153 protein-coding genes, 4 tRNA genes and 4 pseudogenes are annotated in these 184785 nt (G+C 71.3%); 86 read left to right on the forward strand and 75 right to left on the reverse strand.

Annotation, left to right across the window (positions count from 1 at the left end; genetic code table 11):
* Window positions 1–129: 129 nt before the first annotated feature.
* Entirely contained in the window at window positions 130–360 is a 231-nt protein-coding gene (locus tag ACHBTE_RS17040) for a DUF2277 domain-containing protein (protein ID WP_394724732.1), read from the reverse strand.
* Window positions 361–452: 92 nt separating this feature from the next.
* Between ACHBTE_RS17040 and ACHBTE_RS17045 the strand changes: the two genes are divergently transcribed.
* The 3 genes from ACHBTE_RS17045 (at window position 453) to ACHBTE_RS17055 (ending at window position 2746) form a co-directional block, all read left to right on the forward strand.
* Entirely contained in the window at window positions 453–1358 is a 906-nt protein-coding gene (locus tag ACHBTE_RS17045; protein WP_394724733.1) for a ketopantoate reductase family protein, read from the forward strand.
* Between the two features lie 289 nt (window positions 1359–1647).
* A complete protein-coding gene (locus ACHBTE_RS17050; protein ID WP_394724734.1) occupies window positions 1648–1989 on the forward strand; it encodes a hypothetical protein in 342 nt (113 codons plus the stop codon).
* Window positions 1990–2224: 235 nt separating this feature from the next.
* Window positions 2225–2746, forward strand: a complete 522-nt coding sequence (locus ACHBTE_RS17055) for a hypothetical protein (protein ID WP_394724735.1) — start codon at window positions 2225–2227, stop codon at window positions 2744–2746.
* A gap of 123 nt (window positions 2747–2869) precedes the next feature.
* Here ACHBTE_RS17055 and ACHBTE_RS17060 read toward each other — a convergent pair.
* A tRNA-Val gene (locus ACHBTE_RS17060) sits at window positions 2870–2941 on the reverse strand.
* Window positions 2942–3141: 200 nt separating this feature from the next.
* Here ACHBTE_RS17060 and ACHBTE_RS17065 point away from each other — a divergent pair.
* Window positions 3142–3969, forward strand: a complete 828-nt coding sequence (locus ACHBTE_RS17065; protein ID WP_394724736.1) for a DUF4097 family beta strand repeat-containing protein — start codon at window positions 3142–3144, stop codon at window positions 3967–3969.
* 73 nt (window positions 3970–4042) lie between these two features.
* The gene (locus ACHBTE_RS17070; protein WP_394724737.1) at window positions 4043–5500 is read left to right on the forward strand and encodes a hypothetical protein; all 1458 of its coding nucleotides are present in this window, start codon (window positions 4043–4045) and stop codon (window positions 5498–5500) included.
* A gap of 48 nt (window positions 5501–5548) precedes the next feature.
* Here ACHBTE_RS17070 and ACHBTE_RS17075 read toward each other — a convergent pair whose 3' ends face one another.
* The 3 genes from ACHBTE_RS17075 to ACHBTE_RS17085 form a co-directional block, all read right to left on the reverse strand.
* The gene (locus ACHBTE_RS17075; RefSeq protein ID WP_394724738.1) at window positions 5549–6727 is read right to left on the reverse strand and encodes an amidase domain-containing protein; all 1179 of its coding nucleotides are present in this window, start codon (window positions 6725–6727) and stop codon (window positions 5549–5551) included.
* A gap of 83 nt (window positions 6728–6810) precedes the next feature.
* Entirely contained in the window at window positions 6811–8094 is a 1284-nt protein-coding gene (locus ACHBTE_RS17080; RefSeq protein ID WP_394724739.1) for a hypothetical protein, read from the reverse strand.
* Between the two features lie 64 nt (window positions 8095–8158).
* A complete protein-coding gene (locus ACHBTE_RS17085; protein ID WP_394724740.1) occupies window positions 8159–10468 on the reverse strand; it encodes a transglycosylase domain-containing protein in 2310 nt (769 codons plus the stop codon).
* Window positions 10469–10685: 217 nt separating this feature from the next.
* On the opposite strand from ACHBTE_RS17085, the gene ACHBTE_RS17090 reads away from it, so the two are divergent.
* Complete coding sequence (locus ACHBTE_RS17090; RefSeq protein WP_394724741.1) at window positions 10686–10904, forward strand: zinc ribbon domain-containing protein; 219 nt, start codon at window positions 10686–10688, stop codon at window positions 10902–10904.
* Here the strand turns inward: ACHBTE_RS17090 and ACHBTE_RS17095 are convergent.
* Genes ACHBTE_RS17095 through ACHBTE_RS17105 form a run of 3 tightly spaced genes read right to left on the reverse strand, consistent with a single transcriptional unit; the run spans window position 10901 to window position 15446 of the window.
* Complete coding sequence (locus ACHBTE_RS17095) at window positions 10901–11713, reverse strand: HAD family hydrolase (RefSeq protein ID WP_394724742.1); 813 nt, start codon at window positions 11711–11713, stop codon at window positions 10901–10903. The genes ACHBTE_RS17090 and ACHBTE_RS17095 overlap by 4 nt on opposite strands.
* Entirely contained in the window at window positions 11713–14241 is a 2529-nt protein-coding gene (locus ACHBTE_RS17100) for a phosphoribosyltransferase (RefSeq protein ID WP_394724743.1), read from the reverse strand. Before ACHBTE_RS17100 ends, ACHBTE_RS17095 begins: the two co-directional genes overlap by 1 nt.
* A gap of 35 nt (window positions 14242–14276) precedes the next feature.
* Window positions 14277–15446 carry an HpcH/HpaI aldolase/citrate lyase family protein gene (locus tag ACHBTE_RS17105; RefSeq protein ID WP_394724744.1) on the reverse strand — a complete coding sequence of 390 codons (1170 nt, stop codon included), beginning with the start codon at window positions 15444–15446 and terminating at the stop codon, window positions 14277–14279.
* 188 nt (window positions 15447–15634) lie between these two features.
* Between ACHBTE_RS17105 and ACHBTE_RS17110 the strand changes: the two genes are divergently transcribed.
* Window positions 15635–16441: a TerD family protein gene (locus ACHBTE_RS17110; RefSeq protein WP_394724745.1), complete on the forward strand. Its 807-nt coding sequence runs from the start codon at window positions 15635–15637 to the stop codon at window positions 16439–16441.
* Window positions 16442–16502: 61 nt separating this feature from the next.
* Here the strand turns inward: ACHBTE_RS17110 and ACHBTE_RS17115 are convergent, their stop codons facing one another.
* The 6 genes from ACHBTE_RS17115 to ACHBTE_RS17140 all read right to left on the reverse strand — a co-directional run bounded on the left by ACHBTE_RS17115 (window position 16503) and on the right by ACHBTE_RS17140 (window position 21062).
* Window positions 16503–17240, reverse strand: a complete 738-nt coding sequence (locus ACHBTE_RS17115; protein ID WP_394724746.1) for a Tellurium resistance — start codon at window positions 17238–17240, stop codon at window positions 16503–16505.
* A gap of 101 nt (window positions 17241–17341) precedes the next feature.
* Window positions 17342–18490 (reverse strand): DUF475 domain-containing protein, encoded by a 1149-nt coding sequence (locus ACHBTE_RS17120; protein ID WP_394724747.1) that lies wholly within the window; start codon window positions 18488–18490, stop codon window positions 17342–17344.
* A 125-nt stretch (window positions 18491–18615) separates the two neighbouring features.
* Window positions 18616–19191, reverse strand: a complete 576-nt coding sequence (locus ACHBTE_RS17125; RefSeq protein WP_394724748.1) for a TerD family protein — start codon at window positions 19189–19191, stop codon at window positions 18616–18618.
* Window positions 19192–19312: 121 nt separating this feature from the next.
* Window positions 19313–19888, reverse strand: a complete 576-nt coding sequence (locus ACHBTE_RS17130) for a TerD family protein (protein WP_394724749.1) — start codon at window positions 19886–19888, stop codon at window positions 19313–19315.
* 149 nt (window positions 19889–20037) lie between these two features.
* Window positions 20038–20496, reverse strand: a complete 459-nt coding sequence (locus ACHBTE_RS17135; protein WP_048582333.1) for a peroxiredoxin — start codon at window positions 20494–20496, stop codon at window positions 20038–20040.
* 128 nt (window positions 20497–20624) lie between these two features.
* Window positions 20625–21062: a DUF3052 family protein gene (locus tag ACHBTE_RS17140; RefSeq protein ID WP_019757723.1), complete on the reverse strand. Its 438-nt coding sequence runs from the start codon at window positions 21060–21062 to the stop codon at window positions 20625–20627.
* A 362-nt stretch (window positions 21063–21424) separates the two neighbouring features.
* On the opposite strand from ACHBTE_RS17140, the gene aceE reads away from it, so the two are divergent.
* Together aceE and ACHBTE_RS17150 are read left to right on the forward strand one after the other, a co-directional pair.
* Complete coding sequence (gene aceE / locus ACHBTE_RS17145; RefSeq protein ID WP_394724750.1) at window positions 21425–24172, forward strand: pyruvate dehydrogenase (acetyl-transferring), homodimeric type; 2748 nt, start codon at window positions 21425–21427, stop codon at window positions 24170–24172.
* Window positions 24173–24260: 88 nt separating this feature from the next.
* Window positions 24261–25097, forward strand: a complete 837-nt coding sequence (locus tag ACHBTE_RS17150) for a potassium channel family protein (protein WP_394724751.1) — start codon at window positions 24261–24263, stop codon at window positions 25095–25097.
* A 1212-nt stretch (window positions 25098–26309) separates the two neighbouring features.
* Here ACHBTE_RS17150 and ACHBTE_RS17155 read toward each other — a convergent pair.
* Entirely contained in the window at window positions 26310–26615 is a 306-nt protein-coding gene (locus tag ACHBTE_RS17155; RefSeq protein ID WP_394724752.1) for a small hydrophobic protein, read from the reverse strand.
* Window positions 26616–26862: 247 nt separating this feature from the next.
* Complete coding sequence (locus tag ACHBTE_RS17160) at window positions 26863–28488, reverse strand: MFS transporter (protein WP_394724753.1); 1626 nt, start codon at window positions 28486–28488, stop codon at window positions 26863–26865.
* Between the two features lie 66 nt (window positions 28489–28554).
* Here ACHBTE_RS17160 and ACHBTE_RS17165 point away from each other — a divergent pair, with 66 nt between their 5' ends.
* The 3 genes from ACHBTE_RS17165 (at window position 28555) to ACHBTE_RS17175 (ending at window position 31410) form a co-directional block, all read left to right on the forward strand.
* Window positions 28555–29181 carry a TetR family transcriptional regulator gene (locus tag ACHBTE_RS17165; protein ID WP_394724754.1) on the forward strand — a complete coding sequence of 209 codons (627 nt, stop codon included), beginning with the start codon at window positions 28555–28557 and terminating at the stop codon, window positions 29179–29181.
* A gap of 93 nt (window positions 29182–29274) precedes the next feature.
* Window positions 29275–30492 carry an alpha/beta hydrolase gene (locus ACHBTE_RS17170; protein ID WP_394724755.1) on the forward strand — a complete coding sequence of 406 codons (1218 nt, stop codon included), beginning with the start codon at window positions 29275–29277 and terminating at the stop codon, window positions 30490–30492.
* Between the two features lie 57 nt (window positions 30493–30549).
* Window positions 30550–31410: a DUF4429 domain-containing protein gene (locus ACHBTE_RS17175; RefSeq protein ID WP_394724879.1), complete on the forward strand. Its 861-nt coding sequence runs from the start codon at window positions 30550–30552 to the stop codon at window positions 31408–31410.
* A gap of 36 nt (window positions 31411–31446) precedes the next feature.
* Here the strand turns inward: ACHBTE_RS17175 and ACHBTE_RS17180 are convergent, their stop codons facing one another.
* Both ACHBTE_RS17180 and ACHBTE_RS17185 read right to left on the reverse strand, forming a co-directional pair.
* Window positions 31447–32460, reverse strand: a complete 1014-nt coding sequence (locus ACHBTE_RS17180) for an aldo/keto reductase (protein ID WP_394724756.1) — start codon at window positions 32458–32460, stop codon at window positions 31447–31449.
* Between the two features lie 104 nt (window positions 32461–32564).
* Window positions 32565–33026 (reverse strand): annotated as a pseudogene (locus tag ACHBTE_RS17185) (MerR family transcriptional regulator); the annotation flags it as partial.
* Window positions 33027–33123: 97 nt separating this feature from the next.
* Between ACHBTE_RS17185 and ACHBTE_RS17190 the strand changes: the two are divergent.
* Window positions 33124–33594 carry a GNAT family N-acetyltransferase gene (locus ACHBTE_RS17190; RefSeq protein WP_394724757.1) on the forward strand — a complete coding sequence of 157 codons (471 nt, stop codon included), beginning with the start codon at window positions 33124–33126 and terminating at the stop codon, window positions 33592–33594.
* A gap of 19 nt (window positions 33595–33613) precedes the next feature.
* Window positions 33614–34435 (forward strand): serine hydrolase domain-containing protein, encoded by an 822-nt coding sequence (locus tag ACHBTE_RS17195; protein WP_394724758.1) that lies wholly within the window; start codon window positions 33614–33616, stop codon window positions 34433–34435.
* On the opposite strand, the gene ACHBTE_RS17200 is transcribed toward ACHBTE_RS17195, so the two are convergent.
* Window positions 34432–36657 carry an MMPL family transporter gene (locus tag ACHBTE_RS17200; protein ID WP_394724759.1) on the reverse strand — a complete coding sequence of 742 codons (2226 nt, stop codon included), beginning with the start codon at window positions 36655–36657 and terminating at the stop codon, window positions 34432–34434. The genes ACHBTE_RS17195 and ACHBTE_RS17200 overlap by 4 nt on opposite strands.
* Window positions 36658–36741: 84 nt before the next feature.
* Window positions 36742–37395: a pirin family protein gene (locus ACHBTE_RS17205; RefSeq protein ID WP_394724880.1), complete on the reverse strand. Its 654-nt coding sequence runs from the start codon at window positions 37393–37395 to the stop codon at window positions 36742–36744.
* Between the two features lie 85 nt (window positions 37396–37480).
* Between ACHBTE_RS17205 and fasR the strand changes: the two genes are divergently transcribed.
* The 5 genes from fasR (at window position 37481) to fabF (ending at window position 42436) form a co-directional block, all read left to right on the forward strand.
* Entirely contained in the window at window positions 37481–38686 is a 1206-nt protein-coding gene (gene fasR / locus ACHBTE_RS17210) for a fatty acid biosynthesis transcriptional regulator FasR (RefSeq protein WP_394724760.1), read from the forward strand.
* Window positions 38687–38775: 89 nt separating this feature from the next.
* A complete protein-coding gene (locus ACHBTE_RS17215) occupies window positions 38776–39705 on the forward strand; it encodes an ACP S-malonyltransferase (protein ID WP_394724761.1) in 930 nt (309 codons plus the stop codon).
* A 14-nt stretch (window positions 39706–39719) separates the two neighbouring features.
* The gene (locus ACHBTE_RS17220; RefSeq protein WP_394724762.1) at window positions 39720–40721 is read left to right on the forward strand and encodes a ketoacyl-ACP synthase III; all 1002 of its coding nucleotides are present in this window, start codon (window positions 39720–39722) and stop codon (window positions 40719–40721) included.
* A gap of 109 nt (window positions 40722–40830) precedes the next feature.
* Window positions 40831–41079 carry an acyl carrier protein gene (locus ACHBTE_RS17225; RefSeq protein WP_019067091.1) on the forward strand — a complete coding sequence of 83 codons (249 nt, stop codon included), beginning with the start codon at window positions 40831–40833 and terminating at the stop codon, window positions 41077–41079.
* Between the two features lie 85 nt (window positions 41080–41164).
* Entirely contained in the window at window positions 41165–42436 is a 1272-nt protein-coding gene (gene fabF / locus ACHBTE_RS17230) for a beta-ketoacyl-ACP synthase II (RefSeq protein WP_394724763.1), read from the forward strand.
* A gap of 155 nt (window positions 42437–42591) precedes the next feature.
* Here the strand turns inward: fabF and ACHBTE_RS17235 are convergent, their stop codons facing one another.
* Window positions 42592–43086: a DUF3145 domain-containing protein gene (locus tag ACHBTE_RS17235; protein ID WP_394724764.1), complete on the reverse strand. Its 495-nt coding sequence runs from the start codon at window positions 43084–43086 to the stop codon at window positions 42592–42594.
* Between the two features lie 255 nt (window positions 43087–43341).
* Between ACHBTE_RS17235 and ACHBTE_RS17240 the strand changes: the two genes are divergently transcribed.
* Window positions 43342–44229, forward strand: coding sequence for an SGNH/GDSL hydrolase family protein (locus tag ACHBTE_RS17240; RefSeq protein WP_394724765.1), 888 nt, complete (start codon window positions 43342–43344; stop codon window positions 44227–44229).
* A gap of 105 nt (window positions 44230–44334) precedes the next feature.
* On the opposite strand, the gene ACHBTE_RS17245 is transcribed toward ACHBTE_RS17240, so the two are convergent.
* Window positions 44335–46773, reverse strand: a complete 2439-nt coding sequence (locus tag ACHBTE_RS17245) for a beta-glucosidase H (RefSeq protein ID WP_394724766.1) — start codon at window positions 46771–46773, stop codon at window positions 44335–44337.
* Window positions 46774–46875: 102 nt separating this feature from the next.
* Between ACHBTE_RS17245 and ACHBTE_RS17250 the strand changes: the two genes are divergently transcribed.
* Both ACHBTE_RS17250 and ACHBTE_RS17255 read left to right on the forward strand, forming a co-directional pair.
* Window positions 46876–47457 carry a TetR/AcrR family transcriptional regulator gene (locus ACHBTE_RS17250; protein WP_394724767.1) on the forward strand — a complete coding sequence of 194 codons (582 nt, stop codon included), beginning with the start codon at window positions 46876–46878 and terminating at the stop codon, window positions 47455–47457.
* A 118-nt stretch (window positions 47458–47575) separates the two neighbouring features.
* Window positions 47576–48844, forward strand: coding sequence for a pyroglutamyl peptidase (locus tag ACHBTE_RS17255; protein WP_394724769.1), 1269 nt, complete (start codon window positions 47576–47578; stop codon window positions 48842–48844).
* Between the two features lie 114 nt (window positions 48845–48958).
* Here the strand turns inward: ACHBTE_RS17255 and ACHBTE_RS17260 are convergent, their stop codons facing one another.
* Complete coding sequence (locus ACHBTE_RS17260; protein ID WP_394724770.1) at window positions 48959–49792, reverse strand: EI24 domain-containing protein; 834 nt, start codon at window positions 49790–49792, stop codon at window positions 48959–48961.
* Between the two features lie 194 nt (window positions 49793–49986).
* On the opposite strand from ACHBTE_RS17260, the gene ACHBTE_RS17265 reads away from it, so the two are divergent.
* Both ACHBTE_RS17265 and ACHBTE_RS17270 read left to right on the forward strand, forming a co-directional pair.
* Complete coding sequence (locus ACHBTE_RS17265; protein WP_394724771.1) at window positions 49987–52530, forward strand: M14 family zinc carboxypeptidase; 2544 nt, start codon at window positions 49987–49989, stop codon at window positions 52528–52530.
* 9 nt (window positions 52531–52539) lie between these two features.
* On the forward strand, window positions 52540–53691 hold the full coding sequence (locus ACHBTE_RS17270; protein WP_394724772.1) for a serine hydrolase domain-containing protein: 1152 nt from the start codon (window positions 52540–52542) through the stop codon (window positions 53689–53691).
* Between the two features lie 97 nt (window positions 53692–53788).
* Here the strand turns inward: ACHBTE_RS17270 and ACHBTE_RS17275 are convergent, their stop codons facing one another.
* Together ACHBTE_RS17275 and ACHBTE_RS17280 are read right to left on the reverse strand one after the other, a co-directional pair.
* Window positions 53789–54208, reverse strand: a complete 420-nt coding sequence (locus tag ACHBTE_RS17275; RefSeq protein WP_394724773.1) for an organic hydroperoxide resistance protein — start codon at window positions 54206–54208, stop codon at window positions 53789–53791.
* Between the two features lie 168 nt (window positions 54209–54376).
* Window positions 54377–55375, reverse strand: a complete 999-nt coding sequence (locus tag ACHBTE_RS17280; protein ID WP_394724774.1) for an NADP-dependent oxidoreductase — start codon at window positions 55373–55375, stop codon at window positions 54377–54379.
* A 93-nt stretch (window positions 55376–55468) separates the two neighbouring features.
* On the opposite strand from ACHBTE_RS17280, the gene ACHBTE_RS17285 reads away from it, so the two are divergent.
* The 3 genes from ACHBTE_RS17285 to ACHBTE_RS17295 all read left to right on the forward strand — a co-directional run bounded on the left by ACHBTE_RS17285 (window position 55469) and on the right by ACHBTE_RS17295 (window position 59775).
* Complete coding sequence (locus ACHBTE_RS17285) at window positions 55469–55912, forward strand: MarR family winged helix-turn-helix transcriptional regulator (protein ID WP_394724775.1); 444 nt, start codon at window positions 55469–55471, stop codon at window positions 55910–55912.
* Between the two features lie 909 nt (window positions 55913–56821).
* The gene (locus ACHBTE_RS17290) at window positions 56822–59521 is read left to right on the forward strand and encodes a LuxR C-terminal-related transcriptional regulator (protein ID WP_394724776.1); all 2700 of its coding nucleotides are present in this window, start codon (window positions 56822–56824) and stop codon (window positions 59519–59521) included.
* 56 nt (window positions 59522–59577) lie between these two features.
* A complete protein-coding gene (locus tag ACHBTE_RS17295) occupies window positions 59578–59775 on the forward strand; it encodes a hypothetical protein (RefSeq protein WP_394724777.1) in 198 nt (65 codons plus the stop codon).
* A gap of 132 nt (window positions 59776–59907) precedes the next feature.
* Here ACHBTE_RS17295 and ACHBTE_RS17300 read toward each other — a convergent pair whose 3' ends face one another.
* From ACHBTE_RS17300 to ACHBTE_RS17325, 6 genes are all read right to left on the reverse strand, one after another.
* On the reverse strand, window positions 59908–60309 hold the full coding sequence (locus tag ACHBTE_RS17300) for an SHOCT domain-containing protein (protein ID WP_394724778.1): 402 nt from the start codon (window positions 60307–60309) through the stop codon (window positions 59908–59910).
* 147 nt (window positions 60310–60456) lie between these two features.
* Window positions 60457–60864 carry an SHOCT domain-containing protein gene (locus ACHBTE_RS17305; protein WP_394724779.1) on the reverse strand — a complete coding sequence of 136 codons (408 nt, stop codon included), beginning with the start codon at window positions 60862–60864 and terminating at the stop codon, window positions 60457–60459.
* 88 nt (window positions 60865–60952) lie between these two features.
* Window positions 60953–62191: a hypothetical protein gene (locus ACHBTE_RS17310; RefSeq protein ID WP_394724780.1), complete on the reverse strand. Its 1239-nt coding sequence runs from the start codon at window positions 62189–62191 to the stop codon at window positions 60953–60955.
* A gap of 15 nt (window positions 62192–62206) precedes the next feature.
* The gene (locus ACHBTE_RS17315; RefSeq protein ID WP_394724781.1) at window positions 62207–62626 is read right to left on the reverse strand and encodes a hypothetical protein; all 420 of its coding nucleotides are present in this window, start codon (window positions 62624–62626) and stop codon (window positions 62207–62209) included.
* 115 nt (window positions 62627–62741) lie between these two features.
* On the reverse strand, window positions 62742–64154 hold the full coding sequence (locus ACHBTE_RS17320) for a DUF2252 domain-containing protein (RefSeq protein WP_394724782.1): 1413 nt from the start codon (window positions 64152–64154) through the stop codon (window positions 62742–62744).
* 186 nt (window positions 64155–64340) lie between these two features.
* Window positions 64341–65279 (reverse strand): hypothetical protein, encoded by a 939-nt coding sequence (locus ACHBTE_RS17325; protein WP_394724783.1) that lies wholly within the window; start codon window positions 65277–65279, stop codon window positions 64341–64343.
* 312 nt (window positions 65280–65591) lie between these two features.
* Here ACHBTE_RS17325 and ACHBTE_RS17330 point away from each other — a divergent pair, with 312 nt between their 5' ends.
* The 10 genes from ACHBTE_RS17330 (at window position 65592) to ACHBTE_RS17375 (ending at window position 79232) form a co-directional block, all read left to right on the forward strand.
* Complete coding sequence (locus ACHBTE_RS17330) at window positions 65592–66755, forward strand: mandelate racemase/muconate lactonizing enzyme family protein (protein ID WP_394724784.1); 1164 nt, start codon at window positions 65592–65594, stop codon at window positions 66753–66755.
* Window positions 66752–67765, forward strand: a complete 1014-nt coding sequence (locus ACHBTE_RS17335; RefSeq protein WP_394724785.1) for a zinc-binding dehydrogenase — start codon at window positions 66752–66754, stop codon at window positions 67763–67765. The genes ACHBTE_RS17330 and ACHBTE_RS17335 overlap by 4 nt, the downstream gene beginning before the upstream one ends.
* Window positions 67766–67903: 138 nt before the next feature.
* Window positions 67904–68872 (forward strand): hypothetical protein, encoded by a 969-nt coding sequence (locus ACHBTE_RS17340; RefSeq protein ID WP_394724786.1) that lies wholly within the window; start codon window positions 67904–67906, stop codon window positions 68870–68872.
* A 139-nt stretch (window positions 68873–69011) separates the two neighbouring features.
* A complete protein-coding gene (gene chvE, locus ACHBTE_RS17345) occupies window positions 69012–70133 on the forward strand; it encodes a multiple monosaccharide ABC transporter substrate-binding protein (protein WP_394724787.1) in 1122 nt (373 codons plus the stop codon).
* Between the two features lie 32 nt (window positions 70134–70165).
* The gene (gene mmsA, locus ACHBTE_RS17350; protein WP_394724788.1) at window positions 70166–71716 is read left to right on the forward strand and encodes a multiple monosaccharide ABC transporter ATP-binding protein; all 1551 of its coding nucleotides are present in this window, start codon (window positions 70166–70168) and stop codon (window positions 71714–71716) included.
* On the forward strand, window positions 71713–72957 hold the full coding sequence (gene mmsB, locus ACHBTE_RS17355; protein WP_394724789.1) for a multiple monosaccharide ABC transporter permease: 1245 nt from the start codon (window positions 71713–71715) through the stop codon (window positions 72955–72957). The genes mmsA and mmsB overlap by 4 nt, the downstream gene beginning before the upstream one ends.
* Window positions 72958–73031: 74 nt before the next feature.
* Window positions 73032–74180: an aldose epimerase family protein gene (locus ACHBTE_RS17360; protein ID WP_394724790.1), complete on the forward strand. Its 1149-nt coding sequence runs from the start codon at window positions 73032–73034 to the stop codon at window positions 74178–74180.
* A gap of 125 nt (window positions 74181–74305) precedes the next feature.
* The gene (locus ACHBTE_RS17365) at window positions 74306–76039 is read left to right on the forward strand and encodes a pyridoxal phosphate-dependent aminotransferase (RefSeq protein WP_394724791.1); all 1734 of its coding nucleotides are present in this window, start codon (window positions 74306–74308) and stop codon (window positions 76037–76039) included.
* Between the two features lie 86 nt (window positions 76040–76125).
* On the forward strand, window positions 76126–77421 hold the full coding sequence (locus ACHBTE_RS17370) for a P-loop NTPase fold protein (protein WP_394724792.1): 1296 nt from the start codon (window positions 76126–76128) through the stop codon (window positions 77419–77421).
* Window positions 77415–79232 carry an Hsp70 family protein gene (locus ACHBTE_RS17375; RefSeq protein ID WP_394724793.1) on the forward strand — a complete coding sequence of 606 codons (1818 nt, stop codon included), beginning with the start codon at window positions 77415–77417 and terminating at the stop codon, window positions 79230–79232. Before ACHBTE_RS17370 ends, ACHBTE_RS17375 begins: the two co-directional genes overlap by 7 nt.
* Window positions 79233–79253: 21 nt before the next feature.
* Here ACHBTE_RS17375 and ACHBTE_RS17380 read toward each other — a convergent pair.
* A pseudogene (locus tag ACHBTE_RS17380) lies at window positions 79254–79741 on the reverse strand (ATP-binding protein).
* A gap of 131 nt (window positions 79742–79872) precedes the next feature.
* Here ACHBTE_RS17380 and ACHBTE_RS17385 point away from each other — a divergent pair.
* From ACHBTE_RS17385 to ACHBTE_RS17395, 3 genes and pseudogenes are all read left to right on the forward strand, one after another.
* Window positions 79873–80019 (forward strand): annotated as a pseudogene (locus tag ACHBTE_RS17385) (transcriptional regulator); the annotation flags it as partial.
* Window positions 80020–80026: 7 nt separating this feature from the next.
* On the forward strand, window positions 80027–80227 hold the full coding sequence (locus tag ACHBTE_RS17390; RefSeq protein WP_394724794.1) for a DUF397 domain-containing protein: 201 nt from the start codon (window positions 80027–80029) through the stop codon (window positions 80225–80227).
* 36 nt (window positions 80228–80263) lie between these two features.
* Window positions 80264–80464: a DUF397 domain-containing protein gene (locus tag ACHBTE_RS17395; RefSeq protein WP_394724795.1), complete on the forward strand. Its 201-nt coding sequence runs from the start codon at window positions 80264–80266 to the stop codon at window positions 80462–80464.
* Window positions 80465–80526: 62 nt separating this feature from the next.
* On the opposite strand, the gene ACHBTE_RS17400 is transcribed toward ACHBTE_RS17395, so the two are convergent.
* Together ACHBTE_RS17400 and ACHBTE_RS17405 are read right to left on the reverse strand one after the other, a co-directional pair.
* Window positions 80527–80769 (reverse strand): hypothetical protein, encoded by a 243-nt coding sequence (locus ACHBTE_RS17400; protein ID WP_394724796.1) that lies wholly within the window; start codon window positions 80767–80769, stop codon window positions 80527–80529.
* Between the two features lie 339 nt (window positions 80770–81108).
* Window positions 81109–81768: a DUF4360 domain-containing protein gene (locus tag ACHBTE_RS17405; RefSeq protein ID WP_394724797.1), complete on the reverse strand. Its 660-nt coding sequence runs from the start codon at window positions 81766–81768 to the stop codon at window positions 81109–81111.
* A gap of 306 nt (window positions 81769–82074) precedes the next feature.
* On the opposite strand from ACHBTE_RS17405, the gene ACHBTE_RS17410 reads away from it, so the two are divergent.
* The 6 genes from ACHBTE_RS17410 to ACHBTE_RS17435 all read left to right on the forward strand — a co-directional run bounded on the left by ACHBTE_RS17410 (window position 82075) and on the right by ACHBTE_RS17435 (window position 88585).
* Window positions 82075–82695 carry a toxin-antitoxin system, toxin component family protein gene (locus tag ACHBTE_RS17410; RefSeq protein ID WP_394724798.1) on the forward strand — a complete coding sequence of 207 codons (621 nt, stop codon included), beginning with the start codon at window positions 82075–82077 and terminating at the stop codon, window positions 82693–82695.
* Window positions 82692–83918: an MAB_1171c family putative transporter gene (locus ACHBTE_RS17415; protein ID WP_394724799.1), complete on the forward strand. Its 1227-nt coding sequence runs from the start codon at window positions 82692–82694 to the stop codon at window positions 83916–83918. Before ACHBTE_RS17410 ends, ACHBTE_RS17415 begins: the two co-directional genes overlap by 4 nt.
* A 151-nt stretch (window positions 83919–84069) precedes the next feature.
* Complete coding sequence (locus ACHBTE_RS17420) at window positions 84070–84570, forward strand: toxin (protein WP_394724800.1); 501 nt, start codon at window positions 84070–84072, stop codon at window positions 84568–84570.
* Complete coding sequence (locus tag ACHBTE_RS17425; protein WP_394724801.1) at window positions 84567–85796, forward strand: MAB_1171c family putative transporter; 1230 nt, start codon at window positions 84567–84569, stop codon at window positions 85794–85796. Before ACHBTE_RS17420 ends, ACHBTE_RS17425 begins: the two co-directional genes overlap by 4 nt.
* Window positions 85793–86950 (forward strand): MAB_1171c family putative transporter, encoded by a 1158-nt coding sequence (locus tag ACHBTE_RS17430; protein ID WP_394724802.1) that lies wholly within the window; start codon window positions 85793–85795, stop codon window positions 86948–86950. The genes ACHBTE_RS17425 and ACHBTE_RS17430 overlap by 4 nt, the downstream gene beginning before the upstream one ends.
* A gap of 234 nt (window positions 86951–87184) precedes the next feature.
* Window positions 87185–88585, forward strand: coding sequence for an FAD-dependent oxidoreductase (locus tag ACHBTE_RS17435; protein WP_394724803.1), 1401 nt, complete (start codon window positions 87185–87187; stop codon window positions 88583–88585).
* Window positions 88586–89073: 488 nt separating this feature from the next.
* Here ACHBTE_RS17435 and ACHBTE_RS17440 read toward each other — a convergent pair whose 3' ends face one another.
* The 5 genes from ACHBTE_RS17440 to ACHBTE_RS17460 form a co-directional block, all read right to left on the reverse strand.
* Entirely contained in the window at window positions 89074–89925 is an 852-nt protein-coding gene (locus tag ACHBTE_RS17440) for an SMP-30/gluconolactonase/LRE family protein (RefSeq protein WP_394724804.1), read from the reverse strand.
* Window positions 89922–90695 (reverse strand): IclR family transcriptional regulator, encoded by a 774-nt coding sequence (locus ACHBTE_RS17445; RefSeq protein ID WP_394724805.1) that lies wholly within the window; start codon window positions 90693–90695, stop codon window positions 89922–89924. Before ACHBTE_RS17445 ends, ACHBTE_RS17440 begins: the two co-directional genes overlap by 4 nt.
* A 264-nt stretch (window positions 90696–90959) precedes the next feature.
* On the reverse strand, window positions 90960–91298 hold the full coding sequence (locus ACHBTE_RS17450; protein ID WP_394724806.1) for a CU044_2847 family protein: 339 nt from the start codon (window positions 91296–91298) through the stop codon (window positions 90960–90962).
* A 33-nt stretch (window positions 91299–91331) separates the two neighbouring features.
* Complete coding sequence (locus ACHBTE_RS17455; RefSeq protein WP_394724808.1) at window positions 91332–94967, reverse strand: CHAT domain-containing protein; 3636 nt, start codon at window positions 94965–94967, stop codon at window positions 91332–91334.
* A 193-nt stretch (window positions 94968–95160) separates the two neighbouring features.
* Entirely contained in the window at window positions 95161–95631 is a 471-nt protein-coding gene (locus ACHBTE_RS17460; RefSeq protein ID WP_394724809.1) for a hypothetical protein, read from the reverse strand.
* A 114-nt stretch (window positions 95632–95745) separates the two neighbouring features.
* On the opposite strand from ACHBTE_RS17460, the gene ACHBTE_RS17465 reads away from it, so the two are divergent.
* Window positions 95746–96345: a DUF2269 domain-containing protein gene (locus ACHBTE_RS17465; RefSeq protein WP_394724810.1), complete on the forward strand. Its 600-nt coding sequence runs from the start codon at window positions 95746–95748 to the stop codon at window positions 96343–96345.
* A gap of 590 nt (window positions 96346–96935) precedes the next feature.
* Here the strand turns inward: ACHBTE_RS17465 and ACHBTE_RS17470 are convergent.
* Both ACHBTE_RS17470 and ACHBTE_RS17475 read right to left on the reverse strand, forming a co-directional pair.
* Window positions 96936–98183, reverse strand: a complete 1248-nt coding sequence (locus tag ACHBTE_RS17470; protein ID WP_394724811.1) for a helix-turn-helix domain-containing protein — start codon at window positions 98181–98183, stop codon at window positions 96936–96938.
* A 2-nt stretch (window positions 98184–98185) separates the two neighbouring features.
* The gene (locus ACHBTE_RS17475) at window positions 98186–98338 is read right to left on the reverse strand and encodes a hypothetical protein (RefSeq protein WP_167364376.1); all 153 of its coding nucleotides are present in this window, start codon (window positions 98336–98338) and stop codon (window positions 98186–98188) included.
* 224 nt (window positions 98339–98562) lie between these two features.
* Here ACHBTE_RS17475 and ACHBTE_RS17480 point away from each other — a divergent pair, with 224 nt between their 5' ends.
* From ACHBTE_RS17480 to ACHBTE_RS17525, 10 genes are all read left to right on the forward strand, one after another.
* Window positions 98563–99549, forward strand: coding sequence for a DUF3068 domain-containing protein (locus ACHBTE_RS17480; protein ID WP_394724812.1), 987 nt, complete (start codon window positions 98563–98565; stop codon window positions 99547–99549).
* A gap of 217 nt (window positions 99550–99766) precedes the next feature.
* A complete protein-coding gene (locus ACHBTE_RS17485) occupies window positions 99767–100918 on the forward strand; it encodes a glycosyltransferase family 4 protein (RefSeq protein WP_394724813.1) in 1152 nt (383 codons plus the stop codon).
* 124 nt (window positions 100919–101042) lie between these two features.
* Entirely contained in the window at window positions 101043–101768 is a 726-nt protein-coding gene (locus ACHBTE_RS17490) for a class I SAM-dependent methyltransferase (protein WP_394724814.1), read from the forward strand.
* Window positions 101765–106228, forward strand: coding sequence for an alpha-(1->3)-arabinofuranosyltransferase family protein (locus ACHBTE_RS17495; protein WP_394724815.1), 4464 nt, complete (start codon window positions 101765–101767; stop codon window positions 106226–106228). Before ACHBTE_RS17490 ends, ACHBTE_RS17495 begins: the two co-directional genes overlap by 4 nt.
* 112 nt (window positions 106229–106340) lie before the next feature.
* Window positions 106341–107729 carry a condensation protein gene (locus ACHBTE_RS17500; RefSeq protein ID WP_394724816.1) on the forward strand — a complete coding sequence of 463 codons (1389 nt, stop codon included), beginning with the start codon at window positions 106341–106343 and terminating at the stop codon, window positions 107727–107729.
* The gene (locus tag ACHBTE_RS17505; RefSeq protein ID WP_394724817.1) at window positions 107726–108463 is read left to right on the forward strand and encodes a methyltransferase domain-containing protein; all 738 of its coding nucleotides are present in this window, start codon (window positions 107726–107728) and stop codon (window positions 108461–108463) included. Before ACHBTE_RS17500 ends, ACHBTE_RS17505 begins: the two co-directional genes overlap by 4 nt.
* 23 nt (window positions 108464–108486) lie before the next feature.
* Window positions 108487–109413 (forward strand): hypothetical protein, encoded by a 927-nt coding sequence (locus ACHBTE_RS17510; protein WP_394724881.1) that lies wholly within the window; start codon window positions 108487–108489, stop codon window positions 109411–109413.
* Window positions 109410–109664, forward strand: coding sequence for a Trm112 family protein (locus ACHBTE_RS17515; protein WP_394724818.1), 255 nt, complete (start codon window positions 109410–109412; stop codon window positions 109662–109664). The genes ACHBTE_RS17510 and ACHBTE_RS17515 overlap by 4 nt, the downstream gene beginning before the upstream one ends.
* Window positions 109661–110464, forward strand: a complete 804-nt coding sequence (locus ACHBTE_RS17520) for an FkbM family methyltransferase (protein WP_394724819.1) — start codon at window positions 109661–109663, stop codon at window positions 110462–110464. The genes ACHBTE_RS17515 and ACHBTE_RS17520 overlap by 4 nt, the downstream gene beginning before the upstream one ends.
* Window positions 110430–111029 (forward strand): hypothetical protein, encoded by a 600-nt coding sequence (locus tag ACHBTE_RS17525; protein ID WP_394724820.1) that lies wholly within the window; start codon window positions 110430–110432, stop codon window positions 111027–111029. The genes ACHBTE_RS17520 and ACHBTE_RS17525 overlap by 35 nt, the downstream gene beginning before the upstream one ends.
* Before the next feature lie 64 nt (window positions 111030–111093).
* Here ACHBTE_RS17525 and ACHBTE_RS17530 read toward each other — a convergent pair whose 3' ends face one another.
* Genes ACHBTE_RS17530 through ACHBTE_RS17545 form a run of 4 tightly spaced genes read right to left on the reverse strand, consistent with a single transcriptional unit; the run spans window position 111094 to window position 117309 of the window.
* Complete coding sequence (locus tag ACHBTE_RS17530) at window positions 111094–114081, reverse strand: hypothetical protein (protein ID WP_394724821.1); 2988 nt, start codon at window positions 114079–114081, stop codon at window positions 111094–111096.
* Window positions 114078–115148 (reverse strand): hypothetical protein, encoded by a 1071-nt coding sequence (locus ACHBTE_RS17535; protein WP_394724822.1) that lies wholly within the window; start codon window positions 115146–115148, stop codon window positions 114078–114080. Before ACHBTE_RS17535 ends, ACHBTE_RS17530 begins: the two co-directional genes overlap by 4 nt.
* Window positions 115145–116083: an AAA family ATPase gene (locus tag ACHBTE_RS17540; protein WP_394724823.1), complete on the reverse strand. Its 939-nt coding sequence runs from the start codon at window positions 116081–116083 to the stop codon at window positions 115145–115147. Before ACHBTE_RS17540 ends, ACHBTE_RS17535 begins: the two co-directional genes overlap by 4 nt.
* Complete coding sequence (locus ACHBTE_RS17545) at window positions 116080–117309, reverse strand: hypothetical protein (RefSeq protein WP_394724824.1); 1230 nt, start codon at window positions 117307–117309, stop codon at window positions 116080–116082. Before ACHBTE_RS17545 ends, ACHBTE_RS17540 begins: the two co-directional genes overlap by 4 nt.
* 239 nt (window positions 117310–117548) lie before the next feature.
* Between ACHBTE_RS17545 and ACHBTE_RS17550 the strand changes: the two genes are divergently transcribed.
* Window positions 117549–118646, forward strand: a complete 1098-nt coding sequence (locus ACHBTE_RS17550; protein WP_394724825.1) for a hypothetical protein — start codon at window positions 117549–117551, stop codon at window positions 118644–118646.
* Between the two features lie 63 nt (window positions 118647–118709).
* Here the strand turns inward: ACHBTE_RS17550 and ACHBTE_RS17555 are convergent, their stop codons facing one another.
* Window positions 118710–119582, reverse strand: a complete 873-nt coding sequence (locus ACHBTE_RS17555) for a RimK family alpha-L-glutamate ligase (RefSeq protein ID WP_394724826.1) — start codon at window positions 119580–119582, stop codon at window positions 118710–118712.
* 248 nt (window positions 119583–119830) lie between these two features.
* On the opposite strand from ACHBTE_RS17555, the gene ACHBTE_RS17560 reads away from it, so the two are divergent.
* The 7 genes from ACHBTE_RS17560 (at window position 119831) to ACHBTE_RS17590 (ending at window position 131573) form a co-directional block, all read left to right on the forward strand.
* On the forward strand, window positions 119831–121276 hold the full coding sequence (locus tag ACHBTE_RS17560) for an acyl-CoA synthetase (RefSeq protein ID WP_394724827.1): 1446 nt from the start codon (window positions 119831–119833) through the stop codon (window positions 121274–121276).
* Window positions 121269–122651 carry a carboxyl transferase domain-containing protein gene (locus tag ACHBTE_RS17565; RefSeq protein WP_394724828.1) on the forward strand — a complete coding sequence of 461 codons (1383 nt, stop codon included), beginning with the start codon at window positions 121269–121271 and terminating at the stop codon, window positions 122649–122651. Before ACHBTE_RS17560 ends, ACHBTE_RS17565 begins: the two co-directional genes overlap by 8 nt.
* Window positions 122652–122834: 183 nt before the next feature.
* Complete coding sequence (locus ACHBTE_RS17570) at window positions 122835–123185, forward strand: CU044_2847 family protein (protein WP_394724882.1); 351 nt, start codon at window positions 122835–122837, stop codon at window positions 123183–123185.
* On the forward strand, window positions 123182–124843 hold the full coding sequence (locus ACHBTE_RS17575; RefSeq protein ID WP_394724829.1) for a trypsin-like peptidase domain-containing protein: 1662 nt from the start codon (window positions 123182–123184) through the stop codon (window positions 124841–124843). The genes ACHBTE_RS17570 and ACHBTE_RS17575 overlap by 4 nt, the downstream gene beginning before the upstream one ends.
* Window positions 124844–124884: 41 nt before the next feature.
* The gene (locus ACHBTE_RS17580; RefSeq protein ID WP_394724830.1) at window positions 124885–125889 is read left to right on the forward strand and encodes an AAA family ATPase; all 1005 of its coding nucleotides are present in this window, start codon (window positions 124885–124887) and stop codon (window positions 125887–125889) included.
* The gene (locus ACHBTE_RS17585) at window positions 125879–130324 is read left to right on the forward strand and encodes an SAV_2336 N-terminal domain-related protein (protein WP_394724831.1); all 4446 of its coding nucleotides are present in this window, start codon (window positions 125879–125881) and stop codon (window positions 130322–130324) included. The genes ACHBTE_RS17580 and ACHBTE_RS17585 overlap by 11 nt, the downstream gene beginning before the upstream one ends.
* A gap of 214 nt (window positions 130325–130538) precedes the next feature.
* Window positions 130539–131573: a rod shape-determining protein gene (locus ACHBTE_RS17590; protein ID WP_394724832.1), complete on the forward strand. Its 1035-nt coding sequence runs from the start codon at window positions 130539–130541 to the stop codon at window positions 131571–131573.
* A gap of 321 nt (window positions 131574–131894) precedes the next feature.
* Here ACHBTE_RS17590 and ACHBTE_RS17595 read toward each other — a convergent pair whose 3' ends face one another.
* Window positions 131895–132785, reverse strand: coding sequence for a DUF6424 family protein (locus ACHBTE_RS17595; RefSeq protein WP_394724833.1), 891 nt, complete (start codon window positions 132783–132785; stop codon window positions 131895–131897).
* A 169-nt stretch (window positions 132786–132954) separates the two neighbouring features.
* Here ACHBTE_RS17595 and ACHBTE_RS17600 point away from each other — a divergent pair, with 169 nt between their 5' ends.
* On the forward strand, window positions 132955–133239 hold the full coding sequence (locus ACHBTE_RS17600) for a DUF1876 domain-containing protein (RefSeq protein ID WP_394724834.1): 285 nt from the start codon (window positions 132955–132957) through the stop codon (window positions 133237–133239).
* A gap of 86 nt (window positions 133240–133325) precedes the next feature.
* Here ACHBTE_RS17600 and ACHBTE_RS17605 read toward each other — a convergent pair whose 3' ends face one another.
* A complete protein-coding gene (locus ACHBTE_RS17605; protein WP_394724835.1) occupies window positions 133326–134006 on the reverse strand; it encodes a response regulator in 681 nt (226 codons plus the stop codon).
* The gene (locus tag ACHBTE_RS17610; protein WP_394724836.1) at window positions 134003–135673 is read right to left on the reverse strand and encodes an ATP-binding protein; all 1671 of its coding nucleotides are present in this window, start codon (window positions 135671–135673) and stop codon (window positions 134003–134005) included. The genes ACHBTE_RS17605 and ACHBTE_RS17610 overlap by 4 nt, the downstream gene beginning before the upstream one ends.
* A gap of 97 nt (window positions 135674–135770) precedes the next feature.
* On the opposite strand from ACHBTE_RS17610, the gene ACHBTE_RS17615 reads away from it, so the two are divergent.
* From ACHBTE_RS17615 to ACHBTE_RS17640, 6 genes are all read left to right on the forward strand, one after another.
* A complete protein-coding gene (locus tag ACHBTE_RS17615) occupies window positions 135771–136775 on the forward strand; it encodes a Bug family tripartite tricarboxylate transporter substrate binding protein (RefSeq protein ID WP_394724837.1) in 1005 nt (334 codons plus the stop codon).
* A gap of 8 nt (window positions 136776–136783) precedes the next feature.
* Window positions 136784–137308: a tripartite tricarboxylate transporter TctB family protein gene (locus ACHBTE_RS17620; protein ID WP_394724838.1), complete on the forward strand. Its 525-nt coding sequence runs from the start codon at window positions 136784–136786 to the stop codon at window positions 137306–137308.
* Between the two features lie 7 nt (window positions 137309–137315).
* Window positions 137316–138818 (forward strand): tripartite tricarboxylate transporter permease, encoded by a 1503-nt coding sequence (locus ACHBTE_RS17625; protein ID WP_394724839.1) that lies wholly within the window; start codon window positions 137316–137318, stop codon window positions 138816–138818.
* Window positions 138819–138835: 17 nt separating this feature from the next.
* Window positions 138836–139231 (forward strand): universal stress protein, encoded by a 396-nt coding sequence (locus ACHBTE_RS17630; RefSeq protein WP_394724840.1) that lies wholly within the window; start codon window positions 138836–138838, stop codon window positions 139229–139231.
* Between the two features lie 206 nt (window positions 139232–139437).
* Entirely contained in the window at window positions 139438–141192 is a 1755-nt protein-coding gene (locus ACHBTE_RS17635) for a VanW family protein (protein ID WP_394724841.1), read from the forward strand.
* Window positions 141193–141339: 147 nt separating this feature from the next.
* Window positions 141340–142434 carry a helix-turn-helix transcriptional regulator gene (locus tag ACHBTE_RS17640; RefSeq protein WP_394724842.1) on the forward strand — a complete coding sequence of 365 codons (1095 nt, stop codon included), beginning with the start codon at window positions 141340–141342 and terminating at the stop codon, window positions 142432–142434.
* Here ACHBTE_RS17640 and ACHBTE_RS17645 read toward each other — a convergent pair.
* The 15 genes from ACHBTE_RS17645 to ACHBTE_RS17715 form a co-directional block, all read right to left on the reverse strand.
* Window positions 142368–142640, reverse strand: a complete 273-nt coding sequence (locus ACHBTE_RS17645) for a YbaK/EbsC family protein (RefSeq protein ID WP_394724843.1) — start codon at window positions 142638–142640, stop codon at window positions 142368–142370. The two genes, ACHBTE_RS17640 and ACHBTE_RS17645, sit on opposite strands and share 67 nt — an antisense overlap.
* A gap of 11 nt (window positions 142641–142651) precedes the next feature.
* Window positions 142652–143995 (reverse strand): hypothetical protein, encoded by a 1344-nt coding sequence (locus ACHBTE_RS17650; protein WP_394724844.1) that lies wholly within the window; start codon window positions 143993–143995, stop codon window positions 142652–142654.
* 49 nt (window positions 143996–144044) lie between these two features.
* The gene (locus ACHBTE_RS17655) at window positions 144045–144767 is read right to left on the reverse strand and encodes a hypothetical protein (protein ID WP_394724845.1); all 723 of its coding nucleotides are present in this window, start codon (window positions 144765–144767) and stop codon (window positions 144045–144047) included.
* Window positions 144768–144799: 32 nt separating this feature from the next.
* The gene (locus ACHBTE_RS17660; protein WP_394724846.1) at window positions 144800–145789 is read right to left on the reverse strand and encodes a TauD/TfdA family dioxygenase; all 990 of its coding nucleotides are present in this window, start codon (window positions 145787–145789) and stop codon (window positions 144800–144802) included.
* Entirely contained in the window at window positions 145786–147072 is a 1287-nt protein-coding gene (locus tag ACHBTE_RS17665) for a cation:proton antiporter (RefSeq protein ID WP_394724847.1), read from the reverse strand. The genes ACHBTE_RS17660 and ACHBTE_RS17665 overlap by 4 nt, the downstream gene beginning before the upstream one ends.
* Window positions 147062–148846, reverse strand: coding sequence for an ABC transporter substrate-binding protein (locus tag ACHBTE_RS17670; protein WP_394724848.1), 1785 nt, complete (start codon window positions 148844–148846; stop codon window positions 147062–147064). Before ACHBTE_RS17670 ends, ACHBTE_RS17665 begins: the two co-directional genes overlap by 11 nt.
* Window positions 148843–149202 (reverse strand): hypothetical protein, encoded by a 360-nt coding sequence (locus ACHBTE_RS17675; protein ID WP_394724850.1) that lies wholly within the window; start codon window positions 149200–149202, stop codon window positions 148843–148845. The genes ACHBTE_RS17670 and ACHBTE_RS17675 overlap by 4 nt, the downstream gene beginning before the upstream one ends.
* A 28-nt stretch (window positions 149203–149230) precedes the next feature.
* The gene (gene ddaH / locus ACHBTE_RS17680; RefSeq protein WP_394724851.1) at window positions 149231–150100 is read right to left on the reverse strand and encodes a dimethylargininase; all 870 of its coding nucleotides are present in this window, start codon (window positions 150098–150100) and stop codon (window positions 149231–149233) included.
* A gap of 50 nt (window positions 150101–150150) precedes the next feature.
* Complete coding sequence (locus ACHBTE_RS17685) at window positions 150151–151395, reverse strand: ATP-grasp domain-containing protein (RefSeq protein ID WP_394724852.1); 1245 nt, start codon at window positions 151393–151395, stop codon at window positions 150151–150153.
* A 21-nt stretch (window positions 151396–151416) separates the two neighbouring features.
* Entirely contained in the window at window positions 151417–152763 is a 1347-nt protein-coding gene (locus tag ACHBTE_RS17690) for an MFS transporter (protein WP_394724853.1), read from the reverse strand.
* Complete coding sequence (locus ACHBTE_RS17695; protein WP_394724854.1) at window positions 152760–153923, reverse strand: FAD-dependent oxidoreductase; 1164 nt, start codon at window positions 153921–153923, stop codon at window positions 152760–152762. Before ACHBTE_RS17695 ends, ACHBTE_RS17690 begins: the two co-directional genes overlap by 4 nt.
* A 4-nt stretch (window positions 153924–153927) precedes the next feature.
* Window positions 153928–155556: a class I tRNA ligase family protein gene (locus tag ACHBTE_RS17700; RefSeq protein ID WP_394724855.1), complete on the reverse strand. Its 1629-nt coding sequence runs from the start codon at window positions 155554–155556 to the stop codon at window positions 153928–153930.
* On the reverse strand, window positions 155553–155915 hold the full coding sequence (locus ACHBTE_RS17705; protein ID WP_394724856.1) for a cupin domain-containing protein: 363 nt from the start codon (window positions 155913–155915) through the stop codon (window positions 155553–155555). The genes ACHBTE_RS17700 and ACHBTE_RS17705 overlap by 4 nt, the downstream gene beginning before the upstream one ends.
* A gap of 119 nt (window positions 155916–156034) precedes the next feature.
* A complete protein-coding gene (locus ACHBTE_RS17710; protein ID WP_394724857.1) occupies window positions 156035–157363 on the reverse strand; it encodes a lysine N(6)-hydroxylase/L-ornithine N(5)-oxygenase family protein in 1329 nt (442 codons plus the stop codon).
* Window positions 157364–157424: 61 nt separating this feature from the next.
* Window positions 157425–157610: a hypothetical protein gene (locus ACHBTE_RS17715; protein ID WP_394724858.1), complete on the reverse strand. Its 186-nt coding sequence runs from the start codon at window positions 157608–157610 to the stop codon at window positions 157425–157427.
* Window positions 157611–158060: 450 nt separating this feature from the next.
* Here ACHBTE_RS17715 and ACHBTE_RS17720 point away from each other — a divergent pair, with 450 nt between their 5' ends.
* The 5 genes from ACHBTE_RS17720 (at window position 158061) to ACHBTE_RS17740 (ending at window position 162638) form a co-directional block, all read left to right on the forward strand.
* Window positions 158061–159314: an acetyl-CoA carboxylase biotin carboxylase subunit family protein gene (locus ACHBTE_RS17720; RefSeq protein WP_394724859.1), complete on the forward strand. Its 1254-nt coding sequence runs from the start codon at window positions 158061–158063 to the stop codon at window positions 159312–159314.
* 61 nt (window positions 159315–159375) lie between these two features.
* Window positions 159376–159948, forward strand: coding sequence for a DUF6328 family protein (locus ACHBTE_RS17725; RefSeq protein WP_394724860.1), 573 nt, complete (start codon window positions 159376–159378; stop codon window positions 159946–159948).
* Window positions 159949–160090: 142 nt separating this feature from the next.
* The gene (locus tag ACHBTE_RS17730) at window positions 160091–160333 is read left to right on the forward strand and encodes a DUF6411 family protein (RefSeq protein ID WP_394724861.1); all 243 of its coding nucleotides are present in this window, start codon (window positions 160091–160093) and stop codon (window positions 160331–160333) included.
* Window positions 160334–160430: 97 nt separating this feature from the next.
* On the forward strand, window positions 160431–161273 hold the full coding sequence (locus ACHBTE_RS17735) for an RNA polymerase sigma factor SigF (RefSeq protein ID WP_394724862.1): 843 nt from the start codon (window positions 160431–160433) through the stop codon (window positions 161271–161273).
* Between the two features lie 189 nt (window positions 161274–161462).
* Window positions 161463–162638: a phosphatidylserine/phosphatidylglycerophosphate/cardiolipin synthase family protein gene (locus ACHBTE_RS17740; RefSeq protein ID WP_394724863.1), complete on the forward strand. Its 1176-nt coding sequence runs from the start codon at window positions 161463–161465 to the stop codon at window positions 162636–162638.
* Between the two features lie 91 nt (window positions 162639–162729).
* Here ACHBTE_RS17740 and ACHBTE_RS17745 read toward each other — a convergent pair whose 3' ends face one another.
* Window positions 162730–163176, reverse strand: a complete 447-nt coding sequence (locus tag ACHBTE_RS17745; protein WP_394724864.1) for an ATP-binding protein — start codon at window positions 163174–163176, stop codon at window positions 162730–162732.
* Between the two features lie 253 nt (window positions 163177–163429).
* Here ACHBTE_RS17745 and ACHBTE_RS17750 point away from each other — a divergent pair, with 253 nt between their 5' ends.
* On the forward strand, window positions 163430–163600 hold the full coding sequence (locus ACHBTE_RS17750; protein ID WP_345046227.1) for a hydrophobic protein: 171 nt from the start codon (window positions 163430–163432) through the stop codon (window positions 163598–163600).
* Between the two features lie 264 nt (window positions 163601–163864).
* Here ACHBTE_RS17750 and ACHBTE_RS17755 read toward each other — a convergent pair.
* Window positions 163865–164441 (reverse strand): annotated as a pseudogene (locus ACHBTE_RS17755) (HD domain-containing protein); the annotation flags it as partial.
* Between ACHBTE_RS17755 and ACHBTE_RS17760 the strand changes: the two are divergent.
* Window positions 164440–165099: a DUF6415 family natural product biosynthesis protein gene (locus ACHBTE_RS17760; RefSeq protein ID WP_394724865.1), complete on the forward strand. Its 660-nt coding sequence runs from the start codon at window positions 164440–164442 to the stop codon at window positions 165097–165099. The pseudogene ACHBTE_RS17755 and the gene ACHBTE_RS17760 overlap by 2 nt on opposite strands.
* Window positions 165100–165508: 409 nt before the next feature.
* On the opposite strand, the gene ACHBTE_RS17765 is transcribed toward ACHBTE_RS17760, so the two are convergent.
* The 3 genes from ACHBTE_RS17765 to ACHBTE_RS17775 all read right to left on the reverse strand — a co-directional run bounded on the left by ACHBTE_RS17765 (window position 165509) and on the right by ACHBTE_RS17775 (window position 165914).
* Window positions 165509–165585 (reverse strand) — tRNA-Ile (locus ACHBTE_RS17765).
* Between the two features lie 178 nt (window positions 165586–165763).
* Window positions 165764–165836 (reverse strand) — tRNA-Asn (locus ACHBTE_RS17770).
* Window positions 165837–165841: 5 nt separating this feature from the next.
* A tRNA-Asn gene (locus ACHBTE_RS17775) sits at window positions 165842–165914 on the reverse strand.
* A 161-nt stretch (window positions 165915–166075) separates the two neighbouring features.
* On the opposite strand from ACHBTE_RS17775, the gene ACHBTE_RS17780 reads away from it, so the two are divergent.
* From ACHBTE_RS17780 to ACHBTE_RS17795, 4 genes are all read left to right on the forward strand, one after another.
* Entirely contained in the window at window positions 166076–166384 is a 309-nt protein-coding gene (locus ACHBTE_RS17780; protein WP_394724866.1) for a YtxH domain-containing protein, read from the forward strand.
* A gap of 149 nt (window positions 166385–166533) precedes the next feature.
* A complete protein-coding gene (locus ACHBTE_RS17785) occupies window positions 166534–167991 on the forward strand; it encodes an FGGY-family carbohydrate kinase (protein WP_394724867.1) in 1458 nt (485 codons plus the stop codon).
* Between the two features lie 182 nt (window positions 167992–168173).
* Window positions 168174–169907 carry an ABC transporter ATP-binding protein gene (locus ACHBTE_RS17790; protein ID WP_394724868.1) on the forward strand — a complete coding sequence of 578 codons (1734 nt, stop codon included), beginning with the start codon at window positions 168174–168176 and terminating at the stop codon, window positions 169905–169907.
* Window positions 169907–171835 (forward strand): ABC transporter ATP-binding protein, encoded by a 1929-nt coding sequence (locus ACHBTE_RS17795; RefSeq protein WP_394724869.1) that lies wholly within the window; start codon window positions 169907–169909, stop codon window positions 171833–171835. Before ACHBTE_RS17790 ends, ACHBTE_RS17795 begins: the two co-directional genes overlap by 1 nt.
* Before the next feature lie 133 nt (window positions 171836–171968).
* Here ACHBTE_RS17795 and ACHBTE_RS17800 read toward each other — a convergent pair whose 3' ends face one another.
* The 5 genes from ACHBTE_RS17800 to ACHBTE_RS17820 all read right to left on the reverse strand — a co-directional run bounded on the left by ACHBTE_RS17800 (window position 171969) and on the right by ACHBTE_RS17820 (window position 178965).
* On the reverse strand, window positions 171969–173276 hold the full coding sequence (locus ACHBTE_RS17800; protein WP_394724870.1) for an RNA polymerase sigma factor: 1308 nt from the start codon (window positions 173274–173276) through the stop codon (window positions 171969–171971).
* Between the two features lie 102 nt (window positions 173277–173378).
* The gene (gene dnaG, locus ACHBTE_RS17805; protein ID WP_394724871.1) at window positions 173379–175283 is read right to left on the reverse strand and encodes a DNA primase; all 1905 of its coding nucleotides are present in this window, start codon (window positions 175281–175283) and stop codon (window positions 173379–173381) included.
* A 29-nt stretch (window positions 175284–175312) separates the two neighbouring features.
* The gene (locus ACHBTE_RS17810; RefSeq protein WP_394724872.1) at window positions 175313–176578 is read right to left on the reverse strand and encodes an NAD(P)/FAD-dependent oxidoreductase; all 1266 of its coding nucleotides are present in this window, start codon (window positions 176576–176578) and stop codon (window positions 175313–175315) included.
* A 179-nt stretch (window positions 176579–176757) separates the two neighbouring features.
* Complete coding sequence (locus tag ACHBTE_RS17815) at window positions 176758–178011, reverse strand: deoxyguanosinetriphosphate triphosphohydrolase (protein WP_394724873.1); 1254 nt, start codon at window positions 178009–178011, stop codon at window positions 176758–176760.
* Between the two features lie 81 nt (window positions 178012–178092).
* Window positions 178093–178965, reverse strand: coding sequence for a sirohydrochlorin chelatase (locus tag ACHBTE_RS17820; RefSeq protein ID WP_394724874.1), 873 nt, complete (start codon window positions 178963–178965; stop codon window positions 178093–178095).
* 223 nt (window positions 178966–179188) lie between these two features.
* Here ACHBTE_RS17820 and ACHBTE_RS17825 point away from each other — a divergent pair, with 223 nt between their 5' ends.
* Together ACHBTE_RS17825 and ACHBTE_RS17830 are read left to right on the forward strand one after the other, a co-directional pair.
* Window positions 179189–179875 carry a vancomycin high temperature exclusion protein gene (locus tag ACHBTE_RS17825; protein ID WP_394724875.1) on the forward strand — a complete coding sequence of 229 codons (687 nt, stop codon included), beginning with the start codon at window positions 179189–179191 and terminating at the stop codon, window positions 179873–179875.
* 237 nt (window positions 179876–180112) lie between these two features.
* The gene (locus ACHBTE_RS17830; RefSeq protein WP_394724876.1) at window positions 180113–182302 is read left to right on the forward strand and encodes a molybdopterin oxidoreductase family protein; all 2190 of its coding nucleotides are present in this window, start codon (window positions 180113–180115) and stop codon (window positions 182300–182302) included.
* 48 nt (window positions 182303–182350) lie between these two features.
* Here ACHBTE_RS17830 and ACHBTE_RS17835 read toward each other — a convergent pair whose 3' ends face one another.
* Window positions 182351–182785 carry a gamma-glutamylcyclotransferase family protein gene (locus ACHBTE_RS17835; RefSeq protein WP_394724877.1) on the reverse strand — a complete coding sequence of 145 codons (435 nt, stop codon included), beginning with the start codon at window positions 182783–182785 and terminating at the stop codon, window positions 182351–182353.
* A 109-nt stretch (window positions 182786–182894) separates the two neighbouring features.
* Here ACHBTE_RS17835 and ACHBTE_RS17840 point away from each other — a divergent pair, with 109 nt between their 5' ends.
* Window positions 182895–184547 (forward strand): M4 family metallopeptidase, encoded by a 1653-nt coding sequence (locus tag ACHBTE_RS17840; protein ID WP_394724878.1) that lies wholly within the window; start codon window positions 182895–182897, stop codon window positions 184545–184547.
* Window positions 184548–184785 lie beyond the last annotated feature (238 nt).

A 184785-nucleotide genomic window follows, 5' to 3' on the forward strand; every position in this document is an offset into this window, starting at 1 on the left:
GCGGCGTCAGGTGCGTGCTCTCGGCGTGCCGGGCGCGGACCCTCGTACTGGTTGTACGTGGGTCTGCGCCCGGTGCGCCGAGAGTGCGTGCATGGCGTCGCACGGCAGGCGGGAATTTGACGACAGGGCCTAGCCCGCCTGCCGGACGGCCTGCCCCCGGATCTCCAGACCGGCCAGCAGGTCGGCCGTGGCCTCGGCGATCACATCGACGGCGCGGTCGAAGACCTCGCGGTTGTGCGCGGCGGGGGCCCGGAAGCCGGAGACCTTGCGCACGTACTGGAGAGCGGCGGCCCGGATCTCGTCGTCCGTCGCCTCTTCGGGCAACGCGGGCGGGCGAAGGGTCTTGATACTGCGGCACATGTCCAACAGTCTCCCTCGAACAGACGCATCTCTGCCATGATCGCCTCCGAGGCGGCCACCTGCAGAAGGGGCCGACCGACGAGAGGACTCGCATGACGACGAAGAGCGAACTCCGCGTGGCGGTACTGGGCCCGGGCGGCATAGGCGGCCTGCTCGCCGCGCTCCTGTCCAGGTCCGGCCACCGGGTCGTCTGCCTGGCCGGCGACGAGACGGCCAAGACGCTGCGGACGGCCAAAATCCAGGTCCGCAGCGGCCTGTTCGGCGACTTCACGGCCGAGGTCGACGCGGACACCGAACTCCGCGAACCGATCGACGCCTGCCTGATCGCGGTCAAGGCGACCGCCCTGGACGAGGCCCTGACGCGCGTCTCGCCCGCCGTGCTCGGCGACGCCCTGGTCGTCCCGTTCCTGAACGGCGTCGAACACCCGCGGACGCTGCGCACCCGGTACCGGCCCGACCGGGTCGCCCCCGCCGTCATCCGGGCGGAGTCCACGCGGGTCGCGCCCGGAGTGATCGAACACGGCACCCCCTTCGCCGAGATCGACCTCGCCGGCGACGAGGTCCCCCAGGACCTCCTCGACGCCCTCGCGCGGGCGTTCAGCGACGCCGGCCTCACCACTCGCGTCCTGACCGACGAGACGTCGGCCCTGTGGGCGAAGATGGCCTTGCTGGCCCCCTTCGCCCTGCTGACCACCCGCCGCGCCCTGCCCATCGGCGACGTCCGCACGCGTCACCGGGAGGAGTTGACGGCCCTGCTCGAGGAGACGTCGGCGGTCAGCCTCGCCTGTGGCGGTCCTGTCGACCCGGCCCAGGTGCTGGCCCGCCTCGACGCCTTCCCGCCCACCACCAAGTCGTCGATGCAGCGCGACGCCGAGGCGGGCCGCCCGCTCGAACTGGACGCCATCGGCGGCGCGTTGCTGCGTGCGGCGGACCGGCACGGCGTACCGGCGCCGGTGGCGACGCGCGTGGTGGGCGAGTTGAGGGCGGCAGGCCACTAGGGCCTGTCGTCAAATTCCCGTCGTCCGCCCGCAGGGCGGGCCGCGCGGCGTCAGGTGCGTGCTCTCGGCGTGCCGGGCGCGGACCCTCGTACTGGTTGTACGTGGGTCTGCGCCCGGTGCGGCGAGAGTGCGTGCATGGCGTCGCACGGCAGGCGGGAATTTGACGACAGGGCCTAGGACCTGCCGTCCGGACATGCCGGCGCCCGGCCACCCGGCGCCCACACACTCGTTCGTATGAAGCCCCGGAAGAAACTCGCCCCTCAAAATCGAACAGGCGTAGCATTGGGCCGTGGCTACGCCCTATGACTTTCCGAGTGACCTCCTCGCCGGCCAGGAGGAGCTGCATCAGGTCCGGGCCGAGCTGTCGGCCCTGCTGAGGCGGCTCCCCTGGTCGGTCGCACCCCTGGAGGGCTTCAGCGACGACAACGGCTGGCGCAAGGTCGAACGCCCCGCCTCCCCCGGCTGGACGGAGGACGAGCAGGCCGAGGTCGAGAAACTGCGCCGCCGCGAACACGAACTCGCGGTCTTCGTCAGCGGCCACCGCTTCTGGTCGGAGTTCACGGGGACGGAACGGGTCGACGCCCGCATGAGGCTGAAACACGCCCACGAGACGCCGGAAGAGCAGCCGTAAAGGCGGCTACAGGACAGCCGTGAGGACGACGGGCCCCACCGCTACGGCCGGGGCCCTTTGCCGACGCCGCGTATCGCCGGGCCTACTTCGGCACCTCAGACGCAGATCTGTTGCGTCTACGCATGACTACGGGCCGTAGATCACCCGATCGTGTGAGTTATTCCAATCTTCTACAACCACGCGAGTCCTTCACAAGTCGTACACGTGTAAGTCAAGAGCGATCCCTGGGGGACACGTGAACCAGCAGTACTCCAACCAGCCGCCCAAGAAGCGCAGCGTCGGCAAGATCGCCGGACTCGGCTGCGCGGGCGTCGTAGCCCTCCTGGTCATCGCCGGAGTGGCAGGCGGCGGCGGGAGCGACGACTCCACCGACACGTCCAAGAAGGACAAGGCCATCAGCGCCGCCGACGGACAGAACGCCGACAACACGAAGAAGGAGCCCGCCGAGCCCGCCAAGGAGGAGGCCCCGGCGCAGAAGACTCAGGCCGAGGAGTTCCAGGCCTGCGTCGCCAAGTCCGGCACCCCGACGGAGAAGGCCGCGGTCAAGCACGTCACCAAGGTCACCGGCGCCGACAAGCGCAACGACATCCTGGACGCCCCCGAGGTCTTCACCGACTTCAGCGGCGGGATGATGGGCCCGCACCAGGGCGAAGGAAAGCTGATCGCGTCCGCGTTCACGTCGTGCTACGAGTCCGACAACGGACTGGTGACCGTGTACGACAAGGACGGCGAGATCCTCGCCAACGCCAACTACTGATCCCCGCCCCCGTGGCCCTGCCCACCCGTGCGGGCAGGGCCACGACCACCCGGACGAGCCGCGAGCACAGGAAAGGCCCCCCAGGACAACCCTGGAAGGCCTTTGACCCGCTACCGAAGTCGGTGGGCGCGGACGGTTTCGAACCGCCGACATCCTGCTTGTAAGGCAGGCGCTCTACCCCTGAGCTACGCACCCCAGAACGAGTCGACAGCCTACCTTGCCCAGGGCCATGTCCCGCAAACCCGTATCGGGGGCCGTCCGGGATGTCCTGGGGTTATCCCCCGCAAGGATCCGGGAGTGGCCCGGATCCCGTGACGGGGGCCGGGTCCCTACGGTCGAAGGAGCGTCGTAGGACGGGCCGTGGGGCCGGTCCCGAAGTTCAGGGGGAGATCGTCATGGGCCGTACCCGTTCCGCTCGTGTACTCGCCGTCGCCGGAGCCGTCGTTCTGCTCGTGGTCGGTGTGGCCGGGTGCGGGGCCTCCGCCGGGGACGACAAGGAGCCCGAGCACCGGTCCTTCGCGCTGGAGGGGCGGACGCTGACCGTGGACTCCGACGACTCGTCGCTGGAGATCGTCGCCGCCGAGGGGCACAAGGCCGGCGCGGTCGAGGTGACCCGGTGGTTCCAGGGGTCGGTCGCGGTCGGGGCGGATCCCGAGGTGACCTGGGAGATGAAGGACGACCGGCTGGTGCTGCGCGAGAAGTGCTCCGGCATGATCGCCAACTGTTCGACCAAGCACCGTATCGAGGTGCCGCGCGGCGTCGCCGTGAAGGTCGAGGACGGGGACGGCGAGGTGCGGGCGCGCGGATTCCGGGACGCGTTGAGCGTGCGGACGGGGGACGGGTCGGTGCATGTCACCGACGCCACCGGCCCGCTGGACCTGCGGACGGGGGACGGTTCGGTGCGGGTCTCCGACGCCGGCGGCCCGCTGAAGCTGGAGTCCGGGGACGGCTCGCTGAGCGTCCATGACGTCACCTCGCGGCAGGTGCGGGCGAGGACCCGCGACGGTTCGGTGCAGCTTCAACTCGGCGCCGTGCCGGACCTGGTGGAGACTCGCAGCGGCGACGGCTCCGTGTCGATCGAGCTGCCGCGGGCCAGGTACCACGTGACGACCGAGGCCGGTGACGGCTCGGTGGACGTGTCCGTGCCGCGGGACGAGAGCAGCGCCCATGTCGTCTCGGCCCGCACCGGCGACGGACAGATTTCGGTGCACATGGCGAACTGATCGGCCCGTGTGTTCGTCCTGTACGGGTGGGAGAATGACACCGGCAGGGTGAATCACAGCACGGGAGAGGGATGTGACGGCGACACCTGAGCAGCCGAACTCGCCGTCAGTGCCGCGCGCACAGCGCGGCCCCGTGCGTGGGGGGCACGTCCCGGCCCGCGACGCCTCGCGGGCCGCAGACCGGGTCCGGCGCGACGCGCGTCACGCGCGGTCCGCGCTGTGTGACGCCCTCACCCTGGTCGCGCTGCCCCTGGTGGCCGCCCTCGCGCTGCCCGCCGCGTTCGCCGGCGGCGGCACCCGGCGCTGGTTCGGCGGGCGGGCCGAGAACCAGCGGGCCGAGGCGCAGGCGGCGAAGGACGCGGCGGCGGCCGCGTTCTACGAGCTGGACACCGCCCAGCGGGATCTGCGGATCTCGATCGAGACGATCACCGCCGTCGACGACTCCCCGGCCGCCCGCCGGGCGATCACGGACTTCGACGCGCTGGGACGGCGGATCGACGAGGTCTCCCGCCAGTACATCCAGGCCGTCGACGCGCACGACCTCGACCGCGACGACCTGGAGGCGTCGACGGCCACCCGGGCCCGTGCCGAGCTGACCAAGGCCAAGGACGACCTCGACAACGTCAGGCGGGAGCTGGACCGGTTCACGGACGGGCTCGGGCCGCTGCTCGGGAAGGCCGAGACTCAGCTGGCCCGGCTCGCCCCGGCCGTCGAGCGCGCCCGGCAGGGGCTGCTCGCCGCGTCGAACGCGCTGGACACCGTACGGGCCTCGGGGCTGACGGCGGACGACCTCGCCGCCCGGCTCGCGGCGCTGGCACCGGAGCTGACCAAGCTGAACCAGGGCGCCGGGCAGCATGGCGTCCCGCAGACGCTGGAGCGCGCCGAGCGGGTCGCCCGGGAGGCCGGGGCGGTGCGGGCGGAGGCCGAGCGGCTGCCGGAGCGGGCCGCCGAGATCGATCACCGGCTGGTTTCGCTGCGGACGCGCGCGCAGGCGCTGACCACGCGTGCCGAGCAGGTCGAGCCGGTGCTGAGCGAGCTGCGGCGCAGGTTCACCGTGGCCTGCTGGCAGGACCTCCAGGGCGTCCCGGAGCGGGCCGCGGAGAACGTACGGCAGGCGGAGCTGAAGCTGGCCGAGGCCCGGGCCGCGCGCGACGAACAGCGCTGGCCGGACGCGACCGCGCTGCTGTCGACGGTGCGGGCGCTGCTGAACGGCACGGACGAGTCGGTGTCGGCGGCCGGTGACCGGCTGCGCAGTCTGAACGCCGTGCAGAAGGATCCGCAGCGGGAGATCGAGCGGACCCGGTTCGCGATCCGGGACGCGCAGCGGCTGGCCATGGCGGGCCGGAACACCCCGGATCCGCGGCACGCGCGTCCACTGGACGATTCCGTAGCGCGGCTGGAGCGGGCGATCGGCACGCTGGAGGGCCGGCACCCGGACTACTGGCACTTCCTGACCGAGACGGAAGCGGTGCGGCAGTCCGTGGCCGGGGTGGTCGCCCTGATCCGCGAGGAGCGCGGCGCCGGACACTGAGCCCGCCCCTCCCCGGACGGCCGGTGGAGGAGCGGGCCCGCCGGGCGGTCAGGTGCGGTAGGCGTAGTACGCGGCGGTCGGGTACGACGCGATGAGGCTCGCCAGCGAACGCCGGTAGGTGTTGTTGGAGTGGTACGTCAGATACGGCACGCCCTGCGGGCTGCGGTAGGTGACGATCATGGTGTGGTCCTTGGACCCGTCCTTGTCGAAGTCCACCTGGAGCACGTCACCGACGTCCATCTGGTAGACGTTGGCGAGGCTGGTGGTCCGCTTGGAGTTCTGCGCGAACCAGGACCACTCGTTGACGCCGATGAACGAGTGCGACTGGATGTCGGCGTTGCCGAACCACCGGGTGTAGTCGTAGACATAGCCGGGGACGTGCTTCCAGCCGCCGGCCTTCAGGGCCTGGCTGACGAAGTTGGTGCAGTCACCGCCCGCGCCCTGCCCGTTGAAGTTCGGGTAGTCCTTGTTGTAGTTGCTCCAGTGCTTCTCCGCATAGGCGGCCATGGCCCTGTAGTCGAGCGCGGCGCCCGTGAGGGTCTTGCGCTTGGGCGGCGCGGGGTAGCTGGTCGCGGCGCGCGGAGCCGACGGCATGGTGGTGTTGGCGGGGGCCTTGGGAGCCTTCACCGACGGCTTCGCGAGGGTGTTGACCGCGATGCCCTGGTCGGTGTCGCGGATGCCGGTGAGCTGCCAGTTGCCGTGCCGGTCGGCGGTGAAGGTGAGTTCGTGGTGGGCCTGGAACCGGGTCGTCGCGGGCTCGTTGCCGCGGGCCTCGGCGTAGGTCAGGGTGGTGGTCTCGGTGACCGCGGCCTTGGCCTTGCGGCCCTTCACGCGCGTGGCGTTCAGGGTGACGTCGGTGGTGGCCTTGCGGTACGTCTCGCCGAGCCGCTCCAGACGGTCCTTGCGGCCCTCCAGCGCGGACAGGGCGCTGTCTTCGCCGCGGGCCGCCTTGGTGGACAGCCGGACGTCGTCGGTGAAGCCGTCGGTGAGCGGCTTGTCGCTTCGGCTCTGTCCGCCGTCGACGAGGGCGTTGGTGCGGTCGGTGAAGACCGCGTCGGCCAGCCGCTGGAAGGTGGCCTTGGTGCGGGCGTCGACCGTCGGGTCGTCGGTGACCGTCGCGCCGGCGCTCCAGTTGGGCAGCAGCGCAACTCCGGCGACGACGGAGACGGCAGCCGCCCCGACTATGGTGGCCCGGCGGCGTGCATGGGTCAGTTTTCTCGATCTCACGGAATCCTCCTCGCCGGGTTGGTCGAACCCGGGCAAGGAATCTTTACACCATCTCCGCAAGCCAGATGAAGGCAGGGCGACGATTACTTCACCACTGTGTCCCAATCGGGAGATTGGGCGGGGTCGAGGGTGCGCAGCCGCTGCAGGGTCTCGGGCTTCTGTACGTCCATCCAGTCGGCGAGCTCCCGGAAGGACACGCATTTGACGTCCTTTTTGGTGCAGACGTTCTCGATGACCTGGTCGACGGCTTTCATGTAGATGCCGCCGTTCCATTCCTCGAAGTGGTTGCCGATGAAGAGCGGGGCCCGGCTGCCGTAGTAGACCCGGTTGAAGCCCGCCATGTAGGTGTCGAGGGTCTCCTGCTGCCACTTGGCGTACTGGGCCGGGTCGCCGTCGGTCTCGCCGTCGGACTGGTTGTAGAGGAAGTTGAAGTCCATGGACAGGCCCTGGAAGTCACCGCCCTCGTACGGGAGCATCTGGAGCGGGAAGTCCCATATGGCGTTCTTCTTGGTGGGCCATATCTGGAAGTCGCCCGTGGAGCTGGCGTCGTAGCGCCAGCCGTAGCTCTTGCCGGCCTTCAGCAGGTTCTCCTGGCCCTCCAGGCAGGGCGCGCGGCCTCCGGTGACCTCTTTCCTGAAGTCGAACGGCAGCGGGTCCATGTCGGTGTAGCCGGTGTTGGACTTCCATTTCTCCGCGAAGTCGAAGAACTGGTCTATCTCGCTCTTCCACTCCTCGACGCTCCAGTCGCCGCCGCCCTTGGGTCCGCAGAAGTGGCCGTTGAAGTGGGTGCCTATCTCGTTGCCGTCCTTCCACGCCTTGCCGAGCTGCTCCACGGTGGTGCGTATGTGCTCGTCGGTGGGGAAGCTGATGGCCGCCGAGCCCTTCGGGTGCTGGGGCGGGGTGTAGAGGTCCTTCTTGTCCTTGGGCAGGAGATAGATGCCGGTGAGGAAGAAGGTCATGTGGGCGTTGTACCGCTTCGCCATCTCCCGGTAGTGGGAGAAGAGCTCGTCGTCGCCCTGGAGCGCGCCGTCCCAGGAGAAGACCACGAACTGCGGCGGCTTCTGCCCCGGCTTGAGCGGCACGGGCTTCAGCTGGCCCTTCTGCGGGCCGGTGTAGGAGGTCGAGCCGTCGCCGAGGACCTTGGTCTTTCCGTCCCACTGCGGTGCGTGGCTCGACCCGGCGGCGGGCCGGCGGTCGCTGTTCCGGTCGGCTGAGGACGCGGTGGGGGCGCTGTTGGTGCGGGTCAGCAGCAGATAGCCGCCGACGAGGGAGGCGACGACGAGGAGGGCGGCCAGGGTCAGCTTGCCCGGGGGCGGATTGCGGCGGGCTGCTCGGGGTCGGCGGCGGCGGCCGGACGGTGATTTCATGCGCGGCTCATTCTGCGAGGGGCTGGGGAGGCTGGGCGGGGCTGAGGAGGTCCGGTTCGCCGGGTCAGCCGAGACCGAGGGCACCGGACCAGATGGCGTAGGGGACGCTTTCGGCGGGAGTGCCGGCGACGCCCTTCAGCGGCAGTGGTTCGAGGCTCTTGGCGAGGTCGATGCGGTAGGTCACGACGGCCGTCGAGACGGACTCGGCGGTGCCGACGTACCAGGCCGCCGTGTCGCCCTGGGTGGTGCCGACCTTGCCCGCCGTGCCCGGGGCGAAGGCCGCGGTCTCGGGGTGGGCCAGAGCGTAGGCGTCCCGGAGGGCGGACCGGACCTGCTCGGCCACCTTCGCCGGGACCGCCCGCCGTTGGGCCGGCTTGTCCATTTTCATGCGGGAGCCGTTGTGGGTGATCCGCGCCACCGAGTACGGCTCGACATGCTTGCCCGCGGCTTCGAAGGTGGCGTATCCGCTGGCCATGCGGATCGCGCTGGGGGTGGCGCTGCCCAGGGACAGGGCCGGCACCTGGGCGCCGAAGCTGGAGGAGAGCAGGCCGGCCGCCTCCGCGGTCTTGCGCACCTTGTCCAGACCGGTGTCCATGCCGAGTTGCATGAACGGGGTGTTCGCGGACTGGGCGAGGGCCTGGTGCAGGCTGATCTGCCCGTAGTTCTTGCGGCCGTCGTTGCGGGCGGCGACCTTCTTGCCGGCGCGGTCCCAGTAGGGCCCTTCCGGCGTCGTGACGGGCACGCCGTCGTCGCCGTCGTACAGGGTCTCGGGCGTGACCTGGGTCGCGGCCCCGTCGCGGGTCTTGTGGACGCCGTGGTGCAGCGCGGCGGCGTAGACGAAGGGCGTGAAGGCCGAACCGGCGGGGACGGTGGTCGCGTTGGACTCGTTGTACCCCTGCTTGCGGTGGTCGGGGCCGCCGTAGACGGCGAGGATACGGCCGTCGGCGGCCACCGAGGCGGCGCCGTAGTGCGCGGTCTTCGCCGCCGCCGGATGGTCCTTCGCCGCCTTCTTGCGGGCCTTGGTCACGGCTTCGGTGAGCGCGTTCTCCCGTTTGCGGTCGAAGGTCGTATATATCTGGAAGCCACCGAGGTCGAACTCCTTGTCCGAAAGGTGTCCGACCTTCTTGGCGTACTGCGCGGCCAGCTCGACGAGGTAGTCGCTCTGCTTTCCGGTGTCGAAGACCCGGCCCGGCGGCAGCGGCTCGGGGAACTTGCGGTACTCGGCCCGCTCGGACGCCGAGAGCTTGCCGATGTCGACCATCCGGTCCAGGATCCAGGTCCAGCGCTCCACCGCCCGGTCATGGTTGGCCTTGCTCAGCGCCGGGTCGTACAGGCCGGCGCCCTTGAGGAGGGAGGCGAGGAAGGCGGCCTCGCTGACGTTCAGCTCCCCCACGTCCTTGCCGTAGTACGCCTGCGCGGCCCGCTGCATGCCGTAGGTGCCGCGGCCGAACCAGCTGGTGTTGAGGTAGCCCTCCAGGATCTCGTCCTTGCTCATCCGGTTGTCGAGCTTGAGGGCGAGCAGGGCCTCGGTGAACTTGCGGCCGATCGAGCGGTCCTGGTTGAGGTAGACGTTCTTGACGTATTGCTGGGTGATCGTGGAGCCGCCCTGGGTGTCGCCCTCGCCGACGGTGCGCCACAGGGCGCGGCCGACGCCGCTGACCGAGATGCCGGGGTCGCTGTAGAAACCGGCGTTCTCCGCGGCGAGGACCGCCCAGCGGACGTCCTCGGGTATGTCCTTCAGCGGCATGTTCTGCCGGCGCACCCAGCCGGTGCGGGCCATGGGCGTGCCGTCGGACCAGAAGTAGACGTTGTCCTGCTGGGTGGCGTACGTGTTGAGGTTCTCCGGGATGTCGGTGGCGGCGTAGGCCAGGCCGAAGGCCACGGTGCTCAGGCCGAGCAGCGTCAGCACGCCGCCGAGCCACTGCCGCCAGGAGGGCGCCCAGCGGCGCCAGCCGGTGCGGCCGGGGCGCGGGTAGTGCGGGCGCAGCCGTCGCAGGTACGGCGCGAGACGGGCCGCCCAGGGAGCGAGGCGGGCCACCAGGGGAGCGGCGGCGGCTCTGACGCGGGCAGGGCCGGAGGGGCGCGCGGCCCTGCGGCGACGGCCCTGCGCGCGGGATCCGCCTGCCTCGGAGGAGTCTCCCGCGTCTGAGGAGTCCGTACCGGAGGAGTCCGCGCCGGAGGAGTCGTCCTTGCCGGAGGATTTGTCCTTGCCGGAGGAGTCGCCCGGATTTTGGCTTGAAGGCGTCTCGACCGTCCGCAGCTGCACGGTCTCGTCCGGCGGCGCGGCGGCCTTCAACTGCATGGTCTCGTCCGGCGCGAGCGCGGGGACCTTCAAGTGCATGGTCTCGTCCGGCTCTCGCCCAGCCCTGGTCACGGCTGCGCCCCTCCCCGCTTTCGGTGGTGCCCGCGTGGAAGAACACGGCTGCCGCGTTCTACGGCAGCGAGCCCTGTCCTCCCCGGCCTTGCGGCTCCTCGCGGCAATCGAAAAATATCAGTGCTCTTTTCAATTCCTCCACACCGGTATCGGACGAGATCGATCACAAAGGGCCACAGACAGGTGCGTATCCGGTCAGGCCGTTTAGTCTGTGCCCATGCCTCGCTACGAGTACCGATGCCGCAGCTGCGGCGACACGTTCGAACTCAGCCGTCCCATGGCCGAGTCCTCCGCCCCCGCCAGCTGCCCGGCCGGGCACGACGACACGGTGAAGCTGCTGTCGACGGTGGCCGTGGGCGGCACGGCGGGCGCCCCCGCGCCGAAGCCTACCGGCGGCGGGGGCGGTGGGTGCTGCGGTGGAGGTTGTTGCGGTTAGGCAGCCCCTCGGGCGGCCTTCAAGAACTCCCTGAGGATCCGCTCCCCCGCCAGGACCCCGCGCTCCGGCAGGGCCCTGACCGCCGGGGCGCTCCAGTCGCTGTCGGCCAGTTCGCCGTGGCCGGGGCGCCAGCCGCGGTCGGCGGCCAGGAGCAGGTCGGCGTCGAGGAGGGAGTCGCCGGCCGCCAGGGTCAGCTCCGCTCCGGTGCGCCGGGCGACCTCGTGCAGGGCGGCGCTCTTGGTCAGCGGCTTCGGGACGGCGTAGATCTTGCGGCCCTGCAAGGAGACCGTCCAGCCCCGGTTCTCCGCCCACACCGCGAGCTCCTTCACCCACTCCTCGGGCAGCAGCTCGCGCTCCACGACCAGATAGGCGAAGAGGTCCTCGGCGATCCGGTGCTTGCGCACCCACGCCGGGGACGCCGTCGCCATCAGATGGTCCTGCACCTCGGCGAGCGGCGCGCACCGCTCGGCGAGCCGGGCGGCGACCCGCGCGTTCCAGTCCGGGTCACAGACGCCGTCGACCAGCAGATGGCCGCCGTTGGCGCAGATCGCGTACTTGGGTGTGGGGCCCGGCAGGTTGATGCGCTCGTACTGCTTACGGGTCCGGGTCGTCGTCGGCACGAAGACGGCCGCGTCGCCGAGGTCGGTCAGCAGCTGCGCCGCCGTCTCGGTCATGTACGACAGCGGCCTGCTCTCGTGCACCTCCACGCACAGCAGCCTCGGTGCCCGCGCGTCCGGCATGGTCAGCGCCAGCGCCGCCGACGAATAGATGAGCGTACGGTCGAGGTCGCTCGCCACCAGCACCGGCATCAGACGTTCACCGCCCTGCCGTCGGCGCCCGTCGCGCCCCGCGTGTACTTGGGGTGGATCAACCCCACGCAGGTGTACGGCAGTTCGGTGACCTCTTCCACCGGAACCCCTCTCTGTTCGGCCAGCAGTCGTACATGGTCCAGGTCGGCGCCGGCACCGGCCCGCGCCAGGATCTTCCAGGGCACTCGGCGCAGCAGCACACGCGTGGTCTCGCCGACGCCGGGCTTGACGAGGTTCACGTCGTGGATGCCGTACTCCTCGCTGATGCGCTCGACGGCCGCCCAGCCCTCCCAGGTCGGCTCGCGGTCGGCGGCCAGCAGCTCCTTGGCGGTGGCGTCGACCGCGTCCGCGACCTCGGGGAAGCGTGCGGAGACGGCGTCCAGGAAGGCCACGGAGACGTCGGCGTCGGCGAGTTCGCGGTAGAACTTCGCGCCGTGGTAGTCGTGCGGCCCGACCAGGTCGGCGCGCAGGACGGTGCGGGAGATCAGCCCCGAGACGGTGGAGTTCAGGCACGCGGACGGGATCAGATAGTCCTCGCGGGTGCCGTACGTCCGCACGCACGAGCCAGGGTCGGCGAGTACGGCGATCTCCGGGTCGAAGCCGGTGATGCCGTCGGACGCCGCGAACTCCTCGATCGCCGCGGTCAGTTCACGGGTGATGGCACCCTTTCCGGTCCAGCCGTCGACGAAGACGACGTCGCGGGGGTCGTGGTGTGCGGCCAGGAAGCGCAGGGCGTTGGCGTCGATGCCCCGTCCGCGCACGATCGACACGGCGTAGTGCGGCAGTTCGAGGCCGTGCCGGAACTGAGCCCAGCGGCGCATGAGGATGCCGACGGGCGTGCCGGCGCGGGCGAGCGAGACGAGCACCGGGCGCGGCGAACGCTCGGCGAGGACGAGTTCGGTGACGGCGCCGGCCGCCTGCGCCAGCCGTGCCGCCGACTCCTCCAGCGCGGAGTGGAACAGCGCCTGGTACTGCTCGCTGGGCTGGTACTCCACCGGCAGCGACTCGGCGTAGTGGGCGCCCCCGCTCTGGATCGCCTCCTCGCGCTCCTCGGTCGGCGCCTCCAGCGTCACCGCCGAGAGGTCCTGGAGCAGCCAGCCGACCTCGTCCGGGGCGTACGAGGAGAAGTCGGGGCCACGCAGGGGCTCGGGCAGCATCGGGGGCCTTTCGGGGACGGACCGGGATCCGGGGACGTACGAGGGCACGACCGCGAGCAGCACGCGGGGGGTGTGCGCGGCGAGCCGGGCCAGCAGCCCGCCGGGGGCGTGCAGTTCCGGGGTGTCGGCCGTCGAGTCGACGACGGCCACGACCGCGTCGAAGCCGGCGCCGGCGACGTTGTAGGCGTAGCGCTCGCCGGGGCCGTCGGCCGGGTCGTCGTGGGCCGGGAAGACGAGACGAGTGCGTATCGCGTAGCCGGGGTCGTCGACGGCGAGGACGGGTGAGCGGGTGGTGGTGGAGTAACGGACCTCGGCGTCGGTGGTCCGCTCCAGCTCGCGGGCGAGCCTGAGGGGGGCGTACATCAGCTCCTCGAAGCCCAGGACCAGCACGCGGCGCGCCTGGGCGGGCAGTGCCTCCGCCAGGCCGGCGGCCATGGCGGGGAGGGCGCCTTCGAGGCGGGTGCGGTGCTCGGGGGTGAAGCCGTGGCGGCCACCGTCGGGGAGACCGTGGGGCCAGCGCAGGTCGACGCGGGTGACGTGGGGGGCGGTGCGGCTGTCGTCCGGGAGCGGGCCACCGGGGGCCGGTGCGGGGGACTGCGCGACCGGCCCCGACGGCGATACGGCGGACGGACCACCCACCGCGGCGCTCTCCGCCTCGAACCGCGCGACCAGCTCCTGCCCCTTCTCCAGCACGCCCTCCGGCAGCCGTACGGTCCCCGAGGCGGACGCCACCAGGTCGACGCGGGCACCGATCTCCGCGGCGAAGTCCGCGAGGCGCCCCGCGTCGGCCGCCGAGCGCATGTCGACCAGGGCGACGACCACGTACCTGCGCCGGGGATGGCGCGCATGAAGATCCCGCACGGTGTTCAGCACCGTGTTCCCCGTGGAGAACTCGTCGTCGACCAGCACCAGCGGGCCGTCGCCGGCCAGCAGCGCCGGGTCCTCCGGCAGCAGCAGATGGGACGTGGCGTGCGAGTGGGACTCCTCGAAGCCGCCCGCACGAGCGACCCCGGCGACCGGGCGGCGCGTGGAGTGGAGGTACGGCGCGAGCCCGATGCCGTCGGCGACGGAGTGGCCCAGCCCGGTCGCCGTCTCCGCGTAGCCGAGGACGACCGCGCGCGCGGCCTCGTCGGCGCCCAGCAGCTCCCGCACCCGGCGGCCGAGGGTGAACCCGGCGTCGTACACCACGGACGGTGACTGCGGTACGTGCTTGCCGAGCACGTTGGAGACCAGCAGATGGGCCCGTTTGGGGTTGCGGCGCAGGGCGAGCCCCAGGACGTCCCTGAGCTCGTCATCGCCCTCCAGCTGGACTCCGAGCCGCTCGGCGACCCAGCTGCCGGACCAGTCCCCGTCGTTCACTGCGTTGTTCATGCGTCCCTTGGTCGATTGCGGCCGGTAGGCCGGGTTCAGGCCGGAATCCCGGCGGCGAGCAGCTCCACGAAGCCGATGTCCTCATTGGCCACGCCGAACACCTCGGCGCGCAGCAGGGTGCGCTCGGCCCAGGCTCGGTGCGGCTTCACCTCGTTCATCTTGTTCGTGTACTGCGAGCGCAGTACACCCCCGCCGCAGCGATCGGGTCGCAGGATGTCCTTGGCGTCGCTGTACTCCTCGTGACTGACCACGGACAGGGCATGCACGGGCAGCACATGGGAGGGGTGGATGCAGGTCTTGCCCAGCAGGCCGTTGGCGTGGTCCATCGTGATCTCCCGGAGCAGGCCGTCCATGGAGTGCTCGATGAGGGCCTCGCGCAGCTGCTCGGCCTGGCCCTCCAGGAAGGGGCTCCGGCGCAGCTGGGGCTTGAACATACGTTCCTGCACCCGGAAGTACTCCCACACCGGCCCGGTCACCGTGAACCCGGTGCCGTCGGCTCTGCCCAGCATGTTCACCACGTCGGCGATCACGGAGGCGACGATCTGGACGTCGTACGCGGTCATGTCGGGCGCCCGGCGCAGGCCGTACGACGAGCAGAAGTCGGTCACCCCCAGCCGCAGCGCGAGCACGCGGTCGCGGTACTTGTCGACGACCCGGAAGATGCCCTCCAGGGTCTCCACCCGCGACTCGCGGTAGAGCAGCTGGGGCGACTCCAGGACGGGCATGGCGAACAGCCGGCGTCCGCTGTCCGCCTCGGCCGTCGCGAGGGCCTCCAGGAAGGGCATGCCGCGCTCTTCGGTGAACTTCGGCAGTACGAATCCGGACAGCAGCCGGACGGCGGCACCGAGCCGCCGCACGAGGTCGGGGATCTGCTCGGGCGTACGGACCCGGATGAAGAGCAGCGGCAGATCCACGGCGCCCTCGCGTTCCGCGAGGTCGGTGAACTGCCGGACGAGGTTCTCCTCGCCCTGGGCGACGTCCTCGTCGCCGATCGAGTCCTCCAGGCACAGCACCATCGAGACCACGCCACGTCCGGTCTGCTTGACGATGTCGTCGGCGAGCCGCGGCCGGGTGGCCGGGCTGTAGAGAGTGGCGCCCAGGGCCGCGGAGAGCAGCCGAGCCGGGGAGTCGGCGGAGAACTCGCACGGCTCCTGATGGAAGAGACGCTGCCGCACCTCCGGGGCGATGTGCCCGAAATGACGCATAGAGCTCCCCCGTGGTGGCTCAGTGGCCCCTGTGACCGGTTCACAGGTGGCCGGTAATAGTACGTAGATACCCACGTCTGGGGTTCCCGACGGGCATGAATTTCTGGTAACGCGGACAAACACGACCGTGTACGGCGGGTCGCACCCCCGCGTTGTCGTGACCAGGACGGAGAAGGCAGGATGACGGCATGACGCACGCGATGCTGAAGGGGTCGAACGTCCCGCTCGAGGTCACGACGGTGCGCGCCGTGCTGCGCTGGACGCCCGGGCAGGGGGTTCCGGATGTCGATGCCTCGGCGCTGCTCCTCGGCCTCGACGGTCGTGTGCGTTCCGACGAGGATTTCGTCTTCTACAACCAGCCCCGGCACCCCTCGAACAAGGTCTGGCGGCTCGGCAAGAAGCGGCTCGCCGACGGCCTCACCGACACGATCCAGACGGATCTGGCCGGTGTCGAGCCCGGCGTCGGCCAGATCCTGCTGGTCGCCTCGGCGGACGGCGTCACCTTCGACCGCGTACGGGACCTGCGCATCCTGCTGTACGACGCGTCGGCCGCCGACGGTGATCCGCTGGCGTACTTCGACATCAAGCCGGAGACGGGCCAGGAGACGGCCCTGATCTGCGGCGAGCTGTACCGCCGCGGAGAGGGCTGGAAGTTCCGCGCGCTGGGCGAGGGCTACTCGGACGGCCTCAGGGGCCTGGCCACGGACTTCGGCATCTCGGTGGACGAGTCGGAGGCGGCTGCGGAACCCCCGCCGACGCCCGAGGTCTCCCAGCCCCTGCCCCCCGAGCAGCCGACGACCACGCTCCCGCCCCAGCCGGCGTACGGCTACCCTCAGCAGCCCCCCGCGACCCAGCCGGCCTACGGCTACCCCCAGCCGGCCGGCCGGCCGGCGGTGGCCCCGTCGGGTTACGGCTACCCGCCGCCGGTGACGGCGGCGGCACCGGCCGCGGATTTCCGCCTGCCGCCGCAGGGCCCGCAGTTCATCGGACGGTAGCCGCGGCGCCGCAAGGGGCGCGGGGCCGCGTCGACGCGTGCGCACCCGCCCGGACCCGGCGTCAGCGCTCCGCCTTGGTCTTGTACCCGCGGCCCCATTGCAGTCCCCACCCGAACAACCGGTCGAGCTCGGCCTGGAACCCGTAGACGAACTTCACCTCACGCCGGACCCAGATCTCGTCCTTCACGTTCTCGATCATCACCACGGCACAGGACCGGGCCTGCGGGTGACGTTCGTCGAGGCCGATCTCGATCCGCGGCCCGTTGCTCGGGTACAGCGTGACGATCGCATGTGTACGGTCGAACGCCGGCGTCTGGTCGTAGATGTACACGAAGACCAGCAGCCGCTTGATGTTCTCCCTATGGTCGAGGTTGACGTAGATCGTCTCCCCCGACGCCGACCCGAACCGGTCGTCCCCGCTGAGCTTCACATACGGCGGCGAGTTCACGTCCCCGAGGAACCCGCCCAGCGGCTGGACGACCCCCTTCGTCCCGTCGGCCAGCTCGTACAGACACCCGAGGTCGAGGTCGACATTGACCATGCTCTGGCTGTGCCCGAGCACCTCCGGCGGCTTGAGCGCCTTGAACGGATGGCGCAGCAGGCTCTCCCGCTGCGATCCCCCGATGTCCGACGTCCGCATCCGCCAGGTCAGATTGATCCGCAGATGCCCGGTCGCGGCGCCCTGCTTGGTCAGCGACACCCGGTCGTGCCGCTTCGTCAGCTCGATCGAGTTCGACGACGCGCTGCCCGAGTCGAACTCGGCCGCCCGGCCACGCCAGAGTCCGTCCAAGAACCCCATTCCGCCCCCCACGTCCCCAAGTCCAGCGTTCGCCGGAAAGACCGGCGGGGCGGCCGGAGGCCCGGCCGCCCCGCACAGAGCGTTCCTCACCCGCAGGGTTGTCACACCCCGGACGACACCTCAGTCTTCTCGTCCGAGGCCGCCGCTTTTCCCTCCGCTGCCGCCAGTGCGCGGTTGCGGCGGACGGAGGACCAGAAGGAGGCGCCGATCAGGACCACACCGATCATGCCGGTGATGATCTCGTTGATCTCGTACTGGATGGTGACCAGCAGGATCATGGCGAGCGCGCCGATCGCGTAGTGGGCGCCGTGCTCCAGGTAGACGTACTCGTCGAGAGTGCCCTGGCGGACCAGGTAGACGGTCAGCGACCGGACGTACATCGCGCCGATACCCAGACCCAGTGCCATCAGGACGATGTCGTTGGTGATGGCGAAGGCGCCGATCACGCCGTCGAAGGAGAAGGACGCGTCCAGGACCTCGAGGTAGAGGAACATGAAGAACGCGGCCTTGCCGGCCATGGCCACCGCCGAGCGGGGCTTTCCTGTTCGTGCGGCCTCTTCCTCGGCCTCGTGCTCGCGCTCCTCCTCTTCTTCGAGCTTGTCCTCGAAGAAGCCGGACAGACCGCCCACGATCATGTACGTGATCAGACCGGCGATACCGGAGAGCAGGACCGTCTCTGCCTTGTCGACATGGGCGCCGCCGTGCTGGTGGGCGTGGGTCGCGAAGGTCATCGCCGAGATCAGCAGGATGATCAGCGCGATGCAGACCGAGAGCATGTCGATCTTGCCGAGCTTCGCCAGCGGGCGCTCCAGCCAGCCGAGCCACTTGATGTCCCGGTCCTCGAAGATGAAGTCCAGGAAGATCATCAGCAGGAACATGCCACCGAACGCGGCGATCGCCGGGTGCGCGTCGGTGACGAGCTCCTGGTAGCGGTCCTTGTCGCTGAGCGCGAGGTCCACCGCCTCGATCGGTCCCAGCTGGGCGCTGATGGCCACGATCACGACGGGGAAGACCAGTCGCATACCGAAGACGGCGATCAGGATGCCGATGGTGAGGAAGATCTTCTGCCAGAAGGCATTCATCTTCTTCAGGATTCCGGCGTTGACCACCGCGTTGTCGAAGGACAGCGAGATCTCGAGGACGGAGAGGATCGCCACGATGCCGAAGGCGGTCCACCCCCCGAAGAGGACCGCTGCGACGAGGCCGAGCGCGGTGACCGCGAACGACCAGCCGAAGGTTTTCAGAACCACTGGCTACCCAATCCTGTGTGTACGGGGCTCCCCCGCGCCGCACTCGGCTTTACGAACTTTTGAAGCCGAAGTCTAGTCGGCTCCCCCTTGCCCCCCACTGGGCCCCGGCTTTTGCTCATATCGCGTTATGAGACGTTGACCCCGAAGTCCAGCGCGATGCCGCGCAGACCCGACGCGTACCCCTGCCCCACCGCCCGGAACTTCCATTCGCCTTGGTAGCGATAGACCTCGCCGAAGATCATGGCGGTCTCGGAGGAGGCGTCCTCGCTCAGGTCGTAGCGGGCGAGTTCCTGGCCGTCGGCCTGGTTGACCACGCGGATGAACGCGTTGCTGACCTGGCCGAAGGTCTGGCCGCGCTCGTCGGCCATGTGGATGGAGACCGGGAAGACGATCTTGTCGCAGTGGGCCGGCACCTTCGAGAGGTCGATCACCAGCGACTCGTCGTCGCCGTCGCCCTCGCCGGTGAGGTTGTCCCCGGTGTGCTCCACCGAGCCGTCCGGGCTCTTGAGCTGGTTGTAGAAGACGAACCACTCGTCGCCCAGGACCCGTCCGCCGTTGCACATCAGGGCGCTGGCGTCGAGGTCGAACGGGGCTCCGGTGGTGGAGCGTGCGTCCCAGCCGAGCCCGATCATCACCTGGGTGAGGTTCGGTGCGGCCTTGGACAGGGAGACATTTCCTCCCTTGGCGAGCGTGACGCCCATGATGCTGGTCCCTCCCCGGGGTGATGCTTCTTTGGTTGTCCTGCCCTCCCCCAAGCGGGGGCACCCCCAGGCGCCGCACCCGAACGGTACGGCGCCTGGCTCATCCGGAGGTGTGCTCGGCTCAGACGTTCACGCCGAAGTCCTGCGCGATGCCGCGCAGGCCCGAGGCGTAGCCCTGGCCGATGGCGCGGAACTTCCACTCCGCGCCGTGCCGGTACAGCTCGCCGAAGACCATCGCGGTCTCGGTGGACGCGTCCTCCGAGAGGTCGTAGCGCGCGATCTCGGCGCCGCCGGCCTGGTTCACGACGCGGATGAACGCGTTGCGCACCTGGCCGAAGGACTGCTGGCGGTTCTCGGCGTCGTAGATCGACACCGGGAAGACGATCTTCTCGACGTCGGCCGGGACGCCCGCGAGGTTGACCTTGATCTGCTCGTCGTCGCCCTCGCCCTCACCGGTGAGGTTGTCACCGGTGTGCTCGACGGAGCCGTCGGAGCTCTTGAGGTTGTTGAAGAAGACGAAGTTGGCATCGCTGCCGACCTTGCCCGCGTTGTTCAGCAGCAGCGCGCTGGCGTCCAGGTCGAAGTCGGTGCCGGTCGTGGTGCGGACGTCCCACCCCAGACCGACGATGACCGCGGTCAGACCGGGCGCCTCCTTGCTCAGTGATACGTTGCCGCCCTTGCTGAGGCTGACTCCCACGAGTCCTCCATTGGTGTCCAGGGGCGGGGAGCCCCGCCGTGCGTTTGATATCGGATCAACGTCTCGATCCTAGTGACGGGTTCCCGAACCCCGCAGGGCTTGATGCCCAAGAATCACAGGTGTCGGCCACTGCGGGGCGGGTGGGCGCGTCAGAGGGTGTCGAGCGCCTTGACGTACTCGTTCAGGTCACGGGCGTCGGGCAGGGCGTTGACGACGGTCCAGCGCACGACGCCCTCCTTGTCGATGACGAAGGTGCCGCGCACCGCGCAGCCCTTGTCCTCGGCGAAGACGCCGTAGGCACGGCTGACCTCGCCGTGCGGCCAGAAGTCGCTGAGCAGCGGGTACTCCAGGCCCTCCTGCTCGGCGAAGACGCGCAGGGTGTGGATGGAGTCGTTGGAGACGGCGAGCACCTGGGTGTCGCGGTCGGAGAACTGCGGCAGGTTGTCGCGCACCTCGCACAGCTCGCCGGTGCACACGCCGGTGAAGGCGAAGGGGTAGAAGAGCAGGACGACGTTCTTGGAACCACGGAAGTCGGAGAGCTTCACGGTGGCGCCGTGGTTGTCCTTGAGCTCGAAGTCGGGGGCCTTGTCGCCGACCTGGATCGCCATCGTCGTGGATGTCCCTTCGGTGGGGCTGTTCGGGTGGTGTGTCCACCTTATGCAGCGGCCACCGGGGCCCGTGCAGGAGGCCGGGCCGGGCGTCAGCCCGGCCCGGCACCGGCCACCGGTTACTTCGGTTACTTCTTGGCCTTGGCGGCCTTGGGCGTCACCAGACGGCTGCCGCTCCAGTCCTTGCCGACACTGACGCTCTTGGACGCCGACAGCCCCGCCGTGGTCGCGGCTTCAGAGATGTCGCTCGGCTCCACGTAGCCGTCACGGCCCGTCTTCGGCGTCAGCAGCAGGATCGAGCCGCCCTCTTCGATGTACGTGGTGGCGTCCACCAGCGCATCCGTCAGGTCGCCGTCCTCGTCGCGGAACCAGAGCACCACGGCATCGGCGACGTCGTCGTAGTCCTCGTCCACGAGTTCACTGCCGACGACTTCCTCAATGGCCTCGCGGAGTTCCTGGTCTACGTCGTCGTCGTAGCCGATCTCCTGGACCACCTGCTCGGGCTGGAACCCCAGCCTTGCGGCAGGGTTCGTCCGCTCCTCCGCGTGGTCCGCGGTCGCGCTCACGGGTTGCCTCCTGATCATGTCTTGGGAATAACTCAGCCACGCGCGTGCGCGAAGCATTGGCCGTAGTCCACACGGGCGGGGCGGATCGCGCAAGTACCCGGCCGTTCAGACCGCCGAAACGGTGACGTTCCTGAACGTGTCACCGCAACTCCGCGCACACCATCATCGTCTCAGGGTGACGCGCACCACACCAATCTGCCCCCTTTGTGCGTTTGGGAACCATCCATAGGTACTCCACCGTTGACCAGGGGCCGGTTACCTCACAGTAGAGATGACGTATGGCGCCCCTAGGTACACGATGGTGAGCGGTGCAGACACCCAGAAACCCCTGAAACACGGCCCTCTGACAGGTAAGGAACAGCGTGGCTTCCGGATCAGATCGCAACCCGATCATCATTGGCGGCCTTCCGAGTCAGGTTCCTGACTTCGATCCCGAGGAAACCCAGGAGTGGCTCGACTCCCTCGACGCCGCCGTGGACGAGCGCGGGCGGGAGCGGGCCCGCTATCTGATGCTGCGACTGATCGAACGCGCCCGCGAGAAGCGCGTGGCCGTGCCCGAGATGCGCAGCACGGACTACGTCAACACGATCGCCACCAGGGACGAGCCGTTCTTCCCCGGCAACGAGGAGATCGAGCGCAAGATCCTCAACGCGACGCGGTGGAACGCGGCGGTGATGGTCTCCCGGGCCCAGCGCCCCGGCATCGGCGTCGGCGGTCACATCGCCACGTTCGCCTCCTCCGCCTCCCTCTACGACGTGGGCTTCAACCACTTCTTCCGCGGCAAGGACGAGGGCGACGGCGGCGACCAGGTCTTCTTCCAGGGCCACGCCTCCCCGGGCATCTACGCGCGCGCGTTCCTGCTGGACCGGCTCGACGAGCAGAACCTGGACGCGTTCCGCCAGGAGAGGTCGAAGGCGCCGTACGGACTGTCCTCCTATCCGCACCCGCGGCTGATGCCGGACTTCTGGGAGTTCCCGACCGTGTCGATGGGCCTCGGCCCGATCGGCGCGATCTTCCAGGCGCGGATGAACCGCTACATGGAGGCGCGCGGCATCGCGGACACCTCCAAGTCGCACGTGTGGGCGTTCCTGGGCGACGGCGAGATGGACGAGCCGGAGTCGCTCGGCCAGCTGTCCATCGCCGCCCGCGAGGGCCTGGACAACCTGACCTTCGTGGTGAACTGCAACCTCCAGCGCCTCGACGGCCCGGTACGTGGCAACGGCAAGGTCATCCAGGAGCTGGAGTCGATCTTCCGCGGCGCCGGCTGGAACGTGATCAAGCTGATCTGGGACCGCACCTGGGACCCGCTGCTCGCCCGGGACCGCGACGGCATCCTGGTCAACCGGATGAACACCACGCCGGACGGCCAGTTCCAGACGTACGCCACCGAGACCGGCGCCTACATCCGCGACCACTTCTTCGGTGACGACCAGCGGCTGCGCGCCATGGTCGAGGGCATGACCGACGACCAGATCCTGCACCTGGGCCGCGGCGGCCACGACCACAAGAAGATCTTCGCGGCGTTCTCGGCGGCCAAGGCGCACAAGGGCCAGCCGACGGTGATCCTGGCCAAGACGATCAAGGGCTGGACGCTCGGTCCCAACTTCGAGGGCCGCAACGCCACGCACCAGATGAAGAAGCTGACGGTCGACGACCTCAAGCGCTTCCGTGACCGGCTGCATCTGCCGATCGCCGACAAGGACCTGGAGAGCGGGGTGCCGCCGTACTACCACCCCGGGCGGGACTCCGAGGAGATCCAGTACATGCACGACCGCCGCAAGGGCCTCGGCGGCTACGTCCCGACGCGTGTCGTGCGCTCCAAGCCGCTGGCGCTGCCGGACGACAAGACGTACGCGACCGTGAAGAAGGGTTCCGGGCAGCAGTCGATCGCGACCACGATGGCGTTCGTACGGCTGCTGAAGGACCTCATGCGGGACAAGGAGCTCGGCAGGCGGTTCGTGCTGATCGCGCCGGACGAGTACCGCACGTTCGGCATGGACTCCTTCTTCCCGAGTGCGAAGATCTACAACCCGCTGGGGCAGCAGTACGAGGCGGTGGACCGCGATCTGCTGCTCGCCTACAAGGAGTCGCCGCAGGGCCAGATGCTGCACGACGGCATCTCGGAGGCGGGCTGCACGGCGTCCCTCATCGCGGCGGGCTCGGCGTACGCGACGCATGGCGAGCCGCTGATCCCGGTCTACGTCTTCTACTCGATGTTCGGTTTCCAGCGCACCGGTGATCAGTTCTGGCAGATGTCGGACCAGCTGGCGCGCGGTTTCGTCCTGGGCGCGACCGCCGGCCGTACGACGCTGACCGGCGAGGGCCTCCAGCACGCCGACGGCCACTCCCAGCTGCTCGCCTCGACCAACCCGGGCTGTGTGGCGTACGACCCGGCGTTCGGCTTCGAGATCGCGCACATCGTCAAGGACGGTCTGCGCCGGATGTACGGCGGCGACGCGGAGCATCCGCACGGCGAGGACGTCTTCTACTACCTCACCGTCTACAACGAGCCCATCCAGCACCCCGCCGAGCCCGAGAACGTCGACGTCGAGGGCATCCTCAAGGGCATCCACCGCTTCAGCGAGGGCACCTCGGGGTCGATCCCCGCGCAGATCATGGCCGCCGGTGTCGCCGTCCCGTGGGCGGTCGAGGCGCAGAGGATCCTCGCCGAGGAGTGGAACGTCAAGGCCGACGTCTGGTCGGCGACCTCCTTCAACGAGCTGCGGCGCGAGGCCGTGGAGTGCGAGGAGCACAACCTGCTGCATCCGGAGGAGGAGCAGCGGGTGCCGTATGTGACGCGCAAGCTGAGCGGGGCCGAGGGGCCGTTCGTGGCGGTGTCCGACTGGATGCGGTCGGTGCCGGACCAGATCTCCCGGTGGGTGCCGGGGACGTACCAGTCGCTGGGCGCGGACGGATTCGGGTTCGCGGACACGCGTGGGGCGGCGCGGCGGTACTTCCACATCGACGCGCAGTCGGTGGTCGTCGCGGTGCTGACCGAGCTGGCCAAGGAGGGCAAGGTGGACCGCTCGGCGCTGAAGCAGGCCATCGACCGGTATCAGCTGCTGGATGTGTCGGCGGCGGATCCGGGGGCGGCGGGAGGCGACGCGTAGCGCCGGAGCGTCAACCGCTCGATGGGGTGGTGTGCCCGTGGGTGACCCGCGGGCACACCACCCCTTCACATTTCCTACGATGCGGCCCATGAAGCGAGCGTCCGCACAACTCCGCTGGGAACGCCTCACCCAGCGCCCCCTGTTCGGTCTGGCCCTGGCGTTCGCCGTGGCCTACGCCGTGCCGATCGTCCGCCCCGACGCGAGCAAGGACGTGGTCGCGGCGTGTCTCGCGGTGGAGTGGGTGGTGTGGGGCGTGTTCGCGCTCGACTACGCCGTGCGGCTGCTGCTCGCCGAGCGCCGGCTGGAGTTCGTGCGGACGCACTGGCTGGACCTGTGCGCGGTGCTGCTGCCGCTGATACAGCCGCTGCGGCTGCTGCGGCTGGTGTCGACGCTGCTGCTGGTGGGGCAGCGGGCGCGGCTGGCCTCGCAGATACGGCTCACCACCTATGTGGGCGGGGCCGTGATCGGGCTGATGATGTTCGGGTCGCTGGCCGTGCTGTCGGTGGAGCGGGACTCTCCGGACGGGAACATCAGGACGCTGGGTGACGCGGTGTGGTGGTCGTTCACCACGATGACGACCGTGGGCTACGGGGATCACGCGCCGACCACCGGCCTGGGGCGGATGCTGGCGGTGGGGCTGATGCTGTCGGGAATCGCCCTGCTGGGTGTGGTGACCGCGAACATCGCCGCGTGGTTCATAGCCCGCTTCGAGATGGACGACGTGGAGGAACGGCGCCAGACGGAAGCGATAAAGCTCCTCACGGAGGAGGTCCGAGCCCTCCGAGCCGAGGTCGCCGCACTCTCGGGCGGCGGCGCGGGGACAACGGCCACTGCGGGGGCGGGGCGTGCGGGGGTGCCTGGGACTGGAGCTGGTGTGCCCGGGGCTGGTGTGCCGGGGCAGGTCGGCGGGGAGCAGGCGAGGTAGGGCGGGGCCTGTTGTGGGCCGGGTGCCCGGGTGCCGGGGCTGACGCCAAAGTGCCCGGTGCGGGGCTGGGACGCCGCGGACAGGTCGGTGCGGAGCATGCGCAAGCGGTTGGCCCGGCAAGGCTCCCGTGCCCGGGGAGGGGCTTGTCCGGGGCTGGGGTGCCAGGTCGATGTGGAGCAGTCGCGTTGGAGCGGTGGCCCGGCGAGGGTGTCCGGGAGATGTCCCCGCCTCGGCGGGGCCTCCGGCCGGAGCGGCGGGGTGCCGGGGCTGCGGCTGGGTGTCCAAGTCCGGGCCGGGGTGCCGCGGCAGGTCGGCGCGGAGCGGGCGCCCTTGGAGCGGCCCGGCGAGGGCCAGGTACCCGAAGCCGGGGCACGGGTACCGGGGCCGGATGCGGGACAGCGCCAGGTGCCCGGGCCGGTGTCGGGGCCGGGAGGGCCGGGGGAAGTCCGCGCGGGACAGGCGCGTTACGCGGGTCCCGGCGAAAGGCCGGGCGGGGGGCGTCCGGCCGAAGCGGCGGGGTGCCGGGACCGAGGCCGGGTGCCCAAGTCCGGGCCGGGGGGGCCGGGGCAGGCCGGCGCAGAGCAGGCGCCCCAGGAGCGGCGCCCGGCCAGGGCCAGGTACCCGAGGCCGGGGCACGCCTACCGGGACCGGATGCGGGACAGCGCCAGGTGCCCGGGCCGGGGCCGGGAGGGCCGGGGGAAGTCCGCGCGGGACAGGCGCGTTACGCGGGTCCCGGCGAAAGGCCGGGCGGGGGGCGTCCGGCCGAAGCGGCGGGTGGCGGGAGTGAGGCTGGGTGCCCAAGTCCGGGCTGGGGGGCCGGGGCAGGCCGGCGCAGAGCAGGCGCCCCGGGAGCGGCGCCCGGCCAGGGCCAGGTACCCGAAGCCGGGGCACGGGTACCGGGGCCGGGATGCAGGGGCCGGTGTCAGGGCCGGGAATGCCGGGCAAGTCCGCGCGGCTCAGGCGCGTTACAGCGGGTCCCGGCGAGAGGCCGGGGGGCGTCGGACCGGAGCGGCGGGGTGCCGGGGCAGGTCGGCGCAGAGCAGACGTCCTCGGTGCCCGGCGAGGGCCAGGTAGCCGGGGCCAGGCATGCGTACCGGGGCCGGGATGCGGGACAGGGCCAGGTGCCCGGTGCCGGTGCCGGGGCAAGTCCGCGCGGGATGGGCGCGTTACGCGGGTCCCGGCGAGCGGCCGGGGGGGTGGGCGGCAGTGCGGTCAGAGCAGGCCGTTGCCCAGGCCGGCGGTTCCTGACAGCCACAGCAGGGCCAGCAGGGTGTCTATCGCGCCGAGTACCACGGCGATCAGGGCGGGGACGTGGCGGGTTCCTGACCATGTGCGGCCCATGGCCAGCCAGCCGCAGACGATCGCCACCGGGCCGAGAACGATGCCCAGGACGAAGAAGCCGGCGACCGCACAGATGGCCCCGATGATGCCCAGGGTCGCGCGATCCGGCCCGGTCCGTGACCACGTCCGGCCACGTGAGCGGGGGTGCCTGCGCGTACCGTGCGAGAAGCCCGCCATCGTCAACTCCCTGAGTCGGTGTTCGACTTGGCGAGTACCCACGGGGCGCGGTTCATGCCGGGGATGCGGACCCCGGCGCGCTGACCCCCTCCGGCAGCGCGCCGCTGGCCCTGGCATGACCCACTGTGACCTGCGGCGCGTGCCGGTGGGAGGGATCTTGAGCGTTGTCACCCTGATAGGGGAACTCCGGCCCGGGACCCCTCCCTTGGGCGCGTGAGCGCGTGCGGCTCGCGCGCGTCGGCGGACGTCAGATGTGCGCCGCGCCCGCGCCCGCCTCCGCGTTCGCGCCGCGCTTGGTGAGGAAGGCGACGAAGACGGCGACCACGGCCACACCGGCGGCGACCAGGGACGCGGCGCTCATGCCGGAGATGAACGTGTCGTGCGCCACGTCCGTGATCTTCGCGGCGATGGGGTTCGGGGTGCCCGGGGCCAGCGGTGCCACACCGACCTGGACCGCCTCGGAGGCCTGGGCCCGCTGTGCCTCGGTGAGCGGCGGAAGCCCCGCGGACGTCCAGTTGCCGGCCAGGTCGCTGTCGACCTTGGAGGCCATGACGGCGCCCAGCACGGCCGTACCGAGGCTGCCGCCGATCTGCATCGCGGCCTGCTGAAGACCGCCGGCCACGCCGGACAGCTCCATCGGCGCGTTGCCGACGATGACCTCCGTGGCGCCGACCATGACCGGCGCGAGGCCGAGGCCGAGCAGGGCGAACCACAGCGACATGACGCCGCTGCCGGTGTCCGTCTCCAGGGTGGACATGCCGTACATGGCGATCGCGGTGAGCGCCATACCGCCCGCGAGCGGAACCCGCGGGCCGAGCTTGGTGATCATGGCGCCCGCGAGCGGCGAGCCGACGATCATCATGCCGGTCAGCGGCAGGAGGTGCAGGCCCGCGTCGATCGGGCTCATGCCGTGCACGTTCTGGAGGTAGAACGTCACGAAGAACAGGCCGCCCATGAACGCGATGGCCATCAGGACCATCAGCACCACACCCGCGGACAGCGCCACCGAACGGAACAGCCCGAGCGGGATCAGGGGCTCCTTGACCTTGGACTCCCAGAAGGCGAACAGTACGAAGCCCAGGACCGAGGCGCCGAGGAAGCCCAGCGTCTTCGGGTCGCCCCAGCCCCACTCGGACGGCGGCGCCTTGATCAGCGCCCAGACCAGGCAGAACACGGCGGTCGACAGCAGGGCGATGCCCGGGATGTCGAAGGAGCGCGGGGCGTTCTCGGCGCGGTGGTCGAGCAGGATCAGGACACCGAGGACGACGGCGAGGATGCCGACCGGCACGTTGATGAAGAACACCGACTGCCAGTTGACGCGCTCGACGAGGACACCGCCGAGGATCGGGCCGCCGGCGGTCGAGGCGCCGATGACCATGCCCCAGATGCCGATCGCCATGTTCAGCTTCTCGGCCGGGAAGGTGGCCCGCAGCAGGCCGAGCGCGGCCGGCATCAGCAGCGCGCCGAAGAGGCCCTGGAGGACACGGAAGACGACGACCAGCGCGATGCTGTCGGACAGGCCGATGGCTCCGGAGGCGGCGGCGAAGCCGACCACGCCTATGAGGAAGGTCTGGCGGTGCCCGAAGCGGTCGCCGAGCTTGCCGGCGGTGATCAGGGAGACGGCGAGGGCCAGGAAGTAGCCGTTGGTGATCCACTGGACCTCGGCGAAGCTGGCGCTCAGGTCCTTCTGGATGGCCGGGTTGGCGATGGCCACGATGGTGCCGTCGAGGGCCACCATCATGACCCCCACTGCGACGGTGATCAGAGTGAACCAAGGGTGCCCGCGCAGCCCCTCGGTCGGCGTCGCGTCCGACGGAGCTGCCGGTGCCTCGCCCCCCGGCCCCGTCGTTTTGATGGTGGTCTGACTAGTCATGTGTTCGAGGCTAGTGACAGCCGCTGACAATTGACAAACCAATTCACAAGTCGGTAACTGACAGACATGGAAACACTGCGCGAACGCAAGAAGCAGCGCACCCGGGACGCGCTGCTGCGGACCGCGCTGGAGCTCTTCACCACCCAGGGGTACGAGCACACGACCGTCGACGAGATCACCGAGGCCGTCGACGTCTCGCAGCGCACCTTCTTCCGTTACTTCGCCGGCAAGGAGGACGCGGCGCTCGCGGTCGGCGACATGGCGGTCGCACACTTCGTCGGCGCGCTGCGCGAGCGGCCCGCGCACGAGGCGCCGATGGAGGCGCTGCGGCAGTCCGTGCTGGAGAGCTGGGACACCCTCAACGAGGTGATCGAGGCCGTCGTACCGGTCGAGTTGTATCTGCGCATGTACCGGGTGATCGAGTCCACACCCGTCCTGCTCGCCGCCCATCTGCGCAGGTCGGTGGAGATCGAGGAGACCATCGCGCACATCCTCGCCGAGCGCGAGGGCGTGGACGTGGACGCCGATCCGCGGCCCCGGCTGACGGTGGCCGTCTTCGGCGGTGTGATGCGGCTGACGGAGCGCCGGTGGAGCACCGGCGAGGACTTCGGGCTGGACGCCATGCGGACGTTGACCGTCTCATATCTCGAACAGATCGGACCGGCACTCAGCGAGAGCTGGCGAACACGCTGAGGTCATCGGCGTGTTCAAGGCCACGTCAGCGAAACGTGATACCCGTCACTCGATTAACGCGAGACCCTCTCGTTCTCCTAGTGTGTCCTCCCAGTGACTTCCTTCGACACGTCCCCGCAACTGAACGTCTGGCGCGCTCTGCTCGCGCTGGCCGTCGTGTTCGTGATGCTGGCGACCACCGGTTGGACGGCCTTGCGCCACCAGCGGACCCCGGCCCCGCTCCAGGCCTCGATCAGCGCCTGGGAGCAGGGCAGCATCGCCGGGCACCGACTGCCGGCCGCGGACGCCTCCCCCGCCCGGCTCGCCCGGTTCTTCGCCTCGCTGACCGAGCGGCAGCGCAGCACCCTCGCGCACCGCTATCCGCTCGCTGTCGGCAATATGAACGGCGCCCCGGCCCAGCTGCGCTACCGCGCCAACCGCATCGCGCTGCACAAGGCCCGCGCCGTCGAGCACAAGCGCATGCACGACGACAGACTCTCGCCGGACGGGCAGCGTGCGGCGGCCCGCCGTATGGATCGCTTCGAGGCGATGATGCAGCCGGACCGGCACATCCTCGCGTTCGATCCGGAGGGTGCGGGACGGGTCGCGGAGGTCTTCGGCGACCTGGACGAGGCCGAGCGGATCTCGGTCGTCATCCCCGGCGTGGACACCGATCTGCTGACCTTCCAGCGCACCAGCCGCAAGTACTCCGCGCCGGTCGGAATGGCTCAGTCCCTGTACGCCGCCGAGCGCGCGGCCGGGCCCTCGACGCGTACGGCCGTGATCGCCTGGGCCGACTACACCGCGCCCAGCGGCCTCGGCATCGACTCGGCGACCGCGATGCGCGCGCAGTCCGGTGCCGTACGGCTGAACGCGCTGGTGCGGGGGCTGCCCGGCGGCTCGCCCGTCTCCCTGTTCTGCCACAGCTACGGCTCGGTGCTGTGCGGGCTGGCGGCGCCCACCCTGCCGGGCCGGGTGGCCGACATAGCGGTGGCCGGCAGCCCCGGTATGCGGGTCTCCAGCGCCTCCCAGCTGCGCACCTCCGCCCATGTGTGGGCGATGCGGGACGCAGACGACTGGGTCGAGGACGTGCCGTACATGGAGGTCGGCGGGCTGGGGCACGGCGAGGACCCGGTGTCGTCGGTGTTCGGGGCGCGGGTGCTGTCGGCGCGGGACGCGAAGGGACACGGCGGCTATTTCGAGCCGGGCACGGACAGCGTGCTGAACTTCGCCGAGATCGGGGTTGGCGCATACGAGTCGGTGCGGTGCGCCGACGATGCCGGTGCCTGCCGGACGGGTTTGTCCGACACGGCTTCGGCCGGACGCGCGTAGAAGCGCAGGAACTGCGGTCTGCGCGGGGTGGCGACGGAGGAGCACGTGCCGCATACGATGAGCCGCATGGGTGACGTACTGGCCGGATTTCATGCCGCCTGGGAGTTCGAGTCCGACTCCGTGCTCATCCGTTACGAACGGGGGATTCGAACACCTAAGCTCTTTCAGGCACTTACGGAACGACGCGTTCCGCTCGAGGCGATCGCCGGTGTGACGCTGACGACGGGCAAGCGCGGGTCCGCGGTGCTGCGCATCGAGCCCCGGCCCGGTGCCGATCCTCTGATGGAGGCGGCGGCCGGGCAGTTGAAGGACGGGTGCGATCCGTATCGGCTGGTGCTGCCGGCCGACAAGGAGACGCTGGCCGAGTACTACGCCGACGAGTTGCGGGCGCAGTTGACGAAGTCCGGGCCCGCGGAGCGGTTTCTCGTGGCCGCGCCCAAGGTGCCGCTGGCGTTCAAGGCGTACGACGGGAAGGCGTCCTTCGACGGCGAGACGGTGCGCTTCAGGTGGTTCTGGACGGGGGCGTCGTCGGCCAAGTGGAAGGCCGGGGACCAGCGTTTCTCCGTAGGCGACTTGAGCGGCGTGGAGTGGCGCTCGCCCGAAGTCTTCGAGGGGCACCTGCGGTTGCTGCCGCGCGAGGGTGCCGACGACCGGCCCGCGCAGGCCGATCAGGATCCGGCGGCGGTGGTGTTCGGGCTGGGATACGGGCCCGTGCACGAGTCGTTGCCGTTCGCCGCCGCCGTACTGGCGGCCGTGCGCAAGAGCGGGCCGGTCGCCGCGGTGCCGGCCGCGGCACCGCGGCGCGACCCGGCCGACATCGCCGAGCGCATCCGCCACCTGGGAGAACTGCATGAGGCAGGGCTGGTGACGGATGAGGAGTTCTCGGTGAAGAAGGCCGAGTTGCTGGCGGAGCTCTAGAGCTCCCAAGCGCTAGGAGCTCCAGGACTCAAGGGGCTACTCCCGGCCCGCGGAGGCGAAGCGCATGTCCGCGTACCTGGTGCCCGCCACCCGCGAGGCGAGCGGCTCCAGGGCGGCCAGGTCCCGCTCCGTCAGAACGATCCGTGTCGCTCCTACGTTCTCCTCCACCCGGGTCGGCTTGCGGGTGCCCGGGATCGGGATCACCGGGAGGCCGTGGACGGCCGCCTGTTGCTGGACCCACGCCAGGGCGGTCTGGCCCGGGGTGGCGCCGTGTTCGTCGGCCACCTTGCGGATGGCGTCCACGAGCGCGGCGTTCGTCGCGGCGTTCTCGCCCGTGAAGCGGGGCTGTTGGCGGCGGAAGTCGTCCGTCGTCAGGTCCTCGGCGTTGGTGAAGGAACCTGTCAGGAAGCCCCGGCCCAGCGGGGAGTACGGCACCAGGGTGACGCCCAGGTCGCGGGCGGCCGGGACCACCCTCGCCTCGATGTCCCGGCTGAACAGGGACCACTCGGACTGGACCGCCGCGATGGGATGGACGGCGAGCGCGGCGCGCAGTTCGTCCGCGGTCACCTCGCTCAGGCCCAGCTGCTTGACCTTGCCCTCGCGGACCAGGTCGGCCATCGTGCCGACGGTCTCCTCGATGGGGACGTCCACGTCCCGGCGGTGCATGTAGTAGAGGTCGATCACGTCGACGTCCAGGCGGCGCAGGCTCGCCTCGACGGCCTGGCGTATGTACGGGGCGTCGTTGCGGATGATCCGGCGCGTCGGGTCGTCCGGCGGGATCGACAGGGCGAACTTGGTGGCGATGACTACCTCGTCGCGGTGGGCTTTGAAGAACGGGGCGAGGAACTTCTCGTTCTCACCCGCGCCGTAGGCGTCCGCCGTGTCGTACAACGTCACGCCCAGCTCCAGCGCCCGCTCCAGGGTCGCCCTGGACTCGTCCGCGTCCGAGGGGCCGTAGCCGAAGCTCATGCCCATGCAACCGAGGCCCTGGACACCCACCTCGGGGCCGTCCGCGCCGAGTCGTGCCGTTGCGATCGTGCTGTCGGTCATCCAGCCTGCTCCGTCTTCTCTCGCGCGTGCTTTTGGTGCGCGTACTTCTCGTGCGCTTGTTTCTCGTGCGCTTGCTTCTCGTGCGCGTGCTTCGCGGGCCCGTGCCTGTCCTGCTCGTACAGGCGCCCCGCGTCCGCGTAGTAGCTGATCTTCCGGTCGAGCACGGCGAGCGTGTCCTGGAGCTCGGTGATCCGCGCGAGTACGTCGCGGCGGGTCGACTCCAGCAGCTCGAAGCGCTCACCGAAGGTGTGGTCGCCCTCGCGTACCAGCTCCGCGTACCGCACCATGTCGGCGACGGGCATGCCGGTCAGCCGCAGCTTGCCGACGAGGTCGAGCCAGTCCAGGTCGCGGTTGCTGTAGCGGCGCTGGCCGGTGTGCGAGCGGCCGATGTGCGGCATCAGGCCGATCCGCTCGTACCAGCGCAGGGTGTGGGCCGTCAGACCGGTGAAGGCGACGACCTCGCTGATCGTGTAGCTGTCCTGGCCTTCCGGCCGTCGGTGCGGGTGCGGCGGCGGGGCGACGCAGCTGTCGGCCCTGGTGGTACTCGTGGTCTCCATCACCGTCATGCGCTCAACGCTATGACCTTGGAGTGCGCTCCAAGCAAGCCGAAACGGTAAGAAAACCACGGGACATGGCGTGATCACCGTGGCTAGCGTGCCAGGCATGAACCTCGTACGCCGTGCCACGACCGAGGACGCGGAGGAAGTGCTGCGTCTGCGTCAGGTGATGATCGACGCGCTGCCGGGAGGGGACGGTTCCACGGCGTGGCACACCGAGTCCCTGCCGGCGTTGCGCCAGAAGCTGGGCGACGGGGACGGGGACTTCGCCGCGTTCGTCGTGGACCATCCGCTGCGGCCGGGGGCGCTGGGCGCCCTGGTGGTCGGGACGGTCGACTACCGGATCGGGAAGGCGAGCAATCCGCACGGCCTCGCCGGGTACGTCTTCAGTGTCGCCACCGATCCGCAGGCGCGGCGCCGGGGATACGCGCGCGCGTGCATGGACGAGCTGCTGGCCTGGTTCCGCGAGCGGGGCGCCGGGCAGGTCATGCTCACCGCGTCCCCGGAGGCCGAGCCCCTCTATGTGTCCCTCGGCTTCGTCCACAAGCCGGACCCCACGATGATTCTCACGCTCTGAGCGGCTTAGGCTCACAGGCATGTCGCTGAGCAGCCTCGCACTGATCGAGAACTGGCCCGTTCCCACCGCCGCCGCGGGAGTCGTACGGGCGGACGGCACCGTCCTCGGTACGCACGGTCCGGTCGGGCACCGCTTCCCCCTCGCGTCGGTGACCAAGCCGCTGGCCGCGTATGCGGCACTGGTGGCCTACGAGGAGGGCGCCGTAGAGCTCGACGAACCGGCCGGGCCGCAGGGCTCGACGGTCCGGCATCTGCTCGCGCACACCTCGGGGCTGGCCTTCGACGAGCACCGTGTGACGGCGCCGCCCGGGGAGCGGCGGCTGTACTCCAACGCCGGGTTCGAGCAGCTCGGGGACCACATCGCCAAGGCGACGGACATCGCGTTCGGCGAGTATCTGCGGCAGGCGGTGCTGGAGCCGCTGGGCATGACGTCGACCTCGTTGGAGGGCTCCCCGGCGAAGGACGGGGTGTCGACGGTCGAGGATCTGCTGCGGTTCGCGGCGGAGGTGCAGGCGCCGCGCCTGCTGGACCCGCGGACGGTCGCCGAGGCGATGAGCGTGCAGTACGCGGGGACGAAGGGCGTGCTGCCGGGGTACGGGCACCAGAACCCGAACGACTGGGGGCTCGGCTTCGAGATCCGCGACGGCAAGTCCCCGCACTGGACGGGCTCCGCGTCCTCGCCGCGCGCCTTCGGGCACTTCGGGCAGTCGGGGACGTTCCTGTGGGTCGACCCGGACGCGGGCCTGGCCTGCGTCGCGCTGACGGACCGGGCGTTCGGGCCGTGGGCGGTCGAGGCGTGGCCGCCGTTCACGGACGCTGTTCTCGCGGAGGCGAAGCCTTAAGTCTTCAGGGCCTCGCCCTCCCCCTCGGTGTCGATGTGCGGCAGGATCTTGTCCAGCCAGCGCGGCGTCCACCAGGCGTGCGGGCCCAGCAGGGTCATCACGGCGGGCACCATCAGCAGGCGCACCACGGTGGCGTCGATGAGCACGCTGACGGCGAGGCCCAGGCCCAGCATCTTGACCACGATGTTGTCGCTGATGATGAAGGCCGCGAAGACGCTCACCATGATCAGGGCGGCACAGGTGATCACCCGTGCGGTGATCTCCAGGGCATGGGCGACGGCGGCCTTGGCGTCCCCGGTGCGCAGCCATGCCTCGTGCACCCGGGACAGCAGGAAGATCTCGTAGTCCATGCTCAGCCCGAAGATGATGGCGAACATCATCATCGGCACATAGCTCTCGATGGGCACCTTGCCGTGGACGCCCAGCGCGGGCCCGCCCCAGCCCCATTGGAAGACGGCGACGACGACGCCGTACGAGGCCGCGATCGACAGGACGTTGAGGACGGCCGCCTTGACGGCGACGAGCACGCCGCGGAAGACCGCGAGGACGATCAGGAAGGCCAGGGCGACGACCACGCCGATGATCAGCGGCAATCGGCTCGCGACGATGTCGCGGAAGTCGACCTGGGCGGCCGTCGTGCCGGTGACGTATCCCTTGGCGTCGGCGCCGGACAGCGCGTCGGGCAGGGTGTGGTCGACGAGCCGGTTGGTGAGGTCGGTGGTGTTCGCGTTCTGCGGGGACGTCGACGAGTAGACGGTGCCGAGCAGCACGTCTCCGTCCTGCGTCGGCGCCAGGGGCGTGACGAAGGAGGTCCCGGACTCGTCGTCGAGGGCCTGCTGGGCTTTGGAGGCGAGGTCGGAGCGCTGGGAGTCCGGTACGGAGCTCTGGTCGATGACGATCGTGAGCGGGCCGTTGGAGCCGGCACCGAAGGCGTCGGTCATCAGGTCGTAGGCGCGCCGGTCGGTGAAGGAGGTGGGATCGGCGCCGTCGTCGATGTGGCCGAGCTGGATCGAGAAGAGCGGGATGGCCAGCACCGCGACCGTGACGACGCCCGCCGTCAGATACCGCAGCGGATGGTGCTCGACGCGCTGGGCGTAGCGGTGCCAGGTGCCCTGGGGCTCGGCGCCCGGTTCGGCGTCGGTCTCGGCGATCGGGTGGCGGACATGCCAGCGGTCGAGGTTGCGGCCGATCAGCCCGAGTAGGGCGGGGACCAGGGTCAGGGCGCCCAGGACGGCCGAGACCACCGTGACGGCGGCGGCGAGGCCGAGTTTGCCGATGAAGGTCACCCCGGAGGTGTACAGGCCCATCAGGGCGACGATCACGGTGGTGCCGGAGACCAGCACCGCCCGCCCGCTGGTGGCGGCGGCGTGGCCGGCGGCGCGCACCGGATCGGCGCCGTCCATGAGGTTCTGCCGGTGCCGGGTGATCAGGAAGAGGGCGTAGTCGATGCCCACGCCGATGCCGATCATCGTGGCGAGGGTGGGCGAGACCGTCGCGAAGACGAACGCGGAGGCCAGCAGCCCCAGCAGGGCGAGCCCGCCGACCACGCTGATCAGCGCGGTGACCAGGGGCAGACCGGCGGCGATGACACTGCCGAAGCCGACCAGCAGGACCACGATGGCCACCGCGAAGCCGATCGCCTCGCTCACCCGGTCGTCGGCCTCGGGGCGGGCCAGTTCGCCCAGCGAGCCGCCGTACTCGACGTCGGCGCCGGCGGACCGCAGCGGCTGCACGGCGTCGTCGACGCCGTTCAGGTAACCGTCCTCGAGGAGGGAGGGCTGTTTGTCGAAGCGGATGGTGATGTACGCGGTCTTCCCGTCGGAGGAGACCGGCCCGACCTTGGACGACTGGGCGTCCAGCGGGTTCTGCACGGAGAGGACGTCCGGCAGCTTCTGCAGGTCCGAGACCGTCGTCGAGATCTGCGAGCTGAGCGAGGTCAGCGGCTTGTCGGCGTCGTGGACGACGATCGGGCTGCTGTAGCCCCAGGCCTGCGGATCGTGTTCCTGGAGGACGTCCAGCCCCTCCTGGGACTGGGTGTCCGACAGGGCGAAGTCGTCCGAGTACTCCCCGCCGTAGAGATGGTTCAGGGCCTGTAGCCCACCCAGGGCGACCACCCAGGCGACGATCACGATCACACAGTGGTGCGCACACCACTCACCGAGCCGTCGCAGTCCCCCCTTCGAGGCGTCCCCCCGTCCCGCTGTGGCTTTGCGTCTGGCCATGGGCTCGGCTCTTCTCTGCCGGGCGGTATTCGATCACCTCCATTTGACGCTGCCCTGACCACTTGAGCATCTCGGGCCACAGCTTCAACCGGCCATTTCCCACAGCAGCAGCTCCGCCGGGCTCACCCCGACGGCCGCCAGGCCCTTGGCGGCGGTGATGCGTGCCGCGTCCCCGGCGCCCAGTTCCACCTCGTCCACACGCACCGCACCGCGCACGACGTGCAGGTACAGAAACGCCCCGTCCGGCACCGCCGTCCGCTCCCCCGCCCCCAGCCGCCGCACATGCAGCATCGCGCCCGCCTCCGGGACGGCGTACGGCGTGGAGTCCGCGATGCCACGGACGATCTCGTACGCCGGGTCGCCGCCGGGCGAGAGCGGGGCCAGCCAGGTCTGGACGAAGGTCAGGGGCGCGTCGGAGTCGTTGCGCTCGACGTGCCGTACGCCGCCCGCCGAGCTGAGCCGCTGCACGTCTCCGGGGCCGACCCGGGTCTCGTGGCCGGTGGAGTCGCGGTGGGTCAGCTCGCCCTCGATCACCCAGGTCACGATCTCGGTGTGGCTGTGCGGGTGCTCGTCGAAGCCGGCGCCGGGGGCGAGCCGCTCCTCGTTGCAGGCGATCATCGCGCCGAAGCGGAGGTTGTCGGGGTCGTAGTGCGGTCCGAAGGAGAAGGCGTGGCGGGACTCGATGCCCGCTGCCGGATCCCCTCCCGGATAGCGCTCCGCGGCGCGCCGTACGTCCATCACGGACACCACCGTAGCTCCACGGGGTGTCTCACCTGTGACCCTCTTTCACGCGCTCCCGTCCGGATAAGGCAGTCTTGTCCCCGTGCCCGAACCCGAAGCCCGTAAATCCGAAGCCGCCGCGCACGCCGTCCATGCCCACGCCGCGACCCTGAAGCGGCTCGAGAAGTCCTCCGGTTCCCTCGCCGCGCATGCCATCGCGCGGATGGACGAGACGCTGCCGTGGTACCGGGCCATGCCACCGGAGAACCGTTCCTGGATCGGTCTGGTCGCCCAGGCCGGCATCGCCGCGTTCACCGAGTGGTTCCGGCACCCCGACGCGCCGCAGGCCATCTCCACCGATGTCTTCGGGACCGCGCCGCGCGAGTTGACCCGTGCCATCACGCTGCGCCAGACCGTGGAGATGGTGCGCACCACCATCGAGGTCATGGAGTCGGCGATCGACGAGGTCGCCGCCCCCGGCGACGAGAGCGTGCTGCGCGAGGCGCTGCTCGTCTACGCCCGGGAGATCGCCTTCGCCACCGCCCAGGTCTACGCCCAGGCCGCCGAGGCGCGCGGCGCCTGGGACGCCCGGCTGGAGTCGCTGGTGGTCAACGCCGTGCTCAGCGGCGAGGCCGACGAGGGTGCCGTGTCACGGGCCGCGGCGCTCGGCTGGAACTCGCCCGAACACGTCTGTGTCGTGCTCGGGACCGCGCCGGACGGGGACAGCGAGCTGACCGTCGAGGCGATCCGCAGGGCCGCCCGGCACGCCAAGCTCCAGGTGCTCACCGGGGTGCTCGGAGACCGGCTGGTGGTGATCGCGGGCGGCAGCGACAACCCGCTCGCGGTCGCCAAGTCGCTGATCGGGCCGTATGCCGCGGGTCCTGTCGTGGCGGGGCCCGTCGTACCGGATCTGCTGGCCGCCACCCGGTCCGCGCAGGCCGCGGCGGCCGGGCTGAAGGCGTGTTCCGCCTGGCAGGACGCCCCGCGGCCGGTGCTGGCGGACGACCTGCTCCCGGAACGCGCCATCGCCGGAGATCCCAGCGCGCGCGAGCAGTTGGTGGAGGAGATCTACAGACCGCTGGAGGAAGCCGGGTCGGCGCTCCTGGAGACACTGTCCGTCTATCTCGAACAGGCGAGCAGTCTGGAGGGCGCCGCCCGGATGCTGTTCGTTCACCCCAACACCGTGCGCTACCGGCTTCGACGTGTGACTGACGTCACCGGCTGGTCGCCATCCGATGTACGCTCCGCGTTCACCCTGCGAATCGCGCTGATCCTGGGGCGTCTCGTCGACGGCGATCTTCAGCTCTAGGCTTTTGTCGAGGGCCCACAAAACCCCTTCGTGTTCTTCGTCCTTGTCCTCACGGGCGGCGTCGGCCGTCCCCAAGAGAGAGTGTGAGAGTGCTCGTACTCGTCGCTCCCGGCCAGGGCGCCCAGACGCCCGGCTTCCTGACCCCCTGGCTCGAACTTCCCGGTGTCCGCGGTGCCCTCGAGGCATGGTCCGACGCCGTGCAGCTCGACCTCGTCCGCTACGGCACCGAGGGTGACGCGGAGGAGATCCGCGACACCGCGGTGGCCCAGCCGCTGCTGGTGGCGGCCGGTCTGGCCTCCGCGTACATGCTCTTCGACGACCCGGCCGAGCTGCCCCGCAAGGTCGGCGCCATCGCCGGTCACAGCGTCGGCGAGCTCACCGCCGCCGCGCTCGCCGGGGTGCTCCCCGACGAGGAGACCGTGCGGCTGGTGCGCGCCCGGGGTCTCGCGATGGCCGAGGCCGCCGCGATCACCGAGACCGGCATGTCGGCGCTGCTCGGCGGCGACCCGGAGGTCTCCGTCGCGCACCTGGAGAAGCTCGGCCTGACCCCGGCGAACATCAACGGCGCCGGTCAGATCGTCGCCGCCGGCACCATGGAGCAGCTCGCCGCGCTGAACGAGGACAAGCCCGAGGGGGTGCGCAAGGTCGTCCCGCTGAAGGTCGCGGGCGCGTTCCACACGCACCACATGGGCCCCGCGGTGGAGAAGCTGGCCGAGGCCGCCAAGGCGCTCGTGCCCGCCGACCCGAGGCTCGCCTACGTCTCCAACAAGGACGGCCGGACGGTCACCACCGGCGCCGAGGTGCTGGAGCGCCTCGTCGGGCAGGTCGCCAACCCGGTCCGCTGGGACCTGTGCATGGAGACCTTCAAGGAGCTCGGCGTGACGGCCCTGATCGAGGTGTGCCCGGGCGGCACCCTGACCGGTCTGGCCAAGCGTGCGCTGCCGGGTGTGCGGACCCTGGCGCTGAAGACCCCCGACGACCTGGACGCTGCTCGCGAGCTCATCGCCGAGCACGCCTGACAAGGAGCCCGAGCATGGCGAAGCTGAAGCCCAGCAAGGGCGCCCCGTATGCGCGCATCCTCGGTGTCGGCGGCTACCGCCCGACCCGGGTGGTGCCGAACGAGGTGATCCTGGAGAAGATCGACTCCTCCGACGAGTGGATCCGTTCGCGCTCCGGCATCGAGACGCGGCACTGGGCGAACGACGAGGAGACCGTCGCCGCCATGTCGGTCGAGGCGTCCGGGAAGGCGATCGCCGACGCCGGGATCACCGCCGAGCAGATCGGCGGCGTGATCGTCTCGACGGTCTCGCACTTCAAGCAGACCCCGGCCGTCGCCACCGAGATCGCCGACAAGCTGGGCACCCGCAAGGCCGCGGCCTTCGACATCTCGGCCGGCTGCGCGGGCTTCGGCTACGGCCTGACCCTCGCCAAGGGCATGATCGTCGAGGGCTCGGCGGAGTACGTCCTCGTCATCGGCGTCGAGCGGCTGAGCGACCTCACCGACCTGGAGGACCGGGCGACGGCCTTCCTGTTCGGTGACGGCGCCGGCGCGGTCGTCGTGGGCCCGGCCAAGGAGCCGGCGATCGGCCCCACCGTCTGGGGCTCCGAGGGCGACAAGTCCGAGACGATCAAGCAGACCGTGCCGTGGACGGACTACCGGGCCGGCGAGGTCGACAAGTTCCCTGCGATCACGCAGGAGGGCCAGGCGGTGTTCCGCTGGGCCGTGTTCGAGATGGCGAAGGTCGCCCAGCAGGCGCTGGACGCGGCCGGGATCACCTCGGACGAACTGGACGTCTTCATCCCGCACCAGGCCAACGAGCGGATCATCGACTCGATGGTGAAGACACTCAAGCTGCCGGAGCACGTCACGGTCGCCCGCGACGTGCGCACCACCGGCAACACCTCGGCCGCCTCGATCCCGCTCGCGATGGAGCGGCTCCTGGCGACCGGTGAGGCGAAGAGCGGCGACACCGCACTGGTCATCGGATTCGGGGCGGGTCTCGTATACGCCGCCACGGTCGTTACTCTCCCCTAGGCACTCCGTGCCGGATCTTGTGAGCCGGCACGGGAACGCACCACCTGCCGCTGCGGCGGCGGGCGCAAAACTCTCTGTACAACCTGAACAACTACGAAGGAGCGCCAAGATGGCCGCCACTCAGGAAGAGATCGTCGCCGGTCTCGCCGACATCGTGAACGAGATCGCCGGCATCCCGGTTGAGGACGTCCAGCTGGACAAGTCCTTCACCGACGACCTGGACGTCGACTCGCTGTCCATGGTCGAGGTCGTCGTCGCCGCCGAGGAGCGCTTCGACGTCAAGATCCCCGACGAGGACGTCAAGAACCTCAAGACCGTCGGCGATGCGACCGACTACATCCTCAAGAACCAGGGCTGATCCACCGATCAGGTCCCAGGGCTGAACTGCCCCGCCACCCGGCGGTGGCGCCGCTGAATCCCCATTCCTTGGAGAAAGAATTCCCGTGAGCCCGACCAATCGCACCGTGGTCGTCACCGGTATCGGCGCAACCACACCGCTGGGTGGCGACGCAGCCTCTACCTGGGAGGGCCTGATCGCCGGCAAGTCCGGCGTCAAGCCCCTGGAGCAGGAGTGGGCCGCCGAGCAGGCGGTCCGTATCGCCGCACCGGTGGCCGTGGAGCCGACCGAGGTCATTCCCCGGCCGCAGGCCCGCCGCCTGGACCGTTCGGCGCAGTTCGCGCTGATCGCCGCGCAGGAGGCCTGGAAGGACGCCGGTTTCGAGGCGAGGGCCGGTGAGGACACCTCCGTCGACCCCGACCGCCTCGGCGCGGTCATCGCCTCCGGCATCGGTGGTGTGACGACGCTGCTCGACCAGTACGACGTGCTGAAGGAGAAGGGCGTTCGCCGCGTCTCCCCGCACACCGTCCCCATGCTGATGCCGAACAGCCCGTCGGCGAACGTGGGTCTGGCCGTGGGCGCCCGTGCGGGCGTGCACACGCCGGTCTCCGCGTGCGCCTCGGGCGCCGAGGCCATCGGCTACGCCATCGAGATGATCCGTACCGGCCGCGCCGACATCGTGGTCGCGGGCGGCACGGAGGCGGCGATCCACCCGCTGCCGATCGCCGCGTTCGGCAACATGATGGCGATGTCCAAGAACAACGACGACCCGCAGGGCGCGTCGCGTCCCTACGACGTCGCCCGCGACGGCTTCGTCCTCGGTGAGGGCGCCGGCGTGATCGTCCTGGAGTCCGCCGAGCACGCCGCCAAGCGCGGGGCCCGGGTGTACGCGGAGGCGGTCGGGCAGGGCATCTCCGCCGACGCGCACGACATCGTGCAGCCGGAGCCCGAGGGCCGCGGCATCTCGCACGCCTTGCAGAACCTGCTGGACCGCACCGACCTGGACCCGGCGGAGATCGTGCACGTCAACGCGCACGCGACGTCGACGCCGGCCGGTGACATCGCCGAGCTCAAGGCGCTGCGCAAGGTGTTCGGGGACGACGCCGACCACATGGCCGTGTCGGCCACCAAGTCGATGACGGGGCATCTGCTGGGCGGTGCCGGTGGTGTCGAGACCGTCGCGACCGTTCTCGCGCTGTACCACCGGGTGGCTCCGCCGACCATCAACGTGGAGAACCTGGACCCGGAGGCCGAGGCGAACGCCGACGTCGTCCGCGGTGAGGCGCGCAAGCTGCCGGTCGACGGCCGGATCGCCGCGCTGAACGACTCGTTCGGCTTCGGTGGACACAACGTGGTGCTGGCGTTCAGGACGATCTGAGTTCTTTGCTGTGAACGGCGAGTGGCCCGTACCCCTGGTCGGGGGCGGGCCACTCGCCGTTTCGCGTCTGTTGTCGGCCGGCTGCAAGCCGGTGGGGGCTGGTCGCGCAGTTCCCCGCGCCCCTGAAGACAGGGCACTGCCCCTCGGGGCGCCTTTCAGACCACTTGGTGCAGCCAGCGCACGGGGGCGCCCTCGCCCGCGTATCTGAACGGCTCCAGCTCGTCGTCCCACGGCTTGCCCAGGAGCTTGGCGATCTCCGCTTCCAGGTCCGTCTCGTCGCGCTGGGCGCGGGCCAGGGCGGCGCGCAGGCGGTCCTCCGGGATGAGGATGTCGCCGTGGATGCCGGTGACGGCGTGGAAGATGCCCAGGTCGGGGGTGCAGCTGTAGCGCTCGCCCTCGGCGCTCGCGCAGGGCTCGGCCGTCACTTCGAAGCGGAGCAGCTGCCAGCCACGCAGGGCCGACGCCAGCTTGGACGCGGTGCCCGCCTGGCCCTGCCAGGAGAACTCCGAGCGCCAGGTGCCGGGCGCGGCCGGCTGCCGGATCCAGTCGAGGTTGACGCGCGTGCCGAGCACCCCGGCGACGGCCCACTCGACGTGCGGGCACAGCGCGCGCGGCGCGGAGTGCACGTACAGAACTCCACGTGTCGTCACCTGGACCTCCGGGCTGAGCGGACATCTTGCGAACTGGCGGACGATGGTGGCCGGGCAGCCACGCTGATGGCGAGGCTACCGTGCGGCGGCGCAAGGAGTGTGACGTACCGTCGGTCCGGACGCCGCCAAACGTTCGGGTTTCACCCGGCAGGACGCTTGTACGGGTGTGAGCCGTTGCATGAGCCGGGCGGGAACCCTGGTGCGTTGTCATGGGTTGAAGACCATGACGGGGCCGAACGAGGGGATGGACCGGGCATGCGCAAGCGACGGCACGTTTCACACGCTGTCTTCGCCGCTGTGACCGCGGCCGTCGTCGGCGTCGCCGGCTGTGACGCGGTCGGGGGCGACGAGCCGGCACCGTCGGACACCCGTGCGCAGAGCGGGCGTTCGAAGCCGACGCCGGTCTGGGATCGCAGCCCTGACTCGATCGCGGCCGTGGGCGACTCCATCACGACCGGCTTCGACGCCTGTGCGGTCCTGTCGGACTGCCCCGAGGCGTCCTGGGCGACCGGCACCAGTCCCCGGGTCGGCAGTCTCGCCGTTCGGCTGCTGGGGAAGGCGAAGGCGGCCGAGCAGAGCTGGAACTACGCCGTGACCGGAGCCCGGATGGCCGACGTGGCCGGACAGCTGGACCGGGCGGTGGCACGCAAGCCGCAGCTGGTGACGGTGATGGCGGGGGCGAACGACGCCTGCCGCGCGACGACCGACGCGATGACCCCGGTGGCGGACTTCCGCACCCAGTTCGAGGACGCCATGGGCACGCTGCGGGATGCCCTGCCCAAGGCCCAGGTGTTCGTCGCGAGCGTGCCGAACCTGATGCGGCTGTGGGAGCAGGGCCGGACGAACCCGCTGAGCAAGCAGGTGTGGGGGTTCGGTATCTGCCCGTCGATGCTGAGCGACCCGGACTCCGTCACCACCGCGGCCGAACAGCGGCGCGAGACGGTGCAGGGGCGGGTCGAGGCGTACAACAAGGTGCTGAAGGAGGTCTGTGCGAAGGACCGGCGGTGCCGCTTCGACGACGGCGCGGTGCACGACTTCCGGTTCGGCGCCGAGCAGCTGAGCCAGTGGGACTGGTTCCACCCGAGTGTGAACGGCCAGGCGAGGCTGGCGGAGATCGCCTACCGGACGGTCACGCACCAGTAGGCCGACGGGACCGCGCGGGGCCGGCGCGCACCGAGGAGCGGAGCGGGAGCCCCGGTCCAGGTGTCAGGTCCTGGACCGGGGCTGTTCCTGGGTGCTTCTCCCGGATCAGACGTTAATGGCCACGGTCACTCGGCGGTCGGCGATCGAGCGCCCGGCCTGGATCTCGTACGAACCCTTCACAAAGGTCCACGCACCCGTCTGCTCGTCCCACATCTCGAAGGCCCGGCGCGGCAGCTCGACCACCGCCTCGACCGTCTCCCCCGGCCCTGCCGTCACGGCCGTGTACCCGGCCAGCCAGCGCGCGGGGCGGTCGGCGTCCGGTTCGCCCGGCGCCAGGTAGACCTGGACGACTTCGCGGCCCGCGCGCTCCCCGCGGTTGCGCAGGCGCACGGTGACCGTGGTGCCCTCGGCCTCGGCCGACTCATAGGCCCAGTCGGTGTAGCCGAGGCCGTGCCCGAAGGGGTACGCGGGGAAGCGGCCCTCCTTCTCCCAGGCGCGGTAGCCGATGAAGACGCCCTCGGTGTAGGGGAGTTCACCGGCCGAGGGGTGTACCTCGGTGACGGGGGCGTCGGCCAGGGAGCCCCAGGTGGTGGGCAGGCGTCCGCCGGGCTCATGGGTGCCGGTGAGGACGTCCGCGAGGGCCAAGCCGCCCTCCTGGCCGGGGAACCAGCTCAGCAGGACGGCGGCGACGTCCTCGCGCCAGGGCAGTTCCACCGGGGAGCCGGAGTTGACGACCACGACGGTGTTCGGGTTGGCGGCGGCGACCGCGCGGACCAGGTCGTCCTGGCGGCCGGGCAGGGCCAGGTCGGTGCGGTCGAAGCCTTCGGACTCGACGCGGTCGGTGGTGGCGACCACGACGACGGCGGTGTCGGCGTTCCGGGCCGCCTCGACGGCCTCGGCGATCAGCTCGTCCGCGTCGCGCTGCGGCTCCTGGTGGGCGAGCGAGAATGCGACGACCTTCATCGGGATGCCCTCGGGGAACTCGACGACATGGGTCAGGCAGACCTCGACGGGTTGGCCGGCGGTGAGTTCGGGCTGCGCGCACGGCACCGGGGCGCCGAAGAGGGTGATGAAGGGGTCGGCCTTTGCGGGGCGCTGGACGTCGTCGTAGCAGGTGGTGCCGTCGACGGTGAGCGTGAAGGCGCCGGTGCCCCGGATGCCGAAGGTGTGCGCGCCGGTGTCGCGAGGGGTGAAGGTGCCGGTCAGCTCGACGCTGTGCAGCAGGTCGTGGGTGACGCCGTCGGGCAGGTCGGTACCCATCCACTGGATCTGGCCGTTCGGCGCCGGGACGGTGCCGATGACGTTGCCGTCGGCGTCCCGGCACACGGCACGCAGCGCGAATCCCTTGTCGGCGACGGCGAGTTCGGTGTTCGGGTCGGCGCCCACGGCGTAGGTGAGGGCGTTCTCGGGGAGGGCGGCGGTCAGGCCGTCGAGCGGGGAGACGATCCGGTCGGGGAAGACCGTGGCGGAGCCGCCGCCGAGGATGCGGGCGTCCCGGGCGGCGGCGCCGATCAGCGCGACCGTGCCGTTCGGGCGCAGCGGGAGGACACCGTCCTCGTTGCGGAGCAGGACGAAGGAGCGGCGGGCGATCTCGCGGGCCAGCGCGTTGCCGTCGACGGTCGCGGGCGGCTCGGTGACGACCGGTTCGGCGCCGTCGAGGATGCCGACGCGGGCGGCGAGCCTGAGGACGTTGCGGACGGCGTCGTCGACCTTGGCCTCGGTGAGCCTTCCGTCCCGGACGGCCTGGGCGAGGGGTTCGCCGTAGACCGTCTGCGGGCCGGGCATGGCGACATCCAGGCCGCCCTCGATCGCGCCGGTGGTGGACCGGGCGGCCATCCAGTCGGAGACGTTGAAGCCGTCGAAGCCCCACTCGTCGCGCAGCACCTCGTTCACCAGGTGGTGGTGCTCGGTCATCGTCGTGCCGTTGACCCCGTTGTAGGCGGTCATGATGCCCCAGGGGTGGGCGTTTTCGACGATGTGCTCGAAGGGGGCGAGGTACAGCTCGCGCAGGGCGCGTTCGCCGATGGTGTTGTTCACCGTGAAGCGCTCGGTCTCGGCGTCGTTGGCGACGAAATGCTTGACCGTGGTGCCTACGCCGCCGGACTGGACGCCGTTCACATAGCCCGCGCCGATGGTCCCCGTCAGATACGGGTCCTCGCTGTACGCCTCGAAGTGCCGGCCGCCGAGCGGGGAGCGGTGCAGATTGACCGTGGGGGCGAGCAGCACGTGGACGCCCTTGCGGCGGGCCTCCTGGGCGAGCAACACCCCGGCGGCGTGAACGAGTTCGGGGTCCCAGGAGGCGGCGAGCGCGGTCGGCGAGGGCAGGGCGACGGACGGGTCGTCGGCGGTCCAGCGAACCCCCCGGACGCCGATCGGGCCGTCGGACATGACGAGGGACTTCAGGCCGATCCCCGGGAGCGCGGGCAGCGTCCACATGTCCTGACCACCGAGCAGCCGTGCCTTCGCGGCCAGGTCGAGCCGGGCGAGTGCCGCCTCGACGGCCGCCTCGCGTGCCTCGTCGGCCTGGGTAGGGGTTTTCGCCATGGCGGTGCCTCCTCGTTGGGTCCGGGGTGTGGCGCCATCCTGGCATCGCTACCTGTAGTCCGGTAGGTTTCGTAACCCTGCTGTTATATTCTCTTCGGAGGCATGCCGTACGGTGACGCCATGAACGCGAGGGTCAGGAGTGAGGAGCGCCGCGCCGAGATCGTCCGGGCGGCTCTGGAGGTGATCGCCGAGCGCGGTTACCGGGGGGCGAGCCTGGCGGCGGTCGCCGAGCGGGTCGGGCTCACCCAGCAGGGGCTGCTGCACTACTTCCCGACCAAGGACGCGCTGCTCGTCGCCGTGCTACAGGAGCGGGACCAATGGGACGCGGTGCCGAACACCCGGTGGCGGGTCGATCTGCTCGTCTCGCTCGTCGAGTACAACGCGATGCGGCCCGGCATCATCCAGACCTTCTCGGCCCTGCTCGGCGAGAGCGTGACGGAGGGGCATCCGGCGCGCGGCTACTTCGCCGAGCGGTACACACGCGTGCGCGCGAGCATGGCGGAGGTGCTGCGCGCCGAGTACGGCGACCGGCTGCCGAACGGCCTGACGCCGGAGCGTACGGCCCCGCTGCTGGTCGCGGTCATGGACGGCCTTCAGTACCAGTGGCTCCTGGACCCCGAGTCGGTGGACATGCCGGGCGCGTTCCGGGACTTCCTCGGGCTGCTGGGCGAGGACGTGAACTGACCGCTCCGCCCCTCAGCACCCTCGGCACCATGGCGTAGACCTCTTCCGTCACGCGATACTTCCGGCGTCCCACCCGACCCGGCTTCACCCCCCACGTGACGGAAGGACCGGAACGCCTTTGAATTCCCTACGCGTTCGCACAGGCATCCTCGGCCTGGCCCTGCTCACCGGGCTCTCGGTGCCCACGACAACGGCGGGGGCGGCAACCGCCGGCACGGCAGGCTCACCGACCGTCGAGGAGCGGCGCCTCGACAGGACGGTCCCTCAGGAGATCCTGCGCCGCTCCGGGTTCGACGCGGCGACGCGGGAGTTCACCCGGGACCTCGCCGCCGCGGGCTCCTACGCCCGGGCCCGCCATGTCGTCGAGCGCGAAGGGTCGGCGCTGTGGCGACGGGCCGTCGACCGGGCGCAGGGGCGGGGGCCGGACGGCGGTGATCTGAGCCGGGACGACGACCGGCCGCTGTACTGGGCGCGGCTCGCGATGACGCGTCAGGTGCGTACCTGGGAGCCGGGGTTCGAGCTGAGCGCGATACAACGGGCCGCGCTGACCGACGCGTTGGAGCGGGCGTCGCGCGGCCAGTCCGACATCAGGCATCGCCGGGGCGGTGACCCTGTCGTCCGGCGGGTGCTGCTCACCGGGTTCGACCCGTTCACCCTGGACCGTGACATCCGTATCTCCAACCCGTCCGGGGCCACGGCGCTCGCCCTCGACGGCACGGTCATCGAGACGGCCGAGGGGCCCGCACGGGTGGAGACCGCCGTGTTCCCGGTGCGCTGGCAGGATTTCGCGGACGGCACGGTGGAACGGACGCTGCGGCCTCACCTGGCGAAGGCCGATCTGTTCACGACCGTCAGCCAGGGGCGCGTCGGGCGGTTCGACATCGAGCGGACCAACGGGGCGTGGCGGGGTGGCTTCCCCGACAACGACAACGTCTCACGCACCGAGACGGTCCCGGTCGCCGACCCGGCCTCGCAGCCGCAGTGGACGACGACGACCCTGCCGTACGAGGCGATGGTGGCCGCCGGCACGGGGCGTTTCCCCGTGTACGACAACACGAGCGTGACCGAGATCCCGGCGGGCGGCACGCAGGCCGTGGTACGGCCGGACGGTCCGACGCCCGGTTCGACGGCGCGGGCCGGGGGCGGCGGGGACTATCTGTCCAACGAGATCGCCTACCGGGCGACGCTGCTGCGGGACCGGCTCGGGCTGCACGACACGCTGCCGGGCGGGCATGTGCACACGCCGGTGCTCCAGTTCGGGGCGGGGAACACCGATCCGGGGACGGGTGCGGTGACGGACCCCGAGTTCGTGCGGAACCGGCTGGACATCATCGCCCAGGTGCGGGCCCTCGTGCGGGCCGCACTCGACGGGACGCCGGTGTCCTAGGCACCGCACCCGGCTCGCGGTCGCCGTCGTCGGGTCCGGGGGCCGCCGCCCCCAGGCCCCCGCCTTCGGACTTCCGCTCCGGACTCCCGCTTCGGCCTTGAAAGGGCCTCGTCCTCAGACGCCGGACGGGCTGAAGGTGCTCGGCCCGGCGTCAAAAGGGGCGGCGGTGTCCTCCCCGCCCGTCCCCTCCCCGGTCTCCACGGTCTCCTCGCCCATCAGCTCCCGTGCCATCAGCGTCGCCCCCGCCACCGCGCCCGGCATCAGGAACACCGCCACGAACGGCACCAGGAAGGCCAGGGCGAGCGGTGTGCCGAAGCCCCACACCAGGGTCTTGCGGGAGCGGAGCGCGGCGAGGCGGTCGCGCAGTTCCACCCGGCGGCGCTGGAGGGCGACGGCCGTGAGCTCCTCGGTGAGGAAGAAGCCGGTGACGACAACGCCGACCACCGGGACGACCGTCTGGCCGACGAACGGGATGAAGCCGAGGGCGAAGAGCAGCACACCCCAGACGGCGGCGCGCAGCACGATCCGCAGGCTGTCGCGGGCCGAGATCCACAGCTCGCGCCAGAGCGGCAGGCCGGACTCGGGGGCGAAGCCGTCCGGGGAGACGTCCCGGTCGACCTTCTCGGAGAGGTTCTCGTAGAAGGGCTGGCCGATCAGCAGCGTGACGGCGGTGAAGGTGACGACGGACAGGAGCAGGCCCAGGGCGAACAGCACGGCGGTGAGGAAGCCGCGGAACAGGCCCTGCCAGGGGCTCGCCCAGTCGTCGGCGAACGGCGTCGACCAGGACACCAGGTCCTCGCCCCACAGCGCGAGCGCGACGAGCGCCGCCCCGTACAGGACGAGGGTGATGAGCCCCGGGATCAAACCGAACCCGTACTGCTTGCCGTGCCGGGCCACCCATCGCTGGCCCTTGAGCAGATACCTGAAACCGACCCCGAGATCACGCATGAGGGGCACTTTAGCCGGGCCGTGTCACACACCCGTCACAGCCGCTTCGGGAGCCGGTCACCGACCGCCCGGGGCACCGGCAGCGGGGACTCCTCGTCGGGAGCCTCCGTGACACCAAGTCCCTCTTGTTGCCGGTGAGTCGAACAGGTAGACCTCGCCGTACCGATCCATGGTCGTTCCCGGAGGAGGTACGCGTGCGCACCAAGAGAAGCGTTTCTGCGAGACCGTTACTGTTCACCGCCCTCGCCCTCACCACGGCGGGGTCCCTGCTCACCCCGTACAGCGCGGCGGCGGAGCCCCGGCCCCCGGTCCATCGCGAGGCCGCGCTCGACGAGCAGCCGGCGCGGACGCCGGAGAGCGCCGCCCGACGGGCTCTCGGCACCGCCGAGTCGGCCTCCGGCGCGATCACCGACGACAGCCGTGGTTACCCCCGGCGGCAGGTCCTCACCCCGGACCCGGAGAACCCGGCCGACAAGTCCATCAAGCTCGGCCTCACCCCGTACCACGCGATCGCGCCGAAGCTGAACGCCCTTCAGAAGCTCGGTGACCGGGTGAGCGTCGAGGTCGCGGGGCGCTCGGCGGGCGGGCACCGGCTCTATCTCGTCACCGTCACCGCCCCGGAGAGCGCCCGTGAGTCCCGGGCGCAGGCCCGGATGCGGGAGCTGATCGAGCGGGCGCCCGCCCTCGCCGCCAAGTCCCGCGAGATCAGGAAGACGTACAAGACCCCCGTCTTCTTCAACAACAACATCCACGGCAACGAATGGGAGGGTACGGACGCCTCCCTGAAGCTCATCGAGAAGCTCGCCCGGGCGGAGGACGGCCGCACCCGCGACCTCCTCGCGCACAGCCGTCTCTACTTCAACGTCACCGCCAACCCGGACGGCCGTATCGCCGGAACCCGCGCGAACGCGAACGGCTTCGACATGAACCGGGACTTCGTCACCGCCTCGCAGCCCGAGGTGCGGGCGATGCGGCAGATCATGGTCACCAAGCAGCCGGCCGTCATGCTGGACCTGCACGGCTATGTCAACGGCACCCTGATCGAGCCGACCACTCCCCCGCACGGCGAGAACTACGAGTACGACCTGTTCCTGAAGAACACCTACGCCAACGCCCTCGGCATGGAGGCCGCCGTCAACGGCCTCGGCCACACGCCCGAGAAGGACGGCGTGCAGCCCGCGCAGATCCCGTTCCGGGACCAGGAGGAGGGCTGGGACGACTGGCCGCCGATCTTCACCCCGCAGTACGCGGTCTACCACGGCACGGTCGCCGCGCACACGGTGGAGATCCCGCTGACGGTGAACAACAGCGCCTACACCTCGCTGCCGGTCCCCGAGCTGCGCCGGCGCGCGGCGGTCAACGTCGATGTCGCCGGGGCCGCGCTGCGCGCCACCCTCGACTTCGTGCGGTCCGAGCGCACCTCGCTGCTCGCCGACCAGATCGAGGTGTTCCGCCGCGGCGCCGCGGGCGCCGCCCAGGTGCCGGTGTCCGAGAAGACGGTTCCGGGCGTCCCCGGCATCGGCCCCGAGGACGTCTACACCACGACGTTCCCCCGCGCCTACGTCATCCCGCCCTCGGGCACCGCGGGCGCCCGGCTCGTCGGCCACCTCCTGGCCAACGACATACGGGTCACCCGGGCGTCCCACCCCTTCCGGATCGGCGGCAGGACGTACGCCAAGGGTTCCTACGTCATCGACATGCGCCAGCCCAAACGCGGCCTGGCGAACGCGCTTCTCGCGGACGGGCGGGACATCAGCGACCGGGTCTCGGCGATGTACGACATCTCGGGCTGGAGCCTGGGCCGGCTGTGGGGCGCGACCGTCGCCACCCTGCCCGGGATGCCGTACGGCGTCCTGCGTCCGGTCCGTGCGGCGGCCTCCGTCGCGTACACCGCCCCGCACGGCGACCTGCGGCTGCGGCTCGACGACCCGAACGAGGTCGCCGCGCTCAACTCCCTGCTGCGCGAGGGTGTCCAGGCACGCCGGGCCGCCGACGGCAGCGCGATCGTGCCGGGTTCCGCGCGTCGGCAGGCGGCGCGGGCGGCCCGGACGTACGACGTCGCCTTCCACGCGACGCGGCGCACCGGCGGCACGCCCCTGCACCGCACCCGCGTCGCCGCGGCCGTCACCCCGGGTGAGCTGTTCGCGCTGCGGGAGATGAACTTCGACGTCACGCCGGTCTCGACGGGCGTTCTGAACGCCGGTTTCGACTGGTCGTCGGTGGATGTGCTGTTCGTGTCGACCGGGCTCGACCGCGACGGCCTCGACGGTGACGCCCGTAGCGCCCTCGACGCCTTCCTCGGCGGGCACGGCCTGGTCGGCCGCGGTGCCCAGGGTGCCGCGCTCGGCTCGGCGACCGGGCTGCTGGCCGCGAAGCCCGTCGAGGGCAACGGCGACGCCAACGGCGTGGTGCGGGTGCGCAACTCCACCGGCCCCCTGATGAGCGGTGCTCCGGACCACGGCTTCGTGTACGCGCCGATGTGGTTCACCGACCTGGGGCCGGGGGTGCGGGTGGAGCAGTCGTACGCGCCCGGGAACCCGCTGGTCTCCGGACACTGGCGGCCCTCGCAGGACGGCTCCGGCGGACCGTCGGACGCGGCCGGCCAGGCGTCGGTGGTAAGCGGACCCCGGGCTGTGCTGTTCGGCACGCAGCCGCTCTTCCGGGACCACCCGAAGGGGGAATTCGCGCAGGTGGGAAGGGCGTTGTTCGCCATGGCACACACCATGGGCACCGGGTGAGGAGAGCGGATGGCACTGGAGATACACGGCACGGTCGCGGAGGGTTTCGAGGCGGTACGAGCGGAGTTCGCCGCGTTCGTGGCGCAGGAACGTCCCGACTACGAGGGCCAGTTGTGCGCCCATGTGCACGGCCGGCGGGTCGTCGACCTGTGGACCGGGCCCGGCGCCGAGGCCGACTCCCTCTACGGGGTCTTCTCGTCCACGAAGGGCGCGGCTCATCTGGTGGTGGCGCTTCTGGTCCAGGACGGCGTACTGGAACTGGACCGTGAAGTCGCTTACTACTGGCCGGAGTTCGCGGCCGAGGGCAAGGGTGCCGTCACGCTGCGCGAGCTGCTCGCGCACCGGGCGGGGGTGGTCGGGCTCGACGCCGGGTTCACCGAGGAGGAGCTGGCCGACGACCGGGTGATCGCCGAACGCCTCGCCGGGCAGCGCCCGTTCTGGCGCCCGGGCACCGCCTTCGGCTATCACGGGTTCGTCATCGGCGCGCTGACGGGCGAGGTCGTACGGCGGGCGACGGGCCGTACGCTCCAGCAGGTGTACGAGGACCGGATCCGCGCCCCGTACGGCCTGGACTTCCACCTCGGCCTCCCCCAGGCGCTGGAGCCGCGGTTCCGGTCGGTCCAGCCGATGCTGCCCACACCCGAGCAGCAGGCCGAACTGGACGCGATGCCGCGGGGTCCGCACACGCTGGCGTCGATCGCGTTCAACACGCATGTGCCGGAGCCGATGGATCTGGTGGGCCACGCCAACTCCCGTACCGTGCGCGCCAAGGGGCCGGCCTCGGCCGGCGGGGTCGCCGCCGCGCGCGGGCTGGCCGGGATGTACGCGGCGGCGATCAGCGAGGTCGACGGGCGCCCGCCGCTGCTGAAGCCGGACACGGTCGCCGAGGTGGGCCAGATCCATTCCACGGGGTACGACCTGGTGTCCCGGACCCATAAGTCCTTCGGGCTCGGCTTCGCGGCGGTCTCCGACCCCTGGTACCCGTTCCTGGGCGCCGGGGCGTTCGGACACGCCGGCGCGGGCGGCTCCCAGGCCTTCGCGGACCCCCGCAGCGGCCTGGCCTACGGCTACACCCGCCGCCGGTACGCCTTCCCGGGCGGGGCGGCTCCGGAGAACGACCGGCTGGTGAAGGTGGTGCACGAGGCGGCGCTCGCGAGCTAGGTGTATTGATCACGAGCGTTGTTGACGCCGGCCCGGGACGAGGCGAGGGCGGCCCCTGCGCGCAGGGGCCGCCCTCAGCCGTGGAGCACCGAGGCCGTCACACCAGCGTCACGCTGATGTTCCCCCGCGTCGCCTTCGAGTACGGGCACACCTGGTGCGCCTTCTCCACCAGGCCCTTGGCCGTCTCCACATCGACGCCCGGGATCTCGGCGGAGATCTCCACGATGATCCCGAAGCCGTCGTCGTTCTTGCCGACGCCGACCTTCGCGGTGACGGTGGAGCCGGAGATGTCGGCGTTCTCCTGACGGGCGACGACGCCGAGCGCGCCCTGGAAGCAGGCGCTGTAGCCGGCCGCGAACAGCTGCTCCGGGTTGGTGCCGGCGCCGCTGCCGCCCATCTCCTTGGGCGGGTTCACGACGACGTCGAGCTTGCCGTCGTCGGTGGCGACCCGGCCGTCACGGCCGTTCTCGGCGGTGGCGACGGCGGTGTACAGGACGTCGGACTGCTGGATGGACATGCGGTTGTCTTCCTCCTCGGTCCGCCGCGACTCGCGCCCACGATCGCGACAGCATTCGGAAAGAAGTTACCGCATGCCGGAAATCCAGGAAACCGCCCTCCCGGCCGCCTGTGCCGGCCGTGCCGTGCCGTGCCGTGCCGGGTCGTGCCGTGCCGTGCCGTGCCGGGCTCAGAGCTTGACGATCATCTTCCCGGTGTTGTCACCGCGCAGGACCCCGAGGAACGCCTCCAGGTTGTTCTCGATGCCCTCGACGACCGTCTCGCGGTACTTCAGCTGCCCCGAGGCGACCCAGGGGCCGACCTCCTGGACGAACTGCGGCTGGAGGTCGTAGTGGTCGCCGACCAGGAAGCCCTCGATGCGGCCACGGGTCTGGATCAGCCGGGCGAGGTTCTTCGGGCCGGGGGCGGGCTCGGTGTTGTTGTAGACCGAGATCATGCCGCAGACGGCGATCCGGCCGTCCCGGTTGAGCCGGCCGATGGCCGCCTCCAGGTGATCGCCGCCGACGTTGTCGAAGTAGACGTCGATGCCGTCGGGCGCGGCTTCGCGCAGCTGCTCGGCGACGGGGCCGTTCTTGTAGTTGAAGGCGGCGTCGAAGCCGTACTCCTCGACGAGGAGCTTGACCTTGTCGTCGGAGCCGGCCGACCCGATGACCCGCGAGGCGCCCTTCAGCTTGGCGATCTGCCCGACCTGGCTGCCCACGGCACCGGCCGCGCCGGAGACGAAGACGGCGTCGCCCTCCTTGAAGGCGGCGGTGCGCAGCAGGCCCGCGTAGGCGGTGAGGCCGGTCATGCCGAGGACGCCGAGGTACGCGGACAGGGGCGCCGCCTGCGGGTCCACCTTGACGGCGTTCTTCGCGTCCACGGCGGCGTACTCGCGCCAGCCGAAGAAGTGCAGGACGTGGTCGCCGACCGCGATGCCCTCGGCGTTGGACTCGACGACCTCGCCCACGGCCCCGCCCTGCATGACCTTGCCCAGCTCGAAGGGGGCCACGTAGGACTTGGCGGCGGACATGCGTCCGCGCATGTAGGGGTCGACGGAGACGTACTTGTTCCGGACGAGGACCTGGCCCTCGGCGGGTGCCGGAACCTCGGCCTCGACCAGGGCGAAGTCCTTGGCCTCGGGCCAGCCGACGGGGCGGGACAGCAGGTGCCATTCGCGGTTGATCATGGGAGGCGGGCCTTTCGTCTTTTACTTCAGTACCTGAAACAACGATGCTCCTGAATATTTCAGGATGTCAAGTAACAGGGGTACCCTGAGAGCATGGCCACCCCACCCAGTACCCATCGCCCCGATGAGCTGACCCTCGAGGTCGTCGACCTCATCGGCGCGGTCGTGGGCCGCTATCACGAGGAGTACGAGGAGGCCGCGGCCGAGCACGCGCTGACCGGCGCCCAGGCGAAGCTGCTGAGCCTGCTCTGTCTGGAGCCGCTGCCGATGCGCAAGCTCGCCCAGAAGCTGCGCTGCGAACCGTCGAACGTGACCGGCATCGTGGACCGCCTGGAGTCCCGCGGCCTGGTCGAGCGCCGCCCGGACCCGGCGGACCGGCGGGTGAAGCTGGCGGTGGCCACGCGGGAAGGACGACAGGTCGCCCGCGATCTGCGCGAATCACTCCGATTCGCCCGAGAACCCCTCGCCGGCCTCACCGACGACGAACGACTGGCCCTGCGGGACCTGCTGCGACGGATGCTGGGCGACGGCGCCTGAACGGGCCGACAGGCCCGACCGACAGGCCCGACCGACAGGCCGAAAACTCACTCGCCGGCCGCCGAGCGCGCCGACCGGACCCCGCGGACCGGACCCCGCGGACGGCGAGTGAAACCGGCGGGCCGTCACACGGGGAGGGCGGGACGCGGCAGGCGATCTCGGCCGGTCACCGCGTCGCCCGCGAACCCTCGCCCCAACTCTCCGACGACGAACGACCCGCCCTGCGGGACCGGCTGCGGCGAATGCCGGGCGTTGCGCCCACCGTCACAGGGGGCGGCCCCGGCGGGGCCCTGGGCCGGGCCTGGGCGGGCCGACAAGCCCGGCCGAAGGCCCAGGCACTCACTTGCCGGCCGTCGAGCACCGACCGGACTCGCGGGCCGGCGAGCACCGACCGGACTCGCGGACCGCCCAGTGAAACCAGCGACAGCCACCCCCGGCGGACGCGCACGGCCGCCCGGGAGGGGCGTTACGTCGCCCCCGATCTGCGCCAGTCACCGCGAAGCGCCCGGCAACCCCTCGCCCAACGCACCGCTGGACGAACGACCCGCCCAGCGGGAACCAGCCGCGGCGGATACCGGGGGACGGCGCCTGAACGGACCGACAGGCCCCGCCGACGGTCCGCAAGCCACCCGCCTGCCACCGAGCACCCCGACCGGACCCAGTGGACCGGCGAGAGGAACCCGCGGCGGTCATCCCGAGAGGGCGACTCGCGGCGTGTGATCCGCGGCCTCGTCCAATGCGGCGACCGACGGACGATCTGCCCTGGAGGGTCGGCTGCGGCGGATGCCGGGGGAGGTGTTCGGGTGGTCTTCGGCTGGGGGCTTCACTTGCGGGGGGTCTGGTCCGGGGCGAGGATCGGAGCGTGGGTGATGTACCGCTCGGGCATGCATGAGGTCTGGGATGGGCGTGATGTCACACTCCGTCGGACAGGACCGCGGCGATCGCAGCATGGCGGTGGTGACTCCCGGCGGTGACCCGGTGCTCGCCGCACGGCTCACCGTGCCGACGGTCCCGGGTACGTTCGTGCGCAGGGAGCGGCTGGTCGAGCAGCTGGCCGAGGGCGCGCACAGTCCGCTGACGCTGGTCGGCGGCCCCGCGGGGGCGGGCAAGACACTGCTGGTCGCCGACTGGGTCCAGGTGCACGGACCGGGCGCCTTCGCCTGGCTGACGGTGGAGCCGGAGGACAGCGCCCCCGGCGTCTTCTGGTCCTATGTGCTGCACGCCTTCCGGCACCACGGCGTCGACTTGCCCGACAGCATCGGCAGCCCGGCCCGCCCGGGCGAGGTCGACCACTCGCTGCTGGCCCGGCTCGCGGCCTGGCTGAACGGACGTGACAGCCAGGTGGTCCTCGTCCTGGACGACTTCGACCGGGTGGCGGGCTGCGCCGAGGTGGCCGACGGGCTCCAGTTCGTCCTCCGGCATGCCGGCGACGGACTGCGCCTGGTCATCATCAGCCGCACCGAGCCGCTGCTGCCGCTGCACCGCTACCGCGCCGCCGGTGAGCTCGTCGACATCCGCGCCGGCGACCTGGCCTTCCGCGCCGAGGAGACCGCGGCCCTGGTCGACCGGCACGGGCTGCCGCTGTCGGACGACGCCGCGCGCGTGCTCACCGAACGCACCGAGGGCTGGGCGGCCGGCCTGCGGCTGTGCACGCTGGCCGCACAGCGGGCCGCTGACCCGGAGAGCTTCCTGAGGGACTTCGAGCCCGGACACAGCACGGTGGCCGACTTCCTGCTGGGCGAGGTGCTGCGCGTCCACCCCGCGGAGACCCAGGACCTGCTGCTGCGCACCAGCATCCTGGAGGAGACCCACCCCGAGCTGGCCAACGCCCTCACGGGACGGGACGACGCGGAGCCCATCCTGGAGGGACTGCAACGGGCGAACGCCTTCGTCGAGCCCATCGGCCACTCCTGGTACCGGCTGCACCCGCTGTTCGCCGAGATCCTGCGAGTGCATCTGGGGGTGCGCCACCCCGGCCTGGAGCCCGAGCTGCACCGTACGGCCGCCAAGTGGCTCAGCCGCGCGGGCCTGCTCGACGAGGCCCTGCCGCACGCGGCGGACGCCGGCGACTGGGAGCTGGCCGCCACCGAGTTCATCGGCCATCTGGCGATCGGGCGGCTGCGCACGGGGCTGTCCGCCGAGCGGCTGGACGGCCTCTTCGCCCGGATGACGCCGGAGACCTCCGGGCCGGCGTCCGACCTGGTGCGCGCGGCACGCGAGCTGACGCGGCACGACGTCGAACGGGGCGCCGCCCATCTGCGTCGCGCTGAGGACAACCTGCCCGTGGACGACGGCCGCGACGCCGCGGCGATGCGGTTCAGCTGTGCGCTGCTACGGGTGCTGGCCGCCCGGGTGGCGGGCTCGGCGGAACTGGCCGAGACGGCCGCGGGCGAGGTCGCCGAGGCGGAACATGCCCTGCCCGCCGACCAGTTGGAGCAGCGCCCGGAGCTCACCGCCCTCATGCTCACCGACCTCGGATCCGCCCAGCTGTGGGCGGGCCGCTTCGCTGCCGCGCGCTCGACGCTGTCGGTCGCCGTCCAGTCCGCCGAGGGGCCCTCGACGGCGCTCGTCCGGCACGAGGCACTGGGCCGGCTGGCGCTGATCGAGCTCCTGCACGGCCGGCCCGGCCAGGCCGAGGCGCATGCCCGCAGGGCGACGGCCGAGGCCGAGCACTCCGGGCTGCCGGTGCCGGACCGCACCGGGATGGCCCAGCTCGTGCTGGCCGCCGTGGCCATCGACCGGGACGAGCTGACGGCCGCGCAGAACCATCTCGAGCTGGCGGCCGTGACGTCCGCCGCCGCCCGCGATCCGATCGTGGGCGTGGAGCTGGCGATCCTGCGCTCGCGGCTGTTGTGCGCGAAGGGCGACTCCAGGGCCGCGCTGTCGGCCCTCGACGACCTGGCGGGAGGCCCCGCGGTCCTCGCCGAGCCGTCCCCGTGGGTGAGCGACCGTATCGCGATGGCCACGGCCGCGGCGTATCTGGCCGACGGCGATCCGAAGGCCGCGGTGAAGGTGTTCGAGGACCACGGCCCGCCCGGCCCGCACGGCACGGAGAGCCTGGTGGCCGAGGCCCGGGCGCGGGTGGCCGCGGGCGAGAGCGAGCGGGCGCTGCACATCCTGGACAGCCTGCCCGACCTGAGCGACCCGGGGCCGGCCATCGACGTCCGGGTCGTGCTGACCCGGGCGCAGGCCGTGGACGCCCTCGGCGAGTCCGGTGCCGCGGAGCGCCTGGTCCTGCGGGCCCTGTCGGCCGCCCGTCCGCATCAGCTGCGGCGGCCGTTCCTGGAGGGCGGGCCGTGGCTGCGGCGGCTGCTGCGCCGGCCCGCGCTCGGGCAGGGGCAGACCTGGCTGACCGACACGCTCGCCGGGCGGCCGGCCGTCGCCCGGTCACGGCAAGAGCCCGCGGGTCTTCGCCCGGAGCCGCTCAGCGCACGGGAACACGATGTCCTGGAGCGGCTCGCCGAGCTCATGTCGACGGAGGAGGTCGCCGCCGATCTGCATCTGTCCGTCAACACGGTGAAGACGCATCTGAAGAGCATCTACCGCAAGTTGGACGCCACCCGGCGCGGCGAGGCGGTCCGCCGGGCCCGTGAACTCGGGATGCTCTGACACGTCACCTCGCCAGGGTGATGCCCTGGGCCGCCCCGGCCCCGCAGCATGGGGACATGCGGTGCGAGATCCGGGTCGACGGGCACATGTCGGACGAGCTGACCACGGCGTTCCCCGAGTTGGACTCGTTCGTCGTGCTGAAGCAGACCTTGCTCTACGGCGAGGTCAGCGACGAGGCTCATCTGTACGGCCTGCTGATCCGGTTCCAGTCGCTGGGGCTGCACGTGATGGAGTTCCGCCGGCTTCCGGAGTGAGCGCGCTTACGGATGTGAGGCGCACATCCGGAGTGAGGCGCACTTCCGGAGTGCAGCGCGGTTTTGGAGTGAGGCGCGTTCTGGAGTGGGGCGCCCCTCCGGAGGTGAGGCGCCCCACTCCGGTCGGTGTGTTCAGCCCGCGAGCACCTTCGCCTTGGCCTGCTCGTACTCGGCGTCGGTGATGTCGCCGTGGTCGTGCAGCCCGGCGAGCTTGGTCAGTTCGTCGGCACGGGTCACCGGGCCGGCCGGGGTCTCGGCGGCGGCCTGCTGGACGTAGGAGCGGAACTCCTCCTCCCGCCGCTGCATCTCGCGCACCTCGCGATGGCCCATGGAGCGCCCCCGGGCGATCAGATAGACGAAGATGCCGAGGAACGGCAGCACGCACACGAAGACGCACCAGCCCGCCTTGGACCAGCCGCCCATGGTGTCGTCGCGGAAGATGTCCCCGATGACCCGGAAGAGCAGCACGAACCACATGACCCACAGGAAGAACCAGAGCATGGTCAGGAACGCGTTGAGCAGCGGGTAGTCCACGGTTGCCTCCACATGCCGGCCGCCGTGATGCCGCGGCGGTCCCGAAGCCTGATGGCTCCACAGTGCGCCCGCCGGCGCGGGACGGCATCACCCGGAGCGGGTGGGCGCCCGCCCCGGCGAACCGTGCGCGCCGGCACCGTCGGCCGGTCAGCCCGTCAGCACCTTGGACTTGGCGGCCTCGTACTCGGCGTCGGAGATGGCGCCCTGGTCGTGCAGCACCGCCAGCTTGCCGAGTTCGTCCGCCTTGGCGCCGCCGCCCTTGCTCCCGGGCTTCTCGGCGGCCACCTGCTGGACATAGGTGCGGAACGCCCGCTCACGGTCATGGGCCATCCGCATCTCGCGCTCCCCCATCCCGCGCCCACGGGCGATCAGGTAGACGAAGACACCGAGGAACGGCAGCACACACACCGTCAGCGTCCAGCCGGCCTTCGCCCAGCCGCTGAGCGTGTCGTCACGGAAGACGTCCATGACCACGCGGACCAGCAGCATGATCCACATGATCCACAGGAAGAACCAGAGCATGGTCAGGAAGACGTCGAGCAGCGGATAGTCCATGATCGCCTCCGGTCAGCGGGTGACGCGACGCCCGCGCGGCCGTGCGGTGTCGACGTCTTCACGATGCGCCGGACCGGGCCGCGCGGCATCACCCCTCATGGGTGGCCTGCGCGCGTTCGGCGCGACCGCCGGCCGCGAGGAGCGCCAGGACCGCGAGCACGGCGAGCAGGACGATCGCGAACACCACGAGCGTGAGCGCGGTGGGGGTGTTCCACACCGCGAAGACGAAGGCCAGGACCGCCAGGACGGACAGGGCGATCGACCGGCGGTGGGTCTGCGCCCACACTCCGACGCGGCCCGCCCGGATCTCGTGCCGCCAGGCCCAGCCGGCCACCGTGTCCGCGGTGCGGTCGCAGCCCCGGCGCAGCGCCACGGGGAGGCGGCCGGGGCCGATCAGATACGCGCCGAGCGCGACCACGACGCCCAGCACGATCGCCGTGCGCAGGGCGTCCCGCAGGAAGCGCAGCAGCGTGTCGAAGACGGCCGCCGCGGCGGCGTCGGACTGCACGGCCGCCGGGAGGTGGTCCAGGTAGTAGCGGCGGGCGACGACCAGCCCGATGGCCACCACCGCACAGCCGAAGGCGGCGCCGAGGGCGGTCCGGGCGAGCGCGCGCCGACGCCGGCGGGCCAGCAGCACACCGGCCGCGCCGACGACGACGGTGAGGACGGGCAGCCAGTGGCCGACGACGTCCAGCAGGCGGGCGCCGTCCCGGACCTGCTCCAGCTCCTCGGACTGGAACAGCACCAGCTGCTTGTCCACCGAGGGGATCTTCGCCGCCGGTGCCAGCCCCGCATCGACGAGGTCCTGTTTCACCTGCTCGACGAGCGTGCCGACGTCGAGGGTGACGGTGCCGCCGGAGACCCCGACGGCACCCCGGCCCTCGCCGGTGAGGGCGTGCACGACGGCGCTGTGGGCCCGTTCGTTGGCGTCCTTCCACACGGTGGCGAAGGCGTCGCTGTGTACGACCCGGGTGGCGATGTTCTTCACCACGCCGTCCACGGCCGCGTTGATCTGCGGCCCGAGCCCCCGTATCGCCGTGGCCGCCGCGGGTGGCAGGCCCTGGGACTGGAGCCAGTCACCGAGCTGGTCGGCGGCCCGCCGGCCGTCGACGCGCACATCCACGGCCTCGGCCATCCGGTCGACGGCGGCGTCCTGGACGGCCGGCTCGGTGGCCAGTGGGGCGACCGTGGTCACATACCGGTCGGTGTCGAGCGCGATGTCATGGACCCACACCGTGAGCAGCGCGACCGGCGTGAGGACGCAGGCGACCACGATCAGCACCGCGGAGACGGTGGCTCGTGCGATCCGCCCGGGCGCGGCGCTCATGGGTCCGCCCCTCGGCTAGTCGCCCATGGGATCCCTCTTCACCACGCACAGGGCCCAGATGATGAACGCGTACAGCGCGATCAGCGTCAGCGACCAGACCGGGTAGTACGGGATGGACAGGAAGTTGGCGATGATCAGCAGTGCCGCGATGCCGACGCCGACCACCCGGGCCCAGGTCTTCGCCGTGAACAGGCCGAAGCTCACGACCACGGCGATCGCCCCGAACAGCAGGTGGATCCAGCCCCAGCTGGTCAGGTCGAACTTGAAGACGTAGTTGGGGGTGGAGACGTAGACGTCGTCCTCGGCGATCGCCATGATCCCCCGGAAGACGTCGAGGATGCCGGAGATGAACAGCATCACTCCGGCGAACAACGTCAGACCGCCGGCGGCGGTCTGCGTCCCCTCTCGGTGCTGGGGACGAGCGCTGGTGGCCATGTCCGGCCCCTTTCCTCACCGGGCTGCAAGGCGCAGCCGTACACCATCGAGCCTGATCCACGAGGGCGGGCCCGTCGTCACCCCCGAAGGGTGAGGAGGCGCGGCGGGCGTACGGTCACGCCGCCAGGTCGGTCCGGGCGCTGACGCGTCCCGCGGCCACGGCGTCGGCCAGTGCGCGATGGTCGTGTTCGTTGCGGTCGGCGTAGGCACCTGCGAACTCCACGAGGGCCCGGTCGAAGGAGTCGCCGCGGCCGAGGTAGGCGCCGATGGCGACCGGGTCGCCCGAGCGGGCGTGGGCCCGGGCCAGCGACGCGCCGCACAGCCGGGCGAACAGCGCCAGGGTCGCGGCGTCCATGGTCTCGGGTCGGGCGATGCCCTTCCAGTCCCGCAACTGCCGTACGTAGAAGTCGCGTTCGCGGCCGTCGATGCCCAGGACGCGCTGCCAGCCGAGGAAGATGTCGGTGGCGGCCTGCATCAGCCGCTGCCCGGCCACCACCCGCTCGCCCTGGTTCTCGTACCGGCTCGCCCCGCAGTAGGGGGCGAGGACCGACTCGCCGGCCTCCTTGGCCTGCAACAGCAGCGGGTCCTCGTCGTCCCGGCCGAGCAGCAGGATGATCCAGCAGCGGGTGCCGACGCTGCCCACCCCGACGACCTTGCGGGCCATGTCGGCCACCCGGAACCGGCTCAACAGGTGCCGTCGCTCCGACGACAGGCTGTGCCGGTACTCGGCGACCAGTTCCCGCAGGGTGCGGGCCAGGTCGTCGCCCTGGGTGCCGGGCAGCAGCTGGGCGAGCGGGGTGATCAACGGGGGATCCGGGACGATGCGGTGGACGCCGTCCACGACATGGGTCAGCTTCTCGGCGGCCTGGAGACTGGTACGGCCGCGTGCCTTCGCCGCCGCCCGGGAGGCCCGTCGCTCGTCCTGCTTGCCGGGCCGCTCGGGCAGCAGCTCCGCGATCCGGTCGAAGTCGTCCCGGGCGTACCAGACGTCGAGGGTGCGCATCCCGGCGAACGCCCGCATGCGCTCGCGGTATGCCTCCACCCCGGCGAGGACGAGGTTCTCGCAGCGCCGCACCGGGAATCCGTTGGCCCGGCCGGCGATCACCAGGCTCGCGGCGAGCCGCTTGACGTCCCACTCGAACGGGCCCGGCAGGGTCTCGTCGAAGTCGTTGATGTCGAAGACGAGATGACGTTCCGGGGAGGCGAGGAGCCGGAAGTTCAGCAGATGCGCGTCACCGCACAGCTGGGCGTACAGCCCTGTGTGCTCGCCCGCGCCGAGGTCGGACGCCATGATCGCCGCGGCTCCGCGGTAGAAGCGGAACGGCGATTCGAGCATCCGGCCGTAGCGGACGGGGACCAGTTCGGGCACCCGGGTCGCGGACTGCCGCTCGATGATGTCGACGGGGTCCGGCCGTTTCTCGCCGGGATCGAACACGGCGTGGGCGGAACGGGGCACTCGTGCGCGTGCCGCCTTCCCGCGCGCCGCGCGCTCGGCCGGGGAGAGCGGACCCTCGTGCGTCGTGACCATCGCCGGACCTCCTTGCCCGCAGGGTCACAGCCCGGCGTCCCGCGCGGGATCACCCGCAGCAGGTGATGTGGGGGGGCGTGCGCGTTGCGGTGGGGGCGCTCAGCCGTTGGGGGCGCGGTCGATGAGGGCGTGGCTGGTGGGGCGCGGTCGGTGTGCGCGGGGAAGCGCTTCGCGTGCGCGAACGGCTCAGGTGCACCACCACAGGAACCGGTCGCATGTCTTCGTCGGCGACGGCTGCGGAGTCGGATCCGCTGTGGTCGGGTCGGCCGTGGGAGGCGGCGGGGACTCCGGCTGGGTCGTCGGCGCGGGAGCCTCGGTGGAGGTGCCGGAGCCGGTGCCGGTGCCGGTGCCGGTGCCCGCCGAGGAGCGGTCGTCCTTGTCGGGTTCCTTGTCCTGGTCCTTCTTCTTGCCCTCGCCCTTGGGCGACTTCGAGGCCGACGGGGACGCCGACGGGTCGGGCGAGGGTCCGCCTCCGTCCGTGCGGGTCGCCCCGTCCGTCGCCTCCGGGGACGCGGTCACCTCTTCCGAGGCCGCGCCCTCCGCCGACGCGTCCCCGGCGGCGGCCGGCTTCGGGTCCGAGCCGGGGGCGTCCATGCCGAGTTCCGCGAGGCTCAGGCCCCCCGCCGCCAGGACGAAACCCGCGGCGACCAGCAAGGTCCGGCGACGGCGGCGCCGGTGCGCGGCGGCCTTGCGGTCGCGACGGCTCAGCCCGCCCGCGTGCTCCTCGTCGTCCAGATCGTCCGGATCGTCCAGGTCATCACGGTCGTCGTCGCCCTCGGCGTGCGCGTCTCCGCGGTCGCGATCGCGGTGGGCATCATCCCGGTGGGCGTTCTCCGGGTGGGCGTCGTCCGCGTCGTTCCGGTGCGCGCGGTCCTGACCACTGTCGTAGTGCGCGCCTTCGTATGGAGCACCGCCGTACTGAGCGCTGCCGTACTGAGCACCGCCGTGCTGAGGAGCGCCGTACTGAACCCCGCCGTACTGAGCACCGTCGTAGGCCATGGGCGGCATCTGCGGATACGCGTCACCCGCGCTCGCGTACACACGCAGCTCTTCGATCGCGGCGCCGCACCCCGGGCAGGCGAGGGCGCCATTCAGGTGCCGTCGGCACGGGTGGCAGTAGTCCATGACGCGGGAAGAGTAGGTTCCGCACCTGCACGGTTCATAGTCACAGCTGTGAAAGTTGTGTATGGAACTACCGGCTCCGGTCCAGCGAGTTGACGGGTATGCCGGGACACGCCGGACACGCCCCCTCGGTTCGCGCGGGGTTGCCCCGAAATCCGTATCGAAAGCGGTGTCGAAACCGTTATGCGCGCGGCCCATTGACACCCCTGCCACCGTCTCCCTACTGTCACGTCAGCATTTCGAACGTATGACGAAATATCGAACAAGATCGACGACAACGTCACCGAAGCGACGACGCATCAAGGGGCAACTGCCGTGCGCATCACCGGAATCAGCACACATGTGGTCGGGACGCCGTGGCGCAATCTGACCTACGTCCAGGTGCACACCGACGAGGGCATCACCGGCGTCGGCGAGACCCGGATGCTCGGCCACACCGACGCGCTGATCGGGTATCTGCGGGAGGCCGAGAACAACCACATCCTGGGCTCCGACCCGTTCGCCGTGGAAGATCTCGTCCGCCGCATGAAGTACGGCGACTACGGGCGCGCCGGCGAGATCGTCATGTCCGGTGTCGCCGTGATCGAGATGGCCTGCTGGGACATCAAGGGCAAGGCCCTCGGGGTGCCGGTCTGGCAGCTGCTGGGCGGCAAGGTCACCGACAAGGTCAAGGCGTACGCCAACGGCTGGTACACCACCGAGCGAACCCCGGAGGCGTACCACAAGGCCGCGCAGGGCGTGATGGAGCGCGGGTACAAGGCTCTCAAGATCGACCCCTTCGGCACCGGGCACTTCGAGCTCGACCACGAGCAGACCCTGTACGCCGTCTCCCTGATCGAGGCCGTACGGGACGCCATCGGCCCGGACGCCGAGCTGATGCTGGAGATGCACGGCCGCTTCTCCCCCGCCACCGCCGTACGGCTCGCGCGCGAGCTCGCGCCCTTCAGGCCGGCCTGGCTGGAGGAGCCGTGTCCGCCGGAGAACCTGAAGGCGCTGGAGAAGGTAGCCGCCAAGGTCGACATCCCGGTCGCGACGGGCGAGCGGATTCACGATCGCATCGAGTTCCGTGAGCTCTTCGAGAGCCAGGCCGTCGACATCGTCCAGCCCGATGTCGGCCACATCGGGGGCATCTGGGAGACGCGGAAGCTGGCCGCGACCGCCGAGACGCACTACATGCTGGTGGCCCCGCACAACGTGGGTGGCTCGGTCCTGACCGCCGCCTCCCTCCAGGTCGGCTTCACCTCCCCGAACTTCAAGGTCCTGGAGCACTTCAACGATTTCGCCGACGCGGAGATCAAGAAGGTCGTCAAGGGCGCCCCGCAGGTGGACCCGGAGGACGGCTGCTTCCACCTCTCCGACGCCCCGGGCCTCGGGGTCGAGTTCGACGCCGACGCCGCCGCCGAGTTCCCGCAGCAGCAGGCCCGTTTCGACCTGTGGGCCGAGGGCTGGGAGCAGCGCAAGCCCAAGGGCACCCGGTGAGCACGGCCGTCGTCGTCGAGGCACCCGGCGAGCACCGCCTCATCGCGCACACCCCCCGTGAGCCCGGTCCCGGCGAGGCCCTCGTCCGCGTCCACGCGGTCGGCATCTGCGGCAGTGACCGCGAGGTGTACCAGGGCAACCGGCCCGAGGGTTACGTCCGTTACCCGCTCACGCCGGGCCACGAGTGGTCCGGGACCGTCGAGGCGGTCGGCGCCGGGGTGCCGGACTCGCTGGCCGGCCGCAAGGTCGTCGGCGAGGGCTTCCGCAACTGCCAGGTCTGCGACCGCTGCCACGCCGGTGAGACCACGCTGTGCACCGCGGGGTACGAGGAGACCGGCTTCACCCGGCCCGGCGCCATGGCCGCCACGCTGACGCTCCCGGCCCGGCTGCTGCACGTCCTGCCGGACGACTGCGACCTCACCGCCGCCGCCCTGCTGGAGCCGGCCGCCTGTGTCGCCGCCGCCGCGATCAAGGCGAACGCGCTGCCCGGCGAGCGGGTGGCGGTGGTCGGCACCGGGACGCTCGGGATGTTCGCCGTGCAGTTCCTGAAGGCGGGCTCGCCGGGCGAGCTGCTGGTGGTGGGGACGCGGGGCGAACGCGAGGCGCTGTCACGGCGGTACGGCGCCACGGACTTCCGTACGAGGAGCGCCGAGGGCCCTCCACTGCCCGGCGACTTCGACGTCGTCATCGAGACCGCCGGGTCCGCGGACGCCGCGCGCACCTCCGCCGCGCTGCTCAGGCGGGGCGGGCGGCTGGTGCTGACCGGGATCCCGGCGCCGGGCGCGCAGGGGCTGGACCCCACCGATCTCGTCGTACGGCAGCTGGAGGTGCACACCGTCTTCGGGGCGCCGCCGGACGCCTGGGCGCACACGGTGCGGGTGTTCGCGGCCGGGCTGCTCGACCCGCTGCCGCTGGTCACGCACGAGTTGCCGCTGCGGGAGTTCCCGCGGGCGATCGAGCTCGTGGGGTCCGGCGATCCCGGGGTGGGCAAGGTCCTCCTCCGCCCCTAGGCCGGGTCCGGTTCGGGGGACGTACGCCGGTAGGGGCGGCCCGAGGGTCCGCGTACCGGCGTACCGGCGCACCTCCGAGAGCTTCGCGTACCACGAGTCCCGAACCTCGTCCGAAATATCGAACATGAAGGACACCTTGTGACCGACCCTTCCGTCCCCGCGGCCCGTCGACCCGGCGAGCAGGTACTCGCCGCGCTCGACATCGGCGCGCCCAACCTCTCCCCCGCCGACGCCTCGCCCCACACCTTCCCGGGCGGCGGCCGATGGCGCACCGAGATCCCCTCGTGCGAGGGCCCCGAGGCGCTGGCCGTCGTCCTGAAGGAAGCCTCGCGGCTGGACGTACCGATCCACCGGATCAGCCAGGGCAGCGGTGTGTGGATGCTGACCGACACCGAGATCACCGAGATGGTGGAGGCCGCCGCCGAGCGCGACATCGAGCTGTGCCTGTTCACCGGCCCGCGCGGCACCTGGGACATCGGCGGCTCCACACGCACCGACTCGCGGGGGGCCGGGCTGCGCGCCCGCGGCCACGACGCCCTCGCCGGGTGCGTCGAAGACGCCGTACGGGCCACGGAGTTGGGCGTGCGGTGCCTGCTCGTCGCCGACGAGGGCGTGCTGTGGACGCTGCACCGGGCACGGGCCGCCGGGATCCTGCCCGCCGGCACGACGCTCAAGGTGAGCGCGCTGATAGGCCCGGTCAACCCGGCGGCCTACGCGGTGTACGAGCACCTGGGCGCCGACTCCGTCAATGTGCCCAGCGATCTGACGCCGGCCCATCTCACCGAGATACGCCGGGTCTCCGCCGCCCCCATGGACATGTACATCGAGGCCCCCGACGACCTCGGCGGCTATGTGCGGATGTACGAGATCGCCGAGCTGATCCGGCGTGGCGCCCCGCTCTATCTGAAGTTCGGGCTCTCCAAGGCCCCCGGGATCTACCCCTACGGCCACCACATGAGGGAGCTGACGCTGGCCACCGCCCGGGAACGCGTCCGGCGCGGCCGGCTCGCACTGGACCTGCTCGCACGGCACGGAGCCGACACCGACATGGCTCCACTCGGCTCACGACTGCCCGGAACGCTGAGGCGGTTCGAATTGCCCGCATAACGTTCCGGACAAGCCTCTTCACAGAAGGCGACGCAGTCGAACACAATCCCACACACCCACGGTTTCACTCGCACAGCCCCGGACACGTCCTCGCACCACGGGACCGAGCCCTGCCCCACCCACATCAAGGATGATGACCATGCGTAATCGCAGAGCCGCACTCGCCGCCATGGCCTCCGCCGCCTCCCTCGCCCTGACCCTGTCCGCCTGCGGTCAGAGCGGCGAGGGCGGGAGCAAGGAGAAGGGCGGTGACTCCAAGGGCGCGACCATCGGCATCGCGATGCCGACCAAGTCCTCCGAGCGCTGGATCGCCGACGGCAACAACGTCAAGAAGGACCTGGAGTCCAAGGGCTACAAGACCCGGCTGGTCTACGGCGAGGACGACCCCGACCAGCAGGTCTCCCAGATCGAGAACCTGATCACGCAGGGCGTCGAGGCGCTGATCGTCGCGGCCATCGACAACAAGTCGATGAACAACGTCCTCCAGCAGGCCAAGGACGCGGACATCCCCGTCATCTCCTACGACCGCCTGATCCTCGGCACCGAGAACGTCGACTACTACGCCTCGTTCGACAACGAGAAGGTCGGCGAGCTCCAGGGCACGTACATCCTGGAGAAGCTCGGCCTGAAGGACGGCGCCGGCAATTCGTCGAAGGGCCCCTTCAACATCGAGCTGTTCGCCGGTTCCAACGACGACAACAACACCCGCTACTTCTTCCAGGGCGCGATGAACGTCCTGCAGCCCTACATCGACAAGAAGCAGCTCGTCGTCCGGTCCAAGCAGACCGCGCTGAACCAGGTCACCACCCTGCGCTGGGACGGCGGCACCGCCCAGAGGCGCATGGACGACATCCTGACCTCGGCGTACAAGAGCGAGCGCGTCGACGCGGTCCTCTCGCCCTACGACGGCATCTCCATCGGCATCCTGTCCGCGCTGAAGTCGGACGACTACGGCTCCAAGAACAAGCCGCTGCCGATCGTCACCGGCCAGGACGCCGAGGTCGCCTCGGTGAAGTCGATCATCGCCGCCGAGCAGTCGATGACCGTCTACAAGGACACCCGCGAACTCGCCAAGGTGGCCTCGAACATGGTCGACGCGGTGCTCAACGGCAAGAAGCCCGAGGTCAACGACACCAAGACGTACGACAACGGCGCCAAGGTCGTCCCGGCCTACCTGCTCACACCGGTCAGCGTCGACAAGAACAACTACCAGGAGACGGTCGTCGACTCCGGCTACATCAAGGCGAGCGACCTCAAGTAACCGCCGGCTCCTACTGATTGGAAGGCACGACCATGGCGGGACCCGTCCTGGAAATGCGCTCGATCGTCAAGACCTTTCCCGGCGTCAAGGCGCTGTCGGACGTCACGCTGACCGTCCGGCAGGGCGAGGTCCACGCCATCTGCGGGGAGAACGGCGCCGGCAAGTCGACCCTGATGAAGGTCCTCTCCGGCGTCCACCCGCACGGCACCTATGAGGGGGACATCCTCTTCGAGGGCCAGGTCTGCGAGTTCAAGGACATCCGGGCCAGTGAACAGCGCGGCATCGTCATCATCCACCAGGAGCTGGCGCTGTCGCCGTTCCTCTCCCTCGCGGAGAACATCTTCCTCGGCAACGAGCACGCCAAAGGCGGGTTCATCGACTGGCGGGAGACCCTGCGGCACGCCACCGAGCTGCTGCGCAGGGTGGGGCTCGGCGACCACCCCGACACCCGTGTCGCCGACATCGGCGTGGGCAAGCAGCAGCTCGTGGAGATCGCCAAGGCGCTGTCGAAGCGGGTGAAGCTGCTCATCCTCGACGAGCCGACGGCGGCCCTGAACGACGAGGACAGCGGCAAACTCCTGGATCTGATCCTGGAGTTGAAGAACCAGGGCATCACCTCGATCATCATCTCCCACAAGCTCAACGAGATCCGCAAGGTCGCCGACTCGGTGACGATCCTGCGGGACGGCAGGACCATCGAGACCCTCGATGTGAAGGCGCCCGCCACCACCGAGGACCGGATCATCAGCGGCATGGTCGGCCGGGACCTGGAGCACCGGTTCCCCGAGCGCACCCCGCACCAGCCTCAGGAGGGCGCCGCCCCGGCGCTGGAGATCCGCAACTGGACCGTGCACCACCCGATCGACCAGCAGCGCAAGGTCGTCGACGATGTGTCGATCGAGGTGCGGCGCGGCGAGATCGTCGGTATCGCCGGCCTGATGGGCGCCGGCCGTACCGAGCTGGCGATGAGCGTGTTCGGGCGGACCTACGGCCGGCACGCCGACGGCACGATCCTCAAGGACGGCCGGGAGATCCGTACGAAGACCGTCCCCGAGGCGGTCCGGCACGGCATCGCGTATGTCACCGAGGACCGCAAGCACTACGGGCTGAACCTCATCGACACCATCAACCGCAACATCTCGCTCAGCGCGCTGGGCAAGGTCGCCAAGCGGGGGGTGGTGGACGAGCACGAGGAGCGGCAGGTCGCCGAGCGCTTCCGCAAGTCCATGAACATCAAGGCGCCGACCGTCTTCGAGCCGGTCGGCAAGCTGTCCGGCGGCAACCAGCAGAAGGTCGTCCTCAGCAAGTGGATCTTCGCGGGTCCGGACGTGCTGATCCTCGACGAGCCGACGCGTGGCATCGATGTCGGCGCCAAGTACGAGATCTACACGGTCATCGACCAGCTGGCCGCCCAGGGCAAGGCGGTCGTCTTCATCTCCTCCGAGCTGCCCGAGCTGCTCGGCATGTGTGACCGCATTTACACGATGGCCGCGGGGCGGCTGACCGGTGAGTTCTCGCGGGCCGAGGCATCGCAGGAAGCACTGATGCGTCAGATGACCAAGGACAAAGAGGTAACCCGATGAGCACGGATGTGACCGCCAAGACCCCGGCCCCCGCGCCGCCGGGCAAGAGTTCCGGGGCGGCGGGCGGCGGCCTGCTGCAGCTGGTGCTGGACGGCATGCGCCGCAACATGCGCCAGTACGGCATGCTGATCGCCCTCGGCCTGATCGTGGTGTTGTTCGCCGTCTGGACCGAGGGCGACCTGCTGCTGCCGCGCAATGTCTCCAACCTGGTGCTCCAGAACAGCTACATCCTGATCCTCGCGATCGGCATGATGCTGGTCATCATCGCGGGCCACATCGATCTGTCGGTGGGATCGCTGACGGCGTTCGTCGGTGCGATGGCCGCCGTCTTCATGGTCAGGAACGACATGCCATGGCCGCTCGCCGTGCTCCTGTGCCTGGCCGTCGGCGCCCTCGCGGGAGCCGTCCAGGGGTTCTTCATCGCGTACGGCGGCATACCGTCGTTCATCGTGACCCTGGCGGGCATGCTGATCTTCCGCGGTCTGACGGAGATCTTCCTGGAGGGCCAGACCCTCGGCCCGTTCCCCGAGGGCCTTCAGAAGGTCGCCAACGGCTTCCTGCCCGAGGTCGGCCCGAACACGAACTACCACAACCTGACACTGCTGCTGGGCTTCGCGATGATCGCGTTCGTGGTCTTCCAGGAGTTCCGCGACCGGCGCCGGCAGCAGGAGTTCTCGCTCGACGTCCCGCCGTTCAACCTGTTCCTGCTGAAGCTGGTCGCGCTCGGCGCCGCCATCCTCACGCTGACGCTGCTGCTGGCCAGCTACAAGGGCGCCCCGATCGTGCTGCTCGTCCTGGGCGTGCTGCTCGTCGGCTTCGGCTACGTCATGCGCAACGCGATCGTCGGCCGCCACATCTACGCGATCGGCGGCAACCTCCCGGCGGCCAAGCTGTCGGGTGTGAAGGACAAGAAGGTCACCTTCCTGGTCTTCCTGAACATGGGCATGCTCGCGGCCCTGGCGGGTCTGGTCTTCGCCGCCCGCTTCAACGCGGCCTCACCCAAGGCCGGCCTCAACTTCGAACTGGAGGCGATCGCGGCCTCGTTCATCGGCGGCGCGTCGATGAGCGGCGGCGTGGGCACCGTGCTCGGCGCGATCATCGGTGGCCTGGTCCTGGGTGTGCTGAACAACGGCATGAACCTCGTCGGCATCGGCACCGACTGGCAGCAGGTCATCAAGGGCCTGGTGCTGCTGGCGGCGGTCGGCTTCGACGTGTGGAACAAGCGCAAGGTCGGTTCGTAGGTCCGAGCACGGGGTGCCCCGCCGGACGGCGGGGCCCTTCACTTCCGGTTCAACTCATCGAACAGGAGCCGCACATGGACATGAGCAGACGTACGGTCATGGCCGGGGCCGCGGCGGCGGGGATCACCGCCGCGACCATCGGCACCGCGCACGCCGGCACGGGAGGCGACAAACCGGTGAAGTCCCTCTTCGGCGAGCTCGCCGACGGTACGAAGATCTACCGCTGGTCGCTGGCCAACGGCGGCACCCGCATGAAGGTCCTCTCCTACGGCGGTGTCGTGCAGTCCCTGGAGCTCCCGGACCGCCGCGGCCGGTACGCCAACGTCTCGCTGGGCTTCGACACCATCGAGGACTACGTCGCGAAAAGCCCCTACTTCGGCGCGCTGATCGGCCGCTACGGCAACCGCATCGGCAAGGGCAGGTTCACCCTGAACGGCAAGAGCCACCAGCTCTCCGTCAACGACGGCGAGAACAGCCTGCACGGCGGCGCCCAGGGCTTCGACAAGCGGGTGTGGGGCATCGAGCCGTTCACCAAGGGCAACGATGTCGGCCTGCACCTGTACCACACGTCCGTCGACGGCGAGATGGGCTACCCGGGCACGCTCAAGGTGAAGGTGACGTACACCCTCACCGAGCACGGCGACTGGCGCATCGACTACGAGGCCACCACCGACAAGGCCACCGTCGTCAACCTCACCAGCCATGTCTACTGGAACCTCGCCGGCGAGGGCAGCGGCACGATCGAGAACCACGAGCTGAAGATCGACGCCTCCCGCTACACCCCCGTCGACCCGGGCCTCATACCCACTGGCGAGCCGGCCCCCGTCGCGGGCACCCCCTTCGACTTCCGCCGCGCCAAGCGCATCGGCGAGGATCTGCGCGAGCCCCACCGGCAACTGCTGTACGGCAAGGGCATCGACCACAACTGGGTGCTGGACAAGGGCATCTCACCGCGCCCCGAGTGGATCGCCACCCTGAAGGACCCCTCCTCCGGCCGCACCCTGCGGATCGCGACCACCGAGCCGGGCCTTCAGTTCTACTCCGGCAACTTCCTGGACGGCACCCTGGTCGGCCCGAGCGGTCGCACCTACCGGCAGGGCGACGCGCTGTGCCTGGAGACACAGCACTTCCCGGACTCGCCGAACCAGCCGCGGTTCCCCTCGACCGTGCTGCGGCCCGGACGGACGTACCGTTCGACGACGGTCCACTCCTTCACCCGCTGACACTCCTTCACGGGAGGCACACAACTTGTGACCGATCTCCCGATGGTTGAACGGCGTCACCGCGGCCTCCGTATGTAGGGGCGGCCCGCGCTCCCCCGCGCGGGCCACCCAGACACGGAGGTTCCATGCCCGACAACGTCACCTCGCTGTTCCGCAGCACCGCGGCACACAGCCCGTCGATGGCGGCGCTGACGCGGGAGGGCGGCGACGGGGCCGGGCCGTTGGACTTCTGCATCCCCTGCAATCCGTACTTCCCGACCCCCGCCATGTTCGACGACATGGCGAGCAGGCTGCGGGACATCATCACGTACTACCCGAGCAGCGCCGACACGATCACGGCCGAGCTGTGCAGCCTGCTCCAGCTCCCGCCGCAGTGCGTGGCCATGGGCAACGGCTCCACGGAACTGATCACCTGGATCGACCACCTGATGGTCCGCGAGTCCCTCGCCGTCCCCGTCCCCACGTTCGGCCGCTGGACCGACCAGCCGATGGAGACCGGCAAGCGGGTCGACATGTTCCCGCTCCAGGAGTCCAGCGGATTCGCCCTGGACCTCGCGCAGTACGCCGAGTTCATCCGGGCCCGCGGGACCCGGGTCGCGGTCATCTGCAACCCCAACAACCCCGACGGCGGCTACCTCCACAAGCACGCTCTCGTGCAGTTCATGGACGCGATGGCCGACCTGGACCTGGTCGTCGTCGACGAGTCCTTCCTGGAGTTCGCCGACGCCGAGCAGGAGCCGTCGGTCGTCCAGGAGGCGATGCTCCGCCCGAACGTCATCGTGCTGCGCTCCCTCGGCAAGAACTTCGGCCTGCACGGCATCCGCTTCGGCTACCTGGTCGCCAACCCGGCGCTCGCCAGGATGGTCCGCTCGATGCTGCCCAAGTGGAATCTCAACTCCTTCGCGGAGCACGTGGTGTTCATGCTCAAGGAGCACGGCGCGGAGTACGCGCAGAGCCTCCAGCAGGTGCGCCGAGACCGCCTGGACATGGCGAGCCAGCTCTCCGCGCTGCCCGGTCTGACGGTCTACCCGTCCCAGGGCAACTTCCTCTTCGTGCGCCTCCCCCTGGGCGCGGAAGGCACCGTGGTCCGGGATCGGCTGCTCACCGAGCACCGGATCCTGGTCCGCGAGTGCGGCAACAAGATCGGTTCGTCCAGCCGCTTCCTGCGACTCGTGGTGCGCCCCCAGGTGGACGTGCGTCGCCTGGTGTCCGGCCTGGAGCAGGTGCTCTACGGGTCCAGGAGGGGAGCCGCCGTACCCGAGCTGGGTACAGGGACCAACTACAGCTCGGGTACGGCGGCCGTGGACCGGTTGGTCAGCTCCACCAACGGCGCCGGCATGCAGGGCCTCGCCGCTCAGGCCATGACCGCCGGGATGCCCTCGGTGCCTCAGCCGCAGGCGGTGCCGCAGGGTGCGGGGGGTACGGGAGGGCAGGGCGGCCCGGGGGGTCCGGGTATGCCCATGCCGGCACCGGTCGCGGTGGCCCCGACGCCCGCTCCGATGCCCCCGGCGCCCGCTCCGGTGGCCCCGGCACCGGCCCCCGCACCGGTCCCGGCACCCGTCCCCGCCGCCGCGTCCGCCCCCGCCCCCGCCCCCGCTCCGGCCCCCGTCCCCACCCCAGTCCCCCCACCGGCCCCGGTTCCGGCCGCTCCCGCTCCCGCTCCCGCCCCGATGCAGTTCCCCTCGCCCGTGGCGCCCGCCGCGGCGGTGGTGCCGCCCGGGCCGACCCCGCCGGGGGTGCCCGCACGCGGTGGGCTCACGGCGGCACAGGTGCGGGGGACGACGGGGCCGGGGCTGACGCCGGCACCGGCCACCGGCTGGCCGAACAGCCAGAGTTGGCCCAGTGCGGCGGGGGCCTGAACCGGACCGTCCACCACCGGAACCGGACAAGTCCGATTTCCCGACGATCTCCTGACACAGGGGAAGTGTGCTGTCACCATGTGTGAATGCTGCTGACCGACAACCCCGTGCTCGGCTCCGAGGGCGACCGTTTCGGTTTCCTCCCCCATGCCCGGGTCCTGTGCGACGCGATCAACGCGACTCGTGACCTCCCTCTCAGCGTGGCCCTGTACGGCGCCTGGGGTACCGGCAAGTCCAGTTTCATGAACATCTGCCGCTCGCTCTTCGAGGAGCAGGGCATACCGGTGGTGTCGTTCAACCCCTGGAAGTACGACCAGCGGGAGGAGATCTGGCACGCGCTGATCCAGACCATCCTGGACGAGATCGCGTCCAAGATCACCGAAGGCCCCGAGGCCGGACGCAGTGCCCAGCTCCAGCACGCGCTCAAGAAGGCCGCCGTCCTGAGCCGTACGGCCGCCTGGCTGATGACCCGCAAGGCGGTCGTACCGCTCAGCGGCGGTCTCGTCTCGACCAGCGACGCCGACGCGCTCAAGGAAGCCTGGGACGAGGGGAATCCCCTGGAGTACCGGCACGTCAACCAGTTCGAGCACGACTTCGCGGAGGTCGTCGAAGAGTTCACCGGCGGCGGGCGCCTGGTGATCCTCATCGACGACCTGGACCGCTGCACTCCGGAGGCCGCGACCACCGTCCTGGACTCGCTCAAGCTCTTCCTGGGTGAGGCGTCCTGTGTCTTCGTCCTGGCCATGGACCAGCAGGTGATCGCCAGAGCCATGGCCCAGCGGTTCGACGGCGACGAGGAGATGGGCCGGCGGTACCTCGAAAAGCTGATCCAGTTCCCGTTCCACCTGCCCCATGTCACCTTCGAGTCCATGTTCAGCCACCTCCGCGAGGAGGTCGTCGGACTCCGTGACGACCCGGCGCTGTGGCATCTGATCCGCGTCGCCTACGGCCAGAACCCCCGGCGCGTACGCCGCTTCATCAACGCGCTGAACCTCACCGTCATCTCGCTGCGGCTGCACTCCACGCCCAGCCGTGCCCGCATGCTGCACGCGGCGACCCTGCTGACCATCCGACTCCAGCATCCGGGGTTCTACGCCATGGTGAGCCGCACCCCCGAGTCCTGGCAGCGCATGGACGAGGCCGCCGACGGCAACACCGGCGCACTGCGCCAGGACGAACTGTTCCTCTTCCAGCGGGAACAGGGCCTCGCGGACCTTCTGCACGCCACGTCCAGCAGACGGGTGGAGCTGGACTTCCCACCGCCGCCTGGCAAGACCGAGATCGACACCCTGACCGAGGTGCTGAGCGTGACCAGCGGCGGGACGACGGACCCCGGTCCCGACCCGGCATCCTCGTCGTCGCCGGAGGAGCGGACATGGTGAACAGCGGTCGTGACGGCCTGGTCATCGGTCTCGACCTCGGCGACGGCGAGACCACGCTCGCCTGGACCACACGCGACGGCGACGGCGCCATCCACGTCTTCCAGCGCCGGATCACCGGCGAACGAAGCGTGCTGACTGCCATGGCCCGCGCCGCCACCGACCGACGCCGGCTCCTCGGTGAGGAGGCCGTGTACGCGGCGGGAGCAGCCGAGTTCAGCCTGAACTTCAAGCAGGGACCGGACCCCGCGAGCTTCGAGACACCGGAGGCGGTGCTGTTCGTCCAGGCGCTGCTCGCGGAGTTCCTCTCGGAGCACAAGACGCGGACAGGCGGGACCGATCAGGGCGACGACCAGGCAGGCACGGCCGCCGAGCCCATGATGGTCGTAGGCCATCCGGCCGGCTGGGACCCCGAGGTGGTCGACGCCTACGCGCGGCATCTGCGACTGCGGGGCGTCAGCACCCGGTTGCTACCGGAGTCGCAGGCGGCGCTCGTCCATGTCCGCCGCCCGGGTGCCGCGGCCGGCGCGCCGTCTCGGAGCATGGCCGAACGGCCTACGGCGGGCCGGGTCCTGGTGGTCGACATCGGCTCCTCGACCACCGACTTCACCCTCATCACGGACATGGAACCCCGCAGCCTTCCCCTCGGAGCGGACTTCGGCTGCCGCCTGATCGACTTCGAGGTCGCCGAACTGGTCACCGAGCGCCACCGCGACGACGAGACACTCAAGGCCGCGCTCGCGGCCGACGGTGGCCGGGAGTTTCTCCTGCTGGCCTGTCGCCGGGCCAAGGAGGCCCAGTTCTCGGGCACGCAGGCCGCCATCCTCAACCAGCCGGTCAATCCCCGCTTCGGGCCCATCAGAGACCTGGCCTGGGGCTGGCTGCGCCATTCGGAGATCCCGGCGCTGGTGTCCGCCCCCGGCGGCTGGGCCGACGGCTTCCGGGCCCTGCTGAAGCAGGCACGCCGGCTGATGGAGGACAAGGACCCCGACCAGGTGGTGCTCACCGGGGGTGGCTCCCGTATGCCGCTGACCAGGCGGATATGCCGCGAGGTCTTTCCCGAGGCGGCCATCGACAACGATCCCGAGCCCGCCTTCTCGGTGGCCCGGGGCCTGGCCCTGGCCGGCTACACGGAGCTGCGCCTGGAGCGCTTCCGAGCGTCGTTGACCGCGCTGCTGGAGGAGCCGGAGTTTGACGAACTGTGCACCGAGCACATCTCGAAGGGCTTCGCCGAGCTCAAAGGCCGGCTGGCCGGGCATGTGCGCGACGCTGCTGGTATCACCGGGACCGCCGCGCCGGGGCTACCTTTGGACGGGGGCGAGCCCCCGTCCATCACGGCGCTGCGCGGGGCTCTGAACCAGCGTCTCGGCGAACGCGTCAGCTCCCTGTGCCGCACCCACGGAGTACCGCACGACGCCCTGGACCTGGACTTCCAGCTCCCCCTCAGCGTCGCGGAGGCCCTCACCGACCAGCTGTCGCGGTATGCGAGTCGGCAGCACAGCCTTCGGTCCGGTCTGCGCGCCTGGGCCATGGAGGCTTCCCGGCGTACGACCGAGCGGTGGCGGCAGCGCAACTCGTTCCAACCGACTCGCAGCGGCAACCCTTATGTGGACGTGGCCCAGACGGCCTGGGCCTGGGGCGCGCCGGTGGTTCTCTGGGCCATGCAGGAACGGTCCGTGAGCAAGATGGTCAAGGAGATCAAGGCGCTTTCCCTGGACGAGGGGAAGGTCGACGAGCTGGTGGGAAAGATCCGCGCACACATCCGTGACCAGTTGCTGGGACGTCTGACCGAGATCGAGAAGCTGATCTTCTGAGGCCGGACGTCCCGCGGCACATCAGTGGCCCGCGCGGCGACCACGGCCCAGGGACAGCCACCCTGGCAGGTCCACCTCCGCCCGCACGGTCTTGCCGGGCGACCCTTCCCGGTCCACCACCTCCCACCGGTCTGCCAACGCCTCGACCAGAACGAGGCCACGGCCGTGTTCGCCGAGGGGACGCGGCGGCGGCCGTACGTCGCCGGGTTTCGGGGGGCGGGACTCGGCGCGGGTGTCGCTGACCTCGATGCGGATGCTGCCCGCGGGCAGGGAGAGCCGCACCTCGAAGTCCCGGCCGGGGACGCGGCCGTGGGTCACGGCGTTGGCGGCCAGCTCGGCGACGATCAGGGCCACGGCCTCGGAGGCGTGGCTGCCGTGCGGGACGCCCCATACGTGGAGCTGGTTCAGGGCGAGATGTCTGGCGAGGCGGGCGCCCCGTGGGGTGGCGCTGAGGCCTGAGTGAACATACGTACGGTGACCGGAGGTTGGGGGGTGCGGGGTGCTGCCATGGGGCTCAATCTGCCGGTCGGGCGACGCAGTTCACCAGGTGGGCGGCGCGTACGCTGCGGAAGCGTACGCGGTTACGGGGTGGACAGTACTCGTCACCACCCGTGACCATGGCCGCGGGAGGTGACCGAGTGTGGTCGATGGTGCGGGTGGCGAACCGGAGTCGTCGGACAGTCTGCGGACGTTCGGGGCGGTCGTACAAGCGCTGCGGGAGCATGCGGCGTTGAGCCGGGAGGAGTTCGGGGAGCGGGTCGGGCTGTCCAAGCACACCGTGGCCTCGGAGAGCTATGAGCACCAGCGAACTGGCCTGGTTCAAAAGCAGCTACAGCAGCGGCGGTTCCGGCGACTGCGTCGAGGTGGCCCTCACACCCGCCGCCATCCACGTGCGCGAGTCGAAGGCCCCGGAGGCACATCGCATGGTGCTTTCGGCAGCGGCCTGGGACGTGTTCGTGTCGTACTGCACGACCGGCCCGGACCGCGTCGCCTGACTCAGCGGGGAATGGCCGACGGATACGAGGAGACCTATGAGCACCGACGAACTGGCCTGGTTCAAGAGCAGCTACAGCAGCGGCGGTTCCGGCGACTGCGTCGAAGTAGCCCTCACACACGCCGCCATCCACGTACGCGACTCGAAGACCCCGGAGGCACGTCGGATGGTGCTCTCGGCAGCGGCCTGGCACGTGTTCGTGTCGAACTGCACGACCGGCCCGGACCGCGCCTCCTGACTCGGTGAGGAAAGACCGACGGGCCCCGGTACGAATTCCGGGGCCCGTCGGCTTGCCTTGCGTCAGTGGCTGACGGCGGCGTGCGTCTGCACGCCCAGCGCGATGCCCTCGGGCGAGACCGCGGCGAAGACGTCGGCGCAGGCGACGGCGCTCACGGTGTCGGTGAGACCGCCGGTGAGGGTGCCCGTCAGGCCGGCGGAGGCGCTGCCCGCCTGACCGCCGGAGACCTGGTCCAGGGCGGCGTCGGTTATTTCGGCGGTCACGACCTGCGGGGTGGAGTTCATCACCTGCGGTTCCCTTCGCATGCATGCATTTCGACGGCCGTTGCCGGCCGAATTCCGGGAATCAAAGCACGCTGAGGAGGAGACGGCCAGCCGTCCCTCGACCGTGCACGACGTGGGGCGCAGACCGGCTTCACCGCTATGACCGCGGGGTCACCCGACTGCGCCGGGTTCTTCACAGGACCCGCCGCCCTGGCGGGTGCGGGACTGTTGACGCCACGGACGCGAGGGGCGGCGAGGCCCTGATACGGCCTCCCGGCGGGCGGGTGTGGACATTTGCCGGAGGTTTGGGTGCGTGGGCCCCGGGCCGTGGGTCCCGACCGGCCCGGCGGCCGGGACCCACGGCTTCGGTCAGCGGCCTGACTACTTGTCCGGGCACTCCTTCCACGCCAGGTGGTACACCGTGCTGATGTCGCCGTCCGTCGAGTCCATGGTCATGAAGCTGACCTTGCTCGGCGAGGACGAGCCGAGGTTCACTCTCAGTTCGGTGTTGATGTTGAAGTTGCGCTGCACTCCACAGGGCGCCCAGACCATCTGGGCCCAGTCGGTGCTGTCGGTGGCCTGCCAGTTGTCGTTGAGGGGGCCGCTGAAGGGGTGGTTGCGGAACTGTGTCTGCGGGGAGCCCTGGAAGTAGTACGAGGCTCGCTGGATGGCGCTGGCGCCGGGCTGGAGGGCGGCGAAGCCGCGGTAGTCGGCGCTGGCGATGGCGTACGTGAAGCCCTGCGGGACGTGCACGACCAGGTTGAGCTGGCAGTTCTTGCGGAAGTCCGTGGGATCCGCGTTGCCGCCGACCTTGGCGAGGTAGTCGCTGTAGGTCACGGTGAAGGCGGTGTTGTCCTCGGACACGGCGACGGCGGTGGTGCCCTGGGGGCAGCCGGAGCCGTTGACCGTGGCGACCTTGATGACGATCTTGTCCGGCGGCGGGTCTTCGAACGCGGGGGCCGCCTGTGCGGGCAACGCCCCGGTGAGCAGGGCGGCCAGCGCGCCTCCGCTCAGCAGCAGGCGCAGGAGTCCACGTGCCATGGAGCTCTCCTCGGGTTGGGGGGTGGCTGCGCCCCCGACCCCTTCAACATCGTTGAAGCTTTGAAGAATCCGTGAGGTTTCTGTGAAGGTCGGAGGCGTTCGCATCGTAGGGAGCCGTATGAGGGTCGGCCAGGGTGAAGTCCAGCCATTTACAAGCGAGTTGAACAGACGGTGGTCGAGGGCGTCGCGCCGCCGGCCGTCCCGGTCGTTCCCGGTTGAACTACGGTCGCTGTAGCACATGACGCGAACACATCGGGCCGCGTAGGCTCGAACGGCCTGCCGATCGGCGGCGGAACAGGGGGTGCGATGGACATCGCGGGCGCGCGCGAGAGGGCGGCCCGGGTCGCTTCGACGCTACGGCTGCGGCGCTCCCGACGTGCCTCGGGCATGCGCGACCTGGCCTGCGATCTGAGCGCCGCCCTGCGCGCCAGACCCACACCCCCGGCCGACGTACGCGAGGTGTGCCACGCGCTGTGCGAGGAGATGAGCACGCTGCGCGGGGGGCGGCCCGTCGAGCTGCGCTTCGAGCGGTTTCCGGACGAACTCGAAGTGACCGGACTGTGGGTGGAGTTCCAGGACTTCGACCTGGTCATCGTCGAGGAACGGGCCGAGGAGGTGCAGCAACTGGTCATCCTCGGCCATGAGTTGTGGCATCTGCACGCCGGGCACGGACACCATCACACCGACGGCGCGGTGGCGGCGCACGCTCTCGCCGGTACGCCCGGCTGGAAGGGCATCGCCGTCGCGGTGGCCGCTCGCAACGGCTCGCGGGAGCGGGACGAGGCCGAGGCCGAGGACTTCGGCCACCGGCTGGCCGCCGCCTTCCGGCCGCTGCTGTCGGGCGGGGCCGCCGGTGCGGACGAGCCGCTGGCTCCGGTGCAGCGGTCCCTGGGCTACCGCGGAGCGCGAAGAGGTGCGGCACCATGACGGCGCTCGCGCTGACCCCGGTCGGGTTCGTCAACGAGTTCTACCCGAACTTCTGGTGGATCCCGGCCGGGATCCTGGCCGCCGCCCTCGCCATCAAGCTGCCCAGCATCATCCGGCTCTGGAAGGACCCGCTGCTGCGCGCGGTCGGCGGACTGCTGCTGCTCGCCTGCGCGGTGTTCGTGTTCGTGGCGCCGTCGACGATCGCCCGGGTCAACCGGCTCACGGGGATCACCAACTTCTCCGCGCCCTGGGTGTACTCCCTGCTCACCGCGTTCTGCGCGTCCTGTCTGCTGCTGATCATCACCTGGCGCAACGGCCTGTCCGACCGCTCCGCCCGCACCCGCCGCGCCATGCGTGGCGTCATCGCCGTCTACTCCGGCGTGATCGTCGCCCTGTGGGTGCTGTTCGCGCTCGCGGACGTACCCGAGGAGCGGCTGCGGGACATCGACACGTACTACGCCAACGCCCCGTACATGCGCGAACTGATCCTGCTCTATCTCCTCGCGCACACCACGGCCGCCCTGGTCACCAACTGGCTGATCTGGAACTGGATCCGCACCGACGGACTCGACGCCTGGCTGCGCTGGGGACTGAAATGCCTCGGCTTCGGCTACACGCTGCAGCTGGTCTTCGACGCCGCCAAGCTGACCGCCGTCGCGGCCCGTTGGGCCGGCCGGAACCTCGACTGGCTGAGCACGGCCGTCGCGCCGCCCCTCGCCTGTCTGTCCGCGGTACTGATCGCGGTGGGCTTCATCCTTCCGCATGCGGGCCAGTACCTGCACGACCGCTGGCGCGTCCGGCTGGCCCGCCATGAACTGCGTCCGCTGTACCTGCTGATGAAGCGCGTCAACGGCGGCGGTGTCCCCTTCGTCCTGCGGGCCGGCCCGGAGCTGCGGCTGATCCGCCGGGAGACGTTCATCCGCGATGTGCTGCTGCCGCTCGCCCGGTTCATCGACGAGGAACGGCGCGGCAAGCTCCACGACGCCGCGATCACCCTCGGTTTCACGCCGGACCGCGCTAAGGCACTCGCCGCGGCGATGGCGATCCTGGACGCCGTCGACGCACGGGGCGAGGCACCGGAGCGCGACGGCGCGGGCGAACCCGACACCACGGATCTGCTGCGCGAGATCGGTGCCGTGTCCCGGGCCCTGCGCTGCGCCGACGAGATGAGGGCGGTACGCGCCCGGGCGGCGGCCGAGGCGGACGTGCCCGTCGTCGGCTGACGGCCTTCGCCGCCCCGGCCTGAGCGCGCCCCGTTCCGCCCGGTCCGGTTTCAGCCATCCCTGGCCGAGCCCGGCCGGCTCAGGTGGCTGAAGCGACATGGGACTTGGCATATTGCACGGGTTCGAACGTCCAGCAGCCACGGGGAGAACCGTGCGTACGAACAGGGAGATGCGTCGTCTCGCCGACGCCCTCATCGGCCCCATCCGGGTGCCGGTCCCTGCCGACCCCGAGGCCCTGTTCCAGGCAGTCGTGGACTCGGCCGTCCAGTGGCGGGGACGCCCGATCGTCGTCCACCGCGCGGTGTTCCCGCCACACACGGCCAGCGGGCTGTGGCTGGAACGCGAGCGCCATGACGACGTCGTCGTGGACGAGCGGGCCGCCGTCTGGCACCAGATCGTCATCTTCTGCCATGAGGTCTGGCACATGCACCGGCAGTGCGCCGACGGGACCGGTGGACGGACCGCCGCGCGCACCGATTTCTCGCTGGCCGACGAGCAGGAGGCAGACCGGTTCGGCATGCTCATGGGCCGTCGGCTGCGCACCTGGCTGGAGGCGTCCGAGGACTCGGTGTTCGCGGCCGGACAGGGCGACGCCCATGACATCGCCGGGCGCATCGGAGCCGCGCTCAACTACCGCGGGACCAGGCGATGAACGACCTGATCGGCTACGTCAGCTGCGCCGTGCTGTGGCTCGGCCTGGTGGTGAAGGCACCCGACCTCGTCCGGCATCGGCACGACCCCTATCTGCGGGCCATCTGCGCGGTGCTGGGCCTGGCCGGCCTGTGCTTCTTCCTCGGCGCCCCGCCCACGGTCGGCGCCGTCAACCGCGTCGGCGGCATCGCCAACCTGGCCGCGCCGCTGACGTACGCGGCGATCACCGCGTACAGCGCCGCCTCCCAGATCCTGGTCGTCCTGTGGCGCGGCGGACCGGGTGTGCGTCGCACCGCCCGCCGCTGGGTGCTCGGCTACACCGCCGTGGTCCTCGGCATCGCGACGGCGTTCGTCCTGGGCGAGGCGCCCGTGGAGCGCCGTACGGACCTGGACACCTACTACGCGAACACGCCCTACCTGCGCGAGATGATCGTGCTCTATCTGTGCGCGCATCTCACCGCCGCCACCGGCACCGCGGTCTCCGCGCTGCGCTGGGCCCGCGAGGTGCGCGGCTGCCTGCGCGCGGGGCTGATCACCCTGGGCTGCGGCGCCCTGTGCGGCAGCGGGTACAGCGCGGCCAAGCTCCTCGCCGTGGCCGCCCGCTGGTCCGGGCACGACTGGCCGGTGCTCGGCTCGGACGTGGCCCGGTCGGCGGCCGGGCTGGGCGCGCTGCTGACGGTCACGGGCGTCCTGACCCCGCTGGCCGGGGCCCGGATGGCCGAATGGCGGCGGGCCCGGCGGACGTACGCCCGCCTCGCGCCCCTGGAGCGGGAGCTGGACGACGTCCTCGTCCGGCGCTCGCTGCGCCTGCCCCGGCCCCGCTGGTCCTCCCCCGCCGCCCGGCTGGTCTGGCGCCAGACCAGCATCCACAACGCCCTCAGCCATCTCGACGCCTACGTCGACCGGCAGTTGTACGACGAGACGCTGAAGGCCGCGCGGCGCGCGCCGGGCGGGTCGGAGCAGGCGACGGCGACCGCCTGGGCCACGGTCATCGCTGCGGCGGCGCGGGGCGGGACCCCGGCCGCCTCGCGTGCTGCGCCGGCCGGTGAGTCGGAGTGGTTCCGGGAGCGGGCGCCCGGACCGGAGGCCCTCGTGCGGATCGCGGACGCCCTGGCCACCTCGCCGCTCGTCCGGCGGGCCACCTCGCCGCTCGTCCGGCAGGCCACCGGCGCGGACGCCATCACCGCGAGCACCACCCGGGCGCCGGAACGGAGTTCCGCCGTATGAGTCTCGTCGTCTATCTGGCGGCCGGAGTGCTCGCGCTGTCCGCCCTCGTGCTGCTGCGCCGACCGCGGATGACCGCCGGGAAACCGTCGGCCCTACGCAACCCGCTCACGGTGTCCACCATCGTGGCGATCACCCTCGGAGCCGTGGTGTTCGTCTGCTCGGCGCCGATGACCCTGGCCGCCGTCAACGACCTCACCGGCATCCCCAACTTCGGTGCCCCGCTGACCTACGGGCTGCTCTCCGCGTACAGCTGCTCCCTGCTGATCCTGCTGATCCACTGGCGGGGCGGGCCGCGCGAGCGGGTACGGCGGCTGGTGCTGCGCAGCCTCGCGGTGTACGTACCGCTGATCGTGGCCATCGTCGTACTGTTCGCACTGGCGGACGCGCGGGTGGAGCGGCTGACCGACCTCGACACCTACTACGCCGACACGCCCGGCATGCGCGAGATGATCGTGCTCTATCTCCTCGGACACAGCGCGGTCATGGTCGCGTTGGCCGTGGTGTGCGTGCGCTGGGCCCGGGAGGTCGACGGGCTGCTGCGGACCGGGCTGCGGCTGATCCTGGTGGGCGCGCTGCTGGACGTGGTCGGGTTCCAGCTGACCAAGTACACGGCCGTGGTGGCGCGTTGGGCGGGGCACGACCTGGACTTCCTCTCCACGAAGATCGCACCGCCGATGGCCGCGCTGGCCGCGCTGATCTGGTCCTCCGGCTTCGTCCTGCCGAGGCTGCTGCCTGCGGCCGTGGGCCACTGGCGCGGCCTGCGCGACTACCGGAAGCTGGCCCCCCTGTGGCTGCGGGTGAAATTCGCGTCCACGGCTCCCAAGCCGCCCGCCCTCTGGTGGCAGCTGCCCGAAGAGCGCCTGCACTGGCGGGAAGTGGCCATCCATGACGCCCTGTTGGCGCTGGCACCGTACTTCGACGACCGAGTGCGCGAACGGGCCCTGTCGGCCGCCCTCGACGACGGCCGCTCCGCGCACGAGGCACGGGTGGCCGCGGAGGCCGCCATGCTCGCCGCCGCGGCCCGCCGCGCACGGGCACACGAGGAGCCACTGGGCACCCCGAGCACCTATCGCCTGCACGCCACGGAGGTGGCCGGCGCCGGCGGCCTCGTGGAACTGGCACAGGCACTGACCGCCCCACGCACGACGCCATGACGGCCGTCGGCGGCCCGCGGGCATTCAGTGCCTGGTCCGGGGGCCGCGAACGCGGGCCGTGAAGGTACGGTGAGAGCCGGCCGGCTGTGCTGCGGGGGGCCATGCGGTTGGGAGCGCTCACACTCGCGGACCGGCGTGGTCGGCGTCCTTCACCACTGAACGGCCTTGCTGTGGCCGGAAGTTGGGGACGACTTGGCGGGTGGGGAGCCTTCATGGCTGAGTGCGAGGAGTGGCATGTCGCGTAGAGCTGTCGTCATCGGTGCCGGCTTGGCCGGCATGCTGGCCGCGGCGGCCTTGTCCGGCGCCGCGGACGAAGTGGTCGTACTCGACCGCGACGAGCTGCCCGACGGGCCCGAGCACCGCAAGGGCCTGCCGCAGGGACGCCACGCGCACCTCCTCATGGCCGGCGGGCTGGCCGCGATGGAGGACCTGGTGCCCGGGGTGAGCATGCGCAAGCATCTGCTCGCCGCCGGCGCGCACGAGATATCGCTCGGCTCGGGCATGGTCGCCCTCACCCCGGAGGGCTGGCTACGCCGCTGGCGCCGTCCGGGACCGCAGATGTTGACCTGCACCCGGGCGCTGCTCGACTGGGCGATACGGGACGCGGTGCTCACCCACACCGGTGTGCAGGTGCGCCGGGCGCAGGCGCTGGAACCGACCGGGTCGCGGCAACGAGTCACGGGCGTACGCCTCTCCACCGCCGCCGGGGACGAGGAGCTGGCGGCCGACCTCGTGGTCGACGCGAGCGGACGCGGCTCCCGGATCGGCACCTGGCTGACGGCGCTGGGGGTGTCGGACGTCCGGGAGAAGACGGTGGACGCCGGTCTGGTGAACGCCACCCGTCTCTACCGGACCCCCACGGGTGCCGGACGTTTCCCCCTGACCATGGTGCAGGCCAACCCTTATCTGGGCCGCCCCGGCCGCAGCGCGATGGTGCTGCCCATCGAGGGCGACCGCTGGATGGTGAGCCTCGCCGGCACCCGGGGCGGTGGCGAGCCGCCGTCCGACCCGGACGACTTCCTGCGGTACACCCTGGACCTGCCCGACCCCATCGTGGGCCGGCTGATCTCCGGTGCCGAGCCGCTCACCGACGTCCATGTCAGCCGCAGCACCAGCAACCACCGGCGGTATCTGGAGAAGACCCGCCACTGGCCCGAGGGCCTCGTCGTCCTCGGCGACGCCCTCGCCACCTTCAACCCGGCCTACGGGCAGGGCATGTCGGTGGCGGCGCTGGGCGCCCAGGTGCTGAGCCGTGAGCTGCGGCAGGGGGGCCTCGGCGGGCCCGGGCTCGCCCGGCGTGTGCAGCGCGGGGCCGCCAGATCGGTGGAGGCGGCGTGGACGATGGCACTGAGTCAGGACGTCTGGTTCCCCGGCACCCGGGGCGGCTCACCCCGGGTCGCTGACCGCCTGGTCACCGCCTACACCCGCCGCATGATCCGCACGGCCACCGGCTCGTACACCGCGGCGTCGGCGGTGTGGGACGTGACGAGCATGACCACGAGCCCGACACGGCTGCTACGGCCCTCGACGGTACTGGCGACACTGAGCGGCCCACCACTGCCGACCGCGCTGGGGGCACCGCTGACGCGGGAGGAGCGGGACATCCTGCACGGGTTGGACCGCACGCGCGTCTGAGGGCGGGGCACCTGGATCGAGGGCGCGGGAACCGGACCGAAGCGCGGGACCGGGGTCTGAGGGCGGGACCCGGTTTCGAGGCGCGGGGCCCGAACTTGAGGGCGGGGCCCGCCGACGCGGCCACCCAAGCACCGGGACCGGCTGGGGATTTGAGGGCGCCGCCCGGCGACGCGGCCAGCCCCAACTCACCGAGCCCGGGTGGGCGGCGGCGACCGGGGCGGCGCGGAGCGGGCGGCACGCGAGACGGCGAGTACACGCGGCACGGAAAGAGCGACGCTCGGGACGGCGAGAACACGCGGCACGCACCGGCGCCACGCGGGACGGCACGGAATGGGCGAGAGTCGGGACGGGGAGAACGCGCGGCAACGAACCGGCAGCACGCGGAGCGACACGGAACCCGCGGCACGCGAAACGGCGAGATACCGGCCGCACCCGGAACGGCCCACCACCCCTGACGGAACCCTCCGGCCCACCAGTGGCCGGGGGCGTCAGCCCTTGAATGCCGGCTGGGCCAGCCCTTCGCCCGCCCCCGGTACCACGAGCAACGCCCCCGCCAGCGGATGCGGCGAGGTGAGTCCCGCGCGGGCCGTCGTGATGTACAGGTCCCTCAGACCGGGTCCGCCGAAGGCGCACGCCGTCACCCGGGGCACCGGAAGCGTGACGACCCGGTCCAGCTCGCCGGCCGGCGTGTAGCGGCGTACGGCCGCGCCGTCCCACAGGGCCACCCACACACAGCCCTCGGCGTCGACGGTGAGACCGTCGGGGAACCCGGCGCCCTCCTCGATCTCCACCAACGGGCGCCGGTTCACGGCGCGTCCGTCCGCGAAGTCGAAGACGTCGACGCGGCGGGTGGGCGAGTCGACGTAGTACATCCGCTGCCCGTCCGGGCTCCAGCCCGTGCCGTTGCTCACCGCCACGTCGTCGAGGATCACCTCGGCCGAGCCGTCACCGGTGTGCCGGGACAGGGTGCCGCCGCCCGGCGCCTCGTCGTAGCGCATAGTGCCGGCCCACAGGGAGCCGTCGGGAGCGACGGCCGCGTCGTTGGCGCGGCGGCCGGGGACGGGGTCGTGGTGCAGCCAGCGGAAGGAGTGGTCCGGGTCCAGCAGGCCCACGCCGTCCCGGAGGTTGAGGACGAGGCCGCCGCCGGCGCGGGGTTTGACGGCGCCGATGTGCTGGTGGGCGGTACGGACCGAACGGCGGCCGGAGACGGGGTCGTAGCCGTGGATCCGGGAGCGCAGGATGTCGATCCAGATCAGCCGGCCGCTGTCCGGGTCCCAGGTCGGCCCCTCGCCGAGTGCCGCCTCCGCCCGCACCGCGACGTCGTACGCCGACGCTGTCATACGACGCTCCGGTGCCCGAGCCGCTCCGACAGCTCGGCGGCGCCCTTGGCGGCGAGTTGCTCCAGCTCGGCGCGGCGGTCGTCGCTCCAGCGGATCATGGGGACGGAGATGGAGAGCGCGGCGACGACCTGCCCGGCACGGTCCCGCACCGGTGCGGCCACGCACGACACGTCAGGGTTGGACTCCCGGCTCTCGACGGCGATCCCCCGCTCGCGGATCTCGGCGAGGGCCTCGCGCAGGGCCCCGGGGTCGGTGATGCTGTTCGGTGTCATGGCGACGAGCTCGGCCCCGTCGGGGATGCGTGAGACGAGTTCGGGCTCGGGGAGGGAGGCGAGCAGCATCTTGCCGACGGAGGTGCAGTGCGCGGGCAGCCGCCGCCCGGCGGCGGACACCATGCGCACGGCGTGCGTCGAGTCCACCTTGGCGATGTAGATGACGTCGGTGCCCTCCAGGATCGCCACGTGCACGGTCTCGTCGCAGGTCTCGGCGACGGACCGGGCGACCTGCTGCCCCTCGGCCGCGAGATCGAGCTGCTCGGCGTACCGGCTGCCGAGCTGGTAGGGCCGCACACCGAGCCGATACCGTCCCGGCTGGCCGGGCACCTGCACGATGTACGACCGCGCGGCGAGCGTGGTGACCAGCTCGTGCACGGTGGTGCGCGGCAGCTGGAGCTTGCGCACGATGTCGGGGGCGGAGAGCGTGCCGTCCCCGTCGAGGAAGAGCTCGAGGATGTCGAGAGCCCGTGTCACGGCAGGTACGAGGCGTCCCACGTCCGGCTCCCTCCCTTGGGTGTCGATGGTCGATGACGCTTGGGGTGTGGATGAGGCTTGGGTACCGACGCGGCTGCGTTCGAAATTTCAACAGCCGATCGGCATAGCGAACATAGGCTACTCAAGCTTCGTTTCCCCGGGCAATGGCCGTGCGCGGACCGGCTCGAAACCCTCCGCGGGCGGGTGTGCGGGACGCCGCCGACTCGTGTGGGGCAGGTCACGCCCTGCCGTGGCGGCCGACCCGAGGCGCCGTCGTTGCCCGGGTCATCCGGAGGATCGCGGCTCGCTCCGGCGCCAGGTGAGGGTGACGGTGAAGTTGGCCGTGGCGCCGGCAGCGGCGATGAAGGCACCCGCCTGGGTGTGCATGTTGAGACCGAACTCCACCTGGATCTCGTCGGGGGACTGCGCAGCCGACTGGAGACGGGAAACTATGGCCCGCATGGCGGGCTGCACACGCTGTACGGCGTCTTCGAAGGTCTGCTGTGCCCGCTCGGCGATCGCGGGTCCGTTTATCCCACGGGTCACGGTTCCGACCGACTGATCACTGACCTCGACCAGTACGGCGCCGCCGTCCGAGACAGGGAATTCAACGAGTCGCCCCATGGACTCTTCTCCTTTGTCCAGTCACGGTGCCGGTCACTGGAACGGCCACACTTTGACGGATTCAGAGGTGCCCGTCGCCACATAGTCGCCGTCCGGGCTGAAGATCACTGACAGCACCGGGTGTTCGTGCTCCACCACAAAGACCAGTTCGAAGTCACCGACACTCCATACGCGTGCCACATAATCTTCGCCACCGGCGGCCACAAAAGCGCCGTCCGCCGAGAAGGCGACTGCGCCGACGGGGTATTCGTGGACTATCTCACCGATCTCTTCGACGGGACCTCTGATGTCCCAGAGGCGCACCACGCCGTCTTCGCCCGCGGTGGCGAGATGTATACCATCCGGACTGAATGCCACCGAATTCAAGAACCCCCGGTGATCTTCAAAGAGTTCCCTGCCGGTGTTTGTATCCCAGATCCATAGACCACCTTGGTCGGCGACAGCCAGGCGCCTGCCGCTCGAGCTGTAGGAAACGGACGTGACCGACCGTTGGCGATGCTGGAACACCTGCTTTCCCGTCTCGGCATCCCAGATACAGGCGTAGCCGTACAGTCCGGTGGCGAGCCTAGTACCGTCCGGACTGAAAGCCGCCGAGGCCATCACCGCGGGGAAGCGGATCTGGAGAATTTTTTCGCCGGTCTGCGTGTCCCATATCCGGCAGCCCTGCCGGAAGTTTCCGACGAAGCGTGTACCGTCCGGACTGAAAGCCACGGCGTAGGGGCCCCACTTGTCCCCGGCTTTCACCTCCAATTGTTCCTCGGCATTGATGTCGTAAATACGGATCCGCGCGTCGGAGCGCACATTGACAGCCATGACCTGCCATTTCGGGTTCCATGCAATGGCTCCGCAGGGGGCAGCCAGGTCGGTCACTCCGGTCGGGCGCCTCGGCGAGCTCCCTTCGGCGGCAGCGGCTTGCTCGCTGATCCTCTGTTGCTCGACGCAAACCTCGCGACGGTGAACGCTGTCCCTGTAGCCTTCCCCGCCGTCGATGAGCGCGTCATAGATCTGGATCGCGGTGGACCAGTTCCCCGCCTCCTCGGCCACCAGGGCCTTGACGTACCACCGTTGCAGCTCGTCTGCTTGCTGCGCTGCCGTCACCGCCTGGCGAGCGTACGTCGCCAGCCCGTCCGGATCGGCAGCACTCCGGTCCAGTCCGCTGATTTCCTCACTGACGTCGACGACTTGCTGCCACCGACCCGCATCCGCATGACTGCGCAATTCCTGTTGGAGATAGGCGATGCGTCCGCGACGGCGACAGACTTCGGACCGTGCGGCGACGTCTCGGTATCCGGGTTCCCAACCGTCGATGCGCCCGTAGTTGATGACCGCGGTGGTCCAGTCCTCGACCTCCTCGGCTGCCCGGGCCAGGGTGTACAGGTCCTCCAGTCCGGCCGCGCGCTGCTCCTCTTTCACCGCCTGCCGGGCCCGCATGGCCAGCCCGTCCGGATCGGCGGCGTCCTGGTCGAACTCGCTGATCTCCTCACTGACGGCGAGGACTTCCTTCCACCGGCCCGCGTCCGCATGCTCGCGCAACGTCACCTGAAGATCAGCGACACGCCGCCGCACACGACACGACTCACCCCGCTCACCGGCATCCCGATACCCCGGCTCCAGCCCCACAACCCGCTCGAAACACTCGACCGCCGCCCCCCAGTCCCCCACCCCCTCAGCAGCCAGACCCTGCTCATACCAACGCCCCAGCTCCGCTGCCCGCTCCGCCTCCTCGACCTCCCGCCGAGCACGCGTGACCAACCCGTCCGGATCGGCGGCCTCCTGGTCGAACTCGCTGATCTCCTCACTGACGGCGAGGACTTCCTTCCACCGGCCCGCGTCCGCATGCTCGCGCAACGTCACCTGAAGATCAGCGACACGCCGCCGCACACGACACGACTCACCCCGCTCACCGGCATCCCGATACCCCGGCTCCAGCCCCACAACCCGCTCGAAACACTCGACCGCCGCCCCCCAGTCCCCCACCCCCTCAGCAGCCAGACCCTGCTCATACCAACGCCCCAGCTCCGCTGCCCGCTCCGCCTCCTCGACCTCCCGCCGAGCACGCGTGACCAACCCGTCCGGATCGGCGGCGTCGTGATCCAGCTCTTCGATCTCCTCGCCGACCTCCAGCACGGCCTGCCACCGGCCCGCGTCCGCATGGATGCGCAATTCCTCCTGGAGATCAGCGATGTTCCGCCGCTCGCGGCAGAACGCGTTCCGGGCGGCGGCTTCCCCGTAGTCCGGCTCCCTCCGCAGGACCTGCTCGTAGCTGTCGATCGCGGCGGACCAGTCCTGCGCTTCCTCGGCCTGCATCGCTCGGCCGTAGAGCTCGACGAGCTGCTGCCGGCCGACAGCCTTCTCGCGGAGCGCGGCAACGTCGGCGTTCTTCGGGTCGAGGACGAGCAGGTCGTCGAGCAGTTGCACGGCTTCGCCGGGACGGCCCATACGCAACTCCGCTCTGGCGAGGGCGTAAAGAGCGCGCAGCCTGTCGCGTTCGCCGGGGTCCACGGCTCGTTGCTGCGAAGGTGCGCGTTCGGGCGCCTCAGGTCGGCGCGGCGGGGCCGTCAAGGTGAAAAGGCTCGTCGCCTCGCCACGGACGTACAGCACCGGAGTGATCCACTCCAGAGATTTACCGGCACCGAGGATGGCGATGCGCCCGCTTCGCACGGCGTCGTCCACTCGACGGCCATGAGCCAGTGCGGTGTAGAAGCCCTGGGCAAAGCGCACGGAAGCGGCGTCGCTGACCGCGAACTGCATGGCCGCCACCGCGCTGACTCCGTCGCGTACGAGGGCCGCGCCCACGCCGGAGAACCTGTCGTCCGGCGAGCCCTGGGCGGACGAGCAAGAGTTCAGCACGACCAGGCGCAGGGGCGGTCGCGCCTCTCTCAACAGGTCCACCAGAAAGGACGCTTCCACCAAATGCTGCCCCGCGTCCCCGCCGTCGCCCTCCAGTGCGAGCTGGCCCTCCTTGGAGACATGGTCGTAACACCCGTGCCCGATGAAGTGGAGCACGTGCCAGGTGCCGCTCAGGAGCTGGGACTGCAGACTCTCCCAGCTCGCGTGCGTCAGCCAGACCAGCTCCACCTCCCCCGCGTCGATCTGGGGGGCCAGGGCCCGCTCCAGCCGCCGGCATTCGGCATCGGTGTCCAATTGGGGGAGCCCACGCGGAGCGGCGATCGCCACCAGGATCCGCAGCGGCAGCTCCACGGGCTGGGGCCTGGGCGTGGCCGAAGCCGGAAGATGCCGGATGATCGGCCACTGCCGGCACAAATAGGCCCCGTCGTGCGCGTCGAAGAGCGCCTCCCAGGGGAGCAGGTCCAGACTCGGCGCATCCGCGTCCATCCGCAGCACGATCTGCAGCCGCTCCTGCCGCTCCCGTGCCACTCCGAGGCTCGCCTGGTAGGTCCCGGAGATCGGGCCGGTGAACAGCGCGCCGAACAGCCGGCCGCCCACGTCCTGCATGGCCTGCTCGCTCAGTGGCACCACCCGGCGAGCCGCAGCCGCGGAGGCGAGGACCTTGACCTCCAGGTCGGTCCGCTGCGCGAGCAACTCCTCGACATCAAGCCTCGTCGATACGGTGGGCTCCCCGCCCGCGGCGGCCTTCAGCACCCGGACCTCGTACTCGCCGTCGTCCGGGTGAAGGGGGCTGATCTGCAGTTCCAGGACGGTGGTCATCGCCACCCCGTTCCCGGTCAACCCGCATGACCTCGCGGGCCTTCCGCGTATCCCTCGTGGAGGGGACCGGCCGGTTTGGCTACACCTCCATGATGATCCCAGGTCAACGCGCTCGCACGTTGTCCGAGCCGGGCCGAGCGAGGCTCCCGACGCCCGCGAACCACAGCGGGCCCGCCGGCACGCCGGTCCCGCACTACCGTTCCCCGACCCTCCGGTACGTCACGTCGAAGTCCACCGTCCACCCCTCACCGTCGGGCGACCGCTCCCACCGGCCCTCGATCGTGTTGCCGTCGGGGCTCACGGTGGCGGTGAGGCGTTGGTGGAAGCCGGGGGCCGCGCGCCACTGGCGCCAGGTGCGGTCGGTCATGGTGGCGCGGTAGGTGCGGGCGACGCCGCGGCCATCGGCGTAGAGGACGGTGTACTCCTCGGCGGTGTCGTCGTAGCCGGTCAGGGCGACGGTGGGGAAGGGGGCGTGGGCGGCCCACTCGCCCGGGAGGGAGGTCCCGGGGGCGACGTCGGCGCGCTGGGCGAGGAAGGCGCCGCCCTCCAGCCAGGCGAACTCCGTCCGGATGGGGCCGACGGTCCGGTCGGCGGCCCACAGGTCCCACTCGCCGGCGAAGGGGTCGAGGCGGCGCAGGGCGGGGTGGGGGGTGGGTTGGCGCATCGGAGGTCCTCCGGTCGGAAGCGGCGGGGTGGCGCCGGGTACGCCGAGCTCAGTATGCGCGGTTACTCCCGCCGTCAGACGCGCTCGCCGCCCCGGAACGGCACGGTGTCGTTCATGACTTCCACGTCGCCCGCCGCACCCACGTCCTCCGTCTCCCCCGGGTCCGCCACGCCCGGCCGGAAGCTGCGTCGGCCCACCCGGCGGGCCTGGCTCGTCGTGCACGTCGTCGCCTCGGCGGGCTGGCTCGGGCTCACGCTCGGGCTGCTGGCGCTCGCCCTCGCCGCGGCCACGACCGGGTCCGCGGTGACCGTCGAGACGTCGGTGCGGGCCATGAAGCTGTTCGCGGACTGGCTGGTGCTGCCCGTCGCCTTCCTCACGCTGGTCAGCGGGCTCGTGCTGGCCCTGGGCACGCAGTGGGGGCTGGCGCGGCACCGGTGGGTCTGGGTCAAGTTCTGGCTGACCCTCGCGACGATCACCGCCACGGCCTTCGCCCTGCGCCCCGGCCTGGGCGCCACCGTCACCGCCGTCGCGGCGGGCGAGCCGCTGCCCGATGCCGTGGACATCGTGATGGGGCCGATCGTGTCCCTGTCCGCGTATGTCTTCATGACGGTGATCTCGGTCCTCAAACCCTGGGGCCCGACCCGCCGCGGACGCCGCCTGCGCGCCGCCACCCGGGCACCGGCATCCACCGGACCCACCCGCGAGGCCGCCTGAGCCGAGCCGGCCTGATGGGCGGACGCCCACGCCGGGAGGGCAGGCGGCCGACCCTGAAATCCAGACCGTCCCGGCGCCCGGCGTCCCCGCGTCCGACGTCCCCGCATCCCGGGCCCTGACGCACACCAACAGATCCGGCCCCGCACAGCCGCCGCCGATCCGGACGGCACCCCGGGACCGTCCCGGCGCCCGGCATCCCCGCGTCCGACGTCCCCGCGTCCTGGCGCACACCAAGAGGTCCGGCCCTTAAACAGCCGCCGCCGATCCGGACGGCGCACCGGGGACCGTCCCGGCGCCCGGCGTCCCCGCGTCCGACGTCCCCGCATCCCGGGCCCTGACGCACACCAACAGATCCGGCCCCGCACAGCCGCCGCCGATCCGGACCGCACGCCCGAGGCCGGGTGTCCGCAAAGTCCCGCCTGCCCCGCCACGCCTGGCACGCTCCCCCAGGTGGGGCGCCCCCACTCGCCGCACCGGGCGAGAGCCCGAGTACGTGTAGTACGAGGGCCTCCGCCCGGCGCGCGGAGAGCACGCACCGAAGGCCCCGGGGGCCGCCCTCCGCGCGGACGGCAAGGCTTTGCGGACACGGTCTAGCGTCGCGGCTCTCCCAGTTCCCCCCTCAACCGCTGGGCCCGCAGCACCAGTTCCAGTTCGAAGCGTCGGTCCGGGTCGTCCATCTCGTCGCCCCACAGTTCCCGGATCTGACGGAGGCGGTAGCGGACCGTCTGGGGGTGGACGCCCAGGCGGGCCGCCACCTCCGGTGCCCCGCCCCTGGTCTCCAGCCACGCCAGTAACGTCTCGGCCAGCCGCCGGCCGTGTGTGGGGCCGCAGTGCGCCAAGGGTGCCAGGCACCGCAGGGCCAGGTCGTCGATCAGCTCCTCGGGTTGCAGGAGTACCAGCGCCTCGGTGTGCTCCGTGCAGTACAGGACGTCACCGGCGGGCAGCAGCCGCCGTTCCATCAGGCGTACGGCCGCCTCGGCCCAGCGCAGCGACTTCGCCGCGTCGGCCAGCGGGACCGGCGGGCCGATCGCCCCGGACCAGCCGGTCAGCGCCCGGTGCAGCAGCTCGGGGCGGCCGGCGGCGGCCGGTTCGGGGACGACCATGCGCGGCTGCTCGTACTCCATGTCGAGCAGCACTCCCTGCCCGACCGCGGGCGCCATCGCCTCCCGCGCCGGGCGCAGCAGCACGCCCACCGCGACCCGCTCGGGCAGCGGCCAGCCGATCCGGGCCGCCCGTTCGGACAGGGCGTCGCCCGGGTCGCCGCGGTGGTGTTCGGCCAGCAGCAGTTCCATCAGGCGGCGCTGGAGCCGCAGTCGTTCGCCCGCCTGTCGTGCCGCCGCCTCGGCGTAGCCGCGCACCGACTGGTCGACCAGTCCGTCGAGGTACTCGTATCCGGCGTCCACCAGCTCGTACATCGCGGGCGGCGGGATGTCGACGCGCTGGCCGATCTCGGCAAAACGGCGCCAGGCCAGTCGTACGCCCAGCCGGTAGATGGCCTGGAGGGAGTCCAGGGAGCGGCCGTTGAGGCCCTCGCCGCGGCCGAAGTCCTGGAAGACACCGGGCGGGACGGTCGGCCTCCCCTCCGAGGTCTCCAGGTGCTGGACGAAGACCTCGATCGCACGCCGGATGCCGACCAGGGCCATCGGCTCGCCCGACTCGTCGAGGACGACGGGCAGATGGGGGTACTCGCGCTGGATCTCGTGCAGGATCTCCTCGGCGAGAGCGGGTGCGTCCGCCATGGCCAGTTCAGCGAAGCGCCGGACCTGGTAGCGGGGTACGTCCCGCCAGGCCGAGCGGATGGGAGCGGCCGTGGCAGCCGTGGAGCGGGTCGCGGCCACGGTCAACTCCCCTGGCCGGCTTGCTCGTAGGTGATCAAGGGCGTGTTCGGCTGGTCGGGCGTGGCTTCCAGCAGCGCGACCACGCCGAGCGCGGCACCCACCGCGAGTACGGCGGCGAGCGCGACGGTCAGCGTGGCGGCGAGCAGTCTGGACATCGCAGGGTCAGCCTCTCTGTCCGAGATCCCGGAGGTCCCCACCCGGGTGTCGACAGCCTGATCCCGATCCTGCCCGTGCCGTCCAGTCTCGACAAGCAGTGTCAACCCGTCAAGACATTGACACCCCGTCAACGGCAGCCTACGGTTCCCGGCCCAAGAACGGCCAGGCAACGACCGTGCACCGACCGTGCATCGGCCATGAGTCACACACCCAGGAGTGCCGGATGCGCCGTACAGCCTCACCTCTCTCGTTGATTTTGCTCGGCCTCGGCACGTTTTTGCTGGTACTGGCGCCGATGCTCGCCTGGTACGTGGCCCCGCGTGCCGCCGTGAACCCCGTCGACATCGACACCACCGCCGTCTACACCGGCACCGGCAGCGTCTTCGACACCGAGAAGATCAAGACCGTGCCGGACCAGAAGATCACGGTCACCCAGCGGGTGCGCGGCAATGTGGCGGAAAGTGAACGCAGCGGCAACGCCGTCTGGGACGTGATCACCACCGTCGACACCGACAAGTCGCTGCCGGCCGCCGACCCGCACGACGCGCTGGACTACACCCCGCACCGCTGGGTGATGGACCGGAGGACGACCAAGCCGGTGCACTGCTGCGAGGAGTCGCCGTACATCGAAGGCGAGGCCTATCTGAAGTTCCCGTTCGACGTGGAGAAACGCTCCTACCAGTGGTGGGACAACACCGGCGGCACGACGATCACGATGCGCTACGACGGCACCGAGAAGATCCAGGGATACACGGGATACCGGTTCACCGCCACGGTCGCGCCCCGCAAGGTCGGCACCCGGCTCGTCCCCGGCAGCCTCGTCGGCGAGCCGGACCGGCCGCAGGTGCTGGCCGAGGAGTGGTACTCCAACCACGGGCTGAAACTCGTCGTGGATCAGGCCACGGGCCGGGTGGTCTACGCACAGACCGGTCCGCGCCGCACGCTGCGGGCGCCGGGCGGCGAGAAGGACGCGGCGGTGCTGCTGGACAGCGAGAAGATCGCGTTCACCACGGCCACTCAGCGGGAGGCCGTGCGGCAGGCGGAGCGGGACAGCGGTCTGCTGCGCACGGTGGGTGAGACGGCGCCGATCGGGGCGGCCGTGGCGGGATTCGTACTTGCGGCGGTGGGTGCCGTTTTGGTGGTACGAGGGCGTAAGCGGCCGGAATCCGCCGGTACGGTCGAGATGCCCCAGCCCTCGCTCACAATGTGACGTGACGTCAGCTCTAATAAAGCCGGAAATTGTCACGCCGGTGAGTAGCCCTGGCGAACGGCTGGGCGAAAACTGTCCAACCCCACCCGGACACAGCCTGTCCACACCCCACGCACAACGACCGTATGCAGACCAGGACCTTCGAACACCCCACAGGAACCCGAACCCTCCCCTCCCCCACGCCGAGTTCCGCACCCTGAGACGAGTTGGAGCACCCATGCCCCAGCACGTGCCCGCCCCGCTGCACGCCCCGCTCCCCCGGGCGTCGCAGCACCACCCTCCGACTCCTCCCCCACAGCCGCGCCGAATCGTTTTTCTCGCCCATCGAGACCTGGGCAACCGGTCCGCCGGCGGCTCCGAGCTGCTGGTCGACCGGCTCGCCGACGGCCTCACGGAACTCGGCCACCAGGTCACCCTGCTGTGCGGGGGCCCGGCCGCATACCGCGACTACCGGGTCGTGTCTGCAGGTGGCTCGTACGGCCACTATCTGCGCGCCAGATCCGCCTTCGCCCGTCAGGTCGGTGACTGCGATCTGCTGGTCGAGGTCTGCAACGGCATGCCGTACTTCGCGCCGCTGTGGCATCGCGGGCCCACCCTCTGCCTGGTCAACCATGTGCACACCGACCTGTGGCAGATGCGGTTCGGCGGAGCGCTCGCGCCCGCCGCCCGGCTGGGCCGAAGACTGGAGCACTGGGCGCTGACCGGTGCGCAGCAGCGCGGTCTGCTCGTCGCCGTCTCGCCGTCCACGGCCCACGCCCTGCGGGCGATCGGGGTCGAGCGGGAGCGGATCCGGGTCGTGCACAACGGGGTGGAGGAGCCGGGGCCCTTGGGCGACCGGTCCCCCGAGCCGTTGTTCGTGGCCGTCGGGCGGCTCGTGGAGTACAAGCGGATCGATCTGCTGCTGCGGCTCTGGGAGCGGGTGCGGCCGGTCACCGGGGGCCGGCTGGTCATCGTCGGGGACGGGCCGGAACGCGGCCGGCTGGAACAACTCGCCGGTCCGGGCGTCGAGTTCGCCGGTCATGTCTCCGAGGCGGAGAAGCATCGGCTGCTGTGTGCGGCGTGGCTGCTGCTGCATCCCTCGGCGGTCGAGGGGTGGGGGCTCGTCGTCACCGAGGCCGCCACGCGCGAGACGCCGACCGTGGCCTTCGACGTGCCGGGGCTGCGGGATTCCGTCGTGGACGGGGAGACCGGGGTGCTGGCCCGGGGTGAGTCGTCGTTCGCCGCCGCCTGGTGCACGCTGGCGCTGTCCGGGCATCGGCGGGAGCTGATGGGCAAGGCCGCGCGGGACCGGGCCGCACGCTATCGCTGGGACCGCACGGTTCGGCAGTTCCGGGCGGTCGCGGCGGAAGCGGTGCGACGTGGCGTCTGAACGCCGGGACGGTTCGGTCGGCTCGCGCATCACGGCTGGTCGTGGCCGGTCGCGCCCACGCGGCGGCAGCCGCGGATCGGCAACAGCCCCGGGCCCCTTCCAGAGCGCCGCACAGCCTCCGGTCATGAAGGACCCCTCCGTCCGGCGCTCGCTCGCCCTCTTCCGGGCGTTCATGCGGGAGCAGGACGACCCCGAATTCTGCTACGCCCTCCTCGCCCGTGACTCCGTCGATCAGGTCGAGGCCCATGTCGGGCCCCTGGCCGGGCGTACGGTCGTCGATGTCGGGGGTGGCGGCGGCTACTTCACCGAGGAGTTCCGGCGGCGCGGTGCGCTGGCGTATCTCTTCGAACCGGACATGGGCGAGCTCGGTGCGAAGCCGCCCGAAGGGGCCGTCGTCGCGGACGGGTATCTCCTCCCCCTGCGGGACGGCGTCGCGGACGTCACGTTCTCCTCCAATGTGCTGGAGCACGTGGCCGATCCGCAGACCTTCCTCAGTGAGCTCGCCCGGGTGACCCGGCCCGGTGGGCTCATCTATGTGTCGTTCACCAACTGGCTGTCCCCCTGGGGCGGTCATGAGTGGGCCCCCTGGCACTATCTCGGCGCCGAACGGGCCCGCGCCCGCTATCGGCGGCGTACCGGGCGGGCCGCCAAGCACACCCTCGGCGAGAACCTCTTCGCCGTGCACATCGGTACCACCCTGCGGCAGGTCCGCGCCCGTGACGACGTCGAGATCGTCGCCGCGCGCTCCCGCTACTGGCCGTTCCTCGCGCAGAGCATCGTCAAGGTGCCCGGTCTGCGCGAGTTCGCCACCTGGAACCTCCTCCTCATCCTCCGGCGGTGTCCACCATGACGACGACCACGGTCCAGGCTCCTCCCCCGGCGGCGGTGCCCACCCCGGCACCCGCCTCGGGCCCGCCGGACGGGCCGCGCTCGCGGCGCTGGCTGCTGGGGTTCTGGGCCGTGGTGTTCGTGCTGCTCCTCGCGGTGCAGCCCGGGCGGCAGACCTTCGACACCAAGCTGGGTGTGACCGTCGACCCGGGACAATTCCTGGCCGACCTCGGGCAGTTGTGGCAGGACGAGGGCAGCTTCGGCGGGATCCAGAACCAGTACTCGGGTTATCTGTGGCCGATGCTGCCGTTCTACTGGCTGGCCGATGCCGTACGGCTGCCGGTGTGGCTCGCGGAGCGGCTGTGGCTGTCGTTGATCGTGTCGGTGGCCTTCTGGGGTGCCCTGCGGCTGGCCGAGCGGCTTCGGGTGGGGAGCGGGGGCTCGCGGCTGGTGGCGGCCGTCGCCTATGCGTCGTGGCCCGTCTTCACCGTCGTGATCGGGTCCACGTCCGCCGCCGCGCTGCCCGGCGCGTTCCTGCCGTGGGTGCTGTTGCCGCTGACCGACGAGCGGTACGCCGCACGGGTCGCCGCGCTGCGGTCGGCGTTGATCATCCCGTTCATGGGCGGGGTGAACGCGGCCTCGACGCTGGCCTCGCTGCTCCCGGTCGGGCTGTATCTGCTGTCCCGGCCGCCCGGGCCGCGGCAGCGCAAGCTGATCGGCTGGTGGGTGCCGGGCGTGATCCTGGCGACCGCCTGGTGGGTGATCCCGCTGCTGCTGCTCGGCACCTACGGTGAGAACTTCCTTCCCTACGTGGAGAGTTCACAGACCACCACCGACACCATGGCGGCGACGGAGGCGCTGCGCGGGGCCGGGAACTGGGTCGCCTATCTGCACTTCGGGGAAGCATGGCTGCCGGCCGGCTGGGCCGTCGCGTCGTCCGTCGTCGTGATCGTCTGCTCGGCGCTGGCGGCCGGGCTCGGGCTCGCCGGGCTGGCCCGGCGGGACATGCCGGAGCGGCGGTGGCTGGTGCTGACCGTGGTGACGGTGGCGCTGATCCTGCTCGCCGGGTACGGCGGCGCGTTCGGGGCGCCCTTCCACGGGATCGTGCAGGACTGGCTGGACGGCGGGCTCGTGCCCTTCCGGAACATCTACAAGTTCCAGACGGGGCTCGCCCTCGCGCTGGTGCTGGGCCTCGCCCATCTGGTGGGCGTGGCGGCACAGGCGCGGGGGGCGCGGCCGGTGCGGGGGCGGCGGTTCGCGCCGCTGATCGCGGCCGTGCTGGTGCTGCCGGGACTGATGTGGCCGTACCTCAACGGCTCGATCCTCAACCCCGGTTCCTTCACGGAGATCCCCAAGTACTGGCAGGCCACGGCCGACTGGATGAAGAAGTACTCCCCCGACGCCCGCGCCCTCGTCGTCCCGGCGACCGCCCACGGCATCTACACCTGGGGCTCCACCATCGACCAGCCCCTGGACGTCGTCGCCGACTCCCGCTGGGCCCAGCGCGACTACGTCCCCTTCGGCACACCCGGCAACCGGCGCGCCATGGACGCCGTCGAGCAGGCGCTGCTGAGCGGGGGGCAGGTGCCGGGGCTGGCCGACTATCTGAGCCGGGCGGGCATCCATTACGTCGTCGTCCGCAATGACCTCGATCCCGACCAGGTCGGCTACATCCCCACCACGACCGTGAAGCGGACCCTCGAACAGTCGGGGTACGAGCGGGTGACGGGCCTCGGGCCGCACATGACCGGCGGGACGATCGCGCCGGGCACCCCGCTCCAGGTGGAGGGGCTGTATCCACGGCAGCGGGCGGTGGAGATCTACCAGCCGGCCGGCACCGGGGTGCCGCGTCCGCACCAGGCCGGACTGCACCCGGTCGCCGACACGGCCGTGGTGTCCGGCGGGCCGGAAGCTCTGCTGCCGCTCGCCGCACGACTGCGCGGCCGGGCGAGCGTGCTGACCGGCGACAACCACCCGGGGCTCGGCTCGCCGCCGGTGCAGGTGGTCGGGGACGGGCTGCGGCGGGCGGACACGCGGTTCGGGCTCGTCAACGCCAACACGTCGTACACGTACACGCGAGACGAGCGCAACCCGGCCGGCGCCGCCCAGGACGCCGGGGAGCAACCGCACCAGATCCTCCCGACCACGGGTGCCGGGCACCAGACGGTGGCCGAGCTGCGCGGGGCGCGGTCGGTGACGGCGTCCTCGTACGGCAGCTGGCTCTTCCATCTCCCGCAGTTCGATCCGGTGAACGCCTTCGACGGCAACCCGGACACGGCGTGGACCGAGGGTTCGGAGGGGTCGCCGGCCGGGGAGTGGCTGCGGATCGGCTTCGCGGGCGGCTCGTACGACATGCCGTCGTCGTTCAAGGTCGTTCCGCTGCCGCAGGAGGGTGTGCGGGCGGCGGCGACGCGGGTGCGGGTGGAGACGGAGAAGGGCTCCGCCAGCAGTTCCCTGCGGGCGGACGGCTCCGCGCAGACCGTCAAGGCGCCTGCGGGTGCGACGCGTTGGATGAAGCTGACGATCACGGACTCGGTGTCCCGGCGGCCCGGTCTGACCGGGGCGGGCTTCGCCGAGATCGAGCTGCCGGACGTGCAGGTGACCCGGCTGCTGCGGCTGCCGCGTGACGCCGAGCGCTCCGGTGCCGCCGCCGAGATCGTCTCCATGTCCCGGCCGGCCGACCCCACGGGGCTGTCGGCGACGGGCACGGAGGCGGGCCTGCACCGGCGCTTCACCACGTCCACCGCGGGCACGTACGAGGTGCGGGCGAGTGCGGTGCCGGTGCCGGGCGAGGCGCTGGACAAGCTGCTGTACCAGGTGGCGCCGGACCAGCGGAATCAGATCGTCGCGACCGCCGACTCAACGGCCCGGCTGGGGGCGGGGCTGTCGCCCCGCAACCTCACCGACGGCGATCTGACCACGGCGTGGATCGCGGGCGAGCGGCCGACGATCCATCTGCGCTGGCCCGGGAAGCAGGCGGTCTCGGAGATCGTGCTGGCGCCGGCCGGGGGGCTCGCCACCCGGCCGACCGAGGTGCACATCAGCTCGCCGGACGGCGCGGTGATCGCGGGTGTCGACGAGAACGGCTGGGTGCGCTTCCCCGCCATCACCACCGACCGCCTCGACATCACGATCACCCAGACGGCCCCGCTGACCCTCTACAACCCGATGGTGGACGAGGATCTGCGGCTGCCGGTCGGCCTGACCGAGGCCTATGTCCCGGCCCTCGACGAGTACCGGACCCCGCAGCCGAGGAGTTCGCGGACCTTCTCGCTCTCCTGCGATCAGGGCCCGGTGATCGCGGTGGACGGAGAGCTGTACCGGACGAGTGTGCGGGGCACCGTACGGGATCTGGTGGAGCGGCGGCAGGTCGAGGTGACGCTGTGTCAGCGGGGCAGGGACGACGCCGAGTTGCGGCTGGATGCGGGCGAGCACCGGGTGGAGGCCGGGGACGCCGGTCCGCTCGTGCTCACCGATGTGACGCTGACCCGCGGGTCGGTCGCGGAGGCCGCCGCCGCCGGGCGTGAGCTGGGGATACGGGACTGGCTCGGCGACCGGCGCAAGGTGACCGTCGGGTCCGGAGCGGCGAGCTACCTGACGACGTACGAGAACTTCAACGACGGCTGGCGCGCCACTCTGAACGGTACCGAGCTGACGCCGGTACGGCTGGACGGCTGGCAGCAGGGCTGGCGGATCCCGGCGGGCTCGGGCGGCACGGTCGAGCTGTCGTACGAGCCGGCGGTGGCCTACGAGGCGGGGCTGATCGGCAGTGCGGTGGCACTCGCGCTGCTGGTCGCCCTGGTGCTGTGGCGCCGGCGGGCCCCGAACCCCGACGAGCCGCAGCCGGTGCCGCCGCTGCCGGGGCTGTGGCTCGGGACGGTGGCCGTGACGGTGGTGGGCGTGTTCATCGCCGGGTGGTTCGCACTGCTGGTGCCGGTGCTGGCGGTGGTGGCATGGCGGCGGCACGCGCTGCTGGTGCCGATCGCGCTGGTGGCGCTCGCGGGTGCGGGGATCACCGCCGCGCTCGGTGCCGGGGAGCCGGTGGGCGCGGAAACGGGCGCCTTCGGGCGGACGGCTCAACTCCTCGCGCTGATCGGGCTGTTCGCGGGAGTGGTGGGGGTGCGCGCGGAGACGGCAGGGCCCGACTCCACCGCCGTGCTCGCGCCGGCCGCCGCGGCCGGTGGACCGGGCTTTGCCGCGCCGGAGGCGCCGACCCGCCCGCTGCCGCAGCGGGAGCGGGGGCACAGTCCGATGGGCAGCGGGCCGGCCGAGCCGGACACCCGGCCCCCGGCGTCCGAGTCGGGACCCACCGTCTCGGCACGCGGCCCCGGCGCACCGCCGGACTCCGATCCGCCCACCGCCCGCATCGGCTTCCGCAAGCCGAGACCCCGAGCGACCCACCCGGACCAGGCGCCCGGCACCGGAGCCACGGGGAAGGGCGACACGGGGCCCAGCGACGCGGGAAGGGGCGAACCCACATGACCGCACGGCACCAGCCCGCGTACGCGAACGCCCTGGGCGAGAACCCAACCACCCCCGGCGAGGCGGGGCAGGGCACCAAGCCGCCCGGTCCGGCGGGAAAGGGCGAAGGCGCATGACCGCACTGCATCAGCCCGCGCGCGCCGACGGGCCGCTGCGGCCACCGGTGCGCATTCCGTTTCCCGTCGTCGACGAAGTCTCCCGGCACTGTCTTCAGGAGGAGGAGCCGGAGACCGTCCATATCGAGGTGCATCTGCCGGGGCGGCTGGAGCCGGGGCGGTTGCGTGGTGCCTTCGCGGAGGCGTTGCGGCGGCATCCGCGGATCCTGATGCGGGAGGTGCCGGGGCGGTGGTACCGGCGGCGGTACGAGTGGGAGCTGACGGCGGAGCCGGATGTGGAGGTGGTGAGCTTCCCGGCGGCGGAGCGGGACCCGTTGCGCGCGGCGCGGACCCGGGCGCTCACCGAGGCGCCGCCGTTGTCCCTGTCGCCGCCGATCCGGGTGGAGGTGGTGGAAGGGGCGGGGCCGGCCGAGGGCAGCGAGGCGACGGACGCCGTGGGCGTACGGCTCCGCGGGGACGGCGGCCCGCAGCCGCGCGCCGCGCAGGGCACCGTCCTGTTCCTCACCATCAACCACACCGCGCTCGACGGCCCCGCCTGCCTCCGCGTGCTCGCCACCGCCGCCGAGTTGTACGGCGGCCGGGACAACGCGCCCGCGGCCGCACCCACCCGTGCGGGCGAGACCCCGCCGCCGCCCGAGGAGACCCCCTCCAACTGGTCGCCGCCCGCGCGGGTGGCGCCCGGCACCCCCGAGCCCTCCCCCGGGAACGGGCTGCTCGTCACGGAGCTCCCGCTCCCCCACCGGCCCAAGGGCTCCCCGTACACGGTCAACGACCAGCTCATGGTCACCACCGCCCTGACCATCGCCCACTGGAACAAGGAGCACGGCGCCCGGCCCCGCCCCCTGCGCATCACCATGCCCGTCGACGACCGCCCCCGTGACACCACCATGCCCATCGGCAACGGCACCCGGCTCGTGGAAGTCCCCTTCTCCGTGGCGGAGTTGAGCGCGCACGACCCCGGCCACATGCCCGCGCTGCTGCATCGCACGGCCACCCGGACCCGGGCGCTCAAGTCGCTGCCCCGCCCCCAACTCGGCCACGGCGCTTCCCTGCTGACCGCCCCATGGGCGCCCGTTGCCGCCCGTGCCGCGCTCACGCGTGGGCTGCGCAGGGCCGCCGCGCCCTGGACCTCGACGACCCTGCTCAGCAACATCGGCCGTATCCCGTACGCCCTGGACTTCGGTGAGGACGCCGGACGCGCGCACGCGGTGTGGTTCTCCGCGCCCGCCCGGATGCCCCGGGGCCTGACCGTCACCACCGCCTCCACCGCGGGCCGCCTGCACCTGGCCCTGCGCTGGTCGCGCGCCCTGCTCAGCCACGGCGACGGCGCCCACCTGCGGGACCTCTTCGAGCACTACCTGCACACCACGGAGGTGACCCCGTGACGACCGCCCCGGCGAAACCGCCCGCGCTGCGCGACTTCTACGAGAACCCCGCCGTCCCCGTCGCCTCCGGCACCCCCCGCAGCCGCCGCCAGGCCCGCATGCTCGCCGAGGCCCTGGGACCGGCGGGCGAGGGCCGTGCCCGTACGGTCGTCGACATCGGCTGCGGCGACGGGACCGCCGCGGCCACCGCCGCCCCCTATCTGCGCGGCCACCGCATCATCGGCATCGACTGGTCCCAGGACGCCCTGCGCCGGGCCCGCACCCGGATCCCGTACGCCGTCCGCGGCGAACTCACCGACGGCGGGCTGCCCCTGAGGGCCGGCTCCGCCGACGCCGTGCTGTTCAGCGAGGTGATCGAGCACCTGGTCGACCCGGACGCCGCCCTGGACGAGATACACCGGGTCCTGCGCCCCGGCGGTCACCTCATGCTGTCCACCCCGAACCTGGCCGCCTGGTACAACCGCGGACTGCTGCTGGCCGGGGTCCAGCCGGTGTTCTCGGAGGTCAGTCTGCGCGCGATCCACGGCCGGCCCGGGCGGGAGGTGGTGGGGCATCTGCGGCTCTACACCGCCCGTGCGCTGCGGGAGTTCGTGGCCGCGTCCGGCTTCGAGGTCGTACGGCTCGCGGGCGCGCCCTTCCACGGCGTGCCGCGTCCGCTGCGCGCCCTGGACCGGCTGGCCTGTGCCAGACCCCCGCTCGCGTCGATCCTGCTGCTGCACGCGCGACGGACCTAGGGGGCGGGACCATGTGGTGGGGAGTGGCCGCGGCTCTGCTGGCGAACACCCTGTACAGCCTCGGTTTCGTCCTGGAGAAACGGGCGCTCACCGCACTCCCGGAGGTCACCGTCCGCCGGCCCGCCCGGCTGCTGCGGCTGGTGCTCGGCAGCCCGCTGTGGATCGGCGGCTCGCTCGCCCTCGCCGCCGGTTTCGGGGCCCAGCTCGTCGTCTACCGCACCCTGCCGATCGCCGCCGCGCAGGGCATCTTCGTCTCCGGGCTGGTCCTGCTGGTGCTGCTCTCGGCCCGGCTGCTGGGCGAGCGGACCAGCGGGCGCGAGCGGTACGCGCTCGGCGCGATCCTCGCCGCGCTGCTGATGGTCGTGCTGTCGCTGCGCGAGGGACCGGACGGAGGGGACACCGTCGGCCGGGCCGCGCCCTATCCGCTGATCCTGCTGGTGTGCGTGCCCTCGCTGGCGATGGGCGTATGGCTGTACAACTCCGCCGAACGCCGGGCCCGGCACCGGCACCGGCTGCCGACGACCGGCGTCGAGTACGGCGTGGCCGTGGGGCTGCTGTACGGGGTCAGCTCCCTGGCCATCAAGGGGGTGTCGGGCTATCTGACGGCGAGCGGGATCGGCGAGGCGCTCCTCGGCCTGCTGCGCTCCCCGTACCCGTATCTCCTGCTGTTCACCGGCGCGTTCGGGCTCGTCATGTCGCAGGCGGCGCTGCAACGCTGCCGGGCCTCGCTGATCGTGCCGGTGTGCACGACGGTGACCAGCCTGTACACGGCCGTCATCGGCACGCTGTCGTTCGGCGAGACGCTGCCCGAGGACCCGCTGCGGCTGGCGCTGCGCGTGGTGGGCACGGCGCTCGCCGTCACCGTACTGCTGTCGATGCCGCGCCACGAGCCGCCGGCCCCGCGGCCCGCACAACCACCCGTTGAAGCCAAGGAGTTGACCCCACCATGAACCCCGACGACCCGCTGTTGCAGATCCTGGCCTGTCCCCTCGACAAGGGTCCGCTGCACCTGGTGACACCGGACGGACCGGCCCGGCCGGAAGGGCCGGACGCCGCCGAGGAGGCGGCCGAGGCGCTCTACAACCCGCGCCTGCACCGCCGCTATCCGATCGTGGACGGCATCCCCCAACTGCTGCCGGCCTCCGGCGAGCAGGTCTCCGACGACGAACACGAGGAACTCCTCAAACGGATGGTTCCATGACTCTGACCGCGAGCATCGCCCCGCTGCTGCCCACCCGCCTGGTCGCCGCCGTCGCCCGGGCCGTGTACCCGCGCTTCGAGCCGGAGCTGGCCCGGCTGGCGGAGCTGTGTCCCGCCGGGTGCGGGACGGCCGTGGACGTCGGCGGATGGTACGGCCCGTGGACGCGACGGCTGGCGCGGCGGGCCCGCCGGGTGGTGACCGTGGAACCGGTCCCCCACCTCGCCCGTCTGCTCGCCGCGACGGCCCCGCCCAACGTCCGGGTGGTGCAGGCGGCGGCGGCCGAGCGCCCCGGCGCGGCCCGGCTCTGGCTGCCGCCGCACGACGCGGGCGACCGGGGCGTGTCCTCCCTGGTCCGCCGGAACATCCATGCCTCGGCGCTCCCGGTCAGCTGTGTCACCCTCGACGAACTCGGCCTCAAGGAGGTCGGCTTCGTCAAGGTCGACGTGGACGGCAGCGAGCTCGCGGTGCTGCGCGGCGCGACCGGCATCCTGGCGCGCGACCGGCCGGCTCTCTTCATCGAGCTGGAGTCCCGTATCCAGCCGATAGCCCCGGTGGTGACCTACCTCTCCCTGCTCGGCTACGACGGCTGGGTCCTGCCCGGCCGGGACTGGGTGCCGCTGAGCCGCTTCCCGCTGGAGACCCACCAGGCGCAGACCTCGTACGTCGTCACCCAGGGCCTGCTGCGCCGGGTGCTGCCCTTCGGGGGACCGCGGTACGTCAACTCGGTGCTCTTTCTCCCCGACGGCCGCCGCCCGGTCGGCGACGATGGATCGCATGCCTTCCGGAACGCACCCCGCTAGCCCGTTCACCCCGCTCCACTTCCAGCTGGTGCTGCTGCGCCGCATGGCCGACCACAACCCGGACCTGGTGGAGGACGCCCGGCGGGCCCTCGGTGTGTCCCTCGCCGAGATGCGCGAGGCGAACAAGCGCTGGCAGGCGATGGTGCGTTCACCGCGGTCCCGTGCCGCCGCCACCCGGTACCGCTCGGTGCTGGGCAAGCCCGAGACGGTCCTCTCCCGCAAGGTCGGCGACCTGGAGTGCGAGGCCTGGCTGTGGCCGGTCCCGCTCTGGCCCTCCTTGCGCTTCGAGGCGCTGCTCGCCCCGAACGGCGCCGTGTGGAACGAGTGGCTGGTCCGCGCCCCCGGCGCCCCCGCGCCCGAGCTGCGCACTCTCAGCGACCTCACCCCCTGGTCCTGCACGGTCGACGAGGCGGCCCGCGCCTTCGCCCCCGCCCGCCCCCTGGAGGGCACGGCCCCGACCCGCTGGGGCCTGGCCTTCACGGCACCGGACGAGGCGGGCGTACGGCGGGATGTGGTGGCCGAGTTCACTTGGGGGTTGTTGCAGCGGGTGGCGGTCACCGGGTAGTCCACCGTCCTGGGGGACTCGCACGGTCCACCGGTGGATCATCGGCGTCCGTCACCGGCGTCCGTCACCGGCCTCCGTCCGAGCCGCGGACGATCGCGCTGACCTCGGCACGCAGCAGTGCCGCCTCCCGGGCGCGGCCGACCGCGTCGAGGCGGATGGACAGGGTGTTGACACTGCGGGCCAGGTGCCGGCGGTATCCGTCGGGGTCGGCGGCGAACAGCTTGCGGTAGTGCTCGACGGCCTCGCGGGCCGCGTCGATGGCCCTCGGCCGGCCGGCGCCGTGCAGGTCCAGGGCCCAGGACCACATCTCCAGGGCGTCCGCCAGGTCGGCGCGGTGCAGGCCCGGCTGCTCGCCCTCCAGCTCCCGGTAGTGGCCGACCGCCTCGGCCGCCGCCGCCACCGCCTCGGCGTACCGGCGCAGAGTGCCCTGCCACAGCGCCAGGTTGCGCAGGGTGCGGGCGAGCGACAGACGCAGGTCGGCAGCGCCTGAGGCGACGAGTTCGGTGTAGACGGAGACGGCCTCGCGGGCGGTCAGCATCGCCCGGTCGGTACGGCCCAGGTCCGCGAGGCTGACGGCCAGGCAGTTGAGGCTCTCGGCGAACTGCGCGCGATGCGCCACGGGGAGCGGCGACGCCGGCTCCCGGCGCATGCTCACGCACTCGGTGATGGTCGCGAGCGCCGCCTCGGGATACCGCGCGGCACGCTCCCAGTACCAGCGCACATGCAGGCTGCGGGCCAGTTCGGCCCGGGCATCCGGATCGGACGCGGCCTGTTCCCGCCGGACGGCGGCGGCCGAGACGGCGGCCTGGAGGGCTTCGTACGCCATGCCCGCCTTGCCGTACCGGTTGGCGAGCCCGGTCAGGCTCACCGCCAGCGCCGGACGGTGGGTGAGCGGGTCCTCGACGGCCAGCCGGCGGAACAGGTCGGTGGCCTCGGCGGCGGCGTCCAACGCGGCCCGGTGCTCACCGCCGCCGTGCAGGACGAGCGACCACAGATGGAGGCTCTCGGCCAGCCGGGGCCGCCGGTCGGGCCGGCCGCGGGTCGCCTGCCGGTGCAGGGCCACGCACTCCTCGGCGGCCGGCCTTGCTTCCGCCCAGCGGTACGCCTCGGCAAGCCGGCTCGCGAGCCCGTACAGCGACGAGCCGAGGGCCGGCAGGGCGCTGCCGGGCAGCCGGCCGGTGAGGGGGCGCAGCAGGGCGATGGCCCGCCGGTGTGCGTCGGCGGCTTCGGCGCGCCGGCCGGCCGCGGCGAGCCGCTCCGCCAGGACGTCGAGGGCGACGGCGGCTTCGACACCTCGCTCGGGGCCGAGCAGCAGCATGTTGGTCACCGCGCGGTCCCGGTCCTCGGCGGCGGTGCCGACCTCGCCGATCACCTCATTGAGGAACGCGGCGGCCTCGTGCGCGTACGCCTCCCCGAACTCGGCCGGGTTCAGGCCGGCCGGGAAGTCCCGCAGCGCGTAACGGGGGTTGGGCAGCAGCGCGCGGGGCACGCCGTTGGCGAAGCTTCTCGGGGTCGAGGGGTACTGGCCCGGCCAGTCCGCGGCGACGGCGCGCATGAGTTCGCCGCCGGTGATGAACCTCTCCCGCGGCGACCAGCCCCACCCCTGCGCCCCCTCGTCCGGGCCGCGCCGCAGCAGCCGTAGCAGCCACGACACGAACAGTTTGTCCCAGCCGGTGTCATGGGGCACCAGTGCGGCGACCTGGCCCGCCCAGCTCGCCGTCCGCAGTTCCATGGGCGGCGGCCCGAAGCCCCAGTCGAGGCCGCTGCCGGGCGGCCGGACATGGTCGAGCAGCACGAGGACCTGGTCGGCGGCGGAGGCGGTGGCGAGACGGAAGAGCGCCTCGGCGGGCAGGAGGGTGTCGGGCCGGTCGGGATCGCTGTCGCGGAAGGCGAGCCGGGGACCGCCCTGGCCGGGCAGGGCGTATCCGCGGACGTACACGACGAGCGGGCCGTCGTGGGGGCGCTCCGACAGCCGTCGCAGCCGCTCGACGACGGCCGCGAGGGACGGGTCGGTCAGGTACTCCTTGGCGTAGGTGTCGCCGAGGGCGGCCCCCACCTCGCGGGACAGGCCGGCCGTGTGGTCCAGCGAGGGCAGGCGCTCATCGGTGTACCGCGCCATCGAGATCCCGAGGAACCGTCCGGCCGGTCCGGCGCCGGGCGCCGGCGCGGGCCGCTCCGGGATCTGGAACAGCTGCCCGCGCGCATTGCGCAGCACGACCGGTCCAGGACCGGCGTACACCCGGATCTGCCAGGTCGACGGGACGGACAGGTCCTGGTCCTTCGCACGGGCGCCGCCGGCCACGAGGGTCAGCACACGGGGGGACGTGTCGGGGAGGGGGAGGGCGTAGGTGCCCGGCGGCATACCGGGGAGGGCGTCCGGGTCGACCGCCCGGCCGTCGATCTCCAGCTCGTCGCCGTCGCGGCGTACGGTGACGCGGACGTCGTCCAGGACACGGGCGAGGTCGCCCAGCCGCCGGGCGGACAGCGGCACCCGTTCCCTGCCGAACGGGAAGCGGCGGGCCGGGAAGCGGGAGCGCGCCGTCTGGGCGAGCTGCCAGCCCATCGGCGAGTCCCGTACGGCCTGGGGGAACCGGTCCCAGGCCGCGGCCCACCACGTCAGGACGCCCTCGCGGTTCTCCTGGGTGATCGCCTTGAACGCCCGAGCGAGGGCGGCGTCGATCTCGCCGACTCGCCCGGCCACGGCGAGCCAGGTGACCTGCTCCTCCAGCAGCAGCGCCGGGGACAGGTCGGCGTGCACCCGCTGGATGATGCGCCACAGGGAATGCACCGGGGCGTCCTGCGGCTGGTGCTTCAGCCGGCGCCGCAACAGCCTTTGCAGCCGGTGCCGTTCGGCGTCGTCGAAGACGAGGCCGCCGTGCCCCCTGGACCGGACGAGTTCGCCGAACCAGAGCTCGGACTCGCTCTCCACACCGAGCCGCGGGAACAGTCCCAGCCGCACCGCCCGGATCAGCTCGGGCTCCACCCGCACCGCCACGCTGAGGGCGCTCGCCAGGTCCTCGGCCGAATCCGTGCCGTCGTCCTCGGCGGTCACGGCCGTCGGCCCACCAGGGCGGCGACCGTGCTCACCGTCGTCGTGCGGTCCCAGGTCAGGGCGGACAGCAGCCGGGCCAGTTCGGCCGGGACCCGGTCGACCGGATACGGCACGAGGGCCAGCGCGGTGCAGCCGGCCCGGACGATCTCGTCGAGCACGTCGTACCACTCGGCGACCGAGGCGCGCCGCCGGTGCGGAAACGGACCGCCCACACCGAGGTCGGAGACGAGGAGGACGCGGGTTCCCTGGCTGGGTGTCCGGTACGGCTGCCAGGTGCCCCGCCCGCCCGGACCCACTCCGCGGGCCGGGACGTCGGCGAAGTAGCGGACCTGGGTGAGTTCGGCGCCGACCAGGCCCGTGATCTGGCGCACGAGTTCGCGCTGGTCGCGTCGGTAGGGCTGCATCGCCTCACCCATGTCGACGAGCACCTGCACACCGAAACGGAGGGTGGGGCGGGGCGCCCGGGGCAGCCGGGTCGGGGGAATGCCGCGGGCGAAGAAGTCGACGAGGGCTTCGATGTCCGGTTCGCCGTCGTCGCGGACAGGCGTGGTCAGCGCGGCGTTGAGGATCGCGGCCGAGGAGCGTGTGGTGAGCAGCGGCTCCAGCGGGGGCCGGACGCGCAGATGCCGTTCGGTCACCTCGTCGAGGGAATCCACCAGAGCCCAGTCGGTGACGTCCGGGTCGTCGTGTCCGACGGGCTCCAGGACCGGCACCTCGGGCAGCCGGGTCGGAGCGCCGGGTGAGAGGCGGTCGGTGTGCGCGGGCGGAGGCGGGGAGGCGGGCGGAGGCTGGGACGGAGGCGGCGGCGGCAACGGCGGGGCTTCGAGGGGGTTGCCGGTGGCGGCCCGGTGGCGAGCGGACGAAACGTGGGCAAGGTCGTCGTCCGGGGCGACCGCGGCGGGTGCCGCCGGGCAGGAGGCCGGTTCGGGGCGCGGTGCGGGCGTGAGGTCCGGCGCACCGAAACCCAGCAGCCGGGCGACATCGCGCCGCACGTCGGGATCGTCACCCACCGCGTCCAACGCCCGCACCCAGTCGGCCACCCAGATCTCGGCCACCCGCTCCGTCATGGCATGTAGTCCTGCTTCAGCAGGGCCATCCGGTGCAGGGCCTGCCAGCGCGGATCATCGTCGTCGACCCTGATGCCACGTTCCCGGCAGGCATGGAAGGCGTCGAGGAACTCGGCGGTGCTCGGCTTGCGCTGCGCCCTGCGTTCCGCCTTCTTCCGCAACTCCTCCACGGCGTCGGCCAGTTGCCGGGCGAGGGCCTCGTCCTCCGGCCTGAACCGGTCGGCACCTACATGGGCTCGGGCCACGTTCACCAGCTCGCGCGGGTTGGGGTGTTCCAGCTTGACCACGAGACAGCGTCTGAGGAACGCCTCGGGCAGTTCGCGCTGCTCGTTGGTGGTGATGACCACGAGCGCCTCGGTACGGTCCTCGGGTTCGATCTTCTTCCCGGTCTGGGACAGGGTGAAGCAGCGCGACCCGAGCGGCACCAGCAGCCCGTTGGGCAGCTCGGGATCGGCTTTGTCGATCTCGTCGATCAGCACGACCGACTGGGTGCGCAGCCTGACGCCGTCCAGTGCCTCGGTCCCCCGGAGGGGTTCCGTCCAGGCGTGCTGGGCCCGGGCGCGCAGGGTGTGGGCGCGCGCCGAGCGGGGCGCGAACGCCCTCCACAGCACTCCGGGTTCCACATAGGTGTCGATGGGCTTGAGCCGCTGGGCCTGGGCGTCGGCGAGCCGCAGCACATGGTCGAAGGACCACAGCAGGTCCGGAGCCTGGGTACGTGAGGTCACCACGTGCTCGTGGTACGCCCATCCACGCTCGTGTGCCACGTGCGCGGCGAACGACGACTTGCCGGAGCCCGGGTCACCGCGCAGCAGCAACGGCCGTCCGGTGGCCAGCGCCACCTCGACGGCGATGTGGAGGTCGCCGCGTACGACGTACGCGCGGCCGTCGGGCCGGTCCGGTGCGGTGGGGTGTGCGGGAGATGCCGCGCGGGTCACTGCGACCTTTCCTTTCCCATGTCTGAGCGGCGGGCGAAGATGCGTTTCAGCGTCTTCACCGTCCGCGCCACGCCGTCCTCGGTCCCGGGCGGCACCGCGATGTGTAGCGTGCGGCAGGGCTGTTCGCCCAGGCCCGCGGGGTCGGCGTCACCCATGAGGACGACGACGTTCAGCCGGTCGAAGTCCTCGATCAGCCGGCGGACGAGTTGCCCGACGACGTCCGGCTCGGCGCCGCGCGGGTCGATGACGAGGAAGAGCACCTCGTCGTCGGGGGGCTCGGTGTCGATGTCACCCCCGTACAGTTCCTCGACGGCCGGCTCGCACAGGGCCAGGTACTCCGCGAGTTGGGCCTCTCCGGCCGTCAACGCGACCGTCTGGACCCAGTAGTCGTCCGAGAAGCAGAAGGCCCGTTCGATGTGCTGTACGGCGGTGTCCGGGTGCTCGCCGCCGAGGGTGACGACGACCTGCTCGTCCTCCGGGATCAGCCGGCGTACGGCCGACGGATCGATCCAGGTGGGCACCGCCAGGTGGATCAGCCCTTCGAGGCGGCCCTGGTCCAGGTAGAAGGAGACTTCCCTGACGGCCTTCGGCACACGCGGCGTGGGCACTTGGTCGAGGAACTGGTGCGCGATGAACCGGCGCCCCTCCATGGCGGTGGGGAAAGGGCAGTCACGGCCGACGAGTCTGTCGGCCATCTGCCGCAGCGGGAACTCCTGCTGCACCACGTCGAGACAGTGCTCGATCTTGGCTGTCATGGACTTCATCGCCGAGTTGTCCACACGCACCCGCATGTCGCCCAGAGCCTCGACGATCCGGTCGACGACGTCCTCCTCGGACTCCCCGGGCCGCTGGGTGATCAGCTGCGGGGTGCTCAGCTGGGATATCGACGTGCCCCGCAGGTCCCGCGGCTCAAGTCCGCCCAGCAGTACGGGCAGGACGGTGAGGGGAGCTCCGAGGTCGCGACGCCACAACAGGATGTCGACCTCGCGCCTGAGCCAGTCCTTGTCCATCCCGCCCCGGGTCACCAGGAAGACGGCGACATCGCACTCGGCCATCCAGACGAAGAGGGTCGGCCGCCAGGCGACCCCGGGCGGCAGCAGGTCGTCGACCCGGACGTCCCACTCGAAACCCTTCAGCCGTTCGACGAGTCTTGCCCGCACCAAATCGGCGCTCGCCTGCTCCGCTTCGGTCTTCGACCTGCCATGACTGATAAAGGTGATCGCCATCGACGACTGACCGTCCCTACCGCGCATGCCCTGTGGGAGGCAAGACCTTGGCAGGCAACCAGTACGGCGGTCAAATCAGCCTCTTTGTCGATGAAGTGACAGGGCTTATGTCGTCTTTATGACGGGAGTTCAGATCGCATTCACGTGTTCGGGGCCCGCGGGACGGACATCCTTCCGGGTGACAGGGACCACGCGTCGAGTGGACGCGGCCGGTCGGGAGACGGGGGGAAGCGCGAGGCATGGAGCCGTCCGCCGGGGCACGCCCCGTCATCGCGATCGTCGGCAGCGTCGAGACAGGCCCCTCGTACACGCCCGCCCTGAAGCGGCCCGAGGACGCCCCGGCCGCCTGCCGCGAACTGGGACGCCGACTGGCCCTCGCGGGCTACGACCTGGCGGTGTTCTCAGCGAAGCGCAAGTACGTGGAGTACGACGTCGTCCAGGGATACGCACAGGCAACCGAAGGCGCAGGCACGGTGTTCCTGCATGTACCCCGGCACCGGGACCATGACTTCGGGCTGCCGGAGGGCAGTTCGGCCGAGGTGCGCGTGGTCCGGGACACCGGGCCGGAGTGGGAGGTCTCCTTCTATCGCACGCTGCTGTCCTGCGACGCGGCGCTGTTCGTCGGCGGCCGTCAGTCGACCCGGGTGGCCGGGGTGATCGCCATGGCGCAGCGCATCCCGATGCTTCCCGTCGCCGCGTTCGGGGGCGGCGCGAGCCAGGTGTGGGCCAACCTGGACAAGGTCCGCAACGACACGACCGACGACGACATCGTCCTGCTGGGGCAGGACTGGCGGGCCGACTCCGCCCGCCGGCTCGTGCGCTGTCTGGACGAGCAGCGGCTGCGTCGCGCCGAGTGGCTGCGCGAGAGCGAGCGCACCGCGCGCCGGTCCCTGCTCACCGCCGGTCTGGGCACGGTCGTGGCCCTGCTGCTGCTCCTGTGCTCCCTGCTGGGCTTCGTACTCGCCGGCGACCCCGGCCCGGCGACCGGCCGCCGGCTGGGGGTGCTGGTGGTGACGCCGCTGATCGCGGCGATGGCGGGGGCGGTGATCCGCAGCTCGTTCGAGACCGTCGATCAGTGGCCGAGGGCGGCGGTTCGGGGGCTGGGGGCCGGGGTCGTCTCGGTCCTGCTGTACGTGGCGTCCCAGCTGCTCACGGTGCCCTCCCTGCTCGACGAACTCGATGTGCGCAGGCTGCTGTTCTTCACCCTGCCCCTGGGTTTCAGCGCCGGCTTCACCTTCGACCTGGTCTTCGAACGCCTGCGTTCAGGAGCGGCCCCCGATACACCGCCCCTGCCGGGCGGACACCCTCCGCCGCAGGGGCCGGCCGACCGCCCGTGACCGTGACACGGGGACGGGCGGTACAAGGTGATCGACGGGTACCGAACGCCTTCCTCCCGTCGATCACCGCCCCGCAGCCGCCAGGATCGCCTCCACCACCCCCCGCACCGACCCGGGGTGCAGGGACAGGAAGAGGTTCGGCTCGACCAGTTCCAGCTCCATGACCCGCGGCTGCCCGTCCTCCCCGTCGACCAGGTCCACGCGCGCGTACAGCAGCTCCGGGGCCTGCGGTACGGCGGCCAGGGCGCGCTCGGCGACGGTGAGTTCGGCCGGTGTCGGGGTCCAGGGGGTCAGGCCGGGGTGGGCGACCTTGCGCTGGTCATAGGGCGTTCCGGGAGTGAGGACGGCGCCCTTGCGGCTGGCGTGCAGCAGCCGCCCGCCGAAGAACTGGAGCGCCCGCTCCCCAGCGACGTCGATGCTGCGCACATAGGGCTGCACCATCGCGGTGAACCCCTCCACGTGCATGCGCGCGAGCTGTCGTACGGCCCTCTCGTGCTCGTCGGGTGTGTACCGGGCGGCGAACCGCGCGCCCGCGCCCGAGGTGGGTTTGACGACGTACTCGGTGTCGTCCGGGAGGTCGACGGTGTCCCCGGGTGCGAAGTACCGGGTCGGCACGACGGGCACCCCCGCGGCGGCGAGATCGCCGAGGTAGCGCTTGTCGGCGTTCCAGCGGACCACCTCGGCGGGGTTCGCGAGCCGGGTGGCCTTGCCGCACCGCTCCGCCCAGGCCAGGAATTGTGCCGCGCGCCAGCTGTAGTCCCAGGTGGAGCGGATCACGGCGAGGTCGTAGCCGCCCCAGTCGACGGTGTCGTCGTCCCAGTACACGCAGTCCGCCTCGGCCCCGGCCCGCCGCAGGGCCGCCACCAGCACCGGGAGGTCGTGGTCGACGCTGACCTCGGGGCCGGGGCGGCAGGTGACGAGCGCGGTGCGGGGCACGGCGGATCCTCCCTTGGCGACGCGACGCTGTTGCGTGCGCAGGCTAACAAGCGCCCGCGGAACCGGCGCCGGCCGCTCGGCCTTCCCCCTCGGTGAGTGTTTCTTCCGGCAGCGGATGGTGTACGGAGGGAACGTGGTGGCGGTGGTGCCCGCGGTGGCCCGACCGGTGACGGTCGTGCCGGGTGGGGGGACAGGCGCCGGTGGGCCACGACAGTCGGTGTCCGCACAACAGTCAAGGAGTACGACGCGTGTCCTCTCTCTTCCCGGCCCTGACGGACGCTCCGGCGAAGCGGGCCGCCCTGCGCTTCGGCGACCGCTCGCTGACGTACGGCGAGCTCGGCGCCGCCGCCGGCGCCCTCGCGGCACGGATCGGCGCGGCGGGCAGGGTGGCCGTCTGGGCGACGCCGGCGCTGGAGACCGCCGTGGCGGTGGTCGCGGCGCTGGAGGCCGGCGTCGCCGCCGTACCGCTCAACCCGAAGTCCGGGGAGAAGGAGCTCGGGCACATCCTGTCCGACTGTGCGCCGTCGGCGGTGCTGGCCGCGACAGGGGACGAACTGCCCTCCGCGCTGGCCCACTTGGAGCGCATCGATGTCGATGTGCGCGACACGGCTCCGCTTCCCGGCCCGCGGGTGTCCGACGAGGACCCCGCCCTGATCGTGTACACCTCCGGCACCACCGGCCCGCCCAAGGGCGCCGTCATCCCGCGCCGGGCCGTCGCCCACACCCTGGACGCGCTCGCCGACGCCTGGCAGTGGACCGGCGACGACGTCCTCGTGCACGGCCTGCCCCTGTTCCATGTGCACGGACTGGTCCTCGGCATCCTCGGCCCGCTGCGCCGCGGCGGCTCGGTACGCCATCTGGGCCGGTTCGGTACGCAGGGGGTCGCGCGGGAGCTGAACGGCGGCGCGACCATGCTGTTCGGCGTGCCGACGATGTACCACCGCATCGCCGAGGCCCTCCCCGGTGAGCCGGAGCTGGCGAAGGCGCTGGGCAGGGCCCGGCTGCTGGTCTCGGGGTCGGCCGCGCTGCCGGTGCACGACCACGAGCGGATCACGGCCGCGACCGGACAGCGGGTCGTCGAGCGGTACGGGATGACCGAGACGCTGATGAACACGAGCGTGCGGGCGGACGGCGAGCCACGGGCCGGCACCGTCGGGGTGCCCCTGCCGGGCGTGGAGCTGCGGCTGGTCGAGGAGGACGGGACGCCCCTCGCGTCGTACGACGGCGAGAGCGTGGGCGAGATCCAGGTGCGCGGCCCGAACCTGTTCACCGAGTACCTCAACCGGCCCGACGCCACCGGGGCCGCGTTCACCGAGGACGGCTGGTTCCGCACCGGCGACATGGCGGTGCGTGACCCAGACGGGTACGTCCGGATCGTCGGCCGCAAGGCCACCGACCTGATCAAGAGCGGGGGTTACAAGATCGGGGCAGGCGAGATCGAGAACGCGCTCCTCGAGCATCCCGGGGTGCGCGAGGCCGCCGTCACCGGTGAGCCGGATGCGGATCTCGGGGAGCGGATCGTGGCCTGGGTCGTCGCGGAGGATCCGCAAGCTCCGCCGACGGAACGGGAGTTGGCGGACCATGTGGCCCGGCGTCTCGCCCCGCACAAGCGACCGCGCACCGTCCACTACCTCGCCTCGCTCCCCCGCAACGACATGGGGAAGATCATGAAGCGGGCGCTGAGCCATGACTGAGCGGCGCGCGACCGCCCGGGAGGCCATCGCCCTGCTGGCGGACGAGTTCACCGAACTGCCCTTCCCGATACGGGACCCGGCACCGGACGGCCCCCTCGGCTGGCCGGGTTACGACGCCTCGCGCGCCCGCGCCGCCGAGCGCACCGGCGAGGAGGAGTCGGTGATCTGCGGCACCGCCACCATCGAGGGCACCGAGGCGGTCGTGATCGCCTTCGAGTTCGGCTTCCTCGGCGGCTCGCTGGGCGAGCGCACCGGCGACCGGCTGGAGGCGGCGTACACGTGCGCCCGCGCCCGGCGCCTTCCCGTGGTCCCCCTGGTGGCGACGGGCGGCAGCCGTATGCAGGAGGGCATGCTCGCACTGTCCCAACTCCAGCGGGTGGCCCGCCAGTCGGCGCTCACCCGCGAGGCGGGGCTGCCACAGATCGCGGTCCTGCGGGACCCGACGACCGGCGGCGGCTGGGCCACCCTCGGCGCGGGCGCCGATGTGACCCTCGCGTTGCCCGGCGCCCAGATCGGCTTCGCGGGCTCGCGGGTCCGCCCACCGGAGGCGGATCCGGCGGCGTACACGGCGGAGGCGCAGCTCGCGGCGGGGGCGGTGGACGCGGTGGTAGCGCCGGAGGAGGTACGCGAGGTGCTGGGCCGGTGGCTGCGGCTGCTCACGGCACCGGGCGGCGCACCGGCCCCGCCGCCGCGTGCGCTCGGCGGCACCGCGCCGTCCGCCACCGGCTGGGAGGCGGTCCGGCGGGCCCGCGCGGCCGAACGTCCGCGCGCGCAGGCGTACTTGGCGGACTACTTCGGCGACCGTGTCGCGCTGAGCGGCGACCGCTGCGGGGGTACCGATCCGGACGGGATGCTGTGCGGGTTCGGGGATCACGAGGGACGTACGGTCGCCTACGCCGCCCAGACCGGTGCGGCGACCCGGCCCGCCGGGTACCGCACGGCCACCCGGCTGATCCGTCTCGCGGACCGGCTCGGGATCCCGGTGCTGACCCTGGTGGACACGCCGGGCGCGGCGAACGACGCGGAGGCGGAGCGGCAGGGGGTGGGGGCGGCCATCGCCGAGCTGTTCGGCGCGGTGGCCGCCGCCCGGGTCCCGGTGACGACGCTGGTGATCGGCGAGGGCGGCTCGGGCGGGGCGCTGGCCCTGGCGGCGCCCGGCAACACCTGGGCCACGCCGGACAGCTACTTCTCGGTCATCGCGCCGGAGTCGGCGGCGGCGATCCTGAAACGGCCACCGTGGGAGGCGGAGGCGACGGCGGACCAGCTGCGGCTCCGGCCCCAGGACCTGGCGGAGCTGGGCGTGCTGCGCGTGGTGGGCCAGGAACCCCGCGAGGGACCCTCACGGAAACCGGACGCGGGTGATCGTCGCCCGTGAGTCGCCGCCGGGACGGGCCGCCGCCCGGCCGGGGTCACCGGCGGCGCCCAGAGTGGCGCGGCATGATGCCGCAGCGCGGACGCCGGTCTCTTCCGCGTGCGCGCACCCCGGTGACACCGGCAAGCACCGTCCGTAACAATGGAGTTCGTACAGGTGGCACACCACGGGGGAGCGATCGGCGGTATGGACGGGCTGACGGAGTTCAAGACCGAGGACGGCGCCCTGGTGGTCGTGGAGGGTGTCGAGGAGACCCCGGGCGCCCGGATGGTCTCGCGCGGCGACGGACCGGACCGGGCGACGCGCACGTTCGAGGGCGCGCTGGACGGCGTCCGGGCCGCGGCCGAGTCCGCGCTGCGGGTCTTCCGGGACGGCACGCTGCGGCCGGACGCGGTGGAGCTGGAGTTCGGGGTGAAGCTCAGCGCGGAGGCCGGGGCGGTCATCGCCAAGGGTGCCGCGGAGAGCCATCTGGTGGTGAAGCTCAGCTGGTCACCGGGGCAGGACCGGATCTCCCCGGAGGCCGCCGACCGGTCATGAGCAGCGCTGCCTGGCACGCCCGGATCGCCTGCGGGAACGAGGTGGGCGCGGGCTTCCTGGTCTCCCCCGGCCGTGTGGTCACCTGCGCCCATGTGGTGCGGTGGAGCGACACGTCCGCGGTGACGGTGACCTTCCCCAACGGCGACGAGGCCGGCCCGCTGTCGGCCACCGTCGTCGTCCACGGCGGCTGGGCGGGCGGCGCCGCCGACCCCGGCGACCTGGCCGTACTGGAACTGGAACGCGAAGTCCCGGTGCGGCCGGCCGAGTTCGCCCCGCCCGGCGCCGAACTGGGCGAGCCCGCCCCGACCCTGGTGGCGTACGGCTTCCCCAAGGGCTACGACGAGGGGATGCTCGCCCGCTACCACGCCGTGCCCGGGGCACTGGTCTCGGACGAGTGGCGGCAGCTGGAGGCCGTCACGGCGCACGGGCAGCCGCTGGCCGCCGGGTTCAGCGGCGCGGCGGTGACCCTGGCGGACGGCCGCGTGGTCGGCATGGTGTCGAGCGTCGCGGGCGGCCGGGACCTCAGGGTCGGGCGGATGCTGCCCACCCAGGTCCTCGCCCGCTACTGCCCCGAGCTGGGTGAGCGGATCCCCACCCCCGACCACCGGCCCGACGCCGTGCGGCGGCTGTACACCCTGGTGCGCCGGGCCGTGGACACCGGGCTGGAGTGCGACCCGGACCGGCTGTACGTCGACGCCGTCGGCCCCTTCGGACCGCCGTTGCCGCAGGGCGGCTTCACCTCGCTGGGCGCGGCTGCCGGGTATGTGCAGTGGGAGGTGCCCGGAGCCGAGGCGCTGACCCGGTTCGCCGACCGATTACGGGACCTGATGGACGCACCCCGGGTCCGGTCCGCCACGGGGTCCTCCTGGTCGCCGATCCTGGTGGAGATCGACCACAGCGGCGCCGGCCCCGACCAGGTCACCGTCGCGGTGTCCGCCTACCGCGACGGCCGGCGACGGCGGGTGGGCTCGCGCCGGCTGCCGCGCGCCGCCGTACGGGGGTACGTCCAGCGGTGCATCGACGAGGCGTTCACCCAACTGGCGCCGGACGCGGACGAGTTGATCACGTTCGTGCTGCCGCGCGAGTGGCTGAACGAGCCGGTGGCGCACTGGGAGTGCGGTGCGGACGATCCCACGCCGCTGGGCTGTGCCTATCCGCTCGTCGTCGTGGACCGCTCCCGGCACCGCAGCGGCGGGCTGCGCCATCAGCTGGCCAAGAAGTGGCAGAAGCTGGACGCGCGGCCCGGCGCCCCCCTGCATCGCGTCGAGTGCGACGCCGGGGAACGGCCGCCGAGTCTGCGCAAGCGGCTGCGCGAGGACCGTGCCGACCTGGCCGGCTTCACCTTCCGGCCGGCCACCGGCCCGCACTTCGAGGTCGGCCTGACCACCCCGGTGCCCATCCTGCTGTGGTCGCGCACGGGCTGTACCGACCTCGGCCATGAAGGGCCCTGTTCCGGCGCGGCGTTCCTCGACCGGCTCGCCGCGTCCGTCGCCCGGGTTCCTCCCGGTGAACTGCCGCGGCACATCATGGAGTTGCGGGAGACCGCCGCCGCGGACGACGACCCGGACGGGCACTGGGCCAAGGACGTCCAGTTGCTGTGGGACGACCCGCGCTGCTTCCCCGAGTCCGCCGCCCGCCCGCACTCGCCCGTCCCCTGAGCCGCCCACCGCACACCGCACCCCCCATGGAGAGAGACCCCATGCCCCTGTGGCCCGTCTACACCGGCACCAACGAGCCGCACGACGGAATCGACCGGCTGCCGCCGCCCCCGCCCTGGCGGGCCTTCGACGGCGGACCGGCGCTCGACGCCCCCGACGCGGCTGCCGACACCGGCGCGGTCTCCCCGGACCGCACCCATCGCGCCGAGACGTACCGGGCCACGCCGCAGACGGTCCAGCTGGTCAACGCGGCCCTGTATCTGCGCCGCCCGCTGCTGGTCACCGGCCCGCCCGGCACCGGCAAGTCCTCCCTGGTCTACGCGGTCGCCCGGGAGCTGGGGCTCGGCCCGGTGCTGCGCTGGAACATCACCAGCCGCAGCACCCTGCACGACGGCCTCTACCAGTACGACCCGCTGTCCCGGCTGTACGCGGCCAGGCAGCTGCCCGCGGTGGAGACCGGCATCGAGGACCATCTGCGCCTCGGCCCGCTCGGCACCGCCCTGCTCCCCTACGCCCGCCCCCGCGCCCTGCTCATCGACGAGATCGACAAGAGCGACCTCGATCTGCCCAACGACCTGCTGAACGTTCTGGAGGAGGGCCAGTACGAAATTCCCGAGCTGATCCGCAGCGCCCGGGACACCCCGACGGCCCAGGTGATGATCGACGGCAGCGACCAGCGGGTGGCGGTGGAGCGCGGCCGGGTCCGCTGCCGTGCCTTCCCCTTCGTGGTCTTCACCAGCAACGGCGAGCGCGAGTTCCCGCCCGCGTTTCTGCGCCGCTGTGTCACCCTGCGGCTGCGGCAGCCCGACGACGGCCATCTCGCCGCGATCGTGCGCGCCCACTTCGACGAGGAACCCGACGCCTACGCGCAGACCCTGATCAGCCGGTTCCTGTCCCGGGTGAGCGGCGGCGACCTGGCCACGGACCAGCTGCTGAACGCGATCTACCTGGCCCGTTCCTCCGATCTGGCCACGGAGTCGCTGGACGAGCTGGCCGAGCAGCTGATGCCGTACCTGAGCGAGGCACCGCCGACCGATGCCTTCTGAGCGCGCCGGCCGCCGCCCACCGCTGGTCCGCCTGGCCGCCATCCTGGCCGAGGCGGCCGGCGGCGTGCGCCCGACGCCGCTGGAGCTCGCCGAACTGCTGTGGCTCGCCCGCCACATGGAGCCGGGAGACCGGCCCCCGTCCGCCGCCCCGGCCCCGCGCTCCCCCGCCGAGGACGCCCAGCCCCCCGAGACCGCCCCCACGCCCACGCCCCCACCCCCGGGCGGGCCACCGCACATCGGCACCCCGCCGCCGCCCACCGAGGCCCCGCGCGCCCCGCTGCACCTGCCCGCCCCCGCCCCCGTCCCGGACCGGGCCCCGAAAGCGCCCACCGGCCCGGCCGAACCGCACACCGCTCTGCTGGCCCCCGCGCCGCCGATGCTGCGGCATCCCCTGGCCCTCCAGCGCTCCCTGCGCCCGCTCAAGCGCCGCACCGAAGCACCCGACCGCCTCGAACTGGACGAGCGGGCCACCGCCGACCGCATCGCCCGGCTGGGCGCCGAACCGCAGGAGTGGCTGCCGGTGCTGCGCCCGGCACGGGAGCGGTGGCTGCGGCTGCACCTGGTGTACGACGCCGGGCCCACGATGCCGGTCTGGCGTCCGCTGATCCGTGAACTGCACGCCGCGCTGGCCCAGTCCGGGGTCTTCCGCACGGTCACCCTGCGCCGCGCGGACCCCGACGGCACCGTGCGCCACGGCGCCGCCCCGCCCGCCGACGGCCGCACGGTCACCCTGCTGGTCAGCGACTGCATGGGACCGCAGTGGCGGCCGGGCCCCGCCGGACTGCGCTGGTACCGCACGCTGCGCCGCTGGGCGCACCACATGCCGCTGGCCGTCGTACAGCCCCTCCCGGAACACCTGTGGCAGGAGACGGCGCTGCCCGCCGTCGCGGGCCGGCTGTCGGCACCGCATCCGGCGGCGCCCGCGGCCTCGCTCACGTTCGTGCCGTACGACGACGTCCCGGAGGAGGCCGGGGGCGCTGTCGCCCTGCCCGTGCTGGAGCCGGGAGCGGACTGGCTGGCGAACTGGGCCGCGCTGATCGCGGCTCCCGGCGGCAAGGACTTCCCCGGTGCGGCGGCCCGGCTGACCGGAGCGCCACCGGCCCCGCCCGGGACACCCGCGGACGGCCCCGACGCCTCCCCCGAGGACCTGGTCCTGCGTTTTCGCGCCAGCGCCTCGCCCGAGGCGTTCCGGCTGGCCGGCCATCTCGCGGTGGGCCGTCCCGACCTGCCGGTCATGCGGCTGGTCCAGGCGGCCCTCGAACCCCGCCCGCGGCCCCAGCACCTCGCCGAGGTGATCCTCAGCGGCATGCTGACGCGAGTGCCGGGCCCGCCCGGCTCGTACGCGTTCCGGCCCGGTGTGCGCGAGCTGCTGCTCCTGGGCCTGCCACGGACGGCTCGGGGGCGCACGACGGAACTGCTGGCCCGGGTGGGCGGGTTGATCGACGAACGGGCCGGGGCGGCCCCGGGTGAGTTCCGGGCGTCGACACCGGCCGCGTCGGGCACCCGCACGGCGGTGGACGGTGAGCCGTTCGCGACGGTCAGTGCCGAGCGTCTGGGGCAGCTGGGCTCGGAGCAGCCGCCGGCCCCGCCACCGGAGCCGGCCCCGGCCCCGAGCCCGGCCCCGGAACTCCTGGGCGACCGCTACCAGCTGCTGGAGAAGCTCTCGCCGTACTCGGAGCAGTGGCGGGCCCGTGACTTGGAGACCGACCGGCTGGTGACGGTGCGGCTGATCCAGCGGGTCGCGTCTCCCGGCCGGCGCTCGGCGTTCCTGCGGGACGCGCGGCTGCTCCTGGGCGTCGAGCACCCCCATGTGGCCACCGTGCACGACTTCGGCTTCTCGGGGGAGACGGCGTATCTCGTCTCGGAGCACCTGGACGGCACCGACCTCAACTCGCTGGTCGCGGGCAGCGGTTACGAGCTTCCCGCACCGCTGCTGGTGCCGCTCGCCGCCCAGCTCGCCGGGGCCGTCCTCGCCCTCCACGACGCCGGTGTCACGCACGGCGGCCTGAACATGCCGCGGGTCGTCCTGCTGCCCGACGGAACCGTCAAGCTCACGCACGCCCGGGTGGGGCGGTCCGCGGGCCCCGACGGACGTGCCGAGGACCGCAGGGCGCTCGTCGGCCTGCTGTTCCAGCTGGCGGCCGGCCCGAGCGGGCCGAGGCTGCCGGTGCAGCCGCACACCCTGGCCCATCTCCCGCCCGCCGTCCGGCCGCCGTTCGCGGACGCGCTCAACGAACTGCTCTCCCCGGCCCGCGCGAGGGACGGCCTGGACCGGCTCACCGCACTCGGCGGTTCCCCGCTGCTCCAGGAGGGGTTCGAGCAGCGCCGCTACTTCGTCCTCGGCCCCCTGCGCGCCGAGTTCCCGGACCGCCCCCGCCATGTGCCGCCTGACTGCGCCGCCATGCTCGCCATGCTGCTGTTCAAACACGGCCGTGCGGCGACCCACGAGGAGCTCACGGCCGGGCTGTGGGAGCCGTCCGACCGGCCCGCGGACACCGCGGCCGAGCTGAGCAGAATGGCGTCCCGGCTGCGGATCTCACTGGGCCCCGGCGCACTGTCCTCGCACTCCGGCAGCCGCTACTCCCTGCACACCAGCGTGGACTACGTGGACGTCCTGCACTGCGACGAACTGGTCCGGCAGGCCGACGAGGCGCGGGCGGCCGGTTCGTTCGCCGACGCACACGCGCTGGTGGGCGCGGCACTGGACCTCTTCGACGGCGACACCCCCCTCGCCGGTGTCCGGGGTCCCGCCGCCCGCACGGCCCGCACCCGACTCCAGCAACTGCGCCTCGGCCTGCTGCGCACGAGCGCCGAACTCGACCTGGAGCTCGGTGAGTTCGAGCGCGCGGCCGTGGACCTCGGCGGCCTGGTCGACGCCCACCCCGCCCGCGAGGACTTCCGCCGGCTGTACCTCATCGCGCTGCGGCGCCAGGGGCGGGTCGACGAGGCCCTGGAGGTGTACGAGGAGTACGAACTCTCCGGCGGACAGAACCTCGAACTGCTGGCGATGGGACGGGAGTTGCGCGACGAGTTCGACGACCGCCAGGAGGGCACGACGGACTCCACCGGGTACGAGGAGTTCTCCGACCCGGCCGGCACGGCCACCGACACCGACATCGCCTACGGCTTCGGCGCCTCCCCCTACGATCTGCCCGACGGCGCCCCCCTCTCCCGGGACCACCCGTCGGACGACCTGGTCGTCGAGGAGGACACGCCGGCCGCCGAGCCTGCACCGGACGGCCTGTTCGTCGTGGAGGACACGCTGGCCGCCGAGTCGGCCGAGGACGCCTACGACGAGCCGCCGGAGGACGCCGAGCCCGAGGAGGATCCGGACGTCGACCTGTGCGACTGCGTCGGCTTCGAGTTCGCGGACGACGCGCCGTCCGACGAGGCACGCGCCGAGCTGGATCGCCTGGTCACGATCCTGGTCGAATCGAGCGGGCTGCTCCCGGAGGAGTACATGCTCCGGCATACGGCCCGGGGGATCCTGCTGCGATTGCAGCCGTACTGGGACGGGGGCCCCGTCTTCAGGGCGACGGTGGCGGGGCTGCCGGAACTCCTGGGGCGACTGGAGGGCTGCCGGCTGCGGGTGGAGTTCTGGCGCGCGCTCTACGGGCCGGACCCGGGCGACGAGAGCGACGACCGGCCCGGCGCCGAGGCCGTCGCGCACGCGCTGGACCTGTCCGGGCAGCGGGCCGTCATCGCCTGCTCGGAGTTCTGGCATGCGATGGAGATCGCGGAGAACTCCCTGACCGCGGACCGGTTCGCACGGCTGAGCGACGGCAGCGGGTGGTACAGCACCGTCCACCCCGCGGGCGTGCCCGAGCCGCAGGCCCCGATCGTGCTGGTCGACATGACCGACATGCTGCGCGACCCGGCCTTCACCGGACCGCCCACACCGCCGGCCGGCCGGGAGACGGACGGGGACGGGGCCGGGGACGGGGCCGGGGCAGTGGAGGGGGCGGTGAACGACGCGGCGGACGGGGTGGTGGACGGCCCCTTCCCCGTACCTGTGAGCGGAGCCGTCCCCGGCCCCCGGGGCGAGGGCGGGACGGTGGTCGTAGCACTGCCCGGCGGTGAGCTGGTCCCCGCGGACTACGCGGTCGTCCGCATGGCACCCCCGCATGTGCGGGCGACGTGGCAGTACTTCGAGGTCGACCTGACGGAACGTCGCCTCGCGCCCGAGGACGTTCCCGGCGTCGAGGTGAGGTGGCGGGTCAACGACGCCGTGACGGCCGTGCAGAACCCCGACCTGGACGTGCCGGGCCTGCTCACCGGTGTCCTGCGCGATGCGCGGGGCCTGTACGGCAACGACCTCAGACATGCCCTCAGCAGCTGCCGCGTGCCCGGTCACCTCGTCCACTGGTCACTGCCCACCGTCTTCCGGACGGCGGCTGCGGGCATGCTTCCGCACTGGGGCCGTCCGCCGAAATGAGCGGCGACTCGCCGTGCACGGCCCGACAAACCCCCATTCGGCGGCACCCCACCCGGCCCCCTCCAGAAGGCGGCCGCCACCCGGCGACGCGCACGATGCCTAAGAGGCCCCCTCATCGGGTGGCCCCGCGAGAACAGCCCCCACACGACGCCACGCGCAAGGCCCGCCACCCACCCACCGGCCGCCACGGTCTGCGCTCTCGGGAGGACCCGCCATGACCGCCAGTCTGGAGCAGCTGCGCCGCTGCCACTTCGCCGTCGACCTGGGGGCTGCCAGGACCCGTGTCTATGTGAAGGGCGCCGGACTCGTCGTCGACCAGCCTTCCGCCGCGGCCGTCAACACCCGTACCGGCGCCCTGATCGCGGTCGGGGAGTTCGCGGAGCGGATGACCGGGCGCACCCCGGACTACATCCGCGTCGTCCGGCCGGTCTCCGGCGGCACGGTCGTCGACATCGAGATGGCGCAGCGCATGCTGCGGCACCTCCTCGGCGACAAGATGCGCCGCACGCTGCGCCGCAAGCCCTTCCTGCGCGCCGCGGCCTGCACCCCGCACGACGCCGACCCGCTCGCGCAGCGGGCCGCCATCGAGACCCTCGTCGGACTCGGCGCCCGGCGGGTGGAGCTGGTCGACACCCTGATCGCCGCCGCCGTGGGCTGCGGGCTGCCCGTGGAGCAGCCCGAGGCCAGCATGATCATGGTGTGCGGGGCCGCCGCGACCGAGGTCGCCGTGCTGTCGCTCGGCTCCATCGTCACCGCCGAACGCATCCGCGTGGGCGGCGAGGCCGTCGACCACGCGATCGTGCAGCATCTGCGGCACGAGCACGAGCTGATGCTGCCCAGCCAGAGCGTACGGCCCCTTCAGCTGGCGCTCTCCGGCAACGGGCTCACGCCGCACGGTCCGGCCTCCACCGAGATCCACGGCCGGGACGTCGCCACGGGCCTCGCCCGCAGCGTCCAGGTCGACACCGCGGCCGTACGGGTCGCCATCCAGACCCCGCTGACCGCGGTGCTCGACGGCATCGGCAAGGTGCTGCGCGAGTGCCCGCCGGATCTGGTGGCCGATCTCGCCGACCGGGGGATCATGATGGTCGGCGGCAGTGCGCTGCTGCCCGGGTTCGACCAGATGCTGAAGCAGGCCACCCGGATGCCCGTCCACATCGCCGAGCGGCCCGACGTCTGCGCCGTACAGGGCCTGGGCACCATGCTGGAGGGCAAGATCGCACCGCTGGAGCTCGACGCGGCCGAGTGAGCCCGTAGCACCTCGGACACCCGGCCCCTTCCCCCGGCCCCTTTCACCCGGCTCCCTTCGCTCAGTACGGCAGGATGCGCCCCGAGGGTGTGCGCCGGTCGATCTCGCCTCTGGTGTCGCGGGGGCCGGCGGGCCGACGGGTGACACGAACGCGGACGTTTGTCTGGCGGTTCATGGCGCCCTCCTCGTCTGTCGGGTCCGTTGCGACCAGCCTTCTCTCCGCAACCTTTCGGCACATCGTGCCCAGGGAGGCACTTGTCATGCCTCCGTGGCAGGAGGGATGCGGTCCGGACTGGTGCTCGAAGACGAGGACGCCCCTGATCAGCGCGCGGTCGTGCCCCGGTCACCGTCGGGCGAGCGGCGGCGCCGGGCGCGCAGGGGCCCGGACGCGGTCTTGGCGCCGCGCGGGATCTGCTGCTCGAACGCGGCGAGCGCTATCGGGCTGTCCGGCGGTACGACGGCCATCATGCGCCGCCGCTGCGCCTCGGCGAGGGCGTCCCCGGCCGGGGTGCCGTGGCGGGCGTGGACGATGCGGACCTGTCCGTCGCCGGAGCCGCGCCGGCCCACCGGGGTGACGCCGGCGTTGGTGCCGTCGGGGAGGGTCACCCAGAGCTGGAAGTCGTCGTACCGGAAGTAGTCCGCGGCCTTGATCGGCCAGGGGTAGTGATGCTCGCCGGCCGCCTTGGGCAGCACCCCGGAGTGGTTCGCCCTGCTGAGCGGCACGCACGCGTTGAACAGCGAGTCGGTCCACGCCTCCACGCTCTCGGCGTCGGTGACCGGGGTGGTCAGCAGGGCACGGGCACGCTTGTAGCCGAGGGCGTCCAGGGCGTCCAGGGTGAGCGGGAAGGCCTCGACGAGCTCGGCCGCCTCGCGCCGGAGCCGGTCGACCTTGGCGGGGTCGGCGCAGAACTGCGCGCTCCACTCGATGCCGACGCGGGCCCGGTACATCCGCCAGCCGCTGTCGGCCCGCACCCACAGGCTGCCGCCGTGGTGCATCTCCCAGGGGCCCGCTCCGTACGGCAGTTCGTCGCCGTCCGCCGCGATCTCCCCGAGGATCTTCTTGGCCGTCTTCTTGGCGGCGCGGAAGTGGGAGGACTCCTCGCGCTTGGGATGCTTGACGACCTGTATCTCCCACGGGTGGTTCTCCTTGCGGGTCCCGGCGATCTCGAGCTCTACCGGGCCCTGGGGCGTGGTCACGACGTCTACAGCCATCAGCGGCCTCCTTCCGAGGACCGCGACCCCGTGGCGCCACACCGCGCACGGGTGCCGCTCCTTCCATGGTGAGGCGCGGCGCGAAGGGTGTCGATCGCGCTCTGGACCCGGCCCGGGATCAGGCGCACGCTCGTCTGTAGGGGTTCCAACGCGTACGGAAGTGATCTCGATGGAAGACAAGCACTGGACCGTCCGGATCCACATCACCGAGGACGGCGACGACACCCGCGCCGAGGCCGTGCTGACCACTCCCGACACCTCGACCGTCACCGGCCGGGGCGTGGCCCATCGCAATCCGGTCGACCGGCCGATCCCCGAGATCGGGGACGAACTCGCCGCCAGCCGCGCCCTGGAGGACCTGGCCATCAGGCTGCACGACGTCGCGTCCGACGACATCGTGGAGCTGGCGGGCCCGGCGGAACAGGTCAGCAGCCGGGCGTGGGAGATCCCGTAGGCATGGTCCGAAGGACAGGCGGCCCTAGGGCCCTTCTGATGAATCTCCGCGGCGTCGCGACGCCGCGGAGATTCATCAGAAGGGCCCTAGACGTCCACCCAGCTGTAGCGCCGCTCCGGCCGTCCCGCCTGCCCGTACCGCAGGGACACCTCGGCGCGCCCGGTGCCGGTGAAGTGCTCCAGGTAGCGGCGGGCGCTGACCCGTGACACCCCGAGCCGGGCCGCGCACTCGGCGGCGGACAGGCTGCCGTCGGCCGTGCGCAGCTCCCGTTCGATCAGCTCGGCGGTCTCCACGCTCATGCCCTTGGGCAGGGCCGTCGTCGTGGCGGCCGGTGCGGAGCCCCGCGCCAGCGCCCGGTCCACGTCGGACTGCCCGCTGACGACCGCCGCGTAGAGGTTGCTGCGCCGGGCCGCGTACTGCTCCAGCCGAGCCCTGAGGTCGTCGGCGTCGAACGGCTTGAGCAGATAGTCGACCACGCCCTGCCGTACGGCGCCCCGGACCGCGTCCGACTCGCGAGCCGCGCTGATCACCATGACATCGCAGTCGTGTCCTGCGGTGCGCAGCCGGGGGATGATCTCCAGTCCGAACATGTCGGGAAGGTAGAGGTCGAGCAGCACCAGGTCGGGCTCCAGCTCGGCGACGGCGGTGAGCGCCTGCTCGCCGCAGTTCGCGGTGCCGATCACCCGGAACCCGTCGACGCCGTCGACGAATCCGCGGTGGATGCGCGCCACCATGAAGTCGTCCTCCACGATCAGCACGTCGATCATCGCACTGCCTCCGTCGCTCGGTCGGCCGGGCGGCCGACGGACATGCGGGCCGTGAACATGGCGCCCTCCTGTGTGTTGGCCACCGACACCTCACCGCCCCGGCGTTTGCACACCAGCCTGGTGAGCGCCAGGCCGATCCCCCGGTCGCCGCCCTGCGCGGCCTTGGTGGTGAACCCGTGCGAGAACACCTCCTGCGCCAGCTCGGGCGCCACCCCGGGCCCCGAGTCGCGTACGACGATCTCCACGCTCGAGGCGTCCTGGCGCAGTTCGACCTCGACCCACGCCTCATGGTCCTCGTCGCCGGCCACGGCGGCGTCCACCGCGTTGTCCACGAGGTTGCCCAGCACGGTCGCCACGTCCGCCGAGTCGGTCGGCTCCAGCCGTTCCAGGGCGGTGCGCTCGGAGATCCGCAACCGCACCTTGCGTTCCGCGGCGAGCGCGGACTTGGCCATGAGCAGGGCGGCGACGGCCCGGTCGCGGACCCGGCTGGTGAGGTGCAGATCGAGTGACTCGCGGTGCTTGCGCAGGGCGCGGACGTACCGTACGACCTCGTCCGTCTCGCCGATCTGGATGAGCCCGGAGATGGTGTGCAGCTGGTTGGAGAACTCGTGGGCCTGCGCGCGCAGCAGCTCGGCGGTGCTGCGGAAGGAGCCCAACTCGCGTTCCAGTTGGGCGAGTTCGGTGCGGTCGCGCAGGGTCGTCACGGAGCCGAGGCGGCGGCCGTCCTTGGTGACGTCCATCCGGTTCATCACCAGGACCCGGCCGCGGCGCACCACGACCTCGTCGCGCCGCGCGCCGGGATCGCCGGGCTGCCCCTCGGGCGCGGTCCCGGCCAGGACGTCGTACAGCCGCCCCTCGATCCCCAGGTCGGTCAGGCTCATCCCGACGCAGGTCTCGGGCAGGTCGAGCAGTTTGCGGCCGACGGCGTTGACCAGGGTGAGCCGCTGGTGCGGGTCTAGGGCGACGACGCCCTCGGCGATCCCGAACAGCATCGCCTCGCGGTGTTCGGCGAGCCCGGCGATCTCGCGCGGCTCCATGCCGAAGGTCTGGCGTTTGATCCGCCGGGCCAGCAGCCAGGAGCCGGCCACGCCGAGGACGCTGGCGACGCCGAGGTAGACGAGCAGATAGGAGGAGGCGCCGACCAGCCGCTGCCAGAGGGAGGGCGAGGCCCGGCCGATCATCACGGTGCCCAGGTGTTCCCCGACCGCGTCGCCGGAGGCCCCCAGCACCGGCGCCTGCGCCGCCAGCTCGGTGACGCCGTTCACCGGTACCTCGCCGGACCAGCCGCGGCCCCCGGCGGCGTCACCGGCGGGGACCGGCAGCCGGGTGCCGAGGAGGGTCGGGTCGGTGGAGGCGACGATCCTGCCCGCGGCGTCGGCGACCGTCGCGGAGCTGACGCCGGACCTGGTCCGGGTGGACTGGAGCAGGGGCGCGAGCATCTCCGCGGGGGCGGGCCGCACGAGCTGGATGCGGATGAGCGGGTTGCCGGCCAGCTCCTCGGCGAGCGCGGTCACCCGGCGTCCCTCGACCCGGTCGAAGGTCGCTTTCGACTGGGCGAGCGAGACCGCCGCGACGGCGACCAGCACGATCACGACGATGGCGAGCTGCCATACCAGCAGCTCGCCCGCGAGTGTCTGACGCCGTTGCGACCGTGACGTTATGACCACTATGAACTCAACCTTCAATGGTCACAGAACCGAGACGGGGTGTCTCAGGAACCGCACAATCATGGCGCCGGAACGGGCCGAGCGAAAGAGATGAGCCATGAGAACTCGACGAGCCGCACTTGTCGGAGCTCTTGCCGCCGTGTCGATGATCGCGGTCAGCGCGTGTGGTGCCACCGCGGACAAGGAGGAGGGCGGGGGCGGGAACGGCGAGCCGGTGACCGGCCTGCGTCTGATGGTGCCCAACACCCCGGGCAGCGGGTACGACCTCACCGCCCGCACCGTCTCCCAGGTCATGCAGGACACCGACGTCGCCTCCGGGGTCCAGGTGTTCAACCTGCCCGGCGCGAGCGGCACGGTGGGCCTTCAGCGGCTGGTGAACGAGAAGGGCAACGGCAAGCTGGCCATGCAGATGGGCCTGGGCGTCGTCGGTGCCTCGTACACCTCGAAGTCCAAGGCGACGCTGACCGACACCACGCCGATCGCCAAGCTGATCGAGGAGGCCGGCGCGATCGTCGTGCCGAAGAACTCCCCGTACAAGACGATGGACGATCTCGTGGCGGCCTGGAAGGAGAACCCCAAGAAGCTCGCCGTGGGCGGCGGTTCCTCGCCGGGCGGGCCCGACCATCTGCTGCCGATGCAGCTGGCGAAGGCCGTCGGCATCAAGCCGAAGGACGTCAACTTCGTCTCCTACGACGGCGGCGGCGAGCTGCTGCCCGCCATCCTCGGCGGCAAGATCGCCTTCGGGGCCAGCGGTTTCGGTGAGTTCCTCGACCAGATCGAGGCGGGTCAGGTGCGGGTCCTCGCGGTGACGAGCGAGAAGCCGATCGCCGCGCTCGAGGACGCCCCCACCCTCAAGGACTCCGGCATCGACCTGGTCTTCACCAACTGGCGCGGCGTCGTCGCCCCGCCCGGCATCACCGCCGAGGAGAAGAAGACGTGGGTCGAGGCACTGACCGAGATGCATGACTCGGACGAGTGGAAGGCGCAGCTGGACAAGAACGGCTGGGTCGACTCCTTCGTCACCGGCGACGAGTTCGGCAGCTATCTCACCGAGCAGGACAAGGCGGTCGCCGACATCCTGGCCGAGCTCGGGCTGGCATGAGCGCCCCGGTGACAGAACCGGCCGTGGAGGACTCCCCTCCGCCCCGGGAGGGCGGGGACCGCGCGCAGTACGGCGTGTGCGTGTTCCTCGCCCTGCTGGGCACCGCCGTGATCGTGGACGCCCTCGGCATCCCGCATCTCACCAGCGGCACCGACCCGGTGGGGCCGCGTGCGGTGCCACTGATCCTGGGCGGCCTGCTCGTCCTGTTCTCGGTGCTGTACGCCGTGGACGTGGCCCGGGGCGGTCGCGGTGAGCCGGAGGCCGGCGAGGACGTCGACCTGTCGGCCGGCAGCGACTGGCGCACCGTGGTGCTGCTGGTCGCGGTGTTCGTCGCGAACGCGCTGCTCATCGAGCGGCTCGGCTGGGTGATCAGCGGCGCCCTGCTCTTCTGGGGCACGGCGTTCGCGCTCGGCAACCGCCACTACGTGCGCAACCTGCTGATCGCCGCGACGCTCTCTTTGACCACGTTCTACGCGTTCGCGATCGGCCTCGGCGTGAACCTCCCCGCCGGCGTCCTGCAAGGAATCCTGTGAGGCCCTGATGGACAACCTGAACAACCTCATGCAGGGCTTCGCGGACGTCATGGCCCCGATGAACCTGTTGCTCGCCCTGGTCGGCGTGGTCATCGGCACCGCGGTGGGCGTCCTGCCGGGCATCGGCCCGGCGATGACGGTGGCCCTGCTGCTGCCGGTGACGTACGGGATGGAGCCGGTGCAGGCGTTCATCATGTTCGCCGGCATCTTCTACGGCGGCATGTACGGCGGCTCGACGACATCGATCCTCCTCAACACCCCCGGCGAGTCCTCGTCCGTGGTCACCGCCATCGAGGGCAACAAGATGGCGAAGGCGGGCCGGGCGGCGCAGGCGCTGGCCACGGCGGCGATCGGCTCCTTCGTGGCGGGCACCATCGGCACCCTGCTGCTGGTCCTGATCACCCCGTTCGTCGTCGACTTCGCGGTCAGCCTCGGCGCCCCCGACTACTTCGCGCTGATGCTGCTGGCGTTCATAGCCGTGACGTCGGTGCTGGGCTCCTCGCGCATCCGGGGCTTCGTCTCGCTGCTGCTGGGCCTGACGATCGGCCTGGTCGGCATCGACACGGTGTCGGGCCAGCAGCGACTGACTCTCGGCGTACCGCAGTTGGCGGACGGCATCGACGTCGTCGTGGTGGCGGTCGGCATCTTCGCGGTCGGCGAGGCGCTGTGGGTGGCCGCGCATCTGCGCCGCACACCGGCCGAGGTGATCCCGGTGGGCCGCCCCTGGATGGGACGGCAGGACTGGCGGCGGTCCTGGAAGCCCTGGCTGCGCGGCACGGCGTACGGCTTCCCGTTCGGCGCGCTGCCGGCCGGCGGCGCCGAGATCCCGACGTTCCTGTCGTACGCCACCGAGAAGCGGCTGACCAGGCACCCCGAGGAGTTCGGCAAGGGCGCCATCGAGGGCGTGGCGGGTCCTGAGGCCGCGAACAACGCGTCGGCCGCGGGCACCCTGGTCCCGATGCTGGCGATCGGCCTGCCGACCAACGCCACGGCGGCGGTGATGCTGGCGGCCTTCCAGTCGTACGGCATCCAGCCCGGCCCGCTGCTGTTCGAGCGGGAGGCGAGCCTGGTCTGGATCCTGATCGCCAGCCTCTTCATCGGCAACCTGCTGCTGTTGCTGCTGAACCTGCCGCTCGCCCCGGCCTGGGCGAAGCTGCTGCGGATTCCGCGCCCCTACCTCTACGCGGGCATCCTCTTCTTCGCCTCGATGGGCGCCTACGCCGTGAACGCCCAGCCGCTCGACCTGTTCATCCTGCTCACCCTGGGCCTGCTGGGCTTCGCCATGCGGCGCTTCGGGCTGCCGGTGCTGCCGCTGATCGTCGGCGTCATCCTGGGCCCGCGCGCGGAACTCCAGGGCCGGCGCTCGCTCCAGTTGTCCGGCGGCGAGCAGTCGGGGTTGCTGGGCGGCCCGGTGTCGTACACGGTCTACACGGTGATCGCCCTGGTGCTGGTGTGGCCGCTGATCGGCCGGTTCGTCGTACGTCCGCTGCGCGCGCGAAGCGCCGCCTGAGACACCCGGAGAACGAGATGACTGTGCTGGTCGGCTACGTCCCCTCCCCCGAGGGGGAGGCGGCACTGCGCGCGGCGATCGGCGAGGCGCGCCGGCGCGGCGAGAAACTCCTGGTGGTGAACACCACCCGGGGCGATGCCCTGGTCGACTCCCGCTTCGCCCAGGAACCCGATCTGACCCGGGTCCGCGAGGACCTGGCGGCGCTGGGCATCGACTTCGACGTGCGCCAGGTCCTCGGCGCCCGGGACGCGGCCGAGGAGATCATCGATCTCGCGGAGCGGGTGGGGGCGTCCCTGGTGGTGATCGGGCTGCGGCGGCGCAGCGCGGTCGGCAAGCTGATCATGGGCTCGGCGGCCCAGCACATCCTGCTGGGCGCGGACTGTCCGGTCCTCGCCGTGAAGGCGGAGGGCTGACCGCGCCGGCTTCGGCGTGATCCGGAGCCGCGGATCCGGAGCCGCGTGATCCGGGCCGGGCGTGATCCGGAGTCGGCGTGATCCGAAACATAACGTGGTGTGCGACATAGGCGTTTTCGTCCGAATATGGCTGACTGGATGTGTTTGCCTCACGCACAGCGTTGTGTCATCGGAACAGACCGCCAGTCGATCCGCCCGGGAGATTCATGCGCCTGCGCATCCCGTCCGTCCAGCGAAGAGCCTCGGCTCCCCGCATAGCTTCCCTTCCACCCCTCGCCCTCGCCGGGGGCGCCCTGGCCCTCGGCGTCGGTGGCCTGTATGCCACCGGGCTGGTGGCCGCGGGCGGTGACATAGAGGGGGGCACGACGGTCCGGGGCGTGGACATCGGCGGGCTGAGCCGCGCCGAGGCCGTCCACAAGCTCCAGGAGCAGCTGGAACCGGCCTCCTCGCGGGAGCTGACCGTGACGGTCGGTGACCGCAAGGGCACGGTCGATCCACGCCAGGTCGGCCTCACCTTCGACTACGAGAAGACGGTGGACCGCGCGGCCCGCACCGACGACGCCGACCCGTTCACCGTGATCGGCGGGCTGTTCCACTCGGGCGGCACCGTCGAGCCGGCCGTCCACGTGGACGAGGCCAAGGCCCGCTCGGGCCTCGGGTCGCTGGCGAAGTCGCTGGACCGCGAGGTCCGCGACGGCGCCGTCACCTTCGAGGACGGCCACGTCCGGCAGGTCGCCCCGCGCGCCGGGCACGCCCTGGACAAGGACGCCGCCGTCGAGCCGCTGCGCGCCGCCTTCCTGCGCGGCGAGGCCGCCTCCGTCACAGCCCTGCCCGCCCGCGAGACCCAGCCAAAGGTCACGCAGCGTGAGGTGCGCAGGGCGGTGCGCGAGTTCGCCGAGCCGGCCATGTCGTGGCCGGTCAGGCTGACCGTCGCCGACCGGCGCTTCACCATCGATCCGGACGTCCTCGGCGAGCATCTGACGATGCGGCCGGACGCCTCCGGCAAACTGACCCCGAAGCTGGACGCCAAGGGCCTGCGAACCGATCCCGAGGTGACCCGCGCCCTGTCCGGCCTGCCCGCCGAGCCGCGCAACGCCACGCTGAATCTCGACGGCGACCGGGTCGTGGCGGCCGACGACTCCAGGTCCGGCGTAAAGATCACCGACAAGGCACTGGGCAAGGCGGTCATGCCGCTGCTGACCAAGTCGGGCACCGACCGCTCCGGCGGCGTCCCCTCCCGGGTGACCGAGCCCCAGGTCACCGCCCAGAACGCCGAACGGCTGGGCCTGACGGAGAAGATGTCGTCCTTCACCGTCAACTTCGACCCGGCGGCGTACCGCACCAAGAACATCGGCCGCGCGGCGGAACTGATCAACGGCTCCGTCGTGATGCCGGGCGCCGACTGGAGCTTCAACCGGACCGTCGGTGAGCGCACCGAGGAGAACGGTTTCGTGGAGGGCATCATGATCCTCGACGACCAGTACCGGAAGGCGCCCGGCGGTGGTGTCTCCTCGGTGGCCACGACCATGTACAACGCCATGTTCTTCGCCGGGCTGAGGCCCCTGGAGCACGGCGCGCACTCCTTCTACATCGAGCGCTACCCGGAGGGCCGCGAGGCGACCGTCGCCTGGGGCAGCCTGGACCTGCGGTTCCGCAACGACTCCGGCCACGCCGTCTACATCAAGGCCGAGTCCACGGACACCTCGGTGACCATCACCTTCCTCGGCACCCGCAAGTACGACGAGATCAGGTCGGTCACCGGGCCGCGCACCAACATCGAGCAGCCGGAGAAGAAGGTCAGCACCGACGAGAAGTGCGTGCCGCAGACTCCGCTGGAGGGCTTCGACGTCACCGTGGAGCGGGTCTTCTACACCGACGGCGAAGAGGTCAAGCGCGAGCCGTTCCGCACCCACTACGACCCGCGCGACGAGATCGTGTGCGAGGACCCGGCGGCGCGATGATCGCCCGGTGACCCGGGCGAAAGCCGACACGCCGTGGTCACCGTTCGAAACGTCTTGTGTCCGGGCAGTGAGCCACGTAGAAAAGGGGCGCCCACCCTTTCTTCACATTCACCTTTCTTCACATCAGCGGAAAGGATGTCGATCGCAGTGCGAGCGTCAGGCCTGCCGAGGCTCAGCCCCGACGGCAGGGCCATCTACGAGCTGGCACTGACCGGCCCCGGCGTGCTGCCCTCGGCGCTGCCCGGTCAGCTGGGCCGCGCACCCGAGGTCGTCGAGAAGGCACTCGCCGACCTCCAGGCGCTGGGCCTGCTGTGTCCGGCCGACGACGACACCGGTGTGCTCACCGCCGTCAGCCCCGACAGTGCCGCCGCGCAGACGCTGTTCCCCCGGGAGCAGGCGGTCAGCGAGCAGTTGAGCGAGATCGCCGAGGCCCGCGCCGAGATGGAACGGCTGCGACCGCTGTACGCCGCCGCGCGGGCCAAGTGGCTCCAGACCAGCGCCATCGAGCTGCTGCCGAACCTGCGGTCCGTGCGCAGTGTGCTCAGCGAGCTCGGTGCCGCCTGCACCAGCGAGATGCTCACCTCACAGCCCGGCGGCGGGCGCCCCACCCCCGTGCTGGAGGAGGCGATCGCCCGGGACGAGGCCATGCTGCGCCGGGGGGTCAAGGTCCGCACGCTCTACCAGCACACGGCGCGCTACAACCAGCCCGCCGTCGCCTACGTCGAGCGGGTCGCCCGGCTCGGTGCCGAGGTGCGCACCCTCAGCGACGGGTTCCCGCGCATGATCGTCTTCGACCGGCAGGCCGCGGTGATCTCCCTGCACGGCCGTCCGCAGGGCGGGGTCCTCGTCCATGACCGCAGCGTCGTGGATTTCGCGGTCGCCTCCTTCGAGCGGGCCTGGCCGGCGGCCACCCCGTTCACCGCCGAGTACCACAAGGAGCAGGTGCACGCCCTTTCGGCGGAGGTCAAGCAGGACATCGCACGGCTGCTGGTGTCCGGCCTGGACGACCGTGCCATAGCGCGCCGGCTGGGCATGGGCCTGCGCAGCTGCCAGCGCCATATAGCCGAGATCATGGAGCAGTTGGGCGCCCGCAGCCGGCTGCACGCGGGCTATCTGATCGGCCGGGACGGCCTCCTGGACGGCCAGGAGCCCGAGGCGGGCCCCGTGACGCCCCCTCAGGCCACCGTCACCACGGGGGCGTCGGCCACCGGCTCGATGCGGGGACCGGCGAGTCTCACATAGTCCCCGGTGCCCAGGGCCACCGACCGGTCCAGCCGGGCCGCGTTGAAGAAGATCCCCTCGTGGCTCAGCAGCTCCGGGTCGACTAGGAGTTCGAGTCCGGGGTCGAAGCAGAACGGCGTGATCGAGCCGCTGACGCTGCCGGCGCGGTAGCGGGTGCCGGCGTCGTCCAGGAGGGTGATCAGCCGGGTGTAGGTGTCCTCGGTCACCGTCGTCCCCCTCACGCGTCCGGGATGCGCGCGTGGAAGACGGTGCCTATGGACGCCCCCGTGCTGAGGTTGATGACGCCCACGCCGTGATCCCCGCGCGTCGCCCGGACGATGACGCCGCCGCTGACGGTGGCGGTGGTGAACACCCCCCACACGGCCGTCCACGGCACGAGGGTGCCGTCCTCGCCTGCGCAGTGCTCCGGCACCGGATGGATGCGCCGCTGGAGGACGTACGGGCCGTCGACCGCGTCCCGCACCCGCGCGGTCCACTCCTCGGCGGTCAGCCCCTCCTGCCAGCCGGGCAGCACCGCCTTGCCGCCGTGCCCCAGGGTCGCCTTCAGCACCAGTTCCTGCTGGTGCTGAACGGCGTGGGCGAGGAGGTCGGCCCGGCTGCCGTCCTCCAGGGTCACCTCGCCCTCGCGCACGGTCCTGGTCCAGGGCAGGATCCGGTCCAGCGTGGCCAGCTCCCGCGCGTCGAAGACATGCCGGTTGGCCTCGTCGGAGAGCATCGCCAACGCCGCCTTGCAGCCGAACAGTTCGGCGTCCATCGGCGTGAAGATGCGCACCTCGCCGCGCTCGGCGGCGTCCAGCACCGGGTCCATCAGCGCCACCGCGTCCGGCGCCGACGCCACGTCCTCCAGCATGAACAGCCGGTTGACGACGTCCACCCGGCGATCGCCGAGCCACAGCCCGCCGTCGCGGGCCTGGAGCTCGCCGATGTGGCAGGCGTACGCCTCGATGCCGAGCGTGCTCCAGTGCTCGGCGACCGCTCGCATGTACGGCGCGAGGGACTCGTAGCTCTCGGGCCAGTCGGTGACGGCGACGACGGGGCGCGCGCCGGGCTCGATGCCGCACTCCAGGCGGATGGTGTCCAGGTGGGCCCGCATGGTGTCGACGTGGTCGAGCTGGTACTCCGCGGCGAACTCCTTCATCCGCGCGTCGTTCAGCAGACCGCGGTTGACGTGGACGATGTCCGAACCGCCGAGAGCACTGCCCATGTTGTACTCCAGCAGCCGGAACCCGCCCGCGTCGGCGTACAGGTCGGAACGGCTCAGCCGGGTCACGCTGGTGCCCCGCGCCCGCAGCGCGCAGCGCACCTGGTCGTCGTTCATGCCGAGGGCGCGGGCGAACGCCGCGAGGTCGCCGCCGAACAGCCGGTCGGGCAGGCTGAGCAGCGCACCGCGCAGCACCTCCAGGTCGGCGAGCAGCCGGCGCCGCTCGTCCGCTTCGAGGAAGAGCGGGCGGGGCAGGAGGTTTCCCCGGTAGAAGATGCGCAGCAGTTCCGACTGCGGTTCCACCGGTACCGGCCCGGGCACGGCCTTGAGGAACTGCTCGGTGAGCGCGTTGCGAGCCACGTGAATACCCTTCGCGAAATGGGGTTCGGCACTCGGCCTACGACAGGGCCTAGGGCGACTTCAGGTCGGCGCCGACGGTGATGGCCAGATAGCAGTAGTCGTCGAGCATCTTGGGCAGCGGGCGCGCCGGACGGCCGAGCTCGTCGGCGTAGGCGAGCGCGCCTTCGAGGTCCGCGGCGAGCCCGGCCTCGGTGAGCAGCCGGGCCGCCCAGCCGCGGCCGAGCCGCTGGTGCGCCGCGTACGCGGCACCGTCGCGGGCGCCGTGCAGATGGGCCGCGATGGCCTCGTCCCACGGCATCAGCGTGTGCGGGCGCAGTGCGTGCAGCGCCTTGGCGGCGGCCGTCGGGCCGAGGGTGCGGATGCGTCCGGCGGGTGACAGGGCCGCCGGGGTCGCGGCCAGTGCGGTGAAGCAGTCGCCGAGCGCGTCGACGTCGTCGTCGGTGAGCTCGGCCAGGGTGCGGTCGGTGAGGCTCCCGGCCCGGCTCCGCCACCAGGCTGCCAGACCTTCGTCGAACGGGTCCGGCTCACCGGGCCTGGGGTAGCGGATGCGGCAGCCGGCCAGGTTGAGCCAGCGGTGCAGCGCCTTGCGGTGCGCGGGCTCGGCGAGGTCGGGCCGGCCGGCGGTGGCGGTGAGGTATTCGTCCCAGATCTCGTCGACCCGCGTGTACTGCGCGAACCTCTGCACGGCGCCGGTGAGCACGGCACCGGTCAGCTCGGCACCGATCGACGCCGCGCCGGTCAACACGGCGTGTTTCATGGGCAGTTCGGGCATGAGCTCTCCTCGGGACGGGACGGCGTCGGTGATCACCGGGTCAGTATGTAGCCGTCCTGGGGGCGGAATCCGCGTGAGCGGCGCAGGTCGGTCATGACGAAGGTGCGCTGCAGCCAGCGGTCGTTGCCGTCGTAGCGAGGGGTGAACGCGGTACGGCCGTGCAGGGTCACCCGGTTGTCGACGATCGCCAGATCGCCCGCGGCCAGCCGGTGCGTGTACGACACGTCGTCGAGCGCCTTCTCCAGGGTGCGCAGCGCGTCCTCGGCGCGCGGGCTCAGCCCGGTGGTGGCGGCGAAGTCGACCCGGATGTCGGGGTCCTGCGGATCACCGAAGAGCACCGGATGGGCCGGTGTCGCCTCGTCCCCGGCCCCGAAGGAGGGCGGCGGCTGGGTGGAGAACTCGGGGCTCGACAGGGCCTCGACGACGGCCGGGGGCAGCAGCGGCAGCGCCTCGCGGATACCGGCGGTGCGCAGCCCGGCCTCGCTCTCGTGGTCGGCGCGCAGGCACAGCAGCATCACATGGTCGGGCCGGTGCTCGTGGAAGGCGTTCTCGTTGTGCATCATCAGCGCGACCGAACCGGCGTTGCCCTGGAAGGTCTCCTGGCCCGGCACCGGCACCACGTCCTGGACGAGGGCGCCGGACTTCTCGGCCCGGAAGGCGGCCGGGTCACCCAGCCCGCAGGCGGTCATCAGCAGCACCGCGGCCGGGACGCTGACCCCGCGCTGGACGGAGCCCTTCACGTTCGGCGTGGGCGGCAGGGTCGCGGCGTCCACGGGCAGGCCGCGCACCAGGAGCGCGCCGGAGGCGCCGGAGTGGCGGCGGAACTCGCGGGCGGTGCGGCGCAGCGGCGCCGGCAGTTCCTCCCAAGCGGAGCGGGCGGCGGCCACCCAGCGCGGGTCGTCGACCTCGGGCAGCGTGCCGCACAGCGCGCGGGCCGCCGCGTCGATCCGGGCCGTGTCGTCCGGGGTCAGGGTGAAGACCGCCGGGTTCGGTCGCGTGGGTATGCCGGATATCACGGTCACTTCATCACCATTTCTCTTCGTGGAGCGGCGTGCGTCCGGCGGGCCGACACACGGTCGATCAGAGTCAGAGCGGGAGCGGTGATCATGGTGGTGACGAGCGTCATCACCACGAGCATCGTGAAGACGGTGGGGCTGATGACCCCCAGTTCGAGGCCGACGCCGAGCACCACCAGCTCGGTGAGGCCGCGGCAGTTCATGAGGGCGCCGAGCGCGATCGAGTCCCGTCGGCCGAAGCCGGTCAGCCGGGCCGCGCCGGTGCTGCCGGCCCACTTGGCGAGGACGGCGACCGCGGTGATCAGCGCGCACCAGGCCCACAGCGCGGGGTCGGCGCCGAGCAGCGAGAACTCGGTGTGCAGCCCGGAGCAGACGAAGAACAGCGGGAGCAGCAGGACCACGGTGAGCGGGCGTATCCGCTCTACGGCGCTCGCCACGACGGCGTTCCCCCGTGGTACGACCGCGCCGAACAGGAAGGCGCCGAAGATGGCGTGGATGCCGATCCAGTCGGTGGTGAAGGCGGCGAGCAGGACGCCGGACAGGACCACCGGCAGGGCGTTTCGAGCGGTCGGCCGGCGTTCGACGAGACGGGCGAGCACCGGCCGCAGTCCGAACCACAGGGCGCAGATGAACGCCAGGGACAGCGCGACGGTCAGCAGCACGGAGGCCGGCGAGCCGCCCTTGGCCAGCGCGGTCACCAGCGCGAGCAGGCACCAGGCGGTGATGTCGTCGACGGCCGCGCAGGTCAGCGCGAGCGCCCCGACCGGGGTGTGCTCGATCTTGCGGTCGATCAGGATCCGGGCCAGTACCGGGAAGGCGGTGATGCTCATGGACACCGCGATGAACAGGGCGAACGTCAGAAAGCCGACGTCCTTCCCGGCGAACCGGTCGTACATGGCGAGGGCGAGCAGCACTCCGCCGAGCAGCGGTACGGCGATGCTGACGTTGCTGACCAGGACCGCGGCGCGGCCCCGGTCCCGGACCTGGCCGAGGTTGAGCTCGTAGCCGACCAGGAACATGAACAGGACCAGGCCGAGCTGGGCGATCGCGTCGATCACCGGCAGCATGCCCTCGGGGAACAGCCGGCTCTGGCCCTCGGGCCACAGGGCGCCGAGCAGCGAGGGGCCGAGGGCGATGCCGGTGAGGATCTCGCCGATGACCGGCGGCTGGCCGATGCGCTGCGCGAGCCGTCCCGCCAGCAGGCAGCAGACCATCATCAGCGGCAGGGCGAGCAGCAGATGACCCGTCGGGCCGAGCGTCGGCAGCCCGGCGGCGAGTTCAATCGTCACGGGCGGGGCCCGTCTCTTCGGTGAAGTACCAGTTCTCGGGGTTGATGAAGCCGAGCGGGTTGACCGGCTCGACGCCGTGCAGGTCGTTGGCGACTTCGAACACCCGCAGCGGGAAGTTCGGCATCCAGATCACCGGCACCTGCTCGGCCAGGTAGTCCTGGTAGGCGTACAGGTCGGCGAGGTCGTCGCTGGTGACCGTCTTCTCGATGAGCGCGTCGGCGACCGGGTCCGAGTAGCTGCCGAAGTTGCAGCCGGCGCCGGTGCGGTAGAGCAGTTCGCCGGTGGGGAGGAAGTTCGGCCCGTACACCCAGCCGCCGTTCCAGCAGGACAGCTCCCAGGTGGTGGTGCCCGTGGTGTCCTGGCCGACCAGGACGGAGGGGTGGACCTCCTCCAGGACCAGTTCGATGCCGGCCTTCGCGGCGTCGTCGCGGAACTTGCGCAGCAGCCGGGTCAGGGTCTTCTCGTGGCCGGAGGCGTAGCGCAGGGTCACGGTGAGCCGGGTGCCCTCGGGGATGCCCTCGCCGGCCTGACCGGGGCCGGTGCCCGGGGCGACGCAGACGGCCGGGGTGACGGAGGTGTCCCAGCCGTTGTCGCCGAGCATCCGGCGGGCCTTGTCCACGTCGAAGAGGAACGGGTTGGACTTCTGGGCCGGCGACAGCAGTTCGGTGGCGGGCAGGGCCGGGACCGGGCCGTACGTGGGATAGCCGTAGCCCTGGTAGATCTCCTGGAAGGAGCCGTCCTGGTCGAGGCAGGTCTGCAGGGCCTGCCGGAAGTACAGCTGGCGGAAGAGCTTCCCGGCGATCGTCGGGTTGGAGAAGTTGAACGGGAAGTAGTGGATGGCGTACAGGATCTGCGGCACGATCCGGTAGTGCTCGGCCAGCGGGTTGGGGCCGCCGGTCGTCGGGTCGGGGGCCGGCTCAGTGATCCGGTCGAAGGGCAGGAAGCCGATGTGGATGGCGTCCGGTCCGTGCGGGCCCCGCTCCAGCCAGCCGTACTGCTGCTCGTCGGTGTCGGTGGGCACCAGGCGGAACTCGTCGGCGTACGGCTTGTTCGGGCCGGAGTAGGCCGGGTTGGGCACCATCCTGACCAGGCCGTCCATGGAGTACTCGGCGAGTTTGAAGGGGCCGTTGACGACCGACCAGACCGGGCTGTCCGCCCAGCCGGTGCGCGCGCTGTTGTCCTCGGCGTACACATCGCCGTTGGCCGCCATCAGATAGTCGTAGACGGCGTGCGCCTGCTCCTTGTCGTGGGTGGCGTCGGCGGGCCCGTCGGCGGTGCGGTCCCATGCCTTCGGCAGCGGCGTGATCAGGCTGAACTGGTTCATCAGGACCCAGTTGCGTGCGTAGGGCTTGTCGAAGGTGAAGCGGACCTTGTCCTCGGCGACCTTCTCGTAGGAGGTCAGGTTGTCCGGGAAGAAGCCCGGCACATAGCCGCCGTACTCCTCCTTCTTCGCCTCCAGCAGATGCATCCAGAGCATCACGCCGTCCGCGTTCACCGTCTCGCCGTTGGACCACTCGTACGGCTTGACGGTGAGGGTGGCGGTGCGGCCGTCCTCGCTCCACTCGGGCGGCTCGGCCATGCTGAGCTCGTAGTCGACCCGGGCGTCGCCCTTGGTGCCGTACCAGTACAGCGGCCGGTACATCAGCATCTGGAACTCGTAGAGGCTGCGGGCGCCGAAACGGCCCGGGGGCAGCAGCGGGAAGATGCAGGCGGGCGGGAAGCCGGGGGTGCAGGCCCAGCTGATGGTGCCGCCCTTGCGGGGAGTCCGGGTCATGACTGTCCTCGGTCGGTGGAGGTTGCGTCGCGGGGGAGCTCTTCGATGGCGGAGGTGCCGCGGTCGGCGTCGGGGCCGTAGCGCTCCCAGGTCTCGTGCAGCCGGATCCGGCCGTCGGGCAGGACCTCGGGGACGCTCTCGCAGCGTCCGGAGACGGTCCGGCCGTCCGCCAGCACCATCGTGTAGGCGAAGGTGAGGGTGCCGTCGGGGGCCGCCAGCCCGGTCAGGGAGCCGCGGCGGACGTCCGCGCCCGCGGAGGAGCCCCAGACGAGGTCGCCCTCCTGGCGGTAGTGGGCGACGGGGGCGTCGGGGCCGGCCGTCACCTTCCTGAACCGTTTGCCGTCGTAGTTGATCACTTTGCGCTCCGGTGGCTGGTCGGGTGGCTCAGGCGGCGTCGCGCAGCTCCAACGTGCAGCACTTGACGCTGCCGCCCGCCTTGAGAAGTTCGGACAGGTCCACGCCGCGCGGTGCGAAGCCCCGATCGCGCAGCTCGTCGATGAGATGGGTGGCGGCCTGCGGCAGCAGCACGTTGCGGCCGTCGCTGAAGGCGTTGAGGCCGAACACCGCGGCGTCCGCGTCGGTCGCGAGGATCGCGTCGGGGTACAACTCGCGCAGCACGGCCCGGCTGCCCGGCGTGAACGCGGCCGGGTAGTACATGACTTCGGTGTCGGACAGCACCGCGAGCGCGGTGTCCAGGTGGTAGAACTCCGGGTCGACCAGGGTCAGTCCGGTGACCGGGACGCCGAAGAACTCCTGTGCCTCGGCGTGCGAGCGGGGGTCGGTGCGAAAGCCCGTGCCGGCCAGCAGCCTGCGTCCGGCGAGCAGATAGTCGCCCTCACCCTCGTTGATGTACTCGGGCCACAGCAGCTCCGTGAAGCCCCGGCCGCGGAACCAGTCGAGGTAGGCGGGCCCCTCGGCGGTGCGCTCGGCGTGCCGGAAGCGGGCGCCGAGCACCTTGCCGTCGACGACGGTGGCGCCGTTGGCGGCGAACACCATGTCGGGCAGCCCGGCCAGCGGCTCGATCACCTCGACGGTGTGCCCCAGCTCCTCGTACAGGGCGCGCAGGTTCTCCCACTGGGCGAGCGCGAGTTCGGTGTCGACGGGCTTGTCGGGGTGCATCCACGGGTTGATCGAGTAGTGCACGTCGAAGTGGCTGGGCCGGCACATCAGCAGCCCGCGCCGGGTCGCGGTGCGGGCGCCGGCCGCCGTCTCGTGGACGCTGTGCGGCGGCAGGATCGGTTCGGTGTACGGCATCGCGGTTGTCTCCCTGGGGTGTGGGATGCGGGTCGGCCGGTGCGGGTGGTTCAGCGGGTGAGCCGTACGTCGATGGAGCGGGCGAGGTCGGTCGCCGTACTCATCGCGTCCTCGAAGGAGGTGCCGGTCACGCCGAGGAAGCCGAGGATGGAGTTGCCCTCCGGCGGACGGCGGATGACGTCCCCGGGCCGGGCCGTGATCTTGAAGAAGAACACCTTGTCGGACGTGGTGAGTTCGCCGGGGACGACGACCTCCTCGATCCGTCCGGCGTCGCACAGCAGCGCCATGCCGGCGATGTGCACCCCGGTCGGGGTGTACGGACCGAGCTTCGGGCGCGCCCCGCGGGAGGTGTCCATCAGGGTCCGGATCGGGCAGTGGCCGGCGGTGAGCCGGGCGATGTGGTCGAGGCCGCCGCCGCCGGGCCGGATCGCGATCTCCAGGATGTGCGGGGCTCCCTCGTGGAAGCGGACCTCGGCGTGCAGGGTGCCGTGGGTGACGCCCTGGGCGCGGACACCGGCCCGCACGGCCTGGTGCAGGGCCTCGACCTGGTCGGGGGCGAGCGAGGTCGGCGCCGCGTGCACGTCGTCGTCGAAGGTGTCGCCCTCGACGGTGACCCGGTCCACGATCGAGCCGAGATACACCTCGCCGTCCCAGGCGACCGCCTCGCACAGGAACTCCCGGCCGTCCAGGAAGGACTCCACGAGCAGGCCCTGCGGGCCGAGGTCGATGCCCTGCGCCTCCATCCGGTACCAGGACATGTCCTCGATGCCGGCCAGCGCCTGCGGGAAGCGCTGTGCCATGTCGTCCGGGTTCTCGATCCGGAAGACGAAGTTGCTGGCGGCGCCCAGGGTGGGCTTGAGGATCACCGGGTAGCCGAACTCCTCGGCGGCGGCGAGGGCATCGGACAGCTCGGGCACGAAGCGGAAGCGCGGGATGGGCGCGCCACCCTTCTCGTGGGCCTGGCGCATCAGGTACTTGTTGCGGCTGGTGCGGGCGGCCTCCACGCCGATCCCGGGCAGCCCCAGCGCCTCGGCGACCGCGGCCACGGTGACCACTCCCGCCTCGGAGAAGGTCAGTACGCCCTCGAAGCGCTCCTGCTCGTGCCAGGCGCGGGCGGCGGCGACGATGGCGTCGATCTGCTGGGAGCCGGCCACCCGGTAGCGGCCCTCCGCCCAGTAGTCCTCCTCCCCCAGGCCGTTGAGTACGTAAAGGTCGGCCCCGAACTCCTCCACCTGCTGGTAACGCGAGAGGTAGTAGTGCGCGTTCTGGAGCGCTTCGACGGCGAGCAGCTTCATGGTCCGTGCTCCTTCCTACGGTCAGTTGGTGGGCTGCGGCGCCACGGCCGGGTCCGCCGGGTCGGGCGTGCCGGGGGTGGCGGGGAACGGGGTGGTCGGGATGTCCGGCGTGTCCGGTCCGGCCGCGGCCTTGTGCTCGGCCCCCTGCTGGCGGAGCTCGCGCCGGGCGTAGAAGGGCCGCATGGTGGCGATCGCGACCAGCGGGACCACACCGATCAGCACGGACAGCGCCCAGAACGCGGCGGCCACCGAGTGGTGGTCGGCGAGGTAGGACAGGGAGACCGTGGCGACCAGCCCGGCCGCGAGGCCCGCCGCGTTGACGGTGCCGAAGACCCGGCCCGAGCGGCTGTCCTCGATGGCCCGCATCAGCAGGGTCCGTGAGGAGATCGCCGCGAAGCCGAAGGAGAACGCGGCGAACGGGATCGCCACCATCAACCCGGCGATGTGGAAGGGCTCCACGGCGATCAGTGCCGCGTTGCCGAAGAAGCCGAACGCCGCCAGCGTCAGGTCGGAGACCCGGTGGGAGATCCGTTTGTAGACGGCCGCGCCGATCAGCATGCCGACGCCGGCGAGGGCGTCGACCAGGCCGAAGATGCCGGGCTTCTCCTTGAACACCTGGATGACGAGGACGACGAGCAGCACATTGCTGACGGTGATGTTGACGCTGCCGACCGCCAGGAGCAGCCCCAGGCGCTTGACCGGGCCGCCGGTCGCCGCCATCTGGGCCGAGTCCTCGACGGCGTCGTCGGCGCTCGCCTCGGGCTTGCGGCCGAGCAGCATCCAGCACACCGCGGAGAAGGCGAAGGTGACGGCGTTGAAGTAGAACATCGGCATCAGGCCGAAGATCTGGATCAGGAAGCCGCCGACGGCCGCCGACAGCAGCGAGCCGGCCTGCGTGGACATCGAGAAGTTGGCGTTGAACGGGCCGAGCCGCTGATAGCGCACCCGCTCGCGCACCAGCGCGTTGCTCGCGGGGTTGAACCCGGCCGCGATCATCGACAGGGCGAAGGTCACCACGTACGCCGTGATCTGGGCGGACGCGCCCAGCGCGAGCGCGATAGGCAGGCCCAGCGCGACCACGGCGCTCGCCACGTCGCAGACCAGGCACATCACCCGCCGGTCGAACCGGTCGACGAGCCGTCCGAAGATCATCGACAGCAGCACCTGCGGAATCGCCACCGCGATGAACAGCCAGCCCACCGACAGCGCGGTCCCCTGCTCCTCGAGCACCAGCAGGGAGGCGCCCATCAGCTGGATGCCGTTGCCCAGATAGGTGACGAAGTTCGCCGGGAGGATCAGCCACTCGGCGCGGCCGGCCTTGGGCGGCCCTCCCGGCCGGCCGGGCTCGGCAGACAGTGCGGTGGTCATGGTGCGACTCCTGTGGTCGAGTGGTGGGGCGAGAGGGCCAGTTCGCCGGGCATCCGCACGGGGTGGTCGACCGCGCGCAGACCGGTGGGCACCCGTGGGCCGGTGCCCAGCGCCCGGTGCGCCAGCGAACGGGCGATCAGCGGCGCGAACTTGAACGAGGAGCCGCCACAGGCGGCGTAGATCCAGGCGTTGTGGTCGCCCAGCTGCCCGAGGACCGGGCCGTGGGTGTCCCGGTCGGCGAGGTAGTAGCTGTCCTCGGCCCGCTCGATCCACTCGGCGCGGAAACCCTGGAGCAGCGCGGTGAAGTGCAGCACGAGCCGGGTCCGCACCTCGCGGGGTGCGACCCGGTCCCCGGTGCGCTCGACCGGGCGGCAGGCGACGGCCGCGCTCAGCTTCAGCGGGGCGCCGGCCACCGGCGGCACCAGCCAGGCGCCCTCGGCGGTACCGAGCGACGGTATCGCCGGGGTGCGCCGCCACACCTCGCGTGAGGCGGCCGGCACCGTGCACATCAGCTGGGTCTGCCGGTACAGGGTCAGGCCGTCGGTGAGGTCGGGGCCGAGCAGCTCGCGCGACCACAGGCCGGCGGCCACGACCACGGCGTCACCGCGCAGGACCGTGCCGTCCGCGAGGCGTACCAGCCCGAACGGCGCCTCCACGCCGGTCACCCGGTGCCGCGGCAGCAGCCGTACGCCCGGCCGGCCGGCCAGCACCGCGGCGGTGCCGGCGAGGATCCGGTCGGCGAGCAGCACACCGCCGTCGCGTTCGAGGACCGCCCGGCTGCCGCGGGGCAGGCGCAGTTGCGGGTACCGCTCGGCGGCCTCGCGTTCGGTGAGTCTGCGCGCGCCGGGCAGTTCGGCGAAGGTGGCCGCCGAGGTCTCGGGCTCGCCCGGGCCCAGCACGGTCAGCGCGCCCACCCGGTGGTAGACGGGGGTGCCGAGCCGGGACTCCACCTCCGCCCACCGGTGGTGGGCCTCGATGGCGGCGGCGGCCTCGGCCGGGCCCGGGTGCAGGGCGCGCAGCACCCGGTGCCGGTCGAAGGAGGTGGCCTCGGGGTTGGGGATCCCGCCCCGGTCCACGACGCTGACGTCGGCGCCGGCCAAGGAGCACTCCAGCGCGGTGAGGAGGCCGATCACCCCGCCGCCCACGACGATGATCCGCACGATGTCAGCCGATCTGTTCCGCGCTCGGGTCGAGCGAGGGCAGCGCGAACGGCTTGACCTCGGCGATCGCGAACGCCTCGAAGCCGAGGGACCCGTCGAACCCGCCGGCCAGCGTCGCCGCCTCGGCCAGGTCGATCAGGATCGGCGAGGCGCACGCGATGAGCGCCCGCACCTCCACGAACAGGTCACCCAGCGCCGAACGGTCCAACTCGCCTTCGGCCGAGTCGATTTGCTCGGCCCACCGGGTCAGCCGCTCCAGCTGTACGCAGATCAGGTCGGCGGCGCGGGTGAGGCTGTAGCCCTCCAGCTCGTAGCAGCCGGAGAACCTCTCCAGCATGATCGCGGCGTGCTTGCGGGCCCGGTCGGAGACGGGCAGCGCGTCGGAGCCGGCCCGCTCGGTCGCCTCCGCGAGCCGGGAGCGCAGCCGCTGCCAGGGCCGGACCAGGCGCTCGTCGGCCACCTTGTCCAGGGCGGCGCGGCTGAAGTTGGTGCGCTGGTTCTCCGGGTTGGCGAGGGCGAGGTAGAACCGCACGAGGTCCCGGGGGACCTCCTCCAGAAGTTCCTCGGCGTACAGGACGTGGCCACGGCTGGTGGAGAACTTCTCGTTCTCCAGCTCGTAGAACTCGTTGACCACCATGGCGTCCGGGACGATGTACCGGCCCTCGTGCGCCATGATCAGCGCCAGATGGGTCAGGCCCCAGAACCAGATGTTGTCGAAGCCGATGAAGTAGACCAGCTCATGGTCACGCCGCGTCTGCCACAGCTCGTCGGAGGACGCGGTCTCCTCGCCGAGCCGACGGGCCGCGTGGTCCGTGGTGTACATGACGGCCGGGATGCCTTCGGCCCAGGCGTTGATGACCTGGCCGGGCGTCTCGGCGAACGGCGCCGGGATGCCCCAGCCGATCGGGTAGGTGATGGCGAAGTCGGGCAGCGGACGGTCCAGCAGCTCGCGGATCAGCTGGGCCATGTGCGGCCGGAGATAGGGCAGCTTCTCGGCGTAGTAGGTGGTCAGCCGGTCCCGGTACTCCTCCATCGGCAGGACGAGGATCTCGGCCTCGCGGGTGGTGAGGACGTCGGTGGGGTCGATCGTGGAGCGGGCGCCGATCAGCTCGTCGAAGTTGTTGGGGTGCCCGCAGGTCTCGCACAGGCCGCCGCGGCTCTCCGACAGACAGACCGGGCAGTCGCCGCAGACCAGTCCCTCGACGAGGAACTCGCCGGTCTTCTGCGAGTAGGGCAGGTTCACCGTGCGCAGCCTGAACTTGCCGGCGTCGTACAGCTCCCCGAGGAACCGGAGCACCGTGGCGCGGTACCCGTCGTCGTACGGGGCGAAGCCGTCGACGGACATGCCCATCGTCGCCAGGGTGTCGCGGATGCCGTGCCAGGAGCGGGTGGCCAGTTCCTGCGGGGCGACGCCCTGCTTGCGGGCGCTGGCCAGGACGTACGTCTGGCTCTCGTCCGTGCCCGAGGAGTACAGGACGCCGCGGCCGATGGCCCGCAGATAGCGGGCGTGGACGTCCGCGCCGATGAACGGGCCCGCGAGATGGCCGATGTGCAGGCTGCCGTTGGGGGTGGGCGGAGTGTCGATGACGATGACGCGGCGCTCACCGAGGCCGTCGACGGAGGTCATGATCATGCCTCGCTCTCGTGCCGGGCCCGGAAGGCCCGGCTCATGTCGGTGTCCCACCAGATGCTGAACATCTCGAAGTCGGTGTCGGTGTCGTTGATGACCTGGTGCTCATGGCCGGGCGGGAAGTGCACGATGTCGCCGGCGACGAACGGCAGCCGCTCCCCGCGCGACTCGATCCAGGCCTCGCCCTTGACCGCGACGAAGATCTCGTACTCGTGGTGGGCGTGACGGGGGGAGGAGGAACCGGCCCGGATGACGCTCTGGGCCCCCTCGAAGGGCGCGTTGAGCGTGGGCCACGGCAGCAGTCGCTGCGACCAGCTGTTCTCGGCGTTGAGTCCGGCGCGGTCGAACTGGCGGATGTCCAAGGGGAGTTCCTTCGTGGGAGAGGGGCCTGGAGGCAGGAGTCGGGCGGCAGGGGCCGGGGGCGCCCTCCTGCGGTGGGCGTTGGTGACGGCCCGTCCGACGGCGGGGGTGACGGGGAGGATCAGCGGCTGCCGGCCACCACCGGCTTGCGGTCCCTGCCGGGGGACATGGGCGTGATGCGGTCCGCGGCCGGGGCGGCGTGCCGGATCAGGCTCCGGGCGATCTCCTCGCTGCGCTGGGCGAGGATGCTGAGCAGGGAGTCGGCGATGCCGTGCGTGGCCTCGTTGACGCCCTGGAGGTGGACGGTGGCGGTGGACGGCTCGCCGATGTCCAGGCGGTAGTCGCGGCCGACCTCGACGTGCTCCAGGCCCAGCGCGTCGGCGAGGCTGCGGATGACGGCCGGCTGCTCGGAGCGGAAGCCGGTGCCCAGCAGGACGACGTCGCAGGAGATCTCCTCCTCGGCGCCGGTCAGCCGGTTGACCAGGGTCAGGACGACCTCGTCGCCGGTGTCACGGGCGGCGGTGACCTGGGTCATCGTGCGGATCGACGGCCGGTCCCGGCCACGCATCCGGTCCAGGTAGACCTGCCGGTACAGCTGCTCCAGCATGGTCGGGGTCAGCCCCGCGTAGTTGGTGCGGTGCATCTCGGCGAGGACGCGGGCGCGTGCCTCCGGCTCGGCGTGGAAGAACTCGTCGACGAAACCGGCGTAGAAGAGCTCGTTGGTGAACTTGCTGGTCTCGTAGTGGTTGAGCCCGATCGAGCGCATGATCAGGGTCGGTTCGCAGCCGGGCAGGTCCTGCTGCACGGAGTGGAACATCTCGGCGGCGCTCTGGGCCCCGCCGATCACCACCACCCGGCGTCCCGGGGTGCGTGGCAGCCCGCTGATCCGGTCCATGTACTCGGTGCTGTGGATGAGCCGTTCGGCGCCGAGCCCCCGGAAGACCGCGGGGATGTTGGCGTCGCGGCCGGCTCCGACCACGAGCTGACGGCCCGTGACGCTGGAGCCGTCGGCCATGCGGGCCACCCAGCCGTCGACCACGCCTCCTGGGTCGCGGCGCGGGCGAAGCGAGGTGACGCGGGATCCGTAGCGCACCTTGACGTGCTCCAGGGACTCGGCGACCCAGCGCTGGTAGTCGGATATCTCGCTGCGGTACGGGGTGAACGTGCCGAGGTTGATGAAGTCCTCCAGGCGCCCTGTCTCATGCAGGTAGTTGACGAAGGAGTACCTGCTCCGCGGATTGCGCAGGGTCACAAGGTCCTTGAGGAAGGAGACCTGGCTCAGCGACCAGGGGAGCAGCATGCCGCGCTGCCAGGCGATGCTGTCACCTCGTTCGAGCAGGAGCGTGCCGTCCGCCAGGTGCGCGGGCGCGAGCTCCTCGAGTGCCACGGCGAGGGCCAGGTTGGCCGGCCCCGCTCCGATGGCCAGGACTTCGACGTCGTGGTTGGACATGAACTTCCCCTCGGTGCAGTGGCATTACTCCAGGCGGTGTGCCGGAGCGGGGTGAACGGCTTCAGACGCCCGGTGCGGTGAAGGTGGTGGTCTCGGCCTGCTCGGCCGAGCGGCCCCAGCCGGAGTCGCCCGCCCGGACCGTGCCCCAGCCGGAGTCGCCGTCGGTGCGGTCCACGGATCCGGTGAGGGCCACGACCAGGGTCGTGAGCGACAGAGCGGCGACCACGGCTGCACGGGTACGGGACATGCGTACTCCTCGAAAGTCGAGTTCGAATGGGGAGTGCTGGGCCTCAACCGGCGGATTCGCCCGGGATGCCTCGGCAACCTTGGCAGCCCGCCGGGCGGAGTGCGGGGTTCCCTGATGACCGTCAAACCGCCTGGCAGGAATACGACGGCCTAACAAATCGCCCATAAACTGAAATACCGTGATGAACGGACTATTCCGCAGCCGTCCATGAGGCGCTCATGAGCCACACATGACCGAAATCCCGGGACGCGGAGCATGCATTGGCCCCCATAGATGGGCGTTCCTGCGATTCACACCCCGTTCATCCGATTTACACACCTGGCAGGTTCCCGCCTGGCGGATTTCTGGCCCCGTGTGCACCCCGTCGTGGCGCGGGCGAGCGGCGATGGTGGAGGGCGGGCCCGGGCCTCCGGTCCCGCCCTCCACCATCGAGGCTGAGGAGCCGGCACCATGACCGCACAGACCGACGCCCTGCTCGTGATCGGCAGCGGCCTCCAGCGCTACCGCGAGTACCTGCTCGCGTCGGCCGCCGAGCGGCACCCGCTGTGGCTGATCGACGCGGCCGAGCCGACCTGGCAGCGCCCCCACGCCGCCGGCTGGAGCGTGGTGCCCCTGCTCGACGCGGCCCGGCTCGTCCCGGACCGCGAGCGGATCCTCGCCACGGCCCAGGAGATCGCCGCGTCACACGGCGTCGCGGGCGTGTTCACCTACGACGAGACACTGGTGACGACCGCCGCGCTGATCGCCGAGAAACTGGGCCTGCCGGGCCTCACCGTGGACGGCGCCGACCGCTGCCGCAACAAGCACCGCACCCGCTCCGCCCTCACCCTGGCCGGGCTCCCCCAGCCCCGATTCGCGCTCGCGTACACCCTGGAGGAGGCTCGCGGGGCGGCCACGGAGATCGGCTTCCCCATGGTGCTCAAGCCGCGCGGCATGGGCGCCAGCATCGGTGTCGTGCGCGTCGACGACCCGGACGCGTTCGACGACGCCTTCACCATGGCCGAGCTGGCCGGGCACGGCGGCTCCCCGGACTACGAGGGCGGGGTGCTGCTCGAGGAGTTCATGACCGGCCCGGAGATCAGCGTCGACGGCATCTGCGCCGACGGTGTGTACGAGCCGGTGTTCGTCGCCCGCAAGCAGACCGGGTTCGCCCCCTACTTCGAAGAGACCGGCCATGTGGTCGACGCCGCCGACGAGCTGCTGTCCGACCCGGAACTCCTGCACGTCCTCAGGACGGCCCACGAGGCGCTGCACGTCTCCACCGGCACCACCCACACCGAGGTCCTCTTCACCGAACGCGGCCCCGTCGTCGTCGAGGTCAACGCCCGCCTCGGCGGCGACCTCATCCCCTGGCTCGGCGAACTCGCCACCGGCATCCGCCCCGGCCGCGTGGCCGCCGAACTGGCCCTCGGCAAGCGCCCCGACCTCACCCGCACCGAACACCGCACCACCGGCATCCGCTTCACGTACCCCCCGCACGACTGCCGCGTCCAGGAGGTCTCGGTCCCCGAGCCCGGCAGCATCGACGGCCTCCTCGCGGCCGAGCCGATCGCCACCCCCGGAACCGAACTGCGCCTCCCCCCGGGCGGATACCTCAGCCGATACGCCTACGTCGTCTGCACGGCCCCCGACCGCACCACCTGCGACCAAGCCCTCGACGAGGCGGCCCGAGCCACCCGCCTGTCACTCACTCCCCTGCCCTGACTGAAGGGACGTGAAATCGCCGATGGCGGGCATCCGGATACTCCCCGAGAAGGAGGATCCCATGAGCATGACCGACCAGTCGGTGTCCAACGAGCCACAGCCCGGCTGCCCCTCGTGTCGCGACACGGGAGACCACAGAGCCCCCGAACCGCAGGAACCGGAACGGGACCGGCTGAATCGCAAGTGGAACGAGATCCTGCAAGAGACGAGGGTCGCGCAGACCGGTGTGCAGATTCTCTTCGGTTTTCTCCTGAGCGTGGCGTTCACTTCGCACTTCCACAAGCTGGAAACCTTCGATCACGTGGTCTATGTGATCACCGTGATACTCGGGGCCTCCGCCACCGGGGCGCTGATCGCACCGGTGTCCATACACCGGCTGCTGTCGGGGCAGCGCATGAAGGACCACATCGTCGTGGTTGCGGGCAGGCTGATGGTGTTCGGAATGGTGCTTCTCGCACTGACGATCGGCGGCACGCTTCTGCTTCTCCTCCACGTCGTGGTGCCGAGTCTGCTCGCCGAACTGCTGGTCGGCGGGGTCATGCTGTGGTTCGCCATGTGCTGGTACGGATTGCCTGTCTGGCTGCGCCGACGCTCCGCGCGCGACGACAGGCGTGAGGCACGTCGAGTTCGGTAGTTCCTCCCTTGAGGTACCCGGGTACCCGGCATGGACATCCGCTCGTCAGTGGCATCGGCGCCTTCGCCGCCTGGCATCGCGCCGGCCCGCGCCCTGAGGGCGAACGACAGACACATCTCATCTCACGTTCAGGAGTCGCCTGATGCTGATCGTCGGAATCGTCGCGCTGTGCGTCGTGCTCGCGCTTCTCGCTTTCCTGGTACCGCGCCTTTCTCACCATCCGCAACGCGGCACTCAGCGCTCACTCGGCGTCGGAGCACGGGCCGGTGGGAAGGCCCCCGGCTTCCTGGGGCGTGTGTTCAGCAAGCCTTTCCGCAGCGGTTCCAAGGCAGTCGGTCGCAGCGGTTCGGCTGGTCGACGGGCCCGTGGCCGCATGCCGTTCTGACCGGCGCCTGGAGCGTGCGCGGCGAAGGACGGGGTAGACGCCCCTTTGTCGGCCCGGGCCGACGATCGCAGAGGTCGGCCGACTGGGAGGACAGGCCATGACGACAACCGTGCACGCAGTCGCCGAGCACACCACCGGACTGCCGGAGATCAAGGACCCGTCGAGGGTGGCGCCCAAGGACGCGCGGGAGTTGTCGAAGCTGTTCTTCGACCGACTCGCGGTACTGGAGGAGGGAACACCTGAGTACCAGGACACACGCAACACGCTGATCGAGATGAACATGTCCCTCGTCCGCTACGCGGCCGGCCGGTTCCGCAGCCGCGGTCCTGGAGAGATGGAGGACATCGTCCAGGTCGGCATGATCGGTCTGATCAAGGCCATCGACCGGTTCGAGCTGACCCGTGAGGTCGAGTTCACCTCGTTCGCTGTGCCCTACATAGTCGGCGAGATGAAGCGGTTCTTCCGCGACACCTCCTGGGCCGTGCACGTGCCCCGGCGTCTGCAGGAGGCACGCGTCCAGCTGGCCCGGGCCACCGAGGAACTCGGCAGCAGGCTGGGCCGCACGCCGACGACCAGGGAACTGTCCGAACTGATGTGCCTGCCGGAAGAGGAGGTCCGCGAGGCGCGTCTGGCGTCCAACGGCTACAACTCCGCCTCCCTGGACGCAGCCATCAACTCCGGCGAGGACGGCGAGGCGGTTCTGGCGGACTTCATCGGTGCCGACGACATCGCCCTCGAACTCGTCGAGGACTTCCATGCCCTGGCACCGATGATCGCCGAGCTCGACGAACGCGACCGTCAGATCCTTCACTTGCGTTTCGTGGAAGAGCTCACGCAGAAGGAGATCGGCGAGCGCCTCGGATGCTCGCAGATGCACGTCTCGCGCCTGGTCTCGCGACTACTGGCCCGCCTGCGCGAAGGCATGCTCGCCGGCGTTTGACCTCCAGCGTGACCAGCCGCCCACGCGGCCCTGCCGCCCACAGCACTTCAGCACTACAGCACCAGAACGCCCGCGGTCAGCCGACGCGGACGGACGATCCGGAGCACGCCGAATGAGCGACAACGAGCCGGCGACGACTGAGAGGCCAGGATGACCAGCGCTCAGGACACATCGGAGCCCACGGATCGCATGAACGGCTGCGAAACCCCTGATGAGCGAGGGTTGCGCATCCGGCGTCGACTGGAACGCCTCATCGGCATCGCGGCCACCGAGGGCAACGCGCTGACAGCCCTACGCAATGGTGACGAGATCTTCCCGGCGATGCTCGACGCCATCAACTCCGCCGAGCACACGGTGGACATGATGACGTTCGTGTACTGGAAGGGCGCCATCGCTCGCGACTTCGCGCACGCACTGGCGCAGCGGGCCCGAGCCGGGCTTCGGGTACGGCTGCTGCTGGACGGCTTCGGCAGCCGGCTCATCGAAAAGGACCTGCTGACTCAGATGCGCCGGGCGGGCGTGCAGGTGGCCTGGTTCCGCAAACCGCTGTACCTGTCGCCGCTCAAGCAGAATCACCGCTGCCACCGCAAGGTGCTGGTCGTGGACGAACAGGTGGCATTCACCGGCGGTGTCGGCATCGCCGAGGAGTGGTGCGGCGACGCCCGCAATCCGCAGGAATGGCGGGACACCCACATCGAGGTACGCGGGCCTGCCGTGGACGGCATCGCGGCTGCGTTCGCGCAGAATTGGGCGGAATGCCACGACGAACTCTTCGACAACCGCGACCGGTTCACCAGCCACCGCCCGCAAGGAAACGCAGTCGTGCAGGTGGTACGCGGTTCGGCGAGCTTCGGCTGGCAGGACATGCAGACCCTGATCCGAGTGATCATCGAGTCGGCCGAGGAGCGACTCCGGCTGGCCACCGCCTACTTCTCTCCAGACGCCTACTTCATCGAACTGCTGTGCGCCACCGCCCGCCGCGGGGTGGAGGTCGAAATCCTGCTGCCCGGACCGCACACCGACAAGCGGGTCTGCCAACTGGCAGGACAGCACTTCTACGAGGACCTGCTCGCCTGCGGAATCAAGATCTACCAGTACCAGCCGACCATGATGCACGCCAAGGTCATCACCGCGGACCGCACGGCGGCCCTCATCGGGTCGACCAACTTCAACCGGCGCTCCCTCGACCACGACGAGGAAGTCATGCTCGCCGTCCTGGACGCCGATTTCTGCGCGACCCTCGATGCTCATTTCGACACGGACATCGCCGCCAGTGAACGGATGCGGGCCGGGCAGTGGAAGCGGCGCCCTGTTCTCCAACGGGCCCGCGAAGCAGCCGTGCGGCCCATTCGCCGCTTCCTCTGACGCCACGCAGGAGGATGCGGGTCATCAGGCGGTCAGCTCGCCGTGTTCGCCGCCGGTCGACCGGCGGCCGAACCGGCAAGGGCCAGGCACGCTAAACGGTCGGCTCGCGCAGGTGAAGGTGAGCGGCGACTTGCTTGCCAGTGTCCAAGGCAACGGTGTGCAGCCGGCCGCACAGCCCGGTGATCAGACGCAGGCCGTGCCCGCCGACGCGACGGGCGTCGTGCGTCCGCAGTTCCGGCAGGCGTGGGGAAGTGTCGCCCACGGTGATGCGCAGCAAGGCGACCTCGGGTGTCACCTCCAGCTCCAGTCGACCCGGGCCGGGTGCGTGGCGCAGCGCGTTGGTGACCAGTTCACTGACGATGAGTTGTGCGTCCTGGACACTCTGGTGGTCGGGGTCGTAGCCGGCCCTGGCCAACAGCGCGCGTACGGCTGCGCGGGCCGCGGCGGGCGATGTGTCCGTATGCCAGGCGGTGCGGTAGCGCAGCACCGCCGCTGGGTCTCGGTCGTCCGATGTCCGATTGTCGAGCGGGGTGACCATAGAACTCTCCCCGTGGGTCGTTCCTTCTCATTTCATCGATGTTGTCGCTATCGCACATTTTGTGTACCCACTACCGCCTGGTTCATGACGCACTCCGGCAACGTGATGCGACGCCGAACCGGTCCTCGGACGCGACCCCTTGCTGAATTGAGAAGGAATTCACGATGCCCCGATTCCTCCTCGACAAACAACGCACCAGGCAGGAATGAGTGTCGAATCAAGGGGCAATCGGAGGTGCAGGAGGTCGTTGACTATGGTTCCCTTGCTTCTCGTTCTGCTTCTCGCGGTAATCCTTTTCGGCGCCGGCTTCGCCGTCAAGATCCTGTGGTGGGTGGCCCTTGCCGTCCTGGTGCTGTGGCTCCTCGGCTTCGTCATGCGCTCCACCAGCGCGGGCGGTGGCCGAGGCCGCTGGTATCGATGGTGATCTGACCCACCCACTTTCCAGGGACCGGCCGTCATGACGGCCGGTCCCTGCGGTCGTGTCCGCCGCATGCGGGGACGCGCCCTTTGGCCCCGACGAATGTGTCCGCATTCCGCCCGGCATGGGCGAGCACGCCGGCTCCCACCGATGAGTCCTCTGCAACAGCCCTGTTTATGAGTACGAGGGGTGAGGAAAGCGGGTGCGGTGGAGAAGGTGAGTCCGCCTCCGGGAGGGCGCGGCCTCCTTTCGTGTGTCCAAGGGTTGTTCGCGCTCGCCCATTGCTGCGCGCAGCCAGTCGAGCGGGGCCTGCGCCAGAAGCTGATCCGCGAGCTGCCGGCCGGACTTGGTGACAATCCGGGCCCGGCTGTTGTCCACCCACCACTGCGCCGCCTCGTACCCCCGGCCCTTGTACTCCAGGCCCTGCAACCTGAACTCCAGCTTGTCCGCGTCCCGGGCGCAGATGGCCTCTGGGATCTCGTGTGCCTCGCACTCGGCGACCACGGGCACGGACCGCCGTCCGCGGGACCTCGGGCATGCCGGCCGTCCGGTCCGCCGTCACCGCCACGGGATCACCCGGGGCCGCGTACTTCTTCCCCAGGTGGTTCACGTCGCCCGTGCGCGTCTCCTGCGAGTCTTGCCACACCGCCAGGTGCGCGGCCCTCGCGGCGTGGGCGCCCTACAGGGTGGCGATGACCGAGGCGATGACGGACGTGCGCCATGCGTGCTCGGCGACGCTCTCGGGGTCACGAACGCCCGCCGTCCACCAGCCCGTTCGGCGGGCCGCCTTCAACGTGGCTGCCTCCCGCAGGAAGTGGGCTACGTCCGCCAGGTCCTGGTCACCCATGGGTGTCCCCTTGCACGCCTCGGCGAGGCGGATCGCGTACCGGATGCCCTCCAGCTCCCGCCGAGCCTGCGGCGAAAGCCCGGAGTCATCCCACATCATCGGTGGGCGTTCGCGCAGGGCCCGCCGGGCTGCCGACTGCGCGCGCAGCAAGTCGGTGCCGTCCGGTGAACGCCACCCAGGGACAGACGGACTGCCTCGCGCCCGGCACGGCGAGCATGCGAGCCGCAGCCCCTGGTTCCTCGACCAGCGCGCGCTGCCGCGCCACGAAAGCCTCAAGCTGTGGTCCACAGACCTCAGCACGTTCCTGGAACACCTGGCTTCCGAGATCCAGCAGCTCGCCGCGAGCCTGCCCGTGAGCGACGTGCCCGGCCGGCTCGCCATTGCCGGTGTCGGCGAGGCTCGCCGACGCCTCGACGAACCGGAAGCCGCGGGCCTGCACGGTGAGACAGAGCGCGTGAAACGGCCGGCCCGATCCGTGCCGGCCCTGTGCGATCACCGCGCCGCCCTCACCGGAGCGCGTATGTGCCTTGCCTGCGACCAGCCTCTCGATGACGGCCGGCCGACGCAGCCCTATGAGCAAGTCAGCCCGTCCGGTGGCGCCCAGGTGTCCGGGCGTAGCCATGCCGCGTGCTCGAGCGCGGGCCGCCCCCGCCGCTGACGGCGCGCACCGCACCGAAGACCCCGCCTCGGCAGCTCGCCGAGGAGGAGCGGAGGATCGACCACGTTCGAGGGAGGTACTGCCCCGTCTCCCGTGACCAGCAGATGATCCCTTTGACGGCCGGGCTGGATCCGTGCCCGCTGCCCCACGGTGAGGACGAATCGGGTAGCTGGTGGTCTGTCTGATCACCCCGCCCGTCCTCGCACCCGTGAGCGCAAGGGGGCGGGCGGCACTCCGGCGCCCTCGACCGGGACACAGCAACCGGTCGGGGGCCGCCCCACGTCATGATCGTCTGCACTTCGGCTGAGCGTCGGCTGAGCTGACGATCTCCTGAGACGGGAAAAGCCCCTCCGCCTTCGAGGGGCTGACGCGCTTCCGCAGGTCGCATCGTTTCTGCACAGATGGCGCTTGGTGGGGCGGGTGGGACTCGAACCCACGGCCGACGGATTATGAGTCCGCTGCTCTAACCGGCTGAGCTACCGCCCCATAGCGGCGTGTCGCGTACAAGTGTGCGCGCCGTCTGCCGCAGCATAGCCGCTCATACGATCTCCTGCTTCGTATGGTCGACTTCGCATGCCCTGAAGGACTCCGCCCCGACCTGCACGGTTCCCGGCGGACGGGCCGAACATGAAAAAGGACCCCGACGGGGTCCTCGTTCAGCATGCTCCCCCGACTGGACTCGAACCAGTAACCTGCCGGTTAACAGCCGGCTGCTCTGCCAATTGAGCTACGGAGGACCGAGCTCCCCGGACTGGACTCGAACCAGTAACCTGCCGGTTAACAGCCGGCTGCTCTGCCAATTGAGCTACCGAGGAAGGTCTCGTGTGCATCGAACGCACCTACCTGGGTATTCGCCAGGGGGCGTGCGCTCGCTGCGACACATACATTAGCGCAAGCAGGGGGGTGCTCCGCCAATCGGTTCCCCTCGGCGCCGACGCCGCACCAGGGACCTAGACAAAAGGGAAGGGTGGCCGCCATGCGCTACCGGCTCACGTTCGTCGTCGGACTCGCCGTCGGGTACGTGCTCGGCACACGGGCCGGACGCGAGCGCTACGAGCAGCTGAAGAAGACGGCCCGGGAGATCTCCCAGAACCCCGCCGTCCGCAACACCGCCGAATCGGCCGCCCAGCAGGGCCGCCACTTCGCGGGCAAGGCCTACCACACGGTCAGCGACAAGGTCTCCGACCGAGTCCCCGCCTCCGTGGCCGACCGGGTCCGCTCCCTGCGCGAACGCAGCGCCCACAACGGAGGCGCGGAAGACGACTGGGGCACCAGCAACACTTAGCGGCACTTCTGGACGCCGGTGACCGCCATGCGCCGAGGGGCGCGGGGAACTGCGCGAACAGCCACGACGGACCCGCGCCCGGGAGCGGCCCCGCACCCCGACGGCGCCCGCGGCCCAAGCAAGCGCAGCGCTACGGCACAATTTGGGCCATGGGGATAGTCGCCGGGCTGGACAGTTCGCCCGATTTCACGCGCATCGTCGTATGCGACACGGACACAGGAGCCGTGCTGAGGCAGGGGTACGCCCCGCATCCGGTGGAGTCGCCGGAAGGCGGCGGCACCCGTCCCTCCGACGTCGACCCGCAGGCCTGGCTGCTCTCCCTCGGGGAGGCGGCCGGCGGCGGGCTCCTCGAAGGTGTGCAGGCCATCGGCGTGTCGGCGCAGCAGAACGCGGTGGTCCCGCTCGACTCGCAGGGCAACACCGTGCGCCCGGCGCTGGTCGGCGGCGACAAGCGGGCGCAGGTCGCGGCGGCCGATCTGATCGACGCGCTGGGCGGCCGTGAGGCGTGGGCGCAGGCCGTGGGGTGTGTGCCGCAGGCCGCGCGGCCGGTGACCAAGCTGCGCTGGCTGGCGAAGACCGAGCCGGAGAACGCCCTGCGCGCGGCCGTCCTCATGCAGGCGCACGACTGGCTGGTGTGGCAGCTCCTGGGCCGTCCGGTGCGCAGGACCACGGACCGGGGCGGGGCCTCGGGCACGGGCTACTGGTCCGCGGCCACCGGTACCTACCGTTCCGATCTCGTGGAGCTGGCGCTCGGCCATCAGGCCATGCTGCCCGAGGTGATCGGTCCTGCGGAGGCGGCCGGTACGACCCCGGAAGGGCTGCTGATCTCCGCGGGGACCGGCGAGACCATGGCCGCCGCCTTCGGGCTCGGCATCGGGCTGGGCGACGCCGTGGTGTCACTCGGTGCCTCCGGGTCGGTGATGGCCGTCCACCCCGAGGCCCTCGTCGACAGCAGCGGGATGATCACCTCCCTGGCCGACGCGACCGGCATGCACCTCCCGGTCGTCACCACCCTCAACGCCGTACGCACCCTGCGCGGCACCGCCGAACTTCTCGGTGTGTCCGATCTCCAGAGCCTGTCCGACCTGGCGATGAAGTCGACGCCGGGTTCCCACGGCCTGGTGCTGCTGCCCTATCTGGAGGGGGAGCGGACGCCGAATCTGCCGCACACCGCGGGCTCGCTGGCGGGGCTCAGGCGGGAGTCGATGAAGCCGGAGCATCTGGCGCGGGCCGCGTTCGAGGGCATGCTGTGCGGGCTCGCGGACGCGCTGGACGTGCTGCGCGGCCGGGGTGTGGAGGTGCGGCGGATCTTCCTGCTCGGGGCGGCTGCCGAACTGCCCGCGGTGCAGGCCGCGGCCCCCGCGCTGTTCGGGGCGCAGGTCGTCGTACCGCAGCCCGCGGACTACGCGGCGATCGGGGCCGCGCGGCAGGCGGCATGGGCGCTCGGTGTGTCGCAGGGCACACTCGACCCGCGTACCCCGCCGGTCTGGCAGGGCGCCGCCGCGCAGGTGCTGGACCCGGGTGAGGAGCTGGCGGTGGGTCAGGCGGTCCGGCAGCAGTTCGTCTCGGTGCGGGAGCAGACACACCCCGGGGCGTTCCGGTCGTAGCGGCGAGGGGGCTTCCTGGGCAGCGAAAGGTAAGAGACAGGTAGGAAGGGGACCCGGAAGGCCGTATGAAGCCGCGCCGACGGCTTAATCGGTTGAGGTAACACGGGTGGAGTGTTCGACGATAGGGGCCAGGGGCAACCAAACGCCCCGTCGCCGATCCCGCCCACTCCGAGAGAAGCAGCGTGCTCATACGACTTCTGCGGACCCACCTCAGGCCCTACCGACAACCCATCGCCTGGCTGGTGCTGCTCCAGTTCCTCCAGACCTGCGCCACCCTGTACCTGCCCACGCTGAACGCGGACATCATCGACAAGGGCGTCGTCAACGGCGACACCGGCTACATCCTGTCCTACGGCGCCCTGATGGTCGGCATCTCACTGGCGCAGGTCGTGTGCAACATCGGTGCCGTCTACTACGGCGCCCGCACGGCCGCGGCACTCGGCCGGGACGTACGGGCGGCCGTCTTCGACCGGGTGCAGTCGTTTTCGGCGCGTGAGGTCGGGCATTTCGGCGCGCCCTCGCTGATCACCCGTACGACCAATGACGTGCAGCAGGTCCAGATGCTGGCCCTGATGACGTTCACCCTGATGGTCTCGGCGCCGATCATGTGCGTGGGCGGCATCGTGCTGGCCCTCGGCCTCGATGTGCCGCTGTCCGCTGTGCTGGTCGCCGTGGTGCCCGTGCTCGGCATCAGCGTGACCTTGATCGTGCGGCGGCTGCGCCCGCTGTTCAGGACCATGCAGAAGCGGCTGGACACGGTGAACCGGGTGCTGCGCGAGCAGATCACCGGCAACCGGGTGATCCGGGCGTTCGTGCGCGACGAGTACGAGCAGCAGCGGTTCCGGAAGGCCAACACCGAGCTCACCGACATGGCGATGGGCACCGGCCGGCTGCTCGCGCTGATGTTCCCGATCGTCATGACGGTGGTGAACCTGTCGTCGATCGCGGTGGTGTGGTTCGGCGCCCACCGCATCGACAGCGGCGGGATGCAGATCGGCGATCTGACGGCGTTCCTCGCCTATCTGATGCAGATCGTGATGTCCGTGATGATGGCCACCTTCATGTTCATGATGGTGCCGCGCGCGGAGGTGTGCGCCGAGCGCATCCAGGAGGTCCTGGACACCTCCTCCAGCGTGGTGCCGCCGGTGGCGCCGGTGCGTGAGCTGCGCCGGCACGGTCAGCTGGAGATGCGGGGCGCGGGCTTCCGCTATCCGGGTGCCGAGGAACCGGTGCTGAAGGCGGTCGACCTGGTGGCGCTGCCGGGCGAGACGACGGCCGTGATCGGCTCGACGGGCAGCGGGAAGTCGACCCTGCTGGGGCTCGTGCCCCGGCTGTTCGACGCGACGGACGGCCGGGTGCTGGTGGACGGCGAGGACGTGGCGAGCATCGATCCGCAGGTCCTGGCCCGGACCGTCGGGCTGGTGCCGCAGAAGCCGTACCTGTTCGCGGGGACCGTGGCGACGAACCTGCGCTACGGCAATCCGGACGCGACGGACGAGGAGCTGTGGCACGCGCTGGAGGTGGCGCAGGCCAAGGAGTTCGTGGAGCGGCTGGAGGGCGGGCTGGACGCGCCCGTCGCGCAGGGCGGCACGAATGTCTCCGGTGGTCAGCGGCAGCGACTGGCGATCGCGCGGACCCTGGTCCAGCGCCCGGAGATCTATCTGTTCGACGACTCCTTCTCCGCTCTCGACTACGCCACGGACGCGGCTCTGCGGACGGCTCTGGGACGGGAGACCGCCGAGGCGACCGTTGTGATCGTCGCGCAGCGCGTGGCGACGATCCGGGACGCCGACCGGATCGTGGTGCTCGACGAGGGGCGGGTGGTCGGCACCGGCCGGCATCACGAGCTGATGGCGGACAACGAGACGTACCGGGAGATCGTGCTCTCCCAGCTGACGGAAGCGGAGGCTGCCTGATGGCCGGGCCCATGGGACGGATGATGGCCGGCGGCGGTCCCGATCAGCGCTCGCTGGACTTCAAGGTGTCGGGCCGGCGACTGGTCGCCCGGTTCGGGCCCGAGCGGCTCACCATCTACGCGCTGCTGCTCTGCGTGGTCGTCAGCGTGGGTCTGTCGGTCGCCGGGCCGAAGATCCTCGGCGAGGCCACCGACCTGGTCTTCGCGGGCATCGTCGGGCGGCAGTTCGACTCCGGGATGTCCAAGGAGCAGGTTCTCGCGGCCATGCGCGAGCGCGGCGACGGCCAGGTGGCCGACATGCTCCGCAGCACCGACTTCACCCCGGGCCAGGGCATCGACTTCACGGCCGTCGGACATGTCCTGCTGTTCGCGCTGGGGGTGTTCCTCGTCGCCGGTCTGCTGATGGCGGTGGCGACGCGGCTGGTGAACCGGGCCGTGAACCGGACGATGTTCCGGATGCGCGAGGACGTCCAGACGAAGCTGTCGCGGCTGCCGCTGTCGTACTTCGACAAGCGGCAGCGCGGTGAGGTGCTGTCGCGGGCGACGAACGACATCGACAACATCGGGCAGACGCTCCAGCAGTCGATGGGCCAGCTGATCAACTCGGTGCTCACCATCATCGGGGTGCTGGCGATGATGTTCTGGGTGTCGTGGCTGCTGGCGCTGGTCGCGCTGGTGACGGTGCCGCTGTCGTTCTACGTCGCCACGCGCGTGGGCAAGCGGTCGCAGCCGCACTTCGTGCAGCAGTGGCGCTCCACCGGCAAGCTCAACGCGCATGTCGAGGAGATGTACACCGGGCACACCCTGGTGAAGGTGTTCGGGCGGCAGGAGGAGTCGGCGAAGCAGTTCGCCGAGCAGAACGAGGCGCTGTACGAGGCGGGCTTCCGGGCGCAGTTCAACAGCGGTGTGATGCAGCCGCTGATGCTGTTCGTGTCCAACATCAACTACGTGCTGGTCGCGGTGGTCGGCGGTCTGCGGGTGGCGTCCGGCTCGCTGTCGATCGGTGACGTGCAGGCGTTCATCCAGTACTCGCGGCAGTTCTCGATGCCGCTGACGCAGGTCGCGTCGATGGCGAACCTCGTGCAGTCGGGTGTCGCCTCGGCCGAGCGGATCTTCGAGCTCCTCGACGCGGAGGAGCAGGAGGCCGACCCGGTGCCGGGGGTGCGGCCGGAGGAGCTGCGGGGCCGGGTGGCGCTGGAGGGGGTGTCCTTCCGGTACGACCCCGAGAAGCCGCTGATCGAGCAGCTGTCGCTGACGGTGGAACCGGGGCACACGGTGGCGATCGTCGGGCCGACGGGGGCGGGGAAGACGACCCTCGTCAATCTGCTGATGCGGTTCTACGAGGTCTCGTCCGGGCGGATCACGCTCGACGGCGTCGACATCTCCCGTATGTCGCGGGACGAACTGCGGGCCGGGATCGGGATGGTGCTCCAGGACACCTGGCTGTTCGGCGGCACGATCGCCGAGAACATCGCGTACGGGGCGTCCCGGGAGGTCACCCGGGGCGAGATCGAGGAGGCCGCGCGGGCCGCGCACGCCGACCGGTTCATCCGTACGCTGCCCGACGGGTACGACACGGTGATCGACGACGAGGGGTCGGGGGTCAGCGCGGGTGAGAAGCAGCTGATCACGATCGCGCGGGCGTTTCTGTCCGACCCCGTGATCCTGGTGCTGGACGAGGCGACCTCGTCCGTCGACACCCGCACCGAGGTGCTGATCCAGAAGGCGATGGCCAAGCTCGCGCACGGGCGCACGTCGTTCGTCATCGCCCACCGGCTGTCGACGATCCGGGACGCGGACACCATCCTCGTCATGGAGAACGGCTCGATCGTGGAACAGGGCGCGCACGGCGAGCTGTTGGCGGCGGACGGGGCGTACGCGCGGCTGTACAAGGCGCAGTTCGCGCAGGCGGTGGCGGAGGTGGACTGAGTCCGCGTCCGGGGGTGCCACGTGGTGTCGCGGGCCGGCTGCGGGTCCGTCGTGGCTGGTCGCGCAGTTCCCCGCGCCCCTGAAGGGGCGCGGCGCGGCTGCGCGACCGACCCCCACCGGCCCGCGGACGGCGTCAGTCCAGATAGCCCCGCAGTTGATCCGCGAACGCATGGTCCCGGAGCTTGTTGAGGGTCTTCGACTCGATCTGGCGGATGCGTTCCCGCGTCACGCCGAAGATGCGGCCGATCTCCTCCAGCGTGCGGGGGCGGCCGTCCGCGAGGCCGTAGCGGAGTTGGACGACCTTGCGTTCGCGTTCGCCCAGAGTCGACAGCACCGCTTCCAGATGCTCCTTGAGCAGCAGGAACGCCGCCGACTCGACGGGACTCGTCGCGTCGCCGTCCTCGATGAGGTCGCCGAGGGCGACGTCGTCCTCCTCGCCCACGGGGGCGTGCAGGGACACCGGTTCCTGCGCCAGCCGCAGGACCTCGCTGACCCGCTCGGGAGCGAGGTCGAGGTGGGCGGCCACCTCTTCCGGCGTGGGTTCGTAGCCGCGTTCCTGGAGCATGCGGCGCTGGACGCGGACGACCCGGTTGATCAGCTCGACCACGTGGACCGGCACCCGGATGGTGCGGGCCTGGTCGGCGAGGGCGCGGGACATGGCCTGGCGGATCCACCAGGTGGCGTACGTGGAGAACTTGTAGCCGCGGGCGTAGTCGAACTTCTCCACGGCGCGGATGAGGCCGAGGTTGCCCTCCTGGACCAGGTCGAGCATGGTCAGGCCGCGGCCGACGTACCGTTTGGCGACGGAGACCACGAGCCGCAGGTTGGCCTCGATGAGGCGGCGCTTGGCCATGCGGCCCATGACGACGAGGCGGTCCAGGTCGAGGGCGAGCCGGCTCTCCAGGTCGGGGGTGCGCTTCAGTTTCTCCTCGGCGAACAGGCCGGCCTCGACACGGCGGGCGAGTTCGACCTCCTCGGCCGCGGTGAGCAGGGGGATGCGGCCGATCTCCCGCAGATACTGGCGGAACAGGTCGGAGGAGGGGCCGCTGGTGTCGGCGCGGACCCGGGCCGGCAGGGGTGCTTCCACGGGTTCGGCGGCTTCGGCGTCCAGCGCTTCGGCGGGCGGCTCGGGCGCCTCGGACGGGGCCTGCGGCTCCGTCCCCGTCTCCGGGTGGTGCGCGACACGGCTCTGCGGAGGCACCGCGACGAGAACGTCGGTCTCCGCGGCCCGGTCCGTGCCGTCCGTACTGTCGGTCTGGATGAGGGTCTGGGTCTGCACGGGGGCGACCTCCAGGATGATCGCTGCCGAGTCGTACGGCAGCGCTGCTTCGAGGGCGGAGTCGGCGGCCTCGCCGCTGTCCGTCCCGTACGCGATGAGCGGAACCGCGGGGGTGTGGGACCCGTGGGGGACGGATCGGCCGCGCTCCGAGGACTCAGGCACCGCAACCCAGTGTGGAGTACGACACATCGCCGCCACGAGGGGCGTGCGGTGACTTTTTGAGTCCGGTCCGTGACTGCGTGGTGACCCTGCCGAGGCAGTCGCTCAGAGGGCGCCGGCTCCGCGCTCGCGTAGTGCCTGGTCGTACTGCTGGAGGACCCACAGTTCGTTCTGCACGGCGGCCAGTTGGGCGCGGTCGCCGCCCGCGCCGAGGCGGGTCAGCTGGCTCTGGATGTCACGGATGCGGCGCTCGACGGCGCGGCGGCGGACGGTGACGAGTTGTTCGCCGGCGTAGTTCTCGTCGACCGTCCTGCGCAGGATCGCCTCGACGGCCAGCTCCGTGACCATCGCGCGGACCTGGTCGTCGGGGGCCGCCTCGCGGACCCGGACCAGATACTCCGGCGGGTCCTGGATGCCGTACTCCGCGCCGCCCGCGTCCATGATCGCCTGGCGTACGGCGGCGTAGGGCGCGGCGGTGAACTCGTCGACGCCGTACGCGTCGAAGGCCGGGGAGACCAACTCGGGGCGCTGGAGGGCCAGTTTGAGAAGTTCGCGTTCGGTCGCGTAGACCGGGTTGCGCAGCGTCAGGGCCGGGCCGGAGGGGCGGGAGACGGGGGCGGAGTCGTACGGCTGCTGCGGGCCCCGGGCGGCCGGTGCCGGTCCCCTGCCGCCCCGGTCCCGGGCCCAACGCGCCAGCTGGGCCACCCGCTTGACCACGAACTGGGTGTCCAGGATGCCGAGCATGCCCGCGAGCTGGACGGCGACCTCGTGCTGGGCGCCGCTGTTCTTGATGCGGGCGACGATCGGGGCGGCCTCGTCCAGGGCGGCGGCGCGGCCCGCCGGGGTGTCCAGGTCGTAGCGGACGACGATCTGGCGCAGGGCGAACTCGAAGAGCGGGGTGCGTGGCTCGACCAGGTCCGCGACCGCGTCGTCGCCCTTGGCGAGGCGCAGTTCGCAGGGGTCCATACCGTCCGGTGCGATCGCGATGTACGTCTCCGCCGCGAACTTCTGGTCGTCCTCGAAGGCGCGCAGGGCCGCCTTCTGGCCGGCCGCGTCGCCGTCGAAGGTGAAGATCACGCGGGCCGAGCCGTTGTCCATCAGCAGCCTGCGCAGGATCTTGATGTGGTCGCCGCCGAAGGCGGTGCCGCAGGTCGCGATGGCGGTCGTGACGCCGGCCAGGTGGCAGGCCATCACGTCCGTGTAGCCCTCGACCACCACCGCGCGGCTCGCCTTCGCGATGTCCTTCTTCGCGAGGTCGATGCCGTACAAAACGTGGGACTTCTTGTAGATCGCCGTCTCGGGGGTGTTGAGGTACTTGGGGCCGTTGTCGGCCTCGTACAGTTTGCGGGCGCCGAAGCCGACGACGTCGCCGCCGATGTCGCGGATCGGCCACATCAGACGGCCCCGGAAGCGGTCGATGGGGCCGCGGCGGCCCTCCTGGGACAGTCCGGAGAGGATCAGCTCCTTGTCGGTGAAGCCCTTGCCGCGCAGATAGCGGGTGAGGTGGTCCCAGCCCTGGGGGCTGTAGCCGACGCAGAAGTGCTGTGCGGCTGCCTGGTCGAAGCCGCGCTCGGCGAGGAACTGACGGCCGGTGTCGGCCTCCGGGCTGGTGGCGAGCTGTTCCATGTACCAGTCGGCGGCGATCTTGTGGGCCTCGACCAGGCGGATCCGCTCGCCGCGCTGGTGGGCCGGGTTGTACCCGCCCTCCTCGTAGCGCAGGGTGATGCCGGCCTGGGCGGCGAGCCGCTCGACCGCCTCGGAGAAGGAGAGGTGGTCGACCTTCATCACGAACGTGATGGTGTCGCCGCCCTCCTGGCAGCCGAAGCAGTGGAAGAGCCCCTTGCTCGGGCTGACCTGGAAGGACGGCGACTTCTCGTCGTGGAAGGGGCACAGCCCCTTGAGGTTCCCGCCGCCCGCGTTGCGCAGCTGGAGGTACTCGGACACCACGGCGTCGATCGGGACCGCGTCCCGTACCGCCTTCACGTCCTCGTCGTTGATCCGTCCTGCCACGTGGTGATTCTACGGGGGCGGACTGACACCTACGGTGCGAGGCTTTCGAGCGGAATGTGTGGGTCCGCCAGGGTCTCCGTGTTCACCTGTGCCTTCGAGCGGATCAGCTGCTGAATGGGGTCCGTGACGTCCCACACGTTCACGTTCATCCCGGCCAGCACCCGGCCGTCCTTCACCCAGAAGGCGATGAACTCCCGCTTGCCGGCGTCCCCGCGGATCACCACCTCGTCGTACGACCCCGGGGGCGCCCAGCCGGAGTACTCCATGCCCAGGTCGTACTGGTCGGAGAAGAAGTAGGGCACCCGGTCGTAGGTGACGTCCTGCCCGAGCATCGCCCGGGCCGCGGCCGGTCCGCCGTTCAGCGCGTTGGCCCAGTGCTCCACGCGCAGCCGGGTGTCGAACAGGGCGTGCGGGAAGGAGGCCACGTCGCCGGCGGCGTAGATGTCGGGGTCGGAGGTGCGCAGCTGTTCGTCCACCACCACGCCGCGCCCGTGCGCGCGGTCGGCGATCTCCAGACCCGCCGCCTCCGCGAGACCGATCCGCGGGGCGGCGCCGATCGCCGCGAGGACGTCGTGCGCCGGGTGCTCCTCGCCGTCGTCGGTGCGCGCGGCCAGCACCATGCCGTCCTGGCCGACGATCTCCGTCAGCCGCCGGCCGAAGTGGAACCGCACGCCGTGCTCCCGGTGCAGCTCGGCGAAGAGCGCGCCCAGCTCGGGGCCGAGCACGCCGTGCAGCGCGGTGGCCTCCGGTTCGACGACGGTGACCTCGGCGCCGTACTCCCGGGCCGCCGCCGCCACCTCCAGGCCGATCCAGCCGGCGCCGGCGATCACGATGTGGCCGTTGTCCCGGCCGAGGGAGGCGAGGACGCCCTTGAGGCGCTCCGCGTGCGCGATCCGGCGCAGATGGTGCACGCCGGCCAGGTCGGTGCCCGGAATGTCCAGGCGACGCGGCTCGGCACCGGTGGCCAGCAGGAGCTTGTCGTAGTGGGCGAGGGTGCCGTCCTCGCCGAAGCGCACCGTCTTCGCCTCACGGTCGATCGCGTCGACGGTCTGGCCGAGGTGCAGCTCGATGTCGTTGCGGGCGTACCAGGCGGGCTCGTGCACGAAGACGCTGTCGCGCTCCTCCTTGCCGAGGAGGTAGCCCTTGGACAGCGGTGGCCGCTCGTACGGGTGGTCGCGCTCGTCGCAGATCAGTATCACCCGCCCGGTGAAGCCCTCCGTTCGGAGCGTCTCGGCCGCCTTCGCGCCGGCGAGTCCGCCTCCGACGATGACGAATGTCTGATCCGCGTCGACCACTTGGTGCCTCCTCGTAAGGGTGTCGCCACATGCGAGCGTCCCGCACGCAGCGTGATGCGGGAAGAGGGGGTGACCCGATCAGGCCACGCAGGGTCACTTTCGAGTGCCCGTTCGCCCCGGGTGCCTCATCTGTCGCAGGCGGGTGAAGGATCCCGCCGCCGCCGGGAGTTGCCGGCCCCTCAGCCGCGCCCGGTGAACCGCGCGTGCAGCGAGCGGGCCGAGGCGTCCGTCAGGGAGGCGATCTGGTCGACGATCACCCGCTTGCGGGCCCGCTCGTCCCCGGCCCGCTCGAACAGGGTGCGGAACTGCGGATCCAGCCCGTCGGGCGCGCGGGCGGTGAGCGCCTCGGCGAGTTCGGCGATGACGATCCGCTGGTCGGCGCGGAGCCGCTCCTGCTCGGCGCGCTGCATGACGTACCGGTCGGCGACGGCCTTGAGGACCGCGCACTCCAGCCGGGTCTCGTGCGGTACGACGAGTTCGGCGTCGTAGCGGGTGAGCCGCCCGGCGCCGTACGCCGCGCGGGTGGCGCTCTCCGCGGCCAGGCAGAAACGGCCGATGAGCTGGCTGGTGGCGTCCTTGAGGCGGGCCTGGGCGACGGCCGAGCCGTCGTAGCCGTGCGGCCACCACTGCTGGTCCTGGAGCCGGTCGAGGGCGGCGGCCAGCTCGTGCGGGTCGGTGTCCTCCGGCACATACCGGCCGACGGCGACGGCGAAGACGCCCTGGCGTTCCGGCTCGGCGTGCAGGCAGTTGGGGTCGATGTGGCCGGCGTGCAGGCCGTCCTCGACGTCGTGCACGGAGTACGCCACGTCGTCGGACCAGTCCATGACCTGGGCCTCGAAGGTGGTGCGGGTGCCGGGAGCGTCCTTGCGGAGCCAGTCGAAGACGGGGCGGTCGTCCTCGTAGACACCGAACTTCGGGGACTCGGGGTCGGACGGGTGGGCGCCGCGGGGCCAGGGGTACTTGGTGGCGGCGTCGAGGGTGGCTCGGGTGAGGTTGAGGCCGACGGAGCCCTCGGGGGTGAACCGCTTGGGTTCGATGCGGGTGAGCAGGCGCAGCGACTGGGCGTTGCCCTCGAAGCCGCCGCAGTCCTCGGCGAACTCGTTCAGCGCGACTTCGCCGTTGTGGCCGAACGGGGGGTGGCCGAGGTCGTGGGAGAGGCAGGCGGCCTCCACCAGGTCGGGGTCGCAGCCGAGGGCCGCGCCGAGCTCTCGCCCCACCTGTGCGCACTCCAGGGAGTGGGTGAGGCGGGTGCGGGGGCTCGGGTCCCAGGCGTGGGAGTGGGTTCCCGGGGTGACCACCTGGGTCTTGCCGGCGAGCCTGCGCAGGGCGGCGGAGTGCAGTACGCGGGCGCGGTCTCGTTGGAAGGCCGTGCGGCCTGGGCGTTTGTCGGGTTCGGGGGCCCAGCGTTCGACTGCTGACTCGTCGTAGTACATGCACCGACAGTAAGGGCAGACACTGACAGACGGAGGGCTGTGTCGCGCCAGGCCTTCCGGGTGGGTGCCGTCCCCGGCGTCCTAGGCGGACGCCAGTTCCGGTGCTGTCGTGACCGGCGTGTTCAGCATCTGGTCGTAGCGGGTCAGCAGCAGGCGTGCCATCGCGGGGTGGGTGCCCAGGGGGGCCGACGCGATCCACGGGGCCGCCGCCGCGCACTCCGTCGCGAAACGGCCCGGGGCCGTGAAGTAGGAGGCGATGGCCACCCTGGTGCGGCCTCGGGAGGAGAGGGCGCGGACGGCGTCGGGGACGGTCGGAGCCGTCGTCGTCGCGTAGGCCGGGACGACCGGGACGCCCAGGCGGTCGGCGAGGAGGCGTGCCGTGTGGGAGGTGTCGAGTTGCGACTCGGGGTCCCGGGAGCCGGCCGCGGCCAGGACGACAGCGGTGCGGCGGCGGGTGGGCTCGTCCGTACGGGTGCTCCAGCCGGCCTCGACGAGGCGGGCGTGCAGTGCCTCCACCAGCAGGGGGTGCGGGCCGAGCGCGGGGGCGACGCGGGCGCGGACGCCGGACGCGGCGGCCGTCCCGGGGATGTCCCGCTTGACGTGGTAGCCGCGGCTGAGCAGGAGCGGGACGAGGACGGCCTCGCCGGTGCCGAGGTCGGCGAGGGTGTCGGTGAGCAGGGGCTCGTTCAGCTCGATGTGACCGAGGTGGACGGGCAGGCCCGGGCGCAGGGCGCGGACCTGGTCGAGAAGCGCGCGCACGGTGCTCAGGGCACGCGGGTCGCGGCTGCCGTGGGCCACGACGACGAGCGCGGGCGGTGCGGGGCGCCGCCTGCCGTCGGGCGAGACGAGGCGGAGCCGGCTGATGAGCTGACTGCTGATCCGGTTCATGAGGTGCGCCGTACTGTCGAGGTGGGCCGTCGTGGACTCGTGGTGGGGAGTGTTCGACGCCGTCATGGATCGATGGTGAGGGCGGGACGTTGCAGCTCCGTTTCACGGGAATGACGGGTTCTTACACCGGGTTCACCGCATCGCCCCCGACCGGTGTGAGCGCGCGTGACCTGCGGTTTCGCGAGATGGAGTGAACCTGGTCACGTCGGCTGCGATGAACCGCGCGGGGCGGCCGGACGTCCCTGACTGTCGAGGACGGGCCGTGAGCCGAACGGGGAGGGACCATCCGATGCGCCTACCGAAGCCGCGCCGGCCGAGACTGCCGCGCACCCGCACCGGGCAGCGCCGGCTGGTGCAGGCCGTGATGCTGGGGTGCGTGCTGGCACTGCTTCCGGCCACCTGGATGCACCTCGTGACCGGGGACCGGCTGCGTACCGAGGCCGACGTGCCGCGCACCGAGGTGGCCGTGGTCTTCGGCGCCGGGCTGTGGGGCGGCGAGCCGTCCCCCTACCTCGCCCACCGGCTGGACGCGGCGGCCGATCTGTACCGCGCCGGCCGTATCGAGGTCGTCCTCGTCACCGGCGACAACAGCCGCCAGGACTACGACGAGCCCGACGCCATGCGCGCCTACCTGACCAGGCACGGCGTGCCCGACTCCCGCATCGTCAGCGACTACGCCGGTTTCGACACCTGGGACTCCTGCGTCCGGGCCAAGAAGATCTTCGGCGTGGACGAGGCGGTGCTGATCAGCCAGGGCTTCCACATCCGGCGGGCGGTGGCGCTGTGCCAGGAGGCGGGGGTGGCGTCGTACGGCGTCGGCGTCGACGCCAAGCACGACGCGACCTGGTACTACGGCGGCACCCGGGAGATCTTCGCGGCCGGCAAGGCGGCCCTGGACGCCCTCTTCGAGCCGGACCCCCGCTTCCTCGGGCCGCGGGAGAGCGGGGTGACGAACGCGCTGGCCGCGAAGCGGTGAGCCCGTGAAGGAGCCCGAGAAGGAGCCTTCTCGGCACCCCGGGGCTGCCGGTCCGGCCTCCTCGGGTCCGTGTCCTCGGGTCCGTGTCCTCGGGTCCGGTGTCTTCGGGTCCGGCGTCCCCGGGATCGCCGTACCGGTACGCCTCACCGCGGCCCTCCGGCGGCGGGGAGGTCACCGTCCCGGCCGCGTAACAGGGGGCCGCCGCGGGCGTAACACGCCCGAAGCACGCTGGACGGTATGCCGAACTCCGCGACGCCCACGCACTGCCCGTACTGCGCCCTGCAGTGCGGGATGAACCTCACGCCCTTGCAGGACGGGGGTGTCGCGGTGGTCGAGCGCCCGGACTTCCCGGTGAACAAGGGGGCGCTGTGCGGCAAGGGCCGTACGGCGCCGGCGGTGCTGGCCGCGGGCGCCCGGCTGACCTCCCCGCTGGTGCGGTCGGGCGGGGCGCTCGTGCCGGCCGGCTGGGACGAGGCGCTGGACCGGGTCGCCGAGGGCCTTCGCCGCACCCGTGCGGAACACGGCCCGGACGCGTGCGGGGTCTTCGGCGGGGGCGGTCTGACCAACGAGAAGGCGTACAGCCTCGGCAAGTTCGCGAGGATCGTGCTCGGCACCTCGCAGATCGACTACAACGGCCGTTTTTGCATGTCGTCGGCGGCGGCGGCCGGGATGAAGGCGTTCGGCCTGGACCGGGGGCTGCCGTTCCCGCTGGAGGACATCCCGCGGACGGGCTGTGTGATCCTCGTGGGCTCCAACCCGGCCGAGACCATGCCGCCCTCCCTGCGCTACTTCACCGAGCTGCGCGAGAACGGCGGCACGCTGATCGTCGTCGACCCGCGCCGCACGAAGACCGCCGAGCACGCCGATCTGCACCTCGCGCCCCGCCCCGGCACCGACCTCGCGCTGGCCCTCGGCCTGCTGCACCTGGTCGTCGCGGAGGGGCGGGTGGACGAGGAGTACGTCCAGGAGCGCACGGCCGGCTGGGAGGAGGCGCGGGCCGCCGCGATGGCGCACTGGCCGGAGTACGTGGAGCGGATCACGGGGGTGTCCGTCCCCGAACTCCGGGAGGCCGTACGGCTGTTCTGCGAGCCGGAGCACGCGATGGTGCTGACCGCGCGCGGACCCGAGCAGCAGTCCAAGGGCACGGACACGGTGGGCGCGTGGATCAACCTGTGCCTGGCGACCGGGCGGGCGGGCCGGCCGCTGTCCGGCTACGGCTGCCTCACCGGGCAGGGCAACGGACAGGGCGGACGCGAACACGGCCAGAAGGCCGACCAGCTGCCCGGCTACCGCAAGCTGGACGACCCGTCGGCGCGACGCCATGTCGCCGAGGTGTGGGGCGTGGACCCGGACAGCCTGCCGGGGCCGGGGCGCAGTGCGTACGAGTTGCTGGACGCGCTCGGCACGGACATCAGGTCGCTGCTGCTGATGGGTTCCAATCCCGTGGTGTCGGCACCGCGTGCCGCGCACATCGAGGAGCGCATCAAGTCCCTCGACTTCCTCGCCGTGTGCGATGTCGTGCTGTCGGAGACGGCCGCGCTCGCGGACGTGGTGCTGCCGGTCACCCAGTGGGCGGAGGAGACGGGCACGACGACCAGTCTGGAGGGCCGAGTGCTGCTGCGGCGGCGTGCGATCACCCCGCCGGACGGGGTGCGCAGCGATCTGGAGGTCATGCACGAGCTCGCGGCCCGGCTGGGCGGCGAGCGGAATCTGGAGAAGGGGTTCCCGACCGATCCCGAGGAGGTCTTCGAGGAGCTGCGGCGGGCCAGCGCGGGCGGAGCGGCGGACTACTCGGGGATCTCGTACCGCAGACTGGCGGAGGAGAACGGGGTGTTCTGGCCGTGCCCCGCGCCCGACGGCGGTGGACCGGGCCTGCGGGACGACGGTGAGGACGCCTCGCTGGACGCGGTCGCCCGGGCCGACGACGACCCCGCACAGGACGGCGAGGCCATCGCCCCGGTGCACCCCGGCACGCCCCGTCTCTTCCTCGACCGGTTCGCCACGCCGGACGGACGGGCGAGGTTCGCCGCCGTCTCGCACCGGGCGATCGCCGAGGAACCCGACGACGAGTACCCGGTGCTCCTGACGACCGGCCGGGTCGTGGCGCAGTACCAGTCCGGCGCCCAGACCCGGCGCGTCGACGAGCTGAACACCGCCGCGCCGGGCCCGTTCGTGGAGCTGCACCCACGGCTGGCGGCGCGGCTCGGGGCGGCCGAGGGCGACCCGGTGGCCGTGGTCTCACGCCGGGGCCGCGCGGTCGCCCCCGCCCGCATCACGACCGGCATCCGCCCCGACACCGTCTTCATGCCGTTCCACTGGCCGGGCGAGGGACGCGCCAACACCCTGACCAACCCGGCGCTGGACCCGACGTCTCGGATGCCGGAGTTCAAGGCGTGCGCGGTGCGTGTGGAGGCGGTGAAGGCGTAGCCGGCGGGCGGCTCATGGCTGACGGGCGGCTCGTGGCCGGCGGGCGGTTCAACCGGCCCGTGTCGCCCAGTCACCGCCGTCCAGAAGCGTGCCGCGGGCGCGCAGCCGGGCGGCGACGGAGGGGGCGGCGACATACACCCACGCCCGTACGGCCGTTGCGTCGGCGGTGCGGATCACCTCGCGGGCGATGCGCTCGTAGAGGTTGCGCGCGTCGCCCGGGGCGTACTCCTCCAGCCGGTCGAGGGCGGCGAGCAGCGCGGGGTACTCCTCGGGGCGGGCGGTGACGAGTTCGCCCCGGACGGTGCCCGCGGCGCCCGGTTCGTCGACGGCGTACGGGTAGCCCGGGCCGTCGTACAGGTGTGCCCCGACGAGTCGTGCCGGTTCCTCGGCGAGCGTGCGCCCGCGCAGAAAGCGGTCGTGGTTCGGCTCACCTGGGCGAAGGGTGCCGTAGACGAAGAACGGGAGTCGGGGAGAGAGGGTCACAGAAAGGATTCTCTCCTCTCACACACCTGCACGTATTCACCCTGGCCAGGGCATGTGAACGGCCCCTTGAATCTTGGGCAACTCCGCGCCGCACAGTTCAAGGAGACCGATGAGCCGAATACGGCTGCACGCCCGAGGTTCCCGACTCGCCACGGCGGGCCTCGCCATCGCCGCGACCGCCACCCTGCTGACCACCACGCTCTCCCCCACCGCCGGCGCGGAGGAGCGGCCGACCAGGGCCACCGCGCTCGAGAACGCGGCGTCCGTGCTCGACGACCGCGCGGAGAGCCTCGGCCTGACGGCCGCGCAGGACACCGCCGTGCGGGACGTGATCGTGGACGACGACGGCACCCAGCATGTGCGATACGACCGCACCTACCGTCAACTCCCCGTGCTCGGCGGCGACTTCGTCGTCCACCTGGCGAAGGACGGCACCTATCGCGGCGCCTCCCGCGCCACGAAGCACACGATCTCCCTGGCGAGCGTGGCTCCGAAGCTGGCGGCACCGAAGGCCGCCGACCTCGCGGCGAGCGCGCTGCGTGCCGTGAACGTCGGCGAGACGCTGAAGCGGCTCACGTCCAGGCCCGAGCTGGTCGTCGACGCCCTGCACGGCGCCCCGAAGCTGGCCTGGCGCACGAACGCCGTCGCGCAGGACTCCCTCGGCAACCCGGTCGCCCGCACGGTGCTGACCGACGCCCGCACCGGCACCCAGATCGACGCGTGGGACAGCCTCGAATCGGCGGCGGGCGACGGGAAGTCGCTGTACGGCGGCACGGTCCCGCTGCGGACGACGAAGTCGGGGGCGGCGTACCAGCTGAAGGACGCGACACGCGGGGGCACCTACACGGGTGACGCCGAGAACGAGACGGACCTGTGTCTGCTCACCATCTGCCTCGAACGCGCCCCGGCGACGCTCTTCACGGACACCGACAACCACTGGGGCACCGGCAAGGCGGCCGACCGTGCCACGGCCGCGGTGGACGCGCAGTACGGCACGGACGTGACGTGGGACTACTACGAGGACGTGCACGGCCGCAAGGGCATCGCGGGCGACGGCAAGGGGTCGTACAACCGTGTGCACTACGGCAAGGACTACAACAACGCCTTCTGGGACGACCGTTGCTTCTGCATGACGTACGGCGACGGTGACGGCACCCAGCTCGGTCCGCTGGTGTCGCTGGACGTGGCCGGGCACGAGATGACGCACGGCGTGACGTCGAAGACGGCGGCGCTGACGTACTCGGGCGAGTCCGGCGGCCTCAACGAGGCGACGTCCGATGTCTTCGGCACGCTCGTGGAGTTCCACGCGGGCAACACCGCCGACCCGGGGGACTACCTGATCGGCGAGAAGGTCGTCCGGTCGGGCTTCCCGCGCAAGGCCCTGCGGTACATGGACAAGCCGTCGAGGGACGGCGTCTCGGTGGACTGCTGGAGTCCCACGGCCAAGGATCTCGACGTCCACTACTCGTCGGGCATAGGCAACCATTTCGCCTATCTGCTGGCCGAAGGCAGCGGGGCGAAGAACCTGAACGGGGTCGTCTACAACTCGCCCACCTGTGACGGGTCGTCCGTGCAGGGGATCGGCCGGGCCAAGCTGGGGAAGATCTGGTACCGGGCACTGACGGTCTACATGACGTCCTCGACGAACTATGCGGGGGCGCGGGCGGCGACGCTCAGTGCGGCCAAGGATCTGTACGGGGCGGGGAGCGCGGAGTACGGGGCCGTGGGGGCGGCTTGGAAGGCGGTGAAGGTGGGCGGCTGAGCCGACGGCGGGCGCGGGGGCCGGCGGGTGCGGCAGGCGAGGGGGTGCGGCAGGCAAGGGGGCGCTGCGGAGCCGGAAACCGGGTGGCCGGGTCGTCGCGGCGGCGGATACGCTCCGCTGCCGAACGCCCGCCGCCGGACGGCGGGCATCAGCCGTCACCCCCCCATTACCTTCTTGGTGGCCCCGCAATGGGGCGCCCGGCCTCCGGAGTTGGCATGACTTTCTCCCCCTGTCGATC

Source organism: Streptomyces sp. M41 (assembly GCF_043673425.1).
Classification (GTDB): Bacteria; Actinomycetota; Actinomycetes; order Streptomycetales; family Streptomycetaceae; genus Streptomyces.

What these genes read in the sequence shown, in the direction of transcription:
- ACHBTE_RS17685 (WP_394724852.1), bottom strand. Translation starts at nt 151,395, where the DNA reads ATGAAGCTGCTCGCCGTCGAAGCGCTCCAGAACGCGCACTACTACCTC.
- ACHBTE_RS17455 (WP_394724808.1), bottom strand. Translation starts at nt 94,967, where the DNA reads ATGACCACCGTCCTGGAACTGCAGATCAGCCCCCTTCACCCGGACGAC.
- ACHBTE_RS17250 (WP_394724767.1), top strand. Translation starts at nt 46,876, where the DNA reads ATGCCGTACGGTGACGCCATGAACGCGAGGGTCAGGAGTGAGGAGCGC.
- ACHBTE_RS17605 (WP_394724835.1), bottom strand. Translation starts at nt 134,006, where the DNA reads ATGATCGACGTGCTGATCGTGGAGGACGACTTCATGGTGGCGCGCATC.
- ACHBTE_RS17570 (WP_394724882.1), top strand. Translation starts at nt 122,835, where the DNA reads ATGGACGGGCTGACGGAGTTCAAGACCGAGGACGGCGCCCTGGTGGTC.
- ACHBTE_RS17150 (WP_394724751.1), top strand. Translation starts at nt 24,261, where the DNA reads ATGAAGCGAGCGTCCGCACAACTCCGCTGGGAACGCCTCACCCAGCGC.
- ACHBTE_RS17525 (WP_394724820.1), top strand. Translation starts at nt 110,430, where the DNA reads ATGGATCGCATGCCTTCCGGAACGCACCCCGCTAGCCCGTTCACCCCG.
- ACHBTE_RS17125 (WP_394724748.1), bottom strand. Translation starts at nt 19,191, where the DNA reads ATGGGCGTCACGCTCGCCAAGGGAGGAAATGTCTCCCTGTCCAAGGCC.
- ACHBTE_RS17415 (WP_394724799.1), top strand. Translation starts at nt 82,692, where the DNA reads ATGACGGCGCTCGCGCTGACCCCGGTCGGGTTCGTCAACGAGTTCTAC.
- ACHBTE_RS17410 (WP_394724798.1), top strand. Translation starts at nt 82,075, where the DNA reads ATGGACATCGCGGGCGCGCGCGAGAGGGCGGCCCGGGTCGCTTCGACG.
- ACHBTE_RS17475 (WP_167364376.1), bottom strand. Translation starts at nt 98,338, where the DNA reads ATGTCCAGACTGCTCGCCGCCACGCTGACCGTCGCGCTCGCCGCCGTA.
- ACHBTE_RS17490 (WP_394724814.1), top strand. Translation starts at nt 101,043, where the DNA reads ATGAAGGACCCCTCCGTCCGGCGCTCGCTCGCCCTCTTCCGGGCGTTC.
- ACHBTE_RS17815 (WP_394724873.1), bottom strand. Translation starts at nt 178,011, where the DNA reads ATGTACTACGACGAGTCAGCAGTCGAACGCTGGGCCCCCGAACCCGAC.
- ACHBTE_RS17450 (WP_394724806.1), bottom strand. Translation starts at nt 91,298, where the DNA reads ATGGGGCGACTCGTTGAATTCCCTGTCTCGGACGGCGGCGCCGTACTG.
- ACHBTE_RS17575 (WP_394724829.1), top strand. Translation starts at nt 123,182, where the DNA reads ATGAGCAGCGCTGCCTGGCACGCCCGGATCGCCTGCGGGAACGAGGTG.
- ACHBTE_RS17750 (WP_345046227.1), top strand. Translation starts at nt 163,430, where the DNA reads ATGGTTCCCTTGCTTCTCGTTCTGCTTCTCGCGGTAATCCTTTTCGGC.
- ACHBTE_RS17295 (WP_394724777.1), top strand. Translation starts at nt 59,578, where the DNA reads ATGCGGTGCGAGATCCGGGTCGACGGGCACATGTCGGACGAGCTGACC.
- ACHBTE_RS17440 (WP_394724804.1), bottom strand. Translation starts at nt 89,925, where the DNA reads ATGACAGCGTCGGCGTACGACGTCGCGGTGCGGGCGGAGGCGGCACTC.
- ACHBTE_RS17630 (WP_394724840.1), top strand. Translation starts at nt 138,836, where the DNA reads ATGACTGTGCTGGTCGGCTACGTCCCCTCCCCCGAGGGGGAGGCGGCA.
- ACHBTE_RS17595 (WP_394724833.1), bottom strand. Translation starts at nt 132,785, where the DNA reads ATGGCTGTAGACGTCGTGACCACGCCCCAGGGCCCGGTAGAGCTCGAG.
- ACHBTE_RS17485 (WP_394724813.1), top strand. Translation starts at nt 99,767, where the DNA reads ATGCCCCAGCACGTGCCCGCCCCGCTGCACGCCCCGCTCCCCCGGGCG.
- ACHBTE_RS17615 (WP_394724837.1), top strand. Translation starts at nt 135,771, where the DNA reads ATGAGAACTCGACGAGCCGCACTTGTCGGAGCTCTTGCCGCCGTGTCG.
- ACHBTE_RS17090 (WP_394724741.1), top strand. Translation starts at nt 10,686, where the DNA reads ATGCCTCGCTACGAGTACCGATGCCGCAGCTGCGGCGACACGTTCGAA.
- ACHBTE_RS17260 (WP_394724770.1), bottom strand. Translation starts at nt 49,792, where the DNA reads ATGCGTGATCTCGGGGTCGGTTTCAGGTATCTGCTCAAGGGCCAGCGA.
- ACHBTE_RS17585 (WP_394724831.1), top strand. Translation starts at nt 125,879, where the DNA reads ATGCCTTCTGAGCGCGCCGGCCGCCGCCCACCGCTGGTCCGCCTGGCC.
- ACHBTE_RS17535 (WP_394724822.1), bottom strand. Translation starts at nt 115,148, where the DNA reads ATGACGGAGCGGGTGGCCGAGATCTGGGTGGCCGACTGGGTGCGGGCG.
- ACHBTE_RS17670 (WP_394724848.1), bottom strand. Translation starts at nt 148,846, where the DNA reads ATGACCCGGACTCCCCGCAAGGGCGGCACCATCAGCTGGGCCTGCACC.
- ACHBTE_RS17780 (WP_394724866.1), top strand. Translation starts at nt 166,076, where the DNA reads ATGCGCTACCGGCTCACGTTCGTCGTCGGACTCGCCGTCGGGTACGTG.
- ACHBTE_RS17760 (WP_394724865.1), top strand. Translation starts at nt 164,440, where the DNA reads ATGGGTGTCCCCTTGCACGCCTCGGCGAGGCGGATCGCGTACCGGATG.
- ACHBTE_RS17520 (WP_394724819.1), top strand. Translation starts at nt 109,661, where the DNA reads ATGACTCTGACCGCGAGCATCGCCCCGCTGCTGCCCACCCGCCTGGTC.
- ACHBTE_RS17105 (WP_394724744.1), bottom strand. Translation starts at nt 15,446, where the DNA reads ATGCGTCATTTCGGGCACATCGCCCCGGAGGTGCGGCAGCGTCTCTTC.
- ACHBTE_RS17135 (WP_048582333.1), bottom strand. Translation starts at nt 20,496, where the DNA reads ATGGCGATCCAGGTCGGCGACAAGGCCCCCGACTTCGAGCTCAAGGAC.
- ACHBTE_RS17550 (WP_394724825.1), top strand. Translation starts at nt 117,549, where the DNA reads ATGGAGCCGTCCGCCGGGGCACGCCCCGTCATCGCGATCGTCGGCAGC.
- ACHBTE_RS17290 (WP_394724776.1), top strand. Translation starts at nt 56,822, where the DNA reads ATGTCACACTCCGTCGGACAGGACCGCGGCGATCGCAGCATGGCGGTG.
- ACHBTE_RS17795 (WP_394724869.1), top strand. Translation starts at nt 169,907, where the DNA reads ATGGCCGGGCCCATGGGACGGATGATGGCCGGCGGCGGTCCCGATCAG.
- ACHBTE_RS17285 (WP_394724775.1), top strand. Translation starts at nt 55,469, where the DNA reads ATGGCCACCCCACCCAGTACCCATCGCCCCGATGAGCTGACCCTCGAG.
- ACHBTE_RS17155 (WP_394724752.1), bottom strand. Translation starts at nt 26,615, where the DNA reads ATGGCGGGCTTCTCGCACGGTACGCGCAGGCACCCCCGCTCACGTGGC.
- ACHBTE_RS17190 (WP_394724757.1), top strand. Translation starts at nt 33,124, where the DNA reads ATGAACCTCGTACGCCGTGCCACGACCGAGGACGCGGAGGAAGTGCTG.
- ACHBTE_RS17240 (WP_394724765.1), top strand. Translation starts at nt 43,342, where the DNA reads ATGCGCAAGCGACGGCACGTTTCACACGCTGTCTTCGCCGCTGTGACC.
- ACHBTE_RS17390 (WP_394724794.1), top strand. Translation starts at nt 80,027, where the DNA reads ATGAGCACCAGCGAACTGGCCTGGTTCAAAAGCAGCTACAGCAGCGGC.
- ACHBTE_RS17040 (WP_394724732.1), bottom strand. Translation starts at nt 360, where the DNA reads ATGTGCCGCAGTATCAAGACCCTTCGCCCGCCCGCGTTGCCCGAAGAG.
- ACHBTE_RS17095 (WP_394724742.1), bottom strand. Translation starts at nt 11,713, where the DNA reads ATGCCGGTGCTGGTGGCGAGCGACCTCGACCGTACGCTCATCTATTCG.
- ACHBTE_RS17320 (WP_394724782.1), bottom strand. Translation starts at nt 64,154, where the DNA reads ATGGTCACGACGCACGAGGGTCCGCTCTCCCCGGCCGAGCGCGCGGCG.
- ACHBTE_RS17635 (WP_394724841.1), top strand. Translation starts at nt 139,438, where the DNA reads ATGCGCCTGCGCATCCCGTCCGTCCAGCGAAGAGCCTCGGCTCCCCGC.
- ACHBTE_RS17400 (WP_394724796.1), bottom strand. Translation starts at nt 80,769, where the DNA reads ATGCGAAGGGAACCGCAGGTGATGAACTCCACCCCGCAGGTCGTGACC.
- ACHBTE_RS17700 (WP_394724855.1), bottom strand. Translation starts at nt 155,556, where the DNA reads ATGATCATGACCTCCGTCGACGGCCTCGGTGAGCGCCGCGTCATCGTC.
- ACHBTE_RS17275 (WP_394724773.1), bottom strand. Translation starts at nt 54,208, where the DNA reads ATGTCCATCCAGCAGTCCGACGTCCTGTACACCGCCGTCGCCACCGCC.
- ACHBTE_RS17480 (WP_394724812.1), top strand. Translation starts at nt 98,563, where the DNA reads ATGCGCCGTACAGCCTCACCTCTCTCGTTGATTTTGCTCGGCCTCGGC.
- ACHBTE_RS17430 (WP_394724802.1), top strand. Translation starts at nt 85,793, where the DNA reads ATGAGTCTCGTCGTCTATCTGGCGGCCGGAGTGCTCGCGCTGTCCGCC.
- ACHBTE_RS17200 (WP_394724759.1), bottom strand. Translation starts at nt 36,657, where the DNA reads ATGGCCAGACGCAAAGCCACAGCGGGACGGGGGGACGCCTCGAAGGGG.
- ACHBTE_RS17165 (WP_394724754.1), top strand. Translation starts at nt 28,555, where the DNA reads ATGGAAACACTGCGCGAACGCAAGAAGCAGCGCACCCGGGACGCGCTG.
- ACHBTE_RS17590 (WP_394724832.1), top strand. Translation starts at nt 130,539, where the DNA reads ATGACCGCCAGTCTGGAGCAGCTGCGCCGCTGCCACTTCGCCGTCGAC.
- ACHBTE_RS17840 (WP_394724878.1), top strand. Translation starts at nt 182,895, where the DNA reads ATGAGCCGAATACGGCTGCACGCCCGAGGTTCCCGACTCGCCACGGCG.
- ACHBTE_RS17515 (WP_394724818.1), top strand. Translation starts at nt 109,410, where the DNA reads ATGAACCCCGACGACCCGCTGTTGCAGATCCTGGCCTGTCCCCTCGAC.
- ACHBTE_RS17710 (WP_394724857.1), bottom strand. Translation starts at nt 157,363, where the DNA reads ATGTCCAACCACGACGTCGAAGTCCTGGCCATCGGAGCGGGGCCGGCC.
- ACHBTE_RS17730 (WP_394724861.1), top strand. Translation starts at nt 160,091, where the DNA reads ATGCTGATCGTCGGAATCGTCGCGCTGTGCGTCGTGCTCGCGCTTCTC.
- ACHBTE_RS17110 (WP_394724745.1), top strand. Translation starts at nt 15,635, where the DNA reads ATGACGCACGCGATGCTGAAGGGGTCGAACGTCCCGCTCGAGGTCACG.
- ACHBTE_RS17065 (WP_394724736.1), top strand. Translation starts at nt 3,142, where the DNA reads ATGGGCCGTACCCGTTCCGCTCGTGTACTCGCCGTCGCCGGAGCCGTC.
- ACHBTE_RS17205 (WP_394724880.1), bottom strand. Translation starts at nt 37,395, where the DNA reads ATGGACGTACGGCGCGCCGCGGAGCGCTATCCGGGAGGGGATCCGGCA.
- ACHBTE_RS17045 (WP_394724733.1), top strand. Translation starts at nt 453, where the DNA reads ATGACGACGAAGAGCGAACTCCGCGTGGCGGTACTGGGCCCGGGCGGC.
- ACHBTE_RS17315 (WP_394724781.1), bottom strand. Translation starts at nt 62,626, where the DNA reads ATGGCCACCAGCGCTCGTCCCCAGCACCGAGAGGGGACGCAGACCGCC.
- ACHBTE_RS17225 (WP_019067091.1), top strand. Translation starts at nt 40,831, where the DNA reads ATGGCCGCCACTCAGGAAGAGATCGTCGCCGGTCTCGCCGACATCGTG.
- ACHBTE_RS17100 (WP_394724743.1), bottom strand. Translation starts at nt 14,241, where the DNA reads ATGAACAACGCAGTGAACGACGGGGACTGGTCCGGCAGCTGGGTCGCC.
- ACHBTE_RS17745 (WP_394724864.1), bottom strand. Translation starts at nt 163,176, where the DNA reads ATGGTCACCCCGCTCGACAATCGGACATCGGACGACCGAGACCCAGCG.
- ACHBTE_RS17080 (WP_394724739.1), bottom strand. Translation starts at nt 8,094, where the DNA reads ATGAAATCACCGTCCGGCCGCCGCCGCCGACCCCGAGCAGCCCGCCGC.
- ACHBTE_RS17160 (WP_394724753.1), bottom strand. Translation starts at nt 28,488, where the DNA reads ATGACTAGTCAGACCACCATCAAAACGACGGGGCCGGGGGGCGAGGCA.
- ACHBTE_RS17495 (WP_394724815.1), top strand. Translation starts at nt 101,765, where the DNA reads ATGACGACGACCACGGTCCAGGCTCCTCCCCCGGCGGCGGTGCCCACC.
- ACHBTE_RS17280 (WP_394724774.1), bottom strand. Translation starts at nt 55,375, where the DNA reads ATGATCAACCGCGAATGGCACCTGCTGTCCCGCCCCGTCGGCTGGCCC.
- ACHBTE_RS17395 (WP_394724795.1), top strand. Translation starts at nt 80,264, where the DNA reads ATGAGCACCGACGAACTGGCCTGGTTCAAGAGCAGCTACAGCAGCGGC.
- ACHBTE_RS17545 (WP_394724824.1), bottom strand. Translation starts at nt 117,309, where the DNA reads ATGGCGATCACCTTTATCAGTCATGGCAGGTCGAAGACCGAAGCGGAG.
- ACHBTE_RS17565 (WP_394724828.1), top strand. Translation starts at nt 121,269, where the DNA reads ATGACTGAGCGGCGCGCGACCGCCCGGGAGGCCATCGCCCTGCTGGCG.
- ACHBTE_RS17375 (WP_394724793.1), top strand. Translation starts at nt 77,415, where the DNA reads ATGGTGAACAGCGGTCGTGACGGCCTGGTCATCGGTCTCGACCTCGGC.
- ACHBTE_RS17500 (WP_394724816.1), top strand. Translation starts at nt 106,341, where the DNA reads ATGACCGCACTGCATCAGCCCGCGCGCGCCGACGGGCCGCTGCGGCCA.
- ACHBTE_RS17720 (WP_394724859.1), top strand. Translation starts at nt 158,061, where the DNA reads ATGACCGCACAGACCGACGCCCTGCTCGTGATCGGCAGCGGCCTCCAG.
- ACHBTE_RS17715 (WP_394724858.1), bottom strand. Translation starts at nt 157,610, where the DNA reads ATGTCCCGTACCCGTGCAGCCGTGGTCGCCGCTCTGTCGCTCACGACC.
- ACHBTE_RS17435 (WP_394724803.1), top strand. Translation starts at nt 87,185, where the DNA reads ATGTCGCGTAGAGCTGTCGTCATCGGTGCCGGCTTGGCCGGCATGCTG.
- ACHBTE_RS17580 (WP_394724830.1), top strand. Translation starts at nt 124,885, where the DNA reads ATGCCCCTGTGGCCCGTCTACACCGGCACCAACGAGCCGCACGACGGA.
- ACHBTE_RS17365 (WP_394724791.1), top strand. Translation starts at nt 74,306, where the DNA reads ATGCCCGACAACGTCACCTCGCTGTTCCGCAGCACCGCGGCACACAGC.
- ACHBTE_RS17820 (WP_394724874.1), bottom strand. Translation starts at nt 178,965, where the DNA reads ATGACGGCGTCGAACACTCCCCACCACGAGTCCACGACGGCCCACCTC.
- ACHBTE_RS17370 (WP_394724792.1), top strand. Translation starts at nt 76,126, where the DNA reads ATGCTGCTGACCGACAACCCCGTGCTCGGCTCCGAGGGCGACCGTTTC.
- ACHBTE_RS17465 (WP_394724810.1), top strand. Translation starts at nt 95,746, where the DNA reads ATGACTTCCACGTCGCCCGCCGCACCCACGTCCTCCGTCTCCCCCGGG.
- ACHBTE_RS17625 (WP_394724839.1), top strand. Translation starts at nt 137,316, where the DNA reads ATGGACAACCTGAACAACCTCATGCAGGGCTTCGCGGACGTCATGGCC.
- ACHBTE_RS17460 (WP_394724809.1), bottom strand. Translation starts at nt 95,631, where the DNA reads ATGCGCCAACCCACCCCCCACCCCGCCCTGCGCCGCCTCGACCCCTTC.
- ACHBTE_RS17305 (WP_394724779.1), bottom strand. Translation starts at nt 60,864, where the DNA reads ATGGACTATCCGCTGCTCGACGTCTTCCTGACCATGCTCTGGTTCTTC.
- ACHBTE_RS17115 (WP_394724746.1), bottom strand. Translation starts at nt 17,240, where the DNA reads ATGGGGTTCTTGGACGGACTCTGGCGTGGCCGGGCGGCCGAGTTCGAC.
- ACHBTE_RS17195 (WP_394724758.1), top strand. Translation starts at nt 33,614, where the DNA reads ATGTCGCTGAGCAGCCTCGCACTGATCGAGAACTGGCCCGTTCCCACC.
- ACHBTE_RS17220 (WP_394724762.1), top strand. Translation starts at nt 39,720, where the DNA reads ATGGCGAAGCTGAAGCCCAGCAAGGGCGCCCCGTATGCGCGCATCCTC.
- ACHBTE_RS17360 (WP_394724790.1), top strand. Translation starts at nt 73,032, where the DNA reads ATGGACATGAGCAGACGTACGGTCATGGCCGGGGCCGCGGCGGCGGGG.
- ACHBTE_RS17830 (WP_394724876.1), top strand. Translation starts at nt 180,113, where the DNA reads ATGCCGAACTCCGCGACGCCCACGCACTGCCCGTACTGCGCCCTGCAG.
- ACHBTE_RS17180 (WP_394724756.1), bottom strand. Translation starts at nt 32,460, where the DNA reads ATGACCGACAGCACGATCGCAACGGCACGACTCGGCGCGGACGGCCCC.
- ddaH (WP_394724851.1), bottom strand. Translation starts at nt 150,100, where the DNA reads ATGCCGTACACCGAACCGATCCTGCCGCCGCACAGCGTCCACGAGACG.
- ACHBTE_RS17725 (WP_394724860.1), top strand. Translation starts at nt 159,376, where the DNA reads ATGAGCATGACCGACCAGTCGGTGTCCAACGAGCCACAGCCCGGCTGC.
- ACHBTE_RS17425 (WP_394724801.1), top strand. Translation starts at nt 84,567, where the DNA reads ATGAACGACCTGATCGGCTACGTCAGCTGCGCCGTGCTGTGGCTCGGC.
- ACHBTE_RS17310 (WP_394724780.1), bottom strand. Translation starts at nt 62,191, where the DNA reads ATGAGCGCCGCGCCCGGGCGGATCGCACGAGCCACCGTCTCCGCGGTG.
- ACHBTE_RS17740 (WP_394724863.1), top strand. Translation starts at nt 161,463, where the DNA reads ATGAACGGCTGCGAAACCCCTGATGAGCGAGGGTTGCGCATCCGGCGT.
- chvE (WP_394724787.1), top strand. Translation starts at nt 69,012, where the DNA reads ATGCGTAATCGCAGAGCCGCACTCGCCGCCATGGCCTCCGCCGCCTCC.
- ACHBTE_RS17690 (WP_394724853.1), bottom strand. Translation starts at nt 152,763, where the DNA reads ATGACCACCGCACTGTCTGCCGAGCCCGGCCGGCCGGGAGGGCCGCCC.
- mmsB (WP_394724789.1), top strand. Translation starts at nt 71,713, where the DNA reads ATGAGCACGGATGTGACCGCCAAGACCCCGGCCCCCGCGCCGCCGGGC.
- ACHBTE_RS17325 (WP_394724783.1), bottom strand. Translation starts at nt 65,279, where the DNA reads ATGGACTACTGCCACCCGTGCCGACGGCACCTGAATGGCGCCCTCGCC.
- ACHBTE_RS17405 (WP_394724797.1), bottom strand. Translation starts at nt 81,768, where the DNA reads ATGGCACGTGGACTCCTGCGCCTGCTGCTGAGCGGAGGCGCGCTGGCC.
- ACHBTE_RS17175 (WP_394724879.1), top strand. Translation starts at nt 30,550, where the DNA reads ATGAGCCGCATGGGTGACGTACTGGCCGGATTTCATGCCGCCTGGGAG.
- mmsA (WP_394724788.1), top strand. Translation starts at nt 70,166, where the DNA reads ATGGCGGGACCCGTCCTGGAAATGCGCTCGATCGTCAAGACCTTTCCC.
- ACHBTE_RS17245 (WP_394724766.1), bottom strand. Translation starts at nt 46,773, where the DNA reads ATGGCGAAAACCCCTACCCAGGCCGACGAGGCACGCGAGGCGGCCGTC.
- ACHBTE_RS17655 (WP_394724845.1), bottom strand. Translation starts at nt 144,767, where the DNA reads ATGCCCGAACTGCCCATGAAACACGCCGTGTTGACCGGCGCGGCGTCG.
- ACHBTE_RS17600 (WP_394724834.1), top strand. Translation starts at nt 132,955, where the DNA reads ATGGAAGACAAGCACTGGACCGTCCGGATCCACATCACCGAGGACGGC.
- ACHBTE_RS17825 (WP_394724875.1), top strand. Translation starts at nt 179,189, where the DNA reads ATGCGCCTACCGAAGCCGCGCCGGCCGAGACTGCCGCGCACCCGCACC.
- ACHBTE_RS17785 (WP_394724867.1), top strand. Translation starts at nt 166,534, where the DNA reads ATGGGGATAGTCGCCGGGCTGGACAGTTCGCCCGATTTCACGCGCATC.
- ACHBTE_RS17735 (WP_394724862.1), top strand. Translation starts at nt 160,431, where the DNA reads ATGACGACAACCGTGCACGCAGTCGCCGAGCACACCACCGGACTGCCG.
- ACHBTE_RS17270 (WP_394724772.1), top strand. Translation starts at nt 52,540, where the DNA reads ATGGCACTGGAGATACACGGCACGGTCGCGGAGGGTTTCGAGGCGGTA.